General features: G+C 45.5%; 204 protein-coding genes and 2 tRNA genes (2 of these 206 running past the window's edge). 102 read left to right on the top strand and 104 right to left on the bottom strand.

Features of this window, described 5'->3' with window-relative positions:
• The 7 genes from CPIN_RS04730 to CPIN_RS04700 all read right to left on the bottom strand — a co-directional run.
• Positions 1-1,493: the 5' portion of an ABC transporter permease gene (locus CPIN_RS04730; protein WP_012788634.1), read on the bottom strand. 919 nt of this gene lie to the left of the window's left edge; the window shows 1,493 of its 2,412 coding nt (coding positions 1-1,493); it begins with the start codon at positions 1,491-1,493; its stop codon lies beyond the left edge, outside the window.
• 31 nt (positions 1,494-1,524) lie between these two features.
• The gene (locus tag CPIN_RS04725) at positions 1,525-3,867 is read right to left on the bottom strand and encodes an ABC transporter permease (protein ID WP_012788633.1); all 2,343 of its coding nucleotides are present in this window, start codon (positions 3,865-3,867) and stop codon (positions 1,525-1,527) included.
• A 101-nt stretch (positions 3,868-3,968) separates the two neighbouring features.
• Entirely contained in the window at positions 3,969-6,362 is a 2,394-nt protein-coding gene (locus CPIN_RS04720; RefSeq protein ID WP_012788632.1) for an ABC transporter permease, read from the bottom strand.
• Positions 6,363-6,384: 22 nt separating this feature from the next.
• Positions 6,385-8,742 carry an ABC transporter permease gene (locus CPIN_RS04715; protein ID WP_012788631.1) on the bottom strand — a complete coding sequence of 786 codons (2,358 nt, stop codon included), beginning with the start codon at positions 8,740-8,742 and terminating at the stop codon, positions 6,385-6,387.
• 44 nt (positions 8,743-8,786) lie between these two features.
• Entirely contained in the window at positions 8,787-9,476 is a 690-nt protein-coding gene (locus CPIN_RS04710; protein WP_012788630.1) for an ABC transporter ATP-binding protein, read from the bottom strand.
• A 39-nt stretch (positions 9,477-9,515) separates the two neighbouring features.
• Positions 9,516-11,915, bottom strand: coding sequence for an ABC transporter permease (locus CPIN_RS04705; RefSeq protein ID WP_012788629.1), 2,400 nt, complete (start codon positions 11,913-11,915; stop codon positions 9,516-9,518).
• 94 nt (positions 11,916-12,009) lie between these two features.
• Positions 12,010-13,257 (bottom strand): efflux RND transporter periplasmic adaptor subunit, encoded by a 1,248-nt coding sequence (locus tag CPIN_RS04700; RefSeq protein WP_012788628.1) that lies wholly within the window; start codon positions 13,255-13,257, stop codon positions 12,010-12,012.
• A gap of 288 nt (positions 13,258-13,545) precedes the next feature.
• On the opposite strand from CPIN_RS04700, the gene CPIN_RS04695 reads away from it, so the two are divergent.
• The 5 genes from CPIN_RS04695 to CPIN_RS04675 are packed head-to-tail and all read left to right on the top strand — an operon-like array spanning position 13,546 to position 19,520.
• Complete coding sequence (locus CPIN_RS04695) at positions 13,546-14,898, top strand: sigma-54-dependent transcriptional regulator (protein WP_012788627.1); 1,353 nt, start codon at positions 13,546-13,548, stop codon at positions 14,896-14,898.
• Between the two features lie 9 nt (positions 14,899-14,907).
• On the top strand, positions 14,908-16,245 hold the full coding sequence (locus CPIN_RS04690) for a sensor histidine kinase (protein ID WP_012788626.1): 1,338 nt from the start codon (positions 14,908-14,910) through the stop codon (positions 16,243-16,245).
• A gap of 48 nt (positions 16,246-16,293) precedes the next feature.
• Positions 16,294-16,992 carry a lysoplasmalogenase gene (locus CPIN_RS04685; RefSeq protein ID WP_012788625.1) on the top strand — a complete coding sequence of 233 codons (699 nt, stop codon included), beginning with the start codon at positions 16,294-16,296 and terminating at the stop codon, positions 16,990-16,992.
• A gap of 60 nt (positions 16,993-17,052) precedes the next feature.
• Positions 17,053-18,651: an L-aspartate oxidase gene (gene nadB, locus CPIN_RS04680; protein ID WP_012788624.1), complete on the top strand. Its 1,599-nt coding sequence runs from the start codon at positions 17,053-17,055 to the stop codon at positions 18,649-18,651.
• An 11-nt stretch (positions 18,652-18,662) separates the two neighbouring features.
• Positions 18,663-19,520 (top strand): lysophospholipid acyltransferase family protein, encoded by an 858-nt coding sequence (locus CPIN_RS04675; RefSeq protein ID WP_012788623.1) that lies wholly within the window; start codon positions 18,663-18,665, stop codon positions 19,518-19,520.
• Positions 19,521-19,578: 58 nt separating this feature from the next.
• Here the strand turns inward: CPIN_RS04675 and CPIN_RS04670 are convergent, their stop codons facing one another.
• The 6 genes from CPIN_RS04670 to CPIN_RS04645 form a co-directional block, all read right to left on the bottom strand.
• A complete protein-coding gene (locus CPIN_RS04670) occupies positions 19,579-19,911 on the bottom strand; it encodes a BON domain-containing protein (protein ID WP_012788622.1) in 333 nt (110 codons plus the stop codon).
• 73 nt (positions 19,912-19,984) lie between these two features.
• On the bottom strand, positions 19,985-20,794 hold the full coding sequence (locus tag CPIN_RS04665) for a glucose 1-dehydrogenase (protein ID WP_012788621.1): 810 nt from the start codon (positions 20,792-20,794) through the stop codon (positions 19,985-19,987).
• 97 nt (positions 20,795-20,891) lie between these two features.
• Positions 20,892-22,295, bottom strand: coding sequence for an MBL fold metallo-hydrolase (locus tag CPIN_RS04660; protein WP_012788620.1), 1,404 nt, complete (start codon positions 22,293-22,295; stop codon positions 20,892-20,894).
• A gap of 239 nt (positions 22,296-22,534) precedes the next feature.
• Complete coding sequence (locus tag CPIN_RS04655; RefSeq protein WP_012788619.1) at positions 22,535-22,894, bottom strand: ArsR/SmtB family transcription factor; 360 nt, start codon at positions 22,892-22,894, stop codon at positions 22,535-22,537.
• A gap of 293 nt (positions 22,895-23,187) precedes the next feature.
• Positions 23,188-23,865, bottom strand: coding sequence for a tRNA (adenosine(37)-N6)-threonylcarbamoyltransferase complex dimerization subunit type 1 TsaB (gene tsaB, locus CPIN_RS04650; protein ID WP_012788618.1), 678 nt, complete (start codon positions 23,863-23,865; stop codon positions 23,188-23,190).
• 19 nt (positions 23,866-23,884) lie between these two features.
• Positions 23,885-24,562, bottom strand: a complete 678-nt coding sequence (locus CPIN_RS04645; protein WP_012788617.1) for a 3-hydroxyacyl-CoA dehydrogenase family protein — start codon at positions 24,560-24,562, stop codon at positions 23,885-23,887.
• A gap of 61 nt (positions 24,563-24,623) precedes the next feature.
• Here CPIN_RS04645 and CPIN_RS04640 point away from each other — a divergent pair, with 61 nt between their 5' ends.
• Positions 24,624-25,004 carry a RidA family protein gene (locus tag CPIN_RS04640; protein WP_146303298.1) on the top strand — a complete coding sequence of 127 codons (381 nt, stop codon included), beginning with the start codon at positions 24,624-24,626 and terminating at the stop codon, positions 25,002-25,004.
• Positions 25,005-25,048: 44 nt separating this feature from the next.
• Here CPIN_RS04640 and CPIN_RS04635 read toward each other — a convergent pair whose 3' ends face one another.
• The 4 genes from CPIN_RS04635 to CPIN_RS04620 all read right to left on the bottom strand — a co-directional run bounded on the left by CPIN_RS04635 (position 25,049) and on the right by CPIN_RS04620 (position 29,993).
• Complete coding sequence (locus tag CPIN_RS04635) at positions 25,049-26,698, bottom strand: L,D-transpeptidase family protein (protein ID WP_012788615.1); 1,650 nt, start codon at positions 26,696-26,698, stop codon at positions 25,049-25,051.
• 154 nt (positions 26,699-26,852) lie between these two features.
• A complete protein-coding gene (locus CPIN_RS04630; RefSeq protein WP_012788614.1) occupies positions 26,853-28,403 on the bottom strand; it encodes an Rne/Rng family ribonuclease in 1,551 nt (516 codons plus the stop codon).
• Positions 28,404-28,839: 436 nt separating this feature from the next.
• Positions 28,840-29,703 (bottom strand): tetratricopeptide repeat protein, encoded by an 864-nt coding sequence (locus CPIN_RS04625; RefSeq protein ID WP_012788613.1) that lies wholly within the window; start codon positions 29,701-29,703, stop codon positions 28,840-28,842.
• A gap of 2 nt (positions 29,704-29,705) precedes the next feature.
• Entirely contained in the window at positions 29,706-29,993 is a 288-nt protein-coding gene (locus tag CPIN_RS04620; RefSeq protein WP_012788612.1) for an HU family DNA-binding protein, read from the bottom strand.
• 573 nt (positions 29,994-30,566) lie between these two features.
• On the opposite strand from CPIN_RS04620, the gene mutY reads away from it, so the two are divergent.
• From mutY to CPIN_RS04585, 7 genes are all read left to right on the top strand, one after another.
• Positions 30,567-31,631: an A/G-specific adenine glycosylase gene (gene mutY / locus CPIN_RS04615; protein WP_012788611.1), complete on the top strand. Its 1,065-nt coding sequence runs from the start codon at positions 30,567-30,569 to the stop codon at positions 31,629-31,631.
• Positions 31,632-31,813: 182 nt separating this feature from the next.
• Positions 31,814-32,269: a single-stranded DNA-binding protein gene (locus CPIN_RS04610; RefSeq protein ID WP_012788610.1), complete on the top strand. Its 456-nt coding sequence runs from the start codon at positions 31,814-31,816 to the stop codon at positions 32,267-32,269.
• 168 nt (positions 32,270-32,437) lie between these two features.
• The gene (gene gldE / locus CPIN_RS04605; protein WP_187294742.1) at positions 32,438-33,799 is read left to right on the top strand and encodes a gliding motility-associated protein GldE; all 1,362 of its coding nucleotides are present in this window, start codon (positions 32,438-32,440) and stop codon (positions 33,797-33,799) included.
• Between the two features lie 30 nt (positions 33,800-33,829).
• Positions 33,830-34,432: a gliding motility lipoprotein GldD gene (gldD, locus tag CPIN_RS04600; protein ID WP_012788608.1), complete on the top strand. Its 603-nt coding sequence runs from the start codon at positions 33,830-33,832 to the stop codon at positions 34,430-34,432.
• Positions 34,433-34,520: 88 nt separating this feature from the next.
• On the top strand, positions 34,521-35,096 hold the full coding sequence (locus tag CPIN_RS04595) for a DUF3109 family protein (protein ID WP_012788607.1): 576 nt from the start codon (positions 34,521-34,523) through the stop codon (positions 35,094-35,096).
• Between the two features lie 136 nt (positions 35,097-35,232).
• Complete coding sequence (locus CPIN_RS04590; protein ID WP_012788606.1) at positions 35,233-36,609, top strand: LutB/LldF family L-lactate oxidation iron-sulfur protein; 1,377 nt, start codon at positions 35,233-35,235, stop codon at positions 36,607-36,609.
• A 12-nt stretch (positions 36,610-36,621) separates the two neighbouring features.
• Positions 36,622-36,822 (top strand): YqaE/Pmp3 family membrane protein, encoded by a 201-nt coding sequence (locus CPIN_RS04585; protein WP_012788605.1) that lies wholly within the window; start codon positions 36,622-36,624, stop codon positions 36,820-36,822.
• A 9-nt stretch (positions 36,823-36,831) separates the two neighbouring features.
• Here CPIN_RS04585 and CPIN_RS04580 read toward each other — a convergent pair whose 3' ends face one another.
• The 4 genes from CPIN_RS04580 to CPIN_RS04565 form a co-directional block, all read right to left on the bottom strand.
• The gene (locus CPIN_RS04580) at positions 36,832-38,172 is read right to left on the bottom strand and encodes a TonB family protein (RefSeq protein WP_012788604.1); all 1,341 of its coding nucleotides are present in this window, start codon (positions 38,170-38,172) and stop codon (positions 36,832-36,834) included.
• A gap of 13 nt (positions 38,173-38,185) precedes the next feature.
• A complete protein-coding gene (locus tag CPIN_RS04575; protein ID WP_245552082.1) occupies positions 38,186-38,740 on the bottom strand; it encodes an RNA polymerase sigma factor in 555 nt (184 codons plus the stop codon).
• A gap of 116 nt (positions 38,741-38,856) precedes the next feature.
• Positions 38,857-40,368, bottom strand: a complete 1,512-nt coding sequence (gene purH, locus CPIN_RS04570; protein ID WP_012788602.1) for a bifunctional phosphoribosylaminoimidazolecarboxamide formyltransferase/IMP cyclohydrolase — start codon at positions 40,366-40,368, stop codon at positions 38,857-38,859.
• 12 nt (positions 40,369-40,380) lie between these two features.
• Positions 40,381-42,366, bottom strand: a complete 1,986-nt coding sequence (locus CPIN_RS04565; protein WP_187294741.1) for a ComEC/Rec2 family competence protein — start codon at positions 42,364-42,366, stop codon at positions 40,381-40,383.
• 887 nt (positions 42,367-43,253) lie between these two features.
• Here CPIN_RS04565 and CPIN_RS04560 point away from each other — a divergent pair.
• Complete coding sequence (locus CPIN_RS04560) at positions 43,254-46,481, top strand: S41 family peptidase (protein ID WP_012788600.1); 3,228 nt, start codon at positions 43,254-43,256, stop codon at positions 46,479-46,481.
• Between the two features lie 103 nt (positions 46,482-46,584).
• Here the strand turns inward: CPIN_RS04560 and carB are convergent, their stop codons facing one another.
• The gene (gene carB / locus CPIN_RS04555) at positions 46,585-49,404 is read right to left on the bottom strand and encodes a carbamoyl-phosphate synthase large subunit (protein ID WP_012788599.1); all 2,820 of its coding nucleotides are present in this window, start codon (positions 49,402-49,404) and stop codon (positions 46,585-46,587) included.
• A gap of 600 nt (positions 49,405-50,004) precedes the next feature.
• On the opposite strand from carB, the gene CPIN_RS04550 reads away from it, so the two are divergent.
• On the top strand, positions 50,005-51,078 hold the full coding sequence (locus tag CPIN_RS04550) for a hypothetical protein (protein WP_012788598.1): 1,074 nt from the start codon (positions 50,005-50,007) through the stop codon (positions 51,076-51,078).
• Between the two features lie 85 nt (positions 51,079-51,163).
• Here the strand turns inward: CPIN_RS04550 and CPIN_RS04545 are convergent, their stop codons facing one another.
• Positions 51,164-52,321, bottom strand: a complete 1,158-nt coding sequence (locus CPIN_RS04545) for an MFS transporter (protein ID WP_012788597.1) — start codon at positions 52,319-52,321, stop codon at positions 51,164-51,166.
• A 50-nt stretch (positions 52,322-52,371) separates the two neighbouring features.
• Positions 52,372-53,118, bottom strand: a complete 747-nt coding sequence (locus CPIN_RS04540) for a DeoR/GlpR family DNA-binding transcription regulator (RefSeq protein ID WP_012788596.1) — start codon at positions 53,116-53,118, stop codon at positions 52,372-52,374.
• Between the two features lie 94 nt (positions 53,119-53,212).
• Here CPIN_RS04540 and CPIN_RS04535 point away from each other — a divergent pair, with 94 nt between their 5' ends.
• Positions 53,213-53,734 (top strand): 5' nucleotidase, NT5C type, encoded by a 522-nt coding sequence (locus CPIN_RS04535; RefSeq protein ID WP_012788595.1) that lies wholly within the window; start codon positions 53,213-53,215, stop codon positions 53,732-53,734.
• Here the strand turns inward: CPIN_RS04535 and CPIN_RS04530 are convergent.
• Positions 53,726-54,175: a hypothetical protein gene (locus CPIN_RS04530; protein WP_012788594.1), complete on the bottom strand. Its 450-nt coding sequence runs from the start codon at positions 54,173-54,175 to the stop codon at positions 53,726-53,728. The two genes, CPIN_RS04535 and CPIN_RS04530, sit on opposite strands and share 9 nt — an antisense overlap.
• A gap of 169 nt (positions 54,176-54,344) precedes the next feature.
• Positions 54,345-54,968: a helix-turn-helix transcriptional regulator gene (locus CPIN_RS04525; RefSeq protein WP_012788593.1), complete on the bottom strand. Its 624-nt coding sequence runs from the start codon at positions 54,966-54,968 to the stop codon at positions 54,345-54,347.
• Positions 54,969-55,362: 394 nt separating this feature from the next.
• Between CPIN_RS04525 and CPIN_RS04520 the strand changes: the two genes are divergently transcribed.
• The 4 genes from CPIN_RS04520 to CPIN_RS04505 all read left to right on the top strand — a co-directional run bounded on the left by CPIN_RS04520 (position 55,363) and on the right by CPIN_RS04505 (position 60,586).
• Positions 55,363-55,662, top strand: a complete 300-nt coding sequence (locus CPIN_RS04520) for a hypothetical protein (RefSeq protein ID WP_012788592.1) — start codon at positions 55,363-55,365, stop codon at positions 55,660-55,662.
• 200 nt (positions 55,663-55,862) lie between these two features.
• Positions 55,863-57,776 (top strand): acetate--CoA ligase, encoded by a 1,914-nt coding sequence (gene acs / locus CPIN_RS04515; RefSeq protein WP_012788591.1) that lies wholly within the window; start codon positions 55,863-55,865, stop codon positions 57,774-57,776.
• 170 nt (positions 57,777-57,946) lie between these two features.
• Positions 57,947-59,578: a RagB/SusD family nutrient uptake outer membrane protein gene (locus CPIN_RS04510; protein ID WP_012788590.1), complete on the top strand. Its 1,632-nt coding sequence runs from the start codon at positions 57,947-57,949 to the stop codon at positions 59,576-59,578.
• Between the two features lie 63 nt (positions 59,579-59,641).
• The gene (locus tag CPIN_RS04505) at positions 59,642-60,586 is read left to right on the top strand and encodes an alpha/beta hydrolase (protein WP_012788589.1); all 945 of its coding nucleotides are present in this window, start codon (positions 59,642-59,644) and stop codon (positions 60,584-60,586) included.
• Between the two features lie 224 nt (positions 60,587-60,810).
• Here the strand turns inward: CPIN_RS04505 and CPIN_RS04500 are convergent, their stop codons facing one another.
• From CPIN_RS04500 to CPIN_RS04475, 6 genes are all read right to left on the bottom strand, one after another.
• Complete coding sequence (locus CPIN_RS04500) at positions 60,811-61,383, bottom strand: L,D-transpeptidase family protein (RefSeq protein ID WP_012788588.1); 573 nt, start codon at positions 61,381-61,383, stop codon at positions 60,811-60,813.
• A 164-nt stretch (positions 61,384-61,547) separates the two neighbouring features.
• Positions 61,548-64,496, bottom strand: coding sequence for a M16 family metallopeptidase (locus CPIN_RS04495; protein WP_012788587.1), 2,949 nt, complete (start codon positions 64,494-64,496; stop codon positions 61,548-61,550).
• 104 nt (positions 64,497-64,600) lie between these two features.
• Entirely contained in the window at positions 64,601-64,861 is a 261-nt protein-coding gene (locus tag CPIN_RS04490; protein ID WP_012788586.1) for a hypothetical protein, read from the bottom strand.
• A 30-nt stretch (positions 64,862-64,891) separates the two neighbouring features.
• Positions 64,892-65,809, bottom strand: a complete 918-nt coding sequence (locus CPIN_RS36325; protein WP_052306736.1) for an outer membrane beta-barrel protein — start codon at positions 65,807-65,809, stop codon at positions 64,892-64,894.
• A 24-nt stretch (positions 65,810-65,833) separates the two neighbouring features.
• Entirely contained in the window at positions 65,834-66,961 is a 1,128-nt protein-coding gene (locus tag CPIN_RS04480; protein ID WP_012788584.1) for an anti-sigma factor, read from the bottom strand.
• Positions 66,962-67,011: 50 nt separating this feature from the next.
• On the bottom strand, positions 67,012-67,497 hold the full coding sequence (locus CPIN_RS04475; RefSeq protein WP_012788583.1) for an RNA polymerase sigma factor: 486 nt from the start codon (positions 67,495-67,497) through the stop codon (positions 67,012-67,014).
• 371 nt (positions 67,498-67,868) lie between these two features.
• Between CPIN_RS04475 and kbl the strand changes: the two genes are divergently transcribed.
• From kbl to CPIN_RS04440, 7 genes are all read left to right on the top strand, one after another.
• On the top strand, positions 67,869-69,056 hold the full coding sequence (gene kbl / locus CPIN_RS04470; protein ID WP_012788582.1) for a glycine C-acetyltransferase: 1,188 nt from the start codon (positions 67,869-67,871) through the stop codon (positions 69,054-69,056).
• A 106-nt stretch (positions 69,057-69,162) separates the two neighbouring features.
• Positions 69,163-69,966: a class D beta-lactamase gene (blaOXA, locus tag CPIN_RS04465; protein WP_012788581.1), complete on the top strand. Its 804-nt coding sequence runs from the start codon at positions 69,163-69,165 to the stop codon at positions 69,964-69,966.
• Positions 69,967-70,494: 528 nt separating this feature from the next.
• Complete coding sequence (locus CPIN_RS04460) at positions 70,495-71,532, top strand: VWA domain-containing protein (protein WP_012788580.1); 1,038 nt, start codon at positions 70,495-70,497, stop codon at positions 71,530-71,532.
• Positions 71,529-72,290 carry a TPR repeat aerotolerance protein BatC gene (locus tag CPIN_RS04455; RefSeq protein ID WP_012788579.1) on the top strand — a complete coding sequence of 254 codons (762 nt, stop codon included), beginning with the start codon at positions 71,529-71,531 and terminating at the stop codon, positions 72,288-72,290. The genes CPIN_RS04460 and CPIN_RS04455 overlap by 4 nt, the downstream gene beginning before the upstream one ends.
• 51 nt (positions 72,291-72,341) lie before the next feature.
• Positions 72,342-74,282 (top strand): (E)-4-hydroxy-3-methylbut-2-enyl-diphosphate synthase, encoded by a 1,941-nt coding sequence (ispG, locus tag CPIN_RS04450; RefSeq protein WP_012788578.1) that lies wholly within the window; start codon positions 72,342-72,344, stop codon positions 74,280-74,282.
• A gap of 368 nt (positions 74,283-74,650) precedes the next feature.
• Entirely contained in the window at positions 74,651-75,040 is a 390-nt protein-coding gene (locus CPIN_RS04445) for a hypothetical protein (protein ID WP_012788577.1), read from the top strand.
• A gap of 78 nt (positions 75,041-75,118) precedes the next feature.
• Positions 75,119-76,042, top strand: a complete 924-nt coding sequence (locus CPIN_RS04440; protein WP_012788576.1) for a LysR substrate-binding domain-containing protein — start codon at positions 75,119-75,121, stop codon at positions 76,040-76,042.
• A gap of 94 nt (positions 76,043-76,136) precedes the next feature.
• On the opposite strand, the gene CPIN_RS04435 is transcribed toward CPIN_RS04440, so the two are convergent.
• The 5 genes from CPIN_RS04435 to CPIN_RS04415 form a co-directional block, all read right to left on the bottom strand.
• Positions 76,137-76,634 carry a lipocalin family protein gene (locus tag CPIN_RS04435; RefSeq protein WP_012788575.1) on the bottom strand — a complete coding sequence of 166 codons (498 nt, stop codon included), beginning with the start codon at positions 76,632-76,634 and terminating at the stop codon, positions 76,137-76,139.
• Between the two features lie 87 nt (positions 76,635-76,721).
• Positions 76,722-77,207 (bottom strand): hypothetical protein, encoded by a 486-nt coding sequence (locus CPIN_RS36320; protein ID WP_052306735.1) that lies wholly within the window; start codon positions 77,205-77,207, stop codon positions 76,722-76,724.
• Between the two features lie 203 nt (positions 77,208-77,410).
• Positions 77,411-77,878, bottom strand: a complete 468-nt coding sequence (locus tag CPIN_RS36315; protein ID WP_012788573.1) for a hypothetical protein — start codon at positions 77,876-77,878, stop codon at positions 77,411-77,413.
• Positions 77,879-78,385: an RNA polymerase sigma factor gene (locus tag CPIN_RS04420; RefSeq protein WP_012788572.1), complete on the bottom strand. Its 507-nt coding sequence runs from the start codon at positions 78,383-78,385 to the stop codon at positions 77,879-77,881. It lies immediately after the preceding gene.
• A 77-nt stretch (positions 78,386-78,462) separates the two neighbouring features.
• A complete protein-coding gene (locus tag CPIN_RS04415; protein WP_012788571.1) occupies positions 78,463-78,933 on the bottom strand; it encodes an SRPBCC family protein in 471 nt (156 codons plus the stop codon).
• Between the two features lie 50 nt (positions 78,934-78,983).
• Between CPIN_RS04415 and CPIN_RS04410 the strand changes: the two genes are divergently transcribed.
• The 3 genes from CPIN_RS04410 to recR all read left to right on the top strand — a co-directional run bounded on the left by CPIN_RS04410 (position 78,984) and on the right by recR (position 84,454).
• Positions 78,984-82,184 (top strand): ATP-dependent helicase, encoded by a 3,201-nt coding sequence (locus CPIN_RS04410; RefSeq protein ID WP_012788570.1) that lies wholly within the window; start codon positions 78,984-78,986, stop codon positions 82,182-82,184.
• A gap of 101 nt (positions 82,185-82,285) precedes the next feature.
• Positions 82,286-83,764 carry an Ig-like domain-containing protein gene (locus CPIN_RS04405; protein ID WP_083781063.1) on the top strand — a complete coding sequence of 493 codons (1,479 nt, stop codon included), beginning with the start codon at positions 82,286-82,288 and terminating at the stop codon, positions 83,762-83,764.
• A 72-nt stretch (positions 83,765-83,836) separates the two neighbouring features.
• Entirely contained in the window at positions 83,837-84,454 is a 618-nt protein-coding gene (gene recR, locus CPIN_RS04400) for a recombination mediator RecR (protein WP_012788568.1), read from the top strand.
• A 255-nt stretch (positions 84,455-84,709) separates the two neighbouring features.
• Here the strand turns inward: recR and CPIN_RS04395 are convergent, their stop codons facing one another.
• Positions 84,710-84,919, bottom strand: a complete 210-nt coding sequence (locus CPIN_RS04395) for a hypothetical protein (RefSeq protein WP_012788567.1) — start codon at positions 84,917-84,919, stop codon at positions 84,710-84,712.
• Between the two features lie 503 nt (positions 84,920-85,422).
• Here CPIN_RS04395 and CPIN_RS04390 point away from each other — a divergent pair.
• The 6 genes from CPIN_RS04390 to CPIN_RS37400 all read left to right on the top strand — a co-directional run bounded on the left by CPIN_RS04390 (position 85,423) and on the right by CPIN_RS37400 (position 91,266).
• The gene (locus tag CPIN_RS04390; RefSeq protein ID WP_012788566.1) at positions 85,423-86,442 is read left to right on the top strand and encodes a homocysteine S-methyltransferase family protein; all 1,020 of its coding nucleotides are present in this window, start codon (positions 85,423-85,425) and stop codon (positions 86,440-86,442) included.
• A gap of 44 nt (positions 86,443-86,486) precedes the next feature.
• The gene (metH, locus tag CPIN_RS04385) at positions 86,487-89,243 is read left to right on the top strand and encodes a methionine synthase (protein WP_012788565.1); all 2,757 of its coding nucleotides are present in this window, start codon (positions 86,487-86,489) and stop codon (positions 89,241-89,243) included.
• Positions 89,244-89,336: 93 nt separating this feature from the next.
• Positions 89,337-90,101 carry an exodeoxyribonuclease III gene (locus CPIN_RS04380; protein WP_012788564.1) on the top strand — a complete coding sequence of 255 codons (765 nt, stop codon included), beginning with the start codon at positions 89,337-89,339 and terminating at the stop codon, positions 90,099-90,101.
• A 15-nt stretch (positions 90,102-90,116) separates the two neighbouring features.
• Entirely contained in the window at positions 90,117-90,419 is a 303-nt protein-coding gene (locus CPIN_RS04375) for a DUF4286 family protein (RefSeq protein WP_012788563.1), read from the top strand.
• A gap of 306 nt (positions 90,420-90,725) precedes the next feature.
• Positions 90,726-90,995, top strand: coding sequence for an HU family DNA-binding protein (locus CPIN_RS04370; RefSeq protein WP_012788562.1), 270 nt, complete (start codon positions 90,726-90,728; stop codon positions 90,993-90,995).
• Between the two features lie 154 nt (positions 90,996-91,149).
• Positions 91,150-91,266 carry a 30S ribosomal protein THX gene (locus CPIN_RS37400; protein WP_012788561.1) on the top strand — a complete coding sequence of 39 codons (117 nt, stop codon included), beginning with the start codon at positions 91,150-91,152 and terminating at the stop codon, positions 91,264-91,266.
• Between the two features lie 149 nt (positions 91,267-91,415).
• Here the strand turns inward: CPIN_RS37400 and pdxH are convergent, their stop codons facing one another.
• Positions 91,416-92,060 (bottom strand): pyridoxamine 5'-phosphate oxidase, encoded by a 645-nt coding sequence (gene pdxH / locus CPIN_RS04365; protein ID WP_012788560.1) that lies wholly within the window; start codon positions 92,058-92,060, stop codon positions 91,416-91,418.
• 128 nt (positions 92,061-92,188) lie between these two features.
• Between pdxH and CPIN_RS04360 the strand changes: the two genes are divergently transcribed.
• Entirely contained in the window at positions 92,189-93,274 is a 1,086-nt protein-coding gene (locus CPIN_RS04360) for a PdaC/RsiV family protein (RefSeq protein ID WP_012788559.1), read from the top strand.
• Positions 93,275-93,382: 108 nt separating this feature from the next.
• Here CPIN_RS04360 and pyrH read toward each other — a convergent pair whose 3' ends face one another.
• The 6 genes from pyrH to CPIN_RS04330 form a co-directional block, all read right to left on the bottom strand.
• Positions 93,383-94,096, bottom strand: a complete 714-nt coding sequence (gene pyrH, locus CPIN_RS04355; RefSeq protein ID WP_012788558.1) for a UMP kinase — start codon at positions 94,094-94,096, stop codon at positions 93,383-93,385.
• A 230-nt stretch (positions 94,097-94,326) separates the two neighbouring features.
• Entirely contained in the window at positions 94,327-95,154 is an 828-nt protein-coding gene (tsf, locus tag CPIN_RS04350) for a translation elongation factor Ts (RefSeq protein ID WP_012788557.1), read from the bottom strand.
• 126 nt (positions 95,155-95,280) lie between these two features.
• Complete coding sequence (gene rpsB, locus CPIN_RS04345) at positions 95,281-96,303, bottom strand: 30S ribosomal protein S2 (protein WP_012788556.1); 1,023 nt, start codon at positions 96,301-96,303, stop codon at positions 95,281-95,283.
• A gap of 74 nt (positions 96,304-96,377) precedes the next feature.
• Positions 96,378-96,767: a 30S ribosomal protein S9 gene (rpsI, locus tag CPIN_RS04340; protein ID WP_012788555.1), complete on the bottom strand. Its 390-nt coding sequence runs from the start codon at positions 96,765-96,767 to the stop codon at positions 96,378-96,380.
• A 14-nt stretch (positions 96,768-96,781) separates the two neighbouring features.
• Entirely contained in the window at positions 96,782-97,225 is a 444-nt protein-coding gene (gene rplM / locus CPIN_RS04335; protein WP_012788554.1) for a 50S ribosomal protein L13, read from the bottom strand.
• Between the two features lie 579 nt (positions 97,226-97,804).
• Positions 97,805-98,494, bottom strand: coding sequence for a zinc metallopeptidase (locus CPIN_RS04330; protein WP_012788553.1), 690 nt, complete (start codon positions 98,492-98,494; stop codon positions 97,805-97,807).
• A 700-nt stretch (positions 98,495-99,194) separates the two neighbouring features.
• On the opposite strand from CPIN_RS04330, the gene radA reads away from it, so the two are divergent.
• From radA to CPIN_RS04305, 5 genes are all read left to right on the top strand, one after another.
• Positions 99,195-100,568: a DNA repair protein RadA gene (radA, locus tag CPIN_RS04325; protein WP_012788552.1), complete on the top strand. Its 1,374-nt coding sequence runs from the start codon at positions 99,195-99,197 to the stop codon at positions 100,566-100,568.
• 57 nt (positions 100,569-100,625) lie between these two features.
• A complete protein-coding gene (locus CPIN_RS04320; RefSeq protein ID WP_044217856.1) occupies positions 100,626-101,315 on the top strand; it encodes a ComF family protein in 690 nt (229 codons plus the stop codon).
• A 101-nt stretch (positions 101,316-101,416) separates the two neighbouring features.
• On the top strand, positions 101,417-101,950 hold the full coding sequence (locus CPIN_RS04315) for a glutathione peroxidase (protein WP_012788550.1): 534 nt from the start codon (positions 101,417-101,419) through the stop codon (positions 101,948-101,950).
• A 9-nt stretch (positions 101,951-101,959) separates the two neighbouring features.
• Positions 101,960-103,099 carry a DNA polymerase III subunit gene (locus tag CPIN_RS04310; RefSeq protein WP_012788549.1) on the top strand — a complete coding sequence of 380 codons (1,140 nt, stop codon included), beginning with the start codon at positions 101,960-101,962 and terminating at the stop codon, positions 103,097-103,099.
• 127 nt (positions 103,100-103,226) lie between these two features.
• The gene (locus tag CPIN_RS04305) at positions 103,227-104,699 is read left to right on the top strand and encodes a PSP1 domain-containing protein (protein WP_012788548.1); all 1,473 of its coding nucleotides are present in this window, start codon (positions 103,227-103,229) and stop codon (positions 104,697-104,699) included.
• Between the two features lie 154 nt (positions 104,700-104,853).
• On the opposite strand, the gene CPIN_RS04300 is transcribed toward CPIN_RS04305, so the two are convergent.
• Both CPIN_RS04300 and CPIN_RS04295 read right to left on the bottom strand, forming a co-directional pair.
• Positions 104,854-105,906, bottom strand: coding sequence for a nucleoid-associated protein (locus tag CPIN_RS04300; RefSeq protein ID WP_012788547.1), 1,053 nt, complete (start codon positions 105,904-105,906; stop codon positions 104,854-104,856).
• Between the two features lie 22 nt (positions 105,907-105,928).
• Positions 105,929-107,407, bottom strand: a complete 1,479-nt coding sequence (locus CPIN_RS04295; RefSeq protein WP_012788546.1) for a hypothetical protein — start codon at positions 107,405-107,407, stop codon at positions 105,929-105,931.
• 219 nt (positions 107,408-107,626) lie between these two features.
• On the opposite strand from CPIN_RS04295, the gene CPIN_RS04290 reads away from it, so the two are divergent.
• Entirely contained in the window at positions 107,627-108,517 is an 891-nt protein-coding gene (locus CPIN_RS04290) for an SMP-30/gluconolactonase/LRE family protein (protein ID WP_012788545.1), read from the top strand.
• 251 nt (positions 108,518-108,768) lie between these two features.
• Here the strand turns inward: CPIN_RS04290 and fabG are convergent, their stop codons facing one another.
• From fabG to lptB, 3 genes are read right to left on the bottom strand one after another with little or no spacing between them, the layout of a single operon-like run.
• Entirely contained in the window at positions 108,769-109,518 is a 750-nt protein-coding gene (fabG, locus tag CPIN_RS04285) for a 3-oxoacyl-[acyl-carrier-protein] reductase (RefSeq protein WP_012788544.1), read from the bottom strand.
• A gap of 38 nt (positions 109,519-109,556) precedes the next feature.
• Positions 109,557-111,089, bottom strand: coding sequence for a GH3 auxin-responsive promoter family protein (locus CPIN_RS04280; RefSeq protein ID WP_012788543.1), 1,533 nt, complete (start codon positions 111,087-111,089; stop codon positions 109,557-109,559).
• 23 nt (positions 111,090-111,112) lie between these two features.
• Positions 111,113-111,877, bottom strand: coding sequence for an LPS export ABC transporter ATP-binding protein (gene lptB / locus CPIN_RS04275; RefSeq protein ID WP_012788542.1), 765 nt, complete (start codon positions 111,875-111,877; stop codon positions 111,113-111,115).
• A 211-nt stretch (positions 111,878-112,088) separates the two neighbouring features.
• On the opposite strand from lptB, the gene CPIN_RS04270 reads away from it, so the two are divergent.
• A complete protein-coding gene (locus tag CPIN_RS04270; RefSeq protein ID WP_012788541.1) occupies positions 112,089-113,042 on the top strand; it encodes a methylenetetrahydrofolate reductase in 954 nt (317 codons plus the stop codon).
• Between the two features lie 283 nt (positions 113,043-113,325).
• Here the strand turns inward: CPIN_RS04270 and CPIN_RS04265 are convergent, their stop codons facing one another.
• The 4 genes from CPIN_RS04265 to CPIN_RS04250 all read right to left on the bottom strand — a co-directional run bounded on the left by CPIN_RS04265 (position 113,326) and on the right by CPIN_RS04250 (position 117,238).
• A complete protein-coding gene (locus CPIN_RS04265; RefSeq protein WP_012788540.1) occupies positions 113,326-114,027 on the bottom strand; it encodes an outer membrane beta-barrel protein in 702 nt (233 codons plus the stop codon).
• A gap of 245 nt (positions 114,028-114,272) precedes the next feature.
• Entirely contained in the window at positions 114,273-114,890 is a 618-nt protein-coding gene (locus CPIN_RS04260) for a porin family protein (protein WP_012788539.1), read from the bottom strand.
• Between the two features lie 124 nt (positions 114,891-115,014).
• Positions 115,015-115,713, bottom strand: a complete 699-nt coding sequence (locus CPIN_RS36310; protein WP_012788538.1) for a porin family protein — start codon at positions 115,711-115,713, stop codon at positions 115,015-115,017.
• Between the two features lie 118 nt (positions 115,714-115,831).
• Positions 115,832-117,238: a DUF5106 domain-containing protein gene (locus CPIN_RS04250; RefSeq protein ID WP_044217851.1), complete on the bottom strand. Its 1,407-nt coding sequence runs from the start codon at positions 117,236-117,238 to the stop codon at positions 115,832-115,834.
• Between the two features lie 81 nt (positions 117,239-117,319).
• Here CPIN_RS04250 and rlmD point away from each other — a divergent pair, with 81 nt between their 5' ends.
• From rlmD to CPIN_RS04210, 8 genes are all read left to right on the top strand, one after another.
• Positions 117,320-118,738 (top strand): 23S rRNA (uracil(1939)-C(5))-methyltransferase RlmD, encoded by a 1,419-nt coding sequence (rlmD, locus tag CPIN_RS04245; RefSeq protein WP_012788536.1) that lies wholly within the window; start codon positions 117,320-117,322, stop codon positions 118,736-118,738.
• Positions 118,739-118,751: 13 nt separating this feature from the next.
• Positions 118,752-119,585 carry a rhomboid family intramembrane serine protease gene (locus CPIN_RS04240; RefSeq protein WP_012788535.1) on the top strand — a complete coding sequence of 278 codons (834 nt, stop codon included), beginning with the start codon at positions 118,752-118,754 and terminating at the stop codon, positions 119,583-119,585.
• An 18-nt stretch (positions 119,586-119,603) separates the two neighbouring features.
• Positions 119,604-120,356 (top strand): rhomboid family intramembrane serine protease, encoded by a 753-nt coding sequence (locus CPIN_RS04235; RefSeq protein ID WP_012788534.1) that lies wholly within the window; start codon positions 119,604-119,606, stop codon positions 120,354-120,356.
• Positions 120,357-120,499: 143 nt separating this feature from the next.
• Positions 120,500-121,555: an endonuclease/exonuclease/phosphatase family protein gene (locus CPIN_RS04230; RefSeq protein WP_148230508.1), complete on the top strand. Its 1,056-nt coding sequence runs from the start codon at positions 120,500-120,502 to the stop codon at positions 121,553-121,555.
• A gap of 105 nt (positions 121,556-121,660) precedes the next feature.
• On the top strand, positions 121,661-122,719 hold the full coding sequence (locus CPIN_RS04225) for an endonuclease/exonuclease/phosphatase family protein (RefSeq protein ID WP_148230507.1): 1,059 nt from the start codon (positions 121,661-121,663) through the stop codon (positions 122,717-122,719).
• A 78-nt stretch (positions 122,720-122,797) separates the two neighbouring features.
• Positions 122,798-124,297, top strand: coding sequence for a cysteine--tRNA ligase (cysS, locus tag CPIN_RS04220; RefSeq protein ID WP_012788531.1), 1,500 nt, complete (start codon positions 122,798-122,800; stop codon positions 124,295-124,297).
• A 30-nt stretch (positions 124,298-124,327) separates the two neighbouring features.
• Positions 124,328-125,314, top strand: coding sequence for a M28 family peptidase (locus CPIN_RS04215; protein ID WP_187294740.1), 987 nt, complete (start codon positions 124,328-124,330; stop codon positions 125,312-125,314).
• A 91-nt stretch (positions 125,315-125,405) separates the two neighbouring features.
• Positions 125,406-126,026, top strand: a complete 621-nt coding sequence (locus tag CPIN_RS04210; protein WP_012788529.1) for a DNA-3-methyladenine glycosylase family protein — start codon at positions 125,406-125,408, stop codon at positions 126,024-126,026.
• 906 nt (positions 126,027-126,932) lie between these two features.
• Here the strand turns inward: CPIN_RS04210 and recA are convergent.
• From recA to CPIN_RS04185, 5 genes are all read right to left on the bottom strand, one after another.
• A complete protein-coding gene (recA, locus tag CPIN_RS04205; RefSeq protein WP_012788528.1) occupies positions 126,933-127,943 on the bottom strand; it encodes a recombinase RecA in 1,011 nt (336 codons plus the stop codon).
• A 281-nt stretch (positions 127,944-128,224) separates the two neighbouring features.
• Positions 128,225-128,917, bottom strand: a complete 693-nt coding sequence (locus CPIN_RS04200; protein WP_012788527.1) for a hypothetical protein — start codon at positions 128,915-128,917, stop codon at positions 128,225-128,227.
• A 45-nt stretch (positions 128,918-128,962) separates the two neighbouring features.
• Entirely contained in the window at positions 128,963-130,456 is a 1,494-nt protein-coding gene (gene rpoN, locus CPIN_RS04195) for an RNA polymerase factor sigma-54 (protein ID WP_012788526.1), read from the bottom strand.
• A gap of 46 nt (positions 130,457-130,502) precedes the next feature.
• A complete protein-coding gene (locus CPIN_RS04190; RefSeq protein WP_012788525.1) occupies positions 130,503-131,165 on the bottom strand; it encodes a ribonuclease HII in 663 nt (220 codons plus the stop codon).
• Between the two features lie 52 nt (positions 131,166-131,217).
• A complete protein-coding gene (locus tag CPIN_RS04185) occupies positions 131,218-131,649 on the bottom strand; it encodes a hypothetical protein (protein ID WP_012788524.1) in 432 nt (143 codons plus the stop codon).
• A gap of 170 nt (positions 131,650-131,819) precedes the next feature.
• Between CPIN_RS04185 and CPIN_RS04180 the strand changes: the two genes are divergently transcribed.
• Positions 131,820-133,976 carry a S46 family peptidase gene (locus CPIN_RS04180; protein WP_012788523.1) on the top strand — a complete coding sequence of 719 codons (2,157 nt, stop codon included), beginning with the start codon at positions 131,820-131,822 and terminating at the stop codon, positions 133,974-133,976.
• Between the two features lie 278 nt (positions 133,977-134,254).
• A complete protein-coding gene (locus CPIN_RS04175) occupies positions 134,255-134,611 on the top strand; it encodes an IPT/TIG domain-containing protein (protein ID WP_012788522.1) in 357 nt (118 codons plus the stop codon).
• A 73-nt stretch (positions 134,612-134,684) separates the two neighbouring features.
• Here CPIN_RS04175 and CPIN_RS04170 read toward each other — a convergent pair whose 3' ends face one another.
• The 4 genes from CPIN_RS04170 to typA all read right to left on the bottom strand — a co-directional run bounded on the left by CPIN_RS04170 (position 134,685) and on the right by typA (position 138,616).
• The gene (locus CPIN_RS04170) at positions 134,685-135,119 is read right to left on the bottom strand and encodes an META domain-containing protein (protein WP_012788521.1); all 435 of its coding nucleotides are present in this window, start codon (positions 135,117-135,119) and stop codon (positions 134,685-134,687) included.
• Between the two features lie 56 nt (positions 135,120-135,175).
• Complete coding sequence (locus tag CPIN_RS04165; RefSeq protein WP_012788520.1) at positions 135,176-136,051, bottom strand: hypothetical protein; 876 nt, start codon at positions 136,049-136,051, stop codon at positions 135,176-135,178.
• A gap of 30 nt (positions 136,052-136,081) precedes the next feature.
• The gene (locus CPIN_RS04160; RefSeq protein ID WP_012788519.1) at positions 136,082-136,693 is read right to left on the bottom strand and encodes an alpha-ketoglutarate-dependent dioxygenase AlkB family protein; all 612 of its coding nucleotides are present in this window, start codon (positions 136,691-136,693) and stop codon (positions 136,082-136,084) included.
• 108 nt (positions 136,694-136,801) lie between these two features.
• Positions 136,802-138,616, bottom strand: a complete 1,815-nt coding sequence (gene typA, locus CPIN_RS04155; protein ID WP_012788518.1) for a translational GTPase TypA — start codon at positions 138,614-138,616, stop codon at positions 136,802-136,804.
• 360 nt (positions 138,617-138,976) lie between these two features.
• Here typA and CPIN_RS04150 point away from each other — a divergent pair, with 360 nt between their 5' ends.
• Positions 138,977-139,978 (top strand): alpha/beta fold hydrolase, encoded by a 1,002-nt coding sequence (locus tag CPIN_RS04150; RefSeq protein WP_012788517.1) that lies wholly within the window; start codon positions 138,977-138,979, stop codon positions 139,976-139,978.
• 4 nt (positions 139,979-139,982) lie between these two features.
• On the opposite strand, the gene CPIN_RS04145 is transcribed toward CPIN_RS04150, so the two are convergent.
• Positions 139,983-142,178: a patatin-like phospholipase family protein gene (locus tag CPIN_RS04145; RefSeq protein ID WP_187294739.1), complete on the bottom strand. Its 2,196-nt coding sequence runs from the start codon at positions 142,176-142,178 to the stop codon at positions 139,983-139,985.
• Positions 142,179-142,298: 120 nt separating this feature from the next.
• Complete coding sequence (locus CPIN_RS04140; protein ID WP_012788515.1) at positions 142,299-143,348, bottom strand: COX15/CtaA family protein; 1,050 nt, start codon at positions 143,346-143,348, stop codon at positions 142,299-142,301.
• A 198-nt stretch (positions 143,349-143,546) separates the two neighbouring features.
• Here CPIN_RS04140 and CPIN_RS04135 point away from each other — a divergent pair, with 198 nt between their 5' ends.
• Positions 143,547-143,972 carry a hypothetical protein gene (locus CPIN_RS04135; RefSeq protein WP_012788514.1) on the top strand — a complete coding sequence of 142 codons (426 nt, stop codon included), beginning with the start codon at positions 143,547-143,549 and terminating at the stop codon, positions 143,970-143,972.
• Positions 143,973-144,066: 94 nt separating this feature from the next.
• Here the strand turns inward: CPIN_RS04135 and CPIN_RS04130 are convergent, their stop codons facing one another.
• Positions 144,067-147,105 carry a serine hydrolase domain-containing protein gene (locus CPIN_RS04130; RefSeq protein WP_012788513.1) on the bottom strand — a complete coding sequence of 1,013 codons (3,039 nt, stop codon included), beginning with the start codon at positions 147,103-147,105 and terminating at the stop codon, positions 144,067-144,069.
• Between the two features lie 367 nt (positions 147,106-147,472).
• Here CPIN_RS04130 and CPIN_RS04125 point away from each other — a divergent pair, with 367 nt between their 5' ends.
• Both CPIN_RS04125 and obgE read left to right on the top strand, forming a co-directional pair.
• Entirely contained in the window at positions 147,473-148,060 is a 588-nt protein-coding gene (locus CPIN_RS04125) for an adenylate kinase (protein ID WP_012788512.1), read from the top strand.
• 156 nt (positions 148,061-148,216) lie between these two features.
• The gene (obgE, locus tag CPIN_RS04120) at positions 148,217-149,296 is read left to right on the top strand and encodes a GTPase ObgE (RefSeq protein ID WP_012788511.1); all 1,080 of its coding nucleotides are present in this window, start codon (positions 148,217-148,219) and stop codon (positions 149,294-149,296) included.
• Positions 149,297-149,385: 89 nt separating this feature from the next.
• Here the strand turns inward: obgE and CPIN_RS38890 are convergent, their stop codons facing one another.
• On the bottom strand, positions 149,386-149,973 hold the full coding sequence (locus CPIN_RS38890; protein ID WP_187294738.1) for a hypothetical protein: 588 nt from the start codon (positions 149,971-149,973) through the stop codon (positions 149,386-149,388).
• A gap of 198 nt (positions 149,974-150,171) precedes the next feature.
• On the opposite strand from CPIN_RS38890, the gene CPIN_RS04110 reads away from it, so the two are divergent.
• The 3 genes from CPIN_RS04110 to CPIN_RS04100 are packed head-to-tail and all read left to right on the top strand — an operon-like array spanning position 150,172 to position 152,354.
• On the top strand, positions 150,172-150,891 hold the full coding sequence (locus CPIN_RS04110) for a hypothetical protein (protein WP_012788509.1): 720 nt from the start codon (positions 150,172-150,174) through the stop codon (positions 150,889-150,891).
• A gap of 38 nt (positions 150,892-150,929) precedes the next feature.
• Positions 150,930-151,685 carry a hypothetical protein gene (locus tag CPIN_RS04105; protein ID WP_012788508.1) on the top strand — a complete coding sequence of 252 codons (756 nt, stop codon included), beginning with the start codon at positions 150,930-150,932 and terminating at the stop codon, positions 151,683-151,685.
• Positions 151,686-151,688: 3 nt separating this feature from the next.
• Positions 151,689-152,354: a DUF2306 domain-containing protein gene (locus tag CPIN_RS04100; protein WP_012788507.1), complete on the top strand. Its 666-nt coding sequence runs from the start codon at positions 151,689-151,691 to the stop codon at positions 152,352-152,354.
• Here the strand turns inward: CPIN_RS04100 and CPIN_RS04095 are convergent.
• The 3 genes from CPIN_RS04095 to CPIN_RS04085 form a co-directional block, all read right to left on the bottom strand.
• Positions 152,320-153,459: a tetratricopeptide repeat protein gene (locus CPIN_RS04095; protein ID WP_012788506.1), complete on the bottom strand. Its 1,140-nt coding sequence runs from the start codon at positions 153,457-153,459 to the stop codon at positions 152,320-152,322. The genes CPIN_RS04100 and CPIN_RS04095 overlap by 35 nt on opposite strands.
• Positions 153,460-153,564: 105 nt before the next feature.
• A tRNA-Thr gene (locus CPIN_RS04090) sits at positions 153,565-153,637 on the bottom strand.
• 53 nt (positions 153,638-153,690) lie between these two features.
• Positions 153,691-154,002, bottom strand: a complete 312-nt coding sequence (locus CPIN_RS04085; protein WP_012788505.1) for a YbaB/EbfC family nucleoid-associated protein — start codon at positions 154,000-154,002, stop codon at positions 153,691-153,693.
• A 66-nt stretch (positions 154,003-154,068) separates the two neighbouring features.
• Between CPIN_RS04085 and CPIN_RS04080 the strand changes: the two genes are divergently transcribed.
• Genes CPIN_RS04080 through CPIN_RS04070 form a run of 3 tightly spaced genes read left to right on the top strand, consistent with a single transcriptional unit; the run spans position 154,069 to position 158,998 of the window.
• Entirely contained in the window at positions 154,069-155,316 is a 1,248-nt protein-coding gene (locus CPIN_RS04080; RefSeq protein WP_012788504.1) for an NAD(P)/FAD-dependent oxidoreductase, read from the top strand.
• Between the two features lie 48 nt (positions 155,317-155,364).
• Positions 155,365-156,426, top strand: a complete 1,062-nt coding sequence (locus tag CPIN_RS04075; protein ID WP_012788503.1) for a DUF2891 domain-containing protein — start codon at positions 155,365-155,367, stop codon at positions 156,424-156,426.
• Between the two features lie 16 nt (positions 156,427-156,442).
• Positions 156,443-158,998: a DUF3857 domain-containing protein gene (locus CPIN_RS04070; protein WP_044217828.1), complete on the top strand. Its 2,556-nt coding sequence runs from the start codon at positions 156,443-156,445 to the stop codon at positions 158,996-158,998.
• An 80-nt stretch (positions 158,999-159,078) separates the two neighbouring features.
• Here CPIN_RS04070 and CPIN_RS04065 read toward each other — a convergent pair whose 3' ends face one another.
• Genes CPIN_RS04065 through CPIN_RS04050 form a run of 4 tightly spaced genes read right to left on the bottom strand, consistent with a single transcriptional unit; the run spans position 159,079 to position 163,144 of the window.
• Positions 159,079-159,381 (bottom strand): Dabb family protein, encoded by a 303-nt coding sequence (locus CPIN_RS04065; protein WP_012788501.1) that lies wholly within the window; start codon positions 159,379-159,381, stop codon positions 159,079-159,081.
• A 33-nt stretch (positions 159,382-159,414) separates the two neighbouring features.
• Positions 159,415-160,614: a transporter gene (locus CPIN_RS04060; protein WP_044217825.1), complete on the bottom strand. Its 1,200-nt coding sequence runs from the start codon at positions 160,612-160,614 to the stop codon at positions 159,415-159,417.
• The gene (locus CPIN_RS04055) at positions 160,611-161,339 is read right to left on the bottom strand and encodes an ATP-binding cassette domain-containing protein (protein ID WP_012788499.1); all 729 of its coding nucleotides are present in this window, start codon (positions 161,337-161,339) and stop codon (positions 160,611-160,613) included. Before CPIN_RS04055 ends, CPIN_RS04060 begins: the two co-directional genes overlap by 4 nt.
• A 29-nt stretch (positions 161,340-161,368) precedes the next feature.
• The gene (locus CPIN_RS04050; RefSeq protein ID WP_012788498.1) at positions 161,369-163,144 is read right to left on the bottom strand and encodes a DUF4836 family protein; all 1,776 of its coding nucleotides are present in this window, start codon (positions 163,142-163,144) and stop codon (positions 161,369-161,371) included.
• A 265-nt stretch (positions 163,145-163,409) separates the two neighbouring features.
• On the opposite strand from CPIN_RS04050, the gene CPIN_RS04045 reads away from it, so the two are divergent.
• The gene (locus CPIN_RS04045; RefSeq protein ID WP_012788497.1) at positions 163,410-163,697 is read left to right on the top strand and encodes a YciI family protein; all 288 of its coding nucleotides are present in this window, start codon (positions 163,410-163,412) and stop codon (positions 163,695-163,697) included.
• Positions 163,698-163,753: 56 nt separating this feature from the next.
• On the opposite strand, the gene msrB is transcribed toward CPIN_RS04045, so the two are convergent.
• Positions 163,754-164,218, bottom strand: coding sequence for a peptide-methionine (R)-S-oxide reductase MsrB (gene msrB, locus CPIN_RS04040; RefSeq protein ID WP_012788496.1), 465 nt, complete (start codon positions 164,216-164,218; stop codon positions 163,754-163,756).
• A gap of 330 nt (positions 164,219-164,548) precedes the next feature.
• On the opposite strand from msrB, the gene mutL reads away from it, so the two are divergent.
• Positions 164,549-166,441, top strand: coding sequence for a DNA mismatch repair endonuclease MutL (mutL, locus tag CPIN_RS04035; protein ID WP_012788495.1), 1,893 nt, complete (start codon positions 164,549-164,551; stop codon positions 166,439-166,441).
• A gap of 74 nt (positions 166,442-166,515) precedes the next feature.
• Here the strand turns inward: mutL and CPIN_RS04030 are convergent, their stop codons facing one another.
• Positions 166,516-167,985 (bottom strand): gluconokinase, encoded by a 1,470-nt coding sequence (locus CPIN_RS04030; protein ID WP_012788494.1) that lies wholly within the window; start codon positions 167,983-167,985, stop codon positions 166,516-166,518.
• 104 nt (positions 167,986-168,089) lie between these two features.
• Between CPIN_RS04030 and CPIN_RS04025 the strand changes: the two genes are divergently transcribed.
• The 5 genes from CPIN_RS04025 to CPIN_RS04005 all read left to right on the top strand — a co-directional run bounded on the left by CPIN_RS04025 (position 168,090) and on the right by CPIN_RS04005 (position 174,304).
• A complete protein-coding gene (locus tag CPIN_RS04025) occupies positions 168,090-169,829 on the top strand; it encodes a GMC family oxidoreductase (protein ID WP_012788493.1) in 1,740 nt (579 codons plus the stop codon).
• 21 nt (positions 169,830-169,850) lie between these two features.
• Positions 169,851-170,537 carry a gluconate 2-dehydrogenase subunit 3 family protein gene (locus tag CPIN_RS04020; protein WP_012788492.1) on the top strand — a complete coding sequence of 229 codons (687 nt, stop codon included), beginning with the start codon at positions 169,851-169,853 and terminating at the stop codon, positions 170,535-170,537.
• Positions 170,538-170,606: 69 nt separating this feature from the next.
• Positions 170,607-172,052, top strand: coding sequence for a Gfo/Idh/MocA family protein (locus tag CPIN_RS04015; RefSeq protein WP_012788491.1), 1,446 nt, complete (start codon positions 170,607-170,609; stop codon positions 172,050-172,052).
• 128 nt (positions 172,053-172,180) lie between these two features.
• Entirely contained in the window at positions 172,181-173,548 is a 1,368-nt protein-coding gene (locus CPIN_RS04010) for a carboxypeptidase-like regulatory domain-containing protein (RefSeq protein WP_148230503.1), read from the top strand.
• A gap of 111 nt (positions 173,549-173,659) precedes the next feature.
• Positions 173,660-174,304, top strand: coding sequence for a hypothetical protein (locus tag CPIN_RS04005; protein WP_012788488.1), 645 nt, complete (start codon positions 173,660-173,662; stop codon positions 174,302-174,304).
• Here CPIN_RS04005 and CPIN_RS04000 read toward each other — a convergent pair.
• The 3 genes from CPIN_RS04000 to CPIN_RS03990 all read right to left on the bottom strand — a co-directional run bounded on the left by CPIN_RS04000 (position 174,301) and on the right by CPIN_RS03990 (position 178,098).
• Positions 174,301-175,623 carry a D-alanyl-D-alanine carboxypeptidase/D-alanyl-D-alanine-endopeptidase gene (locus CPIN_RS04000; RefSeq protein WP_012788487.1) on the bottom strand — a complete coding sequence of 441 codons (1,323 nt, stop codon included), beginning with the start codon at positions 175,621-175,623 and terminating at the stop codon, positions 174,301-174,303. The two genes, CPIN_RS04005 and CPIN_RS04000, sit on opposite strands and share 4 nt — an antisense overlap.
• Before the next feature lie 82 nt (positions 175,624-175,705).
• Positions 175,706-177,043, bottom strand: coding sequence for a Gfo/Idh/MocA family protein (locus tag CPIN_RS03995; protein ID WP_012788486.1), 1,338 nt, complete (start codon positions 177,041-177,043; stop codon positions 175,706-175,708).
• Positions 177,044-177,126: 83 nt separating this feature from the next.
• Positions 177,127-178,098, bottom strand: coding sequence for a formylglycine-generating enzyme family protein (locus tag CPIN_RS03990; RefSeq protein WP_012788485.1), 972 nt, complete (start codon positions 178,096-178,098; stop codon positions 177,127-177,129).
• A 165-nt stretch (positions 178,099-178,263) separates the two neighbouring features.
• Here CPIN_RS03990 and CPIN_RS03985 point away from each other — a divergent pair, with 165 nt between their 5' ends.
• The 4 genes from CPIN_RS03985 to CPIN_RS38885 all read left to right on the top strand — a co-directional run bounded on the left by CPIN_RS03985 (position 178,264) and on the right by CPIN_RS38885 (position 181,798).
• Positions 178,264-179,196: a hydroxypyruvate isomerase family protein gene (locus tag CPIN_RS03985; protein ID WP_012788484.1), complete on the top strand. Its 933-nt coding sequence runs from the start codon at positions 178,264-178,266 to the stop codon at positions 179,194-179,196.
• A 48-nt stretch (positions 179,197-179,244) separates the two neighbouring features.
• On the top strand, positions 179,245-179,592 hold the full coding sequence (locus CPIN_RS03980) for a phage holin family protein (protein WP_012788483.1): 348 nt from the start codon (positions 179,245-179,247) through the stop codon (positions 179,590-179,592).
• A gap of 11 nt (positions 179,593-179,603) precedes the next feature.
• On the top strand, positions 179,604-181,583 hold the full coding sequence (locus tag CPIN_RS03975; RefSeq protein WP_012788482.1) for an alpha-ketoacid dehydrogenase subunit alpha/beta: 1,980 nt from the start codon (positions 179,604-179,606) through the stop codon (positions 181,581-181,583).
• Between the two features lie 71 nt (positions 181,584-181,654).
• Positions 181,655-181,798 (top strand): hypothetical protein, encoded by a 144-nt coding sequence (locus tag CPIN_RS38885; protein ID WP_012788481.1) that lies wholly within the window; start codon positions 181,655-181,657, stop codon positions 181,796-181,798.
• 64 nt (positions 181,799-181,862) lie between these two features.
• Here the strand turns inward: CPIN_RS38885 and CPIN_RS03970 are convergent, their stop codons facing one another.
• On the bottom strand, positions 181,863-182,603 hold the full coding sequence (locus tag CPIN_RS03970; protein WP_012788480.1) for an NYN domain-containing protein: 741 nt from the start codon (positions 182,601-182,603) through the stop codon (positions 181,863-181,865).
• 118 nt (positions 182,604-182,721) lie between these two features.
• Between CPIN_RS03970 and CPIN_RS03965 the strand changes: the two genes are divergently transcribed.
• A complete protein-coding gene (locus CPIN_RS03965) occupies positions 182,722-183,948 on the top strand; it encodes an MFS transporter (protein WP_012788479.1) in 1,227 nt (408 codons plus the stop codon).
• An 83-nt stretch (positions 183,949-184,031) separates the two neighbouring features.
• On the opposite strand, the gene CPIN_RS03960 is transcribed toward CPIN_RS03965, so the two are convergent.
• Genes CPIN_RS03960 through CPIN_RS03950 form a run of 3 tightly spaced genes read right to left on the bottom strand, consistent with a single transcriptional unit; the run spans position 184,032 to position 187,060 of the window.
• Positions 184,032-185,108, bottom strand: coding sequence for an iron-containing alcohol dehydrogenase family protein (locus CPIN_RS03960; protein WP_012788478.1), 1,077 nt, complete (start codon positions 185,106-185,108; stop codon positions 184,032-184,034).
• A 23-nt stretch (positions 185,109-185,131) separates the two neighbouring features.
• The gene (gene kdsB, locus CPIN_RS03955) at positions 185,132-185,860 is read right to left on the bottom strand and encodes a 3-deoxy-manno-octulosonate cytidylyltransferase (RefSeq protein WP_012788477.1); all 729 of its coding nucleotides are present in this window, start codon (positions 185,858-185,860) and stop codon (positions 185,132-185,134) included.
• Between the two features lie 9 nt (positions 185,861-185,869).
• Complete coding sequence (locus CPIN_RS03950) at positions 185,870-187,060, bottom strand: DegT/DnrJ/EryC1/StrS family aminotransferase (protein ID WP_012788476.1); 1,191 nt, start codon at positions 187,058-187,060, stop codon at positions 185,870-185,872.
• 80 nt (positions 187,061-187,140) lie between these two features.
• On the opposite strand from CPIN_RS03950, the gene CPIN_RS03945 reads away from it, so the two are divergent.
• On the top strand, positions 187,141-187,563 hold the full coding sequence (locus tag CPIN_RS03945; RefSeq protein ID WP_012788475.1) for a YybH family protein: 423 nt from the start codon (positions 187,141-187,143) through the stop codon (positions 187,561-187,563).
• Positions 187,564-187,688: 125 nt separating this feature from the next.
• Here the strand turns inward: CPIN_RS03945 and CPIN_RS03940 are convergent, their stop codons facing one another.
• A complete protein-coding gene (locus CPIN_RS03940; RefSeq protein ID WP_012788474.1) occupies positions 187,689-187,874 on the bottom strand; it encodes a hypothetical protein in 186 nt (61 codons plus the stop codon).
• A gap of 515 nt (positions 187,875-188,389) precedes the next feature.
• Between CPIN_RS03940 and CPIN_RS03935 the strand changes: the two genes are divergently transcribed.
• Positions 188,390-188,602, top strand: coding sequence for a hypothetical protein (locus CPIN_RS03935; protein ID WP_012788473.1), 213 nt, complete (start codon positions 188,390-188,392; stop codon positions 188,600-188,602).
• A gap of 82 nt (positions 188,603-188,684) precedes the next feature.
• On the opposite strand, the gene CPIN_RS03930 is transcribed toward CPIN_RS03935, so the two are convergent.
• Positions 188,685-188,960, bottom strand: a complete 276-nt coding sequence (locus CPIN_RS03930) for a hypothetical protein (RefSeq protein WP_012788472.1) — start codon at positions 188,958-188,960, stop codon at positions 188,685-188,687.
• 20 nt (positions 188,961-188,980) lie between these two features.
• Positions 188,981-189,748, bottom strand: coding sequence for a glycoside hydrolase family 25 protein (locus CPIN_RS03925; RefSeq protein WP_012788471.1), 768 nt, complete (start codon positions 189,746-189,748; stop codon positions 188,981-188,983).
• A 122-nt stretch (positions 189,749-189,870) separates the two neighbouring features.
• On the opposite strand from CPIN_RS03925, the gene CPIN_RS03920 reads away from it, so the two are divergent.
• Entirely contained in the window at positions 189,871-190,896 is a 1,026-nt protein-coding gene (locus tag CPIN_RS03920) for an SPASM domain-containing protein (RefSeq protein WP_012788470.1), read from the top strand.
• A 15-nt stretch (positions 190,897-190,911) separates the two neighbouring features.
• On the opposite strand, the gene CPIN_RS03915 is transcribed toward CPIN_RS03920, so the two are convergent.
• Genes CPIN_RS03915 through CPIN_RS03905 form a run of 3 tightly spaced genes read right to left on the bottom strand, consistent with a single transcriptional unit; the run spans position 190,912 to position 191,988 of the window.
• The gene (locus tag CPIN_RS03915) at positions 190,912-191,283 is read right to left on the bottom strand and encodes a hypothetical protein (protein ID WP_012788469.1); all 372 of its coding nucleotides are present in this window, start codon (positions 191,281-191,283) and stop codon (positions 190,912-190,914) included.
• 34 nt (positions 191,284-191,317) lie between these two features.
• Positions 191,318-191,764: a hypothetical protein gene (locus tag CPIN_RS03910; protein ID WP_012788468.1), complete on the bottom strand. Its 447-nt coding sequence runs from the start codon at positions 191,762-191,764 to the stop codon at positions 191,318-191,320.
• Between the two features lie 26 nt (positions 191,765-191,790).
• Complete coding sequence (locus CPIN_RS03905) at positions 191,791-191,988, bottom strand: YtxH domain-containing protein (RefSeq protein ID WP_012788467.1); 198 nt, start codon at positions 191,986-191,988, stop codon at positions 191,791-191,793.
• Between the two features lie 258 nt (positions 191,989-192,246).
• Between CPIN_RS03905 and CPIN_RS03900 the strand changes: the two genes are divergently transcribed.
• The gene (locus CPIN_RS03900; RefSeq protein ID WP_012788466.1) at positions 192,247-193,281 is read left to right on the top strand and encodes an AI-2E family transporter; all 1,035 of its coding nucleotides are present in this window, start codon (positions 192,247-192,249) and stop codon (positions 193,279-193,281) included.
• A 1-nt stretch (position 193,282) separates the two neighbouring features.
• Here the strand turns inward: CPIN_RS03900 and nadD are convergent, their stop codons facing one another.
• The 5 genes from nadD to paaA are packed head-to-tail and all read right to left on the bottom strand — an operon-like array spanning position 193,283 to position 196,613.
• Positions 193,283-193,852, bottom strand: coding sequence for a nicotinate (nicotinamide) nucleotide adenylyltransferase (nadD, locus tag CPIN_RS03895; RefSeq protein ID WP_012788465.1), 570 nt, complete (start codon positions 193,850-193,852; stop codon positions 193,283-193,285).
• Between the two features lie 57 nt (positions 193,853-193,909).
• Positions 193,910-194,401: a 1,2-phenylacetyl-CoA epoxidase subunit PaaD gene (gene paaD / locus CPIN_RS03890; RefSeq protein ID WP_012788464.1), complete on the bottom strand. Its 492-nt coding sequence runs from the start codon at positions 194,399-194,401 to the stop codon at positions 193,910-193,912.
• Positions 194,402-194,412: 11 nt separating this feature from the next.
• Complete coding sequence (paaC, locus tag CPIN_RS03885; protein ID WP_012788463.1) at positions 194,413-195,168, bottom strand: 1,2-phenylacetyl-CoA epoxidase subunit PaaC; 756 nt, start codon at positions 195,166-195,168, stop codon at positions 194,413-194,415.
• Between the two features lie 14 nt (positions 195,169-195,182).
• The gene (locus CPIN_RS03880; protein ID WP_012788462.1) at positions 195,183-195,551 is read right to left on the bottom strand and encodes a 1,2-phenylacetyl-CoA epoxidase subunit PaaB; all 369 of its coding nucleotides are present in this window, start codon (positions 195,549-195,551) and stop codon (positions 195,183-195,185) included.
• A gap of 57 nt (positions 195,552-195,608) precedes the next feature.
• The gene (paaA, locus tag CPIN_RS03875) at positions 195,609-196,613 is read right to left on the bottom strand and encodes a 1,2-phenylacetyl-CoA epoxidase subunit PaaA (RefSeq protein WP_012788461.1); all 1,005 of its coding nucleotides are present in this window, start codon (positions 196,611-196,613) and stop codon (positions 195,609-195,611) included.
• Positions 196,614-196,677: 64 nt separating this feature from the next.
• Here paaA and CPIN_RS03870 point away from each other — a divergent pair, with 64 nt between their 5' ends.
• Entirely contained in the window at positions 196,678-197,352 is a 675-nt protein-coding gene (locus tag CPIN_RS03870; RefSeq protein ID WP_012788460.1) for a hypothetical protein, read from the top strand.
• Here the strand turns inward: CPIN_RS03870 and CPIN_RS03865 are convergent.
• From CPIN_RS03865 to CPIN_RS03850, 4 genes are all read right to left on the bottom strand, one after another.
• On the bottom strand, positions 197,292-198,197 hold the full coding sequence (locus CPIN_RS03865) for a M28 family peptidase (protein WP_012788459.1): 906 nt from the start codon (positions 198,195-198,197) through the stop codon (positions 197,292-197,294). The two genes, CPIN_RS03870 and CPIN_RS03865, sit on opposite strands and share 61 nt — an antisense overlap.
• A gap of 58 nt (positions 198,198-198,255) precedes the next feature.
• Positions 198,256-200,391, bottom strand: a complete 2,136-nt coding sequence (feoB, locus tag CPIN_RS03860) for a ferrous iron transport protein B (protein ID WP_012788458.1) — start codon at positions 200,389-200,391, stop codon at positions 198,256-198,258.
• A gap of 182 nt (positions 200,392-200,573) precedes the next feature.
• Complete coding sequence (locus CPIN_RS36305) at positions 200,574-202,379, bottom strand: PspC domain-containing protein (RefSeq protein ID WP_012788457.1); 1,806 nt, start codon at positions 202,377-202,379, stop codon at positions 200,574-200,576.
• Between the two features lie 47 nt (positions 202,380-202,426).
• On the bottom strand, positions 202,427-202,753 hold the full coding sequence (locus CPIN_RS03850; protein WP_012788456.1) for a PadR family transcriptional regulator: 327 nt from the start codon (positions 202,751-202,753) through the stop codon (positions 202,427-202,429).
• A 368-nt stretch (positions 202,754-203,121) separates the two neighbouring features.
• Between CPIN_RS03850 and CPIN_RS03845 the strand changes: the two genes are divergently transcribed.
• The 3 genes from CPIN_RS03845 (at position 203,122) to CPIN_RS03835 (ending at position 206,007) form a co-directional block, all read left to right on the top strand.
• Entirely contained in the window at positions 203,122-203,412 is a 291-nt protein-coding gene (locus CPIN_RS03845; RefSeq protein WP_012788455.1) for a hypothetical protein, read from the top strand.
• Positions 203,413-203,628: 216 nt separating this feature from the next.
• A complete protein-coding gene (locus CPIN_RS03840; protein WP_012788454.1) occupies positions 203,629-205,275 on the top strand; it encodes a SulP family inorganic anion transporter in 1,647 nt (548 codons plus the stop codon).
• 51 nt (positions 205,276-205,326) lie between these two features.
• The gene (locus CPIN_RS03835) at positions 205,327-206,007 is read left to right on the top strand and encodes a carbonic anhydrase family protein (RefSeq protein ID WP_012788453.1); all 681 of its coding nucleotides are present in this window, start codon (positions 205,327-205,329) and stop codon (positions 206,005-206,007) included.
• Between the two features lie 225 nt (positions 206,008-206,232).
• On the opposite strand, the gene CPIN_RS03830 is transcribed toward CPIN_RS03835, so the two are convergent.
• The 3 genes from CPIN_RS03830 to CPIN_RS03820 all read right to left on the bottom strand — a co-directional run bounded on the left by CPIN_RS03830 (position 206,233) and on the right by CPIN_RS03820 (position 209,518).
• Positions 206,233-207,366, bottom strand: a complete 1,134-nt coding sequence (locus CPIN_RS03830) for a methionine aminotransferase (protein ID WP_044217809.1) — start codon at positions 207,364-207,366, stop codon at positions 206,233-206,235.
• A gap of 84 nt (positions 207,367-207,450) precedes the next feature.
• Positions 207,451-208,542, bottom strand: a complete 1,092-nt coding sequence (locus CPIN_RS03825; RefSeq protein ID WP_012788451.1) for a mannose-1-phosphate guanylyltransferase — start codon at positions 208,540-208,542, stop codon at positions 207,451-207,453.
• Between the two features lies 1 nt (position 208,543).
• Complete coding sequence (locus tag CPIN_RS03820; RefSeq protein WP_012788450.1) at positions 208,544-209,518, bottom strand: KpsF/GutQ family sugar-phosphate isomerase; 975 nt, start codon at positions 209,516-209,518, stop codon at positions 208,544-208,546.
• Positions 209,519-209,820: 302 nt separating this feature from the next.
• Here CPIN_RS03820 and recQ point away from each other — a divergent pair, with 302 nt between their 5' ends.
• The 12 genes from recQ to CPIN_RS03760 all read left to right on the top strand — a co-directional run bounded on the left by recQ (position 209,821) and on the right by CPIN_RS03760 (position 221,935).
• Entirely contained in the window at positions 209,821-212,022 is a 2,202-nt protein-coding gene (recQ, locus tag CPIN_RS03815) for a DNA helicase RecQ (protein ID WP_012788449.1), read from the top strand.
• A 20-nt stretch (positions 212,023-212,042) separates the two neighbouring features.
• A complete protein-coding gene (locus CPIN_RS03810; RefSeq protein ID WP_012788448.1) occupies positions 212,043-212,813 on the top strand; it encodes a DUF3050 domain-containing protein in 771 nt (256 codons plus the stop codon).
• A 72-nt stretch (positions 212,814-212,885) separates the two neighbouring features.
• Positions 212,886-212,958: transfer RNA gene (locus CPIN_RS03805), tRNA-Phe, on the top strand.
• A gap of 324 nt (positions 212,959-213,282) precedes the next feature.
• Positions 213,283-214,167: a DUF488 domain-containing protein gene (locus CPIN_RS03800; protein WP_012788447.1), complete on the top strand. Its 885-nt coding sequence runs from the start codon at positions 213,283-213,285 to the stop codon at positions 214,165-214,167.
• A 104-nt stretch (positions 214,168-214,271) separates the two neighbouring features.
• Entirely contained in the window at positions 214,272-214,589 is a 318-nt protein-coding gene (locus CPIN_RS03795) for a transposase (protein ID WP_012788446.1), read from the top strand.
• Positions 214,574-215,446 (top strand): IS3 family transposase, encoded by an 873-nt coding sequence (locus CPIN_RS03790; protein ID WP_148230502.1) that lies wholly within the window; start codon positions 214,574-214,576, stop codon positions 215,444-215,446. Before CPIN_RS03795 ends, CPIN_RS03790 begins: the two co-directional genes overlap by 16 nt.
• Before the next feature lie 96 nt (positions 215,447-215,542).
• Positions 215,543-216,298 carry a DUF8757 domain-containing protein gene (locus CPIN_RS03785; protein ID WP_012788444.1) on the top strand — a complete coding sequence of 252 codons (756 nt, stop codon included), beginning with the start codon at positions 215,543-215,545 and terminating at the stop codon, positions 216,296-216,298.
• Between the two features lie 134 nt (positions 216,299-216,432).
• A complete protein-coding gene (locus CPIN_RS03780) occupies positions 216,433-217,233 on the top strand; it encodes a helix-turn-helix domain-containing protein (RefSeq protein ID WP_012788443.1) in 801 nt (266 codons plus the stop codon).
• Between the two features lie 101 nt (positions 217,234-217,334).
• On the top strand, positions 217,335-219,116 hold the full coding sequence (locus CPIN_RS03775; RefSeq protein WP_012788442.1) for a DUF885 domain-containing protein: 1,782 nt from the start codon (positions 217,335-217,337) through the stop codon (positions 219,114-219,116).
• Between the two features lie 78 nt (positions 219,117-219,194).
• A complete protein-coding gene (locus CPIN_RS03770; protein WP_012788441.1) occupies positions 219,195-219,620 on the top strand; it encodes a hypothetical protein in 426 nt (141 codons plus the stop codon).
• An 80-nt stretch (positions 219,621-219,700) separates the two neighbouring features.
• Positions 219,701-220,807 carry an SPFH domain-containing protein gene (locus CPIN_RS03765; protein ID WP_012788440.1) on the top strand — a complete coding sequence of 369 codons (1,107 nt, stop codon included), beginning with the start codon at positions 219,701-219,703 and terminating at the stop codon, positions 220,805-220,807.
• A gap of 6 nt (positions 220,808-220,813) precedes the next feature.
• Positions 220,814-221,935 carry a TFIIB-type zinc ribbon-containing protein gene (locus CPIN_RS03760; RefSeq protein ID WP_012788439.1) on the top strand — a complete coding sequence of 374 codons (1,122 nt, stop codon included), beginning with the start codon at positions 220,814-220,816 and terminating at the stop codon, positions 221,933-221,935.
• Between the two features lie 73 nt (positions 221,936-222,008).
• Here CPIN_RS03760 and CPIN_RS03755 read toward each other — a convergent pair whose 3' ends face one another.
• Genes CPIN_RS03755 through rpiA form a run of 3 tightly spaced genes read right to left on the bottom strand, consistent with a single transcriptional unit; the run spans position 222,009 to position 224,159 of the window.
• Positions 222,009-222,854, bottom strand: a complete 846-nt coding sequence (locus CPIN_RS03755; RefSeq protein ID WP_012788438.1) for a sulfurtransferase — start codon at positions 222,852-222,854, stop codon at positions 222,009-222,011.
• Positions 222,855-222,899: 45 nt separating this feature from the next.
• Positions 222,900-223,466, bottom strand: coding sequence for a methyltransferase family protein (locus CPIN_RS03750; RefSeq protein ID WP_012788437.1), 567 nt, complete (start codon positions 223,464-223,466; stop codon positions 222,900-222,902).
• A gap of 18 nt (positions 223,467-223,484) precedes the next feature.
• Positions 223,485-224,159 (bottom strand): ribose-5-phosphate isomerase RpiA, encoded by a 675-nt coding sequence (gene rpiA / locus CPIN_RS03745; RefSeq protein WP_012788436.1) that lies wholly within the window; start codon positions 224,157-224,159, stop codon positions 223,485-223,487.
• Between the two features lie 78 nt (positions 224,160-224,237).
• Between rpiA and CPIN_RS03740 the strand changes: the two genes are divergently transcribed.
• The 6 genes in view from CPIN_RS03740 to CPIN_RS03715 are tightly spaced (at most 53 nt apart) and all read left to right on the top strand, a layout consistent with a single transcriptional unit that may run on beyond the window.
• The gene (locus tag CPIN_RS03740; protein ID WP_012788435.1) at positions 224,238-225,530 is read left to right on the top strand and encodes an MFS transporter; all 1,293 of its coding nucleotides are present in this window, start codon (positions 224,238-224,240) and stop codon (positions 225,528-225,530) included.
• Positions 225,531-225,539: 9 nt separating this feature from the next.
• The gene (locus CPIN_RS36300) at positions 225,540-226,502 is read left to right on the top strand and encodes a carotenoid biosynthesis protein (RefSeq protein ID WP_012788434.1); all 963 of its coding nucleotides are present in this window, start codon (positions 225,540-225,542) and stop codon (positions 226,500-226,502) included.
• A 53-nt stretch (positions 226,503-226,555) separates the two neighbouring features.
• On the top strand, positions 226,556-226,897 hold the full coding sequence (locus CPIN_RS03730; protein WP_012788433.1) for a hypothetical protein: 342 nt from the start codon (positions 226,556-226,558) through the stop codon (positions 226,895-226,897).
• Positions 226,898-226,936: 39 nt separating this feature from the next.
• Positions 226,937-228,241, top strand: coding sequence for an SWIM zinc finger family protein (locus CPIN_RS03725; protein ID WP_012788432.1), 1,305 nt, complete (start codon positions 226,937-226,939; stop codon positions 228,239-228,241).
• 5 nt (positions 228,242-228,246) lie between these two features.
• Entirely contained in the window at positions 228,247-229,695 is a 1,449-nt protein-coding gene (locus tag CPIN_RS03720; protein ID WP_012788431.1) for a DUF5691 domain-containing protein, read from the top strand.
• A gap of 42 nt (positions 229,696-229,737) precedes the next feature.
• On the top strand, positions 229,738-230,686 hold the 5' portion of the coding sequence (locus tag CPIN_RS03715; protein ID WP_012788430.1) for an ATP-binding protein. It continues 128 nt past the right edge of the window; the window shows 949 of its 1,077 coding nt (coding positions 1-949); it begins with the start codon at positions 229,738-229,740; its stop codon lies off the right edge, out of view.

Genomic DNA, 230,686 nt, shown 5'->3' with positions numbered 1-230,686 from the left:
TCACCAGTCAGCATAGTCCTCAACCTTGACAGCGCATAGCCCTTCTGCAATAAACTCGAATTGACAGGAATACTGATCACTTCATGCTCATTGTAACCCAGCGGTTTGGACCGCAGATAGGTTAATTGCTGCCAGAGAATGATCGTACAGCTGATCAGCAGTACCGCTATTGAAAACTGCGTAATAATCAACGCATTCCTGAAAACACTCTTTCTGCCCAGGTTCAGTTTACCCTTCAGCACTTCCAGCATCTTAAACCGGGAGATCATCCAGGCTGGATAACCGCCCGCCAGTACAGTAATCAACAGAAAGCCACCAACAATACCACACAGTATACGGATGTCTCCAAATATAGAAGACATCTCAAAATGATACCGGAACAACTCATTAAACTGTGGCAGTACAAAAGACGCCAGCACAATACCGATAAATAAAGAGATACCACACAGGATAAGCGACTCACTCCAGAACTGTGCTATCAACTGTCCCCTCTTCGCCCCCAACGCTTTCCGCATACCAATTTCCCCTGCCCGCGTAAATGAACGGCCCATAGAAAGATTGATGAAATTCCCCGCAGCAATCGTTAATACCATCACTGAAATGATGACGAGTAACCAGGGGTAAAAATTGCCTATACCCGCAAATTCACTTCGCCGGTCAAAATGAATATCTCCTACCGGAATCAACCCATACCGCAGGAGCTCCCCATCCTTACCTGGCTGCACACCATCCCGCTTCATACCCTGCAATTTCTCCGACATGTACTTATTGACCAGTCCCTGCATCTGCTTCAATACCAGCGAGGCAGACGTATTTTCCTTTACCTGTAAAAAGGTGAAATAAGAACTATAAGACCAGGAACTTTCATTACCATACCATTCCAGCAAAGCCGAAAAGTTAACAAGTAGATCAAAATCAATACTGGAATTCTCCGGTACATTAGCGATCACCCCGCCTACTGTAAAGCTCTTCTGTAACTGTCCGAGCTTTACTTCAATGATCTTATTCAACGGATCCTCATTACCAAAGATGTTCTTCGCCGTTTCTTCAGAGATCAACACCTGATCCCTGTTCTGCAAGGCATTGATATTGCCGCTGCGTATCGGAAAACTGAACATCCGGAAAAACGTGGTATCCGCAAAACCAATCACCCTGGACAGGGTTTTGCCATTGTACGATACACTTCTTTTACTGGACTGATAACGGGTCGCCTGTTTAATAGAGGGGCATTCCTGTTGTAATGCCGCCATTAATGGCGCCGGATGATTAGCACCTACAACCGTTTTACCGTTGGGCAAAGACTCTTCCATGTACACTTCATACAATGATGACCTGTTGACATGAAACTGATCAAACGACCATTCATGGTAAGCCGCAATACACAGTAATAACGCAACGCAAATAGCTACCGTCATGCCGCCGATATTGATAAAAGCAAATACCTTATTTCGTTTAAGGTTCCGCCACGCTATCCTGATGTAGTTTCTAAGCATCTGTTTTTAGATTTAACACTGTTGCCTTATACTATTCCGAACGTAACGCCTTTACAGGGTTCATCAATGCTGCCCGGACTGACTGTATACTAACCGTCATCAATGCGATCGCAACCGCCGTAAAACCCGCCAGCACATACATCCACCACTCCAGCGAAATACGATAGGTATACTGCTGCAACCACCTTATCATAATATAAGAGGCCACCGGTGAAGCAATCACAATCGCTATCAACACAGGCTTCAGGAAATCCCTGGATAACAGCACCGTTACCTGCGCAACGCCCGCCCCCATTACTTTACGGATACCGATCTCCTTCCTCCTGCGGGCTGCCGCAAAAACAGACAATCCCAGCAAGCCCATGCAACTGATCACAATCGCCAGTGTGGCAAAAACATTGATCATAATACCCAGCAATTTCTCATACGCATACTTCTCTTCATAAGTCGCATCCACAAAAGAATATGCAAACGGATAATCAGGGTTGAGCCTGTGATATACTTTCTCCAGACGAGCCAGCCCTTCGCCAACTGACAAAGCCGGATTCAGCTTAATTGTCAGCATACCTCTCCAGGAAGGATTATAAGGTATCACCGCAGGTGTAGCCGGCATGTAAGATTTCATCCACACAAAATCCTTTACAATTCCGGTGATCGTTCTCTGCTCACCGTTTAACACGATCTGCTGCCCAAGTACAGGATCTTTCAGATGCATCGTCTTTACAGCAGCTTCATTCAGTATAATCGACAGGGAATCTGCCGCTGACTGAAAATCACGTCCTTCTTTTAACTGTATGCCGAAAGTGGAAATGAAGTTCTCTGTAGCGGTGATAATACCAAAGTTTGTATTCTCTTCACCAGGCAATTGTCCCGGCCATCTCAATCCCCATACACTACCGCCTGTCTGTGCAATAGAACTCATCATGATACTGCCATTAACTGCAGCGCCTGATGCAATTGCCTCCTGTCTGAAAGCATCATAATTATCATATACCTTCCCCTCCAGCTCCACATCTACCAATCCCTTCGTATCATATCCCAGGGGACGGCTGCGGATAAAATCTATCTGCCTGTAAATAACGATCGTCACCAGTATCAACACAATAGCCAGCGTAAACTGAAATACCACCAGCGTCTGTCTTGACTTGAAACTGCCTTTTATTTCTACCAGTCCGCCCTTTAACACCTTAATAGGTTTGAAAGAAGACAGTACAAAAGCCGGGTAGCTACCCGCCACAAAACCGGTTAAAACAGCCAGTACCAGTATCGCCAACCAGAAATAAGCCGGCGCCAGTGATAATTGCAGCGAACTATCTGTTAATGCATTAAAGCGGGGCAGTATGATCCACATTAATACCAACGCCAGCACTAAAGAGATAAACACCAACATCATGGACTCGTACATAAACTGTCCGATCAGGGTACGCTTATTAGCACCAATCGCTTTCCTGACACCCACTTCTTTGGCTCTTCTTTCACTCTGCGCCGTACTGAGATTCATGAAATTCACACAGGCAATCAGCAAAATGCCCAATGCCAGCAGTGCAAACAGACGTACAGAACTGATCTCGCCACCGATTATTTTACCATCTTTTATCTCTGAATATAATTTCCATTTACTCATCGGATGCATGATGAGATAGGTCGTCTCAGGTATTCCCCCGGATTGCTCATGCAGGAGATTCCTCACTTTACGTCCTGCTACCTGCGGGTCAGCTGCCGGATTTAACTGCACATAGGTATTGAGCCCGAAGTTTCCCCATTCTTCTTCACCTACCCATGGCATGATCTGTAAACACAGCTTCCAGCTTAACAGATACGCAAAACGTACCGTGGAGTTCTTAGGAGGATCTTTTACAACACCCTGTACAACAAGCGGATGTGTGATATCAAAATTGACGATCTGCCCGATCGGATCGGCGTCGCCAAACAATTTACGGGCAGTACTTTCCGTAAGCACGATCACATTTTCATCTTTCAATGTACCCTGTCCACGCAACAGCGGGAAAGTAAATACGTTCAGGAAACCGGGATCAGTAAAAATACCCTGCTGCTTGACAGACTTATCTCCGACCTTCAATAAATGCGGCGTGAGATAGGTAGTCCGCACAACCGCCTTCACTTCAGGTATATTCTTCTCCACAAATGGTCCCAGCGGCACAGGGGTATTAGACCCGCCTTCTGCTCCTAGTTTAAGATGATAAATATCTTTGCCATGTTCATGAAACCTGTCATAGCTGAATTGAAACAGTACATACAGTAATAACGTAAAACTCACGGCCATACCAACGGTCAGACCGGCTATATTGATCGCGGAAAATGTGCGGTTCCGCCACAAATTCCTCCAGGCTATTTTTATATAACTCTTTACCATAGTACCCTTTTTTAATTGCATGAAAGAAAACTTATGGGCTGGTAGACACCTGCCCATGGTACATTTCACTTGTCATATTTAAACGTAACTACTAAAGAAACTTATTCAGTACGCAATGATTTCACCGGACTTGTCAGCGCTGTCTTTACAGTCTGCACATAAACGGTGATCAATGCAAGGATGACTGCAATACCGCCGGACAACACAAATACCCACCATTGAATATCGACACGGTATGCAAAATCTTTCAGCCACTGGTACATCAGGTACCAGGCCAATGGCGTGGCTACCAGCAGAGCGATTACCACAAGCTTCAGGAAGTCGCTGGACAGCAGGAATAAAATGCTGCTCACAGAAGCACCCAATACCTTACGGATCCCAATCTCTTTGGTACGCTGGATCACGATATAGGAGATAAGGCCCAACAAACCTAAAGTGGCAAGAAAAATAGCCAATACTGTAAATGTCAGCACCAGGCGACCAAAACGGTACTCAGCACGATACTGTTTGTCAAATGCCTCATCCAGGAAATAATATTCAAACCTTCCATCAGGCGCATATCGATTGTAAATATTTTCAACATTTGCCAATACGGTCTTTAAGCTGGCGCCTGTAGCAGTAATAGTCATTGGCGTATATGCATCAGGACCTATACGTATGGTTAACGGAGCGATTTCCTCACGTAATGAGCGGTAATTAAAATTTTTAATAACACCTATTACCTTTCCTTCCCGTCCCCACTGAGAAAACTTTTTACCAATGATTTCCTCAGGCTTACTATATCCGAGGGAAGCTACCGTAGCTTCATTCACAACCATTGCCTCCGTACTGTCAGTCCCCATCTCTTCAGAGAAGGCACGTCCGGCCACTACTTTAATATTATACTGCCTGATAAAATCGTAATCGACAAAATAGAGATTGATATTACTTGCCTGCATATCCCCATTCTTCAACTCCATCACACTGTAAGCGGAATTATTAAATTTACCGGGCACAGAAGATGAAAAGGAGGTACCAAGTACACCAGGTACGCCGGCCACTTGTTGTTTTATTTCCTTCCAATGCTGTTTAATGTTATCTACTCCATTAAACTCTACTACCAGTTGCTGATCTTTCTTAAAGCCTGGATCATGGGACTGCATATACAGCAATTGATTATAAATAATAATCACACCCGCAATCAACACAATAGTGATCACAAATTGAAATACGACCAACCCCCTTCTGAGCAGCAAGCCTCTATTACTGCTACTAAAAGCGCCTTTCAACACGACGACCGGCTCATAGGAAGACAAGACAAGGGCTGGATAGATACCTGCAAGCAAGCCAATCAGTATCGCGATCAGCAGAAACAAGCCTACTATACCTGTTTTAAATATATTGACGGCAATTTCCTTTCCGGCAAGCATGTTAAATGCAGGCAGCAATAGCTGGCATAATATGGCTGACAGGAAAAATGCGACCAGGCTCAATAACAGTGTTTCACAGAGAAACTGGAAGGTAAGTTGCACTTCATAGGCGCCGACTGCTTTACGTACCCCTACCTCTCTTGCTCTCTCTGTCGCCCTTGCTGTTGCAAGATTGACAAAGTTGATCACAGCAATCAACATAATAAACAATGCTACAAAAGAGAATATATATACATTGGTTATGCTGCCGTATACAAGTGTTGTTCCCTTTCTTTTTGAATGGATATATACATCTTTGAAGGGTTCCAGATGTAATGTGTAGTACATCTGGTTCTTCTTCATCTTTTCGCCTATATGACGCTCCATAAAGGCTGGAAGCTTCTTTTCAAATTTTGCCGGATCTACTCCGTTTTCCAGAAGTAAGTAAGTGATAGCGCCAAAGTTCCCCCAGGAGTTTTCAAGATCTACGCCCAATGCCTTATAGGTAGACACCGGAAACAACATATCAAATGGCATTTGTGAATTCTCCGGTACATCCTTCATGACGCCCGTAACTTTAAGGGTATTCTTCCTGCCATTGATCTGAACAGACCTTCCCACAGCATTTACAGTACCGAAGTACTTTTTTGCTTTACTCTCAGTCAGCACCACAGAAAAAGGCTCTGCCAAAGCGGTTTCCTTTGTTCCGCTTATCAGTGGAAATGTAAATATGTCAAGGAAGTTTGAATCAACAACAGCAATCTTATCTTCCTGGTATTTAGCATCATCCGTAGTTACCACCATATTTGAGAAAATAACACGAACAGCTGCGCTGACCTCAGGAAAGTCGGCTTTTAAAGCTGGGCCCATAGGACCAGAGGTAATATCTGCCTCAATGAGCTCTGTAGGTGTTTTTACATCTGTTAACAAGTGATAAAGCTGATCCTTCTTTTCATGAAACTTATCATAACTCAGTTCGAACCGTACATAGATAAAGATCAGGAAGCAACAGGTCATACCTATTGTCAGGCCCAGTATATTGATGAAGGAATAAAACTTTTGCTTTCTGATATTCCTCCAGGCGATCTTGAGATAATTCTTTAACATAACCCCCGTTTTATAAAGTGGACTATTCAGTTCTTAATGAGCGTACAGGATTTCTTAATGCGGCTTTGATGGCCTGGAAACTTACAGTCAGCAGGGCTACAGCTACAGCAAGTAAACCCGCGATGGCAAATACCCACCAGCTGATGCTGATGCGGTAAGCATAGTCATCCAGCCACCTGTTCATAATATACCAGGCGGCAGGGATAGCCAACACGATAGAGATCAATATTATTTTCAGGAAGTCGCTGGTCAGCAGTGCAACGATATTGGTAACAGAAGCGCCCAATACCTTTCTCACACCAATTTCTTTTACACGTTGTCCTGTAGCAAAAGTGGCGAGCCCAAACAATCCCAGGCAGCTGATGAAGATCGCAATACCGGCAAAGTAATTAAACAGTTTTCCTGTGCGTCTGTCCAGCTTATACATGTTATCCAGGCTCTGATCAATAAACGCATAGTTAAAAGGGGCGCCGGCATTATATCTTTTATATAACTGTTGTGCTGAAGTGATAGCCTGTTGCGCCTGACCAGGTTTTGTTTTCACATACACAATATTGTTATCCTCCCTGTAATAGAATACGACAGGACCTATCTTTTCATGCATAGATGCATAGTGAAAATCTTTTACTACACCGACAATGGTACCGTCAAATCGCCAGAGCTTGAAACGTTTGCCAACAGGGTCTTTCATACCCATCATCTTTGCAGCGGTTTCGTTGATGATATAGTGACTGGAATCAGCTTTTGAATTGGTAAAGTTTTGTCCGGCCGTAAACTGGAGCTTCATCATCTCCATAAAGTTTTTGTCCCCGCTGATGGTATGCGCAATCATCGACTCCTGATTACTTTTACCATCCCATTCTGTGTCACCGGTACTGTTATCAATAGATGTCATCCTTGTATTGGCATTCGCAGCTGCAATAACGCCGGGCGCTGTACTTAACTCCTGTAAGGCAGTCTGCATATGCGCAGACATAGCGCCTCCATTGAACATAAATACATTCTCTTTGTCATAGCCGATCGCCTTATTTTTTATATAGCGCAATTGCTGACCTACAACGATTGTACTTACAATAAGCACCGTGGCTATCAGAAACTGTACGACTACCAGTACCCTGCGGAAACTGATGTTCCCACCTGATAAGGCCAGTCCGCCTTTTAATGTCTTTAAGGGGTTAAATGATGACAGCAATACAGCCGGATAGATGCCTGCAACAATCAGTGTCAGCAGCATAGCAGCTCCAATAGCCAGTACCATCTGGAAGTTTTGCAGACTAAAAGAAAGCTGTTTGCCTGTGAGATTATTATAGAATGGTATCAGTAATAAAATGAGTGCAATAGCCAGCACAAGCGATAACATAAACACCAGCACCGACTCTCCTACAAATTGCATAAACAGTTGTCTTCTGGTGGCACCGATGAGCTTACGTACCCCCACTTCAGCGGCACGCTGCATAGCTCTGGCGGTTGATAGATTTACATAGTTTACACAGGCGATCAATAGTATCACTACCGCAATGATCAGGAATATTCTGACAATCTTAATTGTTCCTTCTGACAGGTCCGGATTATACAGGTGCATGTCATACAATGGCTGAAGATTGTAACGTACATTTGGATCCGGCTTCGCATCAGGACGCAACATTGCCAGTTCTTTACTAACCTTCGCCACAGATGTCCCTGGGGCCAGCAAAAAGTAAGTATCGAAAACGAAATCTCCCCAATCCTCATCCATCGATTGCCAGTAATCCCCCTTCGTGAACTTTTGCTGCAGGATACCATAAGGCATGAGGAAATCATATTGGATAGTGGATTGTATCGGGAAATCTTCCAATACCGCACTTACAACATATTGATCTTTATCACCGGTTATCACCTTCCCAACAGCGTCTTCAGTGCCGAAATAACGTTTAGCCGCACTACGCGTTATGACCAGCGATGAATTGTCGGTAAAAGGCTTATTCGTACTTCCTTTCCATATAGGGAATGTAAATAGGGTAAAGAAGGAAGGTTCCACAAAAGCCAGCTTGACATCATGGATATCCTTATTGTTATAAGTGAATTTAGAGATCGTCCCCCAGTTCGGCGCCATACGCACAGCCTGCTGCACACCTGCGATCCTTTTTACAGCATGCAGGGCAAGCGGCGCAGGCATTTGGTTCCAACTCTGCACATCGGCGCCTGAAGTGAACGTAACCGAAGCCTTATAAATATTAGAACCTTTTTCATGAAACCTATCATAGCTTAACTCATCCTGTACCCATACAAGTAACAGAATGCCCAATGCCAATCCGAGCGCAAGACCGCCAATATTGATACTGCTGTACATTTTATAGCGCCAGAGATTGCGCCAGCCCACTCTCAGATAGTTGTTAAGCATATGAGTCAGTTTAAAAGGTGAGTAAAGGGTATATCAGACAAGCGCTATACGTGGAATTGTTCTTTGATATTTTCAGTCACTACGCGACCGTCAAATAAGTTGACAACACGGTGTGCAAAACCAGCATCATAAGGACTGTGCGTTACCATGATCATCGTAGTACCGGCCTCATTCAGCTCCTGCAACAACTTCATTACTTCTTCACCATTCGTAGAATCCAGGTTACCGGTAGGCTCATCCGCCAATATCATTTTCGGATTAGCTACTACCGCACGGGCAATCGCCACACGCTGCTGCTGACCACCGGATAACTGCTGCGGGAAGTGATTACGGCGATGCATGATATTCATACGCTCCAGCACTTTCTCAACTTTCTCCTTCCTCTCACTGGCAGGTACCTTCAGATACAAGAGCGGTAACTCTACGTTTTCAAATACAGTCAGTTCATCAATGAGGTTGAAACTCTGGAATACGAAACCAATAGAACCCTTTCTGAGTTGTGCACGCTGACGTTCGCTCATACGCGCTACTTCATGGTCCCAGAAATGATATTCCCCGCCACTAGGGTTATCCAGCAAACCCAGAATATTCAGCAAGGTGGATTTACCACAACCTGAAGGACCCATGATAGCAACGAATTCACCATCCTTTACTTCCATGTTAATGCCATTCAATGCAGAAGTCTCAATTTCTTCTGTTGTAAAAATCTTTTGAAGATTGACTGTACGTATCATGACTTCGGTTTATTAAAAATTTTAGAATAAGGGTTTTATTTATTCATGTCTCAGCAATCCGGTAGGATTGGCATTTGCCGTGCGGAAACTTTGTAATGCAATCAGTATATAGGTTAAACTAAAGGTAATACCACCTGCCACTATAAACGGCGCCAAACTCATACTGGTACGATACGCGTATCCATCCAGCCATTTACTCGCAAGGAAATAAGCAAGCGGCCAGGCGATGATATTAGCAATGATGATAACGGCAGTATACTCCTTCAGGAACAGGTAGATGATACTACGCGTGTTCGCACCCAGTACTTTTCTCACGCCCACTTCCTTCGCACGACGGGTCAGACTGAAGGCCACCACCCCCGCAGCTCCCAGTAAGATAATCACAAAGTTTAATCCGGTAGCTACATCAGCTGCCTTTTTCAGGCGGGTTTCACTGAAGTACATTGCCTGAAACTTTTCATCCATAAAGAAATAATCAAATGGAGAATCGCTATAGCGGGATTTGAAGGTAGATTCAATACCGGCAATGCTCTTCCTGATATCAGCCGTCTTCAGTTTGATGCTCAGGAAACGGTATGCCGGATTAATCTGCTGGGTGAAGAATATCATTGGTGCGATCTTCTGCCCCATGTTAAAAAAGTGAAAGTCTTTTACGATCCCTCTTACCGTCAGCCTGGTATCATTACCAGCGATACGTATTTCCTGACCAACGCCCTGCTTCAGTTGCAATGCTTTCACAGCAGTTTCGTTGAGCACCACATCCATCGGACTGTCATGATCAGTGAAGAAGCGGCCGGCAGTCAGTTTCAGGCCGAAAGTAGAAGCATAGTTTCCGTCTGTAACAAGTCTTTCTACATTGACTGGTGCATCGCTGGCAGCGCCTTGCGGTAACATGGGCAAACTGCCGCCATTCATACCATCAGGTACTTCATAAGAAATCGTGGCGCTGACCACACCGGCCTTCTGCATCATTTCATCTCTTAACAGCTCCAGGCGTTTCAGTCCTGTGCTATCCCACTGACGGGGCACAGAAGAAATAACCAGCAACTGCTCTTTATTATATCCCAGATCCCTGTTGAAGAAATAGTTGATCTGGCGGGAAATATAAAGTGTACATACAAATACCAGTATCGCGATGGAAAACTGTAGAACAAGGGAAGCTTTCCGAAAAACAAGCTCCCCCTTTCCTACGGATATCTTTCCCTTCAGTACTTTCAGCAGGTTGTTGGCCGTCAGCACAAAAGCAGGATATATACCCGCTACCAATCCGACAGCCAGCACCAGCAACAAATAAAACAATACCAGCATTCCGGAGAAAGACCATACATGGGGTAACGTTTTGTTCAGGATCTGCCCGAATACAGGACGAAGCAGCTCATAGAAAGCAATGGACAGAAAGGCCGATATACCGGTTAGTACGATTGATTCTGCAAGGAATTGTGCAACCAGCTGCTGACGTCTGCCGCCAAACACTTTACGCAGACCGATCTCTTTCAGGCGATACGTAGAGTTCCCCACACTGATATTCACATAGTTGATCACTGCCATCAGCAAGACGAAACCCGCAATAATGGCCAGTATGTAAATCATTTTTCTTACCAGACCATTGTTGGTATCGAGATAGAATGAATCCAGCCCTACCAGCTGAATACCCATATTGTCTTTCAGCTGCTGATTGCAATTCATCGCTACCAGTTTACGGATAGGCCCATCCAGCTGTGCAGGTGTTACACCTGGTTTCAACTGGATGTAAGACGCCATACACACATTGTTCCAGTCTTTATCGCCATCTTTACCTAAAAAGTAATCAACACTCTGCATCGGCATAAAGATGTCATTCTTAAACCCGTTGATGGTCGTCACACTATTCTCTCTTGCTTCACTTTTCAATACGCCGGTAACCGTGTAATTTTTCTTACCGTCCTGCCTTGTATCTATTGTCAGCACTTCATCCAGTGCATTCGCTTTACCAAAGAACTTCATCGCTGTTTCTTCCGTAATTACAACAGAATTATTATCACGGAAAGCATGGGCCGGATCACCATACAACATCGTCAGGCCGAAATTCGATACGATAGTCGTATCCCCCGGCTGAAGCCCTACCCTGAAATGCCTGTCTTTGTAAGTAGCATTGGCAGAACAGGGATACGTACGATAATAATCAGCCACCAGCGAAGGGTATTGATCATGCAGCCCCTTTGCCAGCATCGCGGGAGTGATCAGCGGCATGTACATGTTATCAGCCTTCCAGGCAGATTGCATGAAATACTGCTGTGGAAGATTATTCAGGTCACGGTTGACTTGTTTCTCCTCCCAGATATAAACAGTAATGAGAAGAGAGAAGGTAATGCCAATGGCAAGTCCTGCAATGTTGATAAACGAAAACAGTTTGCGTTTCGCAAGATGTCTTAATGCAATGGTGATGTAAGTGCTGATCATCTGCATATATAGTTTTCAGGTGAGGTGTTCGGGATACCACCTCTGCGGACTTGCAGAGGCTGGCACCGGAACTAAAACAACTGTGACTGCCGTATTAAAATACTAAAACCTCTTTGTCTCCGAAATTTTCATACGAAGAAGTAATGACCTGTTCACCCTCCTGCAAACCTTCCAGTATTTCAAAATACTGTGGGTTTTTCTGTCCCAGGGAAATGTTCCGTTTTACGGCCCTGTTTCCAGCTTTATCCACTACATATACCCAGTTACCACCGGTGTCGGAGAAGAAACCACCTACCGGCAGCAACAGCGCGGAAGAGGACTTACCTAATTCCAGGCGGATAGGAGACGATTGTCCGCGACGGATCCCTTCCGGCATTTCTTTTTCGAATTTCATATCGACATTGAAACGACCGTTTTTCACCTCAGGATATACTTTGATGATAGATAATACATAGGTTTTGTTATTGAACTCAAAAGTGGATTTCAAACCCGGGAATACCCTGGAGATATAATGCTCGTCCACTTCCGCACGCATCTTGAAGCCATCCAGGTCATCGATCTGACCAATATTCTGACCGGCAGTGATGCTTCCCCCTACTTCGGCGTCAACAGAGGATAATTGTCCGTCGATAGGCGCTCTCAACACCAGGTTACTCAGGTTATCCTTCATCATCTGAAGGTTACGCTGCGTACGGAGAATAGTTGACTCAAGGCGATCTATCTGTATTTTGGCATTGTCCTCCTGGAAGCGCTGGCTTTCTACCTCTATCTGGCGCTGTTTCACAAGACGCTCATAATCAAGCTTATTTTTTATAAACTCCTGCCGGGAAACGATCTTCTCGTCTACCAGTTGTTTGGTACGATCATACAGGTCTTTGGCCTGTTCGATCTGAAAATCCAGGTTTGCCACGGTCTGCTGCATAGTAAAACGGTTCTGCTTCAGGGTCTGGCGGGTATTCTGGAGTTCGTTGATCAGACGGTAGATTTCCGTTTCATGATTTACAAAGTCCATCATCAGGTTCTGGTTTTCCAGGCGCAGAATGCTGTCGCCCTTTTTAACCATGCTACCCCCCTCCAGGTATTTCTGACTGACATAACCGCCTACGATGGCATCGAGGCGAATTGTTTTAAGAGGCAACACAACAGCGGTAACTGCTATATATTGATCAAAGGTGCCTTTGCTGACGGTAGAAATAGTGATCTTATCTTTCTCTACGTTCAACTTGGAACGATGATCGGCAAATATGAGATTGTACAGAAGTAACATCGCTACTACAGCGCCTCCGCTGATAAGGGCGATTCTCTTTTTAGACCAGTACTTCTTTTCTATTTTTCTGTCCATAGGTGATACTTACTTTCCTGACCGAATAAGGCAACGGTCATGCCAAAGCCCGAAACACAATACAGTAGGGCATTTCAGAGGACAAGCCCTATCAATGATCGTCCTGAAGCGTACACCAGACGTCCATTTCCGGACAATTCCCGCTATACAGGCAGACAGCCTGTAAAAACCGAAATCTTTTTATAATATTGCCAGTGGCCGCATCCGCCACGGGTAGACATCCCACGGCCCCTGTCAGGAACACGTTTTGCGGATTCATTACAGAAACAATAGACAAGACCTTAAGTTATGACCACACCCTTACCCGGTAAAATTCTTATTGTAGATGACGACATGGACGTGCTGCGCGCCGCCCGTTTATTGTTAAAGCGCCATTTTGAACAGGTTGACTTTGAACGTAACCCGCAGAAGATCCCCTACATGGTCACCAATTTCGATTATGATGTGATCCTGCTGGATATGAACTTTACCCGCGACCTCAGTAGCGGGAAGGAAGGCTTTGAATGGCTGGACCGTATCCTGGACATCAGACCCGAAGTAGCAGTCGTACTCTTTACGGCCTACGGAGACGTCGAAATGGCTGTAAGGGCAATCAAAGCCGGAGCGGTCGATTTTGTACTGAAGCCATGGGAAAACGATAAACTGCTGGCGACCATGCAGGCCGCCTATAATAAGAAGCGTGGTAATAAAGAAAAGGTGGTAACAACACCGGCAACCCCACAGTCAGACGTTAATATCATTGGCAGCAGCGAAGCCATGCAGCAGGTACTGGACACTGCCGCCCGGGTAGCTGGCACAGACGCCAATGTGTTGATACTGGGTGAAAATGGTACCGGTAAAGACCTACTTGCCCGTCACATACATGCTTTATCGCTCCGTAATAAACAACCGTTTGTCAGCGTCGATCTGGGAGCTATCAGCGAAACCCTGTTCGAAAGTGAACTGTTCGGCCATGTGAAAGGCGCATTTACCGATGCCAGGGAAGACCGTACCGGCCGCTTTGAAGAAGCCAACGGCGGCTCCATTTTCCTGGATGAACTGGGAAATATCTCCCTGCCTTTACAGGCAAAGCTGCTGACCGTCTTGCAAAACAGGGCCGTGACCAAAGTAGGTAGCAACAAATCTACCTCCATAGACGTACGCCTGATCACAGCGACTAACAGGAACATTCAGCGTATGGCAGCAGAATACCAGTTCCGGCAGGACTTACTCTACCGTATCAATACCATAGAGATCCAGCTGCCCCCTTTACGTGAACGTCTGGAAGATATCGTTCCGTTGGCCGAATATTTCCTGGAGAAATATGCCACAAAATATAAACGTACCGTAACCAGCCTGCATGAATCACTCATACAGCAGCTACGCCAGTACGAATGGCCGGGTAACATCCGCGAACTGCAACATGCCATGGAAAGAGCCGTGATCCTCTCCCAGGGCAAAACGCTCATGCCGAAAGACGTATTCGTAAAAAATCCGATACAGGAACAAGCCCTGAATACAGGCTACAACCTGGAGGAAATGGAACGCAATATCATTACCCAGGCCATGAAAAAGTGTAATGGCAATATCACAGAAGCAGCCAAAGAACTGGGACTGAGCAGAGCTGCCCTTTACAGAAGACTGGAAAAATATAACATCTAGTAGTTTACAATGAACAAGTTCAGTGTCAATATATTACTGCGTATTATCCTCCTGACCCTCAGCACCATTACCAGTGTATGGGTATGGACAGTGCTTGGCGTTTTTCCGGGAATAGCCATGGCAATCCTGATCTGTATGCAGATATATGGCATGTATTACTACATCAACCGGGTAAACAGAAAACTGACACTGTTCCTGGAATCCATCCGCTACGAAGACTTTTCCATCCGCTTCAGCGCCGATAATAAACTGGGCAAAAGCTTCCAGGCACTAAACCACCAGTTTAATGAGGTGCTGGAGGCCTTCCGGCAAACCAGGGCCGAAAAAGAGGCCAACCTGAAGTACATAGATACGATCGTACAACATATCAGTATAGGCGTTCTTTCCTTTGATACAGAAGGGCATATTGAGCTGATTAATCCGGCAGCATTCCGCCTGTTGGGCATCTACAGACTACGCAATATTTCCGAACTGAAAAACAGCCATCCGGGTTTACCGGAATACCTGATGGAGATCCGTTCAGGAAGTAAAATACTGTATCATACCCGGCAGGAACAGCAGCTGTCTATTCATGCAGCCAGCGTAAGACTACAAGGCCGGCTTATCAAACTGATCTCTCTGCAGAACATTCATGCCGAACTGCAACAGAAAGAACTGGAAGCCTGGCAGAACCTGACCAAGATATTACGTCACGAGATCATGAACTCCGTAACGCCGATCGTATCCCTGATAGGCACCATGCAGGATATCGTAGAACAGGATATTTCTCCGGAAGCAGCCCAGAAAGAAGCCATTGAGGATCTCCAGGAAGCACTGGAAACGATCAAGAGCCGGAGTAAAGGGATTATGAACTTCGTAAATGCTTACCGGGACTATACGACACTGCCTAAACCACAGTTTACACAGGTCAATATAAAAGAACTCCTGAGTGGTGTGAGCAGTTTGTTACAACCGGAACTCAAACAGGCAGGTATCTATTATCACTACGAAATAGACGCTGCCGGCACAGAGATCCATGCAGATGTCGCCCAGTTACAGATGGTTATGATCAACCTGATTAAAAATGCCATGGATGCACTGGAGCAAACCCATACGCCCGCCATACAGGTAAAAGCAACCATGAATACCCCCAGCCAGGTGCATATTGAGATTATTGACAACGGTCCGGGTATCGACGCGGAAGCCATGAACAAGATTTTCATCCCCTTCTATACCACCAAGAAAAAAGGCAGTGGTATCGGTCTGAGCCTCTCCCAGCAAATCATACAATCACATGGCGGACAGCTCAAAGTGAGCCGTTCCGGAAATAATGGCACAACCTTTTCGGTATTCCTCCCTGTTAGCTGAAACCATTTAGACAAAGATGTCGTACTTTAAGATATTATAACGCTCATTATGCAAGGGAGAAGTGTATTAAACATATTGTACGCTGTCACGCTATTTGTTCACCTCTTGGCCATTGTGTTTCATCTGGATATACTCAGTTACGCCTCAAAGTTCCTGTTGCCGTTTATACTGGCCATCCAGTTTGTGCTGGGCACTGAAGGCATCCCCTCGGTATTCCGGATTTCCATGCTGGCCGCCCTGTTCTTCACAGGTTTTGGTGACATGTTCCTGCTGTTTTCTGAACAGAATACCTGGTTTTTCTCATTTAGCCTGATCACCTTTGCGTTTTCATTAATGGCGTATATAGGATTCTTCCTGAAGATCCGGTATTCCAACTATCCCCTGCCCCGCTGTCAGTGGGCATTTATCTTTGCCGCACAGGCAGCTGTCATTGCATTTATTTACTTCATGTTACCCTATCTGGGCCAGCTGACCATTCCCGTGATCATTTTTGCCGGTATCGCCTCCGTGATGTTACAGGCTGTTAAACATGCCTACAGACTGAAAGAACAGCCTTCCGGTTGGTATGCCATGGCCGGAGCGGGTCTTTATATTATTTCCTGCGCGATTATCGCCATCCATTACTTCTACCACCCCCTGGAAATGGGCACCTTTCTTATCATGCTGACGTACGGACTGGCGCAATGGGGCCTGGTTACCGGCGGACTACTCTATCTCCGTATGCGCCGGGGCTATGCCGTGCAATAAATGGGAGCAAATAAACCGTATTAAACCGTACATTTGATCCTTGCTTGACGAGAATAGCTTATGGAACAAACAGATTTCTTAGTTATTGGTTCCGGTATAGCAGGATTGACCTATGCCCTCAAGGTAGCGGCAGCATGTCCTGACAAGAAAATTACCATCATCACCAAATCACATGAGGATGAGACCAATACCAAATACGCACAGGGTGGAGTTGCTGTAGTGAACGATCTCGAAAACGACAGCTTTGAAAAGCATATTGAAGACACACTGATCGCAGGTGATGGGCTCTGCAATGAAGAGATTGTGGAAATAGTGGTAAAGGAAGGACCAGAACGTGTCAACGAGATTATTGAATGGGGCGCCAACTTTGACAAAAACGCAGCCGGAGATTTCTCCCTGGGTAAAGAAGGCGGTCATTCTGAATTCCGCGTGATCCACTACAAAGACGTTACCGGTAAAGAAATAGAACGTGCGCTGCTCGATGCAGTACACAAGCAACCCAATATTGAGATGGTCACCCATTGCTTCGTGGTAGACCTGATCACCCAGCATCACCTGGGATACCTCATTACGAAATCTACTCCCGATATAGCGTGTTACGGCGTATACGTACTGAACCTGCTGACCAACAAGATCGAAAAGATCCTCAGCCGCATTACCGTGCTGGCTACCGGTGGTAATGGACAGGTATACCGCAGTACCACCAATCCGACTATTGCCACCGGTGATGGCGTAGCAATGGTATACCGTGCAAAAGGCAGAATCGAGAACATGGAGTTTATCCAGTTCCACCCGACCGCCCTGTATCAACCTGGCGTGAACAACGCTTTCCTGATTACAGAAGCAGTACGTGGCGACGGCGGTATACTGCGCAATATACACGGAGAGGATTTCATGCATAAGTATGATCCGCGTCTTTCACTCGCCCCACGCGATATCGTGGCAAGAGCGATAGACAGTGAAATGAAGATCACCGGTACAGAGTACGTATATCTCGACTGCCGGCACATGGATCAGGAGAAGTTCATTCATCACTTCCCCAACATCTATGAAAAATGCCTGGCATCCGGCATAGATGTAAAGAAAGACATGATTCCCGTAGCACCCGCAGCCCACTATAGTTGCGGCGGCATCAAGGTAAATGAATACGGACGTACGTCCATCAATAACCTGTATGCCTGCGGAGAATGTTCCAGTACAGGTCTGCATGGCGCAAACAGGCTGGCATCCAACTCACTGCTGGAAGCAATGGTGTTTGCACATCGTTGTTACCTGGACGGCGTGCAAAAAATTAACAGCATCACACATAAGGTGCATGTACCTGACTGGAATGCAGGTGGTACGACAGCCCCAAAAGAAATGATCCTGATCACCCAGAGCCTGAAAGAGCTCAAACAGATCATGAGCGATTATCTCGGTATCGTCCGTACAAATGAACGTATGCAGCGTGCAAGCCGCAGGCTGGATATTCTGCATGAAGAAACAGAACAGTTGTACGAAAGAACAGAGGTATCCCCTCAGTTGTGTGAATTAAGAAACCTGATCACCGTCGGCTACCTGATTGTAAAAGGAGCTTCATTCCGTAAGGAAAGCCGCGGTTTACACTTTAATACAGACTATCCTCAGAAGAGCGCCCTTGTACAGAATATTGTGTTATAGAAATTGATGACATGTATTATTTGTTACTGGCATTTATGTACGGCATTTCCATATTGCCGTTATGGTTATTATATCGCATCAGTGATGTTTTATACCTGATCATTTATTATGTTGTTGGTTACCGTAAATCAGTTGTATTTGAGAATCTGAAGCAGGCATTTCCCGATAAAACGGAGAAAGAAATTACCCGGCTTGCAAAGAAATACTATCTCAATCTGACCGATATGATGGTGGAAACCATCAAATTGCTCACGCTCAGCCAGCAACAGCTGCAACGCCGTTTCGTCTGCGACCTGACCGTCCTGCATAAACTATATGCTGAAGGCAAAAGCTGCCAGATGCATCTGGGACATAACTTCAATTGGGAATGGGCGAATCAGTTCTGTATGCAGGGGGTAAAATTTCCTTTCCTGGTAGTATATATGCCACTGACCAGCAAAGTGGGTGATCGTATGTTCCGGTATTTCCGCGAGAAATCCGGCAGTACACTGTTGCCCGCCAATGATATCAAGAACAGTATGTTGCCCTGGATGGACAAACAATACCTGATTGCACTCGTAGCAGATCAGAATCCCGGTAACCCACGCCGCAGTTACTGGTATCCTTTCCTGAACAAAATGACCGCATTTTATAAAGGGCCGGAAATGACCGCCCGCAGAAGCAATATTCCTGTTGTTTTTGTAGATATCCGTAAGGTAAAAAGAGGGTATTATCACGCTACCCTGAAATTAGCGTTTGAAGAACCCGCAACGGTGCCGGAAGGGCAGATCACAGAAGATTTTGTAAAATTCCTGGAAGGAAATATCCGGGAGCAACCCGATGTATGGGTGTGGAGCCACAGAAGGTGGAAACATGAGTACAGGGAGTAACAAAAAGAAGCTGAACTGACCAGTACGCCTGTAGTGACTGATCAGTTCAGCCACAAAACTATTTCATAGCAGCACTGTCTGTTTTCATCGTAGAATCAGGAGCTGCTGGTGGGGGTGGTGGAGGAACTGCTGCCTGCACCATAATGTTGTTAGTCACAGATTTCACACCGCTGACGCCTTTCACTGCATCTTCTGCAGCTGTTTTTGCGGCATCGTCAGCTACTTCACCATTCAGGGTAACAACTCCTTCCTTTACTTCGGCAGTAACGCCTGGGGAAGCAGTGAGTTTCTCATTAACGGATTGCTGAACGCTGCTATCACTGGGCGAACAGGCAAATAAGCATACGGCAAGGAACATCATTCCAGCCATCAGGAAAGTTTTACATTTCATGGTTAAAAGTTTAACTAAGTAAAACAAATAACATGCTAGACCAACGGATTGTTCTATTACAAATAGCTGTTAATCAACCATTATCTGCAAAACCAGGATAAAGGGTCATGCCACCATCCACAAACAGGGTCGTTCCCGTCACATAATCACTCTCGTCACTGGCCAGCCACACAGCCGCTTTTGCAACGTCTTCCGGTATTCCTACCCTGCCATATGGAATGAGTTCCAGCAGCTTTTTCTCATCTTCGGGCGTATCCCAGGCATCTTCATTGATACGGGTTTTAATAGCCCCGGGAGCCAGTCCGTTAACCCTGATACGATGCGGCGCCAGCTCCTGTGCCATAGACTGCATCAACAGCTTCACACCACCTTTACTGGCCGCATAATTCACATGTCCTGCCCATGGAATCACTTCATGTACACTGCTCATACAGATGATCTTTCCGGCAGCTTTGGAGCGGCCTTCCACAACACCTCTGCGTCTGAATTCCCGCGCGGCTTCACGCGCACAAAGGAACTGGCCTGTCAGATTGGTATTAATCACTGTATTCCACTGCTCCAGCGTCATGTCAAACAGATTGGCGTCCTGCTGGATACCGGCATTGGCCACAACTATGTCTACAGTACCAAAGCGGGAAAAGATTTCCGCATACATCTTCTTTACCTCGTCTTCTTTACTGATATCGCATTGCTGAACAAAACCGTCGCTGCCCGCTGCTTTGATTTTAGCCAGTACTTCTTCGGCGCCTTTCAGACTTTTGTCACTGTGATGGTTCACCACAACTGTAGCCCCGGCTTCGCCGAAAGCCACCGCAATAGCAGCGCCAATACCGCTACTGCTGCCGGTAACGAGTGCAATCTGTCCGTCTAATAGTTTTCCCATTGCAAGGTTTTTCCATAAGGGGTCAAAAAGTATACCTGTAAAAACAGAAAAGGCCCCGCAGGAATACTGCGGGGCCTCTAACTTTCAATATTTTATCTTAGTTCAGGACGTTCTTCTCCTGCACTACTTTCAGACCTTCCTGTGTTTTCATGGCGTTGTAACCACCCTGCACATTGCGAAGATTGTGAATACCTTCTCTTTTCATGATAGAACAGGCGATGATGCTACGGTAACCACCCTGGCAGTGTACATACAGATTGTGATTATCGTCGAAATCAGCCAGATTTCCTGGATCTGTCATGTCGCTGAGGGTAAGATTCATCGCGCCTTCGATATGGCCGTCTGCATACTCCGCAGGCTTACGAACATCTACAATGACCAGGTTCTCATCATGTGGCAGATCCATGGCCAGTTCATCCGGTTCTACAGTGATAATCAGATCGCGTGGCTCACCGGCAGCGATCCAGGCATCATAACCACCTTCCAGGTAACCGGCTACGTGGTCAAATCCTACACGTGCAAGACGTACGATGGTCTCTTCTTCTTTACCAGGGCTGGTAACAAGAATGATGTCTTCGCCAAAAGGCAGCAGACTACCTGCCCATTCAGCAAAACGGCCTTCCAGACCGATACTGATAGAACCTGGTACAAATCCTTCTGTAAATTCAGCAGCAGGACGTGTATCAAGAATCAGTATTTCATCTTTCAGTTTTTCCTTCACTTCTGCAACAGACAATGCACGGTTGCTTTTCTCCATTACAGCCTGTAATGCATCATATCCCTCTTTGTTGATACGTGCATTAATCGGGAAATAAGATGGAGGTGTACTCAAACCGGAAGTTACTTCCTGAATAAACGCATCTTTATCCGCAGCCTTCAGCGCATAGTTGGTGCTTTTTTCATCACCCAGTGTGCTGTAGGTATGAGGACCCAGGTTCTTTCCGCAGGAAGATCCGGGACCATGTGCAGGATAAACAATAACGTTGTCAGGTAATACTTTGATCTTGTTATTCAGTGAGTCGAACAGGTAACCTGCCAGTTCTTCTTTGGTCAGGTTGCCGCTGAAAAGGTCAGGACGTCCTACATCACCTACAAACAAAGTATCGCCGGTGAATATACTGTGAGGATTCCCCGCTTCATCAGATAAAAGATAGCAGGTAGACTCCAGGGTATGTCCCGGTGTATGCAATACTTCAAGTGTCAGTTTACCGATGGTAAATTTCTCGCCGTCTTTTGCGAGATAGATCGGGAAGGTGGTAACAGCTTCTGGGCCGTATACGATGGGAGCATTTGTAGCAGCAGCTAAGTCCAGGTGACCGGAAACAAAGTCGGCATGAAAGTGCGTCTCAAAAATGTATTTAATGGTGGCATTACGCTCTTTAGCTAAATCAAGGTAAGCGTCAATATCCCTTAAAGGATCTATCACAACAGCTTCTCCTTCTGACTCGATAAAGTAGGCGGCTTCTGATAAGCAATTGGTGTAAAGTTGCTTGACGAACATGGTTGTTGATTTCTGATTTTCTGCAAATTTACGGATTTAATCCGAGCAGGAATATCAGGCATAAAACAGCCTGCCCGTTATAGCATAACCGGAATATAACCGCGATGTATATCACATTTGTACCTAAGCAGGTACAAATAATGACAAAAAATCAGAGCCTAACTAAAAGTCCTTTTATTTACTCTTAGTTAGGCCCGAATTATTTCTGTAGTCTGAATGACCAGTACTCCAAAACCAGATTAGCCTACCAGCTCCTCTACAAATTTGGCGACTTCCGCTATACGCTGTTTGTTGATCGTATAGTGAATGAACTTACCATCTCTTTCTGTAATCACAATGCCGGCACGGCGCAGAATAGCCAGATGCTGTGAAGCCACTGACTGCTCAAGACGCAGCTTAACGTAGATTTCAGTTACTGTCATTTTTTTGTGATCTTCCAGCAACTTAATCATTTGCTGGCGCAGCTTATGGTTTATCGCACGCAAAACCATAGCCGCCTTCTTAACGGCAATGTAATCCAATTTAATTTGGTCTTTTTCATTGGTACCTCTAGAAATAATAAGAGTATTAGAAGAGGTCGTTAATAATGTTTTTTCCATCGCATAATAGTTTTAAAAAATGATGAAATGAAAGGGATCAACGGACAGTAAACCCATATTTGTTAGACAACAATAACCGGGTATCGATTTATACAAAAATATAATATTAGTCGTAATAAAAAAAACTTCTATACCTTATTTTTTAATATATGCACACCGATTACTTGCCAAATAAACGTAATTTGACAGTTCTATGACAGAAATTGACACAAGTGTTGGGATTACGCTTCTTAATAAGACATAAAAAGCCTGTTATCATGCGAATGGGGGTCATTTTTTACATTACGAACGCCCTATTTTTTCATGGTAGAATGGAAAGGTTTGAGGTAAAATGGGCTGAAATACGCCACATCTTCAAATGCTTTACGTGCAAAAGCCGCTGTAGCTAACGGTACCATATCCGCAGCATTCAATATATAAGGAAGAAACAACGCATTATGGTTTGATGGCATTAACTGTTGCCATTTGTCACTACCGTTTCCAAAAAAGTATATTTTATGTTTTGCAATCTGTTCACTGAATGCTTCAGAAGTGAGTATTAACGCATGGGGAGCAATTACGATATTCAACGACCCATCATAGATAGCTGTGTATACTTCCATTCTCCGCGCATCCAGCATCGGGCAATACAATGCGCCTGTATCATTTGTACGGGATAATATACCCTGCGCCATCATCTGTAAGGTCGATACAGCTATCAATGGTTTTTCCCATGTATAACAAAGTCCTTTTGCCGTAGCTACACCTACCCTTAATCCTGTATAAGACCCAGGTCCCGCGCTGACTGCAACCGCATCAAGATCAGCAGGTGTAACACCCTGCTGCTGCATGATTTCTTTTACAAACAATACCATACTCGCAGCATGGTCCTGCTGTTTATCATTCACCAATGTCTGCAATGCCTGTCCATCTTTTGACAAACAAACAGACCCTACTGAAGTTGCTGTATCTATATGCAGTATTAAAGACAATGTTCTAAGTTTAATGAGTTCACATGACAGCTACATCCATACCAGCTTCACGAGCCAGCAGTGCGCTTATTTTATATCGTTCATTACCGGTAGCCCTGTACACAGCGTCCAGTACGCCGCACACATGACGAATACCTATTTTATCACACCATTCGAAAGGTCCCATCGGATAATTAGTCCCTAATCTCATGGCAGTATTGATATCTTCTCTTGACGCAGTGCCTTCCTGTGCCGCCATATATGCTTCGTTAATGATCATACAGATCACTCTCGGCGTTACCAGTCCGACCCTGTCTTCCACAATCTCATATTCCCACCCCAACACAGTCATAATATTACGCATCGAAGTCGTTTGCGCATCATCCATCACAGATAATTCCATCACAGACATTGTCAGAAATCCCGGCAACCAGTTACATCCTATGATAGAGAATCCCTGCTCGAAAGCATAATCATTCATCAGTGCTGACAGCGAAGTCCTTACGATATTAGCAAGTACAGGCACCTGTGGAAAACGGGCATATACACCGGCCCGTTCGGTATGTTCATCAAAATTCAGGTCTATCACCAACTCATAATCTGCCAGCGACCCTGTCCGCTCCAGCGATATTACCTGCTGCACCCGGTGCCCATTCAAACCACCTTTTTCGAGAAAAGCTGCATAATGCGGCTCCTCTCCTATAACGAGGATATTCATGTGCAAAATTTTCGCAAACCTATTAATTAATAACTAATAATAAGACCCTATTTTTATGCTCATGGAAAAACAGATCATCAATACGAATAATGCGCCTGCTCCTATCGGTCCGTACAATCAGGCCGTACAGTCAGGTAACCTGCTGTTTGTATCCGGACAAATAGCCATCAATCCGGAAACCAATCAACTGGTGCTGGATGATATCAAAACCGAAACCCACCAGGTGATGAAAAACCTGAAAGGTATACTTACCGCAGCCGGTATGGACTTCAACAATGTACTGAAGACGACCATTTTCATCATGAACATGAACGACTTTGCACAGATCAATGAAGTATACGGTTCCTATTTTACCAGCGACTTCCCTGCGCGTGAAACCGTACAGGTAGCTGCACTGCCAAAAGGCGTGAATGTTGAGATCTCTGTGATCGCGAGCAAATAACTATCCGGAATAAAAAGAGCCCGCTTCAGGCGGACTCTTTTTTGTTATTTGTTGCCAAACAAAGTGGCAGCCAGTTTTGCATCATGTCCGTACACATCATCCCGGAAATTCAACCTGCCATCACTATCCACGAAAGCCGTGAAATATCCGATATATACCGGTACCCGCTCTTTCAGGGTAACAAACTTCTCCTTACTGCCATTCATCGCTTCCACAATTTTCTTCTGCGTCCAGGTAGAATCCTTACGCAGTAACCACTCCGCAAGATGTTGCGGCTCAGATACACGGATGCAGCCATGGCTGAAAGTACGCTTGTTCTCTCCAAATAAACCCTTGGACGGCGTATCATGGAGATAAATATTGTATTCGTTCGGAAACAGGAACTTCACCTTGCCCAATGCATTATGACCACCCGGTTTCTGACGAATGATATAAGGGAAATTGCCACCGGAATACCTAGCCCAGTTCAGCGAACCGGCATTCACAGGACTCCCGCTGCCTGTTACCACTTCCATATTCTGTCTGGCCAGGTAACCGGTGTTCCTTTTCATCGCTGGTAATACCTCATTGACCAGTATGCCCGGAGGCACATTCCAGTAAGGCGCAAACACAACATATTTCACCTCATTGCTGAAGATAACCGTGTTAGCACCCGGTTTACCCACTACTACATTACACGTCCAGTCCAGCTTATTATTATTGTAGACATATAACTTAAAAGCAGGTATGTTCACCAGCAGGTATTCCGCAGGTGGTTCTGCCGGTACCCAGCGAATACGTTCCATATTGATCAGGATCTGGCGGATGCGCTGACGGGGTGTAACATTCAGCGCATTCAGCAAAGGCGCCTGAATAGTACCGTCTGTCTTTAAGCCTGTACGGTCCTGGAAATTACGTATAGCCGAATCCAGTGCAGGTGTAAATAACTGGGAAGTATCTGCCAGGGCCAGGTCGCCCAGCAGATGTAAACGCTGTTTCACACTGGTAACAAGCGGGTCAGACTCTTCTTTCTTATATAGTTTGCGGGAAGCCTTCAATGAATCCCACGGCATTTTCTCCAGGTCCGACAGTTTCTTTAACTGATTCCGCAGCAGTTTATATTGTCTGTTCACCGGCTCTTCAAAAGCGCTGGCAGGTTTATTCACCATAGAATCCAGCAGACTTTCCATATTGATCTTCTTACGGGGGATGAACCATTCCAACGACTTGGCACTGTCGGAAGTCAATCCGCTCCATACCTTATTACCATAGGCAAAGAACTGTGCGGTGAGCAGTAATTCCGCACGTGGAATGGCTTTATCGCCCGGACGCAGTTTCTCCCCCTCTATCAGGAGCGTATCATACATTTCACGCAGGGGTTTACTGATAATGGTGCTGTCATGTAAACCATAATCAGCATCTGCTTTCATCATGTTGATGAAGTTACCGGCCTGCTCGGTCAGTTGTCCGTCGTTGCCGATCCATGCATAGTGAAATTCCCGCTGCCGGTAGAAATCACGGATGTAGTCAGCGTAAGCAGTATCCTTTTGCAGAAAGAGGTTGACAGCATTGCTGTCCAGTGTGAGATCGATGTATTCCTGTTTGGTATAGTGGGAAGTATCCCTTACCATACCTTTTTTTCTGCTGAATCTTCCACCACAGGAGGCCAGCAGGACGATTGAGGAAAGTAACAGACATGTGTAACGTACAGACATAAACGTACCCTTGTTTTAGTAATGAGTCAGAAAGTCCCCTTTGAAGTATTAAAATGAAAAACAGCCTTTGCTGATAAAATGTTTGATGGTACAAATGTAAAACGCTTAACACAATATGGTGTTAAGCGTTTTAGATAAAGCAGTTAGGATGAAATTATAATTTGATCTCTTCCTCGTTGGCATCAAAGAAGCGATATTCTGTCAGATGGTAGTTGGAGTCAGCTTTAACCTTGACCCATTTCTTGTACTGGAAGTACCATTTCCACTGGCGGGAGGTAAGGAATCCTTTGGCCAGGTAGGAGTAAAATATAGGGTGTACCCTGAGAGTAAGACCTTTATGCTGATGGTTGATCAGGTATTGCAGGTTCTTTTCGACTTCGTCAATGATCAGAACGGAAGCGCCGATTTTACCGGTACCGTGACAGGTAGGGCAATCTTCTGCGACTGAAATAGTGACTTCGGGTTTCACGCGTTGGCGGGTGATCTGCATCAGACCGAATTTCGAAATAGGCAGGATGGTGTGTTTTGCTCTGTCCTGCGCCATGAATTTCTCCATGGCTTCGTATACTACTTTCTTATTCTCCGGCAACTTCATATCAATGAAGTCGATGATGATGATACCACCCAGGTCACGGAGTCGTAACTGACGGGCTATTTCTGCAGCAGCTTCCAGGTTGGATGCGAGGGCATTCTGTTCCTGGTTATTGCTGGAGCTTTTGTATCCGCTGTTAACGTCGATGACATGTAAAGCTTCTGTCGCTTCTATGATCAGGTATACGCCACTGTCCAGGTTGACTGTTTTCCCGAAGGAAGCTTTCACCTGGCGGGTAACGCCATAATGATCGAAGATAGGAGCGCCGTTGTGATAATGCTGTACAATATCCTGTTTTTCAGGGGCAATCTTTTGGATATAGGCCCTGGTATCAGAATACATGTTGCGATCATTGATCACAATTCGGTTAAAGCTCTCGTTAAGAAGATCACGTAAGATGCTGGTAGTCTTGGCCTGTTCACTCAGGATTTTCTGCGGAGGTTGTGCACCGCGCAGGTTAGCCTGAATATTTTTCCAGGTTTCCACAAGTGTTGTCAGGTCCTCATGCAGTTCAGCCGTTTTCTTTCCTTCTGCCGCGGTACGTACGATCACACCAAAATTGGGTGTTTTGATCGCTTCGACTATTTTTTGTAGTCTTTTTCTTTCTTCGGAAGAGTGTATCTTTTTAGATACTGCGACAATGTCATTAAAGGGTGTTAACACGATGAATCTTCCGGGAAGAGAAATTTCGCAACTAAGACGAGGACCTTTGGAGGAAATCGGTTCTTTTAAGATCTGCACCAGGATGTTAGGCTTACCGCCCAGCACATCTGTGATTTTGCCGGTTTTTACAATCTCCGGCTCATTCTTAAACTTTGTAAAGTCAAACCCCTCTGGGGTTTTATCTGAAATAGCCTGCTGGGTAAATTTGAGTATAGAACGTATATATGGGCTAAGGTCTGTGTAATGTAAGAAAGCATCTTTCTCGAAACCCACATCAACAAAAGCCGCATTAAGGCCCGGGATCAATTTTTTCACCCGCCCGAGGTATAAATCCCCTACAGAAAAGTTGGGATTGCCGCTTTCGTGATGCAATTCCACCAGTTTCTTATCTTCCAGCAACGCTATTTCCACACCAGTAGGTGCCGCATTTATAATAAGTTCCTTGTTCAAGCGTCCAAAATTTTAACCATTATAACTTCACCTTTGAGTTATGCACGGCTATTTAACAACAGCGTACTGCATACCAGATTACTGCTGGCGAAAGGCCAGCATACGTGATGATGGATTGCTTAAGGGTTCAGCGATCAGCAGGTAATATCCGGAATTCTAAGCGGGATTTGTGGAAAAAACCTGCATGACTCCAGCAATTTAATCATAATCGCTAAAATCATGCAGGATATATAAAAATTTTTATCCGATCACCGCGCCGCAAATAAAACCTGGTTAGTATAAATGGCGGGAAACAGGAGAAAATTATTTCTTATTCTTCTTATGCCGGTTCTTTCTCAGTCTTTTTTTACGTTTGTGAGTGGCTATCTTATGTCTTTTTCTTTTCTTACCGCAAGGCATACGCTAATAAGTTTTTAAATGTTTAGAAAAATGAATATTATTTAATACTCTTAATATAATTATCTATTTCAGCCTTCAGTGAGGGATCATTTAACAGTGTCTTACAGTGTTCCAGTAATTCGACCGCCTTTTTGATATCACCTTTGCCGCGATACGCTTCTGCTAATACAAATACAGCTTTAGCCTCGTCAGGATGTTTCTGAGTGAACGACTCCATCCTTTCTATGGCTTTATCAAACTGATTAGACTGTATAGCTAGATTTGCCAATGTTATCTGAGCTTCTGCATTATCAGGATTGGCCGCTACCACATCCCGCAATTTTTGGACGCCTACCATAGGTTCTCCTGTATTCATATACAGCAGTGCCTGTTTAATCTTCAGGGAGTCGTTCTTAGGATTCAGCTCAATAGCCTGACCCAACAGGCTGATAGCCTGTGAACTTTCCCATTTGGCAATAGCAGGGTCCTCTGCGTGCTCCAGATGTTCTAAAAATAAATTGGCTGCAAAGGTGAGGCTTTTTTCGGAATTTTCCAACTTGGCTGATTCGCCAAGATAATACGCAGCTATGGGCAGTTGGTTAAGACTGTCCCAGGAGGCATATAACTGTTTGTAAGCGTCTATTTGCTGAGTCTTCACGTCACCCCGCACCGTCTTGTTTTCAAGAGCGGTGATGGCCACGAGTTTATCTGCAGGGATTTTTTGCTTGGCAGACGCCAGCAATTCATCAAAGGCAATAGGTTTTCCCTCCTGTCCGTCATGCATATGAGCGGCAGTTGGCATCGCTTTTTTATCCGAATGAGGCACGGTGCGGCCGAAGGCGACTAATACTACGAGTAATGTCGCTGCGGCACCGACCAAGAGAATCTGTGATTTTTGCACGCCTAAAATATTAGGCTGCAAAACTACAAACTTTTAAGCTTCTTTACTTCTGCAACGAATTCTTTAGAAGGCTTAAACGCCGGAATAAAATGTTCCGGAATCTCTACGGCAACGTTCTTCTTGATGTTACGGCCAATTTTAGCAGCTCTCTTTTTCGTAATGAAGCTACCAAAGCCCCTGATATAGATATGCTCGCCATTAGCCAACGCTTCCTTGACCTCCTTAAACATGGCTTCTAGTGTTACTAACACATCTACTTTAGGTATGCCGGTTTTTTCAGCAATATTGTTAATTAAGTCAGCTTTTCTCATAATTGAAGCGAAGGATTACTTGTCCCAAAATTATTTATTTTTTTTAATTGCTGAATTTTAAGCAAATAAATTTTATACTTTTTTCTTATACCAGAGTTTTATATAATATATTTATTTGCTAATCAGCTTATTAGTAGTCAGAAAAATACGAGTAATGAGCTACCTGGAAAGTGAATGATTCCATATGCGAGGCCAGTACAAGTACATATTCATTAGGGTAAATCACAATAATTCACTAAACCACTCATTAACGAATATACAAAAAATAATATTCATTTCGTCTTTTTTTTCTTCACTTAATGAAAAAAAAACTCTCCTGTTCAGCCATTAACAGATAACCACTCTTTCTTTATTATAACGCATTTTTTACCATATTCGTCTATATCTCAACAACTTCTGTTCCATTTTACTGCGCCGCCCTAACAGTTGAATATTATCTTAAATATATCCATTTGCAACCGATGGATTTTTTAGGGGCGACCAGCCACAGTACATACACTAAATATTTTCTATACAACCATCTCCCCTTTTACCATTATTCCCGTTCCCGATCATCCCATTATATTTGCAGAAATGAAGCAGTTTTTTACGAATGCACTCCTGGAATGGAACGATAACGAGAATACGCGTTCTATGCCATGGAAAGGTGAGAAAGATCCCTACCGGATATGGCTGTCTGAAATTATACTCCAGCAAACACGTGTGGAACAGGGATGGGCCTACTACGAGAAGTTTATCTTAAACTATCCGACCGTTCAGGAACTGGCCGCTGCGCCGGAAGAAGCAGTGTTCCGCCTCTGGCAGGGACTGGGTTATTATGCCCGCTGTAAAAATATGCTGGCAGCCGCCAAACAGATCGCATCTCAGTATCACGGTCATTTCCCGAATACATACGAAACCATACAATCGCTCAAAGGTGTAGGCCCCTATACATCCGCGGCTATCGCCTCCTTTGCATTCAACCTGCCACACGCCGTACTGGATGGCAACGTATTCCGCGTGCTGTCCCGGTTCTTTGATATAGATACACCCATCGATACCACAGCTGGTAAAAAGCAATTTACCGATCTGGCACAGGAACTGCTTCCGCACGGAAAATCAGCTTCGTATAACCAGTCCATTATGGACTTTGGCGCCGTTGTATGCAAACCACAGCAACCCGCCTGTAAAAGCTGTCCGCTTGCCGCAAAATGCAAAGGCTACCAGCAGGGACTCACCGCGCTGTTACCCGTAAAATCCAAAAAGCTGGTCATTAAAAAGCGTTACTTCTACTACCTGGTACTACAGCATAAAGAGAATGTCTATATCCGGAAACGTACGGAAAATGATATCTGGCAGAACCTCCATGAGTTCATTCTTATAGAAACTCCTGGTCCCGAAGATCCAGGCTCCTTACTATCCTCTGCAGCCTTCAAAGCAGTCATGAAAGATATACGTTACAACATGGATGGGGCTTCCGCTACCTTTAAACAACAGCTTACACACCAGACAATCCATAGCCAGTTTCTCCTGCTTTCAGTCAGCAAAAAGCCCGAAATCCCCGGCTACACCGCCGTCCCAAGGGATCAACTGGATCTTTACGCCTTTCCTAAAACCATCACCGACTTTCTCAGAAACAGGGAACTTACCCTCTTTTGATACGAAAACTTACTGCCTGTGAACAGCGCTCAACTTGCTACGGCAAGGTATTTGAGCTAAAAACTATACGGTAAAATTTTCACTGTCGATTTGAAAAAAACATTAACTTTAGAAAGGTTGTTCATTTTAAAAGAAGCGTATATTTTCAATAGTTTAAAATCAATAGATTAAAACCTGCAACAATGAGAGGTGTTAATAAAGTAATCCTGATTGGCAACTTGGGTAGAGATCCAGACGTACAGTTTTTAGAAGGTAATATCGCAGTAGCCAAGTTTTCCCTGGCGACTACAGAAACATTCAAAGACAGAGCTGGTAAACTGATTTCCCAAACAGAATGGCATACGGTTGTATTATGGCGCGGACTGGCGGAATTAGCCCAAAAGTACCTGCACAAGGGAAGTCTTGTATATATTGAAGGACGCCTCCGTACCCGCAGCTGGGAAGACAAGGAGGGTAATAAGAAGTTTGCCACTGAAGTAGTAGGTGATAACCTTGTTATGCTGGATAAACGTATGGACCTGAACAACACTGAACATGCCATACATCATAGCAACACAGGCAGCAATACCGGTGATAATTTCCCCAATATGGAAATACCCCCCCAACTGAACGACACAGCGGACGATCTTCCTTTTTAACTATCCAATAAAAAATATTAATTCTTTTTGATTGATAATCCCTTTATGGGACATTACTTATATTTGCATATAGGGAAAGCGATTCAATTTAAGACCTGAATTACTTTCCCATTTTTTTGGAACTTACTTTGCTATATGCTCGGGGTTCTAATATTTATCACGTCAAAGTTGAACATTTTGTACACCTATCCGGCAAGCATTTTACCTGGTAAGCTTACCCTGTTACAAGCAGCGGCGCCCATCGCCACTCCCAACGTGGTTATCTATCTGCTTGTGATATTCATACTACTCCTCATGGCTTTTATCGTCTCCGGCGCAGAAGTGGCATTCTTCTCCCTGAACTATAAAGACCTGAACGCCCTGAAAACAAGGCAGAACACCAGCGGAAAGCTGATTACCAAACTATTGGAAAAGCCCCGCTCCCTGCTGGCCTCTCTCCAGATAGCCGGTATTCTGCTCTCCCTCGCCTTTATCATGGTCACCAGCTACCTCATCACCCAGATGGAAGACCTCCAGACCGTTCCGGTTGTGTCTTTTGTAGTACGTATAGCCATTATCATCTTCGTACTCCTCTTCTGTGGGCAGGTACTGCCAAGAGTATGGGCAGCACAAAACAATATCCGGTTCGCCACCTACTTCGCCTGGTTCGTCAGTCTCGTACACGCGACCCTCGAACCTGTCAGCGACTTTTACGTTAGTCTCAGCGAAAGCATTGAAGCCCGCTTCTTCCACAGAGGCAGCGGCGCTGTCAATTACCAGGAGATCGACGAAGCCATCGAAATGAGCGTCGATCCAACCGCCTCCCAGGAAGAAAAAAATATCCTGAAAGGTATCCTGAAATTCGGCAATATCACCGTTAAACAGATCATGCACACACGTCTCGACGTATCCGGTATCGAATATGACGATAACTTCGATATCGTCGTAAAACGCGTGGCTGACCTGCACTACTCCCGCCTCCCCGTATACAAAGGCAACCTCGATAATATCGTCGGCGTAATCCATACCAAAGACCTCCTGCCCCACCTCGATAAAGGCAAAAGCTTTGACTGGCACACCGTTATGCGCCAACCCTTCTTCGTACACGGCCATAAACTGATCGAAGACCTCCTCGCAGAATTCCAGAACAGACGTATGCATTTTGCCGTAGTCGTAGACGAATTTGGTGGTACTTCCGGTATCGTTACCCTGGAAGACATCGTGGAAGAAGTAATCGGTGATATCAAAGACGAATTCGATGAAGAAGAATTCAACTACAGCAAAGTAGATAATAATACATACGTTTTTGAAGGCAAAACCATGCTCAATGACGTTTGCCGGATCATGAACGTCCCTCCCGATACATTTGAAGTCGTGAAAGGAGAAAGTGACTCTATCGGTGGACTGATCCTCGAACTGGCAGGTAAATTCCCGGAAGAAAACAGCGTGATATCCCACGAAGAATACGACTTTACCGTACTGGAAGTAAGCAAAATGCGCATCCAGAAAGTACAGGTCACCATCAGGCAAAATGTGGAAGACGAGAAATAGTGCAGTACACCTAACTACAAGAAGCTTACTATGAAATTAACCGGGAATACCATCTGGCTTTTGCTGTTGCTTGCATCTACCTTTGCAGCCTGCGAACAATCTTATACGCCCAAACCACGCGGCTATTTTCAGATTAACTTCCCCAAAAGGGAATATCGCATATTTGACGTACCCGGTTATCCATACACCTTCGAGTACCCTGTCTATGCCAATATCGTCAAAGACAGCCTCTTCTTCGGGCAGAAAACCGAAAATCCCTACTGGATCAATGTCGAATTCCCTTCCCTGAACGGTAAAATCTACATGAGCTACAAGGAAATCGGTAAAAACGATAAAAATAATTTCCAGCAACTCGTCAATGACGCCTTTAAGATGACTTATAAACACACTTATAAGGCAGAATATATTGAGGAAAAAACAATACAAACGCCCTTTAACGTCTCCGGTGAATTCTATGACGTAGGTGGTAATGCCGCCTCCGCCAAACAATTCTACGCAACAGACTCCACCGTGCACTTCCTGCGCGGAGCGCTGTATTTCGATGCGGCCCCCAACGCAGACTCCCTCGCACCAGTACAACAATTCCTCCAGGAAGATATGTGGCACCTTGTTGAAACGCTGAAGTGGCGATAGTCTTCGACTATTTTGTAACTTTGCGTTTTTAAGGAATCCGGTCCGCTGTCATGCCAACGCCATCGGACTATCGACCATCAATTTATTTATGATCATTATTGACGATAAGTATATCAGCGACGAAGTTATTGAGGAACAGTTCGTCTGCAACCTGGGAGCCTGTAAAGGCGCCTGCTGCGTTGCAGGTGATTGCGGAGCGCCGCTGGATAAGGAGGAAGTGAAGAAACTCAAGAAGATCTATCCGAAGATCAAATCCTACCTTCGGCCCGACGGCATCGCCGAAATAGAAAAAACAGGTACACATACCACCGATGATGAATACGGCTATGTGACGCCAATCGTAAATAAAGGCATCTGCGCTTACGCAGTAATCGATGACCATGGCGTTGTCGGCTGCGGCATAGAAAAAGCTTATAACGAAGGCGTTGTAGACTACAAAAAGCCGATCTCCTGCCACCTCTACCCTATCCGGGTCACAAAATATGAGGCATTCGAAGCTCTTAACTACGACAGATGGGACATCTGTAAACCAGCCTGCAAAAACGGCAAAAGCCTCCGTGTACCGGTATACCGCTTTCTCCGGGAAGCACTGATCCGCAAATACGGAGAAGAATTCTATCAGGTGCTGGACAAAATCGCAACAAAACAATACAAAGCTGAATAATAGCCGGTTGCTGATGCTATTCCTGCATTCGCTATCTTTACTCCGTACTAACTAACAGTTGTTTTTTTATTCAATCCATACATACCGTAAACCGGTATGGGTTTTGTAATTCCGAAATCAGCAATCTCGACAACTTATGCATCAGAACGCCTCCACTTTTCTTGAAAACAGTGAGAAGAAAGCGACAAACCTTGTACATCGCCAGACGATCAACTTCAATATCGGTAAGTATAATACTGCCGTGAAAGCTGGTAAACAACAGTTTGCCGATCTGACCACCGCACGCGAAAGAGCCAAGAATATCAAGTGGAGAGCACTGGAACACCTGGATAAACACCTGGAGGAATTTGAAAGCAACTTCACCCGCAGAGGTGGTAAAGTGATCTGGGCAGAGAATACACAACAGGTACTGGAAGAAATACTCGCTATCTGCGAAGCCAAGAACTGCAAAAGCATCGTAAAAAGTAAGTCCATGGCCACGGAAGAAGTGCACCTGAATCACTTCCTGGCACAGCATAATATCGAATGTGTAGAAACCGACCTGGGTGAATACATTCAACAGCTGGACGGTGAACCACCTTATCATATCGTGACGCCTGCCATGCATAAAAGCAAGGAAGACGTGGCAAGACTGTTCGCAGAGAAACTGGGCACTCCGCCCGATCTGACGCCCCAGGAAATGACTCTGGTAGCCAGAGAAAAACTCCGTCAGAAATACCTCGACGCAGAAATCGGTATTACCGGCGCTAACTTCATCATTGCCGATATCGGCGGCATCGCTGTTACCGAAAATGAAGGAAATGCACGTCTCAGTACCGCCTTTCCTAAAACACATATCGTCCTGGTAGGTATCGAAAAGATGCTGCCTTCTATCAATGACCTGGCGATGTTCTGGCCCCTACTGGCTACCTATGGTACCGGTCAGCAGGTAACCGTTTACAACTCTATTTTCAGCGGCCCCCGCCAGGAAAATGAGACGGATGGCCCGGAAGAAATGTACGTTATCCTCATGGATAACGGCCGTACCAACATTCTGGCCGATACAGAAGCCCGCGAAAGCCTCTATTGTATCCGCTGCGGCTCCTGCCTGAACGCCTGCCCGGTCTATAAAAATATCGGTGGTCATAGTTACGGTACCACCTATAGCGGTCCTATCGGATCCGTGATTACTCCACACCTGCAGGGTATGGAATCATTCATGCACCTCAGCTATGCCTCTTCTCTCTGTGGCAACTGCACAGAGGTATGCCCTGTAAGGATCAACGTACACGAATTACTGCTCCATAATCGTCATAAAGCGGTGGAAGAGAATTATACCTCCGGAGGAGAAAAAATGTCCTGGTTTGGCTGGAAACAGGCAAGTCTGAGCCGCCGGATGATGAACCTCGTAGGCGGCGGCGCCAAAAACTTCTTCATGAAGAAATTCTTCTCACAAGCCTGGGGTGACGACAGATCCCTTCCTGTATTCGCACCGAAATCCTTTAACCAGCTGTGGAAAGAGAGAAAAAAATAGTACCTTTTTGATATGACACTTATCGCCATCTTGTTACCCTGGCTCTCCTTTATGTTAAGAGGAAAGATCTTAACAGGTATATTATGCCTGTTACTACAGATCACATTGATCGGCTGGATCCCTGCCGCTATATGGGCCGTTATATCCCTTCAAAATGCACGGGAAGACCGTAGAACACGGAAAATTGTCAAAGCAATGAAGCAAAACAGGTAGTTAATTTAATTATCTGGGAGTTTTAGCCGGGAAATAAACTTCCACGGTAACGCGCGCTGTCGTTCTATCGGATGCAGGCGTCCATCCGGGGCCTTCTTTTATCAATCGCAATGCTTCCGCATCACAGTCAGGCTGTAAACGTCTGACTATCTTAAAGTCTTCCAGTGAGCCGTCAGGCTGTACCCGGAACGACACTTTTACCCTGCCCTTTACATTATCAGCAGCTGCGGAAGCAGGATAACGGGTATTCTTTGAAAGGTATTCATTATAACTGTCGTATCCTTCCGCTGGCATTGGTGGCTGATAAATATTACCCGGTTTCTTGCTGAACTTTTTATCATAACCGGTTACGACTACATCGCTCAGACTACTATTATCTTCTTTCAGAGTAATATCCAGGTGATTCTCTCTTGGTGAAACACTCAGTCTTTGCTGTTTAAATCCGATATAGGATGTAACAAGATTCACATTTTTTGCCGTATCCGGTACATTCAGCGAGAAGAAACCATCCGCCCCTGTCACCACTCCTTGTGTGGTACCCTCAAGTCTTACCGCAACACCAGCCAGACCGGTTTTTCCATCGTTGACCTGCCCCCTGATAAAGCGGTTAGCGACGATTGGTTTTGCGGCATATAGGTTTCTGTATCGCGCATCACTTTCTTTCTCTTTCTCAGGCATTATCTCTTTGGGATTGGCGATGGCCACATCCACAATCTTCGTATCAATGGTATCCGCTCTGTCTGCCTTTTCTGCCATAAAGGTCGGTGCAGCTGCAACAGGCGACGGTGCCGGCGCCATTGCCAGCGCCACGGTATCCGATTCTCTTCTTAAAATACCTGCAATGCCCTTAGACTCAGCAGCCATATTTCCGGGGAAAATATGGCTGCCGGTATCCGGAGCGATGCTGATACCCCGGAGTTTTTCGGCTTTATTGCCCCAGGCCATCGGTTCTTCCTGGTTATAATATTGTAAGGTATCAGTAATAGCACTATCTGCTACATCTGCAGATTTGTAGGCAATAGACTGAGCGCCCCTGAAACCGGAACGCCACATCCAGAACAAACCACCCATCACCAGCAACAGGATACCTGCCGCTGCCAGCCAACGCCTGTCCAGGTTGATCATCGGGATAATTTTCCGCTCTTCCTTACCCTTTACACGAACCTCCAATCGCTTGCTAAGATCAGCCAGATGCATCCGCTGATCAGGCTTGCGCTCAGCAAACCCGTCCAGGGCATCCGCCAGAAACGGATCATCCAGCGCCTGCTTCTCCAGAGCATGCATCGCCTTATTATCCAGCTCTCCTGCCAGATATTTGCGGATCAGCTCCGGATCAACGCTATGGTTCATATGACTGTGCTTATCAGGCATCTTGTTGTTCCATACAGATTTTCAGGTTGCGCTTACCATTCTGGATATAACTTTTGACCTTTTTCATGTCATATCCGGTGATATCCGCGACCTCTTTATAGCTTTTCTCTTTGAGATAGAATAGATCTACACTTCGCTTCTGCTCTTCCGGCAAAGCATCCAGGCATTTTTCCATGCCCTGCAGATGTACTTCTATGTTAACTCCATTCTCATGATGTGCAAAAGAGTCATTTTCCATAACAGGTAGTCCGTCAAGGGAAATTTCCTTTCCCTCCCTGTTTTTCATGGAACGCAGTTTCATCAGACAATGGTTCTTCGTCAGCACATGCAGCCAGCTCTTAAAGTTCTGAACCTCATGCTGCTGCAACTTAACGATCAGCTCCTCAAAGATCTGCATAACGACATCCTTACTGGACTCTTCATCAAAATAGCGGAGACATACACCATATACCAGATTCATGTAGCGTTGGTACAACGCAGCCAGATAGTCGAGCTGACCGGAGCGTTTGTACTCCAGGATCAACACGGCATCATCAGCATCTTTCATGATATTATGGTGTAAAAAGGCCATAGATTAGATGGACAATAGTAAAGAATTTTTAGCAAAAAAGCACTGGCATCAGCCAGTGCTTTTTAATATGCTTTTGCAGATACAGAACAAACTTAATGTCTGAAGTGGCGGGTGCCGGTCATAACCATCACCATACCGTTCTGTTTGCAGAATTCTATTGAATCATTGTCTCTCATGGAACCTCCCGGCTGAATCACGGAAGTGATACCTTCTTCATGAGCGATGCGTACGCAATCGTCAAAGGGGAAGAAAGCGTCAGAAGCCATAGCAGCACCTTTTAGATCGAAATTGAACTGAGCGGCCTTCGCAATAGCGTGGCGCAGTGAATCGATACGGGAAGTCTGTCCACAACCTTTCCCGATCAGCTGTTTGTCTTTTACCAGCGCGATCGCGTTAGATTTCAGGTGTTTACATACCAGGTTAGCAAATTCCAGATCAGCTTTTTCAGCCGGGGTAGACGGTCTTGCGCCCGCTTCATTCCACTCCTGGTAATTGCCTTTATCATTTTCCTGCAGCAGAACACCGTTCAGGACATTTTTATATACATAAGGCGCCTTCACCGGCTGCAGTTGCTGCAGCAGGATACGGTTCTTCTTAGCCTGCAGCACAGTCAGCGCATCAGCGTCAAAACCAGGTGCAATCAGGATTTCGAAGAAAATTTCGCTGATAGATTCAGCAGTCGTTTTGTCGATTACTGCATTCGTTACCAGTACGCCACCGAAAGCGCTCTCCTTGTCACCAGCCAGTGCTGCATCCCATGCTGCTTTCAGCGTAGGACGGCTCGCGATACCACATACGTTGGTATGTTTGATAACAGCGAACGTCGTTTCTGTGAATTCCTGTATCAGCTGGCAGGCAGCGTCAACATCCACCAGGTTATTATAAGATAACTCCTTACCGTGCAGTTTATTGAATATTTCAGAAAGGTTGCCGTAGAATACGCCTTTCTGATGCGGATTTTCTCCGTAACGCATGATCTGACCCTGAGGTGCAGATACCTGGAAGTATGCAGCAGGCTCATTGTTCAGGAAGTACTGGGAGATAGCTACATCGTAATTAGCACACACTTCAAATGCTTTTGCAGCAAATGCTCTGCGGTCTTCAATGCTGGTACCGTTACCGTTATTCAGCACCTGCTCCAGATCAGCATACTGATCTTTGGAAGCAACGATCACTACATCTTTGTAGTTCTTACCCGCCGCTCTGATCAGGGATACGCCACCGATATCAATTTTCTCGATGATGGTCTGCTCCTCTTTTGTACTCTTTACTGTCTCCTCAAACGGATACAGGTCAACAATCACCAGGTCCAGCTCAGGAATAGCATACTGTGCCAGCTGCTCCAGATCCTGCAGGTTTTCCCGGCGCGCCAGGATACCACCAAATATTTTCGGATGTAACGTCTTTACACGTCCGCCCAGAATGGAAGGATAAGCTGTCAGCTCTTCCACTGCCACACATTTCACGCCCAGGTCCTCGATGAATTTCTGAGTACCACCAGTTGAATAAATAGTTACTCCCTGTTCACCTAACTTTTTAACAATGTTCTCCAGGTTATCTTTATAGAAAACGGAGATCAATGCAGATTTAATTTGCTTTTGCATGTATGGAAATCATTAGAAATTTACAACATAGGCTCCCTGATCCGGAACCGAAAAGAAGCGCAAAGTTAGCACGTAACAATCACTTTTCCACCGTTGAATGTTCCGCAGGGAGTTAGAAGCGTCAAAAATGTAATAGGCTGCGTCAAATATCTTTTCCAATTGTTTGATATCCACATGCGGATTATGTGAAAGTAAAAGATAATCTGTCCGCAACTTTTTCTCCGGATATCTCTTCGGCAGTATACTATCCACGATTACCAGCCGCTTATTGCCGGCAACCAGCACCCTGAACCCAGGAAAAAGAGACTCCTCAGCACAGGTTCCGGCGATTTCCCCGATACCATAATAAACATATGCCGGTCGCAGATAACGGTCGTATACAGTATCCGTAATTCCCTTTCCGGTCAAACGCCATGCGCGGCGTCCGCTCACCATATCCACCACGGTATGCCCGGGTATGTTATAAACAACCATTTTCCGCTGATGTTGTTCATTCAGGCGAAGGAACATGCTTCCTACACTCCAGCTGGTCATCGCAAGCAGCAATACATACAGCCCCGGCTTCCATTGGTGCATCATCCAAAGGAGCAGTCCGCCGATACAGGCATATAGACATAATACACTGAATAAAGGTAGTTGCGTATCTGCCATCAGGGCGCCTGGCAAATGACCGATCTGATTAACCAGTGTGTTCATCAGCTGCATGATCATTTTCAGCAAAGAACCCACCATAACGGCGATAGCAGGTATACGTCCGACGATTAACAGTAACAGCTCTCCATACAATACGACTGTTGACAGAGGCACTGCCATCATATTAGCCGGCAGGAAATACAAAGGAAACTGATGAAAGTAATAAAGTGATACCGGTAACGTAAACAGCTGTGCTGCCAGTGTCAGTGCTGTCATATCCCATAGTCTGTTCAAATATTTATTGTCAAACCGCAACTGATAATATAAGCGGCGGTAAGCCACTACAATACTCAGTACTGCCAGGTACGACAGCTGAAAACCTACATCCAGCAATAACCTGGGTTCATAACACAATAACAGGAATGCGGATGCCGCCAGGGTATTATATACATTCGTATGCCGTTGCAGCAAAAACTTCCCCAGTGTCAGAAAAGTAAACATCACGGTCGCACGTAAGACAGAGGCCGCTCCTCCCGTCAACAGTGTAAATGCCCACAGCAATACAATAATCAATATTCCTTTCAGCATGTCGGCGAAACGCTGCGCAGGCCACCAGCGCAACAACCATAACAAAGCGCCATATATCAGCGCCAGGTGCATACCCGAAATAGCGATAATATGAACGATACCCGTATTCGTATAATCCTGTACCATCTCCGGATCCAGATCATAGCGGTATCCTATCAGCAAAGCCGCCGCTAATGCAGCTTCGCGCCCACCGATATACTGCTGCAAGGTTTGTAAACAATACCCGCGACTTACATGCAGCCACCTTTGTATAGAAGATTCCTCTCTTTCCTGCAACAAATGCCAGGCATCCTGTTGCAGATACACCTGCCGGTAAATCTGCTGCCATTCACAATAACTCCGGTGATCAAATGCACCCGGATTACCACTACGCGATACAGGGACACTGTTATTCTTTATCAATAACTGATCTCCCTGTCGCAATCGACGGGCATTACTGTCGATCTGTAAATAAACCAGTAAACGCCCCTTTGCAGGTATACGCATGTTGCCACGTACAACATATCGTACCTGAGCGATCGTTTTAAACGTCTTTTTCTTTGCCTGCACCGGCTCCTCCAGCCTTACCTGCAGCAGATCTCCGGCTTGAACACTGTTTTCAAAATAATAACCGTGATAACGCACATCTGACAACACGACCAGCAAACATCCACTACCGGCAACCAGGCATTGTAAGGCAATGCCCCGCCACCAGTCATACCGATATCGTACTACCAGTGGCAGTCTTGCTGAAACAAACAACAACACGCCCGCAAAAGCCATTACAGCTAATATCATCGGGACATTTAATGACAGAAATATTTGTATAAATATGCCTGCGGATACACCTATTATCAGGCGCAGAAATGGCGCACCTTTCAGAAAGCTAACAAACATGACAACATTATATGGTTAACCTATTCAAGTAATGAATGTAAGTCTTTCACACATGAAATTTGTTTTTAAGATAAGAGAAATATCTACCTGCTAGATAAGTTTACAGCACGCAAAATATTTCTGCAATAAGATGCTTTTTACATATGCATAAATATTATCAAATATTAACTAGTTGTTTCACAATATTATAATAATTAAATATTTCCACATCTGTTATTGATTAGTTAACATCTTTTTAATATTTAATATTTATAGTAAACTGCATTACCGGTCACGCTATTTATACACATAAATAGTCGTGTCTTTAATGGTTATTTTGAGGGAAAAGAAAGAGCCTGATCTTCATCAGGCTCTGATCATTTTAAGACGTAACAATACTTCTTCAAGGCATTTATGACATCGTTACATCCCGCCATTGTCAAGCCTTTCCACAAATCGTCAATTAGTCATCCTAACAATATATTTAGTCTGTTATAACACCATTTTCTATACGGTCCGTCACGTAGGATAAACCGTCAACTCCTTGCCAGCAGCACGTTTAAGGCTCTTTGTGTAGCTGATCTTCCATATATAACTTTATTACTTTGGTATAATCCCTTATCTGCTACGTTAATCCTCCGTCTTTGAACGAAGCATCAATGTAGGATTAAGAACAGATATGGCTGTAACGAGCCTTTACCTTGCCTGTCTAAGCATATTTCCTTCCAGATTCAGTACTTTCCCGTATCCACTTACCTGAGAAAAAGTATAAATTAGTATATACACTTCAACAGTTTAATCAGACCCAAATGTTACACAGACCCGCTACCCTGCTTATGCTGACAGGCCTTGCCTGCGCCATAGCTACAGCGCAATCAACAGAAACCCTGTTATTGCGCTCTCCGTCTATCAGTCAGCATCAGATTGCATTTAACTATGCAGGTGATATCTGGACCACTGATGAAAATGGCCAACATCCACAACGCATCACCGTCAACCCGGATGTCGAACTTGAACCTATGTTATCTCCGGATGGTAAATGGATTGCCTTTAGCGGTAACTATGATGGCAATGTCGATCTCTATGTCGTATCCGTCAACGGCGGTATTCCCCGTCGTATCACCCACCATCCCGATGCGGATATCGTACGGGGCTGGCATGGCAATGACAAGATCCTTTTTGCATCTACACGCAATTCCTTCTCCATGCGCTTCCAGCAATTGTTTGAAGTGAGCGTCAACGGCGGTATGCCGGTTAAATTGAAAATGCCGGAAGCACACCAGGGAAATATCTCTCCTGACGGATTGTATACCGCTTATATCAAAAACCCCGATCCTACTGAAAGATCTGGTACCTATCGCCCCTTCAAACATTATAGAGGCGGTAACATGCCTAAGATCTGGATATTCAACAACCAGACAAATACAGTCATCGAAATACCGGATGCCGGCGCCAACAACATCCGCCCCGTATGGCTGGGTAACGATGTATACTTCCTGAGCGACAGAAACGGTACGATGAACATCTTCCGTTATTCCATCTCCGGAAAGACCCTTACACAGATCTCCAGTCATAAAGACTACGATGTTAAAACCCTGTTCTCTGATGGTAAAACACTGGTGTATGAACAAGCTGGCAGGATCAACAAATGGGACGCTGCTTCCAATAAAAGCACGGCATTAACAATCAGCCTGGAAGCAGACCTGCCCTACAAAAGACCTCATTATATCAACGCTACTGTTGGCGCTCTCAGAAATGTCAACCTCTCACCTACCGGCGTGCGTGCTGCTGTAGAGTTTCGTGGCGACGTACTGACCGTTCCCGCAGAAAAAGGTAACATCCGTAACATCACCGCTACCCCCGGTGTACATGAGCGTGCACCTGTATGGTCACCGGATGGCAAGTCCATCGCCTACTTCTCTGATGCCGGTGGTGAATATGCTTTACATATCCGTGATCAGAAAGCAGAAAAGCCTGCACAGATCATTCCGCTGGGCGAAACAAGCTTTTTCTATAGTCCTTTGTGGTCGCCGGACAGCAAGAAAATACTCTTTGCAGATAAAAAATTACGCCTGTACTATGTCGATACAGAAAGCAAAAAAGTAACGCAGATCGACGAAGACAGTTACGATCGTCCGGATCAGACGTTTAGTGCCAACTGGAGTCCTGATTCCCGCTGGATCACCTACAACAAGCGTTTACCGAATAGTCTGCAGGCAGTATTCCTCTACAATATTGCTGATAAAAAAAGCACTCAGGCAACAGATGGCCGTAGTGAAGCAGCAGAACCTGTCTTCAGTAAAAATGGCAAATACATCTTCTTTATCGCGAGTACCAACTATGCACAGAATACCGGCTGGCTGGACATGACGTCCTACGAACACCCTGTCCGCAGTAGTATCTATGCGATCGTACTCTCTGCCAATGCACCTTCTCTGCTGGCACCTGAAAGCGATGATGAACAGGAGAAGAATGAAAAAGAGGAGAAATCAGATGCAAAATCAGATACAAAAGATTCTTCGAAAACACAGACTGCTATTGACCTTGCGAATATTGATCAGCGTATTGTTGCATTGCCTTTACCTGCTGATGAATATTCACAGCTGAACGGACTTGTTGCCAACAAACTCCTGTATCGTTCCGGCAATACACTATACAGCTACGATATTACCAAACGTAAAAGCGATGTGCTGATGAGCGGCATCGATGGTTATACAGTCAGCCAGAACGGAGAAAAGCTGTTGTATATGGCATCAGGCTCCTGTGGTATCGTTGGCACCGGTAGTAAAGCAAATGCAGGCGAAGGAACATTGCAGATAAGTAACGTTCGCACACTCGTAGATCCTGCTGCTGAGTGGCCACAGATGTTTGATGAACTCTGGCGTATTGAAAGAGATTTCTTTTATGTTGATAATATGCATGGCGCCGACTGGAAAGCCATAAAAAAGAAGTACCAGCGTTTCCTGCCTTATGTTGGTCACAGGGAAGATCTTAACTATCTGTTCAACGAAATGATGAGTGAACTGGTGATCGGCCATGCTTATGTCGGACAGGGTGATGCACCCAAACCAGTCATTGAATCAGGAGGCCTACTGGGTGCTGACTACAGCATTGAAAACGGGCACTATCGCTTTAAGAAGATATATTCCGGTCTGAACTGGAACCCACAGTTCAGGGCACCGCTGACGCAACCAGGTATCAAGGTAAAAGAAGGCGATTATCTCATTGCAGTGAATGGTGTGCCTGTCAGCAGCAATACAGAAATTTACAGCCTGTTTCAGAGTACTGCCGGTAAACAGGTACGTATACTGGTCAACCAGCAACCTGATGCCAATGGCGCAAAAGAATACACGGTGATACCGCTTAATTCAGAAGCGGCACTACGGGAAATGGATTGGGTAGAAGGCAACCGTAAAAAGGTAGACCAGCTGAGCAATGGCAAACTTGCTTATGTCTATATGCCCAACACCGGCGGAGATGGGTACACTTACTTCAACCGTTACTACTTCTCCCAGCTGGACAAGAAAGGCGTTATCATAGACGAACGCTTCAACGGTGGCGGCTCTGCGGCTGACTATGTCATCGACCTGCTGAACCGTGATCTGCTCAACTACTGGGGTACACGTGAAGGCTTGCCGATGACGACGCCGGGTAATGCCATCTTTGGTCCGAAAGCTATGATCACTAACAGTTATGCCGGCTCTGGCGGCGACCTGATGCCATTCATGTTCCATGAGAAGAAACTGGGGCCGCTGGTAGGTACAACAACGATGGGTATACTGGTGGGAATCTATAACTATCCGGCACTGATGGATGGCGGATTTGTAACGGCGCCACGCCTGGGTATCTTCAGTAAGGATGGCAAATGGATCATTGAAAATAAAGGCGTCGCTCCTGATGTGGTAGTCGAAATGACCCCACAGGAAGTGATTGCAGGGAAAGATCCGCAACTGGAGAAAACAGTCGAATTGTTGATGAAAGACATAAAAGAAACACCTGCTGTGCAGAAACCTGTCGGCCCTGTCCGTGCAGAATAACAGCGATGTTTTAAGCATAAAAACGACAAAGGCGACATCATACCGATGTCGCCTTTGTTCTATAGTCAGAATCCGGCCTTTTACGGCCTTTTTCCGGTTAATCTTACTTGTTGCTCAGGTACATGCTCTTCTCCTTGTACAGGGTCCTGAAATAAGGGTCCCTGAGATCTTTGATGAAACGGATCGCTTCACCGGTAGATTTCATTTCAGGGCCGAGTTCTTTGTTCACGCCCGGGAATTTGTTGAAGGAAAATACTGGTTCTTTGATCGCAAAACCTTTGAGTTTCTTCTCGATCTTGAAATCAGTGAGTTTGTTCGCACCCAGCATCACTTTGGTAGCGATGTTCAGGTAAGGTACCTGGTATGCTTTCGCGATGAACGGCGTCGTACGGGAAGCACGTGGGTTTGCTTCGATCACGAATACCTGTCCGCCTTTGATGGCAAACTGGATGTTGATCAGGCCACGGATGTCCAGCGCACGGGCGATCTTCTCAGCGTAGTATTCCATTGTGGTTACTTCCATCGGGCTCAGGTTAAACGCTGGCAGCACCGCGTTACTGTCGCCACTATGGATACCCGCAGGCTCGATGTGCTCCATCACGCCCATTACATGGAAATTCTCACCGTCAAAGATACCGTCGATCTCTGCTTCCTGACAACGATCCAGGAAGTGGTCGATCAGGATCTTGTTACCTGGCAGGTGTTTCAGCAGGCTCAGTACGGAGCTTTCCAGTTCCTCTTCGTTGATCACGATACGCATACGCTGACCACCGAGTACGTAAGAAGGGCGCACCAGTACAGGATAACCTACTTCTTTGGCCACTTCGATCGCGTCGTCAGTGTTGTATGCAGTACCATATTTAGGGAAAGGAATTTTCAGGTCTTCCAGCAGCTCGGAGAAGCGGCCACGGTCTTCGGCGATATCCATGTTATCGAAGGATGTACCGATGATTCTGATACCATTTTCTTCCAGGCGTTTAGCCAGTTTCAATGCTGTTTGTCCACCCAGCTGTACGATCACACCTACCGGTTTTTCCAGTTCGATGATTTCCCACAGATGCTCCCAGAATACCGGCTCGAAGTACAGCTTGTTAGCCATGTCGAAGTCAGTAGATACGGTCTCAGGGTTACAGTTCACCATGATCGCGTCATAGCCGCATTCCTGGATGGCCTGTAAGCCGTGTGTACAACAGTAGTCAAACTCGATACCCTGACCGATACGGTTAGGACCGGAACCCAATACGATCACTTTTCCTTTATCAGAAGGTTTGCTTTCGTTGACGGTATCGAATGTGGAGTAAAAGTAAGGAGTTACTGCTTCAAATTCAGCAGCACAGGTATCTACCATTTTATAGGTACGGGTAATACCCAGGGATTTACGTTTTTCGTAAACTTCCTTCTCTTCACAGTTACCAAACAGGTGAACCAGCTGCATATCAGAGAAGCCCATTCTTTTGGCGTCGCTCAGCATGTCTTTTGTTACTGATTCCAGATCGTGTTCAGCCAGCTGCTTTTCCATGTTCACGATATCGTTGATCTGGTTCAGGAACCACTTGTCGATATAAGTCATCTGGTGGATGTGTTTCACAGAAACACCTTCCATCAGGGCGTCTTTAATACGGAAGATACGATCCCAGGTCGGCGTCTTCAGTCTTTCGAGGAGCTGATCGCTCTTCATTGCTGATTTACCATAGTAACCGAGACCCAGTGCATCATTTTCCAGACTCTGACAGGCTTTCTGTAAAGCTTCAGTGAACGTACGGCCGATAGCCATTACCTCACCTACTGACTTCATCTGAAGACCCAGGGTCTGATCAGCACCTTTAAATTTATCGAAGTTCCAGCGTGGCATTTTTACGATCACGTAGTCCAGTGCTGGTTCAAAAAAAGCAGAAGTGGTTCTGGTGATCTGGTTTTCCAGTTCATCCAGGCTATAACCGATCGCCAGTTTCGCAGCGATCTTGGCAATTGGATAACCAGTTGCTTTAGATGCCAGTGCGGAGGAACGGCTCACACGAGGGTTGATCTCGATCGCGATCAGTTCTTCATTTTCAGGATTCAGCGAGAACTGTACGTTACAACCACCGGCAAAGTTACCGAGGTCACGCATCATCATGATCGCTTTGTTACGCATGTCCTGGAAAGCGGTATCGCTCAGTGTCATGGCAGGTGCAACGGTAATGGAGTCTCCGGTGTGAACCCCCATTGGATCGAGGTTTTCCACGGTACAGATGATCACCACGTTGTCATTTTTGTCGCGCAGCAGCTCCAGCTCAAATTCTTTCCAACCCAGTACTGCTTTTTCAACCAGTACTTCGTGAATCGGAGAAGCCTGTAAACCACGTTGCAGTGCTTCATCCAGATCTTCTTTGCTGTGTACGAAACCACCACCGGTACCACCCAGGGTGAAGGAAGGACGGATAACTAATGGGAATCCGATTTCCTGTGCAAATTCCTTTCCTTCCAGGAATGAGTTTGCAGTTTTAGCCGGTGCTACCGGTACGCCCAGCCGGATCATCCACTGGCGGAACTGTTCACGGTCTTCTGCCTTATCGATGGCTTTGATATCAACACCTATCAGGCGGACATTGAACTTCTCCCATATACCCAGCTCGTCCACCTCTTTACAGAGGTTCAATGCTGTCTGGCCACCCATGGTAGGCAGTACGGCATCGATCTGTTGCTCCTCCAGTATCTGTTCTATACTTTCTACTGTCAGCGGCAACAGGTACACCTTGTCGGCCATCATAGGGTCAGTCATGATAGTAGCCGGGTTGGAATTGATCAATACTACCCTGATACCTTCCTCACGCAGCGAACGTGCTGCCTGGGAGCCGGAATAGTCAAATTCACAAGCCTGACCAATAATAATAGGACCAGAACCAATAATAAGAACAGATTTGATAGAGGAATCTTTCGGCATTTGCGTATTCTAATTGAAAATTTTTAAAACCTAGTATGATTTTAGTACCATTCTCCGACAAAAAAATCGTGCAAAATTAAGGGTTTCAAAGTTTATTGTGGTAATTAAATTTAACGCTAAAGGAAATGTAAAGTTTTAAATCCTTTACTGATAAGGGGTTAGCCAAACGAATAATATTAATAAACATATTTATTGCGACGCATGTAGTGTACTCAATCCGCCCTCTGCAACTTTTCCAGTAGGAATGAAAGCGCTACGGAAACTCATTGTCAATCTCCATCTTACACTATCACATTTCAGAAAAAACATATACTTTTATAGAAGAACAAGCTTTGTCCCGGTCCCAAAATAGACACAACAGATTACATTACAACACGTTAGGCGAATAACAAACATTTTATCTTGTAGCAAATCCTAAAGCGGCAGAAACGCGTATATAATTTGCTTATTTTTTAATATGAAAAACAAGTTATAAGCGTTTAAGGGACATAGCATTCACATGACATTAAGACAAATTCTGAAGAAAGGAGCCGATCGATCACTATCATTACTTAACAACGCTATTTAATTGATCCAGTCAATCTAACAAACCCTGATACCATGAAAAAGCTATTATTATTCGGCGTGCTGGCCTGTGCAGTTGCTTTTTACGCCTGTAAAAAAGACGACGACGGTGGCGGTACCGATACCGAACAACCAGAAAAAATAGACACTATCCACCTTGGAGACAGAACGATGCTGGCCACCAAGGTAAAAGTAGCCTTCGGTCTCTATACTCCAGGCGCTATGCCTGCCGCATCTGGCGTAGCCGGATCCCCTGTTCTGACGGAGGACAAAAACATCGTAAGTGCCATCAGTGGCCGTTACATCGTCGTAAAGCCTAGTTTTACCTACTACGAATCCACCATAAAAGGGTTTTACGTTACCATCAATGGCAGCGGCGCACACTTTAAAATAGATTATTCCGCCGGCCGTGGTTTCTATAGACAGGCAGCAGGTATACCTGATCCGCTGGGACGTCTGGGCGACTATATAGATTCTTCCATCATTATCAAGCTACCTCCTTACATCATCGGAGATACTTTATCTGTAACCTATGCAGCATACGACTCCCTGAACCACGTCAGTAACCACGTAAAAGGCCTGGTGCGTATCCACAGCCAGAACGGGATTGCCGAATACCAGGATTTCGTAGGTTCATGGAAAGTAAACAGGAGAACAGATGCAAATGGTAAATGGGTGAACTATTATCTGCCGGATACTTCCAAAAGCAATTTCACCTGTATAGATGAAAAGGTGCAATATTGTATCAACAGTAACAGCCAGTGCTTTGAAGGCATCTCCGCTATCTCAGGCGTCACCAAGTATGACATGATATTTACGGATCAGAATGAATACAGCAAATTATACTCTTCCAGTACCTCCCGCGTCATACTGAGTAACTCCACCTGCGATAAACTGGTATACGGTACAGAGACGCAGACCACACTGGAAAAAGGCGGCTGGTCCTTCGATGCAGAAAGTAAAATCCTGACGATCGTAGTTGACAATAATGGCCTGGAATTCGCCAACTTTTACTCTTATTCTGTTAAGTTTCTTGAAATGACCCCGCAGGCGATCACGATCGTAAATACTGCAAACACCTCCTATATGGTGGAACTAGTTAAAAAATAACCATCTCTTTATTTCAAAATATGCGAAGGGCTGATCATTACGATCAGCCCTTCTATTTTTCTAAAACACTCCGCATTGTTATAAATTACTCCTTCGCCCTGGTGCTCATCACTGCAATACAGGTACCCATCAGTGCGATAATGGAGAAGGATATACGTAAACTTGTCGCCTGGGCCACGAATCCGATCAATGGCGGTCCGGCCAGGAATCCAAGGTAACCGATAGTGGAGACAGCTGCCAGCGCCATTCCCGGTGACAAAGTTTTGCTACGTCCGGCAGCGCTGTATACCAGCGGTACAACAGATGACACGCCGGCGCCTACCAACAGGAAACCGAGAATAGCTGTGGGGAAATAAGGCAGTAATACAGCTATCAGCAAACCACCGGCTGTCAGCGCACCGCTTATCTGCAACATTCTTTTGAATCCGAAACGGGTAGTCAGCCAGTCTGCCACAAAGCGGAAGGCGGCCATCGTACTCATAAAGGCAGTATATCCCAGTCCGGCAGTTTTCTCCGGTGCTTCAATTACTTTTCTGAAATACACCCCACTCCAGTCAAACATCGTCCCTTCACAGATCATAGAACAGAAAGCGATGATACCGAGTATCAGCAGTACCTTGTCAGGCCATGCAAACAAAGGCGTCTTCTCTCCTGAAGCCGGTGCATCATGTGAAACTACCTGACGGATGGCTACGGCTACTATGATAATAGCCAGCACCATGATTACCAGAAAATGCTGATAAGGCAGAATCCCCAGTGCTGACATACCCGATCCAATGGAGGCCCCGGTAAAACCACCCAGGCTCCACAGACCATGAAACGAGGCCATAATTGAGCGGCCATACATAGCTTCTACCAGTACCGCCTGTGTATTCACCGCGATATTAGCCAGGTTACCACAGAACCCGAATAGTATGAGGCAGGAAAATAGTTGCCAGGCAGTTGAGGTAAGACCTAATGTTGGCAAAATAAAGGCATACAACAAACCGGCTGTCATCAGTACATAACGGCTGCCATACCTGCTCACCAGTATACCGGCAACAGGCATAGATAAAATAGAGCCGATCGGCAGGGCGAGCAACATTCCACCCAGCTCGCCTTCAGAAAGGTTGAGTTTGTGCTGAATGGCAGGAATCCTTGACGCCCAGCTGGAAAAGCACAATCCTGTGAGAAAAAACAAGGCACTAACGGCGATGCGTGTAATCCTTTTTTGTGAATGACTGACTGTCAACTCCTGTAACATGCTACATTAATTACTTAGAAATACTTAAAAGTTCACTGTTCTACTGTCTATCAGATAACATTAATTCCAAGCTGTCGGTAAGGGATGGCCAGAGATAATCCGGCTTCATCAGTTATGATCGTATCCATTGCTGTTATACTACAAACCTTGTAAGGTTCTGCGGTACCCATTTTGTCGCCGGTTACCAGGGCTATTACCCGGTTAGCCGATTCCACCATGACATTCTTTACGGCTGCCTCGTCCATATCCGGACCGGTCACCCCCACTTCCGGGTGCAGACTACAAACTCCCATAAAACAAATATCTGCCCGCATTTTTTCGATCATACGAATCGTATCGATTCCTGCGGTAACCTGCGAACTTTTGAAAAGCCGGCCACCCGTCAGGATTACATCAACCCCGGGATGTTCCATTAGTTGCATCGCAATGGGAATGCTGGGTGTGATTACTGTCAACTGTAAAGACGGCGGGAACAGTTTAGTAAGGGTATAAGTGGAAGTACCGCCATCCATGATAATCGTCTGGCCATCGCGCAGGAAAGACAATGCCTTGGTGGCAATCGCCTTCTTATCATCTTCATGAATGCCGATACGCTCATTAAATGCATAAGGGTGAGGAGAATGAGGAATAGCGCCACCCCTTACCTTGATCAGGAGACCATTCTGAGCCAGCGCTTCGAGATCGCGCCGCACGGTATCTTCTGATACCTGCAGATCATTACTCAGTTCTGTGTGCAGCACTTTATGGTCCGTCTGCAACTTTCTGAGAATGTAATCAAAGCGCTCTTCTTTCAGCATATTCTTGCAATTTCCAGCAAAACTACGAAACTTATTGCAATTTAATGCTACTTATTCTCAGTAAAAGGAATAACTTTGCAGAAAACAGCAAAATATGGCAAGAATTGCAATAGACATGGATGGCGTTATGGCAGATACCACGCAACAGATGATTGACTGGTATGCTAAGCGTTATGGCGTACAGGTAGATAAGGATGCCTTATACGGCAAACCTGAAACCACCGGTTTCCCGCACGAAAAGGATATTATCAGGTCTTTCCTGTTTGAACCAGGTTTCTTCAGGACCAAACCGGTGATTAAGGACAGCCAGGAAGTGATCAGGGCTTTACAGGACAAGCATGAGGTATTCATAGTATCAGCAGCCATGGAGTTTCCGGCATCATTACCGGAGAAAGTAGAGTGGCTGGCGGAATACTATCCGTTCATTACATGGCAGAACATTGTTTTCTGCGGATCTAAGACGATCGTACAGGCAGATTATATGATAGATGATCATGTTAAGAACCTGCAGCCGTTCAAGGGACAGGGACTGATGTTCACTGCACCACATAACGTACATGTTACTGATTTCAAAAGGGTGGATACCTGGCAGGATGTAGCAGGGCTTTTACTGTAAGTCGATCTTCGCCCTGTTATTGACACTATTATAGGCGTACCCCTCAGGATCTGTGGCCAGGCCTTTCCAAACTGGCAGGAAGAGCATTTCATATGCCCTGTGATCAAAAGCCTCGGCATCAGCAATGCGTTCGTATGTATTATTGCACCACGATAGCTTTTCGTCCGGCGCCAGCTGACGGATCTCTTCCAGTACGGCATCCATAAATGGTTGCCACCACAGGTCAAGAGTGAGTGCGCCTTCGCGTATCATGATGTGAATGGACGAGGGCAGGAACAGATAATCTTCCACCTTTACAAGTGCATTGTGCTGATCACTGTTCAGCTTTGCAGCCACGATATCAGCATACCGCTTCCGGGTAAAGACTTCCTCTCCGGCGCCACATACGGGCATTACCAGATACCATACGGGAGGATCAAACGCATTCGGCAGATAAGTCATTGAAAGAGTTTTATGATAATTTGATTATCATAATAGTAATACGCGTAAAACTATAACAATTTTACTATTCGATAAAAACCCTGAAGATCACAATGTGGATGTTATGGGTTAATCGTTGGTGGAATGTTGTTCGGGTATACTGAGATAGTTAGTTGCGTCTTTCCGTGTTTCAGCCTTTTTTTGAACGGGCCTGTTTACGTAATTGTAAAATGTCTTTCTTGGCAAGTTCAAGTCCTTCCTTGATGGATGAATAGCTTTTCAGTAACATGTTGTGCTCTTCCAGTAACTTATAGTACTTCTCTCTGAGTGCCAGCATTTCATCATTTTCAGCCTGACGGGCGTCTTCCAGGGCGCCAGGATGCAGGAAACTGGTGGTGGTCATCTCCAGTGCTCGTACAACCCTGTCCAGCTCTTCCGCACCGAACACTTCTTTTTCAAACAGGTTGTACATGGTTCTCCGGCTCATGCCTAAACGCTTGGCCAGTCTGGTCTTATTCAGTCCACGTTCACCTATCAGCTCCATCAGCCGGCCTCCGTGATGTAATATGGTACTGTCGGTTCCTTTCTCTCCGTTTACCGAGGGGGTGCTGTTCCATTCATAAAATTCTTCCGGTGTAACACCGATGATCTCACAGAATTTCTCCAGTGTACTCCGCTTCATATCACTCTTACGCAAATGATAATGTGCGATCTGGTTGGTGAAACCAGCCATGTCTGCGAAGTCTACTATTTTAACTTTCTTCTGTTTTAATATTTGTTTAAGGCGCTGGCCCATGTGGATTAACCTGGACATGTATGCTATATTTTACTAACAGTGGTTTGCGCTGGTGTGCAATTCATACAATATAATAATAATTTCCATTTCAATGCCATAATTAGAAATTCATATAGACAATATAGTTATCAGTGTGATAATGTTAGTAACACATATTTTTTGCGTAACAATTCCGTACACATTGTGTTTCAATGAGAAATATTGACAGGAGGATTTTTCTGGCCACAGAAATCGATTGTAATCAGCTACATAGCAATCAATTATAATCAGGGGAGTATGTAGAAAAATATTTAATTAAAAATTGCTACAATAAAATATTTATAAATAGATTTGCTTACATCACAATCATTATTATTACAGTGGTAAGAAACTCTCAATTAATCATTATCACATTAAACCAAAAACATTCAACATGAAAAAGAAGATGCCTTCCGCACCTGAACCAATCAATTTGTTACAGGATGTGCATTCGAGGATGATCAATCTCCCGATCTACTTCCGTGAGCGCGTATGCGAGGAATGTTCATGGAGCATCCCCACTTTCTACCGCAAGATGCGTATTGCCCTCAAGCCTGGTAGTCCTAACAGCGAAAAGATTACGCCCAATCTCAGCAATGCAGAAAAAGAAAAGATCATCGCAATACTTGATGAAGTATTCGAAAGTTTCTGGGAGTACTGCGAGAAGTACAGGAGGAAGCCCGCTAAGGACTAATTAAGCACCTGTACTCATTCATAACCTATGCCCATTTAGATGCTAACTCCGGGAGCCCCCTCAGACCAGCTGAAAACACCATTCCTGGCCCAATCAGAACATGCACAGGTTTGTTATTGACTATTGCCCAATTTTATTAAATTTAAGCTGCAGATTGCTAACACGTTACTTAATTTGACCAACAAAAACTGATTGCAGCTATGGCTTATCCGTATCAGATCAAGAGCTTAGAAGAGTATCAACAGAATTATCAGCAGAGTGTTATGGACCCGGAAGGCTTCTGGGCTAACGTCGCTGATCATTTCTACTGGCGCCGCAAATGGGATAAGGTACTGGAATGGAACTTTAAAGATCCGGATGTTAAATGGTTCACTGGCGGTAAACTCAATATTACCGAAAACTGCCTTGACCGTCACCTGGGTACCCTGGGAAATACACCCGCTATTATCTGGGAACCTAACGATCCGGAAGAACACCACCGCGTTATTACATATCGTGACCTATATAATAAAGTTTGCCAGTTCGCCAACGTATTGAAAAACAATGGCGTAAAGAAAGGCGACCGCGTTTGTATCTATATGGGGATGATCCCCGAACTGGCCATCGCAGTACTTGCCTGTGCCCGTATCGGCGCGATTCACTCTGTCGTATTTGGAGGTTTCAGTGCCCAGTCCATTGCCGACAGAATCCAGGATGCACAGGCCAGCCTCGTAATCACCTGCGACGGTGCGTTCCGTGGTAATAAAGATATTCCGCTCAAATCTGTTATCGATGACGCCCTCATGGGCTGCCCTTCTGTTAAAAAGGTGATCGTATGCACCCGCACCCGCACACCTGTCAGCATGATCAAAGGACGTGACCTCTGGTGGGAAGACGAGATCAAACAAGTCGAAACCATGGGAAACCCTCCCTGCCCTGCTGAAGAAATGGATGCGGAAGATATGCTCTTCATCCTCTACACTTCCGGCTCTACCGGTAAGCCTAAAGGAGTGGTGCATACCTGCGGCGGTTACATGGTATACGCAAACTATACCTTTGTAAATACCTTCCAGTACCAACCCGGCGAAGTTTACTTCTGTACTGCCGACGTGGGATGGATCACCGGTCATAGTTATATCATCTACGGTCCGCTCAGCGCCGGCGCCACCACCCTCATGTTTGAAGGTGTGCCTACTTATCCTGATGCAGGCCGTTTATGGTCTATCGTAGATAAATTCCGTGTAAATATCTTGTATACCGCACCTACCGCTATCCGTAGTCTTATGGGATATGGTCTAGGTCCGGTAAATCATAAAGATCTCAGCTCCCTCAAAAAACTGGGTAGCGTTGGTGAACCTATCAATGAGGAAGCATGGCACTGGTTCAAAGATCATATTGGTAAAGGACGCTGTCCGATTGTCGACACCTGGTGGCAAACTGAAACCGGGGGTATTATGATCACACCTATTGCCGGCATCACCAAAGAAAAACCAGGTTATGCCACCCTCCCGCTGCCGGGTATTCAGCCAATACTGGTAGATGAAAAAGGAGAAGAAATAACAGGCAATAACGTCAATGGTAACCTCTGTATCAAGTTCCCATGGCCAGGTATGCTGCGTACGACTTATGGCGATCATGAACGCTGCCGCACTACCTACTTCGCCACATACGATAACCTCTACTTCACCGGCGATGGCTGTCTTCGTGATGAAGACGGATACTACCGCATCACCGGCCGCGTAGACGATGTACTCAATGTGAGCGGCCACCGTATCGGTACCGCTGAAGTAGAAAATGCCATCAACATGCACGCCGGCGTAGTAGAAAGCGCTGTCGTAGGTTACCCGCACGATATCAAAGGGCAAGGCATTTATGCGTACGTAATCACCGAAAGACAAACCCATGATCCGGAACTGACTAAAAAGGATATCCTGCAGACAGTCTCCCGTATCATCGGTCCGATCGCCAAACCGGATAAGATCCAGTTTGTCAGCGGCTTGCCAAAGACACGCTCCGGTAAGATCATGCGCCGCATTCTCCGTAAGATCGCTGAAGGCGAACTGGACAATCTGGGCGATACCTCTACCCTGCTTGATCCTGCTGTCGTAGAAGAGATCAAAAGAAGCAGACTTTAACAGTTATTAACACTCACATTATAAAAAGGGCTGACATATTCAGCCCTTTTTTTGTATCCTTGTGCCCAGGAAACCGCGTAGCATAGATCCCGAGTGAACCATATTTAACCTGCGAACGAAACATTCAGAACCTGACAAAAGACCATTATCCCAACTTTAACAATTTTTCCATGAAAAAAATCCTCATTCCCGTACTGTTATGCAGCCTGTGGGCCTGTAAAAAAGATGAAAAGCCACAGCCAGAACCTCCTGCCGAAATTCCAGACCTGATCGTTACGGTATGGGATGCCACCAGATGGGATCTATTCCATACAAAGGGACTACCAACTGCCGATGCGAAAGTGCAATTGTTTACATCAAAAAAAGATTTTCTCGACGGCAGACCTACATATACTGCCACCGCTGACCAATCGGGCAAAGCACTGTTTGAAAATGTCACTCCCGGCAAATATTTTATACTGGCATTCAAACAGGATATGCTCAATATCTGGACTGATGCCAATGGCAATACAATGGTATCAGACACCCTGTTCCAGTCTGAAACAGAAATTAAAAATCCGCAAACGCCACTCCAGTCAGAAGCAATGCCTGGCGACTTCCGTTTCAAAGACCTGAATGGAGACATGATCATCAACGCTTCAGATGTTGCAGAAGTAACATCCCTCAGCTACGATATTAAGAAAGACGGCATCACCACAGTAGATGTCATGATCGGTTACAAATCCAATTCAAAAGCGGATCTTTTTAAAACGACAGACGAGGTAGAAACGCAACTGAATACTTTCATCTCCAACCTGGGCGTAGGACATAATCGCCTGGCGATACTGGACGGAGTACTCAGCGATGATGCGGATTGTAGTATCATCACTTACTGGTGTGATTACGACAAATTTACCTTTAACGCATCAACTGAAGGCGCAACCAATATCTTTAATAGTTACTTGGGCAGTATACTGTGGCTGAATAAGATGCTTTTAAGTCTGCAACAGATCAATGGCGACCATTCCGTGCTGACAGCACAGATCAGGGCATACCGCGCCTTTATCTACCTGGAGTTACAAACGTATTTTGGACAGCTCCCTATTATCAAAAATGAGAAAATAGGCTTCGTCGATCTTAAACGTGCTAGCTGGGAAGAAACCAGGTCATTTATAAAAACAGAACTGAAAGCCGCACTTCCTGCATTGCCGGCAATACCGCCTGCTAACACGACAGGACGCGTCACCAGCTATGCGGCTCACATGCTGCTGGCCAGGTTAGCGTTCCAGGAAAGCGACGTAGAAACACTCATTGCTGAAACCGATGCAGTAATCGATTCAAAAGCATATGAACTGGTTGACTACAGTACGGTGTTTACGAATCCCTCCAATCATGAAATCATCTGGACCCTGCCCTTGTCTAGTGCAGGGGAAAGTACCTTCACCAGCTACTTTGTACGTAACAATATACCCTTCAAATTTTTTCCGGTTATCCGCTACACGGAAACATGGTTACTGAGAGCCTATGGTAAAGCGATGTCCAACGATCTCTCTGGTACCAAAGATGCTATCAACACCATCCGCGCACGCAGTAATAAACCAGTAGCCAATCCAAAAAATATGGATGAGGCAATTGCAGAATTGGGATCGCTTTATAAGGATGAATTGTATCGCGAAGGTTTCCGCTACGCATTCCTGGTATTGACCAATCAGGCCAAACAGGTGCTGGCTGATAAAGGTTACAAAGACCATCACATGTACCTGCCTATTCCAAGTACGGCCATCAGTATGTATCCAAACATGACGCAGAACGCAGGTTACTAAACATACTTACTTTCATAAAAAAGCGGGGCTAACTTATACACCCGCTTTTTTTATTTTTACAGCATGAAGTTTCTGAAACGTACCCTGCGCGTAGTCCTTGTTTTGTTTCTCCTGCTGAATGTCGTTGCCGCATTTCATGCCTGGAAATTCACTCACTTTTATGCTGCCGGCACATTCGCCAATAAACATCAGCAACCGGAACAAATGAGCGTCTTCGAAAAAGCGAAGATGGTGCTGTTGGGTGTACGTTTGTCAAAGTCGGCTATCCGGCACACGCCGGAAGTGCCTTATGAAACAATGCACCTGCAAACATCCAACGGTCTTGAACTGGAAGGATGGTGGATGCCCCGGCCGGACGCAAAAGGTACAGTGATACTCTTTCATGGTTACAATGGCGGTAAAGACGGTCCGATTCCTGAAGCCGCTTATTTCCGCCAGCTTGGCTACAATACACTGCTGATGGATTTTCGGGCGCACGGCAATAGCCAGGGAGATGTTTGTACGATCGGTTACAAAGAAGCGGAAGATGTCATGCTGGCATACAACTTCGTACAGCAGAAAGGAGAAAAACATATTATTCTCTGGGGCGTAAGTATGGGCGCTGCGGCTATTCTGAGGGCTGTTCCTACCTATCACCTGTACCCCGACAAGGTAATCCTCGAATGCTCCTTTGCAAGGCTGACAGATGCCGTTAAAGGAAGAATGCGCGCCGTTAGTTTACCTCCCACTCCACTGGCAGAAATACTCACATTCTGGGGCGGTGTGGAGAATGGATTCTGGGGCTTCAGTCATAACCCTGCCGAATATGCCAAAAGCATCAATATGCCGGCACTGGTTTGCTGGGGTACAAAGGATAACCGTGTAACGCGTCAGGAAACCAACAGCGTATACCGTCAGCTGGGCACACGCAAAAAGAAGCTGATCATCTTTGAAGCATCGGGCCATCAGTCATTCTGCCGTAATGAAGGAGAGAAATGGAAAACAGCTGTTAAAAGCTTCCTGCAATAGCCTGCATAAAAAAAGCACACTCCACCCGAATGAAGTGTGCCTCACAAGACCAATACCCGCCTTTATGATAGTTCATGATGCCAGACCAATGGCCAGACATCACTACAATGCTCCCGGCTTGAAGCCATAACGACATTGTTCTTCATCAAAATTCAGTGTAAGATCTTCGAATTCGTTGCTTATAATAAAGGTAATAAGACACACTGCAATGTACAATACAGGGATCAACGTCTTATTACAACAGGTGTTCCTACTTTGATAATATCGTATAGTTCACTGACGTCGCTGTTCTTCATACTAACGCATCCAAGCGTCCAGTTGATGCGACCTTCCACGTAATTGTCACGTATACCTGAGTTCCATTCTACACCGTGTATACCAATACCGCCACCAGGGGTAGCGCCCGCTGGCAATACGCCTGCACTCTGTAACTCATGAAATCTGTTCCAGGAAGCTTCGTTCGGATAATCCAGCAGCATAAAACGGTTCCAGAGCTTATCCATTCTTTTGCTCAGTATATGAAATGTACCTTCCGGCGTCAGGCGATCTCCTTCTTGTCTCTTATCTGATTGGTCTTTATTACCAAATACTACTTTGTAAATTTTCCTCAAGGTAACATCCTCGTATAAGTACATCCGGTAATCACTCTTGTCCACCAACAGAAATATTTTATCGGGATCAATATTGCCAGGGTGTAATTTCACTTCATACAAATAATCTTCGTCACCTCCTTTAAAAGTAAATCCTGATACGGTCACAGTCAGCACCAGGAGCATCAACAAGCAATAGCGATTCATTTTCACAGGGATTTTGCAATTTAGTTAACGTTGGCTGTCAATGCATTATTGCAGCGCGTAAAAAAATAGATCGCAAAAATAAAGAACCATCCGGAATTTCCGTTCAATTTTCAGCTGAACGGAACCGGATGGTCCTTAGAAAAAACGGTTATACCGCTATATAATTAGTACCCGAAAATCTCTTCCAGTGTAACGACTTTCACGTCGCCATACTTCTTCAGATCTTCCGGATTCACTTTCTTTTCAGAAGCCATGATACAATAAGTATAAGGCTTGTTGGCGATGTTCTGATCGTGGAACTGTTTCACCTTGTCGAAGGTAATACCATCGATCTGTGCGTATACAGTTTTGCGATAATCAGTATCCAGTCCTAGCTTTTTAGCCGCCAGGTAACTGAAGATGATACCGTCCTGTGTGATACGCTCAGTTTCGATGTCCTGTTTCATGCTCTGTTTTGCAGTCTGGAAACCTTTATCGGAACGAGGCATATCATTCAGCAGTTCGTTCATACCACCGATCGCATCATTCATTTTATCTGCCTGGCTACCTACATATGCCACCATGGAATAACGGCTGTCTTTTTTGTCAGGCGCTGCATAGTATGCGTAAGTAGAATACGCGAGTGCTTTGGACTCACGGATGGTCTGGAATACGATAGAACCCATGTTACCACCGAAATAACCGTTGAACACGCTTACCAGTGCAGTTGTTTCAGGATTGTAAGTGCCGCCGTTCCTGATCCAGTTTACTTCTGACTGTACCATGTCATAATCAGTGAACAATACCTGATTTTTGTCCTGTGAAACCTTGTCAAACTTCACCGGCGCAGGTACTGCCTTCGGAGAAGCAGCTATCTCGTGCTGTTTACCGATAGCGGCAATAGCAGCGTCCAGTGTCTGCGGACCGTAATAGATCACCATATGCTGATACCCTGACAATCCATGCAGGATGTCAGTCAGTTGCTGTGCAGTAACACCATCCAGATCAGCCTGGCTCAGCTGGTTGTTGAATGGATTTTTAGTACCGTACATACCATAGCTGGCAAGTCCTTTCAGGATATTCGCCTTATTCAGTTTAGCATCTGAACGGCTCTTTCCGATACGTCCTTTTAAAGCGGTAAGTGCCTGCTCATTTGGCTGGCAGTTTTTCAGCAGGTGTTCAAACAGGCTCACGGCTTTATCAAAGTTCTCCTGTAAACCAGTCACACTGAGTGTGGTGACATCAGTACCGGTAGAAACATTGAAATTACATGCGATGTTGTAGAACTCTTTGCTGATCTGCTCAGAGCTGTACTTGTCAGTACCCAGGAACTGAAGATACTGCGCCGCCAGCGGAGACAGTTTATCGTTCCAGCTACCCATATCAAAACGGTAGTACAGACGGAAGAGACCGTTGTCTTTGTTCTGTACATACAGTACATCAGCAGCACCCAGTTTACCTTTCTGGATATCTTTATCGTAATCCAGCCACATTGGTTGAATACCGGCAGCTGGCATTTCATTTACCTGTTTCAGGAACGCAGATTGCGCTTCACGGTTTACTTCAACCGGTGTGATAGCAGGTTTGTCTACTTTCTGAATATTTTTGTCTTCACCTTTACGTTTGTACAACAGTACATAGTTGTTTGCGAAGTATTTGTTGGCAAATTCAACGATCTGTTGTTTGGTTACCTTGCCCATATCATCCACGAAAGAAACGTCTGTTACCCAGTTCTTTCCTCTGTGTTTGATAAAGCCGTCCATCAGTGAGTTAGCACGGTTAGTATTACTTTCCAGGCCGGTTAATTCAGCCAGTTTAGCGTTGTTTACAATCGCTTTCACCATTGATTCGTCAAACTCTCCCTTCTTCAGAATATCCAGCTGACCCAGTAACAGGTCTTTTACTTCTTCCAGTGTCTGGCCTTGTTTGGCCGTACCGTTCAGCATGAACACGGAATAGTCTTTCCATCCCAGTACGCTTGCACCGGACTTCAGCACTTTCTGCTGTTTGTTGATGTTCAGATCCAGCAGACCGGCTTTACCGTTGTTCATTACTTCAGAAATAACAGCCAGCAGTACATTGGATTTTACATCCAGCGCACCCGGCATACGGAAAGAGATCATCACGTTTTCAGCGTCAGGACCGAACACCTCTTTTACGATTGGAGCGGTCATTGGTTTCTCAACAGGCGCCTTGTAGGTAACCACCGGTTTAGCCGGCATGTAAGAAAACGCCTTGTCCACCTGTTTGATCACCTGATCAGGATCCAGATCACCAGCCATTACAACGGCCATATTACCTGGCACGTAGTAAGTGTTGTAGAACTGACGGATCGCTTTCAGAGAAGGATTTTTCAGGTGTTCTACTGTACCGATGGTACTCTGTTGACCATAGTTGTGCGTAGGAAACAAGGTAGATAACATCAGCTCGTAAGATTTACGACCGTCGTTGTCCAGACCTCTGTTCTTTTCCTCATACACGGCTTCCAGTTCTGTATGGAACAGACGGAATACCGGATCTTTGAATCTTTCAGCCTGCACAGCCAGGAATTTGTCTACTACGTTGGAAGGGATGTCTTCCTCATAGATGGTTTCCTCTACCCAGGTATGTGCGTTGGTACCCTGAGCGCCCATGCCCGACATCATTTTGTCATACTCATTGGCGATAGCATATTTCGCAGCCAGACCAGATACGCTGTCAATCTTGTGATAGACTACGTTACGGGCAGCATCACCGGTCGTATGATTGTAAGTGTCATACAATCCTTCGATCTGGTCCAGGTAAGGTTTCTCCTTGGACCAGTCCAGAGAGCCGTACTGCTGGGTACCTTTGAACAACAGGTGTTCCAGGTAGTGTGCCAGACCTGTGTGATCAGCCGGATCGTCGTTACTACCGGCACGCGTACCGATCAGGGTCTGAATACGTGGGTCTTTTTTGTTGACTGAAAGGATGACGGTAAGGCCGTTTTTCAACGTGTAGAAGCGGGCTTTCATCGGATCATTAACGATATACTTATAAGTATACCCTCCTGATGTGCCCTCCTTCCATTCGTACTTCTTTTGTTGTGCTTCTGCTATTGTGGACATAGAAGAGGCCAGCAGCAATAGACAGATTGCTTTTTGAATGAGGTTCATGAATTGGTTTTTGAAAATAAAATAAACATTACCAAATATAATGGTAATGTCCGGATGTGTCCGGGCAGTAATTTGTTAAATGGAACTAAAAAATGAGCAGTGGACTATTTCTTCCAGTCCATTTCCGAAACGGGTCCATACTGGACATTAACAAACAGTGCATCCAGGGCAACAGGTGTCTGTACATTGGCTAACAGTAAAGGGTGCTCATGTGATTGCTCGACAGACGAGAAACGTACCTCGTCTTCCTTTTCACTAACGCCAGGCTTGTGTCCGTAAATTTTAACCCCTACAATTCTCTTCTCACATGAATGAGCCCATACTATAAATCCGGTACAGGCCAGAAAGGCAATAAAAGAACGCATACATCTTAGATTTTGATCCCCCAAAAAACGTTAAAAGCTATTAAAACGTATCCCTATTGAGAAAGGATACTGTTCCAGGCCATAATCATGTAATGGAGTCAGCGCGAAGTTACCATAAAGTTTAAGAGGTCCGTATCCTATATCTCCGGTAAGGCTGAGTTTCCATTTATTCAGGTTGAAGTCATCTACTTTTTTCTCTTTCCCTCTTTCTCTGCTGATCTGCTTGGTCCTGGCCTTTACAAGATACCCCCCCATTATACCCATGCCCATTTTAAAAGCTCTGGAAGGACGGGCCGGATTACTGTTAAAGTTCAGCATCAGCGGTACGCTCAGGTATTCGGCAAACAGCTTGTTTTTAGAGAAATTCACATTATCTCTTACGATTTCGGTCGGGTAACCAGGCACATAAGTGATATTTCTCGCAAAGCGATAGTTGTTCATTTCGACACCCAGCGCATAGATCAGGTTTAATTTATGCTTGTAGATGTTCAGCCTTTGCTGGAAAAGCCAGATGTTGACATTGATGGACTTTCCGGTAATAAGCTTGAACTCCGAAGGTGTAAGTGGTGCACTTCCTCCACGAGGCGCCAGGGTATTAAGGCCCGCAGCTGAATAAGTATAGGATTTACTATAGCTGTCTGCATAGCCGTTGGGTGCCGCGTAATAGGATAATGCTACTGCTCCGCCGTAATCGCTGCGGTCGATATAGTTGTTAAAGCCGAGATCCACGACAAACCACCTGGTTTGCAGGTTTTTCTTCAACCTTTCTTTCGCATAGGCGGTGTCATTATAAACCCTGAAGATGCGTTTGCCTTTTGCATCCTTTCCCTTCATGATGATGAGTCCCTTTACCTGGAACGTTTCAACAAGACTGTCTGCAGTCTGGGCCTGTACACCAACACTTACAATAAGCAGTAACAATAAATAGCGTAAAGCTTTACACTTCATATCAAAAAAATTCATTCTTCCTGATTATTTCTTTTTACGGGACAGGAACCGGGCTACATTGGCAACCCCATTCAGTAGTTTGCTGTCTCCGTTCATGGTCACCGCCACCACCAGTTCTCCTTTCACATTAGCCGGCGCTGCACTGGCAGCTTCGGGAGCGGCGCTGCTGATCTTTGTCGCATTGGCCATTGTTGCAGATTTCTCGGCAACAACCGTTGCGTTTTCAGCCAGTATCTTCTCCTGTTGTTCACTCTTTTCCTGCAGTTGCTGTACGACCTCGCCGGAAGTAGATGCCGGTTGTGGTATCTTGGCGAGCGCAACGGCCCTGGTATCAGGAATATGATTAGCCGGTTCCTCCTGCTTTGATTCATTCGCTTCCGGCGTCTGACGGTTTACTTCCCTATCAGCTACCCGGTTGCGGGCAAGAGCATTTGCCAAGGTTGCATTCCTGTTCTTGTCAGCTGCCGTCCTTGCGGCCTGGTCGGCACTCACCTGATCAGCGGCCTGCTGCGCTGCAGCTACCGGATTGTCATTTTGAGCAACAGCTGGAGCAGATGCCTGTGGCACTGTTACCGTCTGCGACGCTGATGGTAAAGAGGTATTGTTTTGGGCAGCCGGCTGATGAACAGCTACGGATGCCGGTTCTCCGGTATGTTGTCCCGGAATGAGCCAGAATGAAAGTCCTGCCACTACCGCTGCGGCGGCACTCCACCACCACAATGGGCGAACCCTGGTCTGTTCCTTTCTGTATAGCGATGCTTTATTCTCAAATGTTACACTAAGGTCCGGGGTTAAACGGGAGGCCTGTAAAAGTTGCAGTTCCTTCTGTATATGCGGGTGCTGGCTGATCAGTGTCTCCAGCTGCGTCTTTTCGCTTGCACTTAATTCATTATCAACATAATCCAGCAGGAAGCGCTCATAATTGGTGGCTGACAATACATCAGACTTACGGTACAGCATGTCCCTGGTATCAAACTGCAGGCTTGTGTCCGGCTGCAGCTTTGTAGATTCCAGCAGGGCCAACTCTTTACGTATTTCCGGATGGAGATCCATGAAGATCTGCAGCGCAGCACGCTCCTCTCCTGTCAGCTCACCGTCAATGGCGCTGAGCAGGAATTCTTCGTAGTTCGATATGTTGATATTTACTGCCAAATCAAGACATATAATTATTATGCAATATTACTCGATTCTCCAGATCTGTACTAGATCACATTTTCCATTTTAACCAGGTATTGCTTCAGATGTAAGCGTGCCCGATGCAGGTAAACTTTCACCTGTGAAGGATTCAGTTTCATGATATCTCCGATCTCCTCATAGCTGTAGCCCTCATAATCTTTCAGTAATATCAGGGAACGCTGTACATCCGTCAAACGGTCCAGCGCCTTCTCCAATACCTTTTTCGCATCATGGATCCGTTGTTCTGAAATCTTTGTCTCCTCTTTAAACTCGTCCACCAGGGAGATGCGCTTCACTTTACGGACATGGTCGATCATATTGTGGTACGCTACAGTAAAAAGGTATGACTTGCCTTTCTCAAAAGGCACATCTTTACAGTGCTTCCACAATATTTCAAACGCATTCTGTACAACATCTCTGGCATCCTCAGTATGGTCTAAATTTTTAACAATAAACCGGAAGAGATTGTCCGCGTACAGATCCACGCATTGATTATACTCCTTTTCCGTCATCCGGTGTTGCGGGATTTTAGTGCTAATGTCCGACAATTATTAATATGCGCTATCGCTCTTCCTCACTTCTAACACACTATTTACCTGTACGTTACAGTTCTGTCAACCCTGCTACTCCGGATGGAGAGTTCCCGCATAGCCTCAGCCATCCTGTTCAATAGCGCGGAAATTCAACCTTCGGCCAGTCCCCCCTGTCAGGATGTATCCTGCCGGGGAGACAAGGGGCAGACATTACTATGACGCAGAGCAGTCCCCAAATGTTACAACCCCGTCAAACTTTTTGACGCTCCATGACAAATGTCCGGATAGCTGCGGGATTCGTAATACTTTTAATCCTATAACTTTGACCAGGTTACAAAAATCTGCTATTTATGAACCAGAAATTCATTACCCGTATCCAAAAAGAGCTGGATGACATACGCTCAGCCGGCCTTTTCAAGAATGAGAGAGTTATCACTTCCGAACAAGGCGCTGAAATTCAGGTAGGCGGCAATACCGTTATTAACTTCTGTGCTAATAACTACCTGGGTCTGTCCAGCCACCCCGATGTGGTAAAGGCTGCCAAAGAAGCCATCGACACTCACGGATATGGTATGAGCAGTGTACGCTTTATCTGCGGTACGCAGGATATACACCGGGAACTGGAGCAGAAACTGGCTACCTTCCTCGGTACAGAAGATACCATCCTCTACGCAGCCGCATTTGATGCAAATGGTGGTGTATTTGAACCATTGTTCAATGAAGAAGATGCCATCATCTCCGACGCCCTGAACCATGCCTCTATTATTGACGGTGTTCGCCTCTGTAAAGCACAGCGTTACCGTTATGAGCATAATAATATGTCTGACCTGGAAGCCAAACTCCAGGAATCCGCTCACCTGCGCAGCCGCATCATCGTAACAGATGGTTCCTTCAGTATGGACGGTACCATCGCTCAGCTGGATAAGATCTGCGACCTGGCGGATAAATACGACGCTATCGTAATGATCGACGAAAGCCATTCTTCCGGCTTCCTGGGTAAAACCGGTCGTGGTACCCATGAATACCGTAACGTAATGGGCCGTATCGACATCATCACCGGTACCCTGGGTAAAGCGTTAGGTGGTGCATCCGGTGGTTTCACCAGCGGTAAAAAAGAGATCATCGACATGCTGCGTCAACGTAGCCGCCCTTACCTGTTCTCTAACTCCGTAGCACCAAGCATCGTTGGCGCATCCATCTCCGTACTGGATATGCTGAGCGCAACCACCTCCCTGCGCGATAAACTGGAGTACAACACCCGTTACTTCCGTACCAAAATGACGGAAGCCGGTTTCGATATCAAACCTGGCGATCACCCGATCGTTCCCGTAATGCTGTATGACGCAGTACTCAGTCAGCAATTTGCCGACAAACTGCTGAAAGAAGGTATCTACGTAATAGGCTTCTTCTTCCCGGTTGTGGCAAAAGGCCAGGCGCGTATCCGTGTACAGCTCAGTGCCGCACACGAGCAGGCTCACCTGGATAAAGCCATCACCGCCTTTACCAAGGTGGGCAAAGAATTAGGTGTAATTAAATAACTGCTTATATATAAGATCTGCAAAAGGATGCCACATGGCATCCTTTTGTCATTTCGTGCTGTACCACTAAATATCTACTTTTGCAGCACTAAACAAAGAATGCATAATGAAACAGACTGGCTGGATACTCCTGCTGATAGCCTTCTTGGCCAATGCCTGCGCACCGAATAACGTTGAAAACGAAAAGAGCTGGGAAAAATACTTCGCCGAATACAAGGTAGAAGGATGTTTTATGCTGTTCAACAACAGCCAGGGTACCTTTAAAGTATATAACCTGGAACGTTCTCAGCAACGCTTCCTGCCCGCCTCTACTTTTAAGATCTTCAACTCCCTAGTAGGCCTTGAAACAGGTGTTATCAAAGATACTTCCTTCGTTATTCCCTGGGATGGCGTAACACGCGACATGCCGGAATGGAACCATGACCTGAGTATGCAACAGGCCTTCCGCGTATCTGCTGTGCCTTACTTCCAGGAAGTAGCCCGCCGTATCACCAAACCAGTAATGCAGCACTGGCTGGATACTGTCAAGTTTGGTAATATGAAGATCAGCAAGATCGATACCTTCTGGCTGGATAACTCTTTACAGATCTCTCCGGATGAAGAACTTGGCTTCGTCAAGAAACTGTATTTCGACCAGCTGCCTTTCCATAAAGTGACCATGCAGAACGTCAGACAAGTAATGCTCATGGAGAAAAAACCAGAATATGAACTGAGTTATAAAACAGGTATGGGTTTCTCCGGACCTAAAACAATCGGCTGGATTACCGGCTGGATTGAAGAGAATGGCCACCCCAGCTTCTTTGTACTGAACATTGAAACAGAAAACAAATCGCTGGATATGCGCACGGTGCGTATGAACATCCTCAGAAACCTCCTGACAGACGCCGGTTACTTTAAAGGAATGAAATAGATGCTTTTGTCAAGCAATTGCATCTTCCCTTCAGATCTGGAATAATGTCAAAGAAATAATAAACTGCTGATCTCCCCTCAAAAGGATCTCAGCTACTGATAAACAGGACCATAGTTGAACAGGGCATCTTCCTGCAAGACTATGGTCTTTTTATAGACCATACATATACTTGCCTTAGTCAAATAACATAAACCATTGCCAGCCAACGGAAAAAACAGACATTTGACTATGTCAATAAAAAGACCCGAAACCCTGTACTATATTGAGTAGTAATACCTCGTATCTACTCATCGTCTTCGTCAGCTTCGCCCTTAACTACCTGACAACCCGGTACATCGACCGCCCTGATCGCTCCCGGTTATTCACTGGAATGACCATTCTTCTGTCTCCTTAAAGCCCTGACTTCCCTCCCTTGCGTTAAAAAACTCCTAAATCCATGCCTGTAAATGGCATAAAACGTACTAAAAAAATTATATTTGATCCTTGTGTCCGGTTTCCTATTATACCGGCTCCAGAAATCTTTATTGAATGATGTTACGTTTTCAACACAGCGAATATTTATGGGCACTGGTATTACTGCTGGTATTGCAACTTGCATTCCTCAGTATATCCTGGTGGAAACGACGTTCTATTCGGAAACTCGGTGACCCTGTTCTTGTAGAGAAATTATTCACCGGTTATTCCCGTCGTCGGTTCACTTTCCGCTTCCTCCTGATCTTTATCGCCTTCCTCTTTGGCGCTATCGGACTGGCTAACCTCCAGAAAGGCAGCCGTATGGAAAAGATCACCCGTAAGGGCGTGGATGTTGTAATCGCACTCGACGTGAGTAAAAGTATGCTGGCTGGCGACGTAAAACCTGACCGTCTTACCCGTGCAAAACAGCTGATATCCAAACTGGCTGATAAACTGGATAATGACCGTGTCGGACTGGTCGTATTTGCGGGCAATGCTTACCTGCAGATGCCTCTGACCATCGATTACTCCGCCGCTAAAATGTACCTGACTACCGTAAGTCCCGATATGATCCCCACTCAGGGTACCGCGATCGGTCAGGCCATACAGGTAGCCAATGACGCCTTCAATAAAAAAGAAAGAAAACATAAGTCCCTTATTATCATCTCTGACGGTGAAGACCATGACGAAGCCGCTATCTCAAAAGCACGTGCTGCTTTCGAAGACGGTGTAGTGATCAATACCATCGGTATTGGTTCCCCGACCGGTTCCCCACTGCCGGATCCTGAAACGGGTACTTATAAAAAAGATAAAGAAGGGAATACCGTTATATCAAAACTGAACGAAGATGCACTGAAGTCCATCGCAGCTGCCGGCAAAGGCATCTACGAACACCTGGACAATAACACAGAAGAGGTGGTCAATTCACTGACACAGAAGATCGACAGCATGGAGCAGAAAGAGTTCGGAGAAAACATCTTTACAGACTACAACAGCTACTTCCAGTATTTCCTGGCCATCAGCCTCCTGCTGCTCGTTGCTGAATTCTTTATTCCTGAAATCAGACGCAGCAAACGCGCTGACGTTGTTGTTACCGCTACAGAAAAACCATGACGAAACGTACACTGACATACCAGGCGCTCATGGCCGGGCTGTTGCTCTGCCTCTGCCAGCATTCCTTTGCCCAGACAGGTAATAAATATATCCGTAAGGGCAACGACCTGTATAAAAATAAACAGTACACCGACGCAGAAGCGAACTATAAAAAAGCGCTGGAAGTAAACCAGCAATCTGTGGAAGGCCGCTATAACCTGGGTAACTCCCTGTATGAACAGAAACGTTATGACGACGCCCGCTCCCAGTATGCCAATAGCTTCAAGATGGCGCCTAACCGCGAAGGAAAAGCCGACGCCAGCTATAACATCGGCAATACCTTCATGGAAGGTAAAAAATGGGAAGAAAGCATCAAGGCATACAAAGAGGCCCTGAAGCTGAACCCTGCTGATGAACAGGCCCGCTATAACCTCGCCTATGCCCAGACGATGCTGAAGAAACAGAACGGTGGTGGCGGAGATAACAAAGACAAGAAAGACAACAAGGATAAAAATAAAGACAAGAAACAACAGGATCAGCAGAACAAGGATCAACAAAATAAAGATCAGCAGAAGAACAAACAGGACGAGAATAAAGACAAAGACGATAAGAATAAAAATAAAGAACAGCAGGACCAGAAACCAGAACCGCAGCCAAGTAAAATGAATAAGCAGGAAGCTGAACGTTTACTGCAGGCACTGGGACAGGAAGAAAACAAACTACAGGACAAGATGAAGAAGGCTAAAGGCCAGGTTGTTCCTGTTGATAAAGACTGGTGATCTGCTTCGCCATTCTATTCATTACCTTTGCCTCATATTTGGAATTGTTTTATGCAGCTATATAGTAATTCACTGACGGAGTATAAGAGGCTGGCCACTTTGGAAGTAAAGGTCGGAGACCTGCTGATTGGAAATAATAATCCGATACGTATTCAGACCATGACCACCACAGATACCATGAACACCCTCGGTACTGTGGAACAGGCCATCCGCTGTATCGAAGCGGGCGCCGAACTGGTACGTATTACCGCTCCCAGCAAAAAGGAAGCGGAAAACCTGCTGCCGATTCGTAATGAGCTGCGCAAAAGAGGTTATACCACTCCCCTGGTGGCTGATATCCACTTTACCCCTAATGCCGCTGAAATAGCGGCCCGCATCGTGGAGAAAGTGCGTATCAATCCCGGCAACTACGTTGATAAAAAGAAGTTCGAAACACTCACATATACTGATGCCGAATACGAAGAGGAAATTGACCGTATCCGCAAACAATTCACCCCACTGGTGAAAATATGCCAGGAACACGGCACCGCTATGCGTATCGGTACCAACCACGGCTCCCTCAGCGACCGTATCATGAGCCGCTATGGGGATACGCCAATGGGAATGGTGGAAAGTGCGATGGAATTCCTCCGTATTGCGGAAGACCTCAACTACCGGAACATCGTCCTGAGTATGAAATCCAGCAACCCGCAGGTAATGGTGCAGGCTTACCGCCTGCTCGTACATACCATGCAGGACCAGCTGGGACATTGCTATCCGCTGCATCTGGGAGTAACAGAAGCCGGCGACGGTGAAGACGGCCGTATCAAATCCGCCGTAGGTATCGGTACTTTACTGGAAGACGGTATCGGCGACACCATCCGCGTATCCCTCACGGAAGATCCGGAATTTGAACTGCCTGTATGCCGCGACCTGGTGAAACGCTATACCTCCCGCGCCGATCATACGCCTATCCCGGCAATTGAAAACGTGCCTTATTCTCCTTTCGAATACAAACGCCGTGAAAGCATTGCGGTAAATAATATCGGTGGTAAACAGGTGCCTGTTGTTGTTGCTGATTGCAGTAGCACCAGCGGTATCACACCTGCACACCTGCTGCCTGTTGGTTATAATTATAATGCAGATACAGATAAATGGAATATCGCAGATGCGGCGGCTGATTATATCTTCTCCCGCGAACTGCTGTCTTTCGCTTTACCAGGTACGCTGAAAGTAATTGTGCCACACGACATCTGGAAAGATGCGGAAGACAAGGAAAAATATATGCCGCTGTTCACCGCGGAAGAATACCTCCTTGCCACAGACAAGTCTGCGGTGATCAACTTCATCGATCATAATACCGGTGTGACCCTCCCGGAGGCATTACTGTTGCAGATGGCCAATGATCATACGATCGTTCTCTGTCTCCACTCCTCCAACGAGCACGCCATGCCGGAAGTAAGACGCACTTTCGTGACCCTGCTGGACCGCCAGATCCAGCAACCGGTAATCCTGAAATGTTTTGCTGACGCCACCTCCTCTGATGAACACCTGATACACTATGCGACCGAGACAGGCGCATTACTGCTGGACGGATTCGGTGATGGTACCTGGCTGGTAAGCGAAGCGACCGGTGCACAAGCGCCCGGCCATGCATTATTGAACAATATCGCCTTCGGTATCTTACAGGCCACCAGAACCCGTATATCGAAGACTGAATATATTTCCTGCCCATCCTGCGGTCGTACACTGTTTGACCTCCAGGAAACCACTGCTAAGATCAGAGCTGTCACCAACCACCTCAAAGGCGTGAAGATCGCGATCATGGGTTGTATCGTGAACGGCCCCGGAGAAATGGCAGATGCCGACTTCGGATACGTCGGCAGCGGTGTAGGCAAGATCACACTCTACCGTGGTAAGGAAGTCGTAAAACGAGGACTCAATAGTGAAGTAGCCGTCGATGAACTGATCTCTCTCATCAAGGAAAACGGAATGTGGGTAGAAACTAACTAAAGGAAAAAGGTCTCGCAGTTGCGAGACCTTTTTAATCAAGGTTAACAGGATGACTCAGAAATCAATAAAGGGGGTTGTATGTTAGTCAGACAATCGAATTGTGCTTTCTTCAACATTCACACTCTTTAACCATCAATAAAGTGATGGGGTTATCAAACTTTTGGGGTTAACTATACTTTGTCAGGTGATACAAAGGTAACACCAGATAGAAGGGTTTGTCAAGCGTATCAATACGCAATCTCTTGCGGAAACTACGTTTCAAGAACCTGCAAATCACTACGTTAATACATGGGAATAAATATTATTACTTAGCGTGTCTACTTATTAAAAAAATCCCTAATTTTTCACTCAAATTCATAACATTGAAGATGAAAAAGATCGTAACAGGTGTATTAGCATTCTTAATGGGTGCTACCATTGCAGTTGCTCAGACTCCGGCAACCACCACACAGGAAAAAACAAAAGCAGAGCACAGAGCAGAAAAACCAGGTCAGAAAGCAAACAAACCAGCACTTGACACTACCGGCAGACCAATGAAAAAAGACGGTACGCCAGACAAACGTTTTAAAGACAATCAGACAAACAAAGATGGTAAACAACAGGGCCCGACGAAAAAAGATGGTACCCCTGACAAACGTTTCAAAGAAAACAAAGACACTAAAGACGCGAAACCAGAAGGACCGCTGAAAAAAGACGGTACGCCTGACAAACGTTACAAAGACAATAAGGAAAAGAAAGCTGAAGAGAAAAAAGCATAGTCGACGGCTATACACTTTTCAACAGCGGTTATCTTACCACGGTGGGATAACCGCTTTTTTTATTCGTACATTTAGCCAATGTTGGACTTCAGGTTAAAAGTATTCTACACAGTAGCCAGACGCCTCAGCTTCACAAAAGCTGCCGAAGAATTATTCATCTCACAGCCGGCTGTCACCAAACATATACACGAACTGGAACAGCAGCTCGGCATGGCACTGTTTGAACGTATCGGTAATAAGATCAAGATCACCCGTGCCGGACAGATTATGCTCAAACACGCGGATGATATCTTTACCAGTTACCGTAACCTGGAATACGAGATCAATCAGCTCAAACACGAACAGGGTGGCCTGCTCTCACTCGGCGCCAGCACCACCATCGCACAGTACTTCATTCCCCCTTTACTGGCACAGTTCAATCAACGCTATTCAGAAGTAACCGCCTCGCTCATTTCCGGCAATACCGAACAGGTAGAACAGGCACTGCTCGACAAAACCATCCAACTCGGACTAATAGAAGGCCGTTCTAAAAACCCGGTATTGAAGTATGTGGAGTTTGCAAAAGACGAAATCGCATTGATCGGCAACGTGAAATACGATTACGGGGAAGGTCCGCTGGGCGCGAATGAACTCAAGTCCATTCCCTTGCTGATGCGTGAACAGGGTTCAGGTACCCTGGAGGTAATAACAGACGAATTAAAAAGACTAAAACTAAAACTCACCGATCTCCAGATCGCCATGTATATGGGCAGCACAGAAAGTATCAAGTCTTATCTGCACCATGCACCTTGTGCTGCCTTCCTCTCTCTACATGCAGTTAAAAGAGAACTGGAAGCAGGTGAATTCAAAATATTACCCCTGAAAAACTTCAGGCTGGTCAGGAAATTTCACTTCATTTATCTGCAGGGACAACAGGATAAACTGGCCCAGTTATTCATCCGTTATGCACGTCAGCACGCTGGGGAACAATCCGGTGATATTGATACCGGTATCATCGGCTAAACGTTCCTGAAAATAAAAACGCTTAACATCTTATACAGCAACAGCCATATAAGACGTTAAGCGTTTATTTATTGAAGCATATACGCCTGCGTTACTAGGAACGCTGCAGGGTATATACGATATAACCGGTTTTACCTTCAAAGTTAACAGCCGCTCTCCATACCATTGTAGTGCTGGTCAGTGAAGAGATATCAACACGGTAACCGTCTGTTACGTTTTTAGCTTTCACACCACCGCCTACTTTCTTAAACTGGAACATGCTCACGCCACCCTGTTTGTATAAAGACCATACGATAGACTGTGTAGCGGTGTTACAACCTTCTTCAGTAGAAGACAGTGTATAAGAACCGTTGTTGTTGTGTGGTAATATCCACTGGCTACCCTTGAAGCAGTTTACTGACGCTTCGTCAAAAACTGTCACCTTGGAGCCTCTTGGAATACCGTCAAATGTGATATCTGTTATAACCCAGTTTCCCTTCACAGAGCCTTCACTGGCGCTCTGTTCTGTGTTAGTGGCGCCAGACTGCGTTTTACAGGATATGGCAAATACAGATGCTACCAGGCATAATACTGCAAGTGTAAGGTGTTTCATGTTCAAATAATTTGATGTTTAAATTGTCGGTAACGCAATGCATTACGGGACGCAAGGTGGGAAAAAACAAGAAACGTACCAAATCCCTTATTGACGGGCTGGTTGTACCTGTTGTAGCTGAGCAGGATATAAACGCAGCAGTCGTTCCTCCATATTGCGGAACTGCTGATAGAAGTAAACAGTACTGGCCGTCAGCGCCATCACGACCACGACTAAAGCAATAAACGCACAACGCCACCAGATACTAATAGTCATAGTGTTATTGCGGGGTTGTAATACATACGTCAGCGGCTCGCCCGCTTCCCCCCTTTTGCCTGCTTTTGAATAATAACCTTCCTTATTATGAGGCGTCAGCCGTTCTGCAATCCTGTTCCATACCTTTGCCGGCGGCGTCACACCACCCTCTACCATGACCTTCTGCAATTTATACTCAACAGCCGCTACCTCCGTATTCAACTCCGGGTAGAGACTGCGCATACGCTCAAATAACTCCGCCTCATCGGCAGACGCCAATCCAAGCAGGTAACTTTCGATAATGCCACTTTCTATGTAGTCGTGAAGATCCAAAGGCAATTAAAGTATCTAATGGTTTTAGAAAAGTCTTTCTCTTATCAACGTGCCTTCTGCTGCATTTCAGCTTTCAAATGTCAAATTAACCTAATTCATTTCCAAATAAAAATTGTGGTAACAACAATGCAACTTAATTACAAGATTGATAATGAACGTATTGTTCCTAAAATCTCTCTATAACACAAGCAATTCTTAATTCTTAATTCTTAATTGCCCATGACCTGCTCAGTATGCAGCCTTTGTTTCTCCTCGGCCTTTCTCTCCTGCGCCTGTTGGTACTTCAGGAAATAATAGATCGCAAAAAACAGACACACTTTGGAAAGAATAAAAGTGATGATAAAGAACAGGCGCCACCATTTGTGTACGGTAATATGCTGCCCGTCTCTGGATTGGATATTGATGAAGGTATATCTGGAACGATCATCCCCATGAGGTGGTGGTGGATCATCCCGCCAGTTAATACGCTGGAAAATACGCTCTTTCAGATAAGGGGAAGGTAATACAGCTTCTGCAAGCGCAGTTCTTTCGATACGCCGTTCCACGGCCATGATCTCCGCATTCAATGAAGGATAAAGCCGGCGCATATGCTGCAGCTCTTCCATCTCACTGACTGTGGCGATCCCCAGTACGTAACTTTCGATGATCCCGCTTTGTATGTAATGATTAAGATCCAATTATTCCCCTAAAAATTTTCTGAATTCAACCATAATATCCCGCAATTTGTTCATTACCTCGTCCGGTTGTATACCTAATATACGAGCAACTGCTTCTTTTGGTAGTCCCTTATAATAACATAAATGAAAAATAGTCCGGCTTTGTGCAGGCAGTCTATTTGAAAAACGTTGTAGCAGATTACTGTCAGCCTTTACAAGGTCATTGCCCAGCGGATCATTCTCAGCTTCCACAGCTTCCTGTACGGCCATTTCACGTGCTACACGCATCATCCATCCGAATAGTGTGGTGTTTCCGGATTCTTTATACTCATGGATGTTCTTGAAGACCCTTACGAAAACCTTCGTCAGTACATCTTCCGCCTTCGCTGTATCTCCTACTACCTGCAATATAATACTATATAATGCAGGCCCATAGTGGTCATACACCCGTTCCTGGGTGCGGGGGTCTCCTGCTATTAAGCGCTCCGTGATGATGTACTCGTCGATATGGACAGCCGATTGCTGCAAATTGTTATAGGTTTAAGAGAAAACTAAGATAAACTATTAATTACGAATCGTCAATTTCTTGTTATAACATATTCTTGCTATGAGCGTCTTCCAAAGACAGCTTCCACTGCTTCCTGCCGGTGACGAAAGATATCCCGTAACTGCCGCTGCACAAACAACGCATGGGCTAATTTGCCGAATATACCTAATGGCATTGAGTAATGCACGATATCCGTCATCTTCACACCTTCCGGTACCTGCTCAAAATGATGCTGGTGATGCCACATCCGGTAAGGGCCCTCCCGCTGCTCGTCAATAAAGTACTTGCCCTCCACCACATGCGTGATCTCCGTCATCCAGCGCAACGGAATACCCAACACCGGTCTTATGATATAAGTGATGATCTGCCCGGCATACACCGGCTTATCCGTTTGCGGAGAAGTAATGTCAAAACGCATATACGCAGGAGTGATCTTTTCCAGGTTCTCCGCACGGGAAAAGAAACGCCAGGCTTCATCCATACTGGTGTTTAATACCTGCTCATACTGTAAACGATAGATTTTTACCATAACTTCATATAATGTTTTGTTGGCCCGGTAAGCCGACTTCAAATATAGTCATGTCCAGAGATCAGTACCAACAGCATTTCAGGGAAATGTATGACCGCCTTAACAGGCAGCAGCGGCAGGCCGTCGACCAGACGGATGGCCCGGTTATGGTCATAGCCGGCCCTGGTACCGGTAAAACCCAGATCCTCGCCTCCCGTATCGGCAAGATCTTACAGGACACCGACTATCAGCCGCAAAACATTCTATGCCTTACCTATACCGACGCCGGTACCGTGGCCATGCGTAAACGGCTGACCGGCTTTATCGGCCCTGATGCTTACCGTGTCAATATTCATACCTTTCATTCCTTCTGTAATGAAGTCATACAGGACAATCTCTCCCTGTTTGACAAACATAGCCTGGATCCTGTCTCCGAACTGGAAAAGATCCAGCTGCTCAAAAAACTCATTGACGGCTTTACCAAAGACAATCCGCTCAAACGCTATAGAGGCGATGTGTACTTTGAAATGAAAAACCTGGCCCAGCTCTTTTCTACCATGAAAAAAGAAGGCTGGACGGTCGATTATATCAATGAAGCTATCACTGCTTACATCGAAAGCCTGCCCTCCCGGGAAGACTTCATCGCAAAAAAAGCTGCCGGGACTTACGTGCGGGGGGATGTCCGTACAGACAGGATCGCCCGCGAGAAAGAAAAAATGATCCGCTTACAGGCAGCTGTTGAACAGTTCCCTGTATATACGGCATTCATGCATACCGCCGGTCGCTATGACTTTGACGACATGATCAACTGGGTGATCGGCGCCTTTGAAGAATACCCTGATCTCTTAGCTGACTACCGGGAAAAATACCAATACATCCTGGTAGACGAATACCAGGATACCAGCGGTACGCAAAACCGCCTGGTGCAACTGCTTACAGAAGACCAGGAAAGCCCCAACATCTTTGTCGTAGGTGATGATGACCAGTCCATCTACCGCTTTCAGGGCGCCAGTATTGAGAATATGGCCCTGTTCGCAGAGACCTTTGCGGACAATCTTCACACAATAGTCCTGACCCACAACTACCGCTCAGTACAACCCATCCTTGATGTGGCTATGTCGCTGATCGCTAATAATGGCAATTCCCGGTTGGTCAACCAACTCCCGGAACTGGACAAACAACTGATCGCGGCCATACCGGCTGCACAGTCACCGGTTCCCGTCATCAGGCGTTATAATACGTCCCGTGATGAAATGACTGACATCACACAACAAATAGCACGTCTGCTTGAAAAAGGGATAGCGCCAGGCAGAATAGCCGTGATCTACAGGGAAAATAAATATGGGGAAGAACTGGCCCGTTACTGTCGTCAGCAACAACTGCCTTTCTACTCCAAACGCAGCATCAATCTTTTTGAGGTGCCTTTCGCCCGGAAAGTATTGTCCATCCTGCGCTACCTTGCCTGTGAAGTAGATACGCCCTACAGTGGCGATGACCTGCTGTTTTCCATTCTGCACTACGATTTTTACAATATTCCGGCAATAGAAGTAGCCAAGATCAGCATCCGGGCGGCCGAGAAAGGCTACCGGGAAAAGTCCTCTATCCGGCAGTATTTACAGGAATGGGCGCATACACGCAATCTGACGCTTTTCACCGCTGCACCGGAACAGGCGCTTGTCGACTTCTCCGCAATGATGGAAAAACTGATACGGGATGCCCATAATCTGACCCTGCAACAGCTCTTTGCCGCCGTCATCAATGAATGCGGCGTATTGTCTTATGCCATGCAATCGCCTGAGAAGCCCTGGCTGATGAAAGTCCTCCAGGCACTTTTCGACTTCGTCAAAGAAGAAACACATCGCAACCCCGATCTGACCATCGCGCCATTCATGGACATGGTCGACCTGATGCGGCATAACGGTATCACCATTCCGCTGGTACAGGTATCGGGAAATGAAACCGGCATTAATCTGCTGACGGCCCACGGGGCAAAGGGACTGGAATTTGAATATGTGTTCATTGCCGGCGCCAATGCATACCTCTGGGAAGAGAAAGTAAAGAACGGCAGCGGTTTCTCATTCCCGGATACCCTCTTTACCACAACCCTCACCAGTACCGACGAACAGGAACTACGCCGGCTGTTTTACGTCGCCATCACCCGTGCCGAAAAACACCTGTATATCAGCTATCCGGAATACAGAACGGATGGCAAACCACTGGAACCCAGTCTCTTTGTCACAGAAATACTGGACCAGCATCAGCTTCCGGTAGAGAAAGTGATCATCCCCGAAGAAGTACAGTTCAGGTTTGCAGCACTGGATTATACACCGGAACTGGCTCCTGAAATCGCCAAAACGGACCAGCCGCTGATAGATAACCTGCTGGCAAACTTCGTCATGAACGTGACAGCCCTCAACAATTATCTCGATTGCCCACTGGGCTTCTACTATAAAAACCTGGTCCGCGTACCTTCCGGTCGTTCCGAAAACACAGAATTCGGCTCTGCGGTACACTATGCGCTGGAAAAGCTCTTCCTGAAAATGCAGGAAAGCGGCCGCTATGAATTCCCTTCCAAAGAAGAATTCATCCGGGACTTTACCTGGAGTATGCTGCGCAACCGCGAAAGCTTTACCCGCGAGTCATTTGAAAGACGCCTGGAATATGGACGCGATATCCTCGATCACTATTACGATACCTGGCTGCCACACTGGAATAAAGTGGTCAGCGTAGAAAGGAATATTCGTAGTGTAGTGGTCAATGGCGTGCCCTTGAAAGGCAAGATTGATAAACTGGAATTTGACGGTAACCTGGTCAATGTAGTCGACTACAAGACCGGCGACTATGAAAAAACCATCAAAGAATACCAGAAATTCGTCCGTCCTGATCAGCAACACCCCCATGGCGGCGATTACTGGCGCCAGGCCGTGTTTTACAAAATCCTGCTGGACAATTACCGCCAGAAGAACTGGCAGGTGGTCAGTACGGAGTTTGACTTTATTGAACCGAATAAGCAGCAGCACTATCACCGGGAAAAGGTGGTAATCACCCCGGAAGACGTACGGCTGGTGACAGGTCAGATCGTATCTGCCTGGACAAAAATCCAGAATAAGGAGTTTTATACCGGCTGTGGCAAAAAAGACTGCGTCTGGTGCAATTTCGTAAAGGACAATAAGTTGCACGTAGCCCTGCACGACCTCAGAGACGAAGACGAATCAGAAGACGGCTATCGGCCCGGTCAACTCCTCCGGCAGCAGCCATTCACCGATCTTTAACAAAAACTTACCATTACCCGGCGGTCACCGCCTCCCGGCAGATTTGGATATTACTGATTGGAGTTTGATCTTTGGAACCGGTTTTTGGAATAACACATTAAATGATGAATCATATTTTCCGTAGCTGGGCCAACTGGCTGATCATACTAAGCGCCTGTATTTATCTTTTACCGGGTTGCGCTAACATCGTTCCCCCGAGCGGTGGCCCGAAAGATACCCTGGCGCCCAGGCTGATGGGCATTAATCCTCCGGACTCTACCCTTCATTTCAAGGCGAAAAAGGTCTCTTTTACCTTCAACGAATATGTGCAGGTAGACAATGTGTTTGAGAAACTGATCGTATCTCCTACCCTGAAACGTATCCCTTCGGTTACTTTCAAGCTGAGAACAGTGACCATGGAGATCAAAGATACCCTCGCGCCTAATACCACTTATACATTCAACTTCGCTGACGCAATCCGGGATAATAACGAAAACAACCCTATCCAGGACTTTCAGTACGTTGTTTCCACCGGCGACTACCTGGACTCTCTCCAGGTAAGAGGTTTTATCATAGATGCAGAAACAGGTAAACCCGATAGTAACGTGTCGGTGATGATTTACCGTAGCAACATTGACTCCGTAGTATCCAAAGAAAAACCAGTCTACTTTGCCCGTTCCAAAGGCAATGGTGCTTTCTGGTTTAGGAATATGGCGCCGGGCGATTATAAACTGTTTGCACTCAAAGAAGAAGACAGAGACCTGCAGTACAATCAGCCAAAGGAGATGATCGCCTTCAACGATAGCCTGCTGCACCTGGGTCAACAGAACCTGAACGATATTACAATGTTGCTATTCACAGAGCTGGACAGCACCCTGAAAAAACCGGAAGACGTACCTGCTGAAGACCAGCCGGAACCAGAGCCGGAGAAGAAGGAAAAGGACAAAGACAAGGAGAAGAAGAAAAAACGTATCCTGAATATCTCGCCCGATCTGACCGACAACAAACAGGAGCTGGGCAAACCATTACTGATCAGCTTTAGCTATCCGATCACAAAGTTTGACAGCATGGCTATCAGCCTGACACAGGATACGCTGTATACACCCGTGGAATTCACCACTACCCTTGATTCTACCCGTACCAAACTGTATGTCAACTTTGATTGGAAAGAGGGTAAACCATATGAACTGATCATTCCGAAAGAATCCGTTGCTGACTCTACGGGATTACAACCTAATAAATCAGACACGATCACCTTCAATGCAAAGAAAGAATCTGACTACGGCAAGGTGATGGTATCCCTCACCTTGAGCGACAGTTCCAAAGCAGCGATCAGCGATACCATGCATTATGTAGCACAGCTCATTGTCAATAAAGAAGTAAAATATTCAGGTAAAATAGTACGTGGCTCCTGGATCCAGAAACGTATTACCCCAGGGGAATATGAAGTATGGATACTGATGGACGAAAACAATAATGGCAAATGGGATCGCGGCGTCTACTACGGTACGCCGAAGAAACAGCCGGAAAGAGTGGTCAGCTTCCCCAAAAAAGAGAATATAAAGGCCAACTGGGCAGTAAAAGTACCGGTCAGTTTTTAGCGCAATTACGAACCGGCTTGCCGGAACAGACAAATCGTAATACATCAATCGTAATTGAGTTAATTTTACAGTATGATATTTTCCTCCGCACTGATAGAAAATGCAGTTAATGAGTTTGCGCGGCTACCGGGCATTGGCAAGAAAACCGCCTTACGCCTGGTTCTACACCTGCTCAAACAGGATCCTGCGCAGGTAAAACTGTTTGGTGAAGTAGTCACCCGTATGCGGGAACAGATCAAATTCTGTAAAGTATGCCACAACGTTTCCGACCAGGAAGTATGTAGTATATGCAGCAGTCCATCCCGCAACAAAGCACTGGTCTGCGTCGTAGAAAACATCCGTGACGTAATGGCCATAGAAAATACACAACAGTTCAATGGCGTATACCATGTACTCGGCGGCATCATCTCTCCTATCGATGGTATCGGTCCGGAGCAACTGAATATCTATTCACTGGTAGACAGGGTACAGCAACAGGGGATTGATGAAATCATCATGGCGCTCAGCCCTACCATTGAAGGCGATACGACTATCTACTATCTGTCTAAAAAGCTAAAGGAATTCCCTTGTAAAATCACTACGATCGCCCGTGGTATTGCTTTTGGCGGCGAACTTGAATACGCGGATGAAATGACCCTGGCAAGATCCATTTCCAACAGGCTTCCGCTGGAAAGTTATGTGCAGAAATAATACGGACAGATAACACTGTTAAAGCAATTATTTACAATAAAGCAAAACGCTTAACATAGAATGGCAACCATTCCGTGTTAAGCGTTTTGCTTAAAAAGATACGAGTGCTGAACAACACTCGTGTGTGTTTAACCTGTAATTCCACGTTATGAAAAAAGGTTGATGGTTGGTTTCTTATTTATGGGCAAACCTGCTACAGATAAACCTCCAGACTGTATCAGGTCTGACTTATATACCGACGGACATGTGCCCACGTTATTTCTTTGTTATGGAATGAAGCTCGTCCACCTCACCGGCAGTTTTCTCACTCTCCCGCAACTCCTGCCACCGTTGCATTTCATACTTATTCAGAAAGCAGATTTTAAATACCTCCGCTTCTCCACGGTCGGCATCCGCAGGCACCGGAAACAGCCCATACTGCGCCAGGTGTTGCTGCAAGCTGTGTACATGCTCAGCAATACTCATATCAATAATGATTTAATGCAGGTTAAAAAACTAAACGGTCAATGGTGGTAATGTGCCGGTTAGCAACAACAGTGCTGGTTATAACAACTGTTGTTTTGATGAAGCATGTTCAGGGTGGTAACGTGCCCTAACGATTGTTGAACCTCTTTTTGCATCGTAATTGTCATTATAGAAGCGTGGCTCCCTATTACCCTACAAATATAGTAGACTTTGTAAATCAAAACAAATTTTTCTATCTTTTGTGTGAAATAGATATTCATAATAACCATAGAACCCCCACCCATGGCCCTAAGTCACTTTTTAATCATTTAGACACTGTCAGCAGCCCGCACGAAAAGCAGCCAAAACTGCGCTTTAACCCTTCGTCAGACGGCTGTCATCCCCGCCAAGCCTTATTTTATAAGGCAATTATTAAGTACATTTGTTTATTAGTTTCCGCAGGTAGATTTGTTTATTGTTCGACCTGTGGGCATTATTAAACAGTAACTAATAAACGTATTACAATGAAGAAATCATTATCCCAATGTGCGGCTGAGCGCATACTGATTATTGACGGAGCGATGGGAACTATGATCCAGCGCTATAAACTGGAAGAAGCTGACTACAGAGGCGAACGCTTTAAAGACTATCACCTCGACGTAAAAGGCAATAACGACCTGCTTTGTCTTACACAGCCTCAGATCATCGAAGCAATACATAAAGAGTACCTGGATGCCGGCGCCGATATTATCGAGACCAATACATTCAGCAGTACGACCATTGCAATGGCTGACTACGATATGCAGTCGCTGGCTTTCGAAATGAACGTTGCCGCTGCCCGTATTGCTAAAAAGGCAGCACAGGAATACACCGCAAAGAACCCTGACAAACCAAGGTTTGTAGCAGGTGCGATCGGTCCCCTGAATAAGACACTCTCCCTCTCCCCTGACGTAAACAATCCGGGTTTCCGCTCTGTTAGCTTTGACGAAGTAGTAGATGCTTATTATGAGCAGGTAAAAGGTTTACACGAAGGCGGCGCAGATATTCTGCTGATCGAAACCATTTTCGATACGCTGAACAGTAAGGCGGCCATCTTTGCTATCAAGAAATACTTCAGCGATATTGCACAACCTGAGTTACCTGTAATGATCTCCGGTACCATTACAGATGCATCCGGCAGAACCCTCAGCGGGCAGACACTGGAAGCCTTCTACATCTCTGTAATGCACGTAAAACCATTCTCTGTAGGCCTTAACTGTGCACTGGGTGGTGAACAGATGCGTCCTTACATCTCAGAACTGTCTCAGATCGCAGCCTGCAACGTCAGCTGTTATCCGAACGCTGGTCTGCCAAACGCATTTGGCGAATATGACGAAACCCCCGATCATACCGCACATATCATCGAAGACTTTGCAAAAGAAGGATATGTGAACATCGTGGGTGGCTGCTGCGGTACTACGCCGGACCACATCCGTCACATTGCAGAACACGTAAAAACAGTGAGTCCGAGACGCCTGCCTGAAATGGTAGACACATTAGCGTAAACCACATTATCAGGGTATTCCTACAATTTACTACAGTAACTCAAATGAGCGATACAATCACTTCAACAGATACGATAGAAATAACCGCGCCGGCAGGCCGGATCATTCATCCTTACCTTCGCCTGAGCGGTCTGGAACCGCTGGTGGTAAGGCCGGAGACAAACTTCATCAACATTGGTGAACGTACCAACGTAACCGGGTCCAAAAAATTTGCCCGCCTGATCAGGGAAGGACTCTATGAAGAAGCCCTTTCCGTAGCCCGTCAGCAGGTAGAAAACGGTGCACAGGTACTCGACGTAAACATGGATGACGCCCTCCTGGATGGTGAAAAAGCCATGACCACCTTCCTGAACCTGCTCGCAGCGGAGCCCGATATCTCCAAAATACCGGTGATGATCGACTCCAGTAAGTTCTCCATCATCGAAGCCGGCCTCAAATGCCTGCAGGGTAAATGTATCGTGAACTCCATCAGCCTGAAAGAAGGGGAAGCCAAATTCATCGAACAGGCAAAGATCTGTAAGGCTTTTGGTGCCGCTGTAGTGGTGATGGCATTTGACGAATATGGTCAGGCCGATACAGAAGAAAAGAAAGTTGCCTTCTGCCACCGCTCCTACAAGATCCTTACAGAACAGGTAGGTTTCGACCCGCAGGATATCATCTTCGACCCGAACATCTTTGCGATCGCAACAGGTATCGAAGAGCATAACAACTACGCGGTAGACTTTATCAACGCTACCCGTCGTATTAAAGAACTCATGCCGCTCACCAGCGTAAGCGGTGGGGTAAGTAATATTTCCTTCTCTTTCCGTGGTAATGATGTGGTGCGTGAAGCCATGCACTCCGTATTCCTGTTCTATGCCATCAAGGCTGGGATGAATATGGGTATCGTGAATGCCGGTATGCTCCAGATCTATGATGAGATTGAACCTGAATTACGCGAATTGTGTGACGACGCCATTCTGAACCGCAGGGAAGACGCCACAGAACGCCTGATCGCATTTGCCGAAACCGTGAAAAGTAAAGGTAAAGTAATCGAGAAAGACGAAACATGGCGCCAGGGCTCTGTAGAAGAAAGACTGAGTCACGCGCTGGTAAACGGTATTACCGACTATATCGACGCCGATACAGAGGAAGCCCGCCAGAAATATCCACGTCCGCTGGATGTGATCGAAGGCCCGCTCATGGATGGTATGAACATCGTCGGCGACCTGTTTGGCAGTGGTAAAATGTTCCTTCCGCAGGTAGTGAAAAGCGCCCGCGTAATGAAGAAATCAGTAGCCGTCCTCACGCCTTACATTGAGGAAGAAAAACAGCGCATGGTGGCTGAAAATGGCGGCGTAGTCAAATCCGCAGGAAAGATCCTGCTCGCTACCGTAAAAGGTGACGTGCATGATATCGGTAAAAACATTGTAGGCGTGGTACTAGGCTGTAATGGCTATGATATCATAGACATGGGCGTAATGGTACCTGCCGAGAAGATATTACAGATGGCACGCCAGGAACAGGTGGATATCATCGGTCTCAGTGGCCTGATCACTCCTAGTCTGGATGAAATGGTGAACGTGGCCAGGGAAATGAAACGCCAGCACTTTGAAGTGCCGCTGATCATCGGTGGAGCAACCACTTCCCGTACCCACACCGCTGTAAAGATCGCTCCTGAATACGAGCACGGCGTCATTCACGTACTGGATGCTTCCCGTAGTGTAACGGTGACAAGCAGCCTGCTGAACAAAGCGCTCAAAAAGAACTTCCTGGACGACGTTAAAAAGGATTACCAGAAACTGAACGAAAACTTCCGGAATAAAAAACCGGTAAAACAATACCTGCCTATCGCAGAAGCACGTCAGCACAAAGCCATTACAGACTGGAGCAATTACAAACCGGTAGTACCTAAACAACTGGGCGTACAGGTGTTCCATAACTACAATCTGGCTGAAATCGCTGAATATATCGACTGGCAGCCATTCTTCATCTCATGGGAACTGCACGGCAAATTCCCGCAGATCCTGAGTGATGAAATCGTAGGCGTAGAAGCCACCCGGCTGTATGAAGACGCCAAAGCAATGCTGAAACGCATCGTAGAGGAAAAATGGCTGACCGCCAACGCAGTGATCGGCCTCTTCCCGGCCAACAGAAGCGCAGATGATACGATCTCCGTATTGTCGCCTAAACCGGGTCAGGGTACCGTTCACCTGGAATGCCTCCGCCAGCAGCTGAAGAAAGCACCGGGACAACCTAACTTCTCTCTCGCTGACTTCATTGCACCGGCAGAATCAGGCATACAGGACTATATGGGCGCCTTTGCCGTAACCACCGGCGGAGATATCGAGAAATGGCTGGAGAAGTTCAAGGAAGACCTGGACGACTATAGCAGCATTATGCTGAAAGCCCTTGCCGACAGACTGGTGGAAGCCTTCGCAGAACTCATGCATAAACGCGTGAGAAAAGAATTCTGGGGCTATGCCAAGGAGGAAACACTGGACAATGATCAGCTGATCCGCGAGGAATACGCCGGTATCCGTCCTGCACCAGGTTACCCCGCCTGTCCGGAACACACAGAGAAATACAAAATGTTCGATATGCTGGATGCTACCAAAAATACCGGTATCATTCTGACTGAATCACTCGCAATGTATCCTGCTTCCAGCGTAAGCGGCTGGTATTTTGCAAATCCGGAAGCGAAGTATTTCGGCCTTGGTAAGATCGAAAAAGACCAGGTAGAAGACTACGCAGCACGTAAAGGATGGACAATAGAAGAAGCCGAAAAATGGCTTCGACCCGTACTTGAATACGACATGTAATGATTCGATAGAGCCGGTAGTTCTCAGGGCTACCGGCTTTTTTTATAACCAACACAGATTGTTCCCCTCCAGGGGACAATGACCTAGTACACCATGAGAATTGTTTCTTATAATGTAAACGGACTGCGTTCCGCCATGAACAAGGGTTTTACGGAATGGCTGAAAACAGATCCGGCGGATATTATCTGCCTGCAGGAAATCAAAGCACACAAAGACAATGTGGATTACAAACAGTTTGAAGAGCTTGGCTTCGAACATTACTGGTATCCGGCACAGAAAAAAGGCTATAGCGGCGTAGCCGTACTGACGAAGATCACCCCTGATCATGTGCAGTATGGTAACGGATTCATGCAGAGCGATGCAGAAGGACGTGTTATCCGCCTTGATTTCGGCGATATTACCCTGATCAATACCTACATGCCTTCCGGCACCAGCGGCGATGAAAGACAGACCTATAAATATCAGTGGCTGGAAGAGTTTTACGGTTATGTAGACCAGCTGAAAGCAACCAGACCAAACCTGATCATTTGCGGCGACTATAATATATGTCACAAACCCATAGATATCCATGATCCTGTGGGCAACAAGAAATCCAGCGGTTTCCTGCCGGAAGAAAGGGCCTGGCTGGACAAGCTGTTCAGCAACGGATTTGTAGATACTTTCCGTCACTATCATCCGGAACCGCACCAATACAGCTGGTGGAGCGTCCGCACGAATGCAAGGGCAAATAACAAAGGCTGGCGCATCGATTATATCAGCGTCACGGCGCCATTACAACCGAAGCTGAAAGATGCCCTGATATGGCCGGATGTAAAGCATTCCGACCACTGTCCGATATACCTGCAATTAGAAGCCTAAAGCCCGTTTTCACACATGATTATATACAACGTAACAACCAAGGTAACACACTTCATCAATGAGCGTTGGTTACAATGGATGAAAGAAGAACATATTCCTGCGATTATGTCGACAGGGCTTTTCCATGATTCCCGCATCTGCAGGCTGCTTGAACAGGATGATGAAGATGGTCCTACCTACTCAGCTCAGTACTTTACAGACACACTTGAAAACTACCAGACCTTCCTCGCTGAATACGCGCCGGCCCTGCGCCAGGCAGGCTATGAGCGGTTTGGGAACCAGTTTGTCGCTTTCAATACAGTAATGCAGGTAGTATAGTTGTTAAACTTATCCACAGGAAATCCACTGATTACACGGGGTTCAGACTTTGGTACAATACTTGGAACGTAGATGCGTTTATAGTAAATACAGGAGCAAAGGTGCTATCACAGCGGTTTTCATCAAAATAAGGCATTACACCCATTGATGCCTCACGATGTGTCAATCTGCTGTAACCGTTATCTGTAGGCGTTTTCAGCCGATGATTTTTTAGTTAAAAAAGATTCAAAAAATTTGGTAATCTGATAAAACGCGCTATATTTGCTCACATCAAACATTTTATTCACTAGTTAAATCTTACTAGCTATGAACAAAGCCGAATTAATCGACAAACTGGCTAAAGATGCCGGTATCACTAAAACCCAAGCTAACGAAGCACTGGATTCTTTCACTAAAGCTGTTGCTGATACCCTGAAAAAAGGTGGTAAAGTAACCTTAGTAGGTTTCGGTACTTTTTCTGTTTCTAAACGTGCTGCTCGTAACGGTAGAAACCCACAGACTGGCCAGATCATCAAGATCAAAGCTAAGAAAGTTGCTAAATTCAAAGCTGGTAAGGCTCTGTCCGACAAGCTTTAATTTGTTAGCTTAACTTATTCAAGCAAGGAACAGCACTGTTTCTTGCTTTTTTTTTGCATTTAACCCACGCTATTTCGTAATTTGCGTGTTAATTATGGGGAGTTACATCCTCAGTTAACAAACATTTCAAACTATAAACATCAAACTGTTTACAATGGGTAGAGGTGATATCAAAACCAAAAAAGGCAAAATTTCTAACGGTTCTTTCGGCAAGGCTAGACCTGCAAAACCAAAGAAAGCTGCTGCTGCTAAGGCTAAAGCAAACGCCTAATTCAATTAGGAATTAGGAATTAACAATTAGGAATTGAACATAGGAATTGTGTTCCTATTGATCATTTTCCTGACTTAATTCAGACGAAAAAGACTTTTACAGCTGAAATTCCTAATTCCTAATTCCTAATTCCTAATTCCTAATTTTTTTTACGGTGCCAGCCTGTCGATCAGCCAGTTCTCCCCTTCTTTCGTGTACAATATCCTGTCATGTAAACGGCTGCTTCTTCCCTGCCAGAATTCCATCTTTACCGGCTTTACCACATAACCACCCCAGTATGCAGGACGCTTAGGATCTTCCAGTACATATCTTTCTGCCACCATTCTTACGTTCTCTTCCAGAAAACTACGGCCAGGTATTACACGGCTCTGCGGAGACGCAATAGCACCCACACGGCTGCCTAAGGGACGGCTTTCATAGTATTCATCACTGATCTCAGCAGTTGTTTTACTAACAGTACCGTATATACGCACCTGTCGCTCCAGCTCGCGCCAGAAGAACAATAGCGATACATTCGGATTAGCCGCCATGTCCTGTGCCTTATGGCTATCATAATTGGTGAAGAAGACAAATCCTTCCTCATCGAAACTCTTCAGCAGTACAATACGTGCAGACGGATACCCGTCCGGTGTACTGGTAGCAAGCGTCATCGCGTTCGGCTCATCCAGCTGACCCGTGGTTGCGTCTTTCCACCAGCGTTCAAATTGTTGTATAGGGTCCTGAGCCACATCCTGCTCGTCAAGCGAAGCAAGGCGATAGTCTTTGCGCAGATCTGCTACTTCTTTATTCAACATGGTCCTGTTTTTATCTGACGCAAAGATACTTATAAAGAAAGCATCTACCGGACGCAGACCGCATGATCGTCATCAGTATCCCTCAGATGCCACCATCCTCCGAATCAAATATTTACTAATTTTATCGCATGAGAACCATACTATTATTCGCTATTACCTGTTGTCTGCTGGTATCCTGTGGCACAAAAACAAAGCAGCCGGCACAGACTGCAAAGGCTCCGGATCCTACCACCACGCCTTTTTACTATCTGCATCTCAAAGGAAAGATCGGCGACGAATCAATCACAATGGATCTGATAAAATCCGGTCCCTGGGTGATCCGTGGATACTATACCTACGACAACGCCGGTGAACCGATTATGATATGGGGTAGTCCCGAAGGAGATAAGATCATTCTGTACGAGAACACGGACAGAAATGAAGAAAGGCTGTTTTCGGGCAAACTGGATAGCCTGGGAGGCTTTAAAGGTAAATGGCGAGGCAAGGGTACCACCTACCCGTTTGAGCTCAAATCAAGCCTTGAAAATGCCTTTGCGTTCGATGTGTTCTATGCCACCGATTCAGTGCCGCTTTTTCCAGGTAATCCTAATACACCTGTCGGCCAGGCTTCCAATAGTATAGTATGGCCTGCTGCTGGTAATGACGCTGAAATCGCCGATTTTGTACGCCTCAATATTACTGAAGGACGACAGATCACCGATCCGCAGAAATACCTGAGAAGAGATATCGACTCTTTCCTCGCTACTTATAAAGTCAATGAAAAAGACCTGGATACCACCGATGGCATCCCGGCGACAGCCAGCTGGGGCGCTGACGGAGATATGAAAATAGTATGGAACAGTTACCCTTTACTGGTTCTGGAATCTTTCTCCTATGATTTCACCGGCGGCGCACATGGTAATTATGGCGCACATTACGCGGTACTCGATCTGGAGAAAAAGAAGGTCCTGAAAGTCGAAGACTTTCTGAAACCGGACTATAAGGAAGCATTGATACCGGAGCTGGCAAAATCGTTCCGTAAGATCTATAAACTGGAAGATGGGGAAAGCCTTGAGACTATGCTGCTTGTAAAAGAGATCGTGCCGAATGATAACTTCCTGGTGACCGACAAAGGGATCGGCTTTAACTATACCCCTTATGAGATCGGACCTTATGCACTCGGACAGGTAATGCTGTTCGTGCCTTTCAAAGACATCAAACCCCTCCTGAAATAAGATCAGGAACCGGGAATAAAGATCAGGGAATGACTGTAATCACATGCATTCCCTGATCTTCACTCCGATTCCTGACAATATGAATCGATAAGCTGTTTAGTTTGTTAATTACCCTTTCACCAGTGTACCCACATTCTTACCCATAATCACCTGCATCAGATTACCCGCTTTATTCATGTCGAATACGATAATCGGCAGTTTATTCTCCTGGCACAGTGTGAATGCGGTCATATCCATTACATTCAGCGACTTCTGGTATACCTCTGTGAAAGTGATAGTTTCGAAACGGGTAGCAGTAGGATCTTTCTCCGGATCAGCAGTATAGATACCATCTACACGGGTGCCTTTGAGGATCACATCAGCCTGTATTTCGATCGCACGCAGGGAAGCGGCAGTATCTGTCGTGAAATAAGGATTACCGGTACCGGCTCCAAAGATCACCACACGACCTTTTTCCAGGTGGCGGATAGCACGACGACGGATGTAAGGCTCTGCAATCTGCTCCATTTTGATAGCTGACTGAAGACGGGTATATAAGCCCACTTTCTCCAGACCACTCTGCATGGCCATACCGTTGATCACTGTCGCCAGCATACCCATATAATCACCCTGGGCTCTTTCAATACCGGTTTCAGCCTCATTCATACCACGGTATATGTTACCACCTCCAATTACTACGGCTACCTGAACGCCCAGGTCGGTCACAGCTTTGATATCGTACGCATACTGCGTGATCACTCTGTGATCGATACCGTAATTACCTTCTCCCATCAGGGATTCACCGCTCAATTTGAGTAAAACACGCTTATACTTTGGCAACATGACTTATGAAAAATGATATGAAAATGTTAGTTAGTAATTAGTTTACAGTCCCCGAATATATAAAAAAATGCGGAACGGGGTATTTCCTGTGTCCCAACCAGCCTTGTCATTAGTGGAGAACTATTTTAGAAAATAGTGGCCGGTTTCCGTTAAGTGCGCCTGCATTCTCATGGTAAAGCGCAAAAAAAAGGAGAGAATGTTATTCTCTCCCTTTTCTGTAGGTAATAAAATTACCCTAATGCGATTCTTGTGAATCCTGTTACTTTCAGATCAGCGTTAACAGATTTCAGATAATCTGCAACGGATTTGTTGTTATCTTTTACGAAAGCCTGAGGTAACAGTGTATTTTCTTTGAAGAATTTGTTCACTTTACCGATAGCGATCTTCTCAGCCATATCGCCGGTTTTACCTTCAGCAGCGATCTGCTCGATAGCGATAGCTTTCTCACGCGCAACCAGCTCAGGAGAAACGCCATCAGCGTCAACTGCGATTGGGTTCATTGCTGCGATCTGCATCGCGATATCTTTACCTACTTCTTCAGAAACAGGTGCAGAGAAACCTACTAGTACACCCATACGGTAGTTACCGTGGATATAGGAAGTTACTGAAGCTGCAGAGATCTTTTCGAATTTCGCCAGGGTGATTTTCTCACCGATTTTAGCAACCTGGTCGTTTACTTTATCGTTAACGCTTGCACCATCCAGGGTAGCTGCGCCCAGTTCTTCCAGGGTGTTTGCACCGCTGGACAGAGCCAGATCAACGATAGACTGAGCGAATTTTACGAAGTCTTCGTTTTTAGCAACGAAGTCAGTTTCGCAACCCAGTGCTACTACCACACCGGTAGTACCATCAGCATTTGTTTTTGCGATGATAACACCTTCTTTAGTTTCACGGTCAGAACGCAGCGCAGCTACTTTCTGTCCTTTTTTACGCAGATAATCTACTGCCTGTTCGAAATCACCATCGCTTTCAACCAGTGCTTTTCTGCAATCCATCATGCCTGCACCAGTCTGCTGGCGCAGTTTGTTTACATCAGCTGCTGTAATTGTTGCTGCCATAACTTTATAATGAGTTTATTATAGATTAATGTTTATTCTTTATCAACTATTAACGCTCAATTGCGAACCATGGAGCAAAGAGATGTTCCACGATTCGCAATTGCTTTATGTCGTTTAAAACGAAGCTTATCTGTTGCCGCCTGGTTTAGGACCGCCGGAACCAGCTGGACGACGCTGTCCGCCGCCACCGCCGCCTGGACGATTACCACCGCCACCTGGACGGTTACCGCCACCACCTGGACGGTTGCCACCACCACCTGGGCGATTGCCACCGCCGCCGCCTGGACGGTTACCACCACCCTGGCCACGACCACCGCCAGCGTTCTGACCACCCTGGCCACGACCGCCGCCGCCTTGTCTGCGACCTCTTTCACGATCTTCGCCGCCTTCCAGCTCGAATTTCAGTGCTTTGTTGTCGTCTTCTTCCTCTTCTACTACATCGTCAGTTTTCTCATTTGCTCTCTCAGCCAGACCTTCTGCAATTGCAGCAGCGATATAGTTAGTAATGATTGCGATAGACTTAGTTGCGTCATCGTTAGCAGGAACTGCGAAATCTACTTTGGTAGGATCGGAGTTTGTATCTACCATACCGAAAGTGGAGATACCCAGACGACGAGCTTCTGCCAGACCAATGTGCTCATGGCTGATATCAACCAGGAACAACGCTGCAGGAACACGAGCCAGCTGAGCGATACCACCCAGTACTTTCTCCATTTTCTCTTTATCACGGGTTAAAGTCAGACGCTCTTTCTTGGTGATACTGTCGAAAGTACCATCAGTCAGCATCTTTTCGATGCTCTGCATCTTCTTAACACTCTTACGGATAGTTGCGAAGTTAGTCAGCATACCACCTAACCATCTTTCGGTTACGTAAGGCATGTTAACGCGTTTTGCAGCTTCCGCTACTATTTCTTTAGCTTGTTTTTTAGTAGCTACAAACATGATCTTCTTACCGCTCTTTGCGATAGATTTCAGGGCAGCTGCTGCTTCCTGTAAACCTTCAACGGTTTTATTCAGATCGATGATGTGAATACCTTTCTTTTCTGCGAAGATGTATGGCAGCATCTTCGGGTTCCATTTTTTCTTCAGGTGACCGAAGTGTACACCTGCCTCCAGTAACTGCTGCTGTAATGAGGTATTATTTTCCATGTTATTATACTCTGTTATAAAAGGTCAATGTTAATAATCTGCGCAACACATATAGTAGTACGCATTCATCACGATTAGCGTTTAGAGAACTGGAAGCTTCTTCTAGCTTTAGCTTTACCTGGTTTCTTACGTTCAACGCCTCTTGGATCACGTTTCAGGAGACCAGCAGCTTTCAGCGCCGGACGGTATTCGATGTTCACCTCGCAAAGTGCACGCGCAATACCCAGCTTAATAGCTTCTGCCTGACCTTTGATACCGCCACCAGCAGCATTTACCTTTATATCGAATTTATCTGTAGCATCGATAGTCTTCAGGGACAGTTCTACCTGATTCTGCAGGTAAACCAGTGTGAAGTATTCTTTATAGTCTTTGTCGTTTACTACGATGTTACCAGTACCCTTGCTGATGTAAACACGGGCAACGGCTTCTTTACGACGACCAATAGTGTTTTTTTGCTTTTCCATGTATCAGAGAAAAATTAGAAAGTTAATGTTTTCGGTTTCTGCGCAGCATGAGGATGCTCAGCGCCTGCGTATACAAACAGTTTTTTGTACATAGCACGACCCAGGCGATTTTTAGGCAGCATACCTTTTACAGCTCTTTCTATGATCAGTTCTGGTCTGCGACGAACCAGGTCTTTCGCTATTTCACCTTTCTGACCACCTGGATAACCAGAGTAAGTCAGGTATTCCTTATCGTTCCATTTGTTACCTGTGAACTGGATCTTCTCAGCGTTGATAACAATGATATAATCTCCACAATCAGTGTGAGGAGTGTAATAAGGCTTGTTTTTGCCTCTCAGAATTGCTGCAACTTTCGCAGCCATTCTTCCTAAAGTCAGGTTAGTGGCATCTACAATGTGCCACTCACGCGTAACTGTAGCGTCGTTGGCCGATTTAGTTCTGAAGCTTAAAGTATTCATTATAGTATATTATAATAAAGTTTTTCGGTCTTGATATAACATCCCAAACAAATTGGGAGTGCAAAGCTAAATTTCTTATTTCAAATAACAATACATTTTAGGTTCTTTTTTACAAGACACCCTTGCAACGAATTGATTTTCAATAATAATTTTGACTCAGAGTTATCAACACATGGCCCCGATATTTAGCAGTGATTATTTTTTGATTTTAAATCAACATTTAACACATATTCTAATTTCATAATTAAACATATCTCCAGCACACTTCATTCCGGTATAAGATATTTTGTACTCAAGCATACCTCTCCCGTAGATACTCCGTAGATACTCCCTATATACTCCCTGTATACTTCGTGTCTAAGCTATTTTTTGCACTTTTAGGGGGCATTCAGGACAAGCCCATAAAATCAGTGGATATATGGTGATGGTCATTGCCAGGTATTCACCCTCCTTCGCTCATCCTTCATCTTTTCAACGAAGGATCAACGACCCGGATAAAAGGTGAAGTGCTCATCAGGCAATAAAAAAGGCCGGGGAAGTAAATCCCCGACCTTCTATATTGATTAACAGATGATTATCCTAATCCCTGCTCCGGGCTCCCAGGTAGATCATTAAATAATGCAACAGGGTCACCACAGAAGCAACCGCCGCTACCACATAAGTCATTGCAGCCCACCATAATGCGTCCTTGGCCTTATCATGTTCTTCCCTCCGCATCAGATTCGCATTATCCAGCCAGGCCAACGCCCTGCGGGAAGCATCAAATTCAACTGGTAATGTCACCAGCGAAAAGACCGTCGTTATGCCAAACAGGATCACGCCTGCCAGCAATAAGGTCGGAAATACATTGATCAGCAGGATCCCACCCAGTAGCACCCATTGCACCAGGTTGGAACTGAACTGGACCGCCGGAACCAGCTTGGAACGCAGATTCAGCCACTGGTAAGCCCGGGCGTGCTGTACCGCGTGCCCGCACTCATGGGCGGCAACCGCAGCAGCCGCCACATTTGCTCCCGAGTATACATCCGGGCTCAGGTTTACCGTTTTATTGGACGGATCATAATGGTCTGACAGAAATCCGTCAACCGAAACGACCTGAACATCATATATTCCATTGTCTTTCAACATCTTCTCGGCAATCTGCTTGCCCGTCATACCCGATGTAGTCGGCACAGCGCTATACTCCTTAAATTTACTCCTCAGTCGCCAGCTCACTAACAGGCTGATCCCTACAAAGATCATTGATATGAGAAAAAAGCCAGGTGTCATAATAATTAAATGAGTTTAAATCAGTACAAAATTACTGGTATATCCTCATCAAATTACCGTCCAATCACCCCCCTGAAACCGGATTTAGGATTTCATTAAGAATTGCCCCGCCTACTGGCGCCTGACACCTGACAAAGACGAAATTTAACACTGTCAATATGTCGCTTCAAAATATTTTCCAGGGTGAAAACCGCCGATATGACAGATATAATTAATGTTTTTATGACCGGTTTTTCATATATAAATTATGACGGCATCATTCCTATTTATCAACCTTTTACGCCCTTTTAATGAAAGTATAATTGAATGCCCCCGCCGGCTGAAACGTGCTATGGTGGCAGATCTGTCACATTATGAAAAGTCCTCAAAAGTTATTCACATCAATTAAATAAACTTTTTTATTCTGTAGCCATTTAGTAATTTAGACGTGAATTTAATGGGTTAGTAAGTAGAAAGAGTCAGCAGAAATTTCTGTTGGCTCTTTTCTTTTTTACCCGATCGTAAGCCCCTCTTTTCCGATTCAAATTTTGACGTTTTACACATCCGTTTTCCCAATTTTTCATTTCAATAACACACCACTTTTTATCATCACATTTTTTAACCGTTACATATCATCCATCAATTTTCATCATGTCATCTTTTCAACTTTCGTTTTTTATTCTTTTGATGCAGCAGAATATTTCCGCTTTAAATTTGCTGCATGAAAATTAAAACTGCTTTCTTCTGTCAGAATTGTGGATATGAATCAGCTAAGTGGACTGGTAAATGTCCGAGTTGTGGTCAATGGAATACTTTCGTTGAAGAGAAAGTACAAAAAGATATCCCTCTACGTAATGCCGGATGGCAACCTGAAAAAGAACACGGCGCCAAATCAGATAATATCGTAAACCTTTCCGAGATCAGCGGTACCGAAGAAGAAAGACTACTCACACCAGATGCAGAACTGAACCGTGTATTAGGCGGCGGTATAGTACCCGGCTCACTGGTACTCGTAGGTGGTGAACCTGGTATCGGAAAAAGTACCCTGTTCCTGCAGAATGCATTACTACTCAAAGACATCACTACATTATATATAAGTGGAGAAGAAAGTGCACAGCAGATAAAAATGAGAGCAGACAGATTACAGGTAAAAAATGATCTCTTCTATCTGCTCACAGAAACATCTACACAAACAATCTTCCAGGAGATAAAAAAACTGCGTCCGCAACTCGTTATCGTTGACTCTATTCAGACGCTGCAATCTCCTTTTATAGAATCAGCTCCCGGCAGCGTATCCCAGATCAGGGAAACAACCGCCGAACTGCAACGCTTCGCAAAAGAAAGTCATACCCCCGTATTCCTGATCGGCCATATCACCAAAGATGGTTCCATTGCCGGTCCGAAAATACTGGAACATATGGTTGACACCGTTCTCCAGTTTGAAGGTGATCAACACTATGCATACCGCATACTTCGTACCATTAAAAACCGCTTCGGCTCTACGGCGGAACTGGGCATCTATGAAATGACCGGCGGCGGATTAAGACAGGTCACCAACCCTTCAGAAATCCTGATCTCCCAAAGGGAAGATCAGCTGAGCGGTGTCGCTATCGCTGCGACAATAGAAGGTATGCGTCCTATGCTCGTAGAAGTACAGGCACTCGTTACCCAATCCGTCTATGGTACACCGCAACGTACCGCTACCGGATTTGACTTACGCCGTTTACAACTGCTGCTCGCCGTACTCGAAAAACGCGGCGGCTTCCACTTCGGTGTCAAAGACGTATTTCTCAATATCGCCGGTGGTATCCGCGTAGAAGATCCTTCTATTGATCTCGCCGTATTGTGCGCATTATTATCCTCTTATGAAGACATCCCCATCAGCAGTAAAATCTGCTTCGCCGGTGAAGTCGGATTAAGTGGTGAGATCCGTGCCGTAAACCGTATAGAACAACGTGTTGCAGAAGCAGAAAAACTGGGTTTCGAAAAGATCTTCATCAGTCGCTACAATAAAAAAGGAACAGATATCAGCAAGTTTAACATTGAAGTGATACCGGTAGGCAGAGTGGATGAAGTATACCGCGGACTATTTTAATCCGCCGCCTTCAGGCTTTTCATTACATTCAGGGAACTAACCATCCATATGCTTATAATGAAAAGCCTGTTATCCTCCCTCCTACACCTGTTCTATCCGCATACCTGTGATGGATGCGGAATAGAACTGACAAACACAGAGCACATTCTATGTCTCCGCTGTCACAAGCGACTGCCCTTTACGGGTTATCAGTTACTGCAAGACAATCCTGTAGAAAAAATCTTCTGGGGACGGGTTAATGTCCGTCATGCTATGGCTACCTGTTACTACAGAAAAAATGCCTTCCTCCAGCAACTGATTTATCAGTTCAAATACAAGCAGCGGGAAGATATCGCCAGCTACTTCGGACGCCTCATGGGACACACACTCCGGCAAAGTTCCTGGCTATACGAAATAGACGCCATCCTGCCTGTTCCCATGCATCCTTCCAAAATACGGCAACGGGGTTATAATCAGGCAATGGTACTGGCCAGCGGCGTAGCTGTGGCTACTGAAAAAACACTGTCGGACGGTATCCTAGTCCGTCATCTGCAAACCGCTTCACAAACCAACAAAGGACGGCTCTCCCGCTGGCAGAATGTATCGGATAGTTTCTCGCTACAACTGAACACTGATCTGAAAGGCAAACACCTGTTACTGATAGACGATGTGATCACCACCGGCGCCACCTTGGAAGCCTGCAGCCGTTTACTGATCAGCGCCGGCGCTGCCGTAAGCATCTGTGCACTGGCATTTGCCCGCCATTGAAAGAGCCGGACAGCCGTCTATCATTAACACCTTATATACAATATTTTACTTAATTTTATTTGCTCACACATTTACAATCACTCTACAATAAATTTAATTATATGACGATGCTGAAGACACTCTTAATTTCAATGCTCTTGTTTATGAAAGGAGGCGCTATATATGACTACAAGGTTGAATCTGTGGACGGTGGTAAGATCAATTTCGCTGATTATAAAGGCAAAAAGATCCTGATCGTAAACACAGCTTCTATGTGCGGTAACACACCTCAGTACGCTGAACTGGAAAAACTCTACAAGAAATACGAAAAGAATCTCGTGATCATCGGTTTCCCGGCTAACAATTTCGGCCAGCAGGAACCAGGCTCCAACGCGGAGATCAAAGAATTCTGCACAAAAAAATACGCTGTTAGCTTCCCGATGGCTGCCAAGATCTCCGTAAAAGGAACTGACATTCACCCCCTCTACAAATGGCTGGCAGAAGAAAGTAAAACAAAACATTTCGAACCTGCTGAAGTACAATGGAACTTCCAGAAATACCTGCTCGACGAAAAAGGTAACCTGGTAGCCGTATTCTCTCCTAAAACACAACCACTTTCTCCTGAAGTAACGGCCGCGATAGAAAAGAAATACTAATTTGCGCCTATGCTTTTTTCGAATGTCATAGGTCAGGAAGATATACAACAACAATTGATCAGGTCCACAGAAAACAACCGGCTCGGTCACGCTAATATTATATTAGCGCCTGAGGGAGCAGGTGGCCTTCCGCTGGGACTGGCATTTGCGCAATACCTGGTCTGCGAAAACAAACAACCTGATGGCGCCTGCGGGCAATGTCAGGCATGTACGAAAGCGGGTAGATACATCCATCCTGATATACACTTCTCTTATCCGGTCATCCCCCGTAAACCGGGCGATAAACCGATCAGCTCCGACTACGCAGCCGAATGGCGAGAGTTTATAGATACGCATCCCTATGGGAATGCATATGACTGGTTACAGTTCATCGGAGCAGAAAATAAACAGGGGAATATCACGGCCATGGAGTGCCAGGACATCATCCGCAAGCTGAGCCTGAAAAGCTTCGAGAGCACTTACAAGATATTACTGATGTGGATGCCTGAGTACCTCGGTAACGAAGGTAACAGACTGCTGAAACTGATAGAGGAACCACCAGACAATACCATTTTTCTGCTGGTGGCCGAAAACCAGGAACAGATCCTGGCGACCATCCTCTCCCGTACACATCTTATTAAAGTGAACCCGCTGCCAAAAGAAGTGGTCGTTGACGCACTGATTAAACGCGCCAACATCCCGGCAGCCAAAGCAAGACAGGCGGCAACCATTGCATCAGGCAATTACAGGGAAGCCCTGTATATGCTGCAACACTCGGATGATGACTATCACGAACTGTTACGCAACTGGCTCAACTATATATTTACCGGCAACCGTGTAGCCCTGCAAGGCTGGGTGGAAGGAATTGCCAGCGCCAAAATGGGACGCGAAAATCAGAAACAGTTCCTCCGCTATTTTATCAACCTGCTGGAACATACGCTGAGACTCAAGTATATAGACAGGAGCCAGCTGGCTTTCGCGGAAGAAGAGACCGACTTTGCATTCAAACTGCAAAAGCTGGCCGACCTTCACCAGATGGAGCAGATCATGCAGGAACTCGACAATGCCTGCTATTACATAGAACGCAACGCAAACGCTAAACTGTTGTTCCACGCACTTTCCATAAAGCTGCAGTATATCTTTAAAAAGCGGCCGATTCCGGCTGTATGACTTAGTTAAGGGCATTTTCCGTTATCTTTGTTTATTCCGGCCCTTATCGAATAAGGGCTTTTACATATATTTAGGCATCCGGTCCAATGCCCGGATGTGTTTCATTTAATAATTTAAATCGATTAATATGGCTTGTGCCGGATGTGGTACAGGTGCAGAGGGGAAGCCGTCAGGATGTAAGAGTAATGGAGGATGCAGTACTGGAGGCTGCAACAGGCTGAATGTATTTGACTGGCTGGCCAATATTCCCCTAAGTGATAGCTTAGCACCATTTGATATAATAGAAGTAAGTTTCAACAACGGTAGCAGGAAGGATTTTTTCCGTAACACCACCAAACAGATTCTCGATAAAGGAGAAATGGTTACCGTAGAAGGCGTAAGTGGTTTCGACATCGGACAGATCAGCCTCACAGGCGAACTGGTTAAATTACAGATGAAGAAAAGACGCGTGGAAGATACCCCCGAAGTAAAAAAGGTACTCCGCCGCTCCACAAACGAAGACCTTGCAAGGATGCAGGACAACAAAGCCCGTGAAAAGGACGCCCTCATCAAAGCAAGAGCAATCGCCCGTAGTATAGGTCTGGAAATGAAACTCGCAGAAGTGGAGATCCAGGCTGACGGTCGTAAAGCTACCTTCTTCTACACAGCTGATGACAGGGTGGATTTCCGCGAACTGATCAAATTATACGCCGGTGAGTTCCGGGTGAAGGTGGAAATGCGCCAGATAGGCGCCCGCCAGGAAGCCGGAAAAGTAGGCGGTATCGGTAGCTGCGGAAGAGAACTTTGCTGCTCGACCTGGTTGACTGACTTCAAGAGCGTAAATACCACCGCTGCCCGTTATCAGAACCTGTCCATTAACCAGGCAAAACTTTCCGGTCAGTGCGGCCGTCTGAAATGTTGCCTGAACTATGAACTGGATACTTACCTGGATGCTTTAAGGGAATTCCCTGAAGACGCCGACACCATCGAAACTGTCAATGGCGTAGCTACCCTTCAGAAGAGAGATATCTTCAAAAACCTGATGTGGTACTCCTATGGTGACAGTAACAAACAATATCCGCTCACGATCACTCGTGTAAAGGAAATACGCCAGCTCAACAAACAGAACATCAGACCTGATGACCTGAAAGCAGTTGAAGTAGTCGTAGCTAAACCTAAAGCGGAAGACCTTGGATTTGCAGATGTGGTAGGCCAGATCAGCCTCCGCTCACTGGAAAAAACTTCCCAGAAACGCAAACACAAAGACAAGGAAAAGCAAAAACACAAACAGCAGAAGGACCAACAGCCGCAACAGCCAGCTGGTAAAAAAGCGGAAACCAAACAGGAAAACCGCCCGCAACAGCAGCAGAAGCAGCCGGAAAACCGTCAGCAGCAACAGAAGCCGCAGGAAGGTCGTCCACAGCAACAACAACAGCAGAAGCCTAAACAGGAACAGCGCCCGCAACAACAACATCCTCCAAAGCAAAAGCAGGAACAACGCAATCCTAATAACGGGCCTAAGCCACAACAGCCACAGGATAAAAACAATCCTAACGCGCAGAAACCACAAGGCGGCGGTGGACAAAACAAACCCCCCAAACCTCGTGAGAAACAGAAATAACGATCAGTTAAATACCATTAAGAGGGTGCATTCATTACAGAATGCGCCCTTTTTATTTGCGGAAAAAGTAGACACCACTATTAATAATAAAAGGCCGCCCGGAAGAACAGCCTTTGTTTAACAATTGGTTTTTGCTTATGAAAAAAAAGATGAATCAGGTTTCGTTCTCAAACATGAGCTTATAGTAATAGAGATTCGTCGCTTCGTCAAAACCACGCTCAATCATCTCTCTGTCACCATGTATATAAATATGAAAATTCCGGTCCAGCTTCACTACACTCTTAAACACCTTCTGCTGCTTCTTTACTGCAGGCGATGATATGTCAAATTCGTCGGGGAACTCCTGCTGGAATTCCTGCTGAAACGTCTGTTTATACTCCTTAAAGGATTGAATAGCTTCGGGGTTGCCCAGTACCTCTTGTGCAAAATCGTCCAGATCAAACTGCTCTTTCTCTTTAAAATAGGTTGCTGACTTGTTAAGAAGATCTACCTGATCTACTCTGCTGATCTCATACTGATCAGGGAGTTTATCATTGATAAACTTCTTACACATGTTCACGGCAAGTTCTGTCTGGTGATAGCTGTCCTCACGGCGTTGTACCTGAAGGAAAGCGTCTTTCCAGTAAACTGCTTCATTCTGTTTGCTAATGCTATCTACTACGCTGACTTTGTACCCGTTCTCCTCTTCGGTGTTAAAGATCAGGCATCCCTTATCAAGCTTGTTGATATTGATCCCGTCTTCATAATCCACCTGATAATTATCGTTGGCGAGGAATACTTTCAGATAGGTGTCTCTGCTCTCTGATTTAAAAATACCTATTGCTTCGACATCCTCTCCATCCACAAGACATTTACTAAAGTAGGCTATATATAATTCTCCTCCCTTGATCTTCGGATGAGTGGAATGCTTATACAGATGTTTGGCAATATTAACTGACTGCTCGTGAAAATTGTCCCTGTTTTCAAAGATACGGCGGCAATATTGAAAAATCTCATTTAATTGCAGATCCGCTTCATGATAAAAACGAAAATACTCCGCGCTGTTTGTAAACGGCTGTATGAAGTACGTTAACAACAGCTGACTGATCGCTTCATCCTTCAGTTCCAACGGCTCCTGAGAGCATATCAGTGCTTCTTCCTGCGAGGCATTGCCCACTTTGTGAATGGACAGACACGCTAAATCTTTAAATTCTGAAACATGTATCATGGTCAGGCGAAAATAGTGAAAACTATTTCACAAACTTACCACCCGGCGTAATGTGCAGGTCCTTGCCCGCCAATCTGATAATGGCATCACACGTCAGCCTGCCACGCCTGTCATTATAATCATCTTCAATATCTTCCATCTTCTTCGCCTTCACATCCGCCGCCTTCTGCTTCTTCAGATGATCATATACGGTGTATCGGTCAATGATCTTATTGTCTTTGTTCACAGTCAACAGCTCCAGGTACTGCTCCTCGCCCTTATGATAAGCGTGCAGCCCTACCAGGATATTATCCTTCGCCCTGATGTTGAACAGCGATATATAATTATGTGTACTATACCTGCCCTTGAAATACTTCATTAACGCCTTCTCGTTATACAGCTTTGAACTGTGCACGATCGAAGTCGCCTGTCTGCCAATGATCTTACCCCCCGGCAGGACCTCATACTGCATATTATACACCGTTTTGAAACGGAAGCTGCTGTCCACTACCCTGCTGTCTTCTTCCTGCAGATTGATACTGGCATCCTTATCCACTGTACATTTCCGGTATATCGTTTCACTATGCTCTCCCAGCGTACCACCATAAACAACGATCTTATCGATCTCCTTCCCTTTCTTATAAGTGATCAGCTTTACTGCCGGATAATTCAATCCCTCGTCCAGGTAGATCGTATCTCTCGCATACAACAAGGCTGTAGCCCTGTTTCCTATCTCCAGTTTAGCCATCGCATACAATGGATCCTGGCTCTCCTCCCGGAAATCAAAGTAAGGCGTCAGACGGGAAACAGTTTTCAATGCAGCTGTATTTACCGTATCTACAACAGCGGGCAACTTTCGTTCAGGGAAACGCGCCGCATACTTTTCAAACGATTCCTTATCACGTGACACTTCTTTAATCGTTCCTTTAGCTCCTATACGATAAAACCGCAGACTGGTACTCACTTTCTGACTACCCTGCACATAGGCCGACTGACGCGCCCTCACTTCTATCACAGAATCCAGTCCGATATAAAACCACTCACTCGTAAATCTTGTCGTCGTCGTATCCTTGACAGCTGTGGGCTCGTCAGCCGCTTCCTCTTCCGATGAAGGACGTACATCTGCCGCTATCTGCAACCTTGATTGCTCCACCCCATTATCATTAAAGATCAGCAACCAGGTACGGCGTTCATAATCGTTGATCTCACAATCAAAAATAACCGGGGTTAAACCGTTTGTGGTAGCAAAACGTCCTGCCTTTACCTGCTGATAGGTAATGCTGTCGAGTCCCAGGTAATGTGCATAGTCCTTTATCTCCTTCAGTTCATACGCATTCGGATACGGCAGCTTTAGCTGCGTAAGACCATTGACAAAATCATAGTATTTCGTCATGCTGTCCGGAACAACCGGGGCTATATTGATACTCTTATGCTCTATGATAACAGCGGGTTTCGGGCGGTTATTGCAGGATGAGTTAAAGACCAGCCAGATAAAGCAGACAATAGGTATAGCTCTGAACATATGATGACGTTTACACAGGACTAATAACACTACAAATATATAAGTACTTCTCTAATATATTAATAGTTTGATAACCAAATTTTTGAATAACAAATAATGTACTCATTTTTATCATAAAAACCAATTACACAAACAAGGAGAATATCTGCCGCTCATCTTAATAAGCCTTGATTACCACATATCTTTTCTTAACTTAATGGTTCACGTTAATTTCTCATCATGAAACAGCATATCTGTTTATTGCTGGTGATGACCGCAGGCTGTGCAGCGATGGCACAGGATAAATCCACGGCATTATACCAGGCACAGGATCTGACAAAAGAAAACATGTTCTCTGTCAATATTGAAGGCCCCAACTTTGACAAAGCAGGCAACCTCTATGTAGTCAACTATCTGAAAGATGGCACCATCGGTAAGATCAGCACGAAAGACGGTAGCGGCGAATTGTTTGTAACACTACCCGACAGCAGTATTGCCAACAGCATCCAGTTCAACAGCAAAGGCAATATGTACCTGCCCGACTTCAAAGGGCATAATGTACTTGAGGTAAATCCAAAGACCCGGAAAGTAAGCGTGTATGTACATTCCGATAAGATGTCTCAACCTAACGACCTCTGTATCAATAAAAAAGATCAGTTATTCGCATCCGATCCTGACTGGAAAAACTCCGGTGGTCAGATATGGCGTATCGATAAAGGCGGCAAAGCCGTACTGCTGGAAGCCAATATGGGTACTACCAATGGTATTGAACTGAGCCCCGACGAAAAGACCCTGTATGTCAATGAAAGCGTACAGCGTAAAGTATGGAAGTATGATGTAGACAATAATGGCAACATCAGCAACAAGACCTTATTCGCCTCCTTCCCTGATTTCGGCTTCGATGGCATGAAATGCGACAAAGCCGGTAACCTGTACATCGCCCGCTGGGGAAAAGGTACCATCGTCGTACTGTCTCCCGAAGGGACAGAGATCCGGGAAATCCCGCTGAAAGGCAAACATTGCAGCAACCTGACCTTCGGTGGTAAGGATGGAAAAACAGTGTATGTAACCTTACAGGACAGGAAGTGTATGGAGCAGTTTAATGTGGAAATACCAGGCAAGAGATATTAGTTCAATTAGGAATTAGGAATTAGGAATTAAGAATTAAGAATTAAGAATTAAGAATTAAGAATTGAAATGCAGCGAAGATTATAGAGAAGACTGAATTCGAATTTTCCATAGATTATACATAAGAAGAAAGGGTGCTTCAATTAATGAAGCACCCTTTCTTCTTATGTCTTTAGAACTAGTCTGTCAGAAAACTCAATGGGATACATTAACCCACTCAATTCTTAATTCTTAATTCCTAATTCCTAATTGAACTACATGTTCAGTCCTCCACAGGCACTGATCACCTGTCCGGTCACATAATTACTCAAACCCGAAGCCAGGAACACACATACATTTGCGATATCCTCAGGACTGCCAAAACGACCCAGCGGAATTTTCTCCATGTAAGTCTTAGCGCCATCACCATCTTTCAGATAATGCGTCATATCTGTTTCTACGAAACCAGGAGCAACCGCATTCACACGGATGTTACGGCTACCCAGTTCAGCAGCGATAGATTTTGTGAAACCGATGATACCCGCTTTAGAAGCAGCATAGCTACTCTGACCCGCGTTACCTTTCATACCGATGATAGAGCTCATATTGATGATAGAACCACTCTTTGCTTTCATCATCGGACGGATCACCTGTTTAGTCATGTTATACACGCTCTTCAGGTTGATATCCATTACGTCGTCCCACTGATCAGGGCTCATACGCAGTAACAGGTTATCTTTGGAGATACCTGCATTGTTCACGCAGATATCGATGCTACCGAATTCTTTCAGTACGTCATTTACCAGCGTCTCAGTTTCTTCGTACACACCGGCGTTGGATTTATAGGCTTTAGCCTTTACGCCCATTGCCTGTAACTTTTGTTCCAGTGCTTTGGCTTTCTCGTCAGAGCTGAGATATGTGAATGCAACGTGTGCACCTTCCTCTGCAAATTTGATTGCGATAGCTTCACCTATACCTCTGCTGGCGCCTGTTACAATAGCTACTTTGTTCTCCAGTAATTTCATATAGACGTAATAGTTGTTAGTTAAATGATTTATTCAGGTTAGATTTTGCCGGAAATATTGGTGAATTTAAGAATTTCTTCCACGTGCTGACGCTCATTATTGAGACGGGGCACCTTGTGTTGTCCTCCCAGTTTGCCTTTGCTCTTCAGCCATTCGGTAAAAGTACCTTTTGGCAGTACGTGTACTAAGGGACGGCGCAGCGCCATGTCCTTATGTCTTTTAGCTTCGTAGTCAGAGTTGATGGCTTTCAGGGTATTATCCAGTACATCGATGAACTGGTTAATATCAGCCGGTGCTTTATCAAAGTCCAGCAGCCATTCATGTCCGCCGGCATCATTGCCACTGAAATAGATCGGAGCGGCAGTATAATCGTTCATCACAGCGCCTGTTACCTCGCAGGCTTTTGCGATGGCTGTATCAGAGTTTTCAACGATCAGTTCTTCACCGAATGCATTGATGAAAGACTTGGTACGACCGCTTACTTTCACGCGGTAAGGCGCCAGAGAGGTAAACTGCACCGTATCTCCCACCAGGTAACGCCACAGACCACCGTTTGTACTGATGATCAGCGCGTAGTTCTTACCCATTTCCACATCCTGCAGCTGTAATGTCTGCGGACATTCCTTCCCATATTCCTCCATTGGCATAAACTCATAGAAGATACCATGGTTCAGGAATAACAACAACCCTTCCTGGCCGATGACATCCTGTGCCGCGAAGAAACCTTCAGAAGCATTGTAGGTCTCCTGGTAAAACATATCCGGCTTGCGGATCAGCTGTTTAAACTGCTCCCGGTACGGCGTGAAGCTCACACCACCGTGCATATACAGTTCCAGGTTAGGCCATACATCCGCCAGGTTATCTTTCCCGGTGATCTGGAATATACGTTTGATCAATACCAGTGTCCAGGTAGGCACACCAGCAATAGAGGTGACGTTTTCGTGAATGACAGCATTTGCCATACGCTCTATCTTTTCCTCCCATTCGTCCATCAGGGCGATGGAAAGGTCCGGCGTACGGATCATGTTACCATAGAATGGCATGTTTTGCAGCATCACCGCACTCAGGTCGCCAAAGTAAGAATCACTTTCAGCATCCAGTTTATTTACCTGGTGACTACCGCCGATGACAAGGGACTTGCCGGTCAGCAGACGGGAATCAGGGAAATTATTATAGTACAGTGATAACACGTCCCGGCCGGCCCTATAATGACAATCGTCCAGGCTTTCTACGGAAACAGGTATGAATTTACTTTTGTCGGCAGTGGTACCGCTGGATTTAGCGAACCATTTGATAGGCGTGTTCCACAGAATATTCTGTTGTCCTTCCATCAATCGCTGGATGTAAGGCTTGAGGGTATCATAATTGTGAATAGGTACCCGTTGTTTGAACTCTTCTATCTTATATATCTGTGAAAAGCCGTACTGCTTGCCAAACTCAGTATACTGAGCTGCGCTGATAAGGTTCTGGAATACCTGTTGCTGCACCTGCACGGGGTATTGCATAAAGTATTCTATACGCCCCATGCGCAAACGCGCCAACTGTGATATTGCAGGACTTAATATTCTCATAATAGGATCAGGAACGTAGTAGTTTATTGTTTCTTAGCTGCTTCGTCCAGGTAATTTTTACGACGTAAAATGAAATTCTGGCCAAGATACACTTTTCTAACCTGTTCGTCTTCGGCCAACTCTTCCGCGGTACCGGCTTTCAGGATCTTTCCTTCAAAAAGAAGGTATGCCCGGTCTGTGATGGAAAGTGTCTCCTGTACGTTATGGTCTGTTATGAGGATCCCGATGTTCTTGTATTTAAGACGGGCAACTATTGACTGAATATCTTCCACGGCAATAGGATCGATACCCGCAAACGGCTCGTCCAACAGGATGAACTTAGGGTCCACCGCGAGTGCACGGGCGATTTCGGTACGCCTGCGCTCACCACCGCTCAATACATCGCCGGGACTCTTACGTACGTGGGTCAGACGGAACTCTTCCAGCAGACTTTCCAGTTTTTCCTTCTGTTCTGCTTTTTTCAGTCCGGTCATTTCCAGTACGGCGGATATGTTATCCTCCACACTCAGCTTACGGAATACCGAAGCCTCCTGTGGCAGATAGCCGATACCCATCTTCGCCCTTTTATACATTGGCAGCTTAGTGATATTCACCTCATCCAGGTACACCTGTCCCTCATCGGGCTTGATAAGCCCCACTACCATGTAGAATGTGGTTGTTTTACCGGCGCCGTTAGGTCCGAGTAAACCCACGATCTCTCCTTGTGTCACTTCTACAGATACATGGTTCGCTACGGTTCTGTGACCGTAACGCTTTACCAGCTGATCTGTATGTATTTTTAATGCCATATGTTCAAACTTAGCAAAAATACACTTTTAGTTTAGCTTTCAACGGTTAACTGTTGGCACTCACACACTTTATCACCTACCGCTTAATTTTTATCTATGAATAGCGTACAATCTAAAAAAATATTCGCCCTTTTCGCCAAAAATTAGATGATAATACTGACATATGTCTTATTTTTGAGCGGCATTAACTCAAGTCCACTTCTATTTTGCTATGAAAGTAACAGAACACATTGCACAGGCTAAAGATACCCTGATCTCATTTGAGATCCTGCCGCCCCTTAAAGGTAAAAGTATTGACTCTATATATGATCACCTCGATCCATTAATGGAATTCAAACCCGCTTTTGTTAACGTTACCTACCATAGAAGTGAACACATGTTCAAAAAAAGAGCCGATGGTTCTTTTGAAAAAGTAGAAATCCGTAAAAGACCAGGCACAGTAGCCATCTGTGCAGCACTAATGGGGCACTACAATGTAGATGCTGTGCCACACCTGATCTGTGGAGGCTTTAGCAGGGAGGAAACAGAAAATGCACTGATCGACCTCAACTACCTGGGTGTGGATAATGTACTCGTTTTACGTGGTGATGCACCCAAAAATGAGACTTTCTTTGAACCGGAGCCAAACGGACACCGTTATGCGGACCAGCTGCTCCAGCAGGTAGTACACATGAATAATGGTATCTACCTGGAAGAAGACCTGCAAAGCGGGGTGAAAACGAAGTTCTGTATCGGTGTGGCTGGCTACCCCGAGAAACACTTCGAAGCGCCCAACATGCAGACAGATATGAGCTATCTGAAAAAGAAGGTGGAAAATGGAGCTGATTATATTGTTACCCAGATGTTCTTCGATAACCAGAAATTCATCGATTTCGTGGGTAAATGCCGGGAAGCAGGTATCACCGTTCCGATCATTCCGGGACTGAAACCGATCACCACCCGCAAACAGCTGACCATCCTTCCCCGCACCTTCCATGTGGATATTCCTACCGAACTTTCCACAGAGATCCTCAAATGCAAAACAGACAAGGAAGTAGAGGAAGTCGGTACAGAATGGCTGATCAAACAGTCGAAAGAACTGAAACAGTTTGGTGTGCCGGTACTCCACTATTATACCCTGGGTAAACCACACGTTATTCATAAAGCAGTGGCACAGGTAGTGTAATAATCCACGCCCTACATGATAAAATTAAAGCGGTCCGCCTGAGGCGGACCGCTTTTTTATTGAATGGTAACCGTTTTTTCTTAAAAAAAATGCCAACACGTGGAAACGTCGTGGCATGTCCGAATAACTGTCACACTTTTTGTTTTTTTTGAGATAATACTTTCTGGGATTACCACTTCTAAGACGGCTGTCGATAAGCATCCCCCTATCCCTTTAAAAAAAAAACTGGGGAGTCCGCCTATATGGCGAACTCCCCAGACAATAACGCACTGGTGTATTTCTCTTAATAATCTTCTCTGTTGAGCAGAATACCTAAACTCAAAGAAAAATAGCTGTTGGTAATCTTGGCGGAAGAAGTCCGGTCAAGATTAGTATACCCCCTGCTGAGACTAGCACCCAATACCATCAGATTGTTAAATTCAAATCCAAGGGCCACATTCGCGCCGGCATCAAACCTGCTCAGTTCAACGCCTGGTGCAATGCCCCGGTCTTTATAATTGAATTTTACATCATGTGATTCGGTACTCAGTACAGTTCCGTTGTACAGCAGATCCAGGTCATAAGATCCGCCCAGGCCATACGCTACATAAGGGCCTGCTCCCAGAACGATCTTGCCGATCGATACGGGGATTTTAAATACCACATTCATTGGAACTTCCAGGTAGTGCAGTTTCAGCTGGTTGGCTGATTCTACCAGTAAGCCTGACTTATCAGGTAGCGGACGGAGGTAAGCGCCCTTGGTAATGTATCTTACCAGTGGCTGAAAATGAAGATTTTTGTACACAGGTACATTGATAATCAGGTCTGCATGCAAATTTTTTAGCTGGCTGCTGGTGCCGATACTGTTACTCTTATAGCCTTGCGAATTTTTGATCTGCGTGGCGGATAAAGTATAGCCTCCTCTTAACCCCAGACTAACCTGAGCGTGTACAGGAAATAGGAATGCAAGAAACACTAAAAAGATAAGTGTAAAAATTTTACTCATGCGTTACATGTTGTGTTGTAATGTGCGGTATTGTCCTCTTCTTTAAAAACTTGGGTATTTTCAGGGAAACAACACGGGATACGCTCCCGTAAATAAAAATACGGGCATAAAATTAAGCTAATTGTCCACTTTCTTACTTTAATTTTTTGTGTAGAGCATAAAAAATCTCGGCAACGTAGCTAAAATAGAAAAAGTCCCCTCCGCCGGGTGGCGAAGAGGACTTTTCCGATAAATATTTGCTTGCCTTAGAACTTATAACCTACAGACACACCAAAAGAGGTGTTTTTCCAGCTGCGGTCATTGTCAGTATTGTCATATGCATTTACCAGGCCCAGGTCAGCATTCAGACCCAGGTACAGACCTTGCTTCAGTTCATATCCAGCAACAACGCCCAGACCTGCATCAAAACGTTTAAGTTTGGCCAGACCCGCTTCGTCATCAAATGCTTTCAGTTCGCCGGTAACGTTACCAACGGTACCTTTGTGTTTACCACCTAAGCCGTATGCAACGTAAGGACCTGCTCCCAGGTTCAGTTTACCGGAACCAACTTCTGGTTTGAACAGGAAGTTGATGGGCAACTGGAGGTAAGACAATGTAGTTTTAAAATCGCTGTTGTCTTTGTTTTTACTTCCCTTACCGGCATACAGCAGTCCTGTACCGATATAGAACTCGTCAGCCAGCTGCAGATCGGCAGTTACACCAGCTCTTACGCCTACCAGGAGGTCGCCGGTTTCTTTGTCGCCGGTTGCGCTTTTAACGGTTGCACTAGAGAAGTTTGGTCCTGCCACGATACCGAATTTTGTCTGGCCGAAAGTAATGCCTGCAATCATCAGTGCAGCAGCAGATAATAATACATTTTTCATATAGGTGTTTTAAATTTTCGGTATAACATCCGACAGGCGCTGTGGATGTTATACCATTTTCATAGCTATTGTGTTATTAGTTAGGTGTTGCCTGTTTACACCCGGGTTTAAACTTGTTGTACTACTAGAACAGATAACCTACAGAAACTGAAAATACACGGTTCTTGTTTTTGTCATTTCTGCTGTCGTCTCCACCAGAGTTGATCTTACCGAAACCAAGGCCATACTGTGCAGAAAGCAGGACGTTATGGATCTCAGCACCTACCTGCACATTACCACCCCAGTCGAATCTTTTGTACTTGTTCAGACCACGATCAGGATCGCCATCATTGAATGGGGTATCATCATCCCACTTGATGTCGGATTCAGAAGAAGTAGTTACACCGGCGAGTGTGCTACTCACTTTGTTTTTACCGGCTACGCCGAATGCAAAGTAAGGACCAACACCTGCGAATAATCTGGCGTTTTCACCTACCGGAATTTTACCAATAAAGTTTACCGGAACTTCAATGTATTGGGGCCTGGTTGTGTACTTAACATAAGGAACTGTCGCGTCATTGTCTTTATCACCTGAGGTCAGTTTCGCACCTTTAGTGGTATAGAAAACGCCAGGCTGGAAGGACAACACATTTTTTATCAGTGGGAAATCCACGATAGCACCAATGTGGTAACCTGATAATGAACGGTCTTTATCTACAGATCCGTCATTGTCAACTGAAATTGAGGAAAGGTTCCAACCACCTTTTACACCTACCCGCACCTGAGACATAGCTCCGAAAGAAATTGCAAGGGCCGCAAACGAAAGGATAATCTTCTTTGTCATAACCGTTAGAGTTTTGATTCTGTCTACGGAATTCCAAAGACTATGCCAAAGCCAGATACAGCAAACTTATCTGACTGCAAGTAAGTGAGTTACAACATTAAATAAAAACTATATCTCGTTATTTGTGAACAGTCCCACCTTTTGATTCCAATTTTTCAAGAAAATCATTGAGCTGTTCTACACCCAGTCTTTTGGCCAGGATTTTCTTCTTTTCATCCAGCAGATATACTACCGGTGTACTATATACGTCGTAGAGACGGCGGTAGTTACTTTGTGCATCAGGATCCCATGCGTGGATCCATCCTGTGAGGTGGTGTTCTTTGATAAAACCCTGCCACTCGTCTTTGGTACCTTCTGTCTTAAAACCAATCATCGCTACACCCTTGTTCTTCCAGTTGGCATTATATGCCGAGTCAAGGCGGGGTAGTTCAATCTTACAGTGACCACAGGTAGGATCCCAGAAAACGAGTACTGTGTATTTGGCTTTTGTGGTATAAAGGGATATGGCCTGCAGCGCAGTATCTTTTACTTCCAGTGGGGGCGCCTGCTGTCCTATCAGGTTTGGCGCCATAGAATAGGCCCGGGAAATGATCTTGTTCAGCTGATCATCTTTCAGCCAGTATGCTTCACCGGATACGTAGTATTTCTCTACCATGTGCACAAACACAGCATCCATGCCCATATACTTGGAAGTTTCGTACGTATAGGTCAGCCACCATACGACAAACTTAAACATCTCTTTATCCTTCCTGGTCTTATCTACCACCTTATCTGCCTCCACAATGATGGAATCAGGATCCATGGCAACCAGCTGTGTGAAATACCTGTTCAGTTTTCGCTCGATAATATCTGTTCTTACCAGTCGGCCGTCATTCAGGTTAACGCTGTCCCAGTAATGTGTTTTGTAATAACGGTAACCAAAGGTGGAATCCTCTCCTGCGGGCGTAGCTGGTACTTCCGGTTCCTTCATTGCCCTGAAAATGCTGGTCAGCAGACTTTGAGGATACTTTCCGATCACACCGTTACGGAAATCCTGCAGTCTTTTGCCCAATGCCACCTGTAAAGGTCTTGCTGCAGCGCTGTCAGCGGCCGTATGCTTGGCCAGCAGGGCATTGATCTGCTTATCCTGGGTGGATACTTCCTTTTGGAGAAATTTGTTATATGACTGGAAAATTTCGTTTTCCCGGGATGTCTTGAAAACGGTCTTGTTGATCAGGTCTGAAGTATCAACGGAGATGGAGAACTGCTGATCTTTGTTATCCAGCAGCATTTCGAAATAACGTTGCCGGCCAGGCAGTAATACGATGTAAATACCGCCGGGTAAAGCCTCCTTATTCTTCATAATTGCGATACCCTGCTCATTGATCTGGGCGGAATCAGCCATGTAGAAGCTTTTTCCCATATAATGGGCCAGCGCAAGCTGTCCCCCTTTATACTGTTTTAACTGAAAAGTGAGCTGGTAGCCCTGGGCCTGCAGCTGCCAATGGCATAAAATGCAGACCAGTAATATCATAAGTTTACGCATAGGATATCGGTTCCTGTAAAAGTAGCAAGGAAAAGGGAATTTCAAAAATCAGTGATCGGCTAAAATCCTACCTTTGCACCCGTGAGGAAAAAAAATGTTATTCTTGAAAAAGTCCCTGTAAGCGCATACGCCGCTGAGGGAAAAGCACTGGCCCGGATTGATGGGAAAGTGGTATTTATTGAAGGGGGTGTCGTACCCGGAGATGTCGTAGACGTTCGCCTCGGTAAAAACAAAAAGGACTGGGCAGAAGGCAAAGCCATCCATTTCCATTCTTACGCATCCAACCGCGTAACTCCTTTCTGTGAGCATTTTGGTAACTGTGGAGGCTGTAAATGGCAGATGCTGCCATATGATCAGCAGCTGGAATATAAACAACAACAGGTGGCTGACAACCTGCAGCGTATCGGTAAACTGGAATTGCCACCCATGCAACCTATTATGGGTTCCAGGCATATCACCCACTACCGTAATAAACTTGAATTTACTTTCAGTAATAAGGCTTATCTCCCCGCAGATGAACTGGAACTGGATGAAGACGGCAATATTCCCCGGAAAAATGCCCTCGGCTTCCACGTTCCGAAGCTCTTTGACAAGGTACTGGACATTAACACCTGTTACCTGCAGGCAGAACCGGTAAATGCCATCCGCAACACCATCCGCGCCTACGCCCTGGAGCACAACCTGTCTTTTTATGACATCCGTGCAAAAGAGGGCTGGCTACGTAACCTGGTGATCAGGATCTGTACCACCGGCGAGGTAATGGTCAATCTCGTGATCCATCACGAAAACAAAAAAGACAGGGAAGCCCTGCTGGATCACCTCCTGGCTACCGTCCCCGGCATTACATCCGTACTGTACACCATCAACCCGAAACTGAACGATACCATTTTCGACCTGGAGCCGAAAACCTATTTCGGTAAAGGATATGTGGAAGAAAAACTGGAAGATTTCACCTTCAAGATCGGTCCGAAGTCCTTTTTCCAGACGAATACCTACCAGGGAGAGGCCCTCTACCAGGTAACCCGGGATTTTGCCGGATTAACAGGAACAGAAATTGTTTATGACCTATATTGTGGTACTGGCAGTATTGGTATTTTTGTATCCCGGCAGGCAGGCAAAGTTGTGGGCATTGAACTGATCAAAGAGGCGATTGACGATGCAATCGAAAACGCCGCCCGCAACAATGTAAACAACGCGCAATTCTATGCCGGAGACGTAGTGGACATCTGCAATGATGCTTTCTTTGCACAGCACGGACAACCTGACGTAGTTATCACCGACCCTCCAAGGGCCGGTATGCACGAGAAACTGGTAAACAAGCTGCTCGAAATCGCTGCTCCCCGCATAGTTTATGTGAGCTGTAACCCTGCTACCCAGGCGAGAGACCTGGCGCTGCTGGACGTGATGTATAGCGTGAAAAAGATACAACCGGTGGATATGTTCCCCCACACGCACCATATCGAGAATGTGGTATTATTAGAGAAAAGAATTAATCATTAAAGAATAGGTAGAAATGAGCGAGTTCAGGCCCGGTAGATTTGAAATACTCCCTACGGTGATCAAAAATCTTTTGATCATCAACGCATTAGTGTTCCTGGCACAGAGCACAATGGGAGAATTTTTAGGAAATCCGAGATATATTGAAGATACTTTCGCACTGCATTACTGGGGATCCCGTCTTTTTAAGCCACATCAGCTGGTGACGCACCTTTTTATGCATGGCTCCTTCGGTCACCTGTTCACAAACATGTTTACCCTGTGGATGTTTGGCGCCACCCTGGAAAATATCTGGGGACCAAAACGCTTCCTGATATTTTATATGGTATGTGGCCTCGGAGCAGCGCTCTGTCACATGGGTGTATTAACTTATGAAAACGTACGGCTCGCCCACGATGCCCGTGAATTCATCAACAATCCGACCCTGACCAACTTCAGAATACTGGACGACCGCTTTGACCTGGATGCCGGCAACTTTGCCGCCGAAGGTATCAGAACGGCATTCTATGCCGCACCTGATAACCCCGGGGTTATCGCCGATGCCAGGGCTTTCGTCAGCCAGTTTGCGCAGATTTACCCTAATGGCGCTACATTGGGTGCTTCAGGCGCCGTATTCGGACTGCTGTTCGCATTTGGCTACCTGTTTCCGAATAATCTCATTTACCTTTACTTCCTGTTCCCGCTGAAAGCGAAATATTTCATCGGTATTATCATCCTGATGGAACTGTTTTCGGGCATACAAAACTCGGCTGGTGATAACGTTGCACACTTTGCCCACCTTGGAGGGGTAATATTCAGTTATATCCTCCTGAAGATCTGGAACAAAAAGAACCGTAGTCATTTTTATTAACATTAAAGATATTGTGACATGATGTACGTTGAGGAAAGATCCGAAACTCCATTATCCCTTGGAGAAGAAAAGAATATGGTCACACAGCTGTTGCTCGTCAACATCACCATATTCATGCTGTTGTTTTTTACAGAAATCGTCTATGGTATTGAAGGTAATCCTCCCGCACGGTTTAAAGTAGATGTACTTTCTCATGTACTGCTACCATCTACTATCGACGGACTGCTGAAAAATCCATGGACCCTGTTCACAACAATGTTCACACACGACAGTTTCTGGATGATTACCAGTAACATGATCTGGCTGGCCTGCTTCGGCACCATGTTACAGAATCATGCAGGTCGCCAGCGCATCCTGCCGCTATACCTGCTGAGTGGCCTGGTCGGCGCAGTATGCTATCTCCTGGGTATGCAGTTCATCCCGGCTTTCCATGCATTACAACCTGCCGCAACCATGACAGGCGCTTCCGCTTCTATCATGGCGCTTGCAATCGGTGCAACCGTAGTGGCTCCCAACTACAGATTGCTGCCTAATCTGCCCATTCCGTTCTGGATCATTACCCTGATCTTCCTGATCGTAAATATTGGTAGCCATGTGATGAACAACCAGGGCATCACTAACTTGCCGGCACTGATCGGCGGCGGACTGACTGGCTTCCTCTATATGCAGCAATGGAAGAAAGGAAATGACCTCGGACTCGGATTCAATAAATTTATCTTTAAGATCACTCACCTGTTTCATCCAAAGTCTCACCTGCACGTGGTGAAATAACGATGAACGATCCTGAATATATTAAGCCCTCCACATGGAGGGCTTTTCTTTTGATTTCCCTTTTTTATCCCTATTTTTAGTAAAACCCCTATGTCGTGCTGTTTGTAGCTAAATTTTTACCCCGATTCCTATTGCTATGCAATGTGTTGATCGCCATTAGTCTCCTTCTTTCCGCCTGGTTGCCTTACCTGAATCCACAACAATTCTGGCTCAGCGGGTTCGCAGGTCTTACATTCCTCATTTGTTGGGGTATTAATTGCGCATTTATCATACTTTGGTTGTGCTGGAAAAGAAGATATATCTGGATCTCTCTTGTGGGTATCCTCTTTTCCCTTCATGCCCTGCTCTCCAGTATCGGTACGAACCTGATCTCCTCAAAAGATACCTGGGTGAGGTCAGACAGGCAGTTTACCATCATGACCTTCAATACCAGTAATATGGGACTGAACGACTACCGGGAAGACTCAGTACTACAGGGCTCCATCTACGATATGCTGCGCGAGGCATCTCCGGATATTCTGTGTATGCAGGAATTCTATACCAACGAAGGCCCCAACTTCACCAATCATATTGACTCAATTTCGCGTACACTCGGGTATCCTTATCACTTTTTTACCTGCGACATGAGCCATTGGGACTATTGGCATTATGGTATTGTACTGTTCTCCCGCTTTCCTATCGTCAGAAGCAGCAAAATACCCTGTGGCTATAGCTCCGCCGGTAGTGGCAGCAGCTTTCTTCAGTCAGACATATTGGTGCAGGGAGACACGATCCGTGTGCTGACGGCACAGTTGCAATCCTACATGTTCCGGGGCAATGATTATGACCTGCTGGAGAAAGGAAAAGGTACCTTTTCAGGAATACGTAACCTGGCTTCTAAAATGAAGCATACGATTCATAAAAGAGCCGCGCAGTCGAGAAAGATGGCGGAACTGATCGCTGCCAGTCCCTATAAAGTAGTCGTGTGCGGAGATTTTAATGATCCCCCTGTATCCTACACTTACAATACGATCAGTGCAAATATGCAGGATGCTTTTCTCAAAGACGGCTTCGGTGTAGGCCGTACTTTGTCCTTTCTGGCGCCTACACTGCGGATAGATTATATTCTTGCACAAAAACCTATACGCGTTAAAAGCTATAAGACCTTTCACAGGAAAGGATTCCAACATTTTCCTATCATGGCGGGCTTATCATTATAATGCATGAATTAATCATTTCTCCTATCTTTAACGTAAAAGCGATAGGCGTTGAGATTTCTGAGGTTATTCACAAAAGGATTCTTTTTAACGGCGAACACCATTGTAGTGCTTCTGTTCATAGTGGCCTGCCTGGCGCCGTATGTTTCACCGGAACGTTGGTGGCCTATCAGTTTCATTACATTGCTCTTCCCGTTACTGCTGCTGGTATTGGTGTTATTCTTTATCTGCTGGCTGCTGTTCGATTTTAAATATTGCCTGCTGCCAATGTTGCCGGTCGTAATAGGCTGGAAATCTATTTCCGCTTTTGTCGCATTCAATTACCCGACTTCCGGAAAACAGTTTGCCAATCCTGCGGGCAGTCTGACCATCATGAGCTACAACGTTGCTCAGTTCGGGCTTTACCGTGAGAAAGACAGCAAATACAACAGGGAAGCGATGTTTGCGCTGATAAAAAAGCAGGAACTGGATATTGTTTGTCTGCAGGACTTTTATACTTCAGAAAAGAAAAATGATTTCAATAACCGGGAAGATATCTCCCGGGAGATGAAACTACCCTACCGTTTCTTTTCCAGTGATTTTAACCGGGATGGTATGCAGCACTGGGGATCTATTATCTATTCCCGTTACCCGATTATCAAGTCTGACAAACTGAAAATGTCATATGGTCCGCGTAGTGAAAGTCTTATCTATGCCGACATTGTGAAGAACGGCGACACGATCCGTATCATCAATATGCACCTGGCATCTTACCGTTTCAATGAAAGGGACTATCGTTCTATCGAAAAGATAAAAAAGCAGGAAGATACCGGTCTGGTGGCTACACGCAATATTGTGCAGAAAATGCGCGACGCGTATGTGGATCGCAGTAAACAGGCAGATATTGTGTCAGCATTTATCAGTACCTGTCCATATCCCGTGATCCTATGCGGAGACTTTAATGATACGCCGGCATCGTATACTTATTTTACCATCCGGGGCGACCTGCAGGATGCTTTTCTCAGAAAGGGCAGCGGTATCGGCCGGACTTACGCCGGACTGGCCCCTACCCTCCGGATCGATTACATCTTTACGGATAAATCATTCAAAGTCAATTCATTCCGGAAAATCAATTCTACCCTGTCCGATCACTATCCGGTGATAGCCAATGTAAGTGCCAGACGGTAATGTCACTCACAAAACAATAACTATCTTTGCAATCCTAACAAAACTAAGTGTAGCTTACACTCGCTGAAAATATCTGATATGTCTGAGCTTAAAATATACAATTCGCTACATCGGCAAAAGGAAGTATTCACATCTCTCTATCCCGGACATGTTGGTATGTATGTATGCGGCCCTACCGTTTCAGGAGAGTCGCACCTGGGCCATGCCCGCCCTTATATCACGTTTGACGTTGTATACAGATACCTACAGTTTCTGGGATACAAGGTCCGTTATGTAAGGAACATCACAGACGCAGGTCACTTCGAAGAAGAGGGCCGTGAAGCTGAAGACAAAATTGCCAAACGCGCTCAGCTGGAAAAGCTGGAGCCAATGGAACTGGTACAAAAATATACAAACCTCTTTCACTGGGCTTTCCTGCGGTTTAACTGTCTGGAGCCAAGCATTGAACCAACTGCCACCGGCCACATCGTCGAGCAGATCGAAATGATCAAAACGATCATGGAAAAAGGCTATGCTTATGAAAGCAATGGTTCCGTATACTTTGACGTAAAGAAATACGCTGAATCGCATGATTACGGCATTCTGAGCGGCCGTGTACTGGAAGATATGCTGGAAAGCTCCAATCGTGAGCTGGATGGCCAGGAGGAAAAGATCAATAACGTTGACTTTGCCCTCTGGAAAAACGCGCCACCTGAGCACATCATGCGTTGGCCAAGTCCGTGGGGAGAAGGTTTCCCTGGATGGCACATCGAATGTTCTGCCATGAGCAGTAAATACCTGGGTAAACAGTTCGACATCCACGGTGGAGGTATGGACCTGCAGTTTCCACACCACGAGTGTGAAATTGCACAGAGTGAAATTGCCCATGGTGAACTGATGGCCCGTTACTGGATGCACAATAACATGATCACCATTAACGGCCGTAAAATGGGTAAAGCCTATAACAATACCATCAAGCTGACGGAACTCTTCACAGGTAATCATCACCTGCTGGAAAAAGCCTACAGTCCGATGACGATCCGTTTCTTCATTCTTCAGACGCATTACCGTAGTACGCTGGATTTCTCCAACGAGGCATTACAGGCCGCAGAGAAAGGTTTACAGCGTTTATGGGCTGCATTCGAAGTATTACAGAAACTGAGTTATACAGCCGATGCACAGCCGATCAATGAAGAACTGGACAAACAGGTACGTCAATGGTGTCTGGAGTGTGAGGAATTCATCAGCGATGACTTCAACACAGCTAAAGTACTGGCCAACCTGTTCGAACTTTCTCCTGTGATCAACTCTATCAAGGGTGGACAGGTGAAAATGCATGAACTCAGCGAAGAAACCTTCCAGCTGCTGAAAAAGACCTGGCAGAACTTTCTGATCGATATTCTTGGTCTGCAGCCGGAAACACTTGCCACCGACAACAGCAAACTGGATGGCGTTATTCAGCTGCTGATGGAAATGCGTAAGGAAGCGAAAGGCCGTAAAGACTATGCAGCATCTGACAAGATCCGCAACCAGTTGTTAGCGGTAGGTATACAATTGAAAGACGAGAAGGATGGTAGTATGACCTACAGCATACAATAAGCCGTCATGATCAAACAGCCATTTGTTAATATGTACAAAATACTAAGTTTTGCAGCAGGTGTGGCCTTGTGCATGAGCGCCTGTAAGCAGCCGACAAAAACCAATCAGCCGGAAGAATCCGGCAAGCCAACGGCGACCGTTCAGAATGTGAATGTACCCGTATTTCAGACAGACAGTGCTTATGCCTATACGGCAAAACAGGTAAGTTTCGGTCCGCGTATTCCCAACACACCGGCACAGCAGAAGTGTGCTGACTGGCTGATCGCGCAACTGAAGCCCCTTGCAGATACTGTATACATACAGCGCACTACGGTAAAAGGCCCTAAAAAAGTACCATTACCTTGTATCAATATCATCGCCAGTTTCAATCCGGCAGCGACGCAGCGTGTATTACTGCTCTCCCACTGGGATACCCGTCCACATGCCGACCAGGATGCTTTTGACAGGAACAAACAACTGGATGGTGCTGACGATGGCGCCAGCGGTGTGGGTGTGCTGATTGAAGTAGCCCGTCAGCTACATGCGGATAAACCAAAAGCAGGTGTTGATATACTGTTGACTGACGTGGAAGATTATGGTATCAGTGAAGAGGAGAACAGCTATTGCCTGGGTACGCAATACTGGGCTAAAAACCCGCACGTAAGAGGCTATAAAGCGAACTACGGTATCCTCCTGGATATGGTGGGTGGCCGCGCTTCTCAGTTCTTTATGGAAGGCGGTTCCCAACAGTATGCTTACGGTCCGATGAAAATGTTCTGGGATGTAGCCAACCGGCTGGGTTATTCTGATTACTTCCGTTATGAAAATATCGGTACCAGCATTACAGACGATCACGTATATGTAAATACGATGGCGAATATTCCAACTTTTGATATCATCGCGCTGCAACAGAACGGTAACTTCGTTCCGCACTGGCACACGGCAAATGATAACATGACAGTAATCGACAAACGTACATTACAGGTAGTTGGTCAGACGATCTTAGAAGTTTTATACAGGCAACCTTTCGAGTACTAAATAGTTCTGAAAGAACCTGAGGAGCATGCTCCTGATGAAGCAAAATTTAATACATTGCTTTATCAGGAGCATTTTTCTTTAAACCAATTTTATGAGACAATCCCCCGAAGTACATCTGGTGCATCTCAGTAAGGATAAAAAGCTGGCGGGTATTATGACGGAGCCGCTGCCGGCACTGAATGTCCAGAAGAATATTGCCTTGAAGCTGATTGGTTCTATTATGAGTCAGCAGTTAAGTGTAAAAGTAGCAACCGTTATTTATACCCGCTTTCTCGCCTTGTATGATGGCAAAGAACCCAACGCACAACAGATACTGGATACACCACCGGAAACACTCCGCAGTATCGGATTATCCAACGCAAAAGTGAGTTATGTACACAATGTGGCGCGCTTCACTGTAGAAGAGAAATTAACGGATAAAAAACTGTTGCAGATGGATGATGAAGAAGTGATTAAATATCTCACACAAATCAAAGGTGTAGGTCGCTGGACAGTAGAAATGTTGTTGATGTTTTACCTGTGCAGAGAAGATGTTTTTGCGATAGATGATCTGGGTTTACAACAGGCCATGATCAAGCTATACAAACTGGATAATACAGATAAAAAAGCATTCCGGGAAAAGTTGCTGAAGATATCGAAAAAATGGTCGCCTTACAGGACTTATGCAAGCAGGTATTTATGGGCATGGAAGGATATGAAACCAACGAATTAATCAGTGATTACACAACAGGAAATAGGTATTTAACAATATACGTTCAATCAAGCGCTTATGTTCATCTCTAATTCATACTATAGTTATCTTTCGTTGATGCTTCGTTTGCATCGAAAGATCAATGAAAGATAACTATAGTATAACTAATACCAGAGAGATAAGAAACACAGTCTGGAAGCAATCAAATTTAGCATTTTTATGTGCAGTGGAAGTGCTGTGATTCATTTTAACAAACAGGCAAAAAGCGCTGCTTCTACAGCATAAAACATCCATCCATATATTCGATAGATATGCAATGCGCAACTAAGTGCAGAGAAAATGTCACATTGTGATAAGAATAAGACAACTATTTACATGCAATAATTAGAAATTACTCGGTTAACAAATAGGTACAACATCATCCTAAATACACTTACCTATATATGCAATAAATAAACAGCTATAAAATTACTTAACAAGCAAAGAATTTGCTTCACAGAAATGAGGTTTTATACTTTAATCTACAACGAAATACATACCTGTAAAATCCGCTGGTATAAAGGCCTGGGGGAGAAACGCTTTCATTGCAAAAATGCGTTGCACACACAAGTTGTTATAAAAAATAATCCCCGCCCAGGAGAAGGCAGGGATTTACGTTAATACTAACTAACCCAATGCTTATATCTAAAACTAAAACAACTCTTAATAAAGCGGCAGTACATATACAGCACTGCTGCCCGCTGATTGTTTCTGGTTTGACGTATCTATCACTTCATTTCCGGCACCGCATCGTCAAACGGTAACCATCAGTCTTTATAACAAGTGCCGCAACGTTTAAGCATACATTTTACATATATCTTTTCCGTTTATCACGAGGTGATGGCGGCACTCATTGTTAACGACTTTCAGCAGTCGTGATTATCATCATTATGCAGAAGCCTGTTGCTCTGCTAATTTTGCTTTGATCTTTCTTTCGATCTCAGCTGCTACTTCCGGATTATCCAGCAATAATGTTTTCACGGCATCACGGCCCTGGCCCAGCTTGTTGGTATCATAACTGAACCAGCTGCCGCTTTTCTGGATAATGCCGTATTCAACACCCATATCGATAATTTCACCCATCTTGGAAATACCTTGTCCGAAGATGATATCGAATTCAGCCTGGCGGAAGGGAGGTGCAACTTTGTTTTTAACTACTTTTACTTTAACGCGGTTACCAACGGCTTCATCACCATCTTTAATCTGTGTCATACGACGAATATCCAAACGCACGGAAGCGTAGAATTTGAGCGCGTTACCACCGGTTGTAGTCTCCGGATTACCAAACATCACTCCTATTTTTTCACGCAGCTGGTTAATGAATATGCAGCAGCAGTTTGTTTTTGAAATTGTCGCGGTTAGTTTACGCAGTGCCTGTGACATCAGACGTGCCTGTAAACCCATTTTGCTTTCACCCATTTCACCTTCCAGTTCACCTTTTGGTACCAGGGCAGCTACGGAGTCAATTACCACCACATCTACTGCTCCGGAGAGGATCAGACGATCGGCAATTTCCAGCGCCTGCTCACCATGGTCAGGCTGGGAGATTAACAGCGCATCTACATCCACACCCAGTCGTTGAGCGTAAGAACTGTCGAATGCGTGTTCAGCATCTATGATTGCGCAGATACCACCTTTTTTCTGTGCTTCTGCAATTGTATGAATAGCAACGGTAGTTTTACCGGAAGATTCTGGTCCATATATCTCGATGATCCTTCCTTTAGGAAAACCACCGATACCCAGCGCTATATCCAGACCCAGTGAACCAGTTGAAATTACTTCCATTGGATCAGTGCCCTTTTCACCCATCATCATCACAGATCCCTTTCCGAAATCCTTCTCGATCTTGTCCATCGTAAGGCGGAGCGCCTTGAGTTTGTCAGTATTGGCTGTAGACATATTAGTAAGTGTTTTTTACAAATTTAATGGTGTGTGCTAAGTTATGACCTAATTTTCTATTATCCTAAATTTTTTAGCATTTTGGCTGCGTAATGCTAAATGTTATAGTAAAAAGATCTAACCTCGCACGTTTATTATTGTTATGCTTGTTTTATAAAAATTTAAGGGGGCTAACGCACAACAGACGCATATGTCAATGTCAATGTTCAAATAACACTACAAAGATGATACGTCCTTACGCACTGGATGTGCGTAGCCCGGAAAGTTTTAAAAAAAGGAAATTATCCTACGATAGCATAGGCGATCAGCTGTGCCAGGACACCCATCCCGAAACCGGTATAGATCTCTGCAGGCGTGTGTGCTCCAAGGATCAGGCGGGCAGTTGCTACAATACCGGCGAGCAGGAATGCCACCATCAGTACCAGACTGATATTCATGTTCATACCGATCATCAGCATCAGCAGAAAACCGATCACACCGCCCCAGCCGATCGTATGCATACTGATCTTCACGTAGGTATTGGCGACCATGCCCATTACAATGGCAATAAAGATTCCCAGGAAGAATGCATTGAAGAAAGGTGGTGCTGCTCCTTCACGTTTGAAGGCAAAATAGATCCAGAAGTAAAAAATAGTACAGGCTATATATGGAATGATACGGTCCTTTTGTCCCCGTAACTGGAAAGACTCGACAAAACCCAGCGCTTTACACAGCATTACCACAAAAATGGGCAGGAAAAGCGTGGTAAATACCACTCTGAAATACAATGCATCAAAGGCAAAGCGAACGCTGCCTTCTTTGAACTGAACAAAATATTCCGGTAAGGCATTGACAACGAATGCCGTTACCAGCGTTGGCAGGAAAAGCGGATGGGATGCATATGAAATAACCTCCGCTGCTGCGCGTAATGCTGGTGAAAATGCCGGCTTATTCGGCCGGGAATTATCAGTTGTGGGTATAATTACTTGTTCCATTCACAGATTTCCGTCTCATTCCGGGCGGTACGGACGCCTCCTTCTTTACAACTCCTTCCTTAACCTTGCTACCGGAATATTTAACTGTTCGCGGTATTTTGCCACAGTACGGCGGGCAATATTATACCCTTTGTCCTGCAACATCTTGGTCAGGTTTTCGTCGCTTAATGGTTTACGCTTATTTTCTCCTTCAATCAGGTCAGACAGTATCTTTTTTACCTCGCGGGTAGATACCTCTTCCCCACTATCAGTGGATAATGATTCGCTGAAAAAGAATTTCAGCTTAAAGGTACCGAACTCCGTCTGTACATACTTACTATTGGCCACACGGCTTACAGTAGAGATATCCAGCTGGGTGATATCGGCAATATCTTTCAGGATCATCGGACGCATCGTCGTTTCATCTCCCGTAAGGAAGAATTCGCGCTGATACCCCATAATGGATTCCATGGTAGACAAAAGGGTATGTTGACGCTGTTTAATGGCATCAATGAACCATTTTGCGGCATCGATCTTTTGTTTGATGAATAACACCGCTTCTTTCTGACGTTTGTCTTTTTTATCCCCACGGTCATATTCCTTCAGCATATCCCTGTACCCTTCTGAAATACGCAGGTCAGGCGCATTCTTGGAGTTCAGCGTCAGCTCCAGTTTACCGTTATTGTTCAGGATAAAGAAGTCAGGCACCACATAACTTTCCGCCTTATTCAGGGTCGCAAAATTGCCGCCTGGTTTAGGGGTCAGTTTGATGATCTGTCCGATCGCCTCTTTCAACGCATCATCACTCATATTCAACCCCTTCTGAATCTTTTCGTAGTGCTTTTTAGTGAACTCATCGAAATAATTCTCCAGGATCAGATAAGCGCCTACTACTCCGAAATCATCCTGTGGCTTACGTCTCAGTTGTAATAACAGGCATTCCTTCAGATCAGTAGCACAGATTCCCGGCGGATCAAACTCCTGTATCATCCGGATCAGTTCTCTTATTTCTTCTTCATCGGTAGCGACATTCTGGGAAAAAGAAAGGTCATCCACGATAGCGCTCACTTCACGACGCAGATAACCGTCGTCGTCGATACTACCAATGATCTGTTCTGCGATAGCGTTCTGCCGTTCATCCAGTTCGAGCATACCTAACTGCTCAAGCAGGTGTTCATGAAAAGAGGTTTCCACCCTTACCGGGATAGTTTTATTTTCATCCTGGTCAGGATAGTTGTCATCCCTGAGTTTATAGTCAGCGATGTCATCATCTCCTTCACTTACATATTCGGAAATGTCAATATTATCGTATTCGTTTTCACTCCCATCAGGTTCAAACTCGTCGTCATCGCCTTCCTCGTTATTATTATACTCTTCCTGCGGGTCTTTATACTCGTCTTCATGCGCGTCTTCCCCGTATTCCAGGGCAGGGTTTTCCTCCAGCTCTTCCTTGATACGCTCTTCAAGAACAGCCGTAGGTACCTGGAGCAGTTTCATCAGCTGAATCTGCTGCGGCGACAATTTCTGTAATAGCTTCTGCTGTTGTGTCTGCTTTAACATAGTCTGATCCTATCCAAGGGCAAAATAAATAAACAATAGTTTTTACCTAATCCTGGGTTTCCTCCGGGGAAACCACTTTCACAACTGTATATTCCGCTACAGGGGCATCGAAATCCAGCTCCGGCTGGTCAGGTAATAATCTGAATGTCTTCCGGTGATAAGGCGTTTCGCCATGTGCGCGGATGGCATCCCGGTGGAACAATGTAGGGTATCCCTTATTTTCCAACCACCCGAAATGCGGATATTCCTGATGCAGCTTGTGCATGTACTCGTCCCTGTAGGTTTTGGCCAGAATGGAGGCTGCCGCTATGGAGGCATATATGCCATCCCCTTTGACAATGCAGGCATGGGGAGTCTTTCCGTAGGGAACGAACCTGTTTCCATCTACCAATATATAACCCGGTTGCTGTTTTAGCTGGTCCAATGCCAGGTGCATGGCTCTGAAAGATGCTTTCAGGATGTTGATCCTGTCTATCTCCAGGTTATCCACGCTGGCCACCGCATAAGCTATCGCCTCTTTTTCCACTACTTCACGCAACTTATCGCGGTCGGAAGCCTTTAACTGCTTTGAATCATTCAGGAGTTTATTCCTGAATTTAGGCGGTAAAATCACAGCTGCTGCGAATACCGGCCCCGCAAGGCAACCCCGTCCGGCTTCGTCGCAGCCGGCTTCAAAAGCGATATCTTTTTGGTGATATGAACGTAACAAGGCTTTTTAGTATGATTATTGTGGTAAAGGTAGGGAATTTCATTTCTTATCCCTATCGGAATAATTCTTTGAAGTCCGCTTTGAACTCCTGCCACTCCTCGTCCGTCCTTTTCAACAGTGTATCAACATCATTCCGGGTACTGTCCCACTTGTCGGCACTCGTATTTTTCAGTTCTCCCAGTTTTACATCGATCTGATCTCTCAGGTCAGCCAGTTTTGCCTTTGCTTTTTTACTTTTGGCGGAGCCGTCTTTTTTCAACTCCTCCATTTTCAGGTCAATTTCCCGTTTACGTTCTTCCAGGTCTTTGCGCAGTTCATTGCGTTGGGCTTCCATATATTCCTTCGTATCAGTAGCGGTCTCTTTTACATCCTGTCCAATTTTTTCTACACCTTCCTTCATTTCTTCCTTTTTTTCTTCCTGTCTGGAAGTCTCCTGGCAAGCCATGAAAGCCGTTACAGTCAATAGAAGCAATGCCTTTTTCATAAGTAGGTTTTTAATGTGAGCTTATTGTGTTACGTACCTGGTAAATACGTCTTTTTGCAAATGCCATTCCAGAATTATTGTGACCGCTACAACCGTTTACCACAGACAATATGGCGCTTATTGAAAAAATACCTAGGTTTGAGCCTGCTTTTTTAAAACGATAATCAATTATGAAGAAGAATCTGCTGATCCTTCTGTTCCTGCTGGCGGCTCAATTCGCCAAAGCAGATGAAGGAATGTGGCTGCCCTATTTATTGGGACAGCAAGTGTACAATGATATGGTGAAGAAAGGTCTCAAGTTGACGAAAGAACAATTGTACAGTATCAACAAAGCGTCCCTGAAAGACGCCATTATCATCTTCGGTGGCGGATGCACCGGGGAAATAGTGAGCAACCAGGGGCTGATTTTCACCAACCACCACTGCGGTTACGACGCCATCGCTACCGCCAGCTCCGTTGAGCACAATTACCTGAAAAATGGTTTCTACGCCCTGGATAAAAGCCAGGAAATTCCTGCAAAAGGGCTGTCCGTTCAATTTCTCGTAAAAGTAGATGATGTTACCAAACAGGTAATGGACGGTCTGAAAGACCTCTCCGGTCCGGAAAGAATGCAGCAACAGCAAAAAATCATCGGAGACATCGTTAGCCAGGCCATCAATGGCACCAACTACGAAGCGAAAGTACTTCCTATCTTCAAAGGCAACCAGTACCTGCTTTTCGTGTATGAGCGCTATAAAGACATCCGTCTGGTAGGCGCCCCTCCGGAAAGCATCGGCAAATTCGGCGGCGATACGGATAACTGGGAATGGCCCCGTCACACCGGCGATTTCTCCGTATTCCGTGTGTACGCTGATAAAGATGGTAAACCTGCTGATTATTCCGCAGCGAATTTACCTTTGAAACCAAAACATTTCCTCCCTGTTTCTATCAAAGGAATTAAAGAGAATGATTACGCAATGATCTTCGGTTATCCGGGCGGTACCAACCGTTACGAAAGCTCCGAAGGCGTAAAACTGAAAATAGACGTAGAAAACCCTTCTATTGTAGCACTGCGTGCAGTACGTCTCTCCTACATGTTTGAGCAGATGAAAAAAGATCCGGCTATCAAGCTGAAACTGGCGTCTTCTTATGCCGGTATCGCTAATTACTGGAAATTCTTTGATGGTGAAGCTAAACAGCTGGTTAAATACCATGTGGTAGATGAGAAACAAAAAGAGGAAGCGGCATTTGGTAAATGGGCAAACGGTAAAACCGAATACGCGAATATCTTCGCTGACTATGCCACTAACTATAAAGCGTGGGCGCCATATGCAAAACATCGTATTTACATCAATGAAGGCATTATGGGCTCTCCACTGGCAGCTTTTGCAGCCAGCCTTCAGGCAGTGGAAAAAGCGATGGTACAGTCAGGCGGTTCTGCTGAGGCGATTAAGCAGAGCATTCAGGCGGCTGATAAAGCACGTACCGTATTCCTGGAAGAAGAAGACAAAACCAGCGATCAGAAAATACTGGCAGCTACCTGTCACCTGTTCTACACTGATATTCCTGTCGCACAGCATCCTATCGGATTCTACGATGCCATCAAGGCAAAATTTGGTAGTCTGGATGATAACAATACCTACCGCCTCTGGGCTTCCGCTATCATGTCGGGATCTATGATCATGAATGATGCACGCTGGAAAGCTTTCGTGGCCAATCCGGATGCAGTAACCCTGCAAACCGATCCTGCATTCGCATACTCCAGTGCTTTCGTTAAAAATTTCAGCACCAAATATCTGTCGATATACAACCAGTTTGTAACTAAAAACAACGACCTGGGACGTACTTATATGAAGGGTAAACTGGAGATGGAACCTAACAAAAAATGGTATCCTGATGCGAATTTCTCTATGCGTCTGACCTATGGTCAGGTAAAACCATATGCGCCACGTGATGCAGTAGCATATGATTACGTATGTACGATGAAAGGTGTGATGGAAAAATATAAACCAGGCGATTACGAATTCGATCTTCCGGAAAATTATGTTTCCCTCTACAACAAGAAAGACTTTGGTCAATACAAAGACCTCAGAAAAAATGATATCGTTACCTGCTTCATTACCACCAACGATATTACAGGTGGTAACTCAGGTTCTCCTGTACTGAATGCAAACGGTGAACTGATCGGTCTTGCATTTGACGGTAACTACGAGGCACTGAGCCATAAAATACAGTTTGATGCCGTGTACAATCGTACCATCTGTGTGGATGTACGCTATGTGCTGTGGTGTATCGATAAACTGGGCGGCGCCAGCAACATTATCAATGAGCTGAAGCTGATCAGGTAACAATAAATACACGAAGTAATTTGCAACGAGGGTGTTCGCCCGGAAGGTGAACACCCTCGTTTTATTCCCCTGTTTTTCTCTCGCCTTTTATTGACCGCAACTTACTTGCCTAAATCAAGTATTAATACTCAATTCTGATTTACAAGTATTAATACGCATTGCTCATAACAGAAAAGTCCTTACCTTTGCGTCCGATTTAATTGAATACCAACAGTCGCCGTTAGCTCCATACACTACACCGCACTGTTTTAACCCTGAACCCCAAAAGAATAAATTTTATGTTTATTAAGAAAATGAGTCTGGCTATTATAGCCATGGTAATGTGTTGTCTATACAGTTGTCAGGTTACCCCCACTGCCGAAAAAGCGGCGTTTCACATGCAGGATACCCTTTCTGCTGGTACAACGGAAATTTTACTGACCATACACGGTAAAGGATTCAGTCATGTAACAACTGACAATAAAGTGCTCGTTGATGATGTGGAAGCAAAGATCATCAGCGCTTCAGACAATGAATTAATCGTACAAATTCCTGCCAGAAAAACGGCTAAAATAGCCATCACCGTGAAGGTTGGCAACGAAGTATCTGATACAGTCCTGGTGGACAATCGGATCATCATGCTCGCTGGCAGATAACAAAAAATGCAGCGTGCACATAGACTGTATTGTCTGTGTGTACGCTGCATTCATATATGCTGCAAAGCAGTATTTATTTAGCGCTTGCTACTTTTTTGAATCCGGTGAAAGACATCGCTACTCTCCCGCTATCACGGAACTGTAAGAGCTGGTCTTCAAACTTTACAGTATAGGTGCGGTCACTAAGCATACGAAGAAAAGCGCTTTCTCTTTCATTCCCCTGCGGATCGATACAAGCCATTCGTGTACTGATCACTTTTCCGAAGGTGATTTCACTACCCTCCAGCTGATATTCGCCGCTTACTTTATTACAGCCGCCATTACCATTAAAACGATGGGTAGCCGGGTCAAATTCCATCCAGATAGGAGATTTCTCCTGTTTTGCGCCATTCATCGTCGTCAGTGCCCACCTTTTACTCTGGATACTGGCAATATCCTGTTTTACAGCTTTCTGGTTACATGTGTTGGCAAGAAGAACCATTGCCAGTGCTGTTAATCTGATAAACATAATGTACTTTTTAAGTGGTCTATATCCGCAAAAGAACAAAAATCACTCCATAAGGTTCACAAACGTTTAATCTGCTTCAGCACTTCGTCGTAATAGGTCCGCTTATCCGGCGCTGCTATATCAATAACTTTAACGTCATTGGCAGCCAGCATGTCCAGTTTAAATTTGGCGCCCTGTACAAATTCTGTGGGAATATAATAATACAGCGCATTACGGACCGGAATCGTGTTTTTCTGAAACTTCTGCCGGGCCCTGTAAGTCAGCAGCCACCAGAGGTCCGTTTCCACAAAATCAAGCGATAACCCGAAAATGTGAATATCCCGGGTGAAAAACAGGTCCAGCCAGGAATCATCCTTCACAGGAAGGTGTTGCTGGATACGTTGTATGAGCGACTGACGTGGTGCCTGCGGACTTGTATAGGTGGTACCAGACACAACATAGTTACGCATCTGTTGCAGTTGCCCACCGTAATGTTCAAAACCCAGGTTAATACTCAGCGGATTCAGGCAGTCTCCGTGAATATGCCAGTAATCAGTACTGCCGACTGTATATTTTCTGAAGATACTGAAGGCTCTCTCCTGGATAAGACTGTTATTGCTATCCGGAATTTCTCCCTCCAGGGTAAACTCGTAATTGGTAGTCAGAATATGTGCAGGTGCGATCGCCCGGATAGCGGCATGGATCTCATTTTGCTCAATTCTGAGTGTTTTCTCTGCAATAAATGCTTTCAATTCCGCTTCCCGGATATGTTGCTGCCGGATGGCGGTGAGGAATATTTCCTCATACAATAATGGAAATGGCTTTCTTTCATCGAGCTGCACACAACCATCTGGCAGACAAAAACTGACAATATCCGTCAGCAGGTCTTTCCAGCTCTGGCCTTTTGATATGTTGTTGATATCATTGCCGATGAGTAAGATGGGGTTTTTCATGACGATGCCTTTTAAGGTTATTGATCACATTCACTGAATGACCCGGAATGTGAGATTAATTCTTTCTGCTGAAACTTTGGTTGTTTTCGGTAACTGATGTTGCCAGTGATGTTGTAATGCTCCTTTCATAATCAGCAGTGAGCCATGCTGTAATTCCAGTTCAAATTTGTCTCCTTCTTTCACATGACGCAACATAAAACGCCGGGTAGCGCCGAGATTCACAGAGGCTATTACAGGATTACGCCCTAATTCCGGTTCATCATCGGCATGCCAGCCCATAGAGTCTTTTCCATTGCGGTAGCGGTTGAGTAATACGCTGTTAAAATCCACACCGGAAAGAGGGGCTATTGCTTCTTTTATCTGTAAAAGTTCTTTCGTCCACTGTGAGGGGTGATAAGTCTTTCCGGAAAAGGAATAACTGCTACCGGCATCTCCATACCAGGCCATCAGGCGGGGAAACAGCACCGGTTTACCATACATGACCATGCTTTCCTGTTGCCAGTCGATGGAAGTTAGTAAAGTATGCAGATAATGATTGGCTTCCGGCAGGGGGAAAAACTGCGGACAGTAAACCAGGTCTCCGTCTTTCAGCGATATGTACTGACAGGCGGGATCACTAAATAATGGTATTTGCGGCTCCATTGCATTACAAAGATACAATCCGGCTACGCAATGAATATAGTCAGTCCGGACAAAAAGAAAGCCGCTCCGTGTAATACGAAGCGGCTTATATCTTTGAGACAGATAGGCTTACGCGATACCGTCTGCTTTCATTACTTTCTGGAATTTCTTCCTGTCTTCCTCATCCAGGTATGTTTTACGCATACGGATGTGGTTAGGCGTTACCTCGATACACTCGTCGTGCTGGATGTACTCCATACACTCTTCCAGTGTCATCAGGGTCTTAGGAGCGATGCTGGTTGCAGCGTCACTACCACTTGCACGCATGTTGGTCAGTTTTTTACCCTCGTTCGGGTTCACTACCAGGTCACCAGGTTTGTTGTTTTCACCGATGATCATGCCTTTGTACACCTCTTCTCCTGGATCTACGAAGAAGAATCCTCTATCCTGCAATTTATCCAGGGAGTAACCGGTAGTAGTACCCGCTTCTTTAGCGATCAGTACACCATTGCTACGACCAGGGATTGGTCCTTTCCATGGTTTGTAATCCATAAAACGGTGCGCCATTACAGCTTCACCAGCAGTGTTGGTCAGCATCTGGGTACGCATACCGATCAGACCACGGGAAGGAATTTCGAATTCCAGGTGCTGCATGTCACCTTTAGTTTCCATGATCAGCATCTCACCTTTACGACGAGTTACCAGGTCAATTACTTTACTGGCGAATTCCTGAGGAACGTCTACTACCAGTGTTTCATATGGTTCAGATTTCTTACCGTCTACAGTTTTCAGGATTACCTGTGGCTGACCTACAGTCAACTCAAATCCTTCACGACGCATAGTCTCGATCAATACACCTAAGTGCAGGATACCACGACCATATACCAGGAAGCTATCCGCACTGTCTGTATCAACTACGCGCAGCGCCAGGTTCTTTTCAGTTTCTTTTACCAGACGGTCACGCAGGTGACGGGAGGTAACGAACTTACCGTCTTTACCAAAGAACGGAGAGTTGTTGATACTGAACAGCATGTTCATGGTTGGTTCATCCACGCTGATAACCGGTAATGCTTCAGGAGCTTCGAAGTCTGCGATGGTATCACCGATGTTGAAGTCTTCCAGACCTACTACCGCACAGATATCGCCAGGTTGAACTTCAGTTACTTTCTTTTTACCCAGTGCCTCGAAGGTATACAGTTCACGTACACGGGACTTTTTGATAGAACCGTCGGTCTGTACCAGGGAGATCTGCTGGTTTTCCTTAATAGTACCACGCGCTACACGTCCTACAGCGATACGGCCAAGGAAGGTAGAGTAATCCAGGGAAGTGATCTGCAGCTGCAGGTTACCTTCTGGGATCTGTGGTTCTGGAACGTGCGCCAGGATACCATCCAGCAATGGAGTGATATCTTCACACTGTGTTAATGAATCGTTGAACCAGCCATTCTTACCGGAACCGTAGAAGGTCGGGAAGTTCAGCTGTTCTTCCGTTGCATCCAGGTTAAAGAACAGTTCGAATACTGCGTCATGCACTTCGTCAGGACGGCAGTTCGCCTTGTCAACTTTATTAATTACCACAATCGGCTTCAGTTTCAGCTGCAGTGCTTTCTGCAGTACGAAACGGGTCTGAGGCATTGGTCCCTCGAAGGCATCCACCAACAGGATTACACCATCTGCCATTTTCAATACCCTTTCAACTTCACCACCGAAGTCGGCGTGGCCCGGAGTATCAATTACGTTGATTTTCACCCCTTTGTACTCAACAGATACGTTCTTACTGAGGATGGTGATACCACGTTCCTTTTCCAGGTCGTTGTTGTCCATGATCAACTCACCTGTTTCCTGGTTAGCCCTGAAAACGTTGGTGTGATGAAGGATTTTATCAACCAGGGTAGTTTTACCGTGGTCTACGTGCGCAATGATTGCTATGTTACGGATATTCATAAATCTTGTTCAATTTGTTCTGGCTGCCTGACACAGGTCGGGCCAAAAGAAGGCGCAAAGTTATAACAAAATGTGGAAAAAGTGGGGATAGGCTTTTAAATAATTGTGATCATTTCTCCAAAGAATTCGTTAAAAATATAAACTCCCGGTTGGTAATCTGCTAACTAACAATCTGTTATGCCCCAAAATTCCATTGCCCACTCTCCTTTCAATACTACAAAAATACAACGAAAGGACGACAGATGTAACTTTTTGATATTTATGGCTTCTGGGCTTCCGTACATCACAATTCTTAGCAATCCGGTCTTGCAGGCACTACTTTTGTTCAGTAACCCATATTTACTCATCAATTTGTGAATAATGACACGAAGATTAATTTTTGTTACCTGTTTAATAGCTTTCTCTCTCCTGTTCAATCGCACAAATGCACAGACAATTATACCGTATGACGCCGATCTGGCCGGTTATGCATATCCATTCCCTGTTCACTACATCACCCTGAAAATACAAGGTCAGGACTTACGTATGGCATACATGGATGTTCAGCCCTTAAAACCCAATGGAAAAGTGGTCATGCTGCTGCACGGAAAGAACTTCTGTGGCGCCTATTGGGACAGTACAGCATTAGATCTCAGCAATAAAGGTTATCGCGTGATCATGCCCGATCAGATAGGTTTTGGTAAATCCAGCAAACCGACTCACCTCCAATACAGTTTTCAGCTGCTTGCACAGAATACAAAGTCGCTGCTGGATACCTTAAAAATCAGCAAAACAGCCGTACTCGGACATTCTATGGGTGGTATGCTGGCGACAAGATTTACACTGATGTATCCGGATGTGGCAGAAAAACTGATCCTGGAAAATCCGATTGGTCTGGAAGACTGGAAAGTGAAAGTGCCTTATCAATCTGTAGATAAATGGTATGAAGGTGAACTGAAACAGAACTACGAAAAGATTAAACAATATCAGCTGGATAACTACTATGCCGGACAATGGAAACCTGCCTATGAAAAATGGGCGGTACTACAGGCCGGATGGACTGCCGGCGCGGATTATCCACGTGTAGCATGGAATGCAGCACTGACATATGATATGATATTTACACAGCCGGTTTTCTATGAATTTGAAAACATTAAGGTGCCTACCCTGCTGATCATCGGTCAACGGGACCGCACAGCGCTGGGTAAAGCCAATGTATCAGAAGAAGTGAAAAAAACGATGGGAAATTATCCTGTATTGGGACAGGAGATCAGCAAACGTATTCCGAATGCCAAACTGGCGCCCATTGAAGGCGTCGGGCATCTTCCGCATATAGAAGCTTACCCGCAATTTATTCAGTCATTGCTGGAATTCCTGCAATAAAAAATTACTCTTGATGGTCCGTGAGCATTGGCTTGCGGACCATATGCATTACACTGTCAAATGAAGCCTGGTTGGTCGGATTATCCAATGCCCCCGCAATATCTATTTTCTCCCGCGAAGTAAGGTGCCAGCTCAGCGCCGCTGCTTTATCCTCTTTCTGTGGCACATACTGGAATATGATACGATGAAATTTCCCCGGGAAATACCCTTCCAGGTAGTTCAGTTCATTATCCTGCACAAAATCCTGCATCGCACTCCAGTGCTGCTGCATGGTGAATAAAGGATCAAACATCATATCATTCAGTTTCATCGACTGTTTGATCGACTTGATATCATTCTTTCGGGTATCTCTTACCTGTATAAATACGACACCGTCTGTATTCTCATTGATCCATTGCCGGAAAGTATACAGAAAACGCATAGAAGGTTCCTGTCCGAAATTATCTCTGATACCTGCATCCATTACATCTACGATTGGCACACTGGGCAGAAATACGTTGGGCAATACATACGGGAAGGTAGCACACATTCTTATCGCACTGGTTACACGCAGATCGAGGGCATCCTGTGCAGCAAAATACTGCGTGAAATCAACACCGTCAATGTCACGTACCTGCCTGCCATGTGATGCATATTCAGGCGCACACAGATAACTTACCGGCTGAGGCGAAATGATCAGACGGCGACCATCTGCATTGATCGTAGCACTCCATACCAGCATCGGCACCTGTGCCTTTCTTTCCGGCTCCTGGTAATCCCGGATTGTACCGGCGAGCGAATTGTTGGTATTACTATTCAGCTGCATTTCAAAGGCATAACCCCTGTCCTTTGCATAACGCTTATTTCCTATTTTGAATGAACGAAAAGGCGTGATAAAATCATTCACCGTCATCGATGTAAATACACTATTCAGCAGGTCACGGGAAATACGCTCTGTATAGCTGCTATCCTGCATATCAATGCGGCGACCCAGCTGTTTCTCCAGGTATAATGCGCGATAATAGGAAGCGCCCATCATTCCCCCCGATGCGCCGGTCATCAGCACGGTGTTATTCATCAACTGCCCGTTCATCAGCGTATCCAGTCTTTGCAATACATTCATACTCCAGGTTGCAGCACGCAAACCGCCACCGCTAAAGTTGATAACGATTAGTTTGGGTTTACGGCCATTGTGTTTTTCCTTCCATTTCTCCAGTATTTGAAGGGTCTGTTTTTTATCATTATCAGCACGCTCTTTCGTGAAAAACTGTTGTAGTGCTGTTACGCTATATTCAGGTCGTTGCTTACGCAGTTTGTAGTTCAATCCGTAGGCTTTGTTACGGTTATCCAACAGGTCATGCTCTACCATCCAGTTCAGCGCAAACAACATCACCAGCACCATAGGAATAGCCCAGCTTTGCAACAGATAGGCGTAAGCGCCTGCAACACCGATCAGGAATGCAAAAAAGATCATCACACTGGCCCCTGCGGGAATCCTGAAGATGGGATAATCCATCAGAAATGCCAGTATCATCAGAAATATCAATGCACATCCGACAGTGATCATCGCCGCGAAGTGATGCTGTTTGAGAATACTGTCCAGGTAATGCTTGTTGTAGTGATCTACATTTCTGGCCCTGCGGATCTGCCAGAAAGAACTGAAATAGTTGTGTACAGGCAGGGCATTTTCATCCTTTTCCTGTGTGGGTTTTAACACTAAACGCAAAAAGTTACGGGGATTGCCGAACTTCTTTTCCAGGCGGCGGCCAATGTTTTTATCTGCATTAAAAAAGTAGAAAAAACAGAAGAAAATGATCAGCAGATAACCACAGATAAACCCTTCTGTCAACAGTAATATTTCGGGTACCGAACTCAGTTGCTGATAACGCTGGTATTCCCAGCTACGTAACAACAGGTTCAGCAGAAATGCGATGGGAAAGATGGAGTTATTAAGGCAATACTTGAAAAATGGCTGTGCCGTGGTAGCGAGAAACTTAAACCTGCCGGTATGCAGGATGAAAGTGGTGATGTTCCAGCTCATGACAAACAAACCGGTGGCAACTCCCAGGATGGAAGTGCTGTAGAAATTTACCTTACCCAGGTATTCAGGCGCCAGATACAAGGCATCACCACCAAAAACTTTGGCAAATTCACCGTTGATCGTACTAAAAAGTATAGCCCAGAACAGCAGCAACACCTGATACTTGCGGAAGTGAAGCAAGAACAGTTGTATAGGAAAAGAATAAAAAAACCTGACCAACAATGATTTCACTTTCATCCGATAAGCTTATTACAAATAAACTTACGAAAAACTTTAACATGTTATTGGCCAGATTTCACCTTATTCTCTGACTGCTTTATTTCTGCTGAGGAACAATGTCCATATAAGTGAGAGTAACAGCAGCATCCCTACGCCCTGGTGCAGTATTGCCTGTGTAATAGGGATTTTAACGCGGCTACCCAGCAGGGTCAGCACACCCAGTACCACCTGCAGGAACACCAGCAATAAAGGCAGATAGCGTACGCTGCGTAAGAGACTATTTTCACGGGCTTCAGCCGCTTTCCACCACCATACAATTACCAGGATAGTGATCAGATAGGCCAGTCCGCGATGTATAAACTGAATTGTGATCGGATTATGAGTAATATCTGTCAGGAAACTGCCGGTGAACATCCCTACTGGCCACCACATACCGTTGATGTCCGGCCAGGTATTCGCATTGAGTGCAGCATGAAGACCGGCCATAAAAGCACCGTAAATCAGCTGTAAAGCGAGCAGTCCCAGCAAGACCAGGTTGAACCTGCGCAAACGCGGTACCGCCAGCAGCTGACGATTGGCTGTGCTGAGCTTCAATGCAAACCAGAATACATAGCATAACAGAACCAGTGCAGATATAAAGTGAACTGCCAGACGGATATGGCTTACATAGAGATCTTCCTGGTTAAGACCACTTTGCACCATGATCCAGCCGATAGCCCCCTGTAATCCTCCCAGTATGAAGAGGATAATCATGGGTTGAATCATAGACCGGTCTATTTTCTTCTTTGCAACGAAATAAATAAACGGAATCATGAACACGACCCCCATCAGGCGGGCCCAGTCACGGTGGAACCATTCCCAGAAATATATGGACTTAAAATCGGACAATGTGAAGTGGTTATTCACATACTGGAACTGGGCAATCTCCTTGTATTTGTCAAAGGCTGCCTGCCAGGCAGCCTCGCTCATAGGGGGTAATGCCCCAAGGAGCGGTTGCCATTCCGTAATAGACAAGCCTGAACCTGTAAGACGGGTAATCCCTCCCAATAAGACCTGCACGATCAGCATCCCTACCCCTATATAAAGCCAGATAGCTACCGGCCGCTGCTTTTGTAATCTCGATTTTTCCATAAACGCCAGCAAAGTTAGGTATCAAATGACAATTAAGAATGACATTCGTCATCATCCGGTTTCAGATTCATAATCCTATGTTAACTTACCCGTAACCTTCCCTTAACTTAACCGTTCGATCTTTGCGGCGATTTAAGGAACCATGTATTAGCTAATACGTACAGACAAATCACCTAACAATAACAAACAAGTATTGTCATGAAACGTACACCGTTCATATTAGCCGCTATCCTCATTAACTTATCTTTTGCGAAAGCCCAGGCAAATGCCTATGCATATAACGAAAGCAAGATCAGCATTGTTAATAACGACGAGACCCCGACCCCTGTAACAAGCTTCAGACTCAAAGTTGCTCAGGTAAAGCCAGAGGAACTGATTTTCAAAATTACTGTTGAAAATCCGGGTACTGAGAGAGTAACACTGAGCATCAGAGATGCCAACAATTACACCCTGCACCAGGAGTCTCTACCAATAACGATGCTATACGTTGCCAAGTTCAATATGCAGGAACTGCAAGACGGTACTTACACCTTCGAAATCAGAAGAGGTCGTAACAAACTGGCGGAAAAAACAGTAGACATCAGAACAGAAACAAGCATCAGCAGAACAGTATCCGTACAATAGATATTGGTTTTTATAAAAAAATAGTGCCGGATGAATGGCCACCAATGGCATACTTCATCGGGCACTATTGCCTATTTATCCCGTCTCCCTATACCTATTTTTTATCTTCCATCGCCTCGTACAGCACTTCCATAATATTCTCGCGCACATGCTGTGTGATAAGCTTTTTATTATCTCCTCCTGCAGGGCATACCCTGTTACTCAGGAAGATGAAAACAAGCTGCGATTGAGGATCTACCCAGATACAGGTGCCGGTGAAGCCGGTATGACCAAAAGTAAGCGGAGATGCGCTCTTTGCAGGGTATGCTTCTCCTTTTTTACCATTGGTTTTTTCCGGTTTATCAAATCCTAATCCGCGACGGCTGATATTACTGCCGTATGCAGTGAATAACTGCAACGTCTCTGATTTGATGTATTGTTTGCCGCCGTATTTACCACCATTCAGCAACATCTGCATCAGGATGGCGAGATCTTCTGCATTGGAGAATAATCCTGCATGTCCTGCCACACCACCAAACATGGCTGCGCCGGGATCGTGCACATCTCCCCTTATCCACTGGCGACGGAAAATCGGTTCGTTTTCGGTAGGCGCCAGCTGTGATAACTGAAAATGTTCTCTCGGACGGAAACCGGTTGTAGTCAGTCCTAATGGCTCATAGAAAGTTTCTCTTACATAACGGTTCAGTTTTTTGCCCGTAATCTGTTCTATGATCTTTCCGAGGAAGATGAAATCATTATCACTGTACACGTAACCCTGCTGTGGTTTCAGTGGGCTTGTCAGTATGCGTTTGTACATGGAATCCACATAGTCCGATTTCATATACAGGTGTTCTGCCACCCGTACGGAATATACCGAATCCGCATACGCGTGAAACAATGCGGTATCAGGAAAGCCTTTGGCATCTACAACATCTTTGTAGAAAGGAATGAATGATACCAGTCCGGCCTGATGCAGAAGGATATCACGGATACGGAGTCCTGCTTTGTCAGTACCATTTACCCATGGCAGATAATCCCCCAGTTTTGCGTCAAGACTCAGTTTGCCTTCATCATAGAGACGCATCACGGAAATGGTCGTCGCACAGATCTTTGTAACAGATGCCAGGTCATACAAGGCACTGGATGTAACCGGCTCACGTTTGCTATAATCAAAGAAACCAAAGGTCTTATCATATACCACTTTACCATCCTTCATCGCCAGGATCTGACAACCTGGTGCTGCTCCTTTGGCAATCATATCATTTGCCAGGACATCTATTTTCTGTAAGGTCTGGCTGCTCATGCCTACTGTTTCCGGTTTCACACGCTGCAGCTCTTCTTTTTCTTTCACAACCGGAGCCGGTGGCGGAGCAGCGATAATACCTGATCCATAAGGGAAATTGGCGCATACCGTAACCGGCAGCTTTCCTTTTGCTGACAGCTGACCAAAAAGAATAGAGGCGGCCGTACGCTGTGTGGCCTCGTCGTCTTCATATGCGGCAATGATAGTCGGTCCATCGCAGAAGTATTGGATCGCGTATGGATTGCCAAATACAACAGTTGCCGAAGGCATTTCCCGCTGTAATTGCTGAATCAGTAAACGTTCTGCTGAACTGATATTGAAATTATTGGCCGGCCGGCGACCATAGTTGTGTAAACTGATGATGACAGCCTGATAGTCTTTCTTGAGACGCTCTACCACCTGCGGCACCTGTGTTTCCGCCTGACGGGCGGTGAAGATGAAGGAATTAACATCAGGTCGCAGCGTTTTTACGGTTTGCAGGAATGCGTTATTGACATCCGCGCCTACAGCGATGACGGCCAGTTTACCAGGTGTATGCTGGTTAAATGGCAGGAGGTTATTGTCATTTTTCACCAGCGTGATCGCCTGTTCTGCGATGCGTTTGGTCAGCGAATCGGTACCTGCATTCAGATCGGCAGTCAGGTTACTGACATCGATCACCTGTGGTTTATTCAGACCGAGTTTATACTTAGCCATCAGCACTTTTTTCACCCTGGCGTTTACTTCCTCCCAGGTGATATCACCTCTTCTGATGGCGCGTTTGATGGCATCCACACTACCTGCAGCAGTAGAAGGCAGCATCATCATATCATTGCCGGCCAGCAGCGAACGGGCAGCTTCTTCTCCACCTGTATAAAATTTCGCGATCCCTTTCATTTCAAGGGCATCTGTGATTACGATGCCTTTATAACCCAGCTCCCCCTTCAGGTAGTCCGTAATGGCTTTATGGGAAATGGAAGTGGGCGTATTAGGTGTGCTGTCAAGAGCCGGAATATACAAATGCGCCATCATGATGCTCTGCACACCTGCTTCGATCGCCTTGCGGAAAGGATACAGCTCCAGCGAGTCGAGTTGCGCCCTGGATTTACGGATAACCGGCATATCCAGGTGGGAGTCTACATCGGTATCGCCATGACCAGGAAAATGTTTGGCAACAGCCATAACGTTCTGGTCCTGCATTCCTTTGATGACCTGTACCCCCATGCGGGCTACCTGGAACTTGTCCTGACCGAATGAGCGGTCATTGATGACAGGATTGTTAGGATTGTTATTCACATCCATATCCGGGGCATAATCCACATGGATGCCCAGGCGGCGGCATTGCATAGCCAGCTGCTTACCATATTCATAAGCCAGAGTGCTATCCTGCATCGCACCCAGCATCAGGTTGCGTGGCAGAGAAGTCACACTGTCAAGGCGCATTCCTAATCCCCATTCGCCGTCGATAGCGATCATGAGCGGGGTTTTGGAAATGGACTGGTAGTAATTGGTAAGATTGGCCTGGCGTACAGGACCACCCTGGAAGAAGATAAGTCCGCCGACCTTATTGTTCTGAATGTCTTTTGTTACTTTTTTAATGTGATCGGCCCCCAGATTCGAATGGGCCCGGATCATAATCAGCTGGGCAATACGTTCATCATCGTTCAGGGATTCGAAGACACTGTCTACCCAGTGAGTAGCGGGGTCTTCCTGTCTGACTTTTACTTTCCTGACAGATTTGTTGTCGTTTACTTCCTTTGGCGCGTTTTGTTTCACTAAACGTGGCCCGGGACCTTTCCCCGGAATGGCCATCAGCACACTCCCACCCAGGCATAAAAAAGAGAGACCTAAAATCGTTAATTGCTTCATCATCATCAACTAAACTTACGAATTATTACTCCATAGCGCATGACATCTATCACTATGATTAGCACATTTTATGTTTGAACAGGTAATATTTTTTTACTAGATAATTTCGCCTGCGGCAATTATCCGGCAGTAGAAATGTTTATATTTACGTTAACCTGTGATATGGTATGAAAGCTTGTAAACCACTTCCGTTGACCACTTTGCATCAACAGTGAACTTCTTAAAAATAATCCATTATTTACAGCAAATCATTAAAACATATCTAGGAAATTTCTTAAATATTTCACATTATTCAAGCAATCGCAATTTTAGTTACCAATACATTCAATTGTTTGCTATATTTGCAGTCTTGCTAAAGTATTCTTAAAACATGGTCAATATCATTTTATTTGGCCCTCCCGGAAGCGGTAAGGGCACTCAGAGTGCTAACCTGATTTCAAAATTCGGGCTTATTCACCTGTCTACCGGCGATTTGCTGCGTAGTGAGATTGAAGCGAAAACACCACTTGGCCTGGAAGCAAAAAAAGTGATGGACCAGGGTATCCTGGTACCTGACGAAGTTGTAATAGGCATGATCAGCTCCAAACTGGATGCCAACCCGGAAGCAAGAGGCTTTATTTTCGACGGATTTCCCCGCACTACTGCCCAGGCAGAAGCGCTGGATAAACTGCTGTCCCTGAAAAAGACGGCTATTTCCAATGTACTTGCACTGGAAGTTCCTGAAGATGAATTAATTGCGCGTCTGTTGAACAGAGGTATTACCTCCGGTCGCAGCGACGATGCCAACGAAGATGTAATCAGAGCTCGTATTGTGGAATACCATAATAAGACCGCACCTGTTGCAGACCACTATGCCAAATATGGTAAGTTCAAGAAAATCAAGGGTGAAGGCTCGGTTGACGAGATCTTTGACCGCCTGAGCAAAGAAATAGAAAGCCTGGTAGAGGAAAAAGTTTAATCTCCCGGTTCACATATTTTCAAACGCAAAGATTGTAAGTAAGCATTTTAGCACGCAAAAGCGTAGTTAAAGTGGCTGAACTTAACGATCTTTGCGTTTTCGTATTTAACGTCGTCCTGTTTCAGACCACGTTACATTAAGCATAAATCGAATATTTTGGAAAGAGGCAACTTTGTTGATTACATAAGGATCTTCGCTAAATCCGGAAAGGGTGGCGCAGGTAGTGCACACTTCATGCGTACTAAATATAACCCGGAAGCGGGCCCCGATGGTGGAGACGGTGGCCGTGGCGGCCACATCATTCTGAGAGGTAACTCCCAGTTATGGACCCTGCTGCACCTGCGCTGGTATAAAAATGTGGTAGCGGAAGATGGTGGCAACGGTAGAGACAATAACAGTACAGGCCGTAATGGTGAGGATGTTATTATTGAAGTACCACTGGGTACCCAGGCATTTGATGAAGAAACCGGCGACCTGGAAGCAGAAATTCTCCAGGATGGAGAAGAAGTAGTATGGATTTCCGGTGGACAAGGCGGTCGTGGTAACAACTTCTTCAGATCAGCAACCAACCAGGCGCCTGATTATGCACAACCAGGCATGCCGAGTATCGAAGGCTGGAAAGTACTCGAACTGAAAATATTGGCGGATGTGGGTCTGGTAGGCTTCCCGAATGCGGGTAAGTCCACCCTGCTCTCTACTATCACAGCGGCAAGACCTAAAATTGCCGATTACGCGTTCACCACCCTTACGCCTAACCTGGGGATGGTACCTTATCGTAATGACCGTTCCTTTGCTATTGCCGATCTGCCGGGTATTATCGAAGGCGCGCATGAAGGCAAGGGACTCGGACACCGCTTCCTTCGTCATATCGAAAGAAACTCTGTGCTGCTCTTCCTGATCCCTGCCGATAGTGCTGATCACAGAAAGGATTATGATATCCTGGTCAATGAGCTGGAACAATACAACCCCGAACTGCTGGATAAACAATTCCTGCTGGCTATCAGTAAAAGCGATATGCTGGACGATGAACTGAAAGAAGCAATCGCCGCAGAACTGCCGGAAGGCATACCAGTGGTATTCATATCTTCTGTTACCCAACAGGGACTTTCAGAACTGAAAGATATGTTATGGCAGGCGCTGAACAGTGATGTACAACCAAGCCGCAGCCGTCTGATCGAGGAAGAAGAAGAACAGGAGGAAGATGACGAAGACTTCGAAGAGGAAGAAGAACATTAATCGCAGGTCTGACCAGACCGGTCTTTTTATAAAAGGAAGAGGCGTCCATCAATGGTGGACGCCTCTTCCTTTTATAAGCTATGCAATAATTAGTTCTTCAGGTTCAGGTATTTCTTCACCTCTTCATAATTATTCCAGTCAATTTTCGCTTTACGCGCTTCTTCTCCACCAGGGATCAGCACATAACGGTATTGCTGATATTTTGTACCCGCATTATCCTGCACAGTACTGATATCGCCATTGGAATACAATTCGATCGTATTCAGGTAGAAGATCGGGTTGATGCTCAGACTAGTGTAAATGTTGAAGTAAGGCAGTGGTATAACAGTCGGATCAGCTGCACTGAAACCATTGAGATATACTTTGATCTCCCCGTTAGTCAACATATTCAGATCAAGTTTTGCTACATCTATCTGTGCAATATAACCAACGGTATCAATACCGCCACCTGAAGTATGAATTGTATCTGCTTCATAAGCTACGTCCAGCCAATCTGAATAGATCACATTAGCGGAACCCTCGGGGCCTTGAGGACCAGCAGGACCGGCAGGACCAGCGGGACCTGGAGCACCTTGTTCGCCCTGTGGACCGGTATCCCCGTCTTTACCACAGGAAACGGTAAGCATAGCAAATGCCAGCGCAAGGCAAGCGATAATGTTGAAGGACATTCGTTTCATGAATTTAAGTTTTGGTTGTTATAGAAATTTCGGGTGTTGACTAAAGCTCAATTAATTAAGTTAATCTGGGTAGACTACACTAAACTAAACTATAACGGGTTCGCAGATTAATAGTTGTAATAGAAATGATTTCCCGGGGCTAAATATACAAAACAAACCGGGAGTTTTGAATATCTTGCTATAACAGAAATTATTGTCATGAATGAAGGCGCCATGAAAAGTCCTGAACAGGTTACAGCCGCCCTGAATGCCCACTTACAGGAGAAACTGGAAAGAACCGGCTGTACGAAAGGCCGGCTCAAGGCAGAATTCACCTCAGCCCTTCTTCTCTCTCTCAGCTGTATACGAACCCGCGATAATAAGTCCATGCTGATATGGGATTTCGATTATCCGTTACAGAAAGCTATCCGGGATTATCTGGAGATCTGTAGTCCCCAGACGGCTATCCTCCAGGTGGACATCGACCTGACCAGGGAAACCTTTCTTTATACACATCTCTCCAAAGCACAGCATGAGCAACAAAAGCAGGCGGTCGCCAGGGATGCAGCGAAAGAAATGCAGCAACGTCAGGTAGAGCTGAAGCAACATCTGGCAGCGGATACACAACCCATAGGAAAGCCCCTTGCCGAAAAAGTAGCCGCTGCACTCCGGCATAGCAGCATCGGATATAGCCATAGGGATTATTGCGGTATGGGCCTGGAATACCGTGAAGGGCAGTATCATTACGGAGAGCTATGGGATGGCGGCATGCATCTTTCCAGGCAATCCTTTGACAATCAGGTATCATTTGTACAATGGCTGAGTCAGCAATCCAATGCTTCTTTATCCAACATTCACCTGAAAGACGCCTTCTATTGGGGCAATCAGGTGATTACGCGTGAACGCCTGGAACAATTTCTTCAGCATGGAGGAGCATAAAGTCTCCTTTTATTATTTACTTTACAAAAAAACACCCTGTGAAATACGTTATTACAGCATTCCTTGGCGCATGCTTACTTAGCGCATGCGGCTCCCACCCCACGGCTACTGACGCCGCTTCTACAGATAGTTCAGCAGCCGCCGCTGATGTCCCGGTTGTAGAACTGAAAACGCCTATGGAGGCACGCATTATGGGCACTTATAAAGGCGACTTTGGCGGCAGTCCTATTTACATTACTATCAACTATTGCAGCGGTTTCAAAATAGCTGGCTACAATACGCATAAAGGACTCAGAAGAAACCTGAGTGGCACTATTACAGACAATGGCAGTTCTTACGCTATCAACCTGTCAGAACCTGGTGATCATGAATTTGATGGCGTGTTTACGATAAAAATGGATACCTCCCTGGCGAAAGCCTCCGGTTCATGGAAGCCAACCAATACCAAAAGTCTGACGACAAAGACTTTTGTACTCGAAAAACTGTCAAAAGACTTTACCAGCTATCCCGGCTTTTATGCGGGGAATCACTGCGACATAGATTTTAGCAATGACGGTAACTGTGAACTGAACTACTATGATAAAATCACCGATTCTACCTTCTCCGGACAGATGAATACTGTGAAAGGTACCTGGGAGAAAAGAGGAGAATATCAGCTGTTTGTCAACTGGGCATCTACCAGTAATTATCCTAACCGCACCACTACGTTTGTAGCAGAAGGAGATACAACTACAGGGAATGCGGATATGACAGAGATCAGGGGAGATAACTTTGTTTTGTATAGCAACTATTGATCGATGCCGGTAAGCAGACGTATTCTCTTCTATCTGTTCGCAGCTGTGATTCTTTACACCTGCTGGCTGATGCTGCTATTAAGCCTGCCCTACACGTCATTTGACCGCTATGTGGATTTTCTGATCACCAAACAGCTGGTGTATCATATCCGGCACTGGCGCATCAGTTTCTATGTGCATGTCTTTACGAGCGTAATTGTACTGCTTACCGGACTCATTCAATTCAGCATCTATATACTAAAAAAATTTCCCGGCCTGCATCGCTGGTCCGGGAAAATATATGCGTTGGTTATACTCGCTTTCAGTGGTCCTTCCGGACTGATTATGGGCTTTTATGCCAATGGCGGTCTGCCGGCAAGGACCAGCTTTGTCATACTGGCTTCCTTATGGTTCCTCTTCACTTTTCTTGGCTGGCGTTATGCGATGCAACGTCACTGGAAACGGCATACCGATATGATGATCCGTAGTTATGCGCTTACACTGTCTGCCATTTCACTCCGTTTTTACGCTTTTCTCATTGGTTATTTTAACCTGCCCATTCATCCTGTTCAGGCATATATTCTTATCTCCTGGCTAAGCTGGACACTCAATCTGCTGATTGCAGAAGCGATTATCCGCCGGGGACCGGGCTATCTTAAAACCGCATTCCCAGCAGTGCGTCCTTCTTAACAAAGTGACCATCCCCTGCGATAGCATAGAATTCTTTATTGAGGAATTTGTTTTCCACCAGCTCATTATCCTCATATCCCTCTTCTTCCGGATTCTTCTTATATACCTGTGTAAACAGCCCCACTTCAATATTTCCGTTCTCTGAAAGTTTCGCCACGCGGAATGGTTCAGACAGTTTTTTATGTCCGCCGATCAGCAGCTTATCGATCAGTTTTCCATGACCGTCATAGCTAACGATGTAGTATTCCGGAGGAGGCGTACCACCCATGATCACATTACGTACAGCATAGATCAGTGTCTTGATACTGTCGCTGTTTTTTGCCAGTCCTACATGATAGAATTCAAAACCTACCTCGCGGGAGAACTTCTCATTATCCCTCATTTCAGCCACGAAACGCTCGTACTCATAAGAGATGTAATCTTCACCGAGCTTATCACCATAGCGCTCGTCCAGCACCAGTGGATAAGCTACTGGTTTGAATTCATGCCAGAAAAGGTTCCATTGCAGCTTTGAAGGATCTGTAGCCCCGCTGATGGCAGTAGTTACGGTCATATTAAAGCCCTCGGTACTGCGGAGAAATTCCAGGTCCTTATCTGCAAAGATATTTTTGACGTTGCTGTAGCCGAATTCAATGGCAGATACGAGATAGTATTCAGCAGACTTACGGTCTTTTGCCCTGGAATACACACAAGCCAGGTTATACAGCACTTTGGAAGTCGGTTTGTAGTCCAGTGCTTCCGCAAGCTGATAGGCGCTTGCTGCATCCGAAAGGCTTTCCTCGTCTGCCAGGGCATTCCCCAGTTCAAAATAGGCTCTTGCCTGTGGCTGTTCGAAGATGGCCTGTTTAAACAATTCGATTGCTTTTGCAGGGTTCTTCTGGTTACGGTACATATCTACCCCGTCCAGGAAATATTTATCGGAGACTTTGTTCTTTCCTTTGCTGTTTTGTGCAGCTTTTAAAACAATGTCTTTCTCAAAGATCTGGGCCTCAGTGAGACCTGCAGATTTTCCGGGTTGTTCCTCCGTATTTGTCTTTGTCTTATTTGTTGGGGAGGTGCAGGCGAACAGAGAGATGCCCACAGCCAGCAGCAAAACATATCGCATAGGAATATACTTTATCCGATAAAGATAACAACTAGTATTAATATAATCGGGGCTAAACACAAAAACCACCGGTGGTCTCCCGGTGGTTCAATTTCATTGCTACGGAGCCAACCATGGGATTCGAACCCACGACCTACAATTTACGAAACTGTTGCTCTGCCAGCTGAGCTAGATTGGCGTACAGTTATCGCAATATAGGTCCGTTGACCAGAAGACGCACAGCGGTCTGGCTTAGAATAAGCCGCCCAGAGGACCCAGCATACCGCCGGCAATACCTTTCATCTCCGACTCCCATGCATTCTCTGCGTTTTTCAGCGCGCGGTTCAATGCAGTGATCAGCAGATCTTCCAGTTCTTCTTTATTATCTTTTTCCAGCAGATGTTCTGCTACATCAATACTTTTTACTTCGCGGTTACCGGTTACAACTACCTTCACAGCGCCGTCGCCGGCTTCTCCATCCACAGTAATATGAGAGAGGCGCTCTTTGCTTTCTTTCATTTTAGACTGCGCTTCCTGCAGTTTTCCAAATAAGTCTCCGAACATGGTCAGTTGATTTTAGGCCGCGAAGATATTCCTCTTTTCTTTATCTTAACAGTTTAAATGTACAGGATGTTGGAAACTAAAGTATGTATTGTAGGCGCAGGTCCTGCGGGAACGGCAGCCGCCCTTCAACTGGCACAACTCGGTATTCACTGTGTCGTGGTGGATAAAGCTGTTTTCCCCCGCGATAAAGTATGCGGAGACGGCCTCAGTGGAAAGGTGATCACTGCATTGAACAAAATAGATCCTGCTATTGCAACGCGGCTCAAAGAAGCCAACTTCAAAGTGAACAGCTGGGGCGTGACCTTTGTGTCCCCCGGAAGACATAGCCTGGACGTGGGTTATCGTCCGGATTACAACAGCAGCAACCAGCAACACAAAGAGACGCCGATAGGTTATGTGTGCAAGCGTATGGACTTTGATAACTTCCTCGTGGATGAAGTCAGACGCCGGTCTGAAATCACCCTGCTTGAAGGAGTAACTGTTGATAAATATGAGCTGAAAGAAGACGGTTATTATGTAACCGGTAGCAATGATTTTAAAGTTAAAGCCGACCTGCTGATCATCGCCAATGGGGCGCATTCCTCTTTCACTAAAGAAGTCGCGAATATTACAATGGAACCTGAACACTATGTAGCAGGTATCCGCGCCTACTATAAAAATGTCAGTGGCAATAATGCTGACAATTTCATCGAACTGCATTTCCTGAAAGACCTGTTACCAGGTTATTTCTGGATTTTCCCGCTGCCTAACGGCGAGGCAAATGTAGGAGTAGGCGTACTCAGTGAAGCTGTAAGGAAAAAGAAGATGAACCTGAAGAAGTCTATGCTCGATATCATTGCAAACGACCCTGTGTTCAAAGAGCGTTTCAAAGACGCGGAACTGGTCAGCAGCATAGACGGTTATGGTCTTCCGCTGGGAAGTAAACAACGTGTCATTTCCGGCGAACGTTATATGCTCGTGGGTGACGCAGCTTACCTGATTGATCCTTTTACAGGAGAAGGTATCGGCAACGGACTGTATTCAGGCCGGATCGCTGCCTTACAGGCGGCAGAAGCCCTGAAGGCAAATGACACCTCTGCTGCACAGCTGGCGAAATATGATTCGGAAATCTACCGTATACTCGGACCAGAACTGAAACTGAGTCATCGTCTTCAGAAACTGGTAAAATATCCATGGCTGTTCAACACCCTGATGAAGATCAGTAGCCGTAACAAACAGCTACAGGAATTATTGTCCTGTATGTTCTATGAAGTAGACCTGCGTAAGAAACTGGCTAAACCATCCTTCTACGTAAAATTGTTATTCAATCGCTAGACAGTGAAGAAAAAACTGATTCTCCTTTCTCTTATAACCGGCTTTCTCATGCCAGCATCATTTGCACAACAGGCATATTATACGCGCAAAAGCAATGGCTTACTGGACCTCACCGCCCAGGGCGCTGCACACCTGGCCGAATTACCACTCCGCTGTATGCAGCAGGAGTTTCCTTATAAGACCGGCGTCGTATTTTCCGACAGTTCCCTGGTGATCAATCCGAGGAACTACCATCCGGCATTTTATGGCTGTTATGACTGGCATAGCAGCGTCCACGGTCACTGGATGCTGGTACGCCTGCTCAAGTCATTCCCTGGTATGGCCAAAGAAAAAGAGATCATTACCAAACTGACACAGAACCTGACAGCGGCCAATATCAGACAGGAGCAGGAGCTGTTTAAAAACAAGGAAAATAAAGGGTTTGAACGTATTTACGGCTGGAGCTGGTTATTACAGCTGCAACGGGAACTACTGACCTGGAATACACCACTGGGCAATCAACTGGCTGCCAATGTGCAACCACTGGCCTCCCAGTTCGCCAGATCATATGTTGAATTCCTTGGTAAGCTGATGTATCCTATTCGTGTAGGAGAACACACCAACCTGGCTTTCGGTCTTTCGCTCGCATGGGATTACGCTGTTGCCGCCAAAGACACAGATTTGCAGAACGCGATCCGTCAGGCAGCTATCCGCTTCTATCTGGCTGATAAGAATTGTCCTGTCGCCTGGGAACCCGGTGGCTACGACTTTCTTTCTCCCTGTCTGGAAGAAGCTGACCTGATGTGGCGTATACTGCCCGCAGCAGAATACCAGCAATGGATCAAATCATTCCTACCTGACTTATTTGCCAAAGATATCACAGCTTTCAAGGTAGCGCAGGTAAAAGATGTCACGGATGGTAAACTCGTACATCTGTACGGATTAAACCTGAGCAGGGCCTGGTGTCTGTACGGCATTGCCCGTCATACAACAGAAAACAGGGAAGCAATTCTCCGTCTGGCGAATCTGCATCTTGAAGCCGCCATCCCGCATGTAGCCAGCGGCGATTATGCCGGAGAACACTGGCTGGCTTCCTTCGCAGTATATGCGCTGACCACAGAGAACAATTAATGCCTATCTTATCCCTATGTACCGGATACTTCCGATCCTTATCTTATTCATGTGTTGTGTTGCTGCCAGGTCCGGTGCACAACAAAAAAACTTTTCCATTACACCGGAACCCTCCTGGCGGGTTCCCTATAAACCGGACCTGAAGCAGGAACCCGATGCCCGGGATGTCAGTAACGGTTATTATATGTTGCTGTTTGAAGAACAACAACATGTTGAACAATCTGCTATATACCGCCATGAAATCAAACAGATAGTCTCCGAAGCTGGTATTCAGAATGCCGCAGAAATCAAGGTAGATTATGACCCCGTTTACGAAAAGCTGCTCTTTCATAAAATTCTTATCCGCAGAAAAGGGAAACTGATCAATCAGCTGCAGGCTTCCAAATTTAAAATATTGCAACAGGAAGATGACCTCTCCCGGTTCATTTACAGTGGCCTTTATACCGCCTACTATATCCTGGAAGATGTACGTAAGGGCGACCAGATAGAATTGGCTTATACCATCGAGGGAAACAATCCCATATTCGAACATAAGTTCACCAGTCTGTTTTATCTCGCCTCTCCCAGTCCTATTGTCAACTTTCACAGAAGCATCATCACAGATCCTTCCAGAGAGATCTTCTTCAAAACATTTAACGGCGCACCTATGCCTGACCGGCAGATGGTCAACAACATGCAGGTCTACAAATGGGAAATGACCAACATACAGTCGCCGGAATCCGAGGAGGATGCCCCCAGCTGGTACGATAACTATCCGACAGTACAGGCTACAGAATACAAGGACTGGATGGAAGTCATCAAATGGGGTGACCGCGTAAATAAAATACCTCCACCTGGTGCAGCGCTGAAAGCAAAGATCGCAGAGCTTAAAAGAGAGTCGCACAAGAATAAGGAAACGTATATGCTGAAAGCGATCCGTTTTGTACAGGATGACATCCGTTATATGGGTATTGAAATGGGTGAATACTCCCATCGTCCCAATACACCGGACAAAATACTCATGCAACGTTTCGGTGATTGTAAAGACAAATCGCTGTTACTGGCCACTATTCTGAAGGCAAATGGTATTTACGCCAGCATGGCTTATGTAGACTCCTACAATAAGGGGCGTGTAGTCGATTTCCTGCCGGCGCCGGATATATTTGATCACGCCATTGTGTATGCTAAACTGAATGAAAAAGATTACTGGATCGATGCTACCACCAGCTTCCAGCGAGGGAACCTTGCGGCGCTGACCGTTTCCGATTTTCAGCAGGGATTGATCATTGATCCGGCAGGTAAAAACGGATTTACGCCGGTAAAGAATATTGCCAATGGCAAAACCATCGTATATGAACATTTTCAGCTACCGTCTGATCAATCCAACGCCGGTAGACTTTCCGTCACGTCTATCTTCACCATGCAATATGCAGATGATCAACGTGATTTGCTGGCTAACAGCAGCCGGAAGGATAATGAGAATACATTCCTGAACTACTACAAGAATATTTACGGTAGTGTCAGCATTGACTCTTCGCTTCGCGTGATTGACAATGAAGATGACGATCGTATAGAAATAAGGGAGAACTATCTGCTACATACTCCCTGGAAAACAGACAGTGCCAGGATAAACCGGATCGACTTCAATGTAAAAGCAAATCTATTACGCGATGTCTTACCCGCCTACGCAGAGGAAGAAGATAAGAAGACAGCCCCGCTGGAAATGAGATATCCATTCTCACAGGATTATACTATTACCATAGAAATGCCCTCTGCCTGGAGCATTAATGAAGAAGAACTGCACATTAAGAATCCGTATTACGCACTTCACTTCGTCCCTTCAGTAAGGGATAATATTGTCACACTACACTATACTTTTGAAACATACCAGGATCATATTCCTGTCAACTTCCTGGATACTTATATCAAAGACAGAAAGAAGATAGATGATTTCCTTGGCTTCGTCTTTTACTGGGATATGGAAGGAAAAGCGCAGAGCGAAGCACCTTCCCAGGGCATTAACTGGTTTATTATCGGACTGACTATTTTCTTTGCAGGCGTGTTTACACATCATGCACTTCGCTTCTATAAAATATCATTCCAGCCGGCACAAGCAGCCTACTCTCCTTCTGCTATTAATGGTTTCCTGGTAGTGGTTGCGGTATGTATTTTCATCATGCCGGTGAAGACATTTTATGAGTTGATCAATATGGATATTTTCAGCAATAATATCTGGTTACAATTGGATAAACTCACGAATGCCACACATAGTACTTCATTGCTTCAATTGCTGCTGGTAACTGAACTGGCAGGCGTAATATGTATTCTTGTTTTCAATCTGTTACTGGTATCGCTATTCCTGAAAAAGCGTGATACATTTCCGAAAGCACTGGTGGCATTTATCATTTTCTACCTGGTATTCAATCTCGCAGATATACTGGCGTTCAATTATGTCTATGAAAAAAAAGACTGGGCAGATGCATCTATACAGATCATTATGCAGGCGTGTATAGCGGCCGCTATATTGATCCCATATATGCTGACATCAAGACAGGTGAAAGAGACATTTATCATGCCTTATGAACGTCACTAAAAGTTAGTTTAAATAAAAAAGCAGGCAGCTCGTGGAGCTGCCTGCTTTTTTATTTAAATATTCGTCGGACTGATATTTAATCAGATCGTTTCAGAATCATAGATCAGTACCTTTTCCCACAGGTGTTTGCAGTTCTCTACAAATGCCAGGTGTACAGGATGTTGCTGATAGATATCATGGCCTGCTTCATCGTTGAATACCGTCAGTTCGCAATAGCTATAGCTCTTGTCTATTACAGGACGATCAGTTGCTGCAGGCTTACCTACGTTGAACATCACCAGTGATTCAATCGCTTTCAGAGACTGTACGCCTTCTTCGAATTTCTTGATATCTTCTTCTGAAAGACCTGGCTTCAGCCAGAAATTTACAACGTGTACAAACATCTTCTTTATAGTTTAAGTATGTGAAACAATTTATCAGCTGATCTCATTAATGGATTCCCGCACATTGATCCTGTTTACTACATAGACCAATACAATCATTATTACAGTGGCGATACCGGTACCTGCTGCGATCCATGGCGAGATGATCATATCATGTATAGCCAGCTCTTTGGAGGCCCACCATTGCAAAACAGCCACCAGCAATAACGCGACAATCCCGATAGCAATATACAAAGGTACAAACTGACGCATCAGGTATCGTTGTAACTGACGGGGTGCGGTGCCCAATGTAACCAGTAACTGTATTTCTTTTTTACAGCTGGCAACTACCAGTTGGATAAACATGCTGAACACCAGTAATGCAAATAACAAAAGTGTTAAACCGAAAAAGCCGATAACAGATACAATGGTCTGTACGATCATTTTTGTCTTGCTGTATTTGATCTTATCCTGGTTGGTATTATACCCTTTATCGTCCAGGTATTTTACAAGTGCCGGATTGGATGGATCTTTAGTTTTGATGATCACACGTGAAGGAGATGCCACTACACCATTACCAAACTTACCATTCGCCCATTCCATAAAGCTGCCTGGCACGAGGAAACTGGATATACGGTCAGAGAATCCAACAATTCGTCCGGTAAATTCCTGTGTCAGCAAACCCTGTGAAATGGTTATTTTCATTGGGATCGCTTTCACGGTTTCCTGTGAGATCTGTGGAAGATCCTGGCTCAGTGCAAAACCAAAGTTATAAAGGTTGAGAAAATCATTAGGCAGGATAATCGGGATCGTATTATCAGCAGGCGTCCACTTCCATTCTTCATTTTTCACATCAATAAAAGAATCGGGTACTGATTCAAAAAACATATCCGTATAGAAATGCAGATCACCTGGTGCAGCGGCTGTTACTTTATACTGATTGGAAGTGATAAACCCGAATGCCTCTACAAAAGGTTGTTGGCGGATATCTGCAATTTCAGCAGCAGTGAACATGCTTTGCCCGCGTTGTCCCATCATCGCATTCGTGATCTTTTTATTGATCACCAGAAAGTCAGCACTTTCATTAGCATTCTGCTGATTATACAACAACTGGTCAAAATCGGAATGCGCCTGTATCGCGATCAGGAGCAATATCATGGCAATGCCTAATCCGGCGGTGGCCATTATAAGGCGGGCCCTGCCAATACCGGTCTGAATGATTTTTTTGAGTAACTGGTAAAAGGATGGCATCATAAGTTATAATGTATATCATATGCAAACCTGGAATCGTTATCCAGATCTGTTAAAATAAATCCTGCTTTACGCGCTTTACATTCTTCTGCTATCAGCTGTGCTGCACGCTGTGTATTTTCTTCGTCCAGGTGACTGAATGGCTCATCCATCACCAGCCATTGAAAGGGTTGCACCAGTGCCCTGATGATTGCCACACGCTGGCGTTCGCCATAAGACAGGGTTCTTCCGCTCTGATTCAGTATATGCGTGATATTCAGTTTTGCCGCCATTGCTGTTACCTTTTCAGCGGTACAGTATGGTTGACCGTTCATCACCCTTTTCAATTCAATATTCTCTCCGGCGCTTAGCTGTTCGAATACACGCAGGTCCTGGAATATGACGCTCACCTGTTCCTGTCGCATCGCCGCAATAGCTGCTTTGTCATAGGAGCCCCATGGCTGACCATTCACCAGTACCTGACCGGTATAATCCGTTCTGATATGATACAGGTAATGCACCAGTGTCGTTTTACCGGTGCCGGAAGGTGCTTTTATTTTGATGAAACTACCCGGGGTAAATGTTATCTGCCTGTTCCAGATATCTGAGGATCGTTGCAGGATCTTGTCCCGCAGCGGAACAGGCACCAGGTTATCTAACTGTATCTGCATGTAACTGGTATTCTTGAAATGATGACTCAATATAGAGCTTTTTCCAAATGAAAATGTCCATGGTGGTCGTACCGCCATGGACATTTCCGTTATCTGCTGTAACAAGCCTATTTTTTGCCTGCTTCAACAGCTTCTGCAGCCTGAGCTGCGCTATCTACTGCAGCGACAACGCTATCCACCGAAGCAGCTTCTGCTTTCTTTGAGTCTTCTATGAATTTAGCAGTTTCAGTGCCCAGGTTAACCAGTTGCACAAGACTGTTTTCGTTCTCATTTTTGAAGTTCAGTACGATTTGAGAGTGCTGTGTTTTACCATCAAAAGAGTTGCTGACAGCAGTCATATCTTTCAGCAGGTTCTTGAATTTACCAGCCAGCGGCCTGCCTTCTGCAGGAATTTCGCTATCAGGGATGTTATTCACGATCTTCTCAAAGTTTACATAAGCGCCCATTGGATTACCTTTGATCTTGCTTACGAAACTATTATCCAGACCACCAGCTTTGCCTTTACCGCCCAGGTACTCCTGCAGTAATGCTGAGTCAGAAGCACTTGTTACCAGTTTATCGGTAATAGAGATCGCTGGCATACCCGGGAAGTTCTGCGTCAATGCATAACCATCACCCTGTTTGGTAAAGAAGCCTTTCAGCATCGGAGAGTTCATTACTTTGTCAAAAGCAGCCTTGTCGCCTACTTTCATCGCAAATACCCATTTAGATTCAGGAGAAGTGGTAGAATCGCCGTCATACAGACTTGCTTTTTTCTTCATTTCGAAGTCAGAAGCAACGAATACCAGTTGACCTTTGAATGCATTCAGGATATCGTCCAGTGTCAGCCCTGAACTTTGCAGGCCCATATTAGCGATACCATCCAGGCCGGTGCTTTTTACGATGTCACCGATCATACGGAAGTCAAAACCATAAACGAGGAAACCGGTGATATTCTGGGAAGGATATTTCTCCAGCATATCCAGGTCAGCTTCCATGTTGCCATATTTCTTATAGATAGCAGCCAGGTCTTTTCCTACGTAGGAAGTACCTTCAACTACGATCTTACCTTTATCAAAGTTTACGGCACCTGTGTAATAACAATCAGCCAGCAGTGTTTTCAGGTTAGCCGGCATCATAGCCGCCTGTGCGCTGTAGATTGGTTCCGGATTCACATACAGGCTAACGTCTGCATTATTTTTCAGCAGATCATTGAATGCTTCGATAGAACCAGCGGTTTCCTCTTTTTTCAGGTGGAACAGGTGATCTACTTCAGTTACCCATTGCTGAGCGCCTTCTGTAGTAACGAGCGCTGCCGGCTGAGCCGTATTGGTATCTGTAGCTTCTTCGCTGTCTGAATCTGCACCTGGAACCGGAGGCATAGCACCCGGAGGTAACGCTTTCTGCATAGCGTCACCTTCTGTTCCCTTCAGATAGATAACAGTGCTTTTATTCCATGCGATTACCGCTTCCTGTTTTTCTTCCAGGATGTATTTATAGTCAGATTTCGTTTGCAGGGAGAAATTGCTGACATTTTTTTTCAGGTAATCTTCAAATTTGCCTGCGTCTTTCAGACCGCCGGTCAGTGCCACATAAGACGCTTCCTTGCCATATACAACTGATACGAAGGAATTAGCCTGCAGGTCCAGTCCTGAATTCTCAATATCCTTCCAGAACTTCTGCGCTTCGCTGAGCGAATCCTTTTCCTGTACTGCAGCGAAAAGTTTGTCCATGGTGATGCCATTGGTAATCAGCTTTTTACTGATTTCCTTGCTGTTTACGCTTACTACAACGCTGGCTGTCTTAGGAATATATTTGCTCTGCTCCGGTACCTTGGAACAGGAGGATAGCAGGATCGCGACGGCCGATGCGGCTAACAAAGCTTTGGAAAACATTTTTGTCATAATCGGGGGATAAAATTAAAAATGAGTGAATTGGACGCTAAAATACTCTCTTTTTCGTTTACTACCTTATAGGGGCCTGATATAAATTAGCGATTTTATTCATATATTAGCATTTGGGCATCCAATCGGGGGTTGTCAGGAAATATTGCGATAAAACATTCATTTCTACGCTATTATTATAAAAATAAAAGCTGCAATAGTTTTATACCTTTGCACTATAAAGAGGTCTCTAAATGATTCTAAATCCTATTATTGAAGCGCTGTTATGTTCTTAATTCTTTTACAATACATCCGTCCGGTAGCTGCCGTAGAGCATTATATGGAGCAACATAGAGCATTCCTGGAGAAGTTCTATAAAAGCGGACAATTTATACTGGCGGGACGCCGTAAGCCGAAATCCGGAGGATTAATCATTTGTAAAGCGTCAAGCCGTAAAGAAGTAGAGCAAATTATCACTGAAGATCCACTGGACAAGTACCAGCTGGCATTGTATGAGATTATCGAGTTTGAGCCAACATCCTACGTCAACGAGTTACAGTCTTATCTTTCCTAACGAAATGCCTGATTACGTATAATAACCATATCTGTAATCAGGCATCCGCAGACTTACTATTTCCCATTAAATTTATTTTCGGCCTCTTTCGCTCTTTCAAAATCCAGTATAACGGAATTGATACAATAGCGCAATCCAGTCGGAGGAGGACCGTCGTCGAATACATGTCCGAGATGTGCCTTGCAGCGTCCGCACATCACTTCTGTGCGATGCATGCCATGCGTATTATCGGGCGCATAGATCAGACTCCCCTTGGTCACCGGCTCAAAAAAGCTGGGCCAGCCACAACTGCTTTCAAATTTTGCATCTGATACAAACAGCGGGTTACCACATGCTGCACAGTAATAGGTACCATCATCCTTGCTGTTCCAGTATTTTCCTGTAAAAGCCCATTCGGTGCCTTTTTCCCTGGCAATATTATATACCTCCGGAGATAAGCGCTCTTTCCATTCTTCGTTGGTGAGGTTCACTTTGCTGGTATCCGTTCTTGAGTATACATCACTCTTTTTCTGGTCTTCCATATACTTATTTTTTGGCTCCTGAGAATAGGTGCGGTTGCTAACTAAGATGGAAAGGCTCAAATTTATCAGATTCCACCTGTTCAAAGCCTAAAATATTATTGATTAACGTCTTGTTAACAACACAATGATGTGAATAAATTATATTTCCACATCCCGGATAAAGTAACTAACATAATTCCCACAGCGCCAGATGCCCGTCTGTACGCACATTCGTTTATCAGCCTCCTGACAAGTCCACCTTATATACACATTCTCCGGCGCACTTCTTTGCCTCAGTTCCCCCATCAAAGACTAAACTTTGCTAACTTTACGGCAAAAGGCACATAATAAGTGGCGGATATTATAAATCTATTACCAGACAATATAGCGAATCAGATTGCAGCAGGGGAAGTGATCCAACGGCCCGCTTCAGCAGTAAAAGAGCTGCTGGAAAACGCCGTAGATGCAGGTGCGACAGAAATTCAACTCATTATCCGGGATGCCGGAAAGGAGCTGGTGCAGGTGATTGATAACGGAAAAGGCATGAGTGAGACGGATGCACGGATGTGCTTTGAGCGACATGCTACTTCCAAAATACAGACGATAAACGATCTTTTCTCCATACGTACGATGGGCTTCCGTGGTGAAGCGCTGGCATCTATTGCCGCCGTTTCCCAGGTAGAACTCAAAACCCGTCTCCGCGGTTCGGAAATAGGTACCTACATAGAAATCGACAACAGTGCTGTGAAGAAACAGGAAATGTGTCAGACAGCCGAAGGTACCAGTATCGCTATGAAGAACCTTTTCTTCAACGTACCGGCCCGTCGTAACTTCCTGAAAAGCAATGCCGCAGAAATGAGGCATATCGTGGATGAATTCATCCGCGTAGCCATGGCATTCCCCCAGATCCAGTTCACACTTACCAACAATACACAACAGCTTTTCTACCTGGAAAAGGGTTCCCTGAAACAGCGTATTATCGCCATCCTTGGACAGCATTATAATGCCAGGATCGTTTCTGTAAAAGAAACGACTGATTATATGAACGTACACGGATTCGTAGGAAAACCGGAAACAGCCAAGAAAACCAGGGGAGATCAGTTCTTTTTCGTCAATAACCGTTTTATCAAAAGCCCGTATCTGCACCATGCCATCATGAATGCTTTTGCGGAGATGATCCCGGCTGACAGCTTCCCGCTGTATGTATTATTTATCGACCTGGATCCTGGTCATGTGGATATCAACGTTCATCCAACCAAACAGGAAATCAAGTTTGATGACGAAAAGCTGATGTATGCCTTTGTACAGTCCGCTGTAAAACACGCACTGGCACAATTCAACATCACACCTACCCTGGACTTCGGCCTGGATCCTGGTATCCAGCAGCTGGATGCTGTCAGCAAACCATTTACTGAACAGCAACAGGCTAAATCTGTCAATACCTCCCTCTATAAAAGCTTTACACAGGCTAATCAGGCCCATACAATCGATAAATCCAGTAACCTGAAACACTGGAAAGACCTGTATGGCTCCGGCGAGTCTAATGTAACGTATACAGAAACGGAGACTGAAACAATGGACAGTCCGCAGGAGGAGTCTTACACGACCCACTCCACGACCATCGAAAGCCGTTCTTCCGCCACATCGATGATCGATGAAGGCTGGCAGGACACCAGCATCGATCAGAAGGTCCCTGTTCAGGTACACCAGCAATACATCCTGTCTCAGATCAAATCCGGCTTTATCCTGATAGATCAGCAGGCAGCGCATGAACGCATCCTGTATGAACGCTACCAGCGCGCCGTTCAGGAAACCGCTATTCCTACCCAGCAAAGCCTGTTCCCGCAAACATTACAGTTATTACCTGCGGATGCTGCACTGATCATGGAAATGATCCCTGATCTGCAAATCCTCGGATATGACCTGGAGCCGTTCGGCAACAATACGTTTGTAGTGAGAGGCACGCCGGCAGATATCCAGAGTGGTAACGAACAGGCCAGCATTGAAGGACTGCTCGAACAGTTCAAACATTTTAGTCACGAACTCAAACTGCCCCGCAGAGAACAACTGATCCGCTCCATGGCGCGTAACAACTCCATCCAGGCTGGAAAATCATTGTCTACCCGCGAGATGCAGAATATCATCGACGAACTGTTTGCCTGCACCATGCCCAACTCCTCACCAGGAGGTAAATACACCTATATCTCCTTTAAACTGACGGACCTCGCCAAGATGTTCGGATAAGCAACTGACAATAAGCTAATTATAATAGAAAAAGCCTGATCGTCTCCGATCAGGCTTTTTTCATGTTCCCTGCCTCATAACAAGGGAAAAATATCTTTCAAAGCACCATACAACTTACCGTGTATCGCATATGCCTTACGATATACAGCTGCGTGTTCTGTACGTGGTTCAAATACCTTTTCTGACACTGCTCCAAAACCGGTTTCTATTTTCAGGGCCTGAAAACCCAGTAATACCGCTCCCATGGCAGAAGCATCACTCTCCTGCCGCAGATGCATAGGACGCTGGAATACATCGGCCATCAATTGTACCCATTCCGGCGAATGCGTAAACCCACCGCTCACAGAAATCTTCTCCACCTTTCCCGCTGTCTCCTCCAGCGCCTCCGTGATACTAAGCAAGCCCATCGCCATTCCTTCCAGTAAAGCCCGCATAAAATGCCAGGTGGTGTGTTGTGGCTGTACACCGATAAAAGCGCCTTTTGCATGACCATCCCATACCGGCGCACGTTCTCCGTGTAGATAAGGAAGACATAACAAGCCCTCCGCTCCTGCCGGTGTACTCATGGCCTGTTGCAAACCGGCATCTACATGCAATGGCTTTTCTGTAGCCGATTGCAGGAAAGCATCCAGGTACCATTGCAGCACTACGCCACCGTTATTGATCGCTCCACCTGTTACAAAATGACCGGGTGTCAGCACATACGTGAACAGCCTTCCCTCCTCATCTGTCAATGGCTGGTCAATCGCCATACGTACCGCCCCACTTGTACCGATTGTCAGTGTGGCATGTCCTTTATCGAGTGCATTACTGCCCAGTTGTGCCAGACAGCCATCGCTCGCGCCGGCAATAAAGCGGGTATTGGCAGGAATACCCAGTTCTTGTGCCGCTGTTTCCAGTAAGCCGTTAATGATACTATCACTGCTGACCAGTTCAGGTAACTGAGCAGCTGTTATACCGGCAGTTTCCAGGGAAGCAGTGTTCCATGTTAGTTCGTGTATATTGAATAAACCCGTCGCAGAGGCGGTAGAATGATCTGTGATATAGCGACCAAAGAAATGATAGAAAATATATTCCTTGATCCCGATAAAGCAGGCAGCAGCACCAAATACTTCCTGCGCCTGTTCTTTCCACCAGATGATTTTACATAGCGGAGACATAGCATGTACCGGCGTACCGCTCTGTTGATGTAAGCTGGCGGCCAGGGAAGTATGCCGTAACCTGTCCGCCACTGGCTGACTACGATTGTCCGCCCATATGATCAGTGGAGTCAGGGCCTTTCCGTCTCCATCCATGGCCATTACACTATGCATTGCTGTGCTGAATGACACCGCTGCCGGCGGATCTTTCATAATAGTGGCCACGCTTCTGATACCGTTCTTCACAGCCTGTAATATCACATCAGGATCCTGCTCACTATGACCAGGCGCTGGTTGTGTAATAGTATATTCCTGCTGCGAGTGGGCCATCACCTTTCCATCCTGTCTTACAGCAATCACTTTGGCACTGCTTGTACCCAGATCCACACCTATTATATATTCCATTACTATGTTTTTAGAAATTTCCTTTTATACTTTTTTTGCTATAATCCTTAGAAAATAATTTATAGATTTAAAATCACTTTAGGTCAAATAAATTATCCACGATTATGGCATTTCAGATAAAACAGAAGGGACCTGTGTATGATATCTGCATTGTTGGTTCAGGTGCAGGTGGCGGTATGGCTGCTAAAATACTCTCTGAAGCCGGACTTAAAATAGCCCTCCTGGAAGCAGGGCCGAAATACGATCCGGCTGATCCGCAACAAATTACCCAGTTGAAATGGCCCTACGCATCTCCCCGCAGAGGCGCTACCACGACCCGCCCATTTGGCGATTTTGATGCTGCTTACGGTGGATGGGAGATCGAAGGAGAACCTTACACAGCCAAAGATGGGACAAAGTTTGACTGGTTCCGCTCCCGCATGGTAGGTGGACGTACCAATCACTGGGGACGTATTTCCCTGCGCTTCGGTCCAAGGGATTTTAAACATAAAAGTTATGACGGTCTGGGTGATGACTGGCCTCTCAGCTATGAGGATGTCGCTCCGTACTATGACCGTGTTGATAAAATGATCGGCGTATTTGGCACCCGGGAAGGGATGGCCAATGAGCCGGACGGGTTCTTTCTGCCTCCTCCCAAACCGAGACTGCATGAACTGATGCTGAAGAAAGCGGGAGATAAACTGAAGATTCCGGTGATCACCTCGCGTATGTCTATGCTGACAAGACCTGTAAATAAAGAGCGTAGCGCCTGTTTCTTCTGCGGACAATGTAACCGTGGCTGCCAGGTATACGCTGACTTCTCCTCTTCTTCCGTACTTGTCAAACCAGCTATGAAAAGCGGACATGTCGATCTTTACGACAACGCCATGGCCAGGGAAGTGCTCACTGATAAAGAAGGAAAGGCAACAGGTGTGGCATATGTCGATAAAACAGATCTCCAGGAATATGTGGTGAATGCCCGGGTCATCGTACTCGCAGCCAGCGCCTGTGAATCTGCCCGTCTGCTGCTGAACTCAAAATCATCCAGATTCCCTAACGGATTAGCCAACTCCAGCAATGTTGTTGGTAAATACCTGCACGACTCTACCGGTTCCTCCCGCGCAGCCTTTATGCCGCAACTTGTAGGCCGTAAGCGCTACAATGAAGACGGCGTAGGTGGCATGCACGTGTACATTCCCTGGTGGGAAGACAATAAAAAACTGGACTTCGCCCGTGGATATCATATAGAATTCGGCGGTGGCATGCGTATGCCATCTTACGGCGGGTTTACCGGCATAGATCGGCTGAATGGCAAATATCCGGGCAGTGATGGCAAAATTAAACCTGCTGGTGGATATGGTGTTGCGCTGAAAGACGATTATCGTCACTTTTACGGTGCAACCGTCGGTATGGCCGGCAGAGGTGAATGTATTGCCCGTGAGGACAACTATTGTGAAATAGATCCGAAGGTTGTGGATAAATGGGGGATTCCCGTACTGCGTTTCAATTATACCTGGAGTGATCATGAGATCAAACAGGCCAAACACATGCAGGATACCTTTGATCAGCTGATCCATGAAATGGGTGGCGTACCACTGGGGACCAAACCTGGTCCTGAAACAAACTACGGACTGGAAACCCCTGGCAGGATCATTCACGAAGTAGGTACTACCCGTATGGGCGATGATCCGAAACGCTCCGTACTTAATAAGTATAACCAGGCGCACGATGTGAAAAACCTGTTTGTTGTAGATGGTGGTCCGTTTGTGTCTCAGGCTGATAAAAATCCAACCTGGACCATTCTGGCATTATCACTCCGTGCTTCTGAATACATGATGAGTGAACTGAAAAAGCAAAACCTTTAATACACCTTAATTCATCCTATTATGGACAGAAGGGAATCGCTCAAAGCGCTGACAATAGGCTCCTTATCCGTTGGCGCCATACTGACCGGCTGCGATGATAAAAAGTCTCCGGCCAAAGACAAGGAAACAGCAGGTAAACTAGGCGGCTACGGTCGTACAGAACCAGAAGCTGCAAGAGATGCATCATTGATGGCGGAGACATTTTTTACCGCTACAGAGCTGAAAACAATCACCGTACTCTCAGATATTATTATCCCCGCAGATGATCACTCTATCAGTGCATCAGCAGCAAAAGTGCCTGAATTCATTGAGTTCATGGCAAAAGATCAACCGCAGTTCAAACTGCCCCTGCGCGGCGGATTACGCTGGCTGGATGTACAGTGCATGAAACGTTACAACAATGCGTTTACGGACTGTACACAACAACAACAGCTGGAACTGGTGGACCAGATCGCCTATCCGGAGCAGGCCAAACCAGAAATGAGTCAGGGCGTAGCCTTTTTCTCATTGATGCGCGACCTCACGGCCAATGGCTTCTTCACCAGCGAAGCCGGCATCAAAGACCTTGACTATAAAGGCAATGTTCCCAACGAATGGAATGGTGTCCCGGCAGATGTCTTACAACAATATGGTCTTGCCTACGATGAAAAACTGCTTCCACTATACGTAAAAATGGAAGACAGGGGCACGATCATGACCTGGGACTAATCCACACATCATTAATAACAGGTAATTTCTCTCATTTTCTTTTATATTGATCGGTAAATTTTGTTACATATGGTCGAAAAAAATAACAAGGGAAGTCATGAATCCCGTAGATCATTCCTAAAACAAGGTGCGCTTGCTGCAGCTGGTTTTATGATCGTTCCACGTCACGTCTTAGGTGGTAAAGGTTTTATCGCTCCCAGCGATCGTTTACGTGTTGCCGGTATTGGTGTTGGCGGTAAAGGCGAAAGCGATCTGTCTGAGATTGCAAAAGGTCCTGCAGATATCACTTACCTGTGCGATGTAGACACCCGCAGGGCGGCAGCTTCCGTTGCGCGTTTCCCCAAAGCGAAATTCTACAAAGACTTCAGGGAAATGCTTGACAAAGAGCATAAACATATTGATGCAGTGACGGTTTCCACACCTGACCACCAGCACGCAGTAGCGGCTATGGCGGCTATGCAGCTGGGTAAACACGTATATGTGCAGAAACCGTTGACCCACGATATTTTCGAAGCGCGTGCACTGACTGCCGCCGCCCAGAAAAATAAAGTAGTTACCCAGATGGGTAACCAGGGTGCTTCCGGCGATGGCGTACGTCAGATGATGGAATGGTACAATGCCGGTCTGATCGGTGATGTACATACTGTTTATTGCTGGACAGACCGTCCGGTATGGCCGCAAGGTATTCCATGGTCCAGCATGAAGGCTGAAGTGCCTAAAGAACTGGATTGGGATCTCTGGTTAGGTACTGCTCCTTACAAAGATTATATCGATAAACTGGTACCGTTCAACTGGCGTGGCTGGTGGGATTATGGTACCGGCGCATTGGGTGACATGGGTTGTCATATCATTGAACCTCCATTCCGCATTCTCGGACTTGGTTATCCGAAATCAGTAGAATGTAGCGTAGGTAGCGTTTATGTAGACGAATTCAAACGCGGCTACTTCCCTGAAAGCTGTCCTCCATCTTCTCACGTAATCCTGAAATTCGACGGCAAAAATGGTAAAGAAATCACCCTCCACTGGATGGATGGCGGTATCCAGCCAGAACGCCCTGAAGAACTGGGACCTAACGAAATAATGGGTGACGGTGGTAACGGCGCGATCCTGATCGGCGACAAAGGTAAAATGATGTGTGGTACCTACGGTAGAGATCCGCAGTTATTGCCAACCAGCAAAACCAAACAGACGAACACTCCGCAGACCATTGCACGTGTACCGGAAGGACACTATGTACAGTGGGTAAATGCAGCAATCGCTGGTTTCAATAGTCCGAAAGACAAACTGATCAGCTCTCCGTTCTCTATTGCCGGTCCGCTGACAGAAACACTGCTGATGGCCAACCTCGCTATCAGAAGCTTCGACATCAAGAAAGAAAAAGAAGGTAAAACCAGCTTCCCCGGCCGTTATATCAAACTGCTCTGGGATAGTAAGGAAATGAAAATTACCAACTTTGATGATGCCAATCAATTCGTTAAGAGAACATACCGTCAGGGCTGGAGCCTGGGCGTATAACTCAGCCACGAATAACAATATTCAAAGGGAAGGACAGCAATGTTCTTCCCTTTTTCTTTGCTGGTCAGCCAGTTAAGCGCTATATTTACTACAACGTTCATTAATCCCCTCCCAAATTCCATATGCATTTGTTAAGATTGTCCCCGGTGCTGGTGTATTGCCTGTTGTTATTAACAATAAGCTCCTGTAGGAAAGAAGTTTCGCTTGAAGGAATTCCTCCGGAGACAGAACCTCCCCCTGCTCAAATTGTCACTACCGGTATCCAGGGACGTGTACTGAACGAACAACGTCAGCCGGTACAGGGCGCAACTGTAAGCGGTGGCGGTGTAACAGCCACGACTGATGCAAACGGTTATTTTCTGCTGGAAAAAATTAATGGCCCCGATGATGCGACTGTTGTAAGTGTGGATAAAGCTGGCTATTTCAAAGGCTACCGCACACTGATGGTACGGGAAGGGATCATACAATATATACAAATCGAACTGCTGCTTGAAAATCAGAATCCAATAAGTGGAACTACCGGCGGCGTGATCCCCTTTCCAGAAGGAACCCTCACCTTTCCGGCCGGCAGCATTCTGACCGCTGGTGACCAGCCATATGGCGGTCCTGTAACTGTCCGTTCTATTTATATCAATCCGGAGAACAGTACTATCGCCGATCAGATGCCTGGCGACCTGAGAGGCATCAATGACCAGAACAGACAGGTGTTCCTGCGGGCCTTCAGTATGATCTCCACCACGATGGAAGATGGCGCCGGTAATGCCCTGCATCCGGACTCTACCAACCCGGCCATTTTCCGCATTATGATACCTAATACCCTGGCCAGCAATGCGCCTACGGAAATACCTCTCTGGTATTTTAACGGAGATACCGGTTTCTGGGTCCAGGAAGGGACTGCTACACGTGAAGGCAATGATTATGTCGGTAATATCACAAAACCCGGCTATTGGCTATGTGCCACCACCCTTCCTCAGATCGTTCTCACTGCTGATATTAAAGATCAGAATGGTGATCCGGTGCCCAATCTCAGGGTAACGGTGATGACTAAAGTAGATTTCATACCCTCCTTCGCCTTCTCTGCTGAAGATGGTATATTCTATGGTAAAATCCCCGCGAATAATGTGTTGATCCTGACAGTTACTGATAACTGCGACAATGTACTGCGTCAGCAGGAAATAGGCCCTTTCAGCACAGCTGCCACAGTTAGTAACATCACCATCACCCTGCCGGCAAGTAATTCCCTGGTTATCAAGGGAACGGCTAAAGACTGTGATAATGCCAATGTAGCGGCCGGAAAAGTGATCATCAATATCGATGGGCTGAATTACGCCTCCACCATTTCACAAGGTAGTTTCAATACAACGATTGTCAGATGTCAAAATGATCCGGTCAACATCACACTGACCGCAACAGACAATGGTTCAGGAAAAACCTCCGCCATGACGACCAACGCCAGCAATGGCACTATCACCCCCAATATTGTGGTCTGTGATTAACTAATTATGATATTCAATAATTTATACTAAGTCGCCCGAAAGTTTTTTATTACTTTTATGGGCCTACTATACCGTGTCGTCCTATGCCAATGCTAATTAGAGTAAGAACCTATGCCATCTAAACTGCTATCCTTATTGGGAGCCTTGAGTGTTATTGCTATATGCGCATGTCGTAAAGAAAAAAGCCTGGAAGCACTCAATATTGCCACTCCCTGTAGTTATGCCCCGTATACAATCGGGTCATCGTTCACCTATCAGTATGTTAATAGTCTGGGAGACGCCTCTCAGTACACCCTTAGAGTCAGGAAAGATACCAGCATCGAAGGACGTTCGTATTCCATTCTCAACGACGGGTATAACGACCAGTTTATCCGCTGTGATAATGGCAACTACTTCCTGTATGAACCGGCCCTGTCACTACCTGACTATGAACTGACACCAGGTGACAGGCTATTTCTACGTGACAGCTATCCTACCGGTTCCACCTGGAGTGATACCGTGCTGGCAACTGTTGCAGGCGTTAAGCAGTTTGGTCTGCTGCAATACCATGTAATTGAGAGGGATGTTTCCAAAAAAGTAATGGGCAGAACTTACAATGACGTGATTGCTATCAGACAAGATGCAGCGATCATTGTGGGAGAAACCACCTACCCTGCCGGCACTATAGCAACTTACTACTATGCGCCGGGCGTTGGTTATATAGAAACCGCCTCCGCAACTGATACAGTGCGGCTGGTGGACTACAGGATCCGTTAGTACTGTTCCCATATCTGGGTGAGGAAACGCTCTACCGTTCGTCTTACAGCGGTAGCACTGTTGTTATGGTTATTCACCAATACACTGAATACCAAGGTCTTATTCTTTTTAGTAACCAGGTAGCCGCTCAATGCGACGCATCCGGACAAGGTACCTGTCTTAGCATGCACAAACTGCTGTTTATAATAGTTCTTCAGTGTGCCTTTTCCGCCTGTCGGAAACAGGGCGTATAATCGTTGTGAAGGATAGCTCTTATACATGTCAGACAACACACTGACAAAATCTCTTGGTGTAAAAAGGTTATAACGGGATAAGCCGGAGCCATCTACCCACTTCGGCGTATCCGGCAGATTTGCCAGGTAACTCTTTTGCATAAATGCAATCGTACGTGCGGTACTGATCGTATCCCACAATAAAGCGGAACACATCATGAGCGTCTGTTCTGCAAAAAAGTTATCACTACGATGCATCATTGGTTGAAACAGGGTATCCACCGGAATACCTCTCAGCAAAGAGAATGAGGCAGGCGCAGGTCGGTTGCCTGCTGCAGCAATCGTGATTGGTTTATGTAAAGTGTCCTGTAACCGGTATACCAGATCATCACTTCCCCCCGTAATAAACGGGATCTCTCCTTCCTGCACACTTTTATCATTACCATTGTATGTTACGGAGAACCGGTTAATACGCTCGTCTCTTTCCGTCAGCAACTCCTCCAGTTTATCATTCCGATGAACGGAAAAATGTACCGTATCGTTGAACATCCGGGGCCATATAAGGGTACTATCACCATGATGACGCACCCGGGCGACGTTACCATATACCGGCCATTCGTTTAATTCAGGTTGATAGTAGTCGGCATAATCACTCCATGCCCAGCCACTCCCAAAACGTTTATTTTCTATCGCCGCCGGTACCAGTACAATCGGCTGACTGGCCTGCTGTAATAACTGCCAGGCGGGTTGCACATTATAATCCGGATGCAGAAACGCAGGATCTGCCATTCCCTTCACATACAAAGCAGAATCAGTACGGAAATAGCGCAAGGCTGGTAATGAATCACCCAGCAGGCGTAAGCCGGTATACAGGGTAAAGATCTTAGTATTGGATGCTGGTGTGAAATAATGATCTTCCTGATAGTTATACCAGTATTTACCAGTAGCAGGTTCGTAAATGCTGATACCAGTATGCGCCTGTTTCAGCGGCGCACTTGTCAGCAACTCTTCTTCCGCCCATTTTCTAATCGGACCGTACTGGGCGGCAACCGGCTTAATAAATGATAGTAACAGACAAGCTGATAAAACAATCCTGAATGATCTCATAAACCTCCTTATAAAGTGAAGGCTCCATAATGGAGCCTTCAACATCTTATTATATTACAAAATCTCTCTAATATACAGCGTGTCAGCTGAAATATCTAGTGATACCTGGATGTGCATAAGCGTAATTGCCATCTGCATCTGGTACGATCGGTGGCGCAGCATCAAACGCATAGGTAGCAGGTTGCAGATTCAGCCCTGAATTCAGTGCTTTATCAAAAGCGATGGTCTGTCCGGAATAAGTGGCCAGTCGCCCGATAATAGCCGTAAGGGTTGTTTTAGCCGCTCTTTCTGCGTCATGGAATTTATACTCCCCTTTTGCGATAGCAGCAAACAGCTCATCATGTTCTGCCTGATAAGGCTGATTTTCCTGCTTCTTATCAAACTGGTACAGCACTTTGCCTTTATGATCTTTGATCACGGCTTTATCCATCAGCATACGCCCTTTTGTACCGACGATTTCCTCATCTACCCGGCTGTCTGCATCTTTCCAGTGACGGCATTGGCTGTTCATCACCACGCCATTACCATAACGGTATTCTACGTAATGGTGATCATAGATCTCTCCGAATTCTTTACCGGTACGTACAGAGCGTCCGCCCATACCTACGGCAGTTACCGGATAATCGTTCATGAACCAGTTACCGACGTCAATATTGTGAATATGCTGTTCTACGATATGATCACCACATAACCAGTTGAAGTAATACCAGTTACGCATCTGGTACTCCATTTCGGTATACTCAGGTTTGCGGGGTCTTACCCATAAAGCACCCTGATTCCACCATACCTGCATAGACAAAATATCACCGATGATACCATCCTGGAAACGTTTGTACAATTCACGATAAGAGGTCTGGTAACGGCGTTGTAAGCCCACTACAACATTCAGTTTCTTGCTTTTTGCTACTTCGGCAGCTTCCAGCACTCTTTTAATACCAGCAGGATCGGTCGCTACAGGTTTTTCCATGAAAATGTGCTTACCCTGTTTTACCGCCTCTTCAAAATGGATCGGACGGAAACCCGGAGGTGTAGCAAGGATAACTACATCTGCCAGTGCGATCGCTTTCTTATAGGCATCAAAACCGATAAACTTGTTCTCCTCTTTTACATTCAGTTTTCCTGGCGTATCGCCTACTTCTCCTTTAATGTCATTGTAGCTGTTATTCAGTCGCTCAGCAAAAGCATCGGCCATTGCTACCAGCTGAACGTTCTGTTTAGTACTCAACGCCTGTACAGCGGCGCCGGTACCACGCCCACCGCATCCGATCAGCGCTATTTTAATAACATTGTCTGCTCCTGAAAAGAAATTGGCCTGAGACAGCATCGGCATGGTCAGTAAACCGCCAGCCAGTAATGAAGACTCTTTTACAAAGTCCCTGCGGGACTTTCCGTGGAATTGATTCAGTTCTTCCTGTTGCATGATAGAAGGTTTTTTTATGTGTTAATCGGGGAAATTTTTGCTGTTGTGTTGACCTGTATATACAGCTTATCGCTGTCTGTAACTTATCTTGATCCTTTGTACTGATCTACGACCTCTTCAAAAAAACGCGCTGCTTCTTCCTTTGTCGGTTGCTGCGCCGGACGCACTACGCGGAATCCGATAAACGGCGCATCTGCATTCCACCAGAAACTTTTCGGTATCTGTGGGTCTCTGCGGTTCCAGGCCGGATCTGATTTCAATCTGCTGGCACTGCGTAAAGCCACCGGTTCATCGCGATAGTTACCGCCTTTGATCGTCCGGGGTGTTTTGGATGTTGGCCTGATCCAGGGATTGTTCTCTTCTGCATGTTGCAGATACTGCTCATCATACTGATCCAGGGTCCATTCTGCCACGTTACCCAGCATATCATACAAGCCCCAGGCGTTAGGTTTTAGTTCTCCCACTTTATGATACTTGTTATCGCTGTTACCGGCATACCAGGCATACTCTTTCAGTTTCGCAGCATCATTGCCAAAAGGATAAGCGGTTGTTGCACCTGCCCTGCAGGCATACTCCCATTCTGCTTCTGTCGGCAGCCGGTAAAATACGCCGGTTTTTGCATAGAGCCATTTACAGTACATTAATGCGCCATACTGGCTCATACTGTTAGCAGGAAAGCCGCCTACTTTACCCATCCCAAGGGTCAGGTCGATGTATGGAGGACTCGGTCTGGTCATCCCATCCGGAATAGGTGTTTTGTCTTTTTCCGGATCGGAATAAACGTCATACTGCTCAAAGGTAACCTCAAATGCACTCATCCAGAATGCATTGACTTTCACCTTTTTTTGTGGTCCTTCGTCGGCAGTTCTGCCCTTTTCGCCCGTGGGACTTCCGAGCATTACTTCTCCTGCGGGAATAGGCACCATTTTAAAAGAGAATGTAGTTCCTGGCAGTTTTTCTTCGTAAGCAGCAAATGGCTGAGAGGCGGTCTCCTGTCCGAACACCGGACCAGCAAGCATTGATCCCAGCGACAACGCCAATAGTCTGTTTTTCATAACTCGTTTGAAAGATAATACCTGTGAATTTATTAAATCAAAATTTGGGATGCAACGTTTTTTCCATGAATGAGGGTAAGAAATACGCTTTTCCCTCCGGGACCCCTTGCACCAGAATCAAAAAGCGATTACATTTAGCATTCATGCAATCAACCCTTTAACGTTATGGAAAGAAGAAAATTCCTTCAGCAGAGCACATTGGCAGGTCTCTCTACGCTGGCAGCAGGCAGTGCCGCAGCAGCAACCCATCATTCCTTCAATGAGAAGGAGAAAGAACAGGCAGGCAAAACCTTCAATCTCAACTATGCCCCTCATGACGGTATGTTTAAAAACAGTGGCGGCGACAGCTTCCTCGATCAGATACAGTTCATGTATGATCAGGGCTTCCGTTCCATTGAAGACAACGGCATGATGAAAAGAGATACGGCAGAACAGGAGAAGATCGGTAAACTGCTCAGCAAACTCGGTATGCAGATGGGGGTATTTGTGATCGATGCGGGCGACAACTGGAAGGTTTCTCTGACCAGCGGCAAACAGGAGTTTAAAGACGCCTTTGTAAAAGAATGTAAACGGGCACTTGAAACCGCCAAACGTGTCAATGCCAAATGGGCGACCGTAGTGCCGGGCTATTTTGAACGTAACCTGCCGATCGGCGTACAAACGGCACATGTAATCGAAGCCTTCCGCGCAGGAGCAGGCGTACTGGAAAAAGAAGGACTGGTAATGGTGATGGAGCCCCTGAGCGACAATCCTGACCTGTTTCTGCGTACCGCAGAACAAAGTTATGGCATCTGTAAAGCGGTCAACAGCCCAAGCTGTAAAATACTCTACGATATCTACCATATGCAGCGCAATACCGGCAACCTGATCCCTGTAATGGACATGTGCTGGGATGAAATTGCCTATATCCAGATCGGTGATAATCCTGGCCGTAAGGAACCGACCAGCGGTGAGATCAACTACAAAAATATTTTCAAACACCTGCACAAGAAAGGTTTCAAAGGTATCCTGGGCATGGAACATGGTAATGCCAATCCGGGAAAAGAAGGCGAACAGGCGCTCATAAAGGCATACCGCGAAAGTGACGATTTTCTGTAATCGGGTATAACATCAATTTTATTACCTTCCCGGAAAATTCAACTCCCTATGAACTTTCTGATCCGGTTATTAGTAACGGCGCTGGCAGCAATGGTGACTGCCTATATATTGCCCGGTGTTAATATCAAAGACTTTACCAGTGCGCTCATCCTTGCATTAGTATTAGCTATCTTGAACCTGTTGGTAAAACCGATCCTGGTGTTACTGACCTTACCTGCCACTATACTGACGCTTGGACTTTTCCTGCTGGTGATCAACGCCGTGATCATTCTGCTGGCTGCAAGACTGGTAAAAGGCTTTTCCGTGGATGGCTTCTTCTGGGCACTGATATTCAGTGTGGTACTGACCGTAGTCAGTAGCATTATGCACAGTATAGCAGGAGGCAATAACGATTGAGTTTTTACACCATGTACTTTGAACGTGCACACATCAGTGATGAGGAGCTGCTGAGTTTTTACAGGCAACTACTGTACCCCCGCCTGGTAGAAGAAAAAATGCTTCTACTCCTGCGGCAGGGTAAGGTGACAAAATGGTTTTCCGGCATAGGCCAGGAAGCGATTGCCGTCGGCGCTACATTAGCGTTGGATATGGATGAATGGATACTTCCCCTGCATCGCAACCTGGGCGTATTCACCACCCGGCAGATGTCCCTCCAGCAGTTGTTTCATCAATGGCAGGGTAGTCCGCTGGGCTTCAGCAAGGGACGCGAACGCTCATTTCATTTCGGCAGCCGCCAGCATCACATATGTGGCATGATCTCACACCTGGGTCCTCAACTCTCCATTGCGGACGGTATTGCTCTCGCACATAAACTTAAAAAGGAAAATAAAGTGGCCCTCGCTTTCACTGGTGAAGGCGGTACCAGTGAAGGCGAGTTCCATGAAGCGCTTAATGTGGCCGCTGTATGGGACCTCCCTGTTATCTTTCTTATAGAAAATAATGGCTATGGCCTGAGCACACCGGTAGAAGAACAATACCGCTGTGAGCAACTCGTACAACGCGCCGCAGGTTATGGTATGCGTGGTATGCGTATCAACGGTAATAACCTGCTGGAGGTCTACCACGCTATCAAAGAGGCCAAAAGACATGCGCTGCAGGAACAGCAACCCGTCCTGATCGAGGCCATGACCTTCCGTATGCGCGGTCATGAAGAGGCCAGCGGGACAAAGTATGTTCCCCCTGCCCTATTGGAAGAATGGGCCAAACAGGATCCTATCCTTCATTTTGAAGGCTTCCTCCAATACCTCCGCCTCCTGGACGATCATAAGATCAAAAACATCAGGGAACAACTGAAGCAGGAAATAGATAACGATATCCATGAGGCACTCTCTGCCACGTCTCCTGCCGTCAGTATTACGGATGAACTGAACGATATCTATGCGCCGGCCCTTCCGGCCATACCTCCTCCTGAAGATACACCTTCCCCGCAAAAACGGTTTATAGATGCGATCTCAGAAGGATTGCACCAGGCAATGGACCGCTATCCGAACCTCGTCCTTATGGGACAGGACATCGCAGAATACGGTGGTGCTTTTAAAATTACAGAAGGCTTCTCCACCATATTTGGGAGAGAACGGGTGAGAAATACCCCTCTTTGCGAAAGTGCCATCATTGGCGCCGGACTGGGATTGTCTATCATGGGCTTTAAGAGCATGATAGAAATGCAGTTTGCCGACTTCGTCAGCTGCGGCTTTAACCAGATCGTCAATAACCTGGCGAAGATACATTACCGCTGGGGCCAGACGGCAGATGTGGTGATCCGGCTCCCGGCAGGTGCCGGCGTTGGCGCCGGACCCTTCCACTCTCAGAGCAATGAGGCATGGTTCACACATGTACCTGGTCTGAAAGTGGTCTATCCCTCTACTCCGGCTGACGCAAAAGGACTGCTGCTGGCGGCTTTTGCCGATCCTAACCCGGTATTGTTCTTTGAACATAAAGCGCTCTACCGCAGTATCAGCGGACCGGTATCACTGGACTGGTACACAATAGAAATCGGGAAAGCAAAACTTATACGAAGCGGAGAAGATATCAGCATCATTACCTATGGTAGCGGTGTACACTGGGCGCTGGAATATGCACAGCAATACCCGGATATCTCTATGCACATCCTGGACCTCCGCTCCTTACTCCCGCTGGACTATGAAGCGATCAGGGCCGCTGTGGAAGCCACGGGAAAAGTACTCGTCCTGCATGAAGATACACTAACGGGTGGAGTCGGGTCAGAAATCAGTGCCTGGATAGCGGAACACTGTTTTTCCCTGCTGGATGCTCCGGTAATGCGTTGCGCAGGACTCGATACACCGGTGCCTTTTGCAGCTGAGCTGGAGAAAAATTTCCTCGCGAAAACGCGTATGCATCAATGCATACAGCAACTCATGAATTATTAGGCAGGTACGTATGTTGGGATTTTCCAGGATAATGCGCTAACTTGCAGCCCGGACCAATAAACATTTTTTTTATGTTGCTTGAAGTAATCAATAACGTAGAGACTACAGATTTTTACAGAGCTGGAGATAAGATCGCTCACTCTTTGACCTATGTTGTTATCATCGTGTTTGCTGCAATGTTCCTGTACGCAGCGATCAAGTACGCTAAACGCTAGTATTCAACAACTTAAGATATTCAAAAGCTGTTTTACTCCATTGTAAAATGGCTTTTTTTATGTCTTATTTTACCCTTACATATACCAGTTTCCCCATCTTGCGGCCGCTCTCCCTGATGTCTATTTCAAAATCATCAAAGCTTTTGATCAGCTGTAAAAGTTTGCTGTACCCATAGTTTCGGGCGTCAAAATCCGGTTGTTTCTTCAATAACAGATTCCCCAGTTCTCCCAGGTAAGCCCAGCCATCTTCATCTGCAATATCATTGATACTCGATCCCAGCATATTCACCAGTTCCTTGTCGGCCTTACTGATAGCCTTACTCTTCTCCTTTACGGTTTTCGGTTTCACGGACGCATCCTTTACCTCGCTTACCAGGATTTCAAGATAAATGAACTTATCACAAGCGGCCCTGAAGGCACTGGGCGTCTTCTTCTCTCCCAGTCCGAATACCCGCATCCCGGCCTCCCGCAAACGCGTAGCCAGACGGGTAAAATCACTGTCGCTCGTAATCAGACAAAAACCATCTACCCTGCCGGTATACAGAATATCCATCGCATCGATGATCATCGCAGAGTCGGTGGCATTTTTGCCGGACGTATAACTGTATTGTTGTATCGGGGTAATCGCATTGTCGAGCAACACTGTTTTCCAGCCAGCCAGCGTGGGTTTTGTCCAGTCCCCATAGATGCGCTTAAATGTGGGAATTCCATACTTGGCCACCTCTTCCATCATCTCTTTCACCTTGTTGTAAGGAATATTATCAGCGTCGATAAGGACAGCCAAACGGAGATCTTTGTTTTCCATACATGCCTTTATTGGGGTTGATAAACAAATTTAACACCAGCCTGCTGATAAAATAACATTAGTTGTAATTTTTCTGGTAAGCTCCTGTGTATAAATCCATTATCTGTAACTTTGTACTATGGATCAGTCGCCCGGGAGAGTTTACACCTTCCACTTCATTATGCTATGCCTCAGCAATGCACTGTTTTCCGCCAGCTTTAACATGTTGCTTCCGGAATTACCCGCTTATCTGACCCGGATGGGCGGTGAGGATTACAAAGGATATATTCTTGCCCTTTTTACCCTGATGGCAGGTTTGTCCCGTCCTTTCAGCGGTAAACTGACAGATACGATCGGTCGGGTACCGGTTATGATCTTTGGCTCATTGGTATGTGTGGTATGTAGCCTGCTTTATCCCCTCGTCAGCTCTGTAGGCGCATTCCTATTATTGCGCTTTTTCCATGGATTTTCTACCGGTTTTAAACCAACAGGTACTGCCGCTTATGTTTCTGACATTGTACCTGCTACCCGCAGGGCGGAAGCCATGGGAATGGTTGGCTTGTTCAGTACGATAGGTCTGGCACTCGGACCAGCCATCGGAGGGTACATTTCCACACAATGGAACATCCAGGTAATGTTTCAGATATCAGCCGTTTTTGCACTGTTATCAGTAGTAATATTGGTGGGTGGTATGCGGGAAACCCTGGCAGACAAGCAGGGCTTCAGATTGTCTACACTCCGGATCTCAAAAAGTGAGATCTTCGAACCATTGGTACTCGCGCCGGTGATCGTCACCTTCCTGACTTACCTGAGTTATGGCGCCCTGTTTACCATTATTCCCGACTTCAGCAGCCATTTGGGCATTCAGAATAAAGGACTCTTCTTCACCTTTTTTACGGCCGCCTCTATCGGCATCCGTTTGCTGGCAGGAAAGGTCTCTGATAAATACGGGCGTGTTCCCATTCTCAAGATCTCTTCTTTTACGATGGCAATCGCGGTCTTTGTACTGGCGGTAGCACATACGCCGGCCATGATGCTGACAGCCGCCATTATCTACGGCGTATCTGTAGGATTGAACTCCCCGGCGATCACTGCCTGGACGATCGATCTGGGACATCCGCAGTTTAAAGGACGGGCGTTAGCCAGCATGTATATTGCAATGGAGGCCGGTATCGGTCTGGGCGCATACCTGTCCGCGTTTATCTATCACAATGATACCCGCTTTTTCGCCCTCACCTTCTATTGTACAGCGGTGGTAACATTATTGGCCTCCGTATATCTGCTGTTCATTTATCACAACCGCAGGCTGCAGGTGATGTTGCGTTTTGTGCATATGCGGGCGCCAATCAGGCGCTTTCTTCGCTAAATCAGCTTATAACTTACCATAATAAGAAAGCCGTACACCTCAGTGTGTACGGCTTTCTCTATTAAAAGCATTACTGATCAATATTACAGCTGCTCGTACAGTGCGCGTAAACGCTCACGTGTCATCTGCTCTTTCCAGTCTTTGCCCAGGGCATTTTCCCACAGCGGCGCCATACCCAACGATACGTCAATCATGATGTTAAACTGTTCATCGGTCAGTCCTTTGGTAATACCCTGCGGAATGTCGATGTTATGTTTTTTCACCATTTCTTTGAACTCTTTCACGCCTTCCGGATAGAATTCTTCCAGCTTGTCAAATACGATACAGTTACCGATACCGTGTTTGGTTCCCAGCAGGTATGCCAGGCCATAGCTTACCGCATGTGCCACACCTACCTGGGAATAAGCGATACTCATACCGCCGGCATAAGAAGCCATCATCAGCTTCTCATCTGCATCATCATCCCACTGCTCTTTGTGCAGGAAAATCTCCTGGCAGAGGCGAAGCGCTTCTTCACCATAAGAACGGCTGAATGCATTCAGATAAGTACCCTGCAGGGATTCGATACAGTGAATATAGCAATCCATCGCAGTGTAGAATTGCTGGTTTACCGGTACGCCTTTGATTAATTCCGGATCGAGTACGATCTGGTCAAATGGTGTAAAGTCAGAGTTCATACCCAGTTTACGGGTAGGACCAGTCAATACACAGGTACGGCTTACTTCAGCGCCGGTGCCGGAAATGGTAGGGATACCTACTTTGTACACACCCGCTACTTTTACCAGGTCCCATCCCTGATAGTCCGCAGAAGAACCAGGGTTCTTCATCATCAGGGCTACGGCTTTGGCCATATCCATTACGGATCCGCCACCGATACCAATGATACCGCTTACTTCACCGAATTCCGCTTTCAGGTCGTCTCTTACCTTGTCTACGTATTTAGTCTTTGGTTCGTCGGTAACGTCGATGTATACGATTTTATCTTTGCCTCTCAGGGGAACACGTTTTGCAAACGCTTCATTTCCCTGAAAGAAGTGGTCTACGAAAAATATCATCGGCGCATCGCCCAGACGGCGGGGCGCCAGTATTTCGTCAAGCTGGTCAAACGCACCACGGCCAAACACCACATAATCAACCATTTTAAAATTCCTGAATTTCATCTCGGTGGTTTAATGTTTTAGTATTACAGTAATTTTTCTGCCTTCACCAGGTCTTCCGGCGTATCGATCTCCACGCCCATGTATTCAGTCACCACCATTTTCATGGAAATGCCATTCTCCAGGTAACGCAGACATTCGATCTTTTCAGCAGCTTCCAGCGGACTTACCGGCATTTTGGTAAAATCCATCAGCGTTTGCCTGCGGAAAGCGTAGATGCCGATATGTTCGTAATAAGTGGTCGCCACGTTTTTATCACGGGGATACGGGATCACCGAGCGGGAGAAGAAAAGGGCGTTGGATTTCTTATCAACGGCCACTTTTACATAGTTAGGATCTTCGATAGATTTCCAATCCTTCAGCACCTGCATCAATGAAGCCACCTGCACGTTCTTACCCTCTTCTCCTTCAAAAACCTGCAATAATTTCTCCAACGGTTCTTTCTGGGTAAAAGGTTCGTCACCCTGTACATTCACCACGATATCCACATCAGCACGATCTTCAATGGCTTCTGCAATACGATCGGTACCGCATTCGTGTTCCTTTTTGCTCATGATTGCTTTACCACCGTTACTTACAATTTCATTGTAAATAATGTCGTTGTCGCAAACCACCATTACCTCGTCAAACACACCGGTGTTAACGGTGCTTTCATAGGTACGCAGGATCACAGATTTGCCCCCCAGTTTTGCCATCAGCTTACCCGGAAACCGGGTAGCGCCATAGCGGGCAGGAATTAAGGCTACTTTCTTCATGGTGATATCTTATAAAGCGCTCTTTACTGCGTTCACCAATTTCTCTGCACGTTGCTGTATTTCTTCTTCGCTCCAACCGAGGTTGATAGGCGTACAGATACAACGGCTCATGATCGCGTCAGACACCGGGAACTGTTTTACTTTATACAGTTCCATTGCCTGTTGCAGTCCTGGTGCAAAACGGGACAATACAACGCTCTGTTTGAAGTGCTCCCAGTTACGGATGTAGTGCCAGTTATTGTCAAACCAGTAAAAGGCAGGCAGACCGGCAGCTTTCATAGCAGCGGCAGCCGCTCTTGCCTGTGATTCTTCCGGTAAGAAGAACGCCAGGAAAGTAGCACTGTCTCCTTCTGCATCAGGCAGACGGCGGAAGGTGACACCTGGTACGGTAGCCAGTGCATCCTTGAGTATTTTCTTTGTTTTACGCTGGATGCTGAGGAAGGTATCCAGTTTACGTACCTGCGCCAGCCCAACTGCTGCGTGCAGTTCGGAGATGCGGTAGTTGTATCCTACATATGGATGCAGGTCAGCGCCACGATCTACGCCCAGGTGGTCGTGACCATGGTCAGCATACGCGTCGCATTTCAGGTAAACGTCTTTATCGTTTGTAACAACGGCGCCACCTTCTGCGCAGGTGATGGTTTTTACAAAGTCAAATGAAAAAGCACCTGCGTGACCAATAGTACCCAGTGCTTTTCCTTTATAAGTACCGCCAAATGACTGGCAGGCATCTTCCAATAATATCAGGTTGTGTTTGTCGCAGATCGCTTTCAGTGCGTCGAGGTCAGCCATTGAGCCGCACATATGCACCGGCATTACGGCCTTTGTACGCGGTGTGATAGCCGCTTCCACCGCCTTGGGATCAAGTGTCAGCGTATCATCCACATCCACCAGTACAGGTGTTGCTCCAACAGAGAAAATACATTCAAAGCTGGCTACAAACGTGAAAGTAGGCATGATCACTTCATCTCCGGCGCCAATACCCAGAGCCGCCATTACAGTGGTCAGCGCAGCAGTACCGCTGGATACCAGGTGTGTATGGCTTACGTTCAGTTTTTCAGAAATGGCCTGTTCAAGTTCCTTAGCTTTCCAGATGCCTTTACGGGGACCATCAAAGCCGTAACGCATAAAAATGCCTGTATCTAATACATCATTTATTTCCTTGCGTTCTTCCGGGCCAAAAAATTCATATCCGGGCATAAGTTGTTGATTTTTGCAAATGTAGTACAATCATATTGCCCGTCCTCGCAAAAACTGTTTATCTTTTACTAAAAATTACCATGCGTTTAGTGCTGTTCCTTATTCTGTTGACGGCTCCGTTTGCCGGCCTCCATGCCCAGCAGCCGCAGTCTGCGATCAAGGCCTTATTACAGAAACAAACAGATTCCTGGAACCAGGGCGACCTGGACGCCTTTATGAGTACCTACTGGAAATCAGACTCCCTGATATTTATCGGTAAACGAGGCCCGACCTATGGCTGGCAGGCCACACTGGATAATTATAAACGCTCTTATCCGGACACAGCTGCCATGGGCAAGCTGAATTTCAATTTACTGGAAATGAAAGCATTAGCCGCTGATACCTGGTTTGTGGTGGGTAAATGGCACCTCACAAGGACAATTGGGGATCTGGAGGGACACTTTTCCCTGCTGATAAAGAAAATCAAGGGTAACTGGAAGATCATTGCCGACCATAGTAGCTAAAAAAAGAAAACCATCCCATGAATGGGACGGCCTGCTATACACCACAACATTAAAGAAGAAGTTCTACTAATTCGTTTTTCCTCAGTTGGATATTAAGGTTAATCTAATAAATCTATGGTAACGATTTAGTCTTTATTATCTTGATCGCGCACCACTGCATTTTCCTTTTCAGGTTCTTCGGAGAGATCTCCGTGTAGCGGATTGCGGCTATTATCTGCTTTACTTGTCTTTAACACTTCAACGGGATGCTGTTCCGGCTGGTTATACTCTTCAGAAGAGTTCTTTTCGTCTTTTTCTTTTTCACTTAGCATATGTTCCGTTTTAGAATGTTTGCTTGTCGATTACACTTTATACTTTGCAAAGTCTGTTCCAGCTATGAAATCCTTGATAAATAGGCATTCCCTTACAGTTCTGAGTAATGCATTCCACAAAACGCGCCCCAAACCGTTGTGAGCGATGTACAGCATCCTCCACATCATAATAGTAGCCGCGTTTGGTGCAATAGATTGCAAGACCTAATGCCTATACGTTTTAGCAGAATTTTTAGCAGCTTAAAACACCCGTCAAAATCTACTTATTTAAGTACAAAATGGCCACTGCAGAGGAAGTGCGGTGTAAGGGGGTATCTTTTTTTAACATTTTGCTTACCTGCAGATGGCATAGACTTTGAATATTATATAATCCGCCCGTGTTGATACCATGATAGTTATACCTCAGCAATTCATGACAGTTACCCTGAAGCATTGACACGGAACAGGAATCGAAAATTGGCAACTTGGATATTACTACTACATATAAATTCAATAACAATTATAAAAATGCTACTATGAACATCCGGGGATACCAGTGGTCGGTACTGAAAAAACTGCTGAAACAGCGGTTTACAGAACTTTCAGACGAAGATCTAGTGTTTGAAAGAGGTAAAGAAAGGGAGCTGTATGTCAGACTTGAACGTAAAACAGGAAAGTCTGAGGAAGATGTTGCCCGCATCATAAAAGGTATGCAACAAGCATATTTGCAGCAGACAACATTGCTGTAAGGATTGTAGTGATCAATTGTGACTTTACTGAGAACGGAAGTTCGATGTGTAAATCTTCATGATTGATCACTTCTTTTTTTTGTTAATAATTGTCCTGGACATGGCCATTCTTCCGCCACATCTTTATTACAATAGCCAGATAACCAGCAAGGGAAAGCACCAGCCAGCTGTAAAAGAAAATCATTCTCCCGGGAGTTGATTCTTCCGGAATGGCAAAACCTAAATATAACCCCAGGAACACATTCACCATCATCCAGAAAAAACCGAGGAATACTGTCCTCATTATTCTGACGAAATATTGCACAATCCTCATATCAAATGGTTCCTTCCTGTCCTGTTGTGGCTCCTGTGACTCCATATCTGATCTTTTTTGATAAATTAAGGAAGACATAATTTCCGCAATGCCAGGCTATCTCCTCTGAATACGTTAAAGTCAACGGTTGTACGGATACCATTCACCCTGCCGATATCGCTATGCTGCCAGAATAACCACTGTCTCTTTGTCGAAGGTCGTTCTTTCTGATAATAATGCGCCAGCCATAATGGATACTTGTCAAACTCCTCTCCGAGATAAGTCTCGTAAAAGTGTATGTTGGTATAAATGATCGGTTTCACACCGTAGGCCTTTTCCATTTCCTCCAGCCAGATCCTGGCAGTAGAGCGGATCACCGCCGCCGGCTGGTTATTATGTACTTCTATATCCAGCACAGGCGGTAAATCGCCCGATTCGAGCTGTACCACATTCTGAAAATTAATCACCTGCTTCAGCGGATCTCTCGTAGAATAAAAGAAGTGATAAGCGCCCCGTACAATACCGGCCTTCCTGGCCTTCTGCCAGTTTGTTTTAAATGAGGCATCCTGACGGGTAATCCCCTCAGTCGCCTTTATGAACGCAAATGATATATGGATCCTGTCCACCTGCATCTGCTCTACAGCAGACCAGTTGATATTCTTCTGGAACTTCGATACATCAATTCCATGAATGGAATAATTCACCGGCATATCAATACCAAATTCTTCGTATCGTACAAAATTGATGGCATCTTCTTTGTCCAGCCACCATAGCCAGCCACCAGCAGCCAGACATAGGAGGAATAAAAAGACGAAAACCAGACGCCTGGACTTCTTAATTCGGAGTTTTGACACTTTTAAACTGATTCAGCTTTCGCATTAAATAGGAAGGTTTTCCAAATTTCACAGCAAGTATAATTATTATTATACATAACCCGCGTAGTTATCTTATTTTTACAATAATAAGTGATGTTGTTATGCCAGAATTTAATCTTAACGATAGCCTCAATCTGCTTTCCAAGTTCACGCCTCGCCGTATCTGGAACGCCGGTAAGGTACTGAGTAGTTATTTTGTAAGCAAGTGGACCGGTAAGCCTGTACAATGGGGTTATCCTATATCCGTATCTTTTGAACCGACAACATCCTGTAACCTGAGATGCCCCGAGTGTCCCAGTGGTCTCCGCGCTTTTACCCGCCCTACAGGTATGCTGCAGCAGGACTTTTTCAGGAAGACAATCGACGAGATCTATAAAGAATTATTATACCTGATCTTCTATTTTCAGGGTGAACCTTACCTGAATCCAGGCTTCCTGGAAATGGTAAAGTATGCACATGACAAAGGGATCTATACCGCTACCTCTACCAACGCGCATTACATGACAGATGAAAATGCCCGTAAAACAGTGGAAAGTGGTCTGGACAGATTGATCATCTCTATTGACGGTACCACCCAGGATGTGTATACGCAATACCGTGTAGGGGGTAATCTTGAGAAAGTGATCCAGGGTGCAAAGAATATCGTGAAGTGGAAAAAAGAACTGAACTCCAAGACGCCATTTGTGTTCTTCCAGTTCCTCGTCGTGAAACCCAATGAACACCAGATTGAGGATATCAAACAACTGGCGAAAGAGATCGGTGTAGATGAAGTACGATTCAAGACCGCACAGGTATACGATTATGAAGAAGGCAACCGCCTGATTCCTACCATTGATAAATACAGCCGTTACCATCGCAAAGAAGATGGCACTTATGCTATCAAAAATAAGATGGGTAACCATTGCTGGCGCTTATGGCACTCTCCGGTAATTACCTGGGATGGGCTTGTAGTACCTTGCTGTTTTGATAAAGATGCACAGCATAAACTGGGAGATCTCAAGAAGGAGTCCCTGAAAGAGTTGTGGCACAATGATAAGTATATTCAATTCAGAACACAGATCCAGAAAGGACGCGCCAATATCGATATTTGCGCTAACTGTAGTGAAGGAACAAAGGTTTGGGGGTAACAAACCTTCAACCTTTTAATCTTCTTCTTCCCGCTCTGCCGCAGCTTTTGCCTTTTTCTTCTTGCTGCGGCTTTTCCGGAATTTGTCAAACAGGTTAATGCCCATACGGACACCTGCAAACTCCAGCGCTGTCATTAATGCGCTGGTTGTAAATGATTTAAAACTGCCGCTCTGCCAGGCAACTTTTGCGACACGTCCTACTATGCCCAGTACGCCCGAATGTTTCGCGCTTCCCGGGATAACGGAATTCAATGCCATTTTTCCATAGTTACCTTTTAGATGATCCACCCTGTTTCCCAATTCATTTTCAAGTGCCTTGGAACGCTTTTTCAGGCGGATAATTTCCTTTTGTAACAGGTCTTGGCTCGTTACTTTCACCTTGGGCATGTGTAAAAGTTTATCATGAATGCTTTCAACGTTGTTATAGTTGTTCGTATAATTCTTCCTCTTCTTCGTCTTCAGACCGCTTTATGGCACCTGCTTCTTTTTCTTTGTCTTCGTCGTCCTTCTCCTCCATTTCCATTTCATTCAGCAATTCCTTCACCAGCATATTGGATAAAGGAATCTGAATGAGCGGTTTTCTGAATACCAGTATGATGCCCAGCAGTATTACAAACAGACCTGCAGAGCAGGAAAATCCTAATGTAAAACTGTTGGTCATTTCACCGATCCAGAATCCCAGCACCATGCCCAGGAATACGATCACAAAAAAGAACAGCAGGAAAGCCAGTATCAGTGAGAAGAAAAGCCCTAAGGCTTTCGATAGCTTTCCTGCTGCCTGAAGCTTAATCAGGTCCAATCGGGTTTCAAGGTACTCCTTTGCAACCTTGCCGGTCTGATTGAAGTAATTGCTGAAATTATCTTCCATGCAAAATTTTTTTGTACAAGCAGGGGTTATGCTAACTCATTTTCCAATGCATCCTCATATTGTTCCTTCTTCTTCTTGAACTTGTCTTTCAGCTTGTCTGCCTGGTATTTCAGCTTATCGACCAATTCATCTTTCTTGTCAGAATTCAGGAAGTAACCAACTGCTACCCCTACTGCTGCGCCAACAATGAATGATACAACTGCTTTTGAACTGTTGCTTGCCATAAAATAAAGTTTTAAGAGTGAAACAATGATTTAACAATCGTACTGTACAGGGAACAAACATTATTCCAATAATTCCGATCTGATTAGAATAACTGTTAAAGAAATTTTATTCATTACTGATACATGTTCAATAATCTGCAATGTTTAAACACTTTACAGCCATTAATAGTTTAGTTTTATAGTACCTGAAAATATTGCCGTGAACGGTATTCTTTTTGCACGATAGCTATATCTCTTGACAGAATAACCTTTAACCTCATGAGCGTAATAGACAACGAGCGTATAAAACAAGTCAGCTTCCTGCTTATCATTCTGCTACTGGCATATGTACTGTTCAAAGAATTGTATACATTTTTCCCCGGATTCCTCGGCGCTGTTACCATGTATATACTAAGCAGGAAATTTATGTTCCGGCTGGTAGAAAAACGTAACTGGAAAAAGAGTGCCGCTGCCGCGTTACTCATGGTGCTCTCCTTTATCATCGTTCTACTGCCCTTTGGTATGCTGATCAATATGCTTACGGATAAGATCGGATACGCCGTATCTCATTCGCAGGAAATGGTCGCTGGTATTGAAAAGCTGAATGTTCGCATAAAGGAATCTACCAACTTTGATGTGTTGTCACAGGTAAAACTGGAACGTCTGCAAGGTTACCTTACATCCGTACTGCCAACCTTGCTGGGCGCCACTTTCAATACACTAACTGCCATCGCTATACTCTATTTTATTCTGTACTTCATGCTTGTGAACGCCAGGGAAATGGAAGCATGGTTGTATGAGTACATTCCATTGAAAGATGAGAACGTGCTCCGCCTGGGGACAGAATTCCATAAACTGGTGATTGCCAATGCTGTCGGGATCCCCGCTATTGCGCTCATCCAGGGCGTCGTGTCTCTGATAGGATATTTTATATTCCAGGTACCACAGCCTGTTTTCTGGTTTGCCGTAACCTGTTTTACGGCTATGCTACCTGTAGTAGGCGCGGCTGCTGTATATGTTCCTATGGGACTTTATCTGCTTGGTACCGGTATGACCTGGCAGGGCATCGGCGTGCTGGTATATGGCTTTGCGGTCGTAGGTACTTCGGATAATATATTCCGTTTTGTATTAGCCAAGCGAATCGGAGATGTACATCCGCTGATCACGGTATTTGGAGTGCTGATAGGTGTGAATCTCTTCGGTTTTATCGGACTGATCTTTGGTCCTTTACTGATCTCAATGTTTATCCTGCTACTGGAGATCTACTCAAATGAATTCTTCACAAAGAAGCGCGAAGTGCGTATCAAACAGTGAGTTATTTATAATAATTATTCTCTGCAATATAGGCCGCTACATTGTCCGGCACCATGTAACGGATGGGCTTTCCCTCCTGTATCCATTTACGGATATCAGTAGAGGAAATATCCAGCATCGGTGCCTTTAATATCTCCACCTGTGCGCCATGCGTTTCTGTCACTTCATGACCGGGACGCAGGTAAACACAGATAGGATAATGCTGAATGATGTGTTGATAGTTTTTCCAGCGGGTTATGTTCTTGAAGCTGTCGCTTCCCATGATAATGACGAACTCCTGCGTGGGGAATTTCTCTGACAGATAAGTCAGTGTATCTATGGTAAAAGAAGGCCTGGGCAGCGAAAATTCGATATTGCTTGCTCTTAATTTGGGTTCGTCCTTAATGGCCAGTTCCACCAGATGAAAACGGGTATGCTCATTCAATAATGATCCAGCTGGTTTTAGTGGGTTTTGTGGTGAAACCACTAACCATACTTTATCAAGGTCTGAATTGTATGCTATATAATTCGCTATTATCAGGTGTCCGGTATGTACAGGATTAAATGATCCAAAATACAAGCCTATCTTCATGCCCCGGTTTTTTGAGCGTGAAAGTAGTGAATAATAAGGACATATATATATGTATCCTTATGAGAGCGGTTTGAACTGTTCAAACATCATCCCGCATTCCTTGCAAAAATGCAGCGCTCTGCAAAGCGCAGATCCAAAGGGAGAACGCAGATAGGTATTTTCACTGCCACAATGCGGACAGCTTACTTTGATCAGCATATCGAGGTTGACCTCGCCTTCATGTTTTCCCGGAGGTGCAATACCATAGTTGCGTAACTTCTCTTTCGCGGTTTCCGTCAGCCGGTTGCTGTTCCAGTTCATCTCTTTGTCAACGGTAACAAAGGCGGGCATCTGCAATTCTCTTTCTACTGCATTCGTGATGTTTTCTTTGATCACATCGATCGCCGGACACGCAGAAAAAGTAGGGATCATTTTAACGTGTACTCCTTCCAGATCAACCTTTACATCGGTGATCATACCCAGCTCTAGTACGCTCAGTACAGGGATCTCAGGGTCCATAACGTGGTCCAGGGCATTGTAAACAGCCTGTAATGTGGTAATTGTTTGCATATCCGTTTTTTCTACCAGGTAGCTTCCGGATCCAACCGGAATACTTCTCCCATTTCGTTTAATAATTGTTGCAGATGTTCTGTATGCTGTCCCTTCCGTCCGCCATAAACCGGTGCGGTCATGGTCGGGATGGTAAGTCCGGCTTTTTCTATAACGGGTGATATATTGTTCAGCCATTGTTGGTATAAAGCCGCTTCGCCAGGATACACCATTTCCGCAATCAGTAATTCCTCTGCTTCTCCTGGTTCAAAAATGCCGCCAGCCAGCTGGAAACAATTATCCAGAGCCTGCTGCATCCGCTTTTTACTCTCTGCTCCTGCTGTGCACAGTTGCAATATCCATGCATCTGCATGGAGTGTATGATACTTCAACTCGCCCTTTATCTTAGCTGCCAGTTGCCGTAACGGTGTGAAACTGCTCTGTGAAAAAGACTGGTAACGTACCGTCTCTGCATGATCAAACAGGAAGTGCCGCATCAGGCTGAAATCGTAGGAACCGATCGGCATTTCTGCGAGGTGACTACATTTGAAATCTGCCGCTTCTCGCATAAACGCAAACTGATCAGGATCGCTGCCATTAAAATGTTCCTGTAGTATACGATAGAGTGCCCAGGCATGACCGATCTTGTCCTGTGCCATGGAGGAAAATGCAATATCTTCTTCCATAACCGGACCTAAGCCGGTCCATTCTGAATTGCGATGGCCAATTATCAGTTCATCATCCGCTATTTTGATAAGCAGTTCGGGTAATGCTTGTTCTAATTGCATTGGGATATGGGGAGCTATTTTGACTGTGCTTTAAATTTGTTGATCTTTTCCATGACTTTAAATCCGCTGGCATCCCGGTAAGTTTTATCCGGATTGTTGGCAAACATGTCTTCATCTTCCAGGTCGAATGCAAGAATATCTGCACTACGTACGACCCATAGGTTCACACATTTTTTCCTGCGGCCAAATTGTTCTTTGGCAAAAATCAATGCAAGATTTGCGTCAGGGGCATGTACACAACCGACATGCTCATGATGCGCACCTCTTTTTTCCTGGTGAAATACTTCGAATACATTCCAGTTTTCGCCCTCTTCGATGCTGAAGGAGCCGTCACTATTATTTAACCGTAGCCGGTTAACACGTGGATCCAGTGATTCATTCATAAAACGTGGTACTTGTCTGTTAATCCTGGGGGAACTATCTGATTTACTATGCTATACTTATGCGACCGGCAATGCCGTACGCGCTCTTTCTTCCTCCCGCATGAGCGCCTTCCTGATCCAGCGGCCATGTTCTTCTGCCCATTTGCGTACGTCCAGTCTTTCTTTATTACAAGGCCCATTGCCTTTGATTACTTCAAAAAACAGGTCCCAGTCCGGATCTGAATACTCCCATTTACCGGTTTCCGCATTCTTTTTCAGCAAGGGATCCGGCAAGGTCAGTCCTAACTCCCATATCTTGGGTACATAGGCTTCCAGGAACTGATTACGCATATCATCGTTACTGGCCATTTTCACCTTCCACTGCATGAGCTTTTCGCTATGAGCAGATACTTTATCCGGCGGACCAAAGAAATGCATGATCGGTTGCCACCAGCGGTTCAGCGCATCCTGTAACATGGCTTTCTGCGCAGCAGTACCGGTAGCCAGTTCAATAAAGGCGTCGTGTCCCTGTTTCAGATGGAAGCTCTCTTCATAACAGATCCTTTCCAGCGCACGGCAGTAAGGTCCGTAAGAGCCCTTTGCATTAGCCACCTGATTGACAATGGCTGCCGCATCTATCAGAAACCCGATCACGGTCACATCTGCCCAGGTTTCGGCCGGATAATTAAACACATTGGAGTATTTGGATTTTCCGCTCAGCAGGTCATTGATCATGGCCTCCCGCGATTTACCCAGGGTCTCCGCCGCATTATACAGTAATTGTCCGTGTCCGATCTCATCCTGCACTTTTGCTATCAGCGCCAGTTTCCGCTTAAATCCGGGGGCCCGGGTGATCCAGGTGCCTTCCGGCAGAGCGCCTATTATCTCTGAATGAGCATGCTGCTCAATTAACCTGATCAGCTGTCTGCGATATTCTGCCGGCATCCAGTCGCCCGGCTCAATCTTTTCCCCACCGGCAATACGCGCTTCAAATGCGGCCAGTTTAACAGGATCGTCCTGCAGCTGTTCTTCCTGCTGCCGGGACCTTCCGGAATCATCATAAATATATCCGCCACCGTACATAGTGCGATTGTTTTGGTAGATTGTAAGTTACGAAAAAATGTACCTTTAATTCTGAACGGGTGCTATGTTTTTATTCCTGCAACTCATATGGTGTACTTTGCTGTTTCCTGCCGCTCAGCCAAAGGAAACAAAACCTGTTACGGTCATTAAGATCGTCTTTACGCCTGACCGCAGACCGGAAAATCCTGATTCAGACAGCCTGTTTTATCAGCCACACCGTAAACTGCAATGGTCTGATTTCAAAGCTACTCCTCCCCTGCGCGGTCCCAGTGCAGCTGTTTCATATACCAGTTTCGCATACGAAGGCAGCAGCCTCCATAAGAAAGACACCTTACAGATCAACCTGACCCTCCAGGTCTTTTTTATCAAAAGTTCTTCCTGGGTAAAATCTATCGCGCGTGACAATTACTCATTATCACATGAGCAATTGCATTTCGATATTACCTGGCTGGTAGCTCTCCGTTTCCAGCAGCGCATAAAATCCATGGAACTGACGGCCGAAGATTTCGACAGCATCATTCAGTATCAATACATTGAGTCTTTCCGGGAAATGAATAAGTTACAGGAAGCCTATGACCGGGAAACCAATCACGGACAAGACCCTGTGGCACAAAAGAGATGGAAAAGCCTGGTGGGAGAAGCCCTGGCCACCCTCACACTGGATGGTGCCCTGACCCGTTATTGCAATCCTTTATCTGCCGATTCCAGTACACTCAGTACTTTCAATACCGCCTGGTAATAAAAAGCGGGTTGGATACCAGAAAATTCATCTGATAACTGATGGTAATCGGGGTGATCTTCCACACCGAAATAAAGGAATGGGATCTTTAGTTTATAAAATTCATAATGGTCGCTCTGATTCAGCCAGTTGCCGGCACCTTCTTCTTTCCTGTCATGCCCTGACAATAATTTGATCACGTTACCTGCTGCCACACCGGCGTCTACATAAGGTTTCAGTTCAGGAAACTGGGCCAGTCCGCAGACGTACAGCTCCTGTTTGTCATTCCGGCCGATCATATCCATATTGATATTCAATACGATCTGCGAAACCGGAACTGGTGGCTGTTTCACAAATGCCTTCGCTCCCTGTAATCCCTCTTCTTCTCCATCCAGTGCAGCAAAGATGATGGTATGACGGGGCTGGTGCTTTTTATAATAAGCCATCAATGCCAGCAGTCCGCCAACACCGGAGGCATTATCATCTGCACCATTGAAAATACTATCCTTCCCTTGTGCATCCCGTTTGATACCAAGATGGTCATAATGGGCTGTTACCACAATGGCAGCATCTGAGGTGCCTTTGATGTATCCAAACAGGTTGGTACCCATAATCTGCTTATCGCCTTGCGGGAAGTAAAAAGGGTATTCGAATGTATTATGAAAAGATTGGAGACCGATCTCGCGGAAACGGGAAATCAGGTAAAACTGTGCCTGCCGGCTACCTCTGGTACCCGCCATTCTGCCTTCATATTTATCAGATGAAAGCGTCCTGATATCATTGACAAGCTGCGTAGGATCTATCGGGGTTTGTGCCTGTGTGGCAACAGTGATGAAGAGCAGCAAACTCTGGATGAATATTTTCATACCTTATCTGTTATACCGCAATATAAGTTATTTCAGTGCGCAGCGCTTATCAGTACGATTAATTCAGCAGCTGGAAAGCAATCAATGCAGAGATATATGCCAGCGCTGTCATGTACACAAATTGTATGGCTGGCATTTTCCATGATTTGGTTTCTCTCTTTACAATCGCCAGTGTACTCATACACTGCATGGCAAAGGCGTAGAACAACATCAGGGAAATACCGCTTGCAAGTGTATATACCGGACGTCCGTCCTTCCAGGTGGCGTTGGTCATTTTCTCTCTCAGGGTTGCATCGTTATCTTCCGGGGATTCTCCTACACTATACAGCGTAGCCATTGTACCCACAAATACCTCACGTGCGGCAAAGGAAGTAATTAATGCAATACCAATTTTCCAGTCATAACCCAGCGGACGAATCACTGGTTCAATCGCATGTCCCAGTACGCCTGCATAGGAATTACCCAGCTTTTCAGATTGCATTTCCATATCCAGTGCTTCGCTTTGTTCCGGATGTGCTGTTTTCAGTTGTTCATAATGCGCAGTCACCTTTTCCATCCTGTCTTTAGGACCGAAAGATGCCAGGAACCAGAGTACGATAGAGATCACCATGATCACCTTACCGGCATCTGTAATGAAGATTTTTGCTTTCTGCACCATGGTGGTACCTACGTTTGCCCAACGGGGCGCACGGTATACCGGCAGTTCCATGATGAAATAGCTCTTTTCTTTTATCTTGATGAATAACTTCAGTATTGCAGCGATGAACAGTGCCATCACAAAACCCAGCAGATACAATCCCATCATCACCAGTCCCTGCAGACTCAGGAAGCCAAATACAGGTCTGTCCGGAACCACCAGGGCAATCATCACCGTATAAATAGGCAAACGCGCGGAACAGCTCATTAAAGGGGTAATGAGAATCGTGATCAGGCGCTCTTTCCTGTTTTCAATATTCCTGGTCGCCATGATTGCCGGCACGGCACAGGCAACCCCGCTGATCAGGGGCATCACAGATTTACCGTTCAGTCCTACCTGTCGCATCAGTCTGTCCGTCAGGAAACTGATCCTGGCCATATACCCTGTATCTTCCAGCACGGTGATAAAGGCGAAGAGGATCATGATCTGCGGCACGAATACGGCGATACCTCCCAGACCGGCAATCACCCCGTTCACCAGGATGTCTGTCAGCTGATTGGCAGGTAAAGCCCCTGTAAGCCAGCCACTTAACCAGCCAAAACCAGCCTCAATCCAGTCCATCGGAAAGGATGCCAGCCAGAAAATACTCTGGAACATAAAGAACATGATACCCAACAGGATCATGTATCCCCAGAAGCGGTGGAGTAATATGTTATCGAGTTTCTCGGTTTGTAACTGTTTCTGCAAAGGATCGGCTTCCACCACGGTATTCTTCATGATGTGTTTGATCCTGGCATAGCGCTGCATGATCTCTTCTGCCTGCACCTTGGTCTTATTGAACTGGTGCGTTTGCAGGATATTGGTGATGGCGAGTTTTTGTCCGCCGTTCAGAAATGCCAGTTCATGATGGTTCACGGCGATATGCATAGCGGCATAATCGCTTTTTACCTGTACATATTTCCTGATCTCCTGGATTACCTCCGGTGCTAAAGCCTGACTATCAATGAAATCTCTCGGTGCTACGGATTGTTTCTCCTTAGCGACGAGGTCTATCATCTTTTTCAGCTCCGTTACCCCTTTGTTTTTACGGGGGTTGATGCTCACAATAGGCACCCCCAGTTCTCTTTCGAGACCGGCTTCGTCTATTTCGACGCCTTTTTTGCGGGCAATGTCCATCATGGTAAGACCGATGATCACCGGAATTTTCAGGTCCATGATCTGGGAGCAGAAGAGCAGGTTACGTTTCAGGTTGGAGGCATCGGCTATGATCAGGATCATGTCCGGTTGTTCATCAGCGGCAGGATGAACGAGTACATCGTAGGTAACAAACTCGTCAGCGCTTTTAGGATACAGGCTGTAGGTTCCTGGCAGATCGATAATATTGGCCTGGAGGGAGGACGAGATAGTAGCGGCCCCTGTTTTTTTATCAACAGTTACCCCTGGAAAGTTGCTGACTTTCTGGTTCAGACCTGTCAGCGCATTAAAGAGCGAACTTTTCCCACTATTCGGATTCCCTACCAACGCGATATTGATCGTAGCTTTTTTTGTTGCCTGCATTCCTTAGCCTTATCCTGATAAACGGTTTAAAACGCAAAGTTATGATTAAATACAGGAGGCGGGGAATCGGATCGGGAAAAAGATCCGTTAAAAAAAAACCACGGTAAAAACCGTGGTCAGTGTTTCTGTAACTATTGAACTTATTGTGATGACAAAGTTTAATCTTTAACACACGTTTCTCATCACTTAACGAGTTTATATAAACTGTATCCGATAGTGCTCACTACATCCAGGGCTGCTTCGCTTGTCTTTGCAGCGGGTGTGCTGCCGGAGCCACTATTGTCTACAGGCGTCTTATTTTCCTGTTTTCCGCCTTTATAGCGGTAGTTTCTTTCCAGGGAATCAGCCTTATTCTCTCTGTTGTCCCCGTTTTGATCGTCATCGTCATTATCCTCACGATTGGAGTCATTGTTATGGTCCATATCTACAGAAGATCCGTCTTCATTCATTTTGATTTCAACGTGACCTCTGTCGCGGTTACGGCCAAAATCGTCCCAATCGTCATTGAAATCCCATCCGTGAGAGTATTCCAGGTTTCTGTCCATCTGTACCTTCTTGTTGGCAGGTACTTTCACGATCACCCTGATATGCTGTCCTCTGAATTTAGAATTCGCCGGAATTGAGATACCTGATGGTACATAGAGAATTGAATCTTTCTGTTCCAGCTGATACTGAATTTGTTTTGCGAGGGCTCTGGCCTGGGCAACGGTACGTCCGCGGGAATAGCGTTCTATATACACCTCGAAACTGTCGCTATCACTTTTTTCCAGTCTGATCCTGGCAGAATTGATGATAACGGTGTCTTCTGTCACACGCAGTGCATCTCCGAAAAAGTCGATATCGTCGATGTTGGTATAATCCTCCGCCTGTTTAATGACTAACTTTCCATTGGAAGGTTGCACGAGGGCGTAATTTTCTTTTAAAATTCTGCCAGGACCGGTCCTGAAGTCTCTGATCACAGAGGCGACCAGTGCAACTGCACAGATCAGACCGGCAAACCATAACAGGCTCAGTGTATATCCGACATAACGGTTAGCTTCCTTGATCCCGGTCGCCTTGCGGACGAAGAACATGATCAGCGCCACGATAGGGATACCTACCAGGAACAGGATGGAGCACCAGAGTAACAGATTTTGAACAGTACCTGCCAGGATCAGGTTTTTCAGAGGGTAAAGGGCCGCGGAAGATGCGGTGATGCCAATTCCTACGCTGATCAGCGAGATAAGGATCACAACCGCAAGAAAATAGAAGAATCCCTTGGTCAGTAACAGGAGTACTTTTCCCAACGCTTCGAAGATGCTGCGAAAAGCTCTTTCGATGTCGCTACCAACTTGCCTTCCGCGGCCCTGGGAAAAATTTTTAACATCGTTCCCAAAGTTCTTGAAATGGCTTTTGGCAGCGTTGATCTCGTCCTGCACGGTAGCACGTATATTATTAACGTCTACCTTTTCTCCTCTCATCTGCAATTTTTCAGCGGCAGTGTTTGCCTCAGGGGTTACAATCCACAGGATGAAATATACCAGGATACCGGAACCGAAACCACCAATTGCCAGCAGGGCAAAGATGATACGGAATACTACCGGGTCTACGTTCAGGTAAGCACCAAGGCCACCACATACACCACCCAGTACTTTTGCGTCCGGATCACGGTACAGCCTTTTACGCGGGCGGATTGATTCATATGCAGGGTCGTTGGCTGGCTGCTGTTGCTTGCCGCTACCTTCTTCCACCTGATCAAACTGTTCCGGCGTACCCATAGAGGCTTTTACGGCCTGTACGTCTTCGTCCGTGATACAGTGTGTTGTTTTTAATTTATTTAGGAAAAGCTCTGCAATGCGGCTCTCAATATCACTCACAATCTCATCCCCACCCTCTTCGCGAGCGAAATAGCGCGATAAGCTTTCCAGGTACTGCCGCAATATCTCATATGCACTATCCTCGATAGCGATAAGGCGGCCGGCCAGGTTTATGTTAATGATCTTTTTCATTTCGATGCTCTATTTTAGGTTTTGGTTATCGGATGGTAGTGTTAATGTTATTGACTTGTGAGCTGTGTTACTGCATTGGCCAGCTCGTTCCAGGTCGTTTCCAGTTCCTTGTAGAAGAGTTCTCCCTTGTCGGTCATGGAAAAATATTTCCTTGGAGGACCTGAATTACTTTCAACCCATCGGTAAGTCAGTAATTCTGCGTTTTTAAGTCGGGTAAGCAGTGGGTAAAGGGTGCCCTCCAGGATGTCCAGCTTTGCTTCTTTCATTTTTTCGATAATGTCTGAAGGATAAGCTTCTCCTTGCTTGATGATCGACAGGATGCAGAACTCAAGCACCCCCTTTCTCATCTGTGATTGTGTGTTATCTATATTCATGGCAAGTGAGCTTTATGAATAAAACGATACTTAAACATGGTAAATGGTGGTTTCTGATAATTACAATGTAAAGATAGGCATTTTATACTACTATGCAATACACAATACCATAGAAAACAAAATAACTTGTTTAGGATATTACCGGAATTTGCCAATAAGTAATTGTTATTCAATTATTTGAAAAAACATAGCGGGTTAGAAAATTTTTTTGCTATTGTGACGAACGGTCTTAAATAAGGGATGAAAGTCTTGCCGGCAGGTATAAGGGTTTCCCTGCAAAGCCACTCATAAATAAAAGGGATTTAACATTTTTTTATCGTCTATCTTTACAAAGTAGGTTAACACTAACTTATTTTTGTACTGTACAGATGAAAAGAATTATTGGCATATTCCTCCTGGCACTGATGTGCACGCAGCTCCTTCCGATTAAGGAGGTGGGGAAGATATTGTTCAATAATCAGATCGTCGAAGAGCATCCTGTGGAAGATGGTTGCCATGGCGACCTCGTTAAAATTGCCAAGGATCTCAAATTCCTCAACAACAGTTCTACAATCCAGTTTGAGCCTTCATTACTGGTAAAAAGTCTGCACTATAACTTCTTTGCGGAAATCCCACAGGGTCCTACCCGCGAAATACACTGTCCTCCACCCAACTGCTAACAGATTTAAACTATTGAATCAGTACAGCCATGCTGCCCTGCAGGGGCTTTGCCGGCTTTATACTGTTCTTATTTCATTTCCTCCATATTTGGCGCATACGCGCATACTTACTATTATCCATTTTTTTCACTTAACCGGAGTAGCTATGCCAGTTAATAAGGGCATTCCTATCCCCTGTTATAACGTTATTCGCGTTTCTTTTAAATCCTTCTGACTATGAGCAGGCAATCCATATTTTCCAATGTTAAAGGTGACCTTTCTGCCGGCCTTGTTGTATTTCTGATTGCGGTTCCGCTGTGTCTGGGTATAGCCCTGGCATCTGGCGCACCCTTGTTTTCTGGTATGATCGCCGGCATCGTAGGTGGGTTGGTAATTGGTTCCCTGAGCGGATCTCAACTAAGTGTAAGTGGTCCCGCTGCAGGCCTTACCGCTGTAGTATTGACAGCAATTACAAAATTTGGCGTATTTGAAGTTTTCCTGTTAGCCGTTGTGATCGGTGGTGTTATACAATTGGCGCTCGGCCTTTTAAAGGCGGGTATCGTTGCTAACTATTTCCCATCCAACGTTATCAAGGGTATGCTGACAGCAATTGGTATTATTATTATACTGAAACAGCTGCCACATGCCTTTGGTTATGATGCTGATTCGGAAGGCGACTTCGCTTTTATACAGGTAGATGGAGACAACAGTATCACTGCTTTACTCTCTACCCTGAATCACATTCACCTGGGTGCTACCCTGATTACCATCGTATCTGTACTGATCATCCTTTACTGGAGCAAGATCCCTAAAGTGAACGTGGTACCGGCTCCCCTGGTGGCTGTACTGACAGGTGTCGGACTCAACACACTTTTCATTGCCACCGGTAGTGTACTGGCTGTTGCACCGTCTCACCTGGTAAATCTGCCCGTTGCAAGCGATTTTAATTCATTCATTGGTCAGTTCACACTTCCTGACTTCAGTGCTATTACCAATAAAGAGGTTTGGATCGTTGGCGCCACTATCGCAATAGTAGCGTCTATTGAAACCCTCCTGAACCTGGAAGCGACAGACAAGCTGGATCCCCTGAAACGTCATTCTCCCCCTAACCGTGAATTACAGGCACAAGGTATCGGTAACATCATCAGTGGTATGCTGGGCGGTCTGCCGGTTACATCCGTAATCGTACGTTCCTCTGCAAATATCAACTCAGGCGCCCGTACCAAACTGTCTGCTATCTCGCACGGGGCTTTGCTGTTAGTTTGTGCAGCCTTCATTCCTACCCTGCTGAACAAAATACCACTGGCCACCCTCGCCGCTGTACTGCTGGTAACCGGATACAAACTGTGTAAGATTTCCATTTTCAAGGAAATGTTCAAAAACGGTAAGTATCAATGGATTCCATTCGTTGTAACAGTTGTTGCGATCGTATTTACCGATCTGCTGATCGGTATTTCCCTGGGTATGGCTGTCAGCGTAATTGCCATTCTCCGTGGTAACATCCGTAGTTCTTACTTTTTCCGTAAGGAGAAATATAAAGCCGGCGAAAGCATTATTCTGGAACTTGCACAGGAAGTTTCCTTCCTGAATAAAGCCAGTATTTTGCTGACGCTCGACCATATGCCGGAAAATTCTACTGTGGTTATTGACGGAAGTAAAACCACATACATAGATTTTGACGTATTAGAAACTATACGAGAGTTCAAAGAGGTAAAAGCTGTGCAAAAAAACATCACAGTAATTATCACTGGTTTCAAGGAACAGTATAAACTGGCTAACACTGAAAATATTTCCCCCGAGCAGCAGGAGAAAATAGCCAGTGGCCATGTACATACCATCACCGGTAACCATGAACAATTGTTGAAGGAGCTTCAGCTGAACTAATCACTGCAGCTCTGTGCATTAAATTTAAAACCAGTAAAAAACTTGCAAAAAATGAAAACATTAAATAAGGCAGCACAATCCAATATCACTCCGGCACAGGCTTATGAATTATTAAGACATGGTAATGAGCGTTTCGTAGATAACCTGAGACTGCACCGTAACCTGCTGGAGCAGGTAAATGACACCCGTGACGGTCAGTGGCCAATGGCGGCGATTGTGAGCTGTATGGACTCCCGTACTTCTGCAGAACTGATCTTTGATCAGGGTCTGGGCGACATCTTCAGTATCCGTCTGGCGGGTGCTGTGATCTCTGACAACGTACTGGGTAGCCTGGAATATGCCTGTAAAGTAGCAGGATCTAAATTCATCGTTGTACTGGGTCACTCCAAATGTGGTGCGATCAAAGGTGCATGCGATATGGTACAGATGGGTAACCTGACCGGTTTGCTGAATAAAATCACGCCGGCAGTTTTCGCAGAGAAAACCATCACAGAAAACAGAACTTCTTCTAACCCTGCATTCGTAGATGCAGTGACACATCTTCATACTGAGCGTTCCGTACAGGCGATCCTGGAGCAGAGTCATATTCTGCGTGAAATGATCCTGAATGGCGAGGTTGGTATTATCGGCGCTATGTATGATGTAGAAACAGGTGTGGTGACATTCCAGGAAGAAACCCTGGTAATCGGTAGTGAGAAGTTCAATACTACTCCTGAGGCTGCAACAGTCTAAGGATGTACAACTTTTGACAAGCCATGCTTGTAGTCATATACAAAGGAAAAGCCGCTCTTCTCCAGGAGCGGCTTATCTGTTTTTATTACTTTCTGTTTCCTTGTTATCGGTCTGATAGTGCTTAGATAATGCTTATCCTACGTTCATCTTACGTTCATGAACGTAGGATGAACGTAGGATAAGCATTATCTAGTAAAGTATAAACCGAAAGAGAGACCCGGTACATCAGATTTTTCGGAGTCTTTCCGCTGCCTGTTCCAGTGTTTCCGTTTTTTTCGCGAAACAGAACCTTACCACATGATCATCTTTTCCGTTTTCGTAAAAAGCTGAAACAGGAATGCAGGCGACCCCAAATTCTTTGGTAATACGGGTGGCAAACTCCTTATCCCCTTCATCTGAAATACGATCGTAACGCATTAGCTGAAAATAACTGCCTTTTGAAGACAGCGGCGTGAAACGGGTATCTTTTGTCAGTTCCAGGAAATAATCTCTCTTCTGCTGATAAAATACCGGCAGACTCAGATAATGTTCCGGCGTCTGTAAATAGCGGGACAGGCCATACTGCATCGGGGTATTCACCGAAAAACAGAGATACTGATGCACTTTACGGTATTCTGCCATCAGGTGAGCCGGCGCTACGCAATAGCCCATTTTCCAACCGGTGTTGTGAAACACCTTACCAAAAGAAAAGGTGACAAAACTGTTTTTCAATAACTCCGGATAACGGAGTATGCTGAGATGTTGTGCACCATCGAAAACCAGGTGCTCATATACTTCATCGGATAATACGAGTAAGTTATGCTCCTTTACTATTTCCTGTAGTTGCGCGATATCAGCGGCCGTCATAATACTGGCGGTGGGATTATGCGGCGTATTGATCATGATCATTTTAGTACGCGGTGTAATCTTACTGCGTACCAGCGACCAGTCTATTGTATAATCAGGATAAGAAAGCGGAATCAGTACGGGTACACCGCCATTGACCAGTACATTCGGAATATAACTGTCATATGCCGGTTCGAAGATAATAACTTCATCACCGGGGCTGATACAGGTGGCGATCGCTGTAAAGATGGCATATGTACCACCAGGTGTGATGGTGATTTCCGTATCCGGATTTACCTGCTGGCCATACAGATTTTGTATTTTTTTAGCAATCACTTCACGCAAAGGCATAATACCAGGCATGGGTGCATATTGGTTATGCCCTTCCTGCATCGCTTCGCTGACCATTCTTTTCAGCTGTTCATCACAATCAAAATCGGGAAATCCCTGGGAGAGGTTAATGGCTTTATGCTGCGCCGCCAGGGCGGACATCACTGAGAATATAGTGGTGCCTACGTTGGGTAGTTTTGACATAAAATACAAATGATCAATTACGAATAGATGTCTGAAATTAAAACATGTAATCCGTAATTGATCATCTGATCGGTGCTTTTATTCTTAAAGGAACTTATCGCCTTTATTTCTTTTTACTTCAGCAACGTACTCTTTGATCTGCTGTTCGTTCTCTTTTTTGCAGATCAGCAGTACGTCGGATGTGTCTACGACGATAAACTCGTCCAGTCCCTGTATTACCAGCAGTTTTTCCTGTGGTGCTTTGATCATACAGTTTTTAGCATCTACCAGCATGATGTTTTTGCCTTGTACTGCATTACCGGAATCGTCTCTGTCCAGGTTTTCATAGGCAGACGCCCAGGTACCCAGATCGCTCCATCCGAAATTGGAGGGAATGACATATACGTTATCTGCTTTCTCCATGATCGCATAATCGATGGAGATATTAGTACACTGCGGATAGATGCTCTCGATCGCTTTCTTTTCGTCCGGGGTATTCAGTAAGGCATCATTCTGTACGAAGAGCTCATCTATTTCCGGAAGATATTTACTGAAGGCGGTCAGGATCGTTTTCACGTTCCACACAAAGATACCTGCGTTCCAGAGGAAGTCCCCGCTTTGCAGGAAGGTTCTGGCCAATTCCAGGTTTGGTTTCTCTGTGAATGTTTTAACCGGGTATACGTTATCAGACACCTGTTGTGTTTCAAACTGGATATATCCATATCCGGTGTCAGGACGGGTAGGTTTTATACCCAGGGTTACCAGCGCGCTGTGTTTCTGTACGAACATGAGTGCGTTCAGACAGGTGCTGGCAAACGCGATAGCGTCCATAATCAGGTGATCGGCGGGCGCACAGATAATGTTTGCCTTGGGGTCCTGTTTATTGATCTTATGAGAAATATAGGCAATGCAGGGAGCGGTGTTCTTACGGGAGGGCTCACTGACGATATTATCAGTCAGCAGGTCCGGCAGTTGTTCCTTTACCTTGCTTACATAATGATGATGTGTAACGACAAAAATGTTTTCCTCTGGAATAAACTGGGCGAACCGTTCATAGGTCCATTGCAGTAACGTTTTCCCGGTGTTTAGGATATCCAGGAATTGTTTGGGGTAATCAGTGCGGCTATAGGGCCAGAAACGGCTACCTATTCCCCCGGCCATAATGGCCACATAAAAATGCCTGTTCACAGATGTCATCTTATATAATTCCTTCCCTGATTAAATCATGTAAATGAATGATACCTATATAGCGTTTATCTTTCAAAACCAATAGTTGTGTTATGTCATGTTGACGCATCATTTCGAGTGCATTGACCGCAAGTTCGTCTTCCTGGATCGTCTTCGGATGCGTTGACATGATAACTTCTGCTGTGACACTTTCGCCCGGAATGCCTTTTTCAAGCATACGGCGAAGGTCTCCGTCAGTGATGATTCCACTCAGTGAGCCTTCTGCGTCCAGTACAGCGGTAACGCCCAGCATACCGGAAGAGATGGCTACGATCACTTCTTTCAGTGCACTTTGTTTTGTCACCTGTGGCGCCTGGTGGAGGCGACTCAGGTCTCCGACCTTGAGATACAGCTTTTTACCCAGTGTACCTCCCGGATGAACTTTTGCAAAATCAGCAGCAGAAAATCCATGCCATTCTATCAAACATACGGCCAAAGCATCCCCCATTGCCAATTGGGCAGTCGTGCTGGTCGTAGGCGCCAGATTATTTGGACAGGCTTCCTGGTCTACTGAAGTATTCAGGATAAGATGGGCTTCACGTGCCAGAAAAGACTCCGTATTGCCGACCATGGCAATCAATCTGTTGCCAAAGTTCTTCACAAGCGGAACCAGTACTTTTATTTCAGGAGAATTACCGCTCTTAGAAATACACAATATGATATCGTCATGCTGGATCATACCCAAATCTCCGTGGATAGCATCTGCTGCGTGCATAAAAATAGCGGGGGTTCCCGTGGAATTCAGCGTGGCAACAATTTTCTGACCGATGATAGCGCTTTTCCCTATCCCGGAAATTACCAGTCGTCCGGCACATTCCGCGATCCACTCTACCGCCTTTTCAAAATCACCATTGATGTATTGCTTCAGGTCGGAGATCGCTGTTGCCTCGAGGGACAGCGTCCTTTTCGCCACTTCAGCAATATTAATAACCGTTCTATTTTTCATGGGCAGCCACAAAGTTAACTAGGATTCAGCAGATTAAGCCCATGATATTCTGTAAATTTATAATAATGCGTGCTTACACTGCTCTTTGGGGAAAAACGGGCATTCTGTGATGGCTTCCGGGTAGGGACAGTTGGAAAGGCAAGCTGAGCGGGGATTCTGACGAGTCATAACTCCCTATAACACATAAATTAATTGCCGGTCAGCGCATTTTTAATTAACTTCGTGTCCCCTAAAAAACACATAAACAATATCCATAATTTGTTACTTTCTTTAGAGTTTATTTGTTTTAAATTTTGAATGCAATGGCTGTTGTAAAGGTAAGTTTGATAGATGCATTACGGGAACACTTTGGGTTTGATTCCTTTAAAGGGAACCAGGAAATCATCATCAAGAGCATTCTTGCCGGTAAAGATACTTTTGTAATAATGCCGACCGGCGGAGGCAAATCTTTATGTTATCAATTACCGGCTCTGATGAGCTCGGGTTGCGCACTGATAGTTTCACCACTTATTGCTTTAATGAAAAACCAGGTAGACCTGGTACGTTCATATAGCAGTAAAGACAATGTGGCGCATTTCTTAAATTCTACCCTGTCTAAGGCACAGATAAAAAAAGTAAGAACAGACCTGCTGTCCGGCAAGACCAAAATGCTCTATGTAGCACCGGAAACGCTGACCAAGCAGGAAAATCTGGATTTCTTCCGTGAATTAGAGATCTCCTTTATAGCTGTCGATGAAGCACACTGTATTTCCGAATGGGGACATGATTTCCGTCCGGAATATCGCCGTCTCAAGGAAATGATAGAACAGATCAATGACAGTCTGCCTATTATTGCCCTGACCGCTACTGCAACGCCGAAAGTACAGAGCGACATTGTAAAAAACCTGGAACTGCGTGATCCGCAGGTATTCCTTTCTTCCTTTAACAGGTCAAACCTCTATTATGAGATCCGTCCTAAGCGTAAGAAAGACCAGACCATCCGCGAAATTGTCAAGTTTATTCACCAGCATAAGGGAAAGAGCGGTATCATTTATACGCTTAATCGTAAAACCACTGAAGAACTGGCAGATATGCTGGTTGCTAACAATATCAAGGCTGTCGCCTACCACGCCGGACTGGACGCTGGTACCCGTGCGCAACGTCAGGATATGTTCCTGCACGAAGATGTGGACGTGATCGTTGCGACTATCGCCTTTGGTATGGGTATCGATAAACCGGACGTACGCTTTGTTATACACTACAACATTCCGAAGAGCCTGGAAAACTATTACCAGGAGACAGGTCGCGCCGGTCGTGACGGACTCGAAGGGATCTGTGTCTGCTTCTACTCTTATAAAGATGTACAGAAGCTGGAGCACCTCATGCGTGATAAACCATTGAGTGAGAGAGAAATGGGGGCTCAGCTGATCAATGAAACGGTGGCATATGCAGAAAGCTCTGCCTGCCGCAGAAAAGTGATCCTGCACTACTTCGGAGAGAAATACGAAGAGTCACAGTGTAATAATGCCTGTGATAACTGTCGCAATCCGAAAGAGAAAATTGAAGTTAAAAACCGCGTAGTCATCGTACTCAAAGCGATCAAATCACTGGAAGAACGCTTTGGTACCGAATACGTCGTAAATATCATTACCGGAAAGGTCAACCCTCAGATAACTACCTATCAGCACAACCAGCTGGAAGTATTCGGAGAAGGTAAAGAACATGATGCCCATTTCTGGAACTCCCTCATCCGTCAGATGATGCTGGAAGATCTCATCGAAAAAGATATCGAAGAGTACGGCCTGCTGAAAATCACGGATAAAGGACACGCTTTCCTGCAGGAACCTTATTCTATCATGGTGTCGCTCAACCACCAGTTTGAAGAAGACGGCGGCGATGAAGATGAAGTAGCTGCGGAATCACAGGCATCTGCTGATACCGCGCTGTTTGAAATGCTGAAAGACCTGCGTAAGAAAGTTGCAAAAGAAAAGAACCTCCCTCCTTTCGTGATCTTCCTGGAAACATCCCTGGAAGACATGGCTACACAATATCCTACTACTGTCCAGGAGCTCGAAAAGATCCAGGGTGTGAGTAAAGGAAAGGCTATCCGCTACGGAAAACAATTCGTAGACGTGATCGCTAAATATGTGGAAGAAAATGATATCGTGAAACCTGACGATTTCGTCATGAAGAGCGTTGTCAACAAGAGCGGTCTGAAAGTATTTATCATCCAGAACATCGATAAAAAGATGCCGCTGGAAACCATTGCCCGCAACAAGGAACTCACGATTCCGCAATTGTTGGATGAAATGGAAACCATTGTCGCAAGCGGTACCAAACTGAATCTGGATTACTGTCTGGATGAAGAACTGGACGATTACGCACAGGACGAGATCATGGAATACTTCAAAGGCTGTGAAACATCCAGCCTGGCCCTTGCAAGAGAAGAACTGATTGAAAGCGATTATACCATTGAACAGCTGAAACTGATGCGTATCAAGTTCCTGGTGGTATATGGTAACTAACGGACAATATTTAACACGTAATGACTGGCATACCACACATTAAGAGCACTATTGCTCCTGTAAGAGAGCGCATCATACAACATCCTTTATATCCGGAGATGCAGCGCATGGACGATATCCGTGCATTTATGCAGTATCATGTATTTGCAGTATGGGATTTTATGTCCCTCCTGAAATCGCTGCAGAGAAATCTTACCTGCACAGATATTCCCTGGATACCGAAAGGCAGTGCGGCGACCCGTTTTCTGATCAATGAAATCGTCACTGGTGAAGAAAGCGATGTAGCGCCTGATGGTACCCGCCTCAGTCATTTTGAATTATATCTTCAGGCCATGGAACAGGTAGGCGCTGATACTTCCGGTATCAAAGAATGCCTGCAACAGCTGGAAAGAGGTAAATCTCTTACGGCTGTGATTAACGGTCTGCCGCCAGCAGTACGTGGCTTTGTAAAACACACTTTCGACCTGATTGCAAACGAACCTGTACATGTACAGGCAGCTGTTTTCACTTTCGGTCGTGAAGATCTGATCCCTGATATGTTCCTGGCACTCGTGAACGATCTGGACAAACAATTCCCCGGACAAATCAGTCTGTTTAAATATTATCTTGAAAGACATATTGAAGTGGATGGTGATCATCATAGTCACCTCGGCATGGAGATGGTACAGGAACTTTGTGGCAATGATCCGCAGAAATGGGAGGAAGCAGCACAGGCTTCAAGAGCTGCTTTAGAACAGCGAAACGCTCTGTGGAATGGGATCCTGGAGGAAATCAAAAGTTTTGTTGAATAAAATTTGGAAGTTAATTTTTAATTTGCTTATCTTTGCAATCCCTTCACGAGAGAAGGACAACAAAAAAGAGTTGGTGCGGTAGCTCAGTCGGTAGAGCAAAGGACTGAAAATCCTTGTGTCGGCGGTTCGATCCCGCCTCACACCACGAAGAAAAAAGGTTTGATGTTATAACGTCGAACCTTTTTTGTTTTAACACAATCTGTTTTCCTCGAACATTGATTCTGAGTTTCTCATATTTTTATTACTAAGTAATAAATTACCTCTACTTCTTAACTATACGCCTGTCTAAAATACCAAGCAGAAGAAGCGCTACAGAAATTGAGTGATAAGACTACGGTTGAGTTTAACCCGCGCATTCTAAAACGATCTCTATAAGATGCTAACTCCATCGATAAACACATAAACAACATGGTTGTAACTTCAAGAGCAATATTACTGTTTACTTAAATGGTTGTTCTATCTTTATATTATGTTTTATAGACGTAAAATCATTCTTGCTTTATTAGAGCTTTTCGAAGACGAACTTGAAAAAATACGCCTGCAAAAGCTTTTGTTCTTGTTTTGTCAGAAACAAGAGAAGGCTGACTATGATTTTATCCCGTATAAATATGGTTGCTATTCATACTCTGCAAATGCTGATATGACAACAATGGTAACAAAGGGGTTATTAGCCGAAACAGCCACGAGTTTTAAAAAAACTGATAACGTTAGCTATTTAAAGCTCCTGAAGCCTCATGACCTTTCTAAGCTCAAAAGTATAAAGACGCTTTATGGAGAGATGGACAGTACTGCGCTGATGAAACATACATATAGAAATTTCCCGTATTGGGCCATCAATAGTATAAAAGCTCCCTCTATTTTATCAAAAGAAGAGTTGGATAAAGTAGAAAAACATAAGGCATCCTCTAATCAAACGATTCTATATACAATTGGTTATGAGGGAGGAAGTTTAGAAGATTATTTAAATCGACTGCTGAGAAATGATGTCAAAGTCTTAATAGATGTCCGCAATAATCCTCTAAGTATGAAATTTGGATTTAGCAAGAGTCTACTTAAACGCTATTGTGAAAGTCTCGATATTATCTATATGCATTTTCCCGAAGTTGGGATTGTATCAGATAAAAGACAGGCATTGAATACTCAAGCTGACTATGATAGATTATTTGCGGATTATTGCGAGAATGATATTCCAAAAACGATTGATATTCAATTAGATATTTTAAATATTTTACGGAAATATAAGCGAATTGCTTTAACTTGCTTTGAGGCAAATTATTGCCAATGTCACAGAAGCCATTTAGCAAATGCAATAAAAACGCTACCGGGCTTCGAGTACGAAGTAAAACACATATAGCGCTTATATGTCCCGAAAAAAAGTCCTTATAACAGTCACCACGTATTGGAACTGCTACATTTGTGAGGACACAGAGTTAAGCTCGTTTTCTTAACTTTGAAGTAATGAGTAAACAACAAAGACGTAGCTACGATAAGGCCTTCAAGCAGATGGCAGTAGAACTTTATCTGAAGGGCAAAGCGGCTTCAGATGTTGCTAAAGACCTTGGTATAGGAGTCGATATGGTTCGTCGTTGGACCAGAGAGCATAATGAGAGTGGCGCACGCAGTTTTCCTGGCAATGGGAAGCAGGATCTGACACCGGAGCAAAAGGAGATCCAGGCTTTGAAGAAAGCACTCAAGGAGGCGGAAATGGAAAATCAAATCCTAAAAAAGGCGGTAACCATCTTCTCCAAGGAAGGCAACAAATATTCAGGTTCATAAAGAATCATAGTGGCAAATTTGATGTCGGGAAGATGTGTAAAGTGTTTAAAGTAAGCCGCAGTGGCTATTATGCCTGGTTAATTAGAAAACCTTCAAAACAGGCGATTGAGAATCACGCTCTAAGCGATAGAATTGAAGCAATATACCGTTCTGGCAAAGGCCGGTATGGAAGTCCTAAAGTAACCAGAGTACTCAAATCAGATGGAATACATGTATCACAACGGAGAGTAGCCCGGATCATGAGGTCAAAAGGGCTCCGTAGTGTAATTGTAGGTAAGTTTAAAGTCTGTACTACGGATTCTAATCATGACAAAGAGGTATCTTCTAACATATTAAACAGAGAATTCACTGCAACGTCACCATCAGAAAAATGGGTCTCAGACATTACATATATCCGTACAAAATCCGGGTGGCTCTATCTCACTGTCATTATGGATCTGTTTGACAGGAAGATACTGGGATGGGCGATGAGTAAAGGCATGACAGCAGCAGAAACAGTAGTAGCAGCGTGGAAAATGGCTATCAGGAACAGGTCTGTAAAAGAGCATATGATCATCCATTCAGACAGAGGCGTACAATATGCCAGTCATGAATTTCGGATATTGCTCAAATCAGGTCAAATAAGGCAAAGCATGAGCCGTAAAGGAAATTGCTGGGATAATAGTGTATGTGAAAACTTTTTCAAAATTCTCAAGTCAGAAACAGGGATTAACATCATTTACGATTCCTTTGAGGTTGCCAGAAGAGAAATATTTGAGTTCATAGAAATCTGGTATAATCGAAGGAGAATACACTCCCGACTGGGATATATGACACCTGAACAATTTGGAAATTCTTTAATCAAACAAGCGGCTTAACCTGGTGTCTATTTTTTTGTTGCAAATCCATATCCCCTTCCGTCAAGAAGCCACGATGAATTGGTCTGTACTGCAGGTATGCTTGAAACTGGGGAAATGATTAGAATCTATCCTGTTCCACTTAGCTTTTTAGGCGATCTTAAAGGAAGTGGACGAGTTAAAAGTGTTAAATATACCTGGATAGAACTGGCTCTTCAAAAAAGAACTGACGATTTCAGACCAGAGAGCCATTCTCCTGTAAATTATGATTTCCACGATCTGAAAATAATCGGCGAACGTCTGGACACTAAAAATAATTGGCAGGCCCGTAAAGAGATTTGTCTCCGAAACGTCTATACAAATATGGATACACTTATTGCAGATTCCAGAGACCCTAAAAATGTATCTCTCGCTGTATTCAAACCTGCAAATATTGTTAAACTTCACTGGGAAGAAACCGAAAGAGAATGGAAAAATGAATGGAAAGAGCTGCGCAAGCAGGGCGATTTGTTCCTTCCTGACAAAGATCCTGAAATACTAATTCCTAAGCTTCCTTATAAATTCAGCTACGCTTTTACTGATGAAACTGGAAAAGAACGAAAATTAATGATTGAGGATTGGGAAATTGGTGCGTTATATTGGAATTGTCTGAGATCAACCAATGGGAATGAAGAAGAAGCACTTCAAAAAGTAAAGGCAAAATATGAGGATGAGTTTAAGGAGAAAGACCTTTATCTTTTTATGGGTACAACTAAGCAATGGCATATGCGTCGTGCTACAAACCCATTCGTGATTATTGGTGTCTTTTACCCAAAGAAAGAAGTTCCCCAAAAGGCCTCTCCCAAGAATAATATCCAAACATCGTTATTTTAAGCTTTCAAATGGGTTATCTGGTCTCCTATATCTGGTAACTCAGATGCTGAGTTTTCTAAGTATATGAGATATAGATATACTCTTTTGTTTTTACACCATTATCCTTAGCTTTATTCCATCTAAACCTGATGGCCATGAATAATCCTGTCGCATTTTCCAGAGGCTGCTATGTCGGCTCAAAAGTGAAGGAATATACCATAGGTCATATCACGACCAGCGAGACGGTCTTTCCTGAAAACTTTACCTCCGACTGGCATTATCACGTGAATCCACACTTTTCTCATATTCTCTCCGGCGGTAGCCAGGAAATAAGAGGAAGAAAAGCCGACCAGCAGATTGCAGGCGCAGGTTTATACTACTACCCTGGTATCGTACATCAGAATGTACATTATCGTCCCGGCACCAGGATATTCAATTTAGAGATCGCCGACAGCTTCTTTTCCACCTATAACATCAAGATTCCACCTGAATCCCTGATGTATGAAAGCAATACGGTGCTCAATACCGGAGGCCTGCTCCGCATTCTGAAAGAACATTATTATAATGACGATTGCAGCATTCTTTCCATAGAACAACTGAGCATCAGTTTAATGGACGCTAATCCGGTTATAGAGAAGCATTATCCTGAATGGACCAGACAGATAATCAATGTCATGAATGACGTCTGGAATGAGCCTTTATCATTAAAAGAACTGGCAGCACAAGTGAATATTCACCCGGTTACCTTATCCAAGTATTTTACAAAATACTTCTCCTGTACTTTGGGAGAATATTTCAGGAAGATTAAAGTAGACCGTGCTTTATCACTGATCCGTTCACAAAAATATTCGCTGACAGAAATTGCTTACATGAGCGGATTCACCGACCAGGCACATTTTACAAAAACATTTCAACAGATCACCGGTATGTTGCCTAAATCATATAGAAAGATCTAAGCCTCTCTCCTACGCTAACGCAATACAATTTTACGGCAAAACAAGCGGCTAATTTTGCTTCAACAAACAGACAGTGTACATAAACTGTCTGCGTATGCACAATGAAACAGCTTCTGCTCAAAACCGCCAGCTTCCTCATTTTATATTGCACACTGTATGCACATACAGCGCATAGTCAGCAAAGGAATATCCAATTACACCGCTTATTCGAAAACTATTACCAGGCATCATTACAACTTGATCCGATCAGTGCCACATTCACCGGTGCGCATCAGTATGATAACCAACTGGTCAATGACGGCGCGGTTGTTTATCTAGCGGAAAAAGAACAGTTTGATAAAAAATATCTGCAGTTATTAACTGCTTTCTCAAGACAATCACTGAATACAGCAGACCGTATTTCATTTGATGTACTACAGGAGATCCTGCATATGGACCTGGCGCGATTGAAACATCATACGGAATATCTTCCCATGAATCAGTTTTCTTCTATCCCATTGTTAATCGGTCAACTGGGCTCAGGCGAATCAGCACAACCATTTGCAGGCATCAAAGATTATGAAAACTGGCAGCAACGTATCACCGCTTTTTCCAGCTGGACCGATACCGCTATCAGTAACATGAGAAAAGGTGTAGCAATAGGTATGGTATTACCCAAAGCATTGGTCATAAAGATGATCCCGCAGCTGGTATCACTGGCGGAAAAAGACTCCGCCAAAAGCGTCTTCTTTCAACCACTTAATAACATGCCCACTACCATTACCGGCGCAACTCGTGAGCGATTAAAACAGTCCTTTCTGCAAAGTATAAACGCCGAATTATTACCCGCATATCAGCGACTTGCAGACTACCTGCAGCAGGAATATCTTCCACATGCAACTGACAGCGCAGGATTGTCTGGTATTCCAGGTGGAAGAGCACTGTACAATTACTATGTACGCTATTTCACAACGACAGATCTGACGCCGGAACAGCTGTATGAAACCGGTATAAAAGAAGTGGCCAGGATCAATGCCGCTATGGAAGAACTGAAAAAACAGATCGGGTTTAAAGGCACTTTACAAGAGTTCTTTGTCTTTGTCAGAACAGCGCCACAGTTTATGCCATTTAAAACAGCAGACGAAGTTTTACAGGCTTACCGGGATATCTATGATAAAGTAAAACCACAGCTTCATACCATGCTGAGCGTTGTGCCAAAAGCAACGTTTGAAATCAGACGGGTGGAAGCTTTCCGGGAAGCATCACAGAATGGACCTTCTTATTCGATCGGCGCGATGGATGGTGATCGTCCGGGTGTATTTTATGTACCGGTTCCTGATCCGAAGAAAATCAATGTAACATTCCTCGGTATGGAAGCCACTTTCCTCCATGAGGCCATTCCGGGTCATCATTACCAGATCTCCTTACAGCAGGAAAACAAAACACTGCCTACCTTCAGAAGATCCATCAGCTTCAGTGCATTTACCGAAGGATGGGCATTGTACTGCGAAGCATTTGGCAAACAACTGGGATGTTATACTACCATTGACCAGCAGATCGGTGCATTGAATAATGAAATTCACCGTGCAATAAGACTGGTAACAGACGTGGGTATCCATACCGGCAAAATGACAAGAGAGGAAGCAATCACTTACATGTTAACACATGAATCTATCAGCGAAGAAGATGCTGTTACTTCTGTAGAACGGTATATGGCATGGCCTGGACAGGCGCTTACCTATAAAACGGGAGAACTGGAAATCATTCGCTTACGTGAAGAATGCAGGAAAAAACTAGGTAGCCGATTTAATCTGGTCAGGTTCAATGATGCCCTGCTTCAACAGGGAGATATGCCCCTGAATGTACTGGAGCACTATCTGCAGGAATGGGCTTCAAAACAATGATCATTTTTATCCGATTTATAGAAAAAGCAGTTACATTAGTGACTGCTTTTTTAATTGTATTAAACCCCTTTTTAGCCTATGAGCGATCTTTATTCCGGAAAATGGGAAGGACAATACACCCTTGGAGATGGGTACCCCAAAGAAATGATAGGAGACACCACCAGCTTTGACATCACCATGGAAGTTACTGACGGCGCCCTGAAAGGCACCTGCCGGGATGACAAGCGTAAAGTGCCCATGAGTACTCCTGCCGTTATTGAAGGTTTCGTAAGAGGTGGCTTCATTAACTTTGTAAAAACGTATGCTCATGCCATCGCACAGGACAAATACAATACCTTTTTTGAAATGCCGGAGCTCCCTTCACATGAAGTGATCTACACCGGTTATTACAAAGATGAAATTTTCGAAGGCGAATGGGAATTTGTGTCACATACGGAGGTATTTCCTGACGGAAGCATCAGGCAATATCTATTTCATGGCACCTGGTCCATGAAAAAATTATAGTACTGTGATATTTTTTACCGTCTCCTATACAATATATTACACCTTTATTCTATTTTCATACTACCGTAAATCCGTCTTATATGGGACTATTTGACAAACTCCGCAACGAATTTATCGACATCATCGATTGGGTCGATACCTCTAATGAAATCATAGTATGGAAGTTTCCCCGCTATCAGAATGAAATAAAGATGAATGCAAAGCTGACTGTGCGTGAATCACAGCTGGCAGTATTTCTGAATGAAGGCGTTGTCGCCGACATTTTCAAACCCGGCATGTACACCCTCTCGACGCAGAACATGCCTATTCTCACCACGCTGAAAGGCTGGGTATATGGATTTAACAGTCCATTCAAGGCAGACGTTTACTTCGTAAGCACCCGTCAGTTCATCAATCAGAAATGGGGAACCCGCAATCCTGTTATGCTGCGTGATGCAGAGTTTGGTCCGGTACGTCTTCGTGCGTTCGGCAGCTTCGCATTCCGTGTACAGGATGCAGGACTGTTCATCAAAGAGATCGCCGCTACGAATCCTGAATTCACAGTAGAAGGTGTGAATGAGCAGCTGCGTAATCTTGCCATTACCCGTGGTATGGATGCCATTGCACAGGCGAAGATTCCTGTACTGGATCTGGCAGCCAATTATGATGAGGTATCCGCACTGATTACCAATAAAATACAACCTGAATTCAATGCAATGGGTCTGGAACTGACAAAGTTCCTGATCGAAAATATCTCCCTTCCTCCTGAAGTGGAAGCCGCTCTGGACAAACGTACCAGCATGGGCATCGTTGGTAACCTGGGTGCTTATGCACAATTCCAGGCAGCCAATGCCATGGAGCAGGCAGCACAGAACCCTAATGGTGGTCTGGCTGGCGCTGGTATGGGAGCAGGTTTAGGTATGGCAATGGGTAGTCAGATGGGCAATGTGTTCCAGCCGAATACCGTACAGGGCAGCAATGAAGCGCCACCGCCATTACCTGCGGCGGTGCAATACTATGCCGCGATCAACGGTCAGCAGGCAGGCCCATACACGATGGACCAGCTGACACAACTGGTTGCTGCCGGTACTATCAACCAGCAGAGTCATATGTGGAAAAAAGGCATGGCCAACTGGGCTGTGGCCAACACCATGCCTGAACTGGCCGGTTTATTTAACAATACACCTCCTCCTTTACCTATTCCATAATCGTTCATGGATCCATATTCCCAGGCGGAGCAATCCGCCGCTTTGAATTCGTCGTTACAGTGTAACAGCTGTGGAGCTACCCTGCATTTCGCGCCAGGTACCCATCAGCTGAAATGTACTTATTGCGGCGCTACTAACGAGATCGTACAGGAAAATACCGGTCCTGTCGTATCGGTAGATTATGATTCATTTATTCATAGTACAAACAGTCTGAGTGCGCAACGCACGGCAAAAGTAGTGTCCTGCAAAAACTGTGGCGCCTCTACTACCCTGCTGGCGGAAATCAACTCAGAGAACTGTACCTTCTGTGCCAGTCCGCTGGTCATCAGCGATGCTGAAAGCAAACAGATCGTCCGGCCACATTATATCCTCCCTTTTGCCATTACACAGCAAAAGGCCGCTGCCAACTTCCAGACCTGGATGAAAAAGCTCTGGTTTGCACCTTCTGATCTGCCTCAGCTGGTTTCAGGACATGCCAGTCAGCTGAAAGGGATGTACCTCCCTCACTGGACTTATGATGCGGATGCAAGGACGGAGTATGACGGCCGTCGAGGTGATTATTACTACGAAACGGAGTATTACACGGAGACTGTTAACGGCAGAGAAGAAAGACGTTCCAGACAGGTACGCCATACAAGATGGCATAGTGTCAGCGGTACTGTGTTTAATGAGTTCAACGATATTTTTGTGATTGCCAGCACCTCGCTCCCCCGTAAAGTGGCGGAACGTTTAGAGCCCTGGCACATGCAGGCGCTCGTTCACTATAATGAGCAGTATGTCAGCGGTTTCCGTTCCGAGCTTTACCAGGTCACGCCTGAAGACGGACTGGAGCAGGCGAAACTGATCATGCGTGGCATTATTGAGCAGACTATTCGTCGTGATATCGGCGGAGATGAACAGCGCATTGAAGAGTATTATGATACCTATCGTAATATCGCTTTAAAGTACCTGCTCCTGCCGGTATGGATCAGTGCATATAAGTACAATAACAAGCTCTATCATTTTACGGTGAATGCATCTACCGGTGAGGTTGTAGGTGAAAGGCCATACAGCGGTACCAAGATTGCACTGTTGGTAATGGCGATCATTGCTGTTGTGATATTCATTATCTATCTGAGCAAACAATAAGTCTTTTATATTAAAACGAAAGGCGTCAACAGCTGATCACTGTTGACGCCTTTTTATTGCATGTATGCTTATATTATGCTCCGACTGCCACTGGTCTGCTATCATCTGTGATCCACTCACTCCAGGAGCCTGCGTATAACTTCGGCATCGCATAACCGGCATAATTCGCCAATAATACATTGAATGCTGCAGTTACGCCTGATCCACAGTAGAAAATCACATCATCTTTCGCAAAATCAGCCGCAAAATAGCCCCTTACCACATCCTGTCCTGCTACCAGTCCTTCAGGTGTAATATTGGCGTTAAACGGTCTGGAAATCGCTTCAGGGATATGTCCGGCAACCGGGTCAATGGTCTCATTCTGACCGGCATATCTGTCAGCTGTTCTTGAATCAATCACACAACTGCCATGTTCCGCTGTCGCTTTCAGCACAGCGGCTGCATCTGCCAGTAAGGTATCGTCATAGCGGGCAGTAAATGCTTTGGCCACAGGTGTTACCACCCCTGCATCCAAAGTATATCCGTTTTCGGCCCATACTTTTTTACCGCCGTCCAGCACAGCTGCCTGTTCGTGACCCGCCCATCTCAGCAGCCACCACAATCTTGCAGCCGCCATAAAGCCAGCGCCTGCATCATATGCAATGACCTGTGTATCAGACGTGATACCCCATGAGGCTATGGTAGCTTCCAGTGCTTGCTTTTCCGGTAAAGGATGCCGGCCGGTCTTACCAGCGATGATTGGTCCGGAAAGATCTTTGTCCAGGTCAGCATACAGTGCACCAGGTATATGTGCTTTTTCATATTCTTTACGACCCCATTCTTTATCATTCAATGCAAAGCTGCAATCAATGAAAACTACATCAGGCTTATTCAGGAGCGCATGCGCCTCTGCAGGTTTTACAAAGTTAGTATAGCTCATACTGTGTCCCTTTATGTGTTAACAGATACGTCCATGTCACCGGTATCAGTACACGAACGGTATTAATTTCCAGGTATCCTTTTTATAGTCTATATATTCCTGTCCGAAATTGTTGACCAGCAACTCTTCTTCCACCTTCATCCTGTACAGAAAAGTAAGCAGTACCGGTACAAAACCGATTACCAGCCCAACCCAGCTATTCAGCGCAAAGCCATTCCCAAGGAAAGACAACAGCGATCCCAGGTAAGAAGGATGACGCATGAATCTGTACATTCCCTTTCTGACTATTCTGTGATCACTACGGATTGCTACGTCCACCGTAAAGAACCGTCCCAATGTATAGATGGCAATAAACCGGTAGATCATACCCACTACGATCATTATCAGGCCCGCCTGTACAATCACGGGAGAACTGCTGATCGGCAGGACATGAAATTGTCGCGACAATATATGCGCCAGGGGTAATGCGATCATGATCGTGATCCATATAAAACGCAGCGATTGTTTATCTGCCCGTGTCTTATCTGACTGAGACGACCTGACAAGCCGGTTCAGCAGCACTTCCGACAATATCCAGATAGCAGCGATAATCTGATGAAGGGTTTCATACATAGGAAGAAATATCAGGTATTAGAGGGTTTTTACTTCACCGTTTTCATATGCAATAATCACGGTTGGTTTCAGGTTGATAAACAGACCGGTTTCCACAACACCTGTCATCGCTTTCAGCTGATGATGCAGTTGTTCCGGGTGTTCTATAGCGCCGAACATACAATCGAGGATATAGTTACCGTTGTCTGTAATATAAGGTTTATCTTCTCTGGTCCTTAAAGTAGGAGCGCCTTGCAGGGCTTGTATGCTTTTGAACACCAGTTCCCAGCCAAACGGAATAATTTCTACCGGCAGCGGGAATTTACCCAGTGTCTTTACATATTTTCTTTCATCGGCCACTATCACTTTCCTTCTGCTGGCGTGTGCGACGATCTTTTCGCGCAACAGGGCGCCACCGCCACCTTTGATGATCTGTAAATCTTCACTGATCTCGTCTGCACCATCAATATCAATGTCCAGCTGCTGAATTTCGCTGAAAGAGGTAATGGGTATACCCAAGGCGATTGCCTGTTGTTCTGAGGCAACGGAGGTAGCTACCGCACGGATATTCAATCCTTCCTTTACCATCTGACCAATCTTTTCTATCGCCCAGTAAGCAGTTGACCCGGTTCCCAATCCTACTAACATACCGGGCTGTACCAACGATGCAGCCTTCTCTCCGGCTGCTTTCTTTGCTTTTGTGATCGTGTCCATGATTATCCTTTAATTGTTTAGCAATATAAGACTATTGCCCCGATTGTATTATTTTTGGAAGCCACGCTCCTATCAATAATGAATACATATCAAAAAAGCGATACCGCTCACCGCATCAAAGCGATCTTTACAGGCTCCATCGGTAATCTCGTTGAATGGTACGACTGGTATGCCTATGCCGCATTCGCCCTGTACTTTGCTCCTGTCTTTTTCCCCAAGAGCAACCCTACCGCCCAGTTACTCGATACTGCCGCAATTTTTGCCGTAGGCTTTCTGATGCGCCCTATCGGTGGATGGCTCTTTGGCAGTATTGCCGACCGGAAAGGCAGGAAAGTCTCCATGACACTTTCCGTACTGCTCATGTCACTCGGTAGTATGATGATCGCCCTGGCCCCTACCTACGCCACAGCCGGCATCTTATCTCCGGTCATCCTCCTGACGGCCAGGTTATTGCAAGGCTTGAGTGTAGGCGGAGAATACGGTACTTCTGCTACCTATTTAAGCGAAATATCCACACCCGATAAAAGAGGCTTTTATTCCAGCTTTCAATATGTGACGCTTATCGGCGGACAACTCATTGCGCTTGGCATTCAGCTGCTGCTACAAAAAGTGTTTCTGAGTCCGGAGCAACTGCATGAATGGGGCTGGCGTATTCCTTTTGTAATTGGCGCCGTTCTCTCCCTCTTTGCCCTTGTCATCCGTCAGCATATGCAGGAGACTGTCAGCGCTGAAAAACAGGATAAAAAACGAGGCTCGGTAATGATTCTCCTGAAAGAGCATCCCAGGGCAGTACTGACGGTAGTCGGACTCACCATGGGTGGTACACTGGCCTTTTACACCTACACCACCTATATGCAGAAATTCCTGGTAAATACCGTACATCTTACCAAGGAAAGATCTACCCTGCTTACCTTTTTCCTCATGCTGATATATGCCTGTCTGCAACCGCTCTTTGGTATGCTGAGTGACAAAATCGGCCGTAAACCTTTATTACTTGGCTTTGGTATACTGGGTTCCCTATTAACAGTACCCATCCTTACCGCTATCAGTCATGCGACCTCCGAATGGGCGGCCTTCTTCCTCATTCTTTCCGCGCTGATCATTGTAAGTGGCTATACTTCTATCAATGCGGTAGTAAAAGCGGAAATGTTCCCTGCCGAGATCCGGGCATTGGGAGTAGGTCTTCCTTATGCGCTGACTGTCGCCTTGTTTGGTGGTACGGCTGAGTACATTGCTTTATATTTCAAAAACGTAGGACATGAATCCCTGTACTACTGGTATATTACCGGTTGTATCTTTATTTCCCTGATCGTTTATGCTGTTGTGAGAGACACGAAGCACACTTCGTTTATGGACAAAGAACAACGATAAATAATTGTTATGTTCCCTTACGCCAATATGCCTTATGGCATTCCTCCTGCAATCTGTTACCCCCTGTCAGAATCCTGTATGGTAATACTGTTCATTCTGACCCTTTTATATGCCTGGAAACGAGGGACAGGACATGTGGCCTATATGCTGGGCGGCTTTGGTTTCGGTTTGTTACTGGAATATGTAAACGTCGTATCCAATGCCGGTTATAAATACGGGCAGTTCTGGCTCATGCTGGGACATGCGCCTGATAATATCCCTGTTTGTATCGGTATGGGATGGGGTATTATCATTTATACCTCCAGACTTATCTCCGACAGCCGGGGACTTCCCTTAATAGCGGCAGCCGCATTTGACGCCTTGCTGGCGCTCAGTATAGACCTCAGTATGGATGTTGTTGCCTACCGGCTGCATATGTGGCACTGGGATTGGGCTAACAGACCGGAATTCCCGGATCCGCTGACCGCCCAATGGTTTGGTGTGCCTTATGGCAATTTCTTCGGATGGCTGTGTGTGGTGTTTTTCTATTCCAGTTTTGCACGTACACTTGAAAAGGTCCGTTTCCGCAATAATATAGTCCGGAAGATCTGGCAGGCACTTACGCCGTTATTATCGATCCTTATTTCACAGGTCGCACTCTGGATCACACTGTTTCCAATGGCGACCTGGCTGAACGACCAGTTTCACATCAGAAGTAAAGAAAAGCTGATCTTCCTCCTGGCCTTATTACCTGTATTGACCATATGGGGATTCAGAAAGCGAACAACATTACATGCTCCGGCATTACCCTATTTGACCTGGCTGGTACCTGCCTGGTTTCATCTTTACTTTTTTGCCTGGTTGTTTATTGGTGGCTTTGCGGCAGAGAATGCCCGGATGACCTTTTTCTGTGTACTCAATCTATTGACTGGCATCACAATACATTGGTGGATACATTTACTTCCCGTTCGTAAAGCTGCAATAGGATCGTAATAGTTTAATCCCGAACTTAGCAATCAAGTCGCTACTTAAAACTTAAAGAAACAATGCAACAGGAAAGTAAGAGTCAGAAAATCAGTAAAACGGCTGCTAAAACAGCTGTGAGAATATTTGTTATCGTGCTGTTCATGGGTATCCTTCCGCTGGTAGCAGGAAATGACCAGGGATGGAATGACCGTATCGCTAATGCACACCTGATCATTACAAATAAATGGACGCTGGTATTCCCGGTAGTTCTTTTAATCGGTTTTCTCTGGCTGGCGATTCTCTGTAAAAAGAACAAATACCAGCAGGTTGACGTCAACTGGTTACTCGTATTAAATTCAGTTATCCTGATCACCTATCTCGTGATGTTATATTCCAGAATATACAAGGTATTGCTGGCGTAACATTGTTTGTAATACAATACTTTTTAAATCTTATATCCATTGCTCCTAACAGAAGAACAGGTGCTTTCCTTAGCACCGGACGAAGCTTCCAGGAAAGCCGGAAAGGCCCTGGCTGGTGCAGCAAAATGGGTGAGTAAAGGGGCGAATGAACATGCCTTGTGGGGAGAATGCCAGGGGAGTGGCAGCAAACCGTATCAAACCCAGATAGACCTCGCCGGAACCGCTTTCAAATGTAGTTGTCCGAGCCGCAAATTTCCGTGCAAACATGGTATTGGCCTCATGTTGCTGTATGCCCGTGAGTCCGCTACCTTCACTGACAACACGCCTCCTTCCTGGGTCAGTGAATGGCTGGAAAAAAGAGCCGGCAAAGAAATCAAGAAACAGGAAAAAGAAGAAAAACCGGTAGACGAAGCTGCCCGCGATAAACGGCAACTGGCCCGTCAGCAGAAAGTGGAAGATGGTATCCACGAACTGCTGCTCTGGATGAAAGATATCATCCGTAACGGCCTGCTGCAATTACCGGAAAAAGGCGCCTCCTACTGGGAAACCATGGCCCGCCGTATGGTGGATGCACAGGCGCCCGGATTGGCGGCGATGGTACGTGGCCTCTCAGAGATCAATTTCTATAGTGAAGGCTGGCAACATACCTTCATGGAACAATTGCTCCGTATTTATCTCGTTATCCAGGGTTTCAGACAGGGAGAAACACTTCCTACCCTGTTACAACAGGAGCTTCGCACCCTTGTCGGATTCACGCAAAGTCAGGAAGCTTTGCGACAAGAGAAGGGCACAAAAGATACCTGGCTGATTCTCAACAAACAAGTCACCGAAGAAGATAATCTTACCACCGAGAAATACTGGCTTTATGGCCTTCATTCCTATCAGCCGGCACTGGTACTCCAGTTCTATGCAAGAGGTATGTCCAGACCACAACTGCTGTTAACGGCAGGTATGTCTATCGAAGCAGAACTGGTGTTCTATCCTTCCGAGATTCCGTTGAGGGCGCTGATCAAAGAACCTGTTACCAACAACAATCTCCAGGATACCTATGGTCTTCCCGGCTGGCAGGAACTAACAGCCGCAGAAACTTTACTGGTAGAGAAGATGCCTGTCCGCAGCGAACGCCCTTATATTGTACAACAGCTAACGCCTGTTCAGCACAATATGAAATGGTGGCTGAAAGACAGCAACGATCAGATCATGCCTGTGATAGACGGTTTCCGTAATATCTGGAAACTGCTCTCCCTCAGTGGTGGTCAACCATTGGATATGGCATTGCTGGGTAAGGAACAGGAATATGAACCCCTGGGCGTCTGGCACGACGGCGTCTATAAATTGTTATAAGGGACATGTGGAATAATATCATTAATACAGCCCTCCTGGGTACAGGCAAAAAACAGTTGTCTCCTGCGGAACTCCCGACAGACCTAGCGACTGTTGCCGCTACTATCATGGAGGACCGATCACTCGATGCGGAAACACAGTTTCTGCACATCGCAGCGGTCGTACTGAATTATCGTCAGAGTGGCGTCAGTGCGGAACAGAACAGCGGCGTTCCTTTGTCCGCAGCACCGCCTGAAGAGAAACCCTATTGCAACAAAGCGGCTATCTACGCATTACAGGATGCGCTTGATATGGATCTCCTGCCACTGGTCAATTACTGGCTGGAAGCATGTTATGATAAAGGCCGGATCGTAGTACCGGAATATATACCGGTATTACTGGAAACCGCTGTTTCTCAGAAACGCATTCGTCACCTGACAATGGCAGTATGTGGAAAACGTGGTCAGTGGTTAAGTAATATGAATGCGGACTGGCAATTTCCTTTTGCGCTCAGCAACGAAGATCGCTGGCAAACAGGCAGTGCAGAAGACCGCAGACAAGTATTACAGGAAATGCGTCAATCCTATCCGGGTACAGGACGGGAATGGCTGATGCAGACATGGACACAGGAAAATACTTCTGCCAGAACAGAATTCCTGAAGATCATGCGTACCAACATCGGCGAGGATGATTTGCGCTGGTTAGAATCTTTACAGGAGAAAAACCAGAAAGTAAAGGATGAAATATGGGCATTGCTGAAACAGATCCCTGCTTCATTTATCGTGCAGACCTACTGGCAGATATTGCAACAGGCCGTTTCACGTGGTGCTAAGCAATCACTGCAAATCTCACTGCAATTACCCCTGGATAAGATCATTATTGATTCTGGTATCGCAACATTGAGTAATGAAAAACATCTCAGTGAAGAAGCCTATATCCTTTTTCAGCTGGTAGGAAGTGTTCCTCCCTCCTGGTGGGAATCACACTTCAGTGCGGATAAGGAAGAAGTCATTACGCTCTTTCAGAATGATGATCTCGGTAAACGGTTTATTCCTGCATTGATACTTGCTGCGGGTCGTTTTAAAGATGCTGCCTGGCTCCGTTTATTATTAGCCACCAGTACCACTTTTTATCCCGACGTCATTCCTTTATTACCTGCTGCCGAACAGGAGGAATATGCCTTGCGCCTGTTTCCTGCCTATCCGCAGGATGTGATTAATTATCTCAGTAACCGCACGGAAGAATGGGGACTTAACCTTACCGGCGAAGTACTCAAATGGATGGCGCGTAACCCTTATCAGTACACCCGCAATTTCTTTGATAAGCACGTGTTACAACTCCCTCCGGCTATTACAGATGAACTGGATAAACTGACACCGGAGGAACCCGCTTATCACGGTACATGGCGCAATACCAGCGATCATATACGCAAACTGATCTCCTGCAAAGTACAGATCGCCAACGCATTCAAATAAACGCATTCAACACAAAACAATCACCTTTTCAAGCATATAAAGATGTCCAACGTATTACGTCAACATGCAGAACAATTGTTCCTTGAAGAACTGGAAGAGCTGAAAAAACAGGACAATGAAAAACGTCCTTACAACTGGATACTGTCGCCGCAGTCTGTTGTGACTTACCTGATGGGCGGTACCCTGAAAAACGGATTTGAAATACAGCCTAAATATATCGGTAACCGCAGACTGATAGAGATTGCGGTAGCTACATTGACTACAGACAGAGCGCTGTTATTATACGGTCTGCCAGGTACTGCAAAAAGCTGGGTAAGCGAACACCTGGCGGCTGCTATCAGCGGAGATTCTACTATGATCGTACAGGGTACCGCAGGTACCGGTGAAGAAGCCATCCGTTATGGCTGGAACTACGCCCGCTTACTGGCAGAAGGACCTTCTGAAAAAGCATTGGTGGAAACACCGGTGATGCGTGGTATGCAGACTGGTAAGATTGTCAGAATTGAAGAGCTGACCCGTATCAGTGCGGATGTACAGGATACGCTGATCACTATTTTATCCGAAAAGACATTGCCGGTACCAGAACTGAATACCGCTGTAATGGCACAGAAAGGGTTTAATATCATCGCGACAGCCAATAACAGGGATAAGGGTGTAAACGATCTTTCCAGTGCCCTGAAACGCCGTTTTAATACGGTTATTCTACCTGTACCTGACTCCATGGAAGAAGAAATAGATATCGTACGTCGTCGTGTGGAAAGCTATGAGAAAGTGATGGACCTGCCGGCAGAGAAACCTGCACTGGAAGAGATCCGTCGTATTGTGACCATTTTCCGTGAACTGAGAAATGGTGTGACCGTGGATGGCAAAACAAAGATCAAAGCGCCTTCCGGTACATTGAGTACAGCAGAGGCAATTTCTGTAGTGAATAATGGTCTGGCTATGGCTGCTTACTTCGGCGATGGTCAGCTGAAAGCAGCTGATCTGGCTG

The sequence above is a fragment of the Chitinophaga pinensis DSM 2588 genome, assembly GCF_000024005.1.
Lineage (GTDB): Bacteria > Bacteroidota > Bacteroidia > Chitinophagales > Chitinophagaceae > Chitinophaga > Chitinophaga pinensis.
The sequence above is the reverse complement of the archived record's forward strand: the minus strand, read 5'-3'. Positions and strand labels throughout refer to the sequence as shown.

Coding starts and splice junctions, on each gene's coding strand:
- CPIN_RS38890 (WP_187294738.1), bottom strand. CDS start 149,973: ATGAAACGAATGTCCTTCAACATTATCGCTTGCCTTGCGCTGGCATTT.
- rpoN (WP_012788526.1), bottom strand. CDS start 130,456: ATGTTAAAGCAGACACAACAGCAGAAGCTATTACAGAAATTGTCGCCG.
- nadB (WP_012788624.1), top strand. CDS start 17,053: ATGGAACAAACAGATTTCTTAGTTATTGGTTCCGGTATAGCAGGATTG.
- radA (WP_012788552.1), top strand. CDS start 99,195: ATGAAAATTAAAACTGCTTTCTTCTGTCAGAATTGTGGATATGAATCA.
- CPIN_RS38885 (WP_012788481.1), top strand. CDS start 181,655: ATGTTGCTTGAAGTAATCAATAACGTAGAGACTACAGATTTTTACAGA.
- CPIN_RS04215 (WP_187294740.1), top strand. CDS start 124,328: ATGTACAAAATACTAAGTTTTGCAGCAGGTGTGGCCTTGTGCATGAGC.
- CPIN_RS04210 (WP_012788529.1), top strand. CDS start 125,406: ATGAGACAATCCCCCGAAGTACATCTGGTGCATCTCAGTAAGGATAAA.
- CPIN_RS04125 (WP_012788512.1), top strand. CDS start 147,473: ATGGTCAATATCATTTTATTTGGCCCTCCCGGAAGCGGTAAGGGCACT.
- CPIN_RS03940 (WP_012788474.1), bottom strand. CDS start 187,874: ATGCTAAGTGAAAAAGAAAAAGACGAAAAGAACTCTTCTGAAGAGTAT.
- CPIN_RS04405 (WP_083781063.1), top strand. CDS start 82,286: ATGATGAATCATATTTTCCGTAGCTGGGCCAACTGGCTGATCATACTA.
- CPIN_RS03845 (WP_012788455.1), top strand. CDS start 203,122: ATGAAAAGAATTATTGGCATATTCCTCCTGGCACTGATGTGCACGCAG.
- CPIN_RS03880 (WP_012788462.1), bottom strand. CDS start 195,551: ATGAATGAATCACTGGATCCACGTGTTAACCGGCTACGGTTAAATAAT.
- CPIN_RS04550 (WP_012788598.1), top strand. CDS start 50,005: ATGAAAAAGCTATTATTATTCGGCGTGCTGGCCTGTGCAGTTGCTTTT.
- paaC (WP_012788463.1), bottom strand. CDS start 195,168: ATGCAATTAGAACAAGCATTACCCGAACTGCTTATCAAAATAGCGGAT.
- rplM (WP_012788554.1), bottom strand. CDS start 97,225: ATGAATACTTTAAGCTTCAGAACTAAATCGGCCAACGACGCTACAGTT.
- CPIN_RS04025 (WP_012788493.1), top strand. CDS start 168,090: ATGGCATTTCAGATAAAACAGAAGGGACCTGTGTATGATATCTGCATT.
- CPIN_RS04330 (WP_012788553.1), bottom strand. CDS start 98,494: ATGACACCTGGCTTTTTTCTCATATCAATGATCTTTGTAGGGATCAGC.
- CPIN_RS03810 (WP_012788448.1), top strand. CDS start 212,043: ATGACTGGCATACCACACATTAAGAGCACTATTGCTCCTGTAAGAGAG.
- CPIN_RS04315 (WP_012788550.1), top strand. CDS start 101,417: ATGACGATGCTGAAGACACTCTTAATTTCAATGCTCTTGTTTATGAAA.
- CPIN_RS04545 (WP_012788597.1), bottom strand. CDS start 52,321: ATGTTACAGGAGTTGACAGTCAGTCATTCACAAAAAAGGATTACACGC.
- CPIN_RS04265 (WP_012788540.1), bottom strand. CDS start 114,027: ATGAGTAAAATTTTTACACTTATCTTTTTAGTGTTTCTTGCATTCCTA.
- CPIN_RS03840 (WP_012788454.1), top strand. CDS start 203,629: ATGAGCAGGCAATCCATATTTTCCAATGTTAAAGGTGACCTTTCTGCC.
- CPIN_RS04565 (WP_187294741.1), bottom strand. CDS start 42,366: ATGATATTAGCTGTAATGGCTTTTGCGGGCGTGTTGTTGTTTGTTTCA.
- CPIN_RS04080 (WP_012788504.1), top strand. CDS start 154,069: ATGTTGGAAACTAAAGTATGTATTGTAGGCGCAGGTCCTGCGGGAACG.
- msrB (WP_012788496.1), bottom strand. CDS start 164,218: ATGGAAGACCAGAAAAAGAGTGATGTATACTCAAGAACGGATACCAGC.
- lptB (WP_012788542.1), bottom strand. CDS start 111,877: ATGGCATTAAAAATACATACAGATCAGCTGGTAAAGCGTTACGGTCAC.
- mutY (WP_012788611.1), top strand. CDS start 30,567: ATGAAGCAGTTTTTTACGAATGCACTCCTGGAATGGAACGATAACGAG.
- acs (WP_012788591.1), top strand. CDS start 55,863: ATGGCTTATCCGTATCAGATCAAGAGCTTAGAAGAGTATCAACAGAAT.
- CPIN_RS03935 (WP_012788473.1), top strand. CDS start 188,390: ATGAACATCCGGGGATACCAGTGGTCGGTACTGAAAAAACTGCTGAAA.
- CPIN_RS03775 (WP_012788442.1), top strand. CDS start 217,335: ATGAAACAGCTTCTGCTCAAAACCGCCAGCTTCCTCATTTTATATTGC.
- CPIN_RS03820 (WP_012788450.1), bottom strand. CDS start 209,518: ATGAAAAATAGAACGGTTATTAATATTGCTGAAGTGGCGAAAAGGACG.
- CPIN_RS04655 (WP_012788619.1), bottom strand. CDS start 22,894: ATGGAAAAAACATTATTAACGACCTCTTCTAATACTCTTATTATTTCT.
- CPIN_RS03795 (WP_012788446.1), top strand. CDS start 214,272: ATGAGTAAACAACAAAGACGTAGCTACGATAAGGCCTTCAAGCAGATG.
- CPIN_RS04100 (WP_012788507.1), top strand. CDS start 151,689: ATGCCGGTAAGCAGACGTATTCTCTTCTATCTGTTCGCAGCTGTGATT.
- CPIN_RS04640 (WP_146303298.1), top strand. CDS start 24,624: ATGGAAAAACAGATCATCAATACGAATAATGCGCCTGCTCCTATCGGT.
- CPIN_RS04620 (WP_012788612.1), bottom strand. CDS start 29,993: ATGAGAAAAGCTGACTTAATTAACAATATTGCTGAAAAAACCGGCATA.
- CPIN_RS03720 (WP_012788431.1), top strand. CDS start 228,247: ATGTGGAATAATATCATTAATACAGCCCTCCTGGGTACAGGCAAAAAA.
- CPIN_RS04440 (WP_012788576.1), top strand. CDS start 75,119: ATGTTGGACTTCAGGTTAAAAGTATTCTACACAGTAGCCAGACGCCTC.
- CPIN_RS04415 (WP_012788571.1), bottom strand. CDS start 78,933: ATGGTAAAAATCTATCGTTTACAGTATGAGCAGGTATTAAACACCAGT.
- CPIN_RS04580 (WP_012788604.1), bottom strand. CDS start 38,172: ATGAACCATAGCGTTGATCCGGAGCTGATCCGCAAATATCTGGCAGGA.
- CPIN_RS04700 (WP_012788628.1), bottom strand. CDS start 13,257: ATGGACAGAAAAATAGAAAAGAAGTACTGGTCTAAAAAGAGAATCGCC.
- CPIN_RS03830 (WP_044217809.1), bottom strand. CDS start 207,366: ATGTCAAAACTACCCAACGTAGGCACCACTATATTCTCAGTGATGTCC.
- CPIN_RS04490 (WP_012788586.1), bottom strand. CDS start 64,861: ATGCGTTCTTTTATTGCCTTTCTGGCCTGTACCGGATTTATAGTATGG.
- CPIN_RS03945 (WP_012788475.1), top strand. CDS start 187,141: ATGCGTTTAGTGCTGTTCCTTATTCTGTTGACGGCTCCGTTTGCCGGC.
- pdxH (WP_012788560.1), bottom strand. CDS start 92,060: ATGTTGAATAAAGAAGTAGCAGATCTGCGCAAAGACTATCGCCTTGCT.
- CPIN_RS04685 (WP_012788625.1), top strand. CDS start 16,294: ATGCAAGGGAGAAGTGTATTAAACATATTGTACGCTGTCACGCTATTT.
- CPIN_RS04175 (WP_012788522.1), top strand. CDS start 134,255: ATGTTTATTAAGAAAATGAGTCTGGCTATTATAGCCATGGTAATGTGT.
- CPIN_RS04445 (WP_012788577.1), top strand. CDS start 74,651: ATGAAAAAGATCGTAACAGGTGTATTAGCATTCTTAATGGGTGCTACC.
- CPIN_RS03915 (WP_012788469.1), bottom strand. CDS start 191,283: ATGCCCAAGGTGAAAGTAACGAGCCAAGACCTGTTACAAAAGGAAATT.
- CPIN_RS04280 (WP_012788543.1), bottom strand. CDS start 111,089: ATGAGAATATTAAGTCCTGCAATATCACAGTTGGCGCGTTTGCGCATG.
- CPIN_RS04510 (WP_012788590.1), top strand. CDS start 57,947: ATGAAAAAAATCCTCATTCCCGTACTGTTATGCAGCCTGTGGGCCTGT.
- CPIN_RS04320 (WP_044217856.1), top strand. CDS start 100,626: ATGAAAAGCCTGTTATCCTCCCTCCTACACCTGTTCTATCCGCATACC.
- CPIN_RS04595 (WP_012788607.1), top strand. CDS start 34,521: ATGATCATTATTGACGATAAGTATATCAGCGACGAAGTTATTGAGGAA.
- CPIN_RS36305 (WP_012788457.1), bottom strand. CDS start 202,379: ATGAAAAAGATCATTAACATAAACCTGGCCGGCCGCCTTATCGCTATC.
- CPIN_RS03930 (WP_012788472.1), bottom strand. CDS start 188,960: ATGGAGTCACAGGAGCCACAACAGGACAGGAAGGAACCATTTGATATG.
- CPIN_RS04020 (WP_012788492.1), top strand. CDS start 169,851: ATGGACAGAAGGGAATCGCTCAAAGCGCTGACAATAGGCTCCTTATCC.
- recQ (WP_012788449.1), top strand. CDS start 209,821: ATGGCTGTTGTAAAGGTAAGTTTGATAGATGCATTACGGGAACACTTT.
- CPIN_RS04725 (WP_012788633.1), bottom strand. CDS start 3,867: ATGGTAAAGAGTTATATAAAAATAGCCTGGAGGAATTTGTGGCGGAAC.
- CPIN_RS04715 (WP_012788631.1), bottom strand. CDS start 8,742: ATGCTTAACAACTATCTGAGAGTGGGCTGGCGCAATCTCTGGCGCTAT.
- CPIN_RS03760 (WP_012788439.1), top strand. CDS start 220,814: ATGGATCCATATTCCCAGGCGGAGCAATCCGCCGCTTTGAATTCGTCG.
- paaA (WP_012788461.1), bottom strand. CDS start 196,613: ATGTACGGTGGCGGATATATTTATGATGATTCCGGAAGGTCCCGGCAG.
- paaD (WP_012788464.1), bottom strand. CDS start 194,401: ATGCAAACAATTACCACATTACAGGCTGTTTACAATGCCCTGGACCAC.
- CPIN_RS03990 (WP_012788485.1), bottom strand. CDS start 178,098: ATGAAAAACAGACTATTGGCGTTGTCGCTGGGATCAATGCTTGCTGGT.
- CPIN_RS03920 (WP_012788470.1), top strand. CDS start 189,871: ATGCCAGAATTTAATCTTAACGATAGCCTCAATCTGCTTTCCAAGTTC.
- CPIN_RS04540 (WP_012788596.1), bottom strand. CDS start 53,118: ATGCTGAAAGAAGAGCGCTTTGATTACATTCTCAGAAAGTTGCAGACG.
- CPIN_RS04435 (WP_012788575.1), bottom strand. CDS start 76,634: ATGAAACACCTTACACTTGCAGTATTATGCCTGGTAGCATCTGTATTT.
- CPIN_RS04410 (WP_012788570.1), top strand. CDS start 78,984: ATGTCCAGAGATCAGTACCAACAGCATTTCAGGGAAATGTATGACCGC.
- CPIN_RS36300 (WP_012788434.1), top strand. CDS start 225,540: ATGTTCCCTTACGCCAATATGCCTTATGGCATTCCTCCTGCAATCTGT.
- pyrH (WP_012788558.1), bottom strand. CDS start 94,096: ATGTTGCCAAAGTATAAGCGTGTTTTACTCAAATTGAGCGGTGAATCC.
- CPIN_RS04560 (WP_012788600.1), top strand. CDS start 43,254: ATGTTACACAGACCCGCTACCCTGCTTATGCTGACAGGCCTTGCCTGC.
- purH (WP_012788602.1), bottom strand. CDS start 40,368: ATGCAAAAGCAAATTAAATCTGCATTGATCTCCGTTTTCTATAAAGAT.
- CPIN_RS04610 (WP_012788610.1), top strand. CDS start 31,814: ATGAGAGGTGTTAATAAAGTAATCCTGATTGGCAACTTGGGTAGAGAT.
- CPIN_RS04670 (WP_012788622.1), bottom strand. CDS start 19,911: ATGAAATGTAAAACTTTCCTGATGGCTGGAATGATGTTCCTTGCCGTA.
- CPIN_RS04000 (WP_012788487.1), bottom strand. CDS start 175,623: ATGAGATCATTCAGGATTGTTTTATCAGCTTGTCTGTTACTATCATTT.
- CPIN_RS04695 (WP_012788627.1), top strand. CDS start 13,546: ATGACCACACCCTTACCCGGTAAAATTCTTATTGTAGATGACGACATG.
- CPIN_RS04575 (WP_245552082.1), bottom strand. CDS start 38,740: ATGAAAGATGCTGATGATGCCGTGTTGATCCTGGAGTACAAACGCTCC.
- CPIN_RS04065 (WP_012788501.1), bottom strand. CDS start 159,381: ATGTTTGTACACGTTGTAAATTTCTGGCTGAAGCCAGGTCTTTCAGAA.
- recR (WP_012788568.1), top strand. CDS start 83,837: ATGATATTTTCCTCCGCACTGATAGAAAATGCAGTTAATGAGTTTGCG.
- CPIN_RS04370 (WP_012788562.1), top strand. CDS start 90,726: ATGAACAAAGCCGAATTAATCGACAAACTGGCTAAAGATGCCGGTATC.
- CPIN_RS36310 (WP_012788538.1), bottom strand. CDS start 115,713: ATGACAAAGAAGATTATCCTTTCGTTTGCGGCCCTTGCAATTTCTTTC.
- CPIN_RS04200 (WP_012788527.1), bottom strand. CDS start 128,917: ATGGAACAAGTAATTATACCCACAACTGATAATTCCCGGCCGAATAAG.
- CPIN_RS04475 (WP_012788583.1), bottom strand. CDS start 67,497: ATGACGGAAAAGGAGTATAATCAATGCGTGGATCTGTACGCGGACAAT.
- CPIN_RS04495 (WP_012788587.1), bottom strand. CDS start 64,496: ATGAACCTCATTCAAAAAGCAATCTGTCTATTGCTGCTGGCCTCTTCT.
- CPIN_RS04185 (WP_012788524.1), bottom strand. CDS start 131,649: ATGAAAAAGGCATTGCTTCTATTGACTGTAACGGCTTTCATGGCTTGC.
- CPIN_RS04050 (WP_012788498.1), bottom strand. CDS start 163,144: ATGACAAAAATGTTTTCCAAAGCTTTGTTAGCCGCATCGGCCGTCGCG.
- CPIN_RS04395 (WP_012788567.1), bottom strand. CDS start 84,919: ATGAGTATTGCTGAGCATGTACACAGCTTGCAGCAACACCTGGCGCAG.
- CPIN_RS03970 (WP_012788480.1), bottom strand. CDS start 182,603: ATGGAAAACAAAGATCTCCGTTTGGCTGTCCTTATCGACGCTGATAAT.
- carB (WP_012788599.1), bottom strand. CDS start 49,404: ATGCCGAAAGATTCCTCTATCAAATCTGTTCTTATTATTGGTTCTGGT.
- CPIN_RS37400 (WP_012788561.1), top strand. CDS start 91,150: ATGGGTAGAGGTGATATCAAAACCAAAAAAGGCAAAATTTCTAACGGT.
- CPIN_RS04045 (WP_012788497.1), top strand. CDS start 163,410: ATGTTCTTAATTCTTTTACAATACATCCGTCCGGTAGCTGCCGTAGAG.
- gldD (WP_012788608.1), top strand. CDS start 33,830: ATGAAATTAACCGGGAATACCATCTGGCTTTTGCTGTTGCTTGCATCT.
- CPIN_RS04505 (WP_012788589.1), top strand. CDS start 59,642: ATGAAGTTTCTGAAACGTACCCTGCGCGTAGTCCTTGTTTTGTTTCTC.
- CPIN_RS04250 (WP_044217851.1), bottom strand. CDS start 117,238: ATGCGTAAACTTATGATATTACTGGTCTGCATTTTATGCCATTGGCAG.
- nadD (WP_012788465.1), bottom strand. CDS start 193,852: ATGAAGATAGGCTTGTATTTTGGATCATTTAATCCTGTACATACCGGA.
- recA (WP_012788528.1), bottom strand. CDS start 127,943: ATGTCTACAGCCAATACTGACAAACTCAAGGCGCTCCGCCTTACGATG.
- CPIN_RS04380 (WP_012788564.1), top strand. CDS start 89,337: ATGAGAATTGTTTCTTATAATGTAAACGGACTGCGTTCCGCCATGAAC.
- CPIN_RS04360 (WP_012788559.1), top strand. CDS start 92,189: ATGAGAACCATACTATTATTCGCTATTACCTGTTGTCTGCTGGTATCC.
- CPIN_RS04085 (WP_012788505.1), bottom strand. CDS start 154,002: ATGTTCGGAGACTTATTTGGAAAACTGCAGGAAGCGCAGTCTAAAATG.
- typA (WP_012788518.1), bottom strand. CDS start 138,616: ATGAATATCCGTAACATAGCAATCATTGCGCACGTAGACCACGGTAAA.
- tsf (WP_012788557.1), bottom strand. CDS start 95,154: ATGGCAGCAACAATTACAGCAGCTGATGTAAACAAACTGCGCCAGCAG.
- CPIN_RS03730 (WP_012788433.1), top strand. CDS start 226,556: ATGCAACAGGAAAGTAAGAGTCAGAAAATCAGTAAAACGGCTGCTAAA.
- CPIN_RS04180 (WP_012788523.1), top strand. CDS start 131,820: ATGAAGAAGAATCTGCTGATCCTTCTGTTCCTGCTGGCGGCTCAATTC.
- CPIN_RS03910 (WP_012788468.1), bottom strand. CDS start 191,764: ATGGAAGATAATTTCAGCAATTACTTCAATCAGACCGGCAAGGTTGCA.
- CPIN_RS04165 (WP_012788520.1), bottom strand. CDS start 136,051: ATGAAAAACCCCATCTTACTCATCGGCAATGATATCAACAACATATCA.
- CPIN_RS04015 (WP_012788491.1), top strand. CDS start 170,607: ATGGTCGAAAAAAATAACAAGGGAAGTCATGAATCCCGTAGATCATTC.
- CPIN_RS03995 (WP_012788486.1), bottom strand. CDS start 177,043: ATGCAACAGGAAGAACTGAATCAATTCCACGGAAAGTCCCGCAGGGAC.
- metH (WP_012788565.1), top strand. CDS start 86,487: ATGAGCGATACAATCACTTCAACAGATACGATAGAAATAACCGCGCCG.
- CPIN_RS04535 (WP_012788595.1), top strand. CDS start 53,213: ATGGCAAGAATTGCAATAGACATGGATGGCGTTATGGCAGATACCACG.
- CPIN_RS04235 (WP_012788534.1), top strand. CDS start 119,604: ATGATGTACGTTGAGGAAAGATCCGAAACTCCATTATCCCTTGGAGAA.
- CPIN_RS03740 (WP_012788435.1), top strand. CDS start 224,238: ATGAATACATATCAAAAAAGCGATACCGCTCACCGCATCAAAGCGATC.
- CPIN_RS03980 (WP_012788483.1), top strand. CDS start 179,245: ATGAACTTTCTGATCCGGTTATTAGTAACGGCGCTGGCAGCAATGGTG.
- CPIN_RS03905 (WP_012788467.1), bottom strand. CDS start 191,988: ATGGCAAGCAACAGTTCAAAAGCAGTTGTATCATTCATTGTTGGCGCA.
- CPIN_RS04585 (WP_012788605.1), top strand. CDS start 36,622: ATGACACTTATCGCCATCTTGTTACCCTGGCTCTCCTTTATGTTAAGA.
- CPIN_RS03750 (WP_012788437.1), bottom strand. CDS start 223,466: ATGTATGAAACCCTTCATCAGATTATCGCTGCTATCTGGATATTGTCG.
- rpsB (WP_012788556.1), bottom strand. CDS start 96,303: ATGGAAAATAATACCTCATTACAGCAGCAGTTACTGGAGGCAGGTGTA.
- CPIN_RS04375 (WP_012788563.1), top strand. CDS start 90,117: ATGATTATATACAACGTAACAACCAAGGTAACACACTTCATCAATGAG.
- CPIN_RS04705 (WP_012788629.1), bottom strand. CDS start 11,915: ATGATCAGCACTTACATCACCATTGCATTAAGACATCTTGCGAAACGC.
- CPIN_RS04160 (WP_012788519.1), bottom strand. CDS start 136,693: ATGGAGCCGCAAATACCATTATTTAGTGATCCCGCCTGTCAGTACATA.
- CPIN_RS04170 (WP_012788521.1), bottom strand. CDS start 135,119: ATGTTTATCAGATTAACAGCACTGGCAATGGTTCTTCTTGCCAACACA.
- CPIN_RS04075 (WP_012788503.1), top strand. CDS start 155,365: ATGCCAGCATCATTTGCACAACAGGCATATTATACGCGCAAAAGCAAT.
- CPIN_RS04135 (WP_012788514.1), top strand. CDS start 143,547: ATGAAACGTACACCGTTCATATTAGCCGCTATCCTCATTAACTTATCT.
- CPIN_RS04390 (WP_012788566.1), top strand. CDS start 85,423: ATGAAGAAATCATTATCCCAATGTGCGGCTGAGCGCATACTGATTATT.
- CPIN_RS03950 (WP_012788476.1), bottom strand. CDS start 187,060: ATGCCCGGATATGAATTTTTTGGCCCGGAAGAACGCAAGGAAATAAAT.
- CPIN_RS03870 (WP_012788460.1), top strand. CDS start 196,678: ATGTTTTTATTCCTGCAACTCATATGGTGTACTTTGCTGTTTCCTGCC.
- CPIN_RS03800 (WP_012788447.1), top strand. CDS start 213,283: ATGTTTTATAGACGTAAAATCATTCTTGCTTTATTAGAGCTTTTCGAA.
- CPIN_RS03770 (WP_012788441.1), top strand. CDS start 219,195: ATGAGCGATCTTTATTCCGGAAAATGGGAAGGACAATACACCCTTGGA.
- CPIN_RS03900 (WP_012788466.1), top strand. CDS start 192,247: ATGAGCGTAATAGACAACGAGCGTATAAAACAAGTCAGCTTCCTGCTT.
- CPIN_RS04005 (WP_012788488.1), top strand. CDS start 173,660: ATGCCATCTAAACTGCTATCCTTATTGGGAGCCTTGAGTGTTATTGCT.
- CPIN_RS04270 (WP_012788541.1), top strand. CDS start 112,089: ATGAAAGTAACAGAACACATTGCACAGGCTAAAGATACCCTGATCTCA.
- rpiA (WP_012788436.1), bottom strand. CDS start 224,159: ATGGACACGATCACAAAAGCAAAGAAAGCAGCCGGAGAGAAGGCTGCA.
- CPIN_RS03825 (WP_012788451.1), bottom strand. CDS start 208,542: ATGACATCTGTGAACAGGCATTTTTATGTGGCCATTATGGCCGGGGGA.
- CPIN_RS03850 (WP_012788456.1), bottom strand. CDS start 202,753: ATGAATATAGATAACACACAATCACAGATGAGAAAGGGGGTGCTTGAG.
- CPIN_RS04635 (WP_012788615.1), bottom strand. CDS start 26,698: ATGTCTGTACGTTACACATGTCTGTTACTTTCCTCAATCGTCCTGCTG.
- CPIN_RS04720 (WP_012788632.1), bottom strand. CDS start 6,362: ATGTTAAAGAATTATCTCAAGATCGCCTGGAGGAATATCAGAAAGCAA.
- CPIN_RS04665 (WP_012788621.1), bottom strand. CDS start 20,794: ATGGGAAAACTATTAGACGGACAGATTGCACTCGTTACCGGCAGCAGT.
- CPIN_RS36325 (WP_052306736.1), bottom strand. CDS start 65,809: ATGAAGTGTAAAGCTTTACGCTATTTATTGTTACTGCTTATTGTAAGT.
- CPIN_RS04460 (WP_012788580.1), top strand. CDS start 70,495: ATGATGTTACGTTTTCAACACAGCGAATATTTATGGGCACTGGTATTA.
- CPIN_RS04130 (WP_012788513.1), bottom strand. CDS start 147,105: ATGATGAAGCAATTAACGATTTTAGGTCTCTCTTTTTTATGCCTGGGT.
- CPIN_RS03785 (WP_012788444.1), top strand. CDS start 215,543: ATGATTAGAATCTATCCTGTTCCACTTAGCTTTTTAGGCGATCTTAAA.
- CPIN_RS04140 (WP_012788515.1), bottom strand. CDS start 143,348: ATGGAAAAATCGAGATTACAAAAGCAGCGGCCGGTAGCTATCTGGCTT.
- CPIN_RS04310 (WP_012788549.1), top strand. CDS start 101,960: ATGCTTTTTTCGAATGTCATAGGTCAGGAAGATATACAACAACAATTG.
- ispG (WP_012788578.1), top strand. CDS start 72,342: ATGCAGCTATATAGTAATTCACTGACGGAGTATAAGAGGCTGGCCACT.
- cysS (WP_012788531.1), top strand. CDS start 122,798: ATGTCTGAGCTTAAAATATACAATTCGCTACATCGGCAAAAGGAAGTA.
- CPIN_RS04530 (WP_012788594.1), bottom strand. CDS start 54,175: ATGACTTATCTGCCGAATGCGTTTGATCCTCCCGTATGGTATCTGGTA.
- CPIN_RS04305 (WP_012788548.1), top strand. CDS start 103,227: ATGGCTTGTGCCGGATGTGGTACAGGTGCAGAGGGGAAGCCGTCAGGA.
- CPIN_RS03755 (WP_012788438.1), bottom strand. CDS start 222,854: ATGAGCTATACTAACTTTGTAAAACCTGCAGAGGCGCATGCGCTCCTG.
- CPIN_RS03835 (WP_012788453.1), top strand. CDS start 205,327: ATGAAAACATTAAATAAGGCAGCACAATCCAATATCACTCCGGCACAG.
- CPIN_RS04150 (WP_012788517.1), top strand. CDS start 138,977: ATGACACGAAGATTAATTTTTGTTACCTGTTTAATAGCTTTCTCTCTC.
- CPIN_RS04110 (WP_012788509.1), top strand. CDS start 150,172: ATGAATGAAGGCGCCATGAAAAGTCCTGAACAGGTTACAGCCGCCCTG.
- CPIN_RS04240 (WP_012788535.1), top strand. CDS start 118,752: ATGAGCGAGTTCAGGCCCGGTAGATTTGAAATACTCCCTACGGTGATC.
- CPIN_RS04525 (WP_012788593.1), bottom strand. CDS start 54,968: ATGTCCAGGTTAATCCACATGGGCCAGCGCCTTAAACAAATATTAAAA.
- CPIN_RS04260 (WP_012788539.1), bottom strand. CDS start 114,890: ATGAAAAATGTATTATTATCTGCTGCTGCACTGATGATTGCAGGCATT.
- CPIN_RS03960 (WP_012788478.1), bottom strand. CDS start 185,108: ATGAAATTCAGGAATTTTAAAATGGTTGATTATGTGGTGTTTGGCCGT.
- fabG (WP_012788544.1), bottom strand. CDS start 109,518: ATGAAATTACTGGAGAACAAAGTAGCTATTGTAACAGGCGCCAGCAGA.
- CPIN_RS04030 (WP_012788494.1), bottom strand. CDS start 167,985: ATGGAATATATAATAGGTGTGGATCTGGGTACAAGCAGTGCCAAAGTG.
- CPIN_RS04520 (WP_012788592.1), top strand. CDS start 55,363: ATGAAAAAGAAGATGCCTTCCGCACCTGAACCAATCAATTTGTTACAG.
- CPIN_RS04095 (WP_012788506.1), bottom strand. CDS start 153,459: ATGCGATATGTTTTGCTGCTGGCTGTGGGCATCTCTCTGTTCGCCTGC.
- blaOXA (WP_012788581.1), top strand. CDS start 69,163: ATGAAACAGACTGGCTGGATACTCCTGCTGATAGCCTTCTTGGCCAAT.
- CPIN_RS04455 (WP_012788579.1), top strand. CDS start 71,529: ATGACGAAACGTACACTGACATACCAGGCGCTCATGGCCGGGCTGTTG.
- CPIN_RS04295 (WP_012788546.1), bottom strand. CDS start 107,407: ATGTTCAGAGCTATACCTATTGTCTGCTTTATCTGGCTGGTCTTTAAC.
- kbl (WP_012788582.1), top strand. CDS start 67,869: ATGAACCAGAAATTCATTACCCGTATCCAAAAAGAGCTGGATGACATA.
- CPIN_RS03975 (WP_012788482.1), top strand. CDS start 179,604: ATGTACTTTGAACGTGCACACATCAGTGATGAGGAGCTGCTGAGTTTT.
- CPIN_RS04300 (WP_012788547.1), bottom strand. CDS start 105,906: ATGATACATGTTTCAGAATTTAAAGATTTAGCGTGTCTGTCCATTCAC.
- CPIN_RS04055 (WP_012788499.1), bottom strand. CDS start 161,339: ATGGCGGTACGACCACCATGGACATTTTCATTTGGAAAAAGCTCTATA.
- CPIN_RS04675 (WP_012788623.1), top strand. CDS start 18,663: ATGTATTATTTGTTACTGGCATTTATGTACGGCATTTCCATATTGCCG.
- CPIN_RS04710 (WP_012788630.1), bottom strand. CDS start 9,476: ATGATACGTACAGTCAATCTTCAAAAGATTTTTACAACAGAAGAAATT.
- CPIN_RS03865 (WP_012788459.1), bottom strand. CDS start 198,197: ATGAAAATATTCATCCAGAGTTTGCTGCTCTTCATCACTGTTGCCACA.
- CPIN_RS04690 (WP_012788626.1), top strand. CDS start 14,908: ATGAACAAGTTCAGTGTCAATATATTACTGCGTATTATCCTCCTGACC.
- CPIN_RS04590 (WP_012788606.1), top strand. CDS start 35,233: ATGCATCAGAACGCCTCCACTTTTCTTGAAAACAGTGAGAAGAAAGCG.
- CPIN_RS03965 (WP_012788479.1), top strand. CDS start 182,722: ATGGATCAGTCGCCCGGGAGAGTTTACACCTTCCACTTCATTATGCTA.
- CPIN_RS04500 (WP_012788588.1), bottom strand. CDS start 61,383: ATGAATCGCTATTGCTTGTTGATGCTCCTGGTGCTGACTGTGACCGTA.
- CPIN_RS04660 (WP_012788620.1), bottom strand. CDS start 22,295: ATGTTCGTCAAGCAACTTTACACCAATTGCTTATCAGAAGCCGCCTAC.
- CPIN_RS04060 (WP_044217825.1), bottom strand. CDS start 160,614: ATGATGCCATCCTTTTACCAGTTACTCAAAAAAATCATTCAGACCGGT.
- CPIN_RS03985 (WP_012788484.1), top strand. CDS start 178,264: ATGGAAAGAAGAAAATTCCTTCAGCAGAGCACATTGGCAGGTCTCTCT.
- CPIN_RS04645 (WP_012788617.1), bottom strand. CDS start 24,562: ATGAATATCCTCGTTATAGGAGAGGAGCCGCATTATGCAGCTTTTCTC.
- CPIN_RS03765 (WP_012788440.1), top strand. CDS start 219,701: ATGGGACTATTTGACAAACTCCGCAACGAATTTATCGACATCATCGAT.
- CPIN_RS04290 (WP_012788545.1), top strand. CDS start 107,627: ATGAAACAGCATATCTGTTTATTGCTGGTGATGACCGCAGGCTGTGCA.
- rpsI (WP_012788555.1), bottom strand. CDS start 96,767: ATGGAAAAGCAAAAAAACACTATTGGTCGTCGTAAAGAAGCCGTTGCC.
- feoB (WP_012788458.1), bottom strand. CDS start 200,391: ATGCAGGCAACAAAAAAAGCTACGATCAATATCGCGTTGGTAGGGAAT.
- CPIN_RS03780 (WP_012788443.1), top strand. CDS start 216,433: ATGAATAATCCTGTCGCATTTTCCAGAGGCTGCTATGTCGGCTCAAAA.
- CPIN_RS04070 (WP_044217828.1), top strand. CDS start 156,443: ATGTACCGGATACTTCCGATCCTTATCTTATTCATGTGTTGTGTTGCT.
- kdsB (WP_012788477.1), bottom strand. CDS start 185,860: ATGAAGAAAGTAGCCTTAATTCCTGCCCGCTATGGCGCTACCCGGTTT.